At 52.2% G+C, this 230,686-nt stretch carries 214 protein-coding genes, 5 tRNA genes and 2 riboswitches (2 of these 221 cut by a window edge); of the genes, 80 read left to right on the top strand and 139 right to left on the bottom strand.

Translation table 11 applies throughout. The features are described from left to right. From hflX to WA318_RS10985, 3 genes are all read left to right on the top strand, one after another. Positions 1-331: the final stretch of a GTPase HflX gene (gene hflX / locus WA318_RS10995; RefSeq protein ID WP_404969461.1), read on the top strand. The gene continues 1,001 nt to the left of window position 1, outside the view; the window shows 331 of its 1,332 coding nt (coding positions 1,002-1,332); the start codon falls outside the window, past its left edge; it ends in the stop codon at positions 329-331. A 34-nt stretch (positions 332-365) separates the two neighbouring features. After that, positions 366-1,190: an inositol monophosphatase family protein gene (locus tag WA318_RS10990; RefSeq protein WP_258548647.1), complete on the top strand. Its 825-nt coding sequence runs from the start codon at positions 366-368 to the stop codon at positions 1,188-1,190. An 84-nt stretch (positions 1,191-1,274) separates the two neighbouring features. Then, a complete protein-coding gene (locus WA318_RS10985; RefSeq protein WP_336081022.1) occupies positions 1,275-2,147 on the top strand; it encodes an AraC family transcriptional regulator in 873 nt (290 codons plus the stop codon). A 25-nt stretch (positions 2,148-2,172) separates the two neighbouring features. Here WA318_RS10985 and mazG read toward each other — a convergent pair whose 3' ends face one another. The 5 genes from mazG to ectA all read right to left on the bottom strand — a co-directional run bounded on the left by mazG (position 2,173) and on the right by ectA (position 7,166). Next, on the bottom strand, positions 2,173-2,997 hold the full coding sequence (gene mazG / locus WA318_RS10980; protein ID WP_336081020.1) for a nucleoside triphosphate pyrophosphohydrolase: 825 nt from the start codon (positions 2,995-2,997) through the stop codon (positions 2,173-2,175). Positions 2,998-3,149: 152 nt separating this feature from the next. Continuing rightward, positions 3,150-4,655, bottom strand: a complete 1,506-nt coding sequence (locus WA318_RS10975) for an aspartate kinase (protein ID WP_336081012.1) — start codon at positions 4,653-4,655, stop codon at positions 3,150-3,152. An 86-nt stretch (positions 4,656-4,741) separates the two neighbouring features. Then, a complete protein-coding gene (locus tag WA318_RS10970; RefSeq protein WP_068519046.1) occupies positions 4,742-5,143 on the bottom strand; it encodes an ectoine synthase in 402 nt (133 codons plus the stop codon). A gap of 66 nt (positions 5,144-5,209) precedes the next feature. Continuing rightward, entirely contained in the window at positions 5,210-6,493 is a 1,284-nt protein-coding gene (gene ectB, locus WA318_RS10965) for a diaminobutyrate--2-oxoglutarate transaminase (RefSeq protein ID WP_336081008.1), read from the bottom strand. 124 nt (positions 6,494-6,617) lie between these two features. Beyond that, positions 6,618-7,166, bottom strand: a complete 549-nt coding sequence (gene ectA, locus WA318_RS10960; RefSeq protein ID WP_336081006.1) for a diaminobutyrate acetyltransferase — start codon at positions 7,164-7,166, stop codon at positions 6,618-6,620. Between the two features lie 324 nt (positions 7,167-7,490). Here ectA and WA318_RS10955 point away from each other — a divergent pair, with 324 nt between their 5' ends. After that, a complete protein-coding gene (locus WA318_RS10955) occupies positions 7,491-7,970 on the top strand; it encodes a MarR family winged helix-turn-helix transcriptional regulator (RefSeq protein ID WP_114097479.1) in 480 nt (159 codons plus the stop codon). A 100-nt stretch (positions 7,971-8,070) separates the two neighbouring features. On the opposite strand, the gene WA318_RS10950 is transcribed toward WA318_RS10955, so the two are convergent. From WA318_RS10950 to WA318_RS10925, 6 genes are all read right to left on the bottom strand, one after another. Next, on the bottom strand, positions 8,071-9,192 hold the full coding sequence (locus WA318_RS10950) for an AbrB family transcriptional regulator (RefSeq protein ID WP_336081003.1): 1,122 nt from the start codon (positions 9,190-9,192) through the stop codon (positions 8,071-8,073). Beyond that, the gene (locus WA318_RS10945; protein ID WP_336081001.1) at positions 9,192-10,874 is read right to left on the bottom strand and encodes a methyl-accepting chemotaxis protein; all 1,683 of its coding nucleotides are present in this window, start codon (positions 10,872-10,874) and stop codon (positions 9,192-9,194) included. The genes WA318_RS10950 and WA318_RS10945 overlap by 1 nt, the downstream gene beginning before the upstream one ends. A gap of 34 nt (positions 10,875-10,908) precedes the next feature. Then, positions 10,909-12,444: a tripartite tricarboxylate transporter permease gene (locus WA318_RS10940; RefSeq protein WP_114097482.1), complete on the bottom strand. Its 1,536-nt coding sequence runs from the start codon at positions 12,442-12,444 to the stop codon at positions 10,909-10,911. Then, positions 12,437-12,925 carry a tripartite tricarboxylate transporter TctB family protein gene (locus WA318_RS10935; protein WP_336080998.1) on the bottom strand — a complete coding sequence of 163 codons (489 nt, stop codon included), beginning with the start codon at positions 12,923-12,925 and terminating at the stop codon, positions 12,437-12,439. Before WA318_RS10935 ends, WA318_RS10940 begins: the two co-directional genes overlap by 8 nt. A 44-nt stretch (positions 12,926-12,969) precedes the next feature. Further along, positions 12,970-13,968: a tripartite tricarboxylate transporter substrate binding protein gene (locus WA318_RS10930; protein ID WP_336080997.1), complete on the bottom strand. Its 999-nt coding sequence runs from the start codon at positions 13,966-13,968 to the stop codon at positions 12,970-12,972. A gap of 320 nt (positions 13,969-14,288) precedes the next feature. Next, positions 14,289-14,969, bottom strand: a complete 681-nt coding sequence (locus WA318_RS10925; RefSeq protein ID WP_336080994.1) for an IclR family transcriptional regulator — start codon at positions 14,967-14,969, stop codon at positions 14,289-14,291. 118 nt (positions 14,970-15,087) lie between these two features. Here WA318_RS10925 and WA318_RS10920 point away from each other — a divergent pair, with 118 nt between their 5' ends. Continuing rightward, on the top strand, positions 15,088-16,305 hold the full coding sequence (locus tag WA318_RS10920) for a CaiB/BaiF CoA transferase family protein (protein WP_336080992.1): 1,218 nt from the start codon (positions 15,088-15,090) through the stop codon (positions 16,303-16,305). Next, on the top strand, positions 16,302-17,162 hold the full coding sequence (locus WA318_RS10915; protein WP_336080990.1) for a citryl-CoA lyase: 861 nt from the start codon (positions 16,302-16,304) through the stop codon (positions 17,160-17,162). Before WA318_RS10920 ends, WA318_RS10915 begins: the two co-directional genes overlap by 4 nt. 23 nt (positions 17,163-17,185) lie before the next feature. Here WA318_RS10915 and WA318_RS10910 read toward each other — a convergent pair whose 3' ends face one another. After that, positions 17,186-18,310: an ABC transporter substrate-binding protein gene (locus WA318_RS10910; protein ID WP_336080987.1), complete on the bottom strand. Its 1,125-nt coding sequence runs from the start codon at positions 18,308-18,310 to the stop codon at positions 17,186-17,188. Positions 18,311-18,452: 142 nt separating this feature from the next. Between WA318_RS10910 and WA318_RS10905 the strand changes: the two genes are divergently transcribed. After that, complete coding sequence (locus WA318_RS10905) at positions 18,453-19,118, top strand: response regulator transcription factor (protein ID WP_114097488.1); 666 nt, start codon at positions 18,453-18,455, stop codon at positions 19,116-19,118. Beyond that, on the top strand, positions 19,115-20,515 hold the full coding sequence (locus WA318_RS10900) for a sensor histidine kinase (RefSeq protein ID WP_114097489.1): 1,401 nt from the start codon (positions 19,115-19,117) through the stop codon (positions 20,513-20,515). Before WA318_RS10905 ends, WA318_RS10900 begins: the two co-directional genes overlap by 4 nt. 212 nt (positions 20,516-20,727) lie before the next feature. On the opposite strand, the gene WA318_RS10895 is transcribed toward WA318_RS10900, so the two are convergent. Together WA318_RS10895 and WA318_RS10890 are read right to left on the bottom strand one after the other, a co-directional pair. Beyond that, positions 20,728-21,462, bottom strand: a complete 735-nt coding sequence (locus WA318_RS10895; RefSeq protein WP_114097490.1) for a response regulator — start codon at positions 21,460-21,462, stop codon at positions 20,728-20,730. Next, entirely contained in the window at positions 21,443-22,648 is a 1,206-nt protein-coding gene (locus tag WA318_RS10890; protein ID WP_336080982.1) for a sensor histidine kinase, read from the bottom strand. Before WA318_RS10890 ends, WA318_RS10895 begins: the two co-directional genes overlap by 20 nt. 432 nt (positions 22,649-23,080) lie before the next feature. Here WA318_RS10890 and WA318_RS10885 point away from each other — a divergent pair, with 432 nt between their 5' ends. The 5 genes from WA318_RS10885 to WA318_RS10865 all read left to right on the top strand — a co-directional run bounded on the left by WA318_RS10885 (position 23,081) and on the right by WA318_RS10865 (position 28,901). Next, positions 23,081-24,193: a substrate-binding domain-containing protein gene (locus WA318_RS10885; RefSeq protein ID WP_114097492.1), complete on the top strand. Its 1,113-nt coding sequence runs from the start codon at positions 23,081-23,083 to the stop codon at positions 24,191-24,193. A 69-nt stretch (positions 24,194-24,262) separates the two neighbouring features. After that, the gene (locus WA318_RS10880; protein WP_336080979.1) at positions 24,263-25,831 is read left to right on the top strand and encodes a sugar ABC transporter ATP-binding protein; all 1,569 of its coding nucleotides are present in this window, start codon (positions 24,263-24,265) and stop codon (positions 25,829-25,831) included. A 95-nt stretch (positions 25,832-25,926) separates the two neighbouring features. After that, the gene (locus WA318_RS10875) at positions 25,927-26,853 is read left to right on the top strand and encodes an ABC transporter permease (protein ID WP_220150285.1); all 927 of its coding nucleotides are present in this window, start codon (positions 25,927-25,929) and stop codon (positions 26,851-26,853) included. Positions 26,854-26,862: 9 nt separating this feature from the next. Further along, on the top strand, positions 26,863-27,864 hold the full coding sequence (locus WA318_RS10870) for an ABC transporter permease (protein ID WP_336080975.1): 1,002 nt from the start codon (positions 26,863-26,865) through the stop codon (positions 27,862-27,864). A gap of 11 nt (positions 27,865-27,875) precedes the next feature. Next, entirely contained in the window at positions 27,876-28,901 is a 1,026-nt protein-coding gene (locus WA318_RS10865; RefSeq protein WP_336080973.1) for an SMP-30/gluconolactonase/LRE family protein, read from the top strand. A 34-nt stretch (positions 28,902-28,935) separates the two neighbouring features. Here WA318_RS10865 and WA318_RS10860 read toward each other — a convergent pair whose 3' ends face one another. After that, positions 28,936-29,988 (bottom strand): LacI family DNA-binding transcriptional regulator, encoded by a 1,053-nt coding sequence (locus WA318_RS10860; protein WP_220150286.1) that lies wholly within the window; start codon positions 29,986-29,988, stop codon positions 28,936-28,938. Positions 29,989-30,287: 299 nt separating this feature from the next. Between WA318_RS10860 and WA318_RS10855 the strand changes: the two genes are divergently transcribed. The 8 genes from WA318_RS10855 to WA318_RS10820 all read left to right on the top strand — a co-directional run bounded on the left by WA318_RS10855 (position 30,288) and on the right by WA318_RS10820 (position 38,897). Then, entirely contained in the window at positions 30,288-31,268 is a 981-nt protein-coding gene (locus tag WA318_RS10855) for an NAD-dependent epimerase/dehydratase family protein (RefSeq protein WP_336080970.1), read from the top strand. A 48-nt stretch (positions 31,269-31,316) separates the two neighbouring features. Beyond that, entirely contained in the window at positions 31,317-32,300 is a 984-nt protein-coding gene (locus WA318_RS10850) for a substrate-binding domain-containing protein (RefSeq protein WP_336080968.1), read from the top strand. Between the two features lie 80 nt (positions 32,301-32,380). Beyond that, the gene (locus WA318_RS10845) at positions 32,381-33,385 is read left to right on the top strand and encodes a Gfo/Idh/MocA family protein (RefSeq protein ID WP_336080967.1); all 1,005 of its coding nucleotides are present in this window, start codon (positions 32,381-32,383) and stop codon (positions 33,383-33,385) included. Positions 33,386-33,519: 134 nt separating this feature from the next. Further along, the gene (locus WA318_RS10840; RefSeq protein WP_336080964.1) at positions 33,520-34,467 is read left to right on the top strand and encodes a sugar-binding protein; all 948 of its coding nucleotides are present in this window, start codon (positions 33,520-33,522) and stop codon (positions 34,465-34,467) included. Between the two features lie 98 nt (positions 34,468-34,565). Next, positions 34,566-36,083 (top strand): sugar ABC transporter ATP-binding protein, encoded by a 1,518-nt coding sequence (locus tag WA318_RS10835; protein ID WP_336080962.1) that lies wholly within the window; start codon positions 34,566-34,568, stop codon positions 36,081-36,083. Between the two features lie 3 nt (positions 36,084-36,086). After that, positions 36,087-37,070 (top strand): ABC transporter permease, encoded by a 984-nt coding sequence (locus tag WA318_RS10830; protein ID WP_336080960.1) that lies wholly within the window; start codon positions 36,087-36,089, stop codon positions 37,068-37,070. 64 nt (positions 37,071-37,134) lie between these two features. Further along, complete coding sequence (locus tag WA318_RS10825) at positions 37,135-37,875, top strand: ATP-binding cassette domain-containing protein (RefSeq protein WP_114097502.1); 741 nt, start codon at positions 37,135-37,137, stop codon at positions 37,873-37,875. Positions 37,876-37,901: 26 nt separating this feature from the next. Continuing rightward, on the top strand, positions 37,902-38,897 hold the full coding sequence (locus tag WA318_RS10820; RefSeq protein ID WP_336080957.1) for an ABC transporter permease: 996 nt from the start codon (positions 37,902-37,904) through the stop codon (positions 38,895-38,897). A gap of 513 nt (positions 38,898-39,410) precedes the next feature. On the opposite strand, the gene WA318_RS10815 is transcribed toward WA318_RS10820, so the two are convergent. After that, on the bottom strand, positions 39,411-40,229 hold the full coding sequence (locus WA318_RS10815) for an IclR family transcriptional regulator (protein ID WP_336080954.1): 819 nt from the start codon (positions 40,227-40,229) through the stop codon (positions 39,411-39,413). Between the two features lie 170 nt (positions 40,230-40,399). On the opposite strand from WA318_RS10815, the gene WA318_RS10810 reads away from it, so the two are divergent. Both WA318_RS10810 and WA318_RS10805 read left to right on the top strand, forming a co-directional pair. Then, positions 40,400-41,542 carry an extracellular solute-binding protein gene (locus WA318_RS10810; RefSeq protein ID WP_336080952.1) on the top strand — a complete coding sequence of 381 codons (1,143 nt, stop codon included), beginning with the start codon at positions 40,400-40,402 and terminating at the stop codon, positions 41,540-41,542. After that, positions 41,535-42,668 carry a CaiB/BaiF CoA transferase family protein gene (locus tag WA318_RS10805; RefSeq protein ID WP_336080950.1) on the top strand — a complete coding sequence of 378 codons (1,134 nt, stop codon included), beginning with the start codon at positions 41,535-41,537 and terminating at the stop codon, positions 42,666-42,668. Before WA318_RS10810 ends, WA318_RS10805 begins: the two co-directional genes overlap by 8 nt. A 69-nt stretch (positions 42,669-42,737) precedes the next feature. On the opposite strand, the gene WA318_RS10800 is transcribed toward WA318_RS10805, so the two are convergent. From WA318_RS10800 to WA318_RS10745, 12 genes are all read right to left on the bottom strand, one after another. After that, a complete protein-coding gene (locus WA318_RS10800) occupies positions 42,738-43,577 on the bottom strand; it encodes a fumarylacetoacetate hydrolase family protein (protein ID WP_336080947.1) in 840 nt (279 codons plus the stop codon). Between the two features lie 30 nt (positions 43,578-43,607). Then, the gene (locus tag WA318_RS10795) at positions 43,608-44,345 is read right to left on the bottom strand and encodes an SDR family oxidoreductase (protein ID WP_336080944.1); all 738 of its coding nucleotides are present in this window, start codon (positions 44,343-44,345) and stop codon (positions 43,608-43,610) included. 9 nt (positions 44,346-44,354) lie between these two features. Then, entirely contained in the window at positions 44,355-45,557 is a 1,203-nt protein-coding gene (locus WA318_RS10790; protein ID WP_114099737.1) for a UxaA family hydrolase, read from the bottom strand. Then, on the bottom strand, positions 45,554-45,868 hold the full coding sequence (locus tag WA318_RS10785; protein ID WP_336080940.1) for a UxaA family hydrolase: 315 nt from the start codon (positions 45,866-45,868) through the stop codon (positions 45,554-45,556). The genes WA318_RS10790 and WA318_RS10785 overlap by 4 nt, the downstream gene beginning before the upstream one ends. After that, entirely contained in the window at positions 45,865-46,311 is a 447-nt protein-coding gene (locus tag WA318_RS10780; RefSeq protein WP_336080938.1) for a MaoC family dehydratase, read from the bottom strand. The genes WA318_RS10785 and WA318_RS10780 overlap by 4 nt, the downstream gene beginning before the upstream one ends. Beyond that, positions 46,304-47,359: a Gfo/Idh/MocA family protein gene (locus tag WA318_RS10775; RefSeq protein ID WP_336080935.1), complete on the bottom strand. Its 1,056-nt coding sequence runs from the start codon at positions 47,357-47,359 to the stop codon at positions 46,304-46,306. The genes WA318_RS10780 and WA318_RS10775 overlap by 8 nt, the downstream gene beginning before the upstream one ends. After that, positions 47,352-47,681 carry an L-rhamnose mutarotase gene (locus tag WA318_RS10770; RefSeq protein ID WP_114099740.1) on the bottom strand — a complete coding sequence of 110 codons (330 nt, stop codon included), beginning with the start codon at positions 47,679-47,681 and terminating at the stop codon, positions 47,352-47,354. The genes WA318_RS10775 and WA318_RS10770 overlap by 8 nt, the downstream gene beginning before the upstream one ends. Beyond that, the gene (locus WA318_RS10765; protein ID WP_336080932.1) at positions 47,678-48,796 is read right to left on the bottom strand and encodes a mandelate racemase/muconate lactonizing enzyme family protein; all 1,119 of its coding nucleotides are present in this window, start codon (positions 48,794-48,796) and stop codon (positions 47,678-47,680) included. The genes WA318_RS10770 and WA318_RS10765 overlap by 4 nt, the downstream gene beginning before the upstream one ends. Positions 48,797-48,804: 8 nt before the next feature. Beyond that, complete coding sequence (locus WA318_RS10760) at positions 48,805-49,890, bottom strand: ABC transporter ATP-binding protein (RefSeq protein WP_336080930.1); 1,086 nt, start codon at positions 49,888-49,890, stop codon at positions 48,805-48,807. Between the two features lie 4 nt (positions 49,891-49,894). Then, a complete protein-coding gene (locus WA318_RS10755) occupies positions 49,895-50,761 on the bottom strand; it encodes a carbohydrate ABC transporter permease (RefSeq protein WP_336080928.1) in 867 nt (288 codons plus the stop codon). Between the two features lie 3 nt (positions 50,762-50,764). Then, positions 50,765-51,661 carry a carbohydrate ABC transporter permease gene (locus WA318_RS10750; RefSeq protein WP_114099744.1) on the bottom strand — a complete coding sequence of 299 codons (897 nt, stop codon included), beginning with the start codon at positions 51,659-51,661 and terminating at the stop codon, positions 50,765-50,767. A 105-nt stretch (positions 51,662-51,766) separates the two neighbouring features. Then, on the bottom strand, positions 51,767-53,092 hold the full coding sequence (locus WA318_RS10745) for an ABC transporter substrate-binding protein (protein ID WP_336080924.1): 1,326 nt from the start codon (positions 53,090-53,092) through the stop codon (positions 51,767-51,769). 226 nt (positions 53,093-53,318) lie between these two features. Between WA318_RS10745 and WA318_RS10740 the strand changes: the two genes are divergently transcribed. Then, positions 53,319-54,149: an amidohydrolase family protein gene (locus WA318_RS10740; protein ID WP_336080921.1), complete on the top strand. Its 831-nt coding sequence runs from the start codon at positions 53,319-53,321 to the stop codon at positions 54,147-54,149. Between the two features lie 88 nt (positions 54,150-54,237). Here the strand turns inward: WA318_RS10740 and WA318_RS10735 are convergent, their stop codons facing one another. The 9 genes from WA318_RS10735 to WA318_RS10695 all read right to left on the bottom strand — a co-directional run bounded on the left by WA318_RS10735 (position 54,238) and on the right by WA318_RS10695 (position 63,489). Beyond that, positions 54,238-55,011: an MBL fold metallo-hydrolase gene (locus WA318_RS10735; RefSeq protein WP_336080918.1), complete on the bottom strand. Its 774-nt coding sequence runs from the start codon at positions 55,009-55,011 to the stop codon at positions 54,238-54,240. Continuing rightward, positions 55,008-55,826, bottom strand: a complete 819-nt coding sequence (locus tag WA318_RS10730; protein WP_336080916.1) for a TatD family hydrolase — start codon at positions 55,824-55,826, stop codon at positions 55,008-55,010. The genes WA318_RS10735 and WA318_RS10730 overlap by 4 nt, the downstream gene beginning before the upstream one ends. Continuing rightward, complete coding sequence (gene metG / locus WA318_RS10725) at positions 55,823-57,385, bottom strand: methionine--tRNA ligase (RefSeq protein ID WP_114099823.1); 1,563 nt, start codon at positions 57,383-57,385, stop codon at positions 55,823-55,825. Before metG ends, WA318_RS10730 begins: the two co-directional genes overlap by 4 nt. A gap of 86 nt (positions 57,386-57,471) precedes the next feature. Continuing rightward, positions 57,472-58,581 carry a DNA polymerase III subunit delta' gene (locus tag WA318_RS10720; RefSeq protein ID WP_336080911.1) on the bottom strand — a complete coding sequence of 370 codons (1,110 nt, stop codon included), beginning with the start codon at positions 58,579-58,581 and terminating at the stop codon, positions 57,472-57,474. Positions 58,582-58,587: 6 nt separating this feature from the next. Next, positions 58,588-59,244 (bottom strand): dTMP kinase, encoded by a 657-nt coding sequence (gene tmk / locus WA318_RS10715; RefSeq protein ID WP_336080909.1) that lies wholly within the window; start codon positions 59,242-59,244, stop codon positions 58,588-58,590. Then, on the bottom strand, positions 59,241-60,335 hold the full coding sequence (locus tag WA318_RS10710) for a D-alanyl-D-alanine carboxypeptidase family protein (RefSeq protein ID WP_336080907.1): 1,095 nt from the start codon (positions 60,333-60,335) through the stop codon (positions 59,241-59,243). The genes tmk and WA318_RS10710 overlap by 4 nt, the downstream gene beginning before the upstream one ends. 252 nt (positions 60,336-60,587) lie before the next feature. After that, positions 60,588-61,571 (bottom strand): septal ring lytic transglycosylase RlpA family protein, encoded by a 984-nt coding sequence (locus WA318_RS10705; RefSeq protein ID WP_336080905.1) that lies wholly within the window; start codon positions 61,569-61,571, stop codon positions 60,588-60,590. Positions 61,572-61,707: 136 nt separating this feature from the next. Beyond that, on the bottom strand, positions 61,708-62,712 hold the full coding sequence (locus WA318_RS10700) for a lytic murein transglycosylase (protein ID WP_114099752.1): 1,005 nt from the start codon (positions 62,710-62,712) through the stop codon (positions 61,708-61,710). Positions 62,713-62,733: 21 nt separating this feature from the next. Then, positions 62,734-63,489 carry a YdcF family protein gene (locus WA318_RS10695; RefSeq protein ID WP_336080902.1) on the bottom strand — a complete coding sequence of 252 codons (756 nt, stop codon included), beginning with the start codon at positions 63,487-63,489 and terminating at the stop codon, positions 62,734-62,736. 230 nt (positions 63,490-63,719) lie between these two features. Between WA318_RS10695 and WA318_RS10690 the strand changes: the two genes are divergently transcribed. Together WA318_RS10690 and WA318_RS10685 are read left to right on the top strand one after the other, a co-directional pair. Then, a tRNA-Ser gene (locus WA318_RS10690) sits at positions 63,720-63,809 on the top strand. Between the two features lie 117 nt (positions 63,810-63,926). Next, positions 63,927-64,265: a zinc ribbon domain-containing protein YjdM gene (locus WA318_RS10685; protein WP_336080900.1), complete on the top strand. Its 339-nt coding sequence runs from the start codon at positions 63,927-63,929 to the stop codon at positions 64,263-64,265. A gap of 83 nt (positions 64,266-64,348) precedes the next feature. Here WA318_RS10685 and WA318_RS10680 read toward each other — a convergent pair whose 3' ends face one another. Beyond that, positions 64,349-66,589 carry a TRAP transporter permease gene (locus WA318_RS10680; protein ID WP_114099755.1) on the bottom strand — a complete coding sequence of 747 codons (2,241 nt, stop codon included), beginning with the start codon at positions 66,587-66,589 and terminating at the stop codon, positions 64,349-64,351. 113 nt (positions 66,590-66,702) lie between these two features. Next, complete coding sequence (locus WA318_RS10675; RefSeq protein WP_114099756.1) at positions 66,703-67,677, bottom strand: TAXI family TRAP transporter solute-binding subunit; 975 nt, start codon at positions 67,675-67,677, stop codon at positions 66,703-66,705. Positions 67,678-67,975: 298 nt separating this feature from the next. Between WA318_RS10675 and WA318_RS10670 the strand changes: the two genes are divergently transcribed. The 9 genes from WA318_RS10670 to WA318_RS10630 all read left to right on the top strand — a co-directional run bounded on the left by WA318_RS10670 (position 67,976) and on the right by WA318_RS10630 (position 77,846). Then, on the top strand, positions 67,976-69,922 hold the full coding sequence (locus WA318_RS10670; protein ID WP_336080899.1) for a methyl-accepting chemotaxis protein: 1,947 nt from the start codon (positions 67,976-67,978) through the stop codon (positions 69,920-69,922). A gap of 395 nt (positions 69,923-70,317) precedes the next feature. Further along, a complete protein-coding gene (locus WA318_RS10665) occupies positions 70,318-71,091 on the top strand; it encodes an ABC transporter ATP-binding protein (protein WP_114099757.1) in 774 nt (257 codons plus the stop codon). An 89-nt stretch (positions 71,092-71,180) separates the two neighbouring features. Continuing rightward, the gene (locus WA318_RS10660; protein WP_114099758.1) at positions 71,181-71,978 is read left to right on the top strand and encodes a transporter substrate-binding domain-containing protein; all 798 of its coding nucleotides are present in this window, start codon (positions 71,181-71,183) and stop codon (positions 71,976-71,978) included. A gap of 112 nt (positions 71,979-72,090) precedes the next feature. Further along, entirely contained in the window at positions 72,091-72,783 is a 693-nt protein-coding gene (locus tag WA318_RS10655) for an ABC transporter permease (protein ID WP_114099759.1), read from the top strand. 3 nt (positions 72,784-72,786) lie between these two features. Further along, positions 72,787-73,530 carry an ABC transporter permease gene (locus WA318_RS10650; protein WP_336080897.1) on the top strand — a complete coding sequence of 248 codons (744 nt, stop codon included), beginning with the start codon at positions 72,787-72,789 and terminating at the stop codon, positions 73,528-73,530. Between the two features lie 116 nt (positions 73,531-73,646). Next, positions 73,647-74,786 (top strand): succinylglutamate desuccinylase/aspartoacylase family protein, encoded by a 1,140-nt coding sequence (locus tag WA318_RS10645; RefSeq protein ID WP_114099761.1) that lies wholly within the window; start codon positions 73,647-73,649, stop codon positions 74,784-74,786. Between the two features lie 235 nt (positions 74,787-75,021). Beyond that, on the top strand, positions 75,022-75,855 hold the full coding sequence (deoC, locus tag WA318_RS10640; protein WP_336080895.1) for a deoxyribose-phosphate aldolase: 834 nt from the start codon (positions 75,022-75,024) through the stop codon (positions 75,853-75,855). A gap of 76 nt (positions 75,856-75,931) precedes the next feature. Beyond that, positions 75,932-77,155, top strand: coding sequence for a phosphopentomutase (locus WA318_RS10635; RefSeq protein ID WP_336080893.1), 1,224 nt, complete (start codon positions 75,932-75,934; stop codon positions 77,153-77,155). Next, on the top strand, positions 77,148-77,846 hold the full coding sequence (locus tag WA318_RS10630) for a DsbA family oxidoreductase (protein ID WP_336080891.1): 699 nt from the start codon (positions 77,148-77,150) through the stop codon (positions 77,844-77,846). Before WA318_RS10635 ends, WA318_RS10630 begins: the two co-directional genes overlap by 8 nt. Before the next feature lie 58 nt (positions 77,847-77,904). Here the strand turns inward: WA318_RS10630 and mfd are convergent, their stop codons facing one another. Both mfd and WA318_RS10620 read right to left on the bottom strand, forming a co-directional pair. Next, positions 77,905-81,402 carry a transcription-repair coupling factor gene (gene mfd, locus WA318_RS10625; RefSeq protein ID WP_114099764.1) on the bottom strand — a complete coding sequence of 1,166 codons (3,498 nt, stop codon included), beginning with the start codon at positions 81,400-81,402 and terminating at the stop codon, positions 77,905-77,907. Positions 81,403-81,409: 7 nt separating this feature from the next. Next, a complete protein-coding gene (locus tag WA318_RS10620) occupies positions 81,410-81,682 on the bottom strand; it encodes an FAD assembly factor SdhE (protein WP_114099765.1) in 273 nt (90 codons plus the stop codon). Between the two features lie 229 nt (positions 81,683-81,911). Here WA318_RS10620 and recG point away from each other — a divergent pair, with 229 nt between their 5' ends. Continuing rightward, complete coding sequence (gene recG / locus WA318_RS10615) at positions 81,912-83,999, top strand: ATP-dependent DNA helicase RecG (protein WP_336080888.1); 2,088 nt, start codon at positions 81,912-81,914, stop codon at positions 83,997-83,999. A gap of 77 nt (positions 84,000-84,076) precedes the next feature. Here the strand turns inward: recG and WA318_RS10610 are convergent, their stop codons facing one another. After that, entirely contained in the window at positions 84,077-84,943 is an 867-nt protein-coding gene (locus WA318_RS10610; RefSeq protein WP_336080886.1) for a DUF502 domain-containing protein, read from the bottom strand. A 199-nt stretch (positions 84,944-85,142) separates the two neighbouring features. On the opposite strand from WA318_RS10610, the gene WA318_RS10605 reads away from it, so the two are divergent. Together WA318_RS10605 and WA318_RS10600 are read left to right on the top strand one after the other, a co-directional pair. Then, the gene (locus WA318_RS10605) at positions 85,143-85,418 is read left to right on the top strand and encodes a hypothetical protein (protein WP_114099828.1); all 276 of its coding nucleotides are present in this window, start codon (positions 85,143-85,145) and stop codon (positions 85,416-85,418) included. Next, the gene (locus WA318_RS10600) at positions 85,393-85,851 is read left to right on the top strand and encodes an NUDIX hydrolase (protein ID WP_336080884.1); all 459 of its coding nucleotides are present in this window, start codon (positions 85,393-85,395) and stop codon (positions 85,849-85,851) included. Before WA318_RS10605 ends, WA318_RS10600 begins: the two co-directional genes overlap by 26 nt. Before the next feature lie 99 nt (positions 85,852-85,950). Here the strand turns inward: WA318_RS10600 and rpoH are convergent, their stop codons facing one another. Next, positions 85,951-86,820 (bottom strand): RNA polymerase sigma factor RpoH, encoded by an 870-nt coding sequence (rpoH, locus tag WA318_RS10595; protein WP_114099769.1) that lies wholly within the window; start codon positions 86,818-86,820, stop codon positions 85,951-85,953. A gap of 625 nt (positions 86,821-87,445) precedes the next feature. Between rpoH and WA318_RS10590 the strand changes: the two genes are divergently transcribed. Continuing rightward, on the top strand, positions 87,446-87,973 hold the full coding sequence (locus WA318_RS10590; RefSeq protein ID WP_336080881.1) for a YchJ family protein: 528 nt from the start codon (positions 87,446-87,448) through the stop codon (positions 87,971-87,973). Here WA318_RS10590 and WA318_RS10585 read toward each other — a convergent pair whose 3' ends face one another. From WA318_RS10585 to WA318_RS10510, 16 genes are all read right to left on the bottom strand, one after another. Continuing rightward, on the bottom strand, positions 87,974-88,372 hold the full coding sequence (locus tag WA318_RS10585) for an NUDIX domain-containing protein (RefSeq protein WP_336080879.1): 399 nt from the start codon (positions 88,370-88,372) through the stop codon (positions 87,974-87,976). A 337-nt stretch (positions 88,373-88,709) separates the two neighbouring features. Then, positions 88,710-89,228, bottom strand: coding sequence for a single-stranded DNA-binding protein (gene ssb, locus WA318_RS10580; protein ID WP_336080877.1), 519 nt, complete (start codon positions 89,226-89,228; stop codon positions 88,710-88,712). A 61-nt stretch (positions 89,229-89,289) separates the two neighbouring features. After that, entirely contained in the window at positions 89,290-89,760 is a 471-nt protein-coding gene (locus WA318_RS10575) for a GAF domain-containing protein (RefSeq protein WP_114099829.1), read from the bottom strand. Positions 89,761-89,903: 143 nt separating this feature from the next. Continuing rightward, complete coding sequence (locus WA318_RS10570) at positions 89,904-90,974, bottom strand: sn-glycerol-3-phosphate import ATP-binding protein UgpC (RefSeq protein ID WP_336080874.1); 1,071 nt, start codon at positions 90,972-90,974, stop codon at positions 89,904-89,906. 59 nt (positions 90,975-91,033) lie between these two features. Next, positions 91,034-91,888: a sn-glycerol-3-phosphate ABC transporter permease UgpE gene (ugpE, locus tag WA318_RS10565; RefSeq protein ID WP_114099774.1), complete on the bottom strand. Its 855-nt coding sequence runs from the start codon at positions 91,886-91,888 to the stop codon at positions 91,034-91,036. A 9-nt stretch (positions 91,889-91,897) separates the two neighbouring features. Continuing rightward, positions 91,898-92,776, bottom strand: a complete 879-nt coding sequence (locus WA318_RS10560; RefSeq protein WP_336080872.1) for an ABC transporter permease subunit — start codon at positions 92,774-92,776, stop codon at positions 91,898-91,900. 82 nt (positions 92,777-92,858) lie between these two features. Then, positions 92,859-94,157, bottom strand: coding sequence for an extracellular solute-binding protein (locus WA318_RS10555; RefSeq protein WP_114099776.1), 1,299 nt, complete (start codon positions 94,155-94,157; stop codon positions 92,859-92,861). A 430-nt stretch (positions 94,158-94,587) separates the two neighbouring features. Then, on the bottom strand, positions 94,588-95,445 hold the full coding sequence (locus WA318_RS10550) for an ABC transporter permease (protein WP_336080868.1): 858 nt from the start codon (positions 95,443-95,445) through the stop codon (positions 94,588-94,590). A gap of 10 nt (positions 95,446-95,455) precedes the next feature. After that, positions 95,456-96,337: an ABC transporter permease gene (locus WA318_RS10545; RefSeq protein ID WP_114099778.1), complete on the bottom strand. Its 882-nt coding sequence runs from the start codon at positions 96,335-96,337 to the stop codon at positions 95,456-95,458. After that, on the bottom strand, positions 96,334-97,443 hold the full coding sequence (locus WA318_RS10540) for an ABC transporter ATP-binding protein (protein WP_336080864.1): 1,110 nt from the start codon (positions 97,441-97,443) through the stop codon (positions 96,334-96,336). Before WA318_RS10540 ends, WA318_RS10545 begins: the two co-directional genes overlap by 4 nt. Positions 97,444-97,567: 124 nt before the next feature. Beyond that, the gene (locus tag WA318_RS10535; RefSeq protein WP_336080862.1) at positions 97,568-98,659 is read right to left on the bottom strand and encodes an extracellular solute-binding protein; all 1,092 of its coding nucleotides are present in this window, start codon (positions 98,657-98,659) and stop codon (positions 97,568-97,570) included. A 302-nt stretch (positions 98,660-98,961) separates the two neighbouring features. Further along, complete coding sequence (locus tag WA318_RS10530; RefSeq protein ID WP_114099782.1) at positions 98,962-100,080, bottom strand: ABC transporter ATP-binding protein; 1,119 nt, start codon at positions 100,078-100,080, stop codon at positions 98,962-98,964. Positions 100,081-100,107: 27 nt separating this feature from the next. Next, positions 100,108-100,956, bottom strand: a complete 849-nt coding sequence (locus tag WA318_RS10525; protein ID WP_114099783.1) for a carbohydrate ABC transporter permease — start codon at positions 100,954-100,956, stop codon at positions 100,108-100,110. A 12-nt stretch (positions 100,957-100,968) separates the two neighbouring features. Further along, on the bottom strand, positions 100,969-101,907 hold the full coding sequence (locus WA318_RS10520; protein WP_336080858.1) for a carbohydrate ABC transporter permease: 939 nt from the start codon (positions 101,905-101,907) through the stop codon (positions 100,969-100,971). A gap of 174 nt (positions 101,908-102,081) precedes the next feature. Further along, positions 102,082-103,344, bottom strand: a complete 1,263-nt coding sequence (locus tag WA318_RS10515; RefSeq protein ID WP_336080854.1) for an ABC transporter substrate-binding protein — start codon at positions 103,342-103,344, stop codon at positions 102,082-102,084. A gap of 46 nt (positions 103,345-103,390) precedes the next feature. Continuing rightward, entirely contained in the window at positions 103,391-104,278 is an 888-nt protein-coding gene (locus tag WA318_RS10510; protein ID WP_114099786.1) for an N-acetylmuramic acid 6-phosphate etherase, read from the bottom strand. Between the two features lie 274 nt (positions 104,279-104,552). On the opposite strand from WA318_RS10510, the gene WA318_RS10505 reads away from it, so the two are divergent. From WA318_RS10505 to uvrA, 7 genes are all read left to right on the top strand, one after another. Continuing rightward, positions 104,553-105,434, top strand: a complete 882-nt coding sequence (locus WA318_RS10505) for a BadF/BadG/BcrA/BcrD ATPase family protein (protein ID WP_336080851.1) — start codon at positions 104,553-104,555, stop codon at positions 105,432-105,434. Then, the gene (locus tag WA318_RS10500; RefSeq protein ID WP_114099788.1) at positions 105,431-106,192 is read left to right on the top strand and encodes a GntR family transcriptional regulator; all 762 of its coding nucleotides are present in this window, start codon (positions 105,431-105,433) and stop codon (positions 106,190-106,192) included. The genes WA318_RS10505 and WA318_RS10500 overlap by 4 nt, the downstream gene beginning before the upstream one ends. A gap of 44 nt (positions 106,193-106,236) precedes the next feature. Then, on the top strand, positions 106,237-107,280 hold the full coding sequence (locus WA318_RS10495; RefSeq protein WP_336080848.1) for an SIS domain-containing protein: 1,044 nt from the start codon (positions 106,237-106,239) through the stop codon (positions 107,278-107,280). Next, positions 107,280-108,413: an N-acetylglucosamine-6-phosphate deacetylase gene (nagA, locus tag WA318_RS10490; protein ID WP_336080845.1), complete on the top strand. Its 1,134-nt coding sequence runs from the start codon at positions 107,280-107,282 to the stop codon at positions 108,411-108,413. The genes WA318_RS10495 and nagA overlap by 1 nt, the downstream gene beginning before the upstream one ends. Before the next feature lie 45 nt (positions 108,414-108,458). After that, positions 108,459-109,526, top strand: a complete 1,068-nt coding sequence (locus tag WA318_RS10485) for a Gfo/Idh/MocA family protein (RefSeq protein ID WP_114099791.1) — start codon at positions 108,459-108,461, stop codon at positions 109,524-109,526. Between the two features lie 20 nt (positions 109,527-109,546). Then, positions 109,547-110,626, top strand: coding sequence for a class II fructose-bisphosphate aldolase (gene fbaA / locus WA318_RS10480; protein ID WP_114099792.1), 1,080 nt, complete (start codon positions 109,547-109,549; stop codon positions 110,624-110,626). Positions 110,627-110,837: 211 nt separating this feature from the next. Beyond that, positions 110,838-113,666 carry an excinuclease ABC subunit UvrA gene (uvrA, locus tag WA318_RS10475; protein ID WP_336080835.1) on the top strand — a complete coding sequence of 943 codons (2,829 nt, stop codon included), beginning with the start codon at positions 110,838-110,840 and terminating at the stop codon, positions 113,664-113,666. Between the two features lie 41 nt (positions 113,667-113,707). Here the strand turns inward: uvrA and WA318_RS10470 are convergent, their stop codons facing one another. After that, on the bottom strand, positions 113,708-114,463 hold the full coding sequence (locus tag WA318_RS10470; RefSeq protein ID WP_336080833.1) for a hypothetical protein: 756 nt from the start codon (positions 114,461-114,463) through the stop codon (positions 113,708-113,710). A gap of 418 nt (positions 114,464-114,881) precedes the next feature. On the opposite strand from WA318_RS10470, the gene trmFO reads away from it, so the two are divergent. Continuing rightward, positions 114,882-116,228: a methylenetetrahydrofolate--tRNA-(uracil(54)-C(5))-methyltransferase (FADH(2)-oxidizing) TrmFO gene (gene trmFO, locus WA318_RS10465; RefSeq protein ID WP_336080831.1), complete on the top strand. Its 1,347-nt coding sequence runs from the start codon at positions 114,882-114,884 to the stop codon at positions 116,226-116,228. A 64-nt stretch (positions 116,229-116,292) separates the two neighbouring features. On the opposite strand, the gene WA318_RS10460 is transcribed toward trmFO, so the two are convergent. Together WA318_RS10460 and WA318_RS10455 are read right to left on the bottom strand one after the other, a co-directional pair. Then, positions 116,293-116,874 carry a hypothetical protein gene (locus WA318_RS10460; protein ID WP_258548802.1) on the bottom strand — a complete coding sequence of 194 codons (582 nt, stop codon included), beginning with the start codon at positions 116,872-116,874 and terminating at the stop codon, positions 116,293-116,295. A gap of 151 nt (positions 116,875-117,025) precedes the next feature. Next, positions 117,026-117,871 carry a phytoene/squalene synthase family protein gene (locus WA318_RS10455; RefSeq protein WP_336080830.1) on the bottom strand — a complete coding sequence of 282 codons (846 nt, stop codon included), beginning with the start codon at positions 117,869-117,871 and terminating at the stop codon, positions 117,026-117,028. Between the two features lie 187 nt (positions 117,872-118,058). Here WA318_RS10455 and WA318_RS10450 point away from each other — a divergent pair, with 187 nt between their 5' ends. Beyond that, the gene (locus WA318_RS10450; RefSeq protein ID WP_336080829.1) at positions 118,059-119,411 is read left to right on the top strand and encodes an NAD(P)-binding protein; all 1,353 of its coding nucleotides are present in this window, start codon (positions 118,059-118,061) and stop codon (positions 119,409-119,411) included. 3 nt (positions 119,412-119,414) lie between these two features. Here WA318_RS10450 and WA318_RS10445 read toward each other — a convergent pair whose 3' ends face one another. From WA318_RS10445 to yajC, 4 genes are all read right to left on the bottom strand, one after another. After that, positions 119,415-119,795, bottom strand: coding sequence for an Mth938-like domain-containing protein (locus WA318_RS10445; RefSeq protein WP_114099799.1), 381 nt, complete (start codon positions 119,793-119,795; stop codon positions 119,415-119,417). A gap of 127 nt (positions 119,796-119,922) precedes the next feature. Further along, positions 119,923-120,852: a protein translocase subunit SecF gene (gene secF, locus WA318_RS10440; RefSeq protein WP_336080826.1), complete on the bottom strand. Its 930-nt coding sequence runs from the start codon at positions 120,850-120,852 to the stop codon at positions 119,923-119,925. Between the two features lie 19 nt (positions 120,853-120,871). Beyond that, the gene (secD, locus tag WA318_RS10435) at positions 120,872-122,446 is read right to left on the bottom strand and encodes a protein translocase subunit SecD (RefSeq protein ID WP_114099830.1); all 1,575 of its coding nucleotides are present in this window, start codon (positions 122,444-122,446) and stop codon (positions 120,872-120,874) included. 143 nt (positions 122,447-122,589) lie between these two features. Next, positions 122,590-122,964 (bottom strand): preprotein translocase subunit YajC, encoded by a 375-nt coding sequence (yajC, locus tag WA318_RS10430; protein WP_336080825.1) that lies wholly within the window; start codon positions 122,962-122,964, stop codon positions 122,590-122,592. A gap of 231 nt (positions 122,965-123,195) precedes the next feature. On the opposite strand from yajC, the gene WA318_RS10425 reads away from it, so the two are divergent. Continuing rightward, positions 123,196-124,059 carry an ATP-binding protein gene (locus WA318_RS10425; protein WP_114099802.1) on the top strand — a complete coding sequence of 288 codons (864 nt, stop codon included), beginning with the start codon at positions 123,196-123,198 and terminating at the stop codon, positions 124,057-124,059. Positions 124,060-124,118: 59 nt separating this feature from the next. Here the strand turns inward: WA318_RS10425 and WA318_RS10420 are convergent, their stop codons facing one another. The 14 genes from WA318_RS10420 to argS all read right to left on the bottom strand — a co-directional run bounded on the left by WA318_RS10420 (position 124,119) and on the right by argS (position 137,101). Further along, entirely contained in the window at positions 124,119-125,084 is a 966-nt protein-coding gene (locus tag WA318_RS10420; protein ID WP_336080824.1) for a peptidoglycan DD-metalloendopeptidase family protein, read from the bottom strand. A gap of 170 nt (positions 125,085-125,254) precedes the next feature. Further along, entirely contained in the window at positions 125,255-125,893 is a 639-nt protein-coding gene (locus WA318_RS10415) for a protein-L-isoaspartate(D-aspartate) O-methyltransferase (protein WP_404969470.1), read from the bottom strand. An 11-nt stretch (positions 125,894-125,904) separates the two neighbouring features. Continuing rightward, entirely contained in the window at positions 125,905-126,672 is a 768-nt protein-coding gene (gene surE, locus WA318_RS10410) for a 5'/3'-nucleotidase SurE (protein ID WP_114099832.1), read from the bottom strand. Between the two features lie 12 nt (positions 126,673-126,684). Then, a complete protein-coding gene (serS, locus tag WA318_RS10405) occupies positions 126,685-127,959 on the bottom strand; it encodes a serine--tRNA ligase (protein ID WP_336080823.1) in 1,275 nt (424 codons plus the stop codon). 100 nt (positions 127,960-128,059) lie between these two features. Further along, positions 128,060-129,019, bottom strand: a complete 960-nt coding sequence (gene tatC / locus WA318_RS10400; RefSeq protein ID WP_336081487.1) for a twin-arginine translocase subunit TatC — start codon at positions 129,017-129,019, stop codon at positions 128,060-128,062. 2 nt (positions 129,020-129,021) lie between these two features. After that, positions 129,022-129,426, bottom strand: a complete 405-nt coding sequence (gene tatB, locus WA318_RS10395; protein WP_336080822.1) for a Sec-independent protein translocase protein TatB — start codon at positions 129,424-129,426, stop codon at positions 129,022-129,024. A gap of 35 nt (positions 129,427-129,461) precedes the next feature. Continuing rightward, entirely contained in the window at positions 129,462-129,692 is a 231-nt protein-coding gene (gene tatA, locus WA318_RS10390; RefSeq protein WP_068519123.1) for a twin-arginine translocase TatA/TatE family subunit, read from the bottom strand. A gap of 174 nt (positions 129,693-129,866) precedes the next feature. Then, positions 129,867-130,910: an ABC transporter ATP-binding protein gene (locus WA318_RS10385; RefSeq protein WP_336080821.1), complete on the bottom strand. Its 1,044-nt coding sequence runs from the start codon at positions 130,908-130,910 to the stop codon at positions 129,867-129,869. Positions 130,911-131,015: 105 nt separating this feature from the next. Next, the gene (gene scpB, locus WA318_RS10380) at positions 131,016-131,819 is read right to left on the bottom strand and encodes an SMC-Scp complex subunit ScpB (RefSeq protein WP_114099808.1); all 804 of its coding nucleotides are present in this window, start codon (positions 131,817-131,819) and stop codon (positions 131,016-131,018) included. A gap of 17 nt (positions 131,820-131,836) precedes the next feature. Further along, complete coding sequence (locus WA318_RS10375) at positions 131,837-132,709, bottom strand: segregation and condensation protein A (RefSeq protein WP_336080820.1); 873 nt, start codon at positions 132,707-132,709, stop codon at positions 131,837-131,839. 33 nt (positions 132,710-132,742) lie between these two features. Next, on the bottom strand, positions 132,743-133,426 hold the full coding sequence (locus WA318_RS10370) for a site-2 protease family protein (RefSeq protein ID WP_336080819.1): 684 nt from the start codon (positions 133,424-133,426) through the stop codon (positions 132,743-132,745). After that, complete coding sequence (gene nagZ, locus WA318_RS10365) at positions 133,423-134,508, bottom strand: beta-N-acetylhexosaminidase (RefSeq protein ID WP_336080818.1); 1,086 nt, start codon at positions 134,506-134,508, stop codon at positions 133,423-133,425. The genes WA318_RS10370 and nagZ overlap by 4 nt, the downstream gene beginning before the upstream one ends. Then, positions 134,480-135,346, bottom strand: a complete 867-nt coding sequence (locus tag WA318_RS10360; protein WP_336080817.1) for an SPOR domain-containing protein — start codon at positions 135,344-135,346, stop codon at positions 134,480-134,482. The genes nagZ and WA318_RS10360 overlap by 29 nt, the downstream gene beginning before the upstream one ends. A gap of 3 nt (positions 135,347-135,349) precedes the next feature. Beyond that, positions 135,350-137,101: an arginine--tRNA ligase gene (argS, locus tag WA318_RS10355; RefSeq protein ID WP_336080816.1), complete on the bottom strand. Its 1,752-nt coding sequence runs from the start codon at positions 137,099-137,101 to the stop codon at positions 135,350-135,352. 241 nt (positions 137,102-137,342) lie between these two features. Between argS and erpA the strand changes: the two genes are divergently transcribed. Both erpA and xth read left to right on the top strand, forming a co-directional pair. Continuing rightward, entirely contained in the window at positions 137,343-137,684 is a 342-nt protein-coding gene (gene erpA, locus WA318_RS10350; RefSeq protein ID WP_114099813.1) for an iron-sulfur cluster insertion protein ErpA, read from the top strand. Between the two features lie 99 nt (positions 137,685-137,783). Then, a complete protein-coding gene (gene xth, locus WA318_RS10345) occupies positions 137,784-138,563 on the top strand; it encodes an exodeoxyribonuclease III (protein ID WP_114099834.1) in 780 nt (259 codons plus the stop codon). Between the two features lie 87 nt (positions 138,564-138,650). Here the strand turns inward: xth and ribB are convergent, their stop codons facing one another. The 10 genes from ribB to WA318_RS10295 all read right to left on the bottom strand — a co-directional run bounded on the left by ribB (position 138,651) and on the right by WA318_RS10295 (position 150,140). Then, positions 138,651-139,319, bottom strand: a complete 669-nt coding sequence (gene ribB / locus WA318_RS10340; RefSeq protein WP_114099814.1) for a 3,4-dihydroxy-2-butanone-4-phosphate synthase — start codon at positions 139,317-139,319, stop codon at positions 138,651-138,653. 135 nt (positions 139,320-139,454) lie between these two features. After that, positions 139,455-139,607, bottom strand: a riboswitch (FMN riboswitch). A gap of 104 nt (positions 139,608-139,711) precedes the next feature. Further along, positions 139,712-140,989 (bottom strand): EAL domain-containing protein, encoded by a 1,278-nt coding sequence (locus tag WA318_RS10335; protein WP_336080815.1) that lies wholly within the window; start codon positions 140,987-140,989, stop codon positions 139,712-139,714. Between the two features lie 58 nt (positions 140,990-141,047). Continuing rightward, positions 141,048-141,908 (bottom strand): aminotransferase class IV, encoded by an 861-nt coding sequence (locus WA318_RS10330; protein ID WP_336080814.1) that lies wholly within the window; start codon positions 141,906-141,908, stop codon positions 141,048-141,050. Positions 141,909-141,935: 27 nt separating this feature from the next. After that, positions 141,936-142,505, bottom strand: coding sequence for an anthranilate synthase component II (locus WA318_RS10325; RefSeq protein WP_336080813.1), 570 nt, complete (start codon positions 142,503-142,505; stop codon positions 141,936-141,938). Further along, positions 142,502-143,905: an aminodeoxychorismate synthase component I gene (pabB, locus tag WA318_RS10320; protein WP_336080812.1), complete on the bottom strand. Its 1,404-nt coding sequence runs from the start codon at positions 143,903-143,905 to the stop codon at positions 142,502-142,504. The genes WA318_RS10325 and pabB overlap by 4 nt, the downstream gene beginning before the upstream one ends. Positions 143,906-144,110: 205 nt before the next feature. Continuing rightward, positions 144,111-146,777 (bottom strand): valine--tRNA ligase, encoded by a 2,667-nt coding sequence (locus WA318_RS10315; RefSeq protein WP_336080811.1) that lies wholly within the window; start codon positions 146,775-146,777, stop codon positions 144,111-144,113. Positions 146,778-146,868: 91 nt separating this feature from the next. Then, on the bottom strand, positions 146,869-147,480 hold the full coding sequence (locus WA318_RS10310) for a DUF2497 domain-containing protein (RefSeq protein ID WP_114099818.1): 612 nt from the start codon (positions 147,478-147,480) through the stop codon (positions 146,869-146,871). A 121-nt stretch (positions 147,481-147,601) separates the two neighbouring features. Then, positions 147,602-148,954 (bottom strand): TolC family outer membrane protein, encoded by a 1,353-nt coding sequence (locus tag WA318_RS10305; RefSeq protein WP_114099819.1) that lies wholly within the window; start codon positions 148,952-148,954, stop codon positions 147,602-147,604. A 143-nt stretch (positions 148,955-149,097) separates the two neighbouring features. Further along, positions 149,098-149,421 (bottom strand): rhodanese-like domain-containing protein, encoded by a 324-nt coding sequence (locus tag WA318_RS10300; protein WP_336080810.1) that lies wholly within the window; start codon positions 149,419-149,421, stop codon positions 149,098-149,100. A 65-nt stretch (positions 149,422-149,486) separates the two neighbouring features. Continuing rightward, on the bottom strand, positions 149,487-150,140 hold the full coding sequence (locus WA318_RS10295; RefSeq protein ID WP_114099821.1) for a protein-L-isoaspartate O-methyltransferase family protein: 654 nt from the start codon (positions 150,138-150,140) through the stop codon (positions 149,487-149,489). 377 nt (positions 150,141-150,517) lie between these two features. Here WA318_RS10295 and WA318_RS10290 point away from each other — a divergent pair, with 377 nt between their 5' ends. The 6 genes from WA318_RS10290 (at position 150,518) to WA318_RS10265 (ending at position 156,992) form a co-directional block, all read left to right on the top strand. Then, positions 150,518-152,959, top strand: a complete 2,442-nt coding sequence (locus tag WA318_RS10290; protein WP_336080809.1) for a methyl-accepting chemotaxis protein — start codon at positions 150,518-150,520, stop codon at positions 152,957-152,959. Positions 152,960-153,128: 169 nt separating this feature from the next. Beyond that, positions 153,129-153,202 (top strand) — tRNA-Cys (locus WA318_RS10285). Positions 153,203-153,206: 4 nt separating this feature from the next. Beyond that, positions 153,207-153,282, top strand: a tRNA-Asn gene (locus WA318_RS10280). Positions 153,283-153,609: 327 nt separating this feature from the next. Continuing rightward, a tRNA-Asn gene (locus WA318_RS10275) sits at positions 153,610-153,685 on the top strand. A gap of 71 nt (positions 153,686-153,756) precedes the next feature. Beyond that, a complete protein-coding gene (locus WA318_RS10270) occupies positions 153,757-154,074 on the top strand; it encodes a hypothetical protein (RefSeq protein WP_114097757.1) in 318 nt (105 codons plus the stop codon). A 227-nt stretch (positions 154,075-154,301) separates the two neighbouring features. Then, positions 154,302-156,992 (top strand): bifunctional acetate--CoA ligase family protein/GNAT family N-acetyltransferase, encoded by a 2,691-nt coding sequence (locus tag WA318_RS10265; protein ID WP_336080808.1) that lies wholly within the window; start codon positions 154,302-154,304, stop codon positions 156,990-156,992. Between the two features lie 67 nt (positions 156,993-157,059). Here the strand turns inward: WA318_RS10265 and WA318_RS10260 are convergent, their stop codons facing one another. The 8 genes from WA318_RS10260 to WA318_RS10225 form a co-directional block, all read right to left on the bottom strand. After that, entirely contained in the window at positions 157,060-157,497 is a 438-nt protein-coding gene (locus WA318_RS10260) for a MerR family transcriptional regulator (RefSeq protein WP_336080807.1), read from the bottom strand. 104 nt (positions 157,498-157,601) lie between these two features. Further along, entirely contained in the window at positions 157,602-159,056 is a 1,455-nt protein-coding gene (locus WA318_RS10255) for a right-handed parallel beta-helix repeat-containing protein (protein WP_336080806.1), read from the bottom strand. Between the two features lie 249 nt (positions 159,057-159,305). After that, complete coding sequence (locus tag WA318_RS10250) at positions 159,306-160,769, bottom strand: MFS transporter (RefSeq protein WP_336080805.1); 1,464 nt, start codon at positions 160,767-160,769, stop codon at positions 159,306-159,308. 70 nt (positions 160,770-160,839) lie between these two features. Then, positions 160,840-161,556, bottom strand: coding sequence for an energy-coupling factor ABC transporter ATP-binding protein (locus tag WA318_RS10245; protein ID WP_336080804.1), 717 nt, complete (start codon positions 161,554-161,556; stop codon positions 160,840-160,842). Further along, positions 161,540-162,337, bottom strand: a complete 798-nt coding sequence (cbiQ, locus tag WA318_RS10240; RefSeq protein WP_336080803.1) for a cobalt ECF transporter T component CbiQ — start codon at positions 162,335-162,337, stop codon at positions 161,540-161,542. The genes WA318_RS10245 and cbiQ overlap by 17 nt, the downstream gene beginning before the upstream one ends. After that, positions 162,334-162,951, bottom strand: a complete 618-nt coding sequence (locus WA318_RS10235) for a cobalt ABC transporter permease (RefSeq protein ID WP_336080802.1) — start codon at positions 162,949-162,951, stop codon at positions 162,334-162,336. Before WA318_RS10235 ends, cbiQ begins: the two co-directional genes overlap by 4 nt. After that, entirely contained in the window at positions 162,944-163,618 is a 675-nt protein-coding gene (cbiM, locus tag WA318_RS10230) for a cobalt transporter CbiM (RefSeq protein ID WP_336080801.1), read from the bottom strand. The genes WA318_RS10235 and cbiM overlap by 8 nt, the downstream gene beginning before the upstream one ends. Before the next feature lie 18 nt (positions 163,619-163,636). Then, positions 163,637-164,434, bottom strand: a complete 798-nt coding sequence (locus WA318_RS10225) for a DUF4198 domain-containing protein (protein WP_336080800.1) — start codon at positions 164,432-164,434, stop codon at positions 163,637-163,639. Between the two features lie 167 nt (positions 164,435-164,601). Beyond that, a riboswitch (cobalamin riboswitch) is annotated at positions 164,602-164,794 on the bottom strand. A 151-nt stretch (positions 164,795-164,945) separates the two neighbouring features. On the opposite strand from WA318_RS10225, the gene WA318_RS10220 reads away from it, so the two are divergent. Beyond that, positions 164,946-165,488 (top strand): DUF924 family protein, encoded by a 543-nt coding sequence (locus tag WA318_RS10220; RefSeq protein WP_336080799.1) that lies wholly within the window; start codon positions 164,946-164,948, stop codon positions 165,486-165,488. 67 nt (positions 165,489-165,555) lie between these two features. On the opposite strand, the gene WA318_RS10215 is transcribed toward WA318_RS10220, so the two are convergent. Together WA318_RS10215 and yaaA are read right to left on the bottom strand one after the other, a co-directional pair. After that, on the bottom strand, positions 165,556-166,620 hold the full coding sequence (locus tag WA318_RS10215; protein WP_114097747.1) for a glycosyl transferase family protein: 1,065 nt from the start codon (positions 166,618-166,620) through the stop codon (positions 165,556-165,558). A gap of 24 nt (positions 166,621-166,644) precedes the next feature. Next, a complete protein-coding gene (yaaA, locus tag WA318_RS10210; RefSeq protein ID WP_336080798.1) occupies positions 166,645-167,421 on the bottom strand; it encodes a peroxide stress protein YaaA in 777 nt (258 codons plus the stop codon). A gap of 194 nt (positions 167,422-167,615) precedes the next feature. Here yaaA and WA318_RS10205 point away from each other — a divergent pair, with 194 nt between their 5' ends. Further along, positions 167,616-167,936, top strand: coding sequence for a peptidylprolyl isomerase (locus WA318_RS10205; RefSeq protein WP_114097745.1), 321 nt, complete (start codon positions 167,616-167,618; stop codon positions 167,934-167,936). A 64-nt stretch (positions 167,937-168,000) separates the two neighbouring features. Here the strand turns inward: WA318_RS10205 and WA318_RS10200 are convergent, their stop codons facing one another. From WA318_RS10200 to WA318_RS10190, 3 genes are all read right to left on the bottom strand, one after another. Further along, on the bottom strand, positions 168,001-168,351 hold the full coding sequence (locus WA318_RS10200) for a DUF1491 family protein (protein ID WP_114097744.1): 351 nt from the start codon (positions 168,349-168,351) through the stop codon (positions 168,001-168,003). After that, the gene (locus tag WA318_RS10195; protein WP_336080797.1) at positions 168,351-169,145 is read right to left on the bottom strand and encodes a peptidoglycan DD-metalloendopeptidase family protein; all 795 of its coding nucleotides are present in this window, start codon (positions 169,143-169,145) and stop codon (positions 168,351-168,353) included. Before WA318_RS10195 ends, WA318_RS10200 begins: the two co-directional genes overlap by 1 nt. 81 nt (positions 169,146-169,226) lie before the next feature. Then, positions 169,227-169,712 (bottom strand): hypothetical protein, encoded by a 486-nt coding sequence (locus WA318_RS10190; RefSeq protein WP_114097804.1) that lies wholly within the window; start codon positions 169,710-169,712, stop codon positions 169,227-169,229. 200 nt (positions 169,713-169,912) lie between these two features. Here WA318_RS10190 and WA318_RS10185 point away from each other — a divergent pair, with 200 nt between their 5' ends. Beyond that, positions 169,913-170,602 (top strand): DUF599 domain-containing protein, encoded by a 690-nt coding sequence (locus tag WA318_RS10185; protein WP_336080796.1) that lies wholly within the window; start codon positions 169,913-169,915, stop codon positions 170,600-170,602. A 71-nt stretch (positions 170,603-170,673) separates the two neighbouring features. On the opposite strand, the gene WA318_RS10180 is transcribed toward WA318_RS10185, so the two are convergent. After that, entirely contained in the window at positions 170,674-171,861 is a 1,188-nt protein-coding gene (locus WA318_RS10180; protein WP_336080795.1) for an MFS transporter, read from the bottom strand. Between the two features lie 390 nt (positions 171,862-172,251). Here WA318_RS10180 and thrS point away from each other — a divergent pair, with 390 nt between their 5' ends. Further along, positions 172,252-174,189, top strand: a complete 1,938-nt coding sequence (thrS, locus tag WA318_RS10175; RefSeq protein ID WP_114097741.1) for a threonine--tRNA ligase — start codon at positions 172,252-172,254, stop codon at positions 174,187-174,189. 71 nt (positions 174,190-174,260) lie between these two features. Here thrS and WA318_RS10170 read toward each other — a convergent pair whose 3' ends face one another. Beyond that, positions 174,261-174,995 carry a DUF4126 domain-containing protein gene (locus WA318_RS10170; RefSeq protein ID WP_336080794.1) on the bottom strand — a complete coding sequence of 245 codons (735 nt, stop codon included), beginning with the start codon at positions 174,993-174,995 and terminating at the stop codon, positions 174,261-174,263. Positions 174,996-175,107: 112 nt separating this feature from the next. Here WA318_RS10170 and WA318_RS10165 point away from each other — a divergent pair, with 112 nt between their 5' ends. From WA318_RS10165 to WA318_RS10155, 3 genes are all read left to right on the top strand, one after another. Further along, the gene (locus tag WA318_RS10165; RefSeq protein WP_258548665.1) at positions 175,108-175,590 is read left to right on the top strand and encodes a tetratricopeptide repeat protein; all 483 of its coding nucleotides are present in this window, start codon (positions 175,108-175,110) and stop codon (positions 175,588-175,590) included. A 195-nt stretch (positions 175,591-175,785) separates the two neighbouring features. Further along, on the top strand, positions 175,786-176,115 hold the full coding sequence (locus WA318_RS10160) for a hypothetical protein (protein ID WP_336080793.1): 330 nt from the start codon (positions 175,786-175,788) through the stop codon (positions 176,113-176,115). 491 nt (positions 176,116-176,606) lie between these two features. Then, positions 176,607-177,656, top strand: coding sequence for an SPOR domain-containing protein (locus tag WA318_RS10155; protein WP_336080792.1), 1,050 nt, complete (start codon positions 176,607-176,609; stop codon positions 177,654-177,656). Positions 177,657-177,673: 17 nt separating this feature from the next. Here WA318_RS10155 and WA318_RS10150 read toward each other — a convergent pair whose 3' ends face one another. Next, entirely contained in the window at positions 177,674-177,859 is a 186-nt protein-coding gene (locus tag WA318_RS10150; RefSeq protein WP_181850191.1) for a hypothetical protein, read from the bottom strand. A gap of 323 nt (positions 177,860-178,182) precedes the next feature. Here WA318_RS10150 and msrA point away from each other — a divergent pair, with 323 nt between their 5' ends. Both msrA and WA318_RS10140 read left to right on the top strand, forming a co-directional pair. Beyond that, positions 178,183-178,827, top strand: a complete 645-nt coding sequence (msrA, locus tag WA318_RS10145; protein ID WP_114097800.1) for a peptide-methionine (S)-S-oxide reductase MsrA — start codon at positions 178,183-178,185, stop codon at positions 178,825-178,827. A 321-nt stretch (positions 178,828-179,148) separates the two neighbouring features. Continuing rightward, the gene (locus tag WA318_RS10140; protein WP_336080791.1) at positions 179,149-180,402 is read left to right on the top strand and encodes a sensor domain-containing protein; all 1,254 of its coding nucleotides are present in this window, start codon (positions 179,149-179,151) and stop codon (positions 180,400-180,402) included. Between the two features lie 28 nt (positions 180,403-180,430). Here the strand turns inward: WA318_RS10140 and WA318_RS10135 are convergent, their stop codons facing one another. From WA318_RS10135 to moaB, 5 genes are all read right to left on the bottom strand, one after another. After that, positions 180,431-181,192: an IclR family transcriptional regulator gene (locus WA318_RS10135; protein ID WP_114097736.1), complete on the bottom strand. Its 762-nt coding sequence runs from the start codon at positions 181,190-181,192 to the stop codon at positions 180,431-180,433. 72 nt (positions 181,193-181,264) lie between these two features. After that, positions 181,265-182,017 (bottom strand): hypothetical protein, encoded by a 753-nt coding sequence (locus tag WA318_RS10130; RefSeq protein WP_258548663.1) that lies wholly within the window; start codon positions 182,015-182,017, stop codon positions 181,265-181,267. Between the two features lie 265 nt (positions 182,018-182,282). Further along, the gene (locus WA318_RS10125) at positions 182,283-183,368 is read right to left on the bottom strand and encodes a methyl-accepting chemotaxis protein (protein ID WP_336080790.1); all 1,086 of its coding nucleotides are present in this window, start codon (positions 183,366-183,368) and stop codon (positions 182,283-182,285) included. A gap of 414 nt (positions 183,369-183,782) precedes the next feature. Continuing rightward, positions 183,783-184,553: a sulfite exporter TauE/SafE family protein gene (locus WA318_RS10120; protein ID WP_336080789.1), complete on the bottom strand. Its 771-nt coding sequence runs from the start codon at positions 184,551-184,553 to the stop codon at positions 183,783-183,785. A gap of 77 nt (positions 184,554-184,630) precedes the next feature. After that, entirely contained in the window at positions 184,631-185,161 is a 531-nt protein-coding gene (gene moaB / locus WA318_RS10115; protein ID WP_336080788.1) for a molybdenum cofactor biosynthesis protein B, read from the bottom strand. Between the two features lie 407 nt (positions 185,162-185,568). Here moaB and WA318_RS10110 point away from each other — a divergent pair, with 407 nt between their 5' ends. The 6 genes from WA318_RS10110 (at position 185,569) to WA318_RS10085 (ending at position 193,213) form a co-directional block, all read left to right on the top strand. Then, positions 185,569-187,521, top strand: a complete 1,953-nt coding sequence (locus tag WA318_RS10110) for an acetoacetate--CoA ligase (protein WP_336080787.1) — start codon at positions 185,569-185,571, stop codon at positions 187,519-187,521. Between the two features lie 493 nt (positions 187,522-188,014). Then, positions 188,015-189,037, top strand: a complete 1,023-nt coding sequence (locus WA318_RS10105) for an amino acid ABC transporter substrate-binding protein (protein WP_114097732.1) — start codon at positions 188,015-188,017, stop codon at positions 189,035-189,037. 117 nt (positions 189,038-189,154) lie between these two features. Further along, positions 189,155-190,351 (top strand): amino acid ABC transporter permease, encoded by a 1,197-nt coding sequence (locus tag WA318_RS10100; protein ID WP_114097731.1) that lies wholly within the window; start codon positions 189,155-189,157, stop codon positions 190,349-190,351. Between the two features lies 1 nt (position 190,352). Then, entirely contained in the window at positions 190,353-191,456 is a 1,104-nt protein-coding gene (locus tag WA318_RS10095) for an amino acid ABC transporter permease (protein WP_114097730.1), read from the top strand. A gap of 92 nt (positions 191,457-191,548) precedes the next feature. Then, positions 191,549-192,259 carry an amino acid ABC transporter ATP-binding protein gene (locus WA318_RS10090; RefSeq protein ID WP_220150297.1) on the top strand — a complete coding sequence of 237 codons (711 nt, stop codon included), beginning with the start codon at positions 191,549-191,551 and terminating at the stop codon, positions 192,257-192,259. A 213-nt stretch (positions 192,260-192,472) separates the two neighbouring features. Beyond that, complete coding sequence (locus WA318_RS10085; RefSeq protein WP_258548661.1) at positions 192,473-193,213, top strand: ABC transporter ATP-binding protein; 741 nt, start codon at positions 192,473-192,475, stop codon at positions 193,211-193,213. Between the two features lie 31 nt (positions 193,214-193,244). Here the strand turns inward: WA318_RS10085 and WA318_RS10080 are convergent, their stop codons facing one another. Then, positions 193,245-194,009 (bottom strand): DeoR/GlpR family DNA-binding transcription regulator, encoded by a 765-nt coding sequence (locus WA318_RS10080; protein ID WP_114097727.1) that lies wholly within the window; start codon positions 194,007-194,009, stop codon positions 193,245-193,247. A 111-nt stretch (positions 194,010-194,120) separates the two neighbouring features. Next, positions 194,121-195,683, bottom strand: coding sequence for an SLC13 family permease (locus WA318_RS10075; RefSeq protein WP_336080786.1), 1,563 nt, complete (start codon positions 195,681-195,683; stop codon positions 194,121-194,123). Positions 195,684-195,988: 305 nt separating this feature from the next. On the opposite strand from WA318_RS10075, the gene WA318_RS10070 reads away from it, so the two are divergent. Beyond that, on the top strand, positions 195,989-197,584 hold the full coding sequence (locus WA318_RS10070; RefSeq protein ID WP_336080785.1) for a GMC family oxidoreductase: 1,596 nt from the start codon (positions 195,989-195,991) through the stop codon (positions 197,582-197,584). 55 nt (positions 197,585-197,639) lie between these two features. Here WA318_RS10070 and deoA read toward each other — a convergent pair whose 3' ends face one another. From deoA to WA318_RS10035, 7 genes are all read right to left on the bottom strand, one after another. Then, positions 197,640-198,980 (bottom strand): thymidine phosphorylase, encoded by a 1,341-nt coding sequence (gene deoA, locus WA318_RS10065; protein ID WP_336080784.1) that lies wholly within the window; start codon positions 198,978-198,980, stop codon positions 197,640-197,642. A gap of 59 nt (positions 198,981-199,039) precedes the next feature. Further along, positions 199,040-199,846: a purine-nucleoside phosphorylase gene (locus WA318_RS10060; RefSeq protein ID WP_336080783.1), complete on the bottom strand. Its 807-nt coding sequence runs from the start codon at positions 199,844-199,846 to the stop codon at positions 199,040-199,042. Next, positions 199,843-200,256 (bottom strand): cytidine deaminase, encoded by a 414-nt coding sequence (locus WA318_RS10055; RefSeq protein ID WP_336080782.1) that lies wholly within the window; start codon positions 200,254-200,256, stop codon positions 199,843-199,845. Before WA318_RS10055 ends, WA318_RS10060 begins: the two co-directional genes overlap by 4 nt. A gap of 150 nt (positions 200,257-200,406) precedes the next feature. Further along, a complete protein-coding gene (locus tag WA318_RS10050; RefSeq protein ID WP_114097721.1) occupies positions 200,407-201,378 on the bottom strand; it encodes an ABC transporter permease in 972 nt (323 codons plus the stop codon). Further along, complete coding sequence (locus tag WA318_RS10045) at positions 201,378-202,496, bottom strand: ABC transporter permease (protein ID WP_336080781.1); 1,119 nt, start codon at positions 202,494-202,496, stop codon at positions 201,378-201,380. Before WA318_RS10045 ends, WA318_RS10050 begins: the two co-directional genes overlap by 1 nt. Beyond that, positions 202,493-204,076 carry an ABC transporter ATP-binding protein gene (locus WA318_RS10040; RefSeq protein ID WP_443082640.1) on the bottom strand — a complete coding sequence of 528 codons (1,584 nt, stop codon included), beginning with the start codon at positions 204,074-204,076 and terminating at the stop codon, positions 202,493-202,495. Before WA318_RS10040 ends, WA318_RS10045 begins: the two co-directional genes overlap by 4 nt. A gap of 42 nt (positions 204,077-204,118) precedes the next feature. Next, complete coding sequence (locus tag WA318_RS10035) at positions 204,119-205,114, bottom strand: BMP family lipoprotein (protein WP_114097797.1); 996 nt, start codon at positions 205,112-205,114, stop codon at positions 204,119-204,121. Between the two features lie 615 nt (positions 205,115-205,729). Between WA318_RS10035 and WA318_RS10030 the strand changes: the two genes are divergently transcribed. From WA318_RS10030 to WA318_RS10020, 3 genes are all read left to right on the top strand, one after another. Beyond that, a complete protein-coding gene (locus tag WA318_RS10030) occupies positions 205,730-207,325 on the top strand; it encodes a bifunctional metallophosphatase/5'-nucleotidase (RefSeq protein WP_336080780.1) in 1,596 nt (531 codons plus the stop codon). Between the two features lie 153 nt (positions 207,326-207,478). Further along, the gene (locus WA318_RS10025) at positions 207,479-208,432 is read left to right on the top strand and encodes a carbohydrate kinase family protein (RefSeq protein WP_336080779.1); all 954 of its coding nucleotides are present in this window, start codon (positions 207,479-207,481) and stop codon (positions 208,430-208,432) included. 109 nt (positions 208,433-208,541) lie between these two features. Next, complete coding sequence (locus WA318_RS10020; protein WP_114097716.1) at positions 208,542-208,784, top strand: Lrp/AsnC family transcriptional regulator; 243 nt, start codon at positions 208,542-208,544, stop codon at positions 208,782-208,784. Positions 208,785-208,865: 81 nt separating this feature from the next. Here WA318_RS10020 and WA318_RS10015 read toward each other — a convergent pair whose 3' ends face one another. Then, positions 208,866-209,390 (bottom strand): hypothetical protein, encoded by a 525-nt coding sequence (locus WA318_RS10015; RefSeq protein WP_258548659.1) that lies wholly within the window; start codon positions 209,388-209,390, stop codon positions 208,866-208,868. 114 nt (positions 209,391-209,504) lie between these two features. Next, a tRNA-Ser gene (locus WA318_RS10010) sits at positions 209,505-209,597 on the bottom strand. A gap of 282 nt (positions 209,598-209,879) precedes the next feature. On the opposite strand from WA318_RS10010, the gene WA318_RS10005 reads away from it, so the two are divergent. Further along, positions 209,880-210,101, top strand: a complete 222-nt coding sequence (locus tag WA318_RS10005) for a hypothetical protein (protein WP_114097715.1) — start codon at positions 209,880-209,882, stop codon at positions 210,099-210,101. Positions 210,102-210,248: 147 nt separating this feature from the next. On the opposite strand, the gene WA318_RS10000 is transcribed toward WA318_RS10005, so the two are convergent. The 7 genes from WA318_RS10000 to WA318_RS09970 form a co-directional block, all read right to left on the bottom strand. After that, a complete protein-coding gene (locus WA318_RS10000; RefSeq protein ID WP_336080778.1) occupies positions 210,249-211,433 on the bottom strand; it encodes an MFS transporter in 1,185 nt (394 codons plus the stop codon). 61 nt (positions 211,434-211,494) lie between these two features. Continuing rightward, the gene (locus WA318_RS09995; protein WP_336080777.1) at positions 211,495-212,526 is read right to left on the bottom strand and encodes a GlxA family transcriptional regulator; all 1,032 of its coding nucleotides are present in this window, start codon (positions 212,524-212,526) and stop codon (positions 211,495-211,497) included. 135 nt (positions 212,527-212,661) lie between these two features. Next, entirely contained in the window at positions 212,662-214,350 is a 1,689-nt protein-coding gene (locus WA318_RS09990) for a hypothetical protein (RefSeq protein ID WP_114097712.1), read from the bottom strand. Between the two features lie 265 nt (positions 214,351-214,615). Then, entirely contained in the window at positions 214,616-215,212 is a 597-nt protein-coding gene (locus WA318_RS09985) for a PqiC family protein (RefSeq protein WP_114097711.1), read from the bottom strand. After that, positions 215,209-216,888, bottom strand: a complete 1,680-nt coding sequence (locus WA318_RS09980) for a PqiB family protein (RefSeq protein ID WP_336080776.1) — start codon at positions 216,886-216,888, stop codon at positions 215,209-215,211. The genes WA318_RS09985 and WA318_RS09980 overlap by 4 nt, the downstream gene beginning before the upstream one ends. Beyond that, entirely contained in the window at positions 216,885-218,201 is a 1,317-nt protein-coding gene (locus tag WA318_RS09975; protein WP_336080775.1) for a paraquat-inducible protein A, read from the bottom strand. The genes WA318_RS09980 and WA318_RS09975 overlap by 4 nt, the downstream gene beginning before the upstream one ends. A 147-nt stretch (positions 218,202-218,348) precedes the next feature. Further along, positions 218,349-219,248, bottom strand: a complete 900-nt coding sequence (locus tag WA318_RS09970) for a LysR family transcriptional regulator ArgP (RefSeq protein WP_336080774.1) — start codon at positions 219,246-219,248, stop codon at positions 218,349-218,351. Between the two features lie 102 nt (positions 219,249-219,350). Here WA318_RS09970 and WA318_RS09965 point away from each other — a divergent pair, with 102 nt between their 5' ends. Next, positions 219,351-219,977, top strand: coding sequence for a LysE/ArgO family amino acid transporter (locus WA318_RS09965; RefSeq protein WP_336080773.1), 627 nt, complete (start codon positions 219,351-219,353; stop codon positions 219,975-219,977). Between the two features lie 24 nt (positions 219,978-220,001). Here WA318_RS09965 and WA318_RS09960 read toward each other — a convergent pair whose 3' ends face one another. Both WA318_RS09960 and WA318_RS09955 read right to left on the bottom strand, forming a co-directional pair. Then, on the bottom strand, positions 220,002-220,580 hold the full coding sequence (locus WA318_RS09960) for a thymidine kinase (RefSeq protein ID WP_114097706.1): 579 nt from the start codon (positions 220,578-220,580) through the stop codon (positions 220,002-220,004). 74 nt (positions 220,581-220,654) lie between these two features. Beyond that, the gene (locus tag WA318_RS09955; protein ID WP_336080772.1) at positions 220,655-221,563 is read right to left on the bottom strand and encodes a LysR family transcriptional regulator; all 909 of its coding nucleotides are present in this window, start codon (positions 221,561-221,563) and stop codon (positions 220,655-220,657) included. Between the two features lie 106 nt (positions 221,564-221,669). On the opposite strand from WA318_RS09955, the gene WA318_RS09950 reads away from it, so the two are divergent. After that, positions 221,670-222,350, top strand: coding sequence for a type 1 glutamine amidotransferase domain-containing protein (locus WA318_RS09950; RefSeq protein WP_336080771.1), 681 nt, complete (start codon positions 221,670-221,672; stop codon positions 222,348-222,350). 71 nt (positions 222,351-222,421) lie between these two features. After that, positions 222,422-222,622 carry a heavy-metal-associated domain-containing protein gene (locus WA318_RS09945; RefSeq protein ID WP_114097704.1) on the top strand — a complete coding sequence of 67 codons (201 nt, stop codon included), beginning with the start codon at positions 222,422-222,424 and terminating at the stop codon, positions 222,620-222,622. Between the two features lie 106 nt (positions 222,623-222,728). Here the strand turns inward: WA318_RS09945 and WA318_RS09940 are convergent, their stop codons facing one another. The 8 genes from WA318_RS09940 to gatC form a co-directional block, all read right to left on the bottom strand. Continuing rightward, positions 222,729-223,442 (bottom strand): aspartate/glutamate racemase family protein, encoded by a 714-nt coding sequence (locus WA318_RS09940; RefSeq protein WP_336080770.1) that lies wholly within the window; start codon positions 223,440-223,442, stop codon positions 222,729-222,731. Continuing rightward, the gene (locus WA318_RS09935; protein ID WP_336080769.1) at positions 223,415-224,713 is read right to left on the bottom strand and encodes a TRAP transporter large permease; all 1,299 of its coding nucleotides are present in this window, start codon (positions 224,711-224,713) and stop codon (positions 223,415-223,417) included. Before WA318_RS09935 ends, WA318_RS09940 begins: the two co-directional genes overlap by 28 nt. Further along, on the bottom strand, positions 224,710-225,282 hold the full coding sequence (locus WA318_RS09930; RefSeq protein WP_336080768.1) for a TRAP transporter small permease subunit: 573 nt from the start codon (positions 225,280-225,282) through the stop codon (positions 224,710-224,712). The genes WA318_RS09935 and WA318_RS09930 overlap by 4 nt, the downstream gene beginning before the upstream one ends. Positions 225,283-225,309: 27 nt before the next feature. Beyond that, positions 225,310-226,344: a TRAP transporter substrate-binding protein gene (locus tag WA318_RS09925; RefSeq protein WP_336080767.1), complete on the bottom strand. Its 1,035-nt coding sequence runs from the start codon at positions 226,342-226,344 to the stop codon at positions 225,310-225,312. A 300-nt stretch (positions 226,345-226,644) separates the two neighbouring features. Further along, positions 226,645-227,490, bottom strand: a complete 846-nt coding sequence (locus WA318_RS09920) for a MurR/RpiR family transcriptional regulator (protein WP_114097700.1) — start codon at positions 227,488-227,490, stop codon at positions 226,645-226,647. Positions 227,491-227,633: 143 nt separating this feature from the next. Continuing rightward, positions 227,634-229,088 (bottom strand): Asp-tRNA(Asn)/Glu-tRNA(Gln) amidotransferase subunit GatB, encoded by a 1,455-nt coding sequence (gatB, locus tag WA318_RS09915; protein WP_114097699.1) that lies wholly within the window; start codon positions 229,086-229,088, stop codon positions 227,634-227,636. A gap of 3 nt (positions 229,089-229,091) precedes the next feature. Next, positions 229,092-230,570, bottom strand: coding sequence for an Asp-tRNA(Asn)/Glu-tRNA(Gln) amidotransferase subunit GatA (gene gatA / locus WA318_RS09910; RefSeq protein WP_336080766.1), 1,479 nt, complete (start codon positions 230,568-230,570; stop codon positions 229,092-229,094). Continuing rightward, positions 230,570-230,686, bottom strand: the 3' portion of a protein-coding gene (gene gatC / locus WA318_RS09905) for an Asp-tRNA(Asn)/Glu-tRNA(Gln) amidotransferase subunit GatC (protein WP_114097697.1). 174 nt of this gene lie beyond the right edge of the window; 117 of the gene's 291 nt are visible here — the last part of the coding sequence; the start codon falls outside the window, past its right edge; the stop codon is at positions 230,570-230,572. Before gatC ends, gatA begins: the two co-directional genes overlap by 1 nt.

Raw genomic sequence — 230,686 nt, 5'->3', positions numbered from 1 at the left:
CGATCTTCTTGAAGGTGAAGACTTTCAGGCCGTGCTGGAATATGCATCCCGTCATGACAACACCATTGCGATTTCGGCGGTAAAAGGCCGCAATTGTGATGCACTGCTTGAATTGATCGAGGATCGTCTGACCGAGGACATGCCGGTGTTTGAGCTGTGCGTGCCTTATTCGGACGGTAAGTCACTGGCCCGTCTTTATGAGCAGGGCGAAGTCTTGCAGCGGAGTGAAGGTGCGGACGGAATTTCAATCCAGCTACGCGTTGATACGACGCGTGTTGGTCGGTTCGAAGACTGGTGTGCCAAGGCCGGGCTTGAAGTGCATCTGATATAGTGCGTAATCAGGATTACCCAGTGGGAGAAGTAGCGTGGCGATAAAAGTCGATATGGATAAGGTTACCGAAATTATCCGGGAGGTATCGGCAACTGAAATCGCTCCGCGCTTCGGTCAGCTTGATGATGCCGATATCGATATCAAAACCCACGCGCTTGATCTTGTCACCATAGCAGATACCGAGGCCGAGCGGGTTCTAACCGCACGTTTAACCGATCTGTTGCCCGGGAGTCTGGCCTTGGGCGAAGAGGCAGCACATGCTGATCCGAAGTTGCAGGATAAGGTTTTTGCCGGCACCGCCCCGTTCTGGATTATTGATCCGGTCGACGGCACCAAAAACTTTGCCCATCATCGCCAGCCATTCCGCTGCATGGTCGGTTTGTATTACGGCGGCGAAACTGTCGCAGCCTGGATTGTCGATCCGATTGAAGGTGCTGCAACCGTCGCCGAAAAGGGGGCCGGTACCTGCTATCAGGGTCAGCCGGTTTCTGTGCGTTCAGACATTACCAAAGCCCGTGATGCAAAGGGCTTTTTGATTTCCTATGCCCGTGATCGCATTCGCAAGCATTATGGTCATCTCGATTTCTTTGATGACGTTGCCCATTATTCCTGCTGTGGCGCGGAGTATGAGGAAATGGCGCGCGGTGCATATGATTTTTGTGCCTATCGAACCTTAAAGCCCTGGGATCATGCGCCGGGTACGCTGCTTGTTCGTGAGGCTGGCGGTTTTGCGCGCTATATCATGTCTGACAAGGACAACGAATATAACGCCAATGCGACAGCCCCCGGACTTCTTTGCGCAAGTTCCGAGGATTTGTGGCACGAAATCAACGAAATCCTTTTGCCGCTATTTTCCTGACTCTATCAACGACAAGATCGCAAGATTTGTCAAATCGCACCGTGATAGCGTTTTCAAATTGCACAACAAATGCATGAGAGAACGATGAATAAATTACATGCCCAGCGTTCCTATCAGGACCGTCTTACCCGTGTTCAGGCCTATATTCATGATCATCTGGCAGATGATCTGGATTTGAACAGTCTTGCTGAAATTGCCTGTATGTCTCCGACGCACTGGCATCGCATTTATCACGGTGTGTTTGGTGAAACCGTGGCTGCGACAGTCAAGCGGGTACGCCTTCATACGGCCGCCGGAATGCTGGCCAACAGCGAAATCCCCATTGATGATATTGCAAAGCGGTGCGGATATCCGAATTTGCAATCCTTTACCCGTATCTTTTCCGACAGCTATGGAATGCCGCCCGCCCGCTATCGCAAGGAAGGCAGTCATCGGAAGTTCCAGAATGCCGTTGATGAAGATCAGGGAGCACTCGTTAGTGGCCCATGGGACGTGGAAATCCGGAACGTGCCTGAGATGTCACTTTTGACCATTCATCATCACGGATCATTCATGCAAATCGGCGAGGCGTTTGATCGCCTGTTCGGCTGGCTTGCCGTTCGCGGGCTGGTTGGACCCCATATCAGATTGATCGGTGTTTATCACACTGATCCTGATGCGTATCGTGAAAAAGACCTGTTTTCAAGGGCAGGAGTGCTTCTTGAAAACAGTCAGACCGTTGATGTTGAGGTGCCGGTTACACGAGCAACTGTTGCGGCTGGTCGGTATGCCTGTCTTCGCTACAAGGGGCCATATGCCGATATGAGGGCGGCCTATTTGTGGTTATTTGGCAAATGGTTACCGCAATCTGGTGAAGAAGTGCGTGAGGGGCCTGTATTCGAGGAATACCTCAATAATCCACGAGAAGTGGCACCGACAGAATTGCTGACGGAAATCTATATGCCGCTTGAAGGCTGATAGCTGGATGCAAGAACGGGGTTGGTTACGCCTGACCCCGTTCGACCTTCTTGGCCAAGTCCCAAAGATTGTCCATTTCTTCCAGATCAGATTGCGCTGCAGTTCGGCCATCGCGGGCGAGTTCATCTTCGATGAAATGGAAGCGTTTGGTGAATTTGTGATTGGCACCGCGCAAGGCAACTTCTGGATCGACCCCGATCTTGCGTGCCAGGTTTGCCATCACAAACAGCATGTCGCCCAATTCATCCTGCAATCGGCCCGGGTCAGGATTGTCGTTCATCTCGGCTTTAAGTTCGTCAATTTCCTCGTGAAGCTTGTCAAAGACTTCTTCGGTGCTTGGCCAGTCAAACCCGACACGTGCCGCGCGCTTGGTCAGTTTCTCGGCACGCATCAATGCGGGCAGGGCACTTGCGACGCCATCAAGTGCGCTATGACGGTCATGACCCTTTGTTTCGGCCTTGTGTGCGCGTTCAGCGGCCTTGATCTTTTCCCAGGTCTGATTAACGCCGTCGGTGGTTGTTGCATCGCCGTCGCCAAAGACATGCGGATGACGACTAATCATTTTCGAGACGATGCTGTTGGCAACATCTTCAAAATCGAAATGCCCGGCTTCCTTTGCCATCTGGGCATGGAAAACCACCTGAAGCAAAAGATCACCCAGCTCATTGCAGAGTTCAGGCATGTCGTTATCGGCAATTGCATCGGCTACTTCATAGGCTTCCTCGATGGTGTAGGGGGCAATTGTCGAGAAATCCTGTTCGAGGTCCCAGGGGCATCCGCCATCGGGATCACGCAAGCGTGCCATGACGTCAAGAAGGTCGTTGATGGCTTTGCTGTTTTGCGTGCTCATGCAGATAGTCCCCGTTTGAAGTTTGCTTGCGGTGTTCCTGTTAGTCCTATCGCGGTGCATCAATGCTGACAAGTCTCTGATCTGGGCAAAACAAAACCCGCAAGCCGTATGGTGCTTGCGGGTTTTGACGTGATGTCAGGATGCCTGTTGCCTTATGCGGCTTTGAGCTTTTCCTGTTTGTTAGCGCTCTCATCACCGGAATCTTCGGTGTTTGCGCTTTCTGATTTCTTGCCTTCGACGAGGCCGCGATGCAGGGCAATGACTGCTTTGTCGAAATCGCCTTCGGCGACGACAAACTGAAGGTCAACCCGACGGCTCGGATAATGAGATGCCACAAGTTCGACACCTGCCTCATCAAGGATCGAGACTGAACGGGCAAACAGGCCCGGCTGGGCGATATTTGCGCCAATCACAGAAACAATCGCGACCTTGCGGGTCTGAACGGTTGCTTCGGGATGCTTGGCTTCGATTTCGTCAACGCAACGGCGGATCTGTTTCAGAGGTGCCGATACATAATGCGTAATCGTGTTGGCATTCAGGTTCTTGGTGACGGTTGGAACCTTATAGCGTTTCAGAACGCTGAGAATTGATTCCTCGCCCCCCGGAACACCAACCATGTCCTGATTGAAGACTTCAATTTCGAACGCAGTCGGAACGCCGGTTACAATTTCAACGCGGCTGTTTTCCGGGTTCCAGTGATCATCGATCACCGTGCCCGGATGTTCCGGTTCAAAGGTGTTCGCAATCCGAAGCGGAATATCATTCTGACGCAGGCCCTTGGCCGCGCGCGGGTGGATGGCTTCCATGCCCATGTTCGAAAGCTGATCGGCCACGTCATAGCTGGTCCGGCCAATCGGGCGAACGGAATCCTCGCCAACGATGCGCGGATCAGCACTCGAAAGGTGGAATTCCTTATGAATGATTGCTTCGCGCGCCTTTGTCAGACAGGCAATCCGCGAGAACGTGACTTCACTGTAACCACGACCATAGATGCTCATCAAACCTTCACTGCACTGGGCATATCCGGTTGCAATGGCAAGCTGGCTTGGAAGGTCGATATCGGTGAATACTTTTTCGATACGACCATCAAGTGTTGATGCCTCGGGCTCGCGCCAGCCGGAAAGATCGGCAAAGACCGCATTCACGCCTTTGGCACGCAGCAACAACATGGTGTTATGCGCACTATGTGCCTCGCCAATCGCGGACAGCATTTCACGTACAGTCAGTAAATGCTTTTCAAGTTTGAAATGCCCGAAACTGCAAAGACGGTGAAGGTCCATCAGGCAACTGCGTGTGCCTTCTATGCGTTCCTGAACAAAGGCATTGGCAAGTTTCAGTTCCGGGGCGTCACCAAAGATCTTCTCGTTGATTTCGCACATCCTTTCGGAAACTTTGGTCAGGGCATCACCCCATGCCCAGTCGGTTTCCGATCCGGCATATAGCTGATAGACGCCTGCTTCGCCGGTTTTCTTGTTTTCCAGCAAAAGGTCGGTGAAACCGCCATATGCTGAAACGACAAAGACCCGGTTATAGAGCTCTTCCTCGCTACGATTGCCGACCAGAATATTATCCATGACCGCATCAACCTGGGTCATAGACGTACCACCGATCTTGTGAACGCTATGCCCAGCGTCCGATTTTTTCTGGGCTGAAAGCATGTTGCCTCCTTTGGGGGCGTTTCCTTGAAAGATTATTGGCTCGGAAAGTTTGAGGCGGTCGTTACCGGCCGCCTCAAGCAAGAGTCCTAGCTTGCGAGCGCATCGCCATCGAGCGGATAGACACCGTTCTCGTCATGAACCTCGCGACCGTTAAGCGGCGGGTTGAACGCACAGGCGACAACCATGTCCTCGGTGCCGCCGCGCAGATAGTGGCGGTCATGCTTGTTCAGGATGTAAACCGTTCCCGGCTCGATCTTGTATTTCTTGCCATCTTCGATGGTTTCGACTTCACCGTTGCCCGAGATGCAATAGACAGTCTCGAAATGGTTGGCGTAGCAGATCTCGGTTTCCGTGCCGGCATAGATGGTGGTGATATGGAACGAAAAGCCCATGCCATCATCGGCAAGCGACAGACGGGTGCTTTCCCAGTTATCCGAGACCACACGGCGACCGGATGCTTCACATTCTTTCAGGGTGCGAACAATCATTTGTAACTCTTTGATCTAATGAAGTTGTGGGGCAGGGCGACGCGACGGTGCGTCGCCCCTGTCATATTATTCAGCAGCAGCTTTGGTCGGTGCAACATCCTTGCCCATGGCTTTGGCCGTTGCCAGCTCAAGGATGTCGAGACCATGTGCCAGATCCTGCTTGGAGATGATCAGCGGGACAAGGCATTTCACCACTTCGTCTTCCGGACCACTGGTTTCGATCACCAGATTATGCCTGAAACATTCCTTGGTGACTTTCGATGCCATTTCGCCACTTTCAAAGCAGATACCCTGCATCAGGCCTCGCCCCTTGCGGTAAAGTTTGCCATCACCATAACGTTCGGCAATTTCTTCAAGGCGCTTGCCAAGGAACTCGGCCTTGTCGCGCACATCTGCTGCAAAGGCATCGTCAGACCAGAAGAGGTCAAGTGCCGCTGCTGCCGTGACAAACGCATGATTGTTGCCGCGGAACGTGCCGTTATGTTCACCCGGCTGCCAGACGTCGAATTCCGGTTTGATCAGGACGACTGCAAGCGGCAGACCATAGGCCGACAGCGATTTTGACAGCGTGATCATGTCAGGCTTGATGCCCGCAGGTTCGAAGCTGAAGAATGTGCCGGTACGGCCACAGCCCGCCTGGATGTCATCGACGATCAGAAGGATGTCATGCTTGCGGCATACTGCTTCAAGATTTTTGAGCCAGCCAAAATCAGCCGCATTCAGACCACCTTCACCTTGAAGTGTTTCAACGATCACGGCCGCCGGAAGGGCAACCCCGCTTGAGTTGTCTGACAGAACACGGTCAAGATACTCGGTGGTATCAGCGCCATCGCCCATATAGCCGTCAAACGGAACAGCAACCGCGTTATCAAGTGATACGCCAGCCGCGCCGCGATGATGTTCATTGCCAGTGATGGCAAGCGAACCCAGCGTACAGCCATGGAAACCGTTGGTGAAGGAAATGATGGTTTCACGACCTTTGACGCGACGGGCCAGCTTCAGGGCTGCTTCCACGGCATTGGTGCCGGTCGGGCCGGTAAACTGGACCTTGTATTCCATGTCACGCGGCTTGAAGATTTTGGTTTCAAGCGCATTAAGGAATGCTTCCTTGGTCTTGGTGTGCATGTCCAGACCATGGGTGATACCGTTCGATTTGATGTAATCGATCAGTTTCTCCTGCAGGACCGGATGGTTATGGCCATAGTTCAGGCTGCCGGCACCGGCAAGGAAATCCAGATAACGATTTCCGTTCTCGTCGGTAAGCCAGGCGCCTTCGGCACTTTCAAAAGTAACGGGGAAGGAGCGTGCATAGCTCTGGACTTCCGATTCAAGGCGATCAAATACAGTCATGGTTCCCTCTTTCAGATTGGGAAAATCAAATCCACATGTCATGCCAAACGTTCCGGCGAGCCGGTTGTTCCAAAAACGGTATGACCGTTTGCTGCATGCGCTGGGAGTGGTCAGGTTGGTCTAATCAGGCCGCGACGCGTTCAACATCTTCACGTTCGAACGGTCCGATCTGCCACAGAATTTCGCTGGCAGCGGCCCCTTCAAAGTGGGTTTCGCGTTCGAACTGGACCTTGCGTTTGACGTCGGCGCCAAGCTCACGTGCGACTGAACGGAAAACGCCTTGCGACGGTGCATTGGTCGAGGTGATTGTCGTGTTCAGTTCGGTCACGTTGTGGCATGCCGGACGGTCCAGAATGTCAAGGATCAGGCGTTTAGCCAGACGTAATCCGCGTGCCTTCGGTGATACGGCAACCTGCCAGATAAAGAGCTGGTTGTTCTTGTTCGGAACGATATAGCCCGAGACGAAGCCGACAGCTTCGCCGTCAAGTTCTGCAATCGCGCAGGTGTCTGCAAAGTGCGAACATTGCAGCAGATTGCAGTACATCGAGTTTTCATCCAGAGGCTTACACTCGGCGATGAGGTTGTTTACCGTAGCGCCGTCAGTGGCCTTGGGTTTTCGGATAATCAGGTTGGCTTTCTGGCCGGTATTGCCCTTTGTGGTGGCAATTTTCATCGGTCTGCCTGTTCTGTTATTTCGATATGCGATCATTCATGTCGCAGAAGATGTATAGAATATCGATATAAAATGATCAACCCTTCGACTGTGAAATTCCTGTGAAATGATCTAAGTTACTGATAAATATGATAAGTATAATTAATCGAACATCGATAATGATACGCTGAGAATGAGGAAAAATTCTTTCCTTAAAATAACGAATATCGATGTAATAACCGATAGAAAATCGATGGAAGTATGTCGTAAAACGTTGCGTAGCGCGGGGTGTACGGCTAAAACAGGTTCTGCAGCAGAACAATAATTTTCGCCCGGATCGTCAAAATGGACAAATTGCACGAAGCCTTGATCTCAATTCGCAGAATCCTGCGTGCGAGTGATATTCACGCCAAGAAACTTGGTAAAATCACCGGGTTGAAAACATCACAGCTTCTTGTTTTGCAGTCACTGGAAGAGTTCGGCGAGATGACGGTCGGGCAGATTGCCGCCAAGGTCAATCTTGCACAGGCATCTACCACATCACTTGTCGACAAGTTGCAGGCGATGGGATTGGTGTCTCGCGAACGCGGTGATACGGACAAGCGTAAAGTCTTTGTGCGCCTGACCGAGGAGGGCGTGCTGACCCTTGATCGTGCGCCAATGGCCTTGCATGACCGTTTTTCCGACAAGTTCAACAATCTTGAGGAATGGGAACAGACATTCCTTATCGCGGCGTTGCAGCGTGTATCGGGTATGATGGATGCAAGCGACATCGACGTTGCGCCATTGCTAGATCACGATGTTATTGTCGATAAGCGCGACTAGGTCCGGTAGCGAGTGATCGAACCATTTTTAAAGTTACTTTAAATGTTGTCGACCTAAGGCGCTGGTATATAAAAATCTGGTCGAAAGTTCCGGTATTCAGTTAGCCCGGAAGGCCTTTCTTGCGATTGATATGGCGTTCGAACCATTTCGCCATGATCGGGGCGAGTAGCACAATCTCGAAAATGCGCACGATATGATGGAATGCGACAAAGCTTGGTTCGACATTCAGTGCAAGTGCGATCAATGACATCTCGGCGACACCGCCCGGGGCAAAAGCCAGAAGGACTGCAATAAAGTCAAGGTCCAGCCACTGCGCCACAAACCATGCAATGACACCGGTAAAGGCAAGGACGACGACAGTGGCAAGGACTGAATAGATTGCCAGTCGACCAAGGACAGCAAGCTTTACCCCTGAAAAGCGACTGCCGATGGCTGAGCCAAGGATCAGCAAACTCCCTGCCAGCAACCATCCGGGAAGATTGCCCTCAACCGTGCCAGTGACGTGCAGCACCATGCTGGCGGCCATGGCACCGGTCATGTATGAGGCGGGTACCCTGATCTTTCGAAATACCAGAATGGTGAGAAGGGCGCAGATTGCAGTAAGCGCACCTTCGCCAAGAGTCATCTGAACGGCTTCGCTATCACCATGACCACTTGCAACGACGCCGGTGATCATCAGGACAATAAGGGGGGCTGACATCACCAGCAACAGAACACGCAGCCCCTGTGTCAGGGCAATTTCCTGTTCGTTGCCACCTGCAGCAGCCCCAAGGACGACCATCGGGGTCAAGCCACCCGGGGTGGCCGAAAACAGGGCCGTTGCCGGATCAAGACGGGCAACCTTGGTATAAAACCAGGTGATGATCACCGTGATGACTGGTACGTAAAGGAGGACAGCGATCATGCTGATCGGCCAGCGCGCCGCCTGGTCAAATGTATCGGGCGTGAAAGACGCCCCAAGGAATATTCCGATCACGCCAAGAATGGCTGAGCGGAACTGCATCGGGATGCCCATCGGGACACGCAGAAGACTTGCGATAAAAGTCGCGAGCATCGGGCCCATCATCCAGGCCAGCGGCATGTTGATGGAATGGGCAATCACGCCACCGACAAGACCGATCCCCAGTCCGACAGCAAGTTTTTTAAAGAATTTCGGCGTCAAAACACGGGAAGTGCGATTGATCCAACTGTCATTCGAAGGATCGTCCTGTGTTCTGCTCATTATGCTTCAGCCTTGTTCTTTTCAATCTGCTCTAGGAAACCATCAATGGCATCGCGCAGTCGGGATGCTTCGGTATTCAGGGTGTTGGTCGCCCGCGAGACATTTTCCGAACCGTTATGAACACGCTCGGTTTCACTATCGAGTGCGTTTACGGCCTCTGCCACTGTGCGCATACCGCCATTGGCATCCTGAATACTGTTTGAAATGCCTGCGGTTGATGCCTGTTGTTCTTCAACGGCGGCCGCAATCGCTGCTGCGGACTGGTCAACCTCTCCAATTACGTCGGCAACGCTATGAAGGGCTGCGATGACATTGTCGGTCAGTCCGCGGATCTCTTCGACCTGGCTTGCGATCTCGTCCGTTGCGCGGGCGGTTTGCGAGGCAAGGTTTTTAACTTCGCCTGCGACCACAGCAAATCCCTTGCCTGCGTCACCGGCGCGGGCGGCTTCGATCGTGGCATTCAGGGCAAGAAGGTTGGTCTGACTTGCAATGTCTTCAATCAGACTGACGATATCACCAATCCGTTGGGTGGCATTGGTCAACTGATCAAACAGGGCACGGGAATGCTCGCTTTCCTCGCGGGCGCGCCCGGCAACGGTGGCAGAATTTTGCGCTTGCTGTCCGATTTCCGCGATGGCTTCGGACAGGCTGGCTGTGGTGTGCGATACCGCTTCGATATGGTGAAGTACCTGTTCGGAATGCTGATTTGCGTCTGCAGAGCGGGCGCTGGCATGGTTGGCAATCTGCTCCATATCGCTTGCCGAACCGTTGAGCGAACCAAACTCGCGATCAAAGCCCGACAGGGCCTCCTGAACCGAACGCTGGAAATGTTCGGTTGCCTCGATCAGGTTTTGCTGACGCTGGCGTTCAACGCCACGGATACGCTCGCGCTCCTTGCGCAAGGTTTCAGCCTCGCGCGATTGATCGCGCAACACAGTGACCGAGCGCGCAACAGTGCCGATTTCGTCCCGCCGCTGCCCGCCGCGGATATCGATATCAAGATCACCATTGGAAATCTTTTCAATCAGTCGCGCCAAATCGGTCATCGGGCGTGAAATACGGCGCGACACAAAGACAGAAACGATCCCGGCAATAATCACCACCAGGACGGCAACAATGACAAAGACGCGTTGCAAAGCTTCGGCCTTTGACGAAGCTTCGGCAAAGGAGGTCGTTGCGATGTCGTGGGTCTTGGCAAGAATATCGTTCAGCGGAACCTGAAGTGCCTGAAACGTCTCGTCAGCCTGCGCGATGACTTCAAGCGCGCCATAGATATTCATTTCGCTTTCAACAAGGAACTGATCGACCTGTTCCATGTATTTTGCGTAATTGGCTGCAAATTCATCGCCGCCAACGGCGGCCAGTCGTTCTGCCATCGGGGCCAGTTCGGAGGACAGCTTGCTGACCTTTTCGCGCAGGTCCGGTACAACGGCGGCATTAATACCGTTTGAATCCCATGTCAGAATGCGAAACAGCGATCCGTGAGCCTCGTTAAGCGCATTGCTTAAGGTCAGCGCATCGGATCGCCGTTCATAGGCTTCGACGCGAAGGCTGGTGAGTGTGGCTTTCTCGCTTTCGAGGGTTGCGACAGTCGCAACGCCCATTGCGATAATGACGATCATAAGGAAGACCGGAACCAGCAGGGTTTTGGGGCCGATCGACAGATTATCAATAAAACGCATTCACCCGTTCCTTCTTGTCGATTAACGTCGCTTCCTAGAGTTCGCCGTCATTGGGAACAGCCTTGCGGCCGCGCATCCATTCGCGGAAGTTTCCGATCAAAGGTGCAGAGAGGAAAAGAATACTGATCAGAAGAATGACAAGGGTGATCGGACGTTCCCAAAGGAAGGAAAGGGAGCCGTCACTGATTGCCAATGCGCGACGCAGGTTTTCTTCCATCATCTTGCCGAGAATGAAGCCAAGAAGCATCGGTGCCATCGGATAATTCAGCAAACGCAGGCCGATTGCGATAGCGGCGGCAAATACCATCATCTGAATGTCCATGGTGTTAAAGGTCACCAGATAGACACCAACCAGCGAGAAGAACAGAACGAACGGCACCAGAAGCTGCTGGGGCAGGGCCAGAAGACGGGAGATGTAGGGGATAAGTGGCAAGTTGAGGATCAGCAGAACCACGTTGCCGATATACATCGAGATGATGACAGACCAGAACACAGCGGGCTGCTCGACAAACAGGCGCGGGCCCGGCTGAACACCATAGGAAATCAGTGCCCCCATCATGACAGCAGTTGTACCGGAACCCGGAATACCCAGTGTCAGAAGTGGCACAAATGAACCCGAACAAGCAGCGTTATTGGCCGTTTCCGGTGCCGTAAGGCCGCGAATGGAGCCCTTGCCAAACTGAAGCTTTTCCTTGGCCGATGCCAGATTGCGTTCCATGCCATAGGCAAGGAAGGATGCAATGGTTGCGCCCGCACCCGGTAAAACACCTGTAAAGAAGCCGAGAATGGAAGAACGGCCGATGACCGGTACCATGGTTTTGACTTCTGCCTTGGACAACTTCATTGATCCAAGGCTTTTAAGGGCCTTTTCTTCGTCCGAGCGAGTGTCCTTGGTCGGACGAAGGATCGAAAGAAGGGCTTCTGACAGTGCAAAGGTCGACATTGCAAGCAACAGGAAGCTGATACCATCGACAAGATCCATGCTGCCAAAGGTAAAGCGAGCAACACCCGCCGCCGGATCGGTCCCGATGGTCGACAGCATGATGCCAAACAGCGTCATCGTGATCGCCTTGAGAACCTGACCTTTACCGGCAAACGCAGAAACTGCTGTCAGTCCCAGAACCATCAGGGCGAAATAATCGCCCGACTGGAAGGACAGTGAAACCGATGCCAGGGCAGGGGCTGCAACCAGCAGGAAGATTGCTGCAATCGTACCACCCGAGAAGGATGAATATGCCGCAATCGCCAATGCCTTGCCCGCCTGACCCTTCTGGGCCATAGGATAACCGTCAAAGGCGGTTGCGACCGTACCGGCAACGCCCGGCGCATTGATCAGAATAGAAGATGTCGAACCGCCAAAGATCGCCCCGTAATATACACCAGCCATCAGGATCAGGCCGGTTGATGGATCAAACCCGTAGGTGATCGGGATCATCAGTGCAATGGCGGTGATTGGGCCAAGACCGGGAAGCATTCCGATGAAGGTGCCTGCGAAACAGCCAACCGCAACCATCAGAAGGTTGATTGGCATTACAGCGGTCGACAGACCGGCAAAAATTCCATCAAGCATCGTTTGAGATCCAACCGAGATAGTAGAAGAAATCGCCCGGGGTCAGGTAAATACCCATCAGGTACAGCAGACCCCAGAATGCGAGTGTGACAAGAACAGCCGTCAACACCAGAACCAGTGGACGTCGTTCGCCAAGGGTATAGAAACCGCCCATCAGGAAGAGCGATGTCGAGATCGGGAAGCCAAGCTGGCGGATCGTCAGGCCATAGAACACCATCAGGGCCGCAAGAATGGCGACACGTCGCCATTTCAGGCCACGAAAGGCATCCGAGAGACTGCCAGCGTCTTCATTGGCCGGCAGGATCAATTGGATGAAGGAAACCACGCCCAGAATCCAGGCAAGTGCATTAGGGAGGGTTCTGGCATTGAACGGAGCATCCTCATCGCCAAACAGCAGCGGAATGTCACCGACGTAAAAGCCATAAATCAGAGCAAGGCATAGGAACAGCAATGCGCCGAATTTGTCGCGATTGATGGACATGGCGTGGTTTCCTTCGGAGGTCTTTTTACTTGTGTTCTAAAGGCTTACTTCAGGAAGCCGAGATCGCGCATCAGGTCGCCAACGACCTTTTCCTGATCTTCCATGAAGGCAGAGAACTCGGCGCGCGGCTTGTAGATTTTTTCCCAGCCGTTACGTTTGCGAACGGTTTCCCATTCTTCAGTGGCCTGAACGTCTTTGAGAACGGCAGCGTAAGCGTCTGCTTTTTCAGCCGACAGGGCCGGGGAACCGAAATACCCGCGCCAGTTAACGAATTCAGCATCAATGCCAATTTCGCCCAGTGCCGGAACGTCAGGAGCAGCTTCAACGCGTTCTTTCGACGTTACAGCAAGAATGCGGATCTGACCTGCTTTGGCCAGTTCAAGCAATTCGCCCAAGCCGGTTGACAGAACTTCGGTCTCACCCGACAGAAGGCCTGCAATTGCCTTGCCGCCAGCATCGTACGGAATGTATTTAACCTGTTTGGCGTCGCCGCCGCCTTTCTGGACAGCATAGGCCGCTACGATATGGTCCATGCCACCACGTACCGAGCCGCCACCGAATTTAACCGAGCTCGGATCGGCTTTGACGGCTTCGACAACATCGGTGAAAGACTGGAATTTGCTGTCTGCCGGAACGGCAAACGCTGCGTATTCAGCAACGACTGCTGCAATTGGGGTCAGATCACGGAACGACTGCGGAAACACACCGGTCAGCGAACGTACGATGATCGGGGTGGAGTTGACCATCAAGGTGTTGTCAAGGCGATCAGCGGCCTCGATCATGTATGCAATGGCTTTACCGCCGCCGCCGCCAGACATGTTTTCGTAGGATGCGGTACCAACCAGACCGGATTTGGTCAGTGCTTCGCCGGTGCCACGTGCCGTGCCATCCCAGCCGCCGCCAGCGCCGCCCGGAATGACGAAGTGAATTTCTTTCATTTCTGCGGCTTTGGCATCCATTGCGCCAAATGCAGCAGTTGAAACAGCAACTGCGGTTGCTGCGGCAATAAATCCGCGACGTGAGAACATCGTCAGCTTATTCATCAGGGTCTCCTCCAGACACTAAAGCATTTTCCCAGACCACCCGTTTGGCGGTCGACCGATCATCAGGAACAAAACTTCAGCAAGGAAGAACGTTGGAACCCGCTTAGCGGATGCAACAATGCCATCTGCATGCAGGTATTAGGTTGTCCTCCCTTGCCGATATTCTTTTTGTTTGTTCCGGGTGCTTCGTTGAAACCCCCGGATCGGCAGTGGAAGGACGTTAACAGTCGAACCTGTCATCAACCTGTCATTGCGGATAATTCGGTGAAAAAATTTCACATGATTTATACGATATTGGCAAAAATGAAGGAAAACCGGGATCAGGCAGACAACTTCTTGCCGCAATCATCTGCATGGGACTGCAATGAATTCAGCATCTTGAGGCGTTTTTCAGATGTAAAACGACTACCGGGACCAGAAAGGGTCAAAACACCCAAAAGGTGATTCTGACGATCAAGGACCGGGACTGCGATCGCGGAAATATCCGGATCACGTTCCCCGTCGCTTTGTGCAAACCTGTCTCCAAGAACCTCGATAGCGCGATCATCAACACCGTTTCCCCAAGCACGAATGACATGCCCTGCGGCACCACGATCACAGGGCAGGATTGCACCCTCTTCAAGATGGTGGCGCAAGCTGCTCGGTGAATTTTCCCGAAACAGACAAAGGCGGTTGGAGCCCTCAGGCACATAGAATGAGGCAGTTTCGCCACTTTGGGAGACCAGCGCCGACAGGTGCGGGCGCACGACATCATCCATTCGATAGGATCTTCGATAGATTGATCCCAGTCGCCACAATGCCGGGCCTAATCGATAACGTCCGCGACCGGAGGTCATCAGAAACCCGTGTGACTCCAGCGTTCCTGCCAGTCGTGACAGGGTGCTTTTATACATTCCGGTACGCTCAGCGAGTTCTTTGAGCGAAAGATCCGGATCCTGATCCGTAAAGACATCAAGAATTTTCAGGGCCCGTTCCACGGCACTAACGTTTTGTTCTGACATGAAAAGTGATCTCGCTGTTGGGTTGCTGCGGTGTTCGGCGACCGGTTTGCATTTCGCACGGGTCATAAATTCTATATAATAGAACATAATTCTACCAGACAGAATTTAAGGAAGACCCATGAACGGAACAAAATCTTTGTCCGGCATCACAGTGCTTGATCTGACAAACGTGCTGGCCGGGCCGTTTTGCTGTCATCAGCTTGCTCATCTTGGTGCAGAAGTAATCAAGGTCGAGGCCCCAGGGCGTGGTGACCTTGCCCGACAGCTGGGTGCCGATATGGGGTTGAATGAAAAGCTGATGGGCGTCTCCTTCTTGGCGCAAAATGCCGGAAAGAAGTCGATTACCCTGAACCTGAAAGATCCACGTGGCAAAGATATCCTCAAGAAATTGGTCACGAAGGCCGACGTTATTGTCGAGAATTTCAGGCCCGGCGTTATGGACAGGCTCGATCTTGGCTATGACGTTCTGTCAAAGGTAAACCCCGCACTGGTTTACTGTGCGATTTCCGGATTTGGTCAGACTGGTCCGATGAAGAAACTTCCGGCCTATGATCAAATCGTGCAGGGCCTGTCCGGTATCATGACGATCACCGGGACAGAGGAGACGGGAACCTATCGCGTCGGCTATCCGATGGCCGATACTATTGGGGGCATGACAGCTGCATTTGCCATCAGTTCGGCCTTGGCTGGAAGAGCTCTTGGCAACAAGGATGGTAAAGGCTGTTTTATTGACATTTCGATGCTGGAATCAGTCATCGCGACTATGGGGTGGGTGGTTTCAAATTATCTCATTGCTGGCAAAGAACCGACCGCGAACGGTAATGATAACTTCACCTCATCCCCGTCAGGTGCGTTCAAAACAGCAGATGGTCAGATCAATATCGCCGCCAACAAACAGGAGCAGTTCGAAGCGCTGTGTGGTGTCCTTGGTCTTGAGGACCTGATCGGCGATGAGCGGTTCACATCACGTAAGGAGCGACTGGAGCACCGTGACACACTGACCGGACTGCTTGAAGCCGTCCTGACGACACAGGAAACGGACCACTGGGTTGAGAAATTCAACGCAGTGGGTGTTCCTGCCGGTGCCGTTCTTACTGTGCCACAGGTTCTTGCACTTCCGCAGATTGCCGATCGCGGGATGCTGGCAGCTTTTGAAAATGTTCCCGGTGCGGATCGTGATATCCGAATTTTGAAGACCGGGATCAAGATGGACGGGGTTGCACCGTCAGTCGATATGCCGCCCCCCGAACTTGGTCAGGACAATACAGATATTCTCTCGTCGCTTGGCCTGTCTGCTGACGAGATCACAACCTTGTCCAAGGAGGGCGTACTATGAATGACAAGACCGCAAAGGACATTGAAAACGAAGTCAGTGACTGGTGGCAGACCGATATCATCGATATGGAACCTGGGAAAATCCATTATGCCGGTTACCCGATTGAGGATCTGATCGGCAATATCAGTTTCCCGACCATGATCTGGTTGATGACACGCGGTGAATTGCCAACTGCGGATCAGGCAAAGCTTCTTGAGGCAGCGCTGGTTGCGGCCGTTGATCACGGGCCGCAAGCACCCAGTATTGCAATTGCACGCATGGCGGCGACTTGCGGTGTTGGCCTTAACAACGCGATGGCAAGTGCTGTTAATGTGTTAGGCGATGTTCACGGTGGTGCGGGTGAGCAGGCGGTGACGCTTTATCACGATATCTCAAAGCACATGGGCGCCGGTGCCACGTTGCGTGATGCCGTGGCATCGGGGCTTGATCATCAGGTTGCAGAGCACGGCAAACATATTCCGGGCTTTGGACACCGTTTTCATCCGGTGGATCCGCGTGCGCCAAGACTGCTGGAACTGGTCAGACAGGCATCGAGCCACGGTTACGTAAGCGGACAGTTTGGACAAATTGCCAGTGCAATCGAGGATGAATTGCTTGCGCGTAAAGGAAAGCGCATTCCAATGAATATCGATGGTGCGACCGCCGTGATCTATGCCGAGCTTGGTTTTGCTCCGGAACTTGCACGCGGTTTGTTCTGCCTGTCGCGGTCGGTGGGCATTCTTGCCCATGCCTGGGAGCAAACACAACAGGGCGGACGCAATAAGGGGCCGATCCCGCGCCGACTGATCTGGAACTACAATGGTCCGGAACGTCGGGATGTCCCTGATACTGCCAAATCCGGTTTTGATAACCACTAAGGATGAATGGTGGGCAGGGTGCTTTAGCGGCGGTTTAGCAAGGCATCCTGCCAGCGACGGATAAATCGTTCGCGCTTGGCCTGATCAAGATAGACAAGTAATCCGGGTCCAACCGGGAATGAGCGCACCCGTTCGCCATAGCGATCAAAGATCAGTGACGAGAACGGGCTTTGCGGAACATCTGAACGGACCGGGTTGAAGTTGCCTTCATTTTGCAAAATGCTCTGACCCTTGACGGATAACATGAAGTCAAGGAAGCGCGCGCCAAGGTCCGGGTTCCGGGCATCACGCGGGATGATGGCAATACGCGAATAAACAACAATGAAATCATCGGGCAGAATAACGCCGAGATTCGGGTTGCGATGGCTGAATGTCTCGGCATAGGACCCAAGCAAGTTATATCCCAGAACAACCTGACCATCGGCTATCTTTTCAAGCATCGGGGATGTGTTTGAGTAAAGCTTCACCTTCGATTGCCCCAGTGCGCGAACGAAATCCCAGATGCCAGGGAAAAATCGTTCGTCACGGGCCAGAAACAGGAAGCCGACACCACTGCGCTCAATATCATAGGTCGTGACCTTTTCGCTTAACAGGTCGTCATGTTCGGTCAGGAGTGCAATGAAATCATCGCGCGTGCGTGGCGGTTCAAGATCGTGTTCACGGAAAAATGCCCGGTTATAGGCAATGACAGCAGGTTCCTGTGTGACGGCAAAGGCCTCGTTTCGCCATCGCGCCCAGTGCGGAAGTGCCTGAGTCTCGCTGCTTTGATGGGAAATTGCGTAACCATCATTGGCGAGCTTCATTTGCAAGTCCATGGACGAACTTATGATCAGGTCGGCGTTTGGTTCACTATTGGCACGCTGGGACAGCGTCATGTCATACATTTCAAGTGTCTGAAGCTGATGATATTCAACGCCAATGAACGGATTATCTTGCTGGAAGGCCTCAATCACCGGGCTGAACGCGCCAATATCGGCTGACCCATAAATGACCGCCGATGGTGTAACATGCGCCAGGAGCGATTGTTCCGGGTCGGAAATCTGTGATGTCCGCATCGGAGGAAATGTAAACACCTCGGCCAATGCAGAAGATGCTTGCATCGTCGCGACGATGGCACATAAACGAATAATGGTTCGGCCCAGGGTCATTTTGGATACTCTATGTCACGTTCGGCCATTCACAGGTGGCTGTGGTATGAACAAAGTAATCTGCAATATCATGGTTCGTTCAGGGAGCCGCAAGGCAGAACAAAGCCGTAGAACGGTTTAACAGGGAAGAGAATTACAAACAATGAGAGTCCTTGTCGTTGAAGATCATGCAGCACTTGCCGACGGGATTGCACGGTCTTTGCGTCATTCGGGCTATGCTGTTGATGTGATTGCAGATGGTGAGGAAGCCGATGATATCCTGCGCACACAGGAATACGGTCTTGTTGTTCTTGATCTGAACCTTCCGAAACTTGACGGGCTTGAAATTCTCAGGCGGTTGCGCCATCGCGGTGCTGAAAGTGCTGTTCTGATCCTGACCGCACGTGGCGATATCGAAGACCGGGTCAAGGGACTTGATCTTGGTGCAGATGATTATCTGGCGAAACCATTTGAACTGGTCGAGCTTGAAGCACGGGTCAGGGCACTGATGCGGCGTCATGCCGGTACGCACAATACCCAGATCAAATGTGGACAGCTGGCATTTGACACTGTTGCCCGGCGGGTAACGATTAAAGGCGAGGATGTCGACATTCCACGTCGTGAACTGAATATCCTTGAAATTCTGTTACTACGTGTCGGACATGTGCTGAGCAAGGAGCAGATTTCTGATCAGCTCGCCGGGTTCGAGGATGACATCAGCGCCAATGCGGTAGAGCTTTATATCAGTCGTTTGCGCAAGCGTGTGGAAATGGCCGATGTTAAAATTCAGACAGTGCGCGGCCTTGGGTATTTGTTGAAGAAAACATGAAATGGCGTAACGGGTCACTCAGACGCAGGCTTGTCATATGGTTGCTGATACCTCTTTTGGTGATCAGTTCCCTGATGTTGCTCGAAGTTCGGAGTAACGCAGTAAAGTCGACAAATCAGGCTTTTGACCGAGCTCTTTTAAGTTCAGCATTGGCAATTGCTGACCGTGTTGTCCTGATCGGCGGCAAGATCGAAGTCGATGTTCCCTATGTCGCACTTGAGATGCTGACCAGTGCCGCAGAAGATCGCGTCTTTTATCAGGTCAGTACAGGGCAGGGTGAATTCATCACCGGCTATGAAGACCTGCCACCGGTTCCGGAACGCCTTTTGCCACTTCGTGAAGAACCGGTATTTTATGATGCTGTTTACAATGGAGAGCAGGTTCGCATCGGGGCCTTGTCGCGATATGTTGCAAGCGTTCGAAAAGCCACGCGTTTTCAGGTTCTTGTTGCGGAAACCATGGGGACACGAACTAGTCTTAGCGAGGATATTCTCGCCAGTGCCGCTGCGCGCCAGATCGTACTGATTATGCTTGCTGCCATCATTGTGTGGTTTGGTATTGGGCAGGGCCTTAAACCGCTGACCCGGCTTGAAGAAGCACTTAATCGGCGCTCGCCGACCGATTTACGACCGATTTTGCATGACGTTCCGACCGAGGTGCGTCATCTGGTTGGGGCAATCAACCAGCTGTTCGGGCGTCTGGAGAACAGTCTGAAAACGATGCAGCGATTTACTGCGGATGCCGCACATCAGTTGCGTACACCTTTGGCAGCACTTCGCACCCAGGCCGAGCTCGGACAGCGCGAGAGCGAACCCGAAAAACTGCATCAGATCATGGCAACGATTGCGTCTTCGACGCGGCAAACATCCCATCTTGCCAATCAGTTGCTCGCATCTGCGCGCGCAGCACCCGAAGGATTGGCTGGTCGACCGTTTGAAAAAATTGATCTTTGTGAAATTACGCGCGCTGTGACCAGCACCAAGGTCCCGGCAGCACTCGAAAGCGGTATTGATCTTGGATATGAAGGTCTGACAGAGCCTACATACATTATGGGTGATGCGACGCTTATCGAAGAGCTTCTCAAAAACCTTGTGCATAACGCACTGATATATTGCCCGGAAGGCAGTGCAGTGACTGTGCGGCTTGAAAATGATTTCAAGGATGATGTCGTGCGGCTTACGGTCGAGGATAACGGCCCGGGAATTCCTGTTGAACACCACAAGGACGTTTTCAAGAGGTTTTACCGGATGAATGATGCCGGGCAGGAAGAAGGGTGCGGACTTGGTCTGTCGATCGTCAAAGAGATTGCTGCACGTCACGAAACCAAAGTGAAGCTGTCACAGCCCCAAGGTCACGGCGGTTGCGTGTTCAGTGTCAAGTTCAAGCGATGTCAATGATGCGCAACGCAGGGATGTGGTGATGAAAGTCAAAGTTTCTGATTAATATATCTTTTCATCTATTTGATATTAAAGGATATATCCTGATCTAAAGATGTCGGCGGGTTTTTGGAACGGCTTGCGTTAGTTTGAACTGCGTTTCGAATATGCGGGAACTGGTTGATGTTGCGTGATTGTCAATGACTTGAAGAGGCTATGGGTTTCCACCTATCTCAATCTTGAGAAACAGATGTGCGTGCAAGCCATGCACTAAGTTCCTTGTTCGCGGTGATAAGCCCCTCGCGATTGATCACCTTGCGCGCGATGGCACTGGAGACGGCGCGCGTCCGTTTGTTGAGTACGATACCCATGTCATTTTGGTCTTGGGATTCTACATCCAGTTTATCGTACAGCGACAGTAACCGGTTCTGGACAGTCCGAAGCGAGAGTTTCCGGCGTATTGCGATTGCCTTGTCAGGTAACCCCAGTGCGAGATCAAGCAAGATCAAATATTCGAATTCCGTTAATGCGCTGCGTGAACGCATGTGTTGGGCCTGTATCTGATGAATTTCGCGATCGACAACAATCTGTGCTTCAATAAGGACTGCGCGCAAAGCCAGGCGCATCTTGTCTTGTGAAGCAGTTTTAAGAACATATCCGTAAGCCGCCTGATCTGGAACGATCCGCGTAATGCCGCGTAAATACGCTTCATCAGAATAGTTTGACCAGAAAAGAATTCGGGTATCCGGGCGTTCAGCCCAAATGGTTCGGGCGGCTTCGATACCGTTGTGTTCCTTCATTCGCAGGTCCATCACAATTGCAGAAATCTGATGGCGACGTGCAAGTGTTTCGCCATCTTTGCCATTTGGAGCAAGCAGGATTTCATCAAATTCCGGCAACGTACTTTCCACGATCTCCATCAGAAAATCGGTGTGCATTTTGTCATCTTCAACCAGCAATATTTTCATGGATCACGCCTCCTGCTTTTCCGGTCGTTTGATGCAACTGAATGGTAATTTGCGTACCTTGTGAAGTGGAAAGATCGTATTTCGCACCGATGAGGCGCGCGCGGGTTTTCATATGTTCCAATCCACTGGAAGGTTTTCTTGGATGTGGTTTGAACCGACCGTCGTCTGAAATCCGAATATTCAAACAACCTGCCGGGTTTTCGGTTACCGAAACTGAAACGAGATTGGCGTTGGAGTGCCGGACAGCGTTATTGATTGCTTCCTGACAAATCCGGAAAACGGCGATCCGTGTTGTCTCTGGCAAAGAATCAATTGCCCCGTCTGTATGATCGTCGACCCTGAATTGCATAGTGCTGTCATAGCTAACCGCACGTTCCAGATGGGTTTGAACCGCGTGGTGAAATCCAAACAAGTCAAGGATTGAGGGGATTGAGGTATCAATGATGTCGCGCAGTCCCTGAATCATGTTTTGGACCTGCTGCTGCAATCGAAGATACTGTGCTTCGCTCAGGCCGGGGCGGATATCTCTGGCGATGCGTGTCAAGTCGGCCAAAGTCTGGTCGTGCAAGTCCATGCCAATACGCTGGCGTTCGGCTTCGAGAGCATCAGTGAGGCTAAGCGCCCCCAGCCGCAGACCTTCTTCACGCGCAAGAATTTCGGCACGAATTATTGCTTCTTTATTGGCCTTTTCATTAGCCCGCAGGGCATAAAAATAGGGAGCCAGCATGTCTGCGAGAATGCGTATCTGCTCGACATGGCTTTGAGTATAAAAGTCCTCTTTATTTGAAGAACAATTCAAAGACCCGACGACTTCACCCAGGACCTTCATGCCGACACTCACACGACTGCGCAATTCGTGGTCGACTATGGGTGCACTTACTGCGCCGGGGAAAATGAAACGCGGATCCTGAAGTGCATTTCCTGTAAGGAGATGGTCTGTCTTGCCCAGAAGGATGTCGCGGATCGGAGCCTTGTGCACCCGGGACCGCATTTTGCTCCAGGCAGTTTCCACGCCAACTTCATATGCCGTCGCCCACCTTTTGTCTGTGTCGATAAGACACACATCAAGATGGTCAAACTCGATAATCTTGTCGATCTCGGTTTTCACCGAGCTTAGCGCCGAGTGAATATCGAGATTGCCCGCAAGCAAATTGGATATGCGAAGGTAGTGAGCAAGATCCGACATGGTTGTTTCCTCCAGCTCTTAAATCATATTCACAGGTTTTTGCCTTGTCTTGCGGAAACCCGCAACTTGGATGCGTGACACCGTATGCGTTGTGCGGAGAGTGCTCTTTACGATTTATCAGCAGATAATGAAACTTGCGCAATGGTTTCATGGCTGGAGTTGCAGTCGCGAACTCATCCTCACCCCTCCACGGTGATGGAATAAATAAAAACTATAAGTCACTTGCCGATGCTCAAGCGAATGCTGTGTTCATAACCAGATTTCGCAATGAAAATTGGCCTGACGACAAAAATGTTCATTTGCGATCGGTGATCAGGAGCGTCGATTCAGACATTTGACACCTAACTGACCAAGAAAATTACACAAAGCGGGCAGGGGCGCTGACCTGCTGAGGAAGACATAAAGAACAGCGCATCCAACGGGAGGAATACCATGAAAAAACTACTTTCGATGACGACAGCAACTGTCGCACTGATGTTGACTGCACAGGTTGCGATTGCTGGCCCGAATACCGTTGCTGGTCCTGGCGCTGATCCGTCATGCTTCACACCGGTATCGGACAACACGACATACTTTCAGTGGCCAGGACGTGAAGGCCCGTACAAGATTGCTCTGGTCAACGGCTTTATTGCCAATGACTGGCGTGTTCAAATGATTGCGGTCGCAAAGGCGTATGCTGCGCAGCCTGACGTGGCAGCTGATATCGAAGAGTTCAAGGTCGTTTCGGTCGGTGAGGATATCGCCGCTCAGATCGCGGCTGCGAACAACTTCATCGATCAGGGATTTGATGCAATCATCATCAATGCCAACAATACCGCAGCATTTGGTTCAGTGGTTCGTAAAGCCAACGAAGCCAATGTGGTAGTTCTGTCATTTGACAACGTTATTGATGACCCGAACCAGATCGCGATCAATGTTGATCAAAAAGGCCTTGGCAAGTCAGCCGGGGAATTTTTGCTTGAACAAAGCGGTGATGGTCCTGCCAAGTTCCTGCATGTACGTGGTCCTGCGGGGCAACCTGTGGATATCGCGCGAAACGAGGGTTTTCTTGAAGTTATCAAGGAATCCGGTCGTGACGTCGAAGTTGTTGATGTCGTTGGGAACTGGGCGCCCGGCGATGGCCAGAAAGTTACGGCAGATGCTATTGCCGCAGGCGGTGTATTTGACGGGATTTATGTGCAGGGCGGATCGCAAGGTGTTGCAACGGCTATGCTGGATGCGGGCGTTTTCAAAGCTCCGATTTCCGGAGAAACCGAAAATGCGTTTCGGCAGCTCTGCAATAAAGCTGGGCTGAGCTGTCAGTCCGGCGGCACGGGTCCTGCGCAGTCCTCAGTAACGATCAAAACAGCAATTGCGGCATTGAAGGGTGAAGTCGTTCCCTCAGAAATTGCGCTGCCGACATCAATCTCCTATGCGCCTTTCAAGGAAGGTGTCGAAATGTTCCCGAAACTTCCGGGGAGCTTCTTTGCGGGCAACAATTTCGAAGCTTGCAATATTGGCTTCACGGCAGAGGAAATCGCGTCTCAGACAGGCGAGAATAACTAATAACAAACGTCCGGTTACCGTCGGCCCGGTTTGGGTCGACGGTATTCTATACTGGTTAGGAACACTGCCGTGTCAGAGCGCAAATCTCCTTATTTATTGTCAATGTCGGGCATTACCAAAAGTTATGGTGGTGTCCGTGCTCTAGAAGATGTCAGTTTTGAAACGCACCGTGGATCAATCCATGCATTGCTTGGTGAAAACGGGGCGGGAAAATCGACGTTGATCAAAGTTCTTTCGGGTGTTGTGCAGCCCGATAGCGGAAAGATCGAAATTGAAGGCAACATCGTAAATTTTGCAAATCCACAGGAAGCCAATGACCTGGGTGTGTCATGTATATTCCAGGAATTGTCGCTGTTGCCCGATCTTACTGTTGCCGACAATATCGGCATCACCCGTCCCCCACGTAATAAGTTTGGCCTGATTGACTATCGCGCCCAGCGACAGATAGCCGAAGAGGCGCTTGCGCGCGTTGGTGGCGAGAACATCGATCCGATGGAAACCGTCAGCAATCTGTCCCTGTCTCGACGCCAGATGGTGGAAATTGCCAAAGCATTGGCCCGAAACCCCAAAATTCTGATCATGGACGAGGCAACATCTGCGTTAACAGCCGCTGATGTGGAGAAGGTCTACGCGATGCTTCACCGGCTTCGCGATGAGGGAATGTCAATCATCTACATTTCTCACCGTATGCCAGAGATCGCCGAACTGGCTGACACCTGTACGGTTTATCGTAACGGCAGAAAGGTCGAGACATTCAAGAATGGTACGAAATCAGATAGCGCCGTTGTCGAGATGATGATCGGTCGCGAATATAGCAGTGTGTATCCTGCGAAAAGTACCAGACCTGATGTTTCCGAGCCGATCCTGAAGGTGGAGAACTTTTCCTGGAACGATGAACTCAAAGACATCAACCTTGAAATGCGTCCGGGTGAGATTGTCGGGCTTGGAGGTTTGGACGGGCAGGGGCAGAAGCAGTTGCAACTGGGCCTGTTTGGAACGCTGATCGGGTCGACCGGGGGCGTTGAAGTCAACGGCGCGCCTGTAAAGTTGAACAGTCCAAAGATGGCGAAGTCCGATGACATAGGCATTGCGCTTGTACCAGAGGATCGCAAATACGAAGGCCTGATGTTGTCGATGACCGTTCGGGAGAACCTGTCATTTGCAGCTGTTGAAAAAATGAGCCGGTTAGGTGTCGTCGATACAGCTGCAGAAGAAATGGCCATCGATGAAATGGTGGAACTTCTCAAGATCAAGGCCGATGGCATCGATGGTCCGGTCGGCGCGCTGTCCGGGGGGAACCAGCAAAAGGTCGTGATCGGGAAGTGGCTTATGACCAAGCCACGCATCATTCTGTTGAACGATCCTACGCGTGGAATTGATGTCGGCACCAAGCAGGAAATCTATCATCTCTTGCAGAAACTGGCAGCTGAGGGATGTGCGATCCTTTTGTATTCAACGGACTATGACGAACTGATTGGTTGCTGTGACCGCGTTCTTGTCATGTATGACGGCCGGATTGTTCGAACCCTTTCTGGGGATGATCTTAACGAAACCAATCTGGTTTCGGCTGCACTTAACCTGCCGGAACAAGCTGTGACCCAGCCAGAATTGAAAAAGAAACAAGGGATGTCGTTATGAATGTGGGGTCTGAACCAGCAGATCTGGTTTCTCGACAAAAACATTTCGCCTGGGTTCGCCGGTTATCCGCTGCCCAGAGAGGTATTCTCATCGCAATGTTGATCTTTACAGCGATGTTCATTGTCTATGGTTGGAAGCAGGCTGCGGGCCTGACGCCAAACATGATAAATACAGCTGCGAACAAGGGCGCATTGCTGGCACTTGTGGCCATGGCGCAAACCTTGCCGGTGATTACGCGGGGACTGGATCTTTCGGTGGGGGCGACATTTGTATTATCGAACTGCCTTGCATCAACAATCGTTGTAGGCGGTCCGGTCGCTACCACGTTCGGGATTTTCGGGGTTCTGCTGGTTGGTTTGGCATGCGGTGCCATAAATGGTGTCATTATTGTTTATGGTCGTCTTCAGCCGTTGATTGCCACGCTGGCGACCAGCGCTGTCTATTTCGGTGTCGCTCTTGCCATTCGTCCCCAGCCGGGCGGGTCGGTCAATTTTGAACTCGCCGATTTTATGACCCGTTCTTCCTTCGCCATTCCGCATAGCGTTTTGCTGTTACTGGCCGTGGTTGTGTTTATCTGGATACCGTATCGCAGATCGGTATTGGGAAGAGCAACATTCGCCATCGGCTCATCAGAGCAAGCGGCATATATGTCCGGAATCCCGATTAATCGCGCCAAACTGTTGGCATATGCATTGAGCGGACTGCTGTCGGCGATTGGCGGCATTCTTCTTACGGCACTTACCTATTCCGGTGCGGCCAAGATGTCCATTGCCAATGAGTACACCCTTAACTCAATCGGGGCTGTCGTTATCGGAGGCACGTCCCTGTTTGGTGGTGTCGGGAGCGCAGTCGGTTCGATTTTCGGTGCCTTTGTCATGCGGACGGTCGGTGATCTGTTGATCGTGTTTGACATCAATCCGGTCTTGCAGCCGCTTTTCGTCGGTGTCGTGTTGCTTGTTGCGGTCAGTCTCGGGTCGTTACGCGTTCTTAGAATCAAGAACAGACTAGATATTTATCGGTAAGGCAGAAAAATGAGTGTTTCAGTCGTAATCGCAAGGCAATTTGATCGGGCAACTGTGATTGCATTTGCATGTGTAATTGTTTTGCTTCTGATCGGGGCGATGGTTGAGCCTGCCTTTCTGTCACCGAAATATTTAATTCAGCAGTTGCATACCGCGTCCTTCCTCGGGGTGGTTGCAAGTGGCGTGATGTTGGTCATTCTGTTGGGACATATTGATCTGTCCATTCCCTGGACCATATGTGTCGGCGGCATGATGGCTACTGGTGCTACCGGTTTTCTGGGGCCTGAATGGGGGATTACACTTGCTGTCCCGTTTGGCGTTTTGTGTGGAGCTTTGATCGGGCTCGTCAACGGACTGGGTGTTGCATATCTGCGTGCACCGGCCATGATCTTCACGCTTGGCATGAATGCGGTCGCACAAGGCCTTATGGTTTACCACACGGGCGGATTTGCTCCGCAAGATCGTGCAACCGAGTTCATGCGTGAACTGGCTGTCGGGCATCTCATCCCCGGTATTCCGAACCCGCTTCTTATCTGGATCATTCTTGGGGCGGCGATTATCTTCATGCTAAATCGTTTAGTCCTTGGTCGACGGATTTATGCGGTAGGGAATCAGGAGCGTTCGGTGTTCCTGAGCGGCGTGGATACGCGCAAGGTTATCCTGGCCTGCTTTGTCTTCTCGGGTGCATGTGCCGCCATGACGGGCGTTTTGCTGGCCGGATGGGCAAACCGTTCCTATCAGGCAATGGGGGATCCCTACCTGTTGCCAACAATTGCGGCAATCGTTCTGGGCGGGACTAATGTTCTGGGCGGTCGAGGCAAGTATGTTGGAACGATCGCAGGCGTCATCTTGATCACAATCTTGCAGTCAATGCTGTCTGTGGTTCAGCCGCAGAGATATTTTGCCCAGCTTGGCGTCGATATTCCTGCTGACACCTTCCGACAGGTGGTGTTCGGAGTTGTAATCATTGGAATGTTGTTGATTTATGGGCGGCAACAGCTGGTGCGCTGAAGGTATCGGTGGTGCTTGTCGCCACCGAATCTTTTTGTCACAACCTGAATTTGGTAAAGGATTATCACTTGGCTTACTGTGCCGCAGATAAACTTGAAGATGCATCCGGTATGTTCGAACCATATCAGATTCTGGACTGTCGGTTTCGTGATCTGATACTGGCGAATGTTCGGCTGAGGAAAATTTCCGGCGGGCATTTGTGGACGGAGGGGCCGGTATGGTTTCCAGCTCATCAATGCCTTTTGTTTTCGGATATTCCGAACCAGAAGATTTTTCGCTGGATGTGTGACGGTTCAGTGAACGTCTTTCGCACCCAATCTGAGTTTGCCAACGGTAATACTGTCGATATGAACGGTCGGTTGATCACATGTCAGCACGGCACAAGATCGGTTACCCGCACGGAACATAACGGCACAATCACGACGCTTGCGGATGAATTTCAAGGCAGTCGTCTTAACTCGCCAAATGATGTCATCGTCAAGACTGACGGATCGATCTGGTTTACTGATCCCACCTACGGAATTTTATCGAATTACGAGGGTTACAAAGCGGTACCAGATCAAGAATATAACAATGTGTTCCGTCTTGACCCTGAAACCGGAATTGTCACGAGCGTGACGTGGAGCTTCACCCAGCCGAACGGACTTGCATTTTCCAATGATGAAAACCTGCTTTATATCGCAGAATCAGGAAGCAGCCATGATGACAAGGTTCTTCCCGTCATCCGTGTTTATGACGTGGTTGACGGAGAAAGGCTTGAGAACGGCCGTGATTTTGCCCAGATCGATAAAGGTTTGCCTGACGGACTGAGAGTCGATTGCTATGGCAATGTCTGGTGCTCGGCCAAGGATGGGGTGCACTGTTTTGATTCTGCTGGAACCTTGCTTGGCAAGATACTGGTTCCTGAAACTGTCTCGAATTTGACCTTTGGTGGCGCGCGCGGGAACGAGTTGCTGATAACAGCAACGACGAGCGTCTACGCAATTCATGTCAACTGCCATTCTGCTCAACAGCCGGTCTGCGCTCCGTTGGCCTGATCAGACGGCCGACTGACTGTTGAGCGGGTGAAGGCTATGCGTCCTTTGACGGTTTCTCTACGGAATCACGTTCGACCAGCAGGCATTCGACCTTGATCTGGTTGGGAGTGGCCAGCAGACCTCCCACGCTATCTATAAGCAATTCAGCACTAATTTCGCCCATTTCGTAGTGGGGGAGAATAAGCGTGGTAAGGGGAGGGTGTGTGTGTTGCGCAATCTCGCGGTCGTCAAAACCAATCACGGCAACATCATCAGGTATGCTTAGTCCAAGATCACGCAGGGCGTCAAAACATCCCAGTGCCATCAAATCATTGGCGCAGAAGATCGCATCCGGTGGATTGTCGAGGGCCATGAGTTCGTGAGTCATGGAATAACCGGTCGATGGCTCCCAATTCCCCGGTCGCACAAGAGCCGGATCAAACGGAATATCGTTACTGGTGAGTGCCTGCCTGTACCCTTTGAGGCGGTCTCGTGATGCGTCAACACCTTTCTGGCCGTTAATGATGGCTATGCGTTTGCGCCCGGCACTTATCAATCGTTCAGTCGCAGCCCGTCCCCCCAAGAGATCCCCGGGCAAAACCGATGGAAGTGTGCGGGTGCTATCGTAGCAATTAACCAGAACGGTGGTTTTTTTTGACAATACGGGTGGTAACTCAACCAGTCTTGTAAGAATGGTCCCGTAAATAATGCCGATAACGTTCGAGTCCGCCATCTGGTTGACGATGTTTGCCTCGATATTGGCGTTCCCGTGGCTTACGGCAAGGATAACATTTATGCCGTATTCGAGTGCCTTGTTATGGGCTCCTTCGAAAGCAAGTGCCATCCAGGGATCGGTACTGATCTCGTCAGCAATAAATATAATGGTCGAACGTGTTTTGCTGTTTGGTGGTACCTGGCTTTCACGCCGCACCAGTTGGTAGCCGAGTTTGTTGGCGGAATCTATGACGCGTTGCCGTGTCGCTTCGGTCAGTTTGGCAGGGCTGCCATTTAGCACCAGCGATACCGTCGCTTGCGAGACGCCCGCCATCGTTGCGACATCCATCATCGTGGGACGGCTTTTGCCACCATAAAGTTTTTTTTGCGACATAAACTCGTTCTGCCTCTGGTCTTTTAGCCAAGCAATGTTTTGCAGTGATTGCGTAAGATATTCCGGAATTACGCACAAGCGATGGGTTTAGTTCTGCGAATTGAATGGCTTGGCGAATTCATAACTCTCCAGACCGACATTGGTAATACCTTTTCAGCTTCTTCAAAACAACCCGCCAGACTGGTCGGGAAGCAGAATTATTAATTATCCGCCACTCAACTTATCTCAACCATCTTCCAGAACGCTGCTTGACTAAATATTATTAATTAATATTATTAATTCAATAGGGAGGAGAATTAATGAAGATTTTGATCACCGGTGTGACGGGAAAAGTCGGCAAGGCTTTTCTGGCAACTTTTCTTGGTGAGGAACTCTACTCGTCAGCGAAGGTGGTGGCGCTTTGCCACAACAGGAAGATTGATGAAGGCGAGAGGGTGGAGATCGTCGCGGGATCGCTCGCTGACCCGGAAGCTGTTGCGCAGGCAATGGATGGCGTAACTCACGTCCTTCATATGGCCGCGGTGAAAGAAAGCCCGGATCTCGCCATTGATGTCGCGATCAAAGGGATGTTCCTGCTTTTGGAAGCGGCACGTCAGTCGCCAACTTTGAAGCAATTCATCTTGATCAGCGGTGACTGTGCTGTCGGGCACATTTTCAAAGAGTATCCGGAACCAATCACTGAGGCATCTCCAAGGAAGGCATATAGCGGGTGCTATGCTCTGACCAAGGTGCTCGAAGAGGTCATGATCGAGCAATATCAGATCCAGTACGGCCTGAATGGCACTGTTCTGCGTGCTCCCTGGATCATGGAAAAAGACGATTTCAAGTATGTGCTCTCGTTTGGGGCGGATCAGTTTGGTGGTCCAGTCTGGGGTGACTTGATGAGTTTTGACAAGGCCATGCGTCTTGGGCAGGGGGATTTTGTGCCCCTTATGCGCGACAAAACCGGGGCACCACTTAAGCGCAATTTCGTTCATGTCGATGATTTGGTCGCAGCACTGATGGCGGCTTTGGACCATCCTGATGCAATGGGGGAACTCTTCAATATCGCCATGGATGAGCCGGTCGATTACGCGCAGGTGGCGGCTTACCTTACGCGCACGCGTGGCCTTGAGGCGGTCGAGGTAGCCACACCGTTTCATAGCAATTGGCTGGATAACACAAAGGCGCGCCACCTGCTTGGGTGGCGACCACAAGTAGATTTCGAGGGGTTGATCGAGCGGGCCTGGTCATATGTGAGAAGCCCGAACGATCCTCGGAAAATCTGGTATCCGGGGTAGTCAGCTCCGGGCCAGACCAACTAGGGAGAGCGAAACGTGAAACATAAAATGTTACTAACTCTCACATCTGCGTTCATTCTTGCGACAGGTGTTGGTGCCGCAAATGCCGAAGGCAAAAAGACACTGGCCATTGTGGTTAAGGGCTTGGATAACCCGTTTTTCGAACAGATCAATCTGGGTTGTCAGAAATGGATGTCGGAGAATATGAACTCTGAATATGAGTGCATTTATACCGGACCGGCTTCCAGTGCTGATGAGGCAGGTGAAGTGCAGATCGTGGACGATCTTCTGACTCGCGGGGTCGCGGCAATTGCGATTTCGCCCTCAAATGCTCCGGCCATGGCGAACCGTATTCGCCAGATCAGCCCAAATGTCCCGGTGATGACGATTGATGCCGATTTCCTTGAAAAAGATCGAGATTTGCGGGCGACCTATTTGGGGACAGATAACTATCTCATGGGCGTCAAGATGGCAGAAGAGGCAATGGCGCTAAAGCCGAAGGGTGGGTCGGTTTGTCTGCAGTTGGGGAATATCGCGGCGGACAATATTAACGCACGTGCTGCCGGCTTCCGCGATACGATTTCAGGGACAAAAGGGACGGAGCGCCTTGATGGCAATAACGGCTGGACTGAAGTTGACGGGTGCCCGGTCTTTACCAATGACCAGGTCGATCTTGCCAACCAGCAGATGGCCGATACCTTTACGGCAAATCCAGATCTTGATGCCTTTATCCTGATTGGTGGTTGGGCGCAGTTCGCGCCGCAGGCATATGCGCAGGTTACCGATCAGGTCATGGATCGGCTGAAGTCCAAAGAACTGATCCTGATTGCGGGCGATACACTGCCTCCGCAGACTCAGGCGTTCCGCGACGGGCGCAGTCATGCCCAGGTCGGTCAGCGTCCCTTTGAAATGGGGTATCGCGCGCCGGATGTCATGATTGAATTGATCAGAGGCAAAAAGGTCGAGGATCCGCTCTATACGGGACTTGATGTTTGCAATCAGTCCAGCCCTGGTTTCTGTGCGGATAACTGATTTCCAAGCGCCATGAATTGGGCCGGATCCCGAGGTCGGATCTGGCCCAATTTTTATCAAACTCAAGGCGGGCTAAGGGTGTGACAAAAAGACAAATTAACTGGGGTATTCTTTCGACGGCTCAAATCGGGCTGGAGAAAGTTATTCCTGCGATTCAGAAATCAAAATCCTCAAACGTTCTGGGCATTGCCTCGCGCAGTGCTGCGCGCTCTGCAAGGGCGGCAAATGACCTTGGAATTCAAAAATCATATGCCTCCTATGAGGCGTTGATCGCGGATCCGGACATTGATGCGATTTATAATCCGCTGCCCAATCATATGCATGTGGACTGGACACTTGCAGCGACGCGGGCGGGTAAGCACGTGCTGTGCGAGAAGCCGGTTGGATTGAACGCGCGAGATGCTGAGCGGCTTCGGGAATGTCCGAAGAATGTATTGGTCGCAGAGGCGTTCATGGTGCGCTATCACCCGCAATGGCTTCGGGTGCGGGAAATGGTCAGAAGCGGCGAGCTTGGTGAGGTGAGGGCGATCCAGGCGGCCTTTAGCTATTTCAATAATGATGGGAAGAACATCCGAAACAGCCCGGAAGCTGGAGGGGGCGCGATCATGGATATTGGATGTTATCCAATCACCGCCGGTCGGTTCCTGTTCGAAGACGAGCCTCTGCGGGTGGCAGCGCTGATTGATCGCGATCCGCAATTCAAGACCGACCGAATGGCGAGTGTGGTTGCTGATTTCGGGCGCGGGCGGCAATTGTCATTTATTGTGTCGACGCAGTTATGCCCATACCAGACTTTGAACGTTTTCGGCACAAAGGCACGTGCGGAAATCATGATCCCGTATAACGCACCTGCAGATGAAGAAACCGCTTTGATTGTTGATAGGGGCGAGAGCCTTGATGGCAGTCTGGCCGGCTGTGAGATGTTGCCCGCGTGCGACCAGTATACAGAGCAGGCCGAAAAATTTGCGCAAGCAGTGCTGGGGCGAACAGCTTTGCCCTACGGCATAGAGGATTCCATCGCTTCCATGCGGGTTCTGGACGCAGTCTTCGCCAGCGAGGAGCAGAATAAATGGGTCAATGTCTAATCAAAATCATTCACTTAACAGTAGCTGGGTGAAAAGTGCTTGATCCATAATTATTAATTATATTATTAATTATAAAGCACGCAGATAATTTATAAATACAGTCGTGCTTGTGATTAATCGGGAGGACTAAAAACATGAAAATTGCATCAACAATTGCAACGCTTGGTCTGTCTATGGTTTTGGCTGGCGGGGCGCTGGCTCAGGAAAAACAGCAGCTTGCATTCGTGGTTAACGCAGCGTCGGATTTCTGGAAACTTGCAGAAGCAGGCGTTCAAGCCGCGCAGGCGGAGCTGCCGCAGTACGAGCTTCAATTCCGCTATCCGGCGCAGGGCACAGCGGCGCTTCAGAATGCACTGATGGACGATCTGGTCGCGGGGGGAACCGACGCGATCATGATTTCTTCAGCCGATCCTAAAAACTCTATTGATGCGTTCAATCGCATTGCCGCCCAGGTGCCGCTCTTCACGACCGACAGCGATGCGCCACAAAGTGACCGGATTGCCTATCTTGGTTCGTCGAATGTTGCTGCCGGCGTTCAGGCAGGTGAAATTGCCGTAAAGGCAATGCCCAAAGGTGGCAAGTGCATGGGGTTTGTCGGTTTCCTGGGGGCTGACAACGCAATTGAACGTATTGCGGGTTTCCGTCAGGCTGTTGAAGGAAGTGGCATCGAGCTGGTCGATGTGCGTGGTGATGATGTCGACTTTGCCCGTGCGCGTTCAAATGTCGATGATGTCCTTGCCGCAAGCCCGGATATCAATTGCATGGTCGGGTTCTATTCCTACAATCCGCCCAAAATTTATGAAGCACTGCAGGCAGCAGGAAAACTGGGTCAGGTAACCGTTATTGCCTTTGATGAGGACCCTGTGACACTTGGAGCGGTCCGCGAGGGCAGTTTTGCCGGAACGGTTGTACAGGATCCGTATCAGTGGGGCTATCAGGGCATGCATCTGATGGCGGATTACCTTGAAGGTGATGCTTCGAAGGTTCCGAACGATGGTCTTATCATCGTGTCTACCAAGGTGATCGACAAATCCAATGTCGACGAGTTTGAGGCGGTCGTTAAGGAAAGAATAGGCGGGTAATTTCTTCCCCCTGCCTAGCGAGCGGGTACGCGTGTGGTTTTTTGTGCACCCGCTCGCACCTTTCCGATGATGTCAATGGACATTGGGAGCCGTTTGGAATGAGTGCAGTGCATGGGCTTGATCTGAAGCTTGAGAATGTCACCAAGGTATATCCGGGTGTGGTTGCCCTTAATGATGTTTCACTACAGATCAAAGCAGGAGAAGTGGTCGGACTTCTTGGTGAGAACGGTGCTGGAAAGTCGACCTTGATGAAGATACTGGGTGGGCTGATTGCCCCGACATCAGGACATATTACCCTGGATGGTCAGCAATTTGACCGGTTCGATGTTAAGGAATCTCAGCAGGCGGGCATCGCCTTTGTGCATCAGGAACTGAATGTTTTTGATAACATGGATGTTGCCGCAAACATATTTCTTGGTCGCGAGAAAGTTCGCGGGTTGTTTCGGCTGGCCGATCACAAGGCGATGAAAGAATTGGCTCAGCCTCTTCTTGATCGTATCGGTGCACGCTTCAGGCCAGATACTCCTGTTTCGACATTGTCACTGGCAGAACGTCAGTTGCTTGAAATTGCAAAGGCGTTATCGATGAATGCGCGGCTTGTCATCATGGATGAGCCAACATCGAGCCTGACTCTGTCAGAAACAAACATGCTGTTGAAGGTGATTGCCGACCTGAAGGCACAAGGAATTGCCGTTGTCTATATATCGCATCGGCTAAGCGAAGTTGAGGAATGTGCAGATCGCGCAGTGGTGCTTCGGGATGGTGTCAAGGTTGGTGTGCTTGAACGTGATGAGCTCACGCATGACGCCATGATCCACATGATGATCGGGCGAGATCTTAAGGCTCTTTACACACCACCTGCGCGTCCGGCGACCGAACCCGTGCTCGCTGTCAAAAACCTGTCCATCAAAAGCAAGCCGGATCGACCAGCCAGTTTCGAGCTGATGGGGGGCGAAATTCTTGGCGTTGCCGGACTGATCGGTGCAGGGCGAACAGCCTTGGCAGAAGCTATATTCGGTGTTGGTGAAAAGCTTGATGGCGAGATCCTGGTTAATGGCGTGGAGGTAAAGGTTAACACCCCCGCAGATGCAATTGCTGCGGGGCTTTATTTGGTTCCGGAAGATCGCAAGCGGTCCGGCCTTATATTGGATTTCCCGACGCTGGAAAACGTCACAATGGCTAATCTTTCGGCCTTCACATCTCGCGGTCTTGTTTCACAGAAGCGACAGATCGAAGTTGCTGAAATTCAACGTGATGCTTTGGCAATCAAGACCCGCGATGTGCGCCGCGCTGCAAATGAAATGTCGGGTGGAAACCAGCAGAAAGTCGTTCTGGCCAAGTGGCTGTCCATGGATCCGAAAGTTATTATTTTCGATGAGCCGACGCGTGGCATCGATGTTGGAGCAAAAGCCGAGATCTATGGGTTGATGCGCTCATTGGCCGATCATGGAGTAGGGGTGATGATGATATCGAGTGACATGGAAGAAGTGATCGGGGTGTCGGATCGAATTTTTGTCATGAAAGATGGCGCTATCACGGGGGAATTGCCCCGCCTTAAGTTTTCGGAGAGCAACGTGCTTAATCTGGCTGTCGGCAAAATTCTGGAAGAGGCCTGAGCAATGCAAAAAAAAGATATTGGGCTTGGCATTCTGATTATTGTGGTTGGTGCGATTGTTTACATGCGCAACCCGTTGTTCCTGTCTCCAATCAACCTTGGAAATACCGCCAATCTGATCGGTTTGTTCGGATTGTTCGCCATCGGGCAGGGCTTTGTTATTATGACCGGTGGTATTGATCTTTCTGTCGGGTCGGTAATTGCCCTGTTGGGGGTTCTGTTTGTCGATATGGTGGGGAAATTTGGTGTCCCCTGGCCAATTGCAGTGGCTATTATGGTCGGGCTGGGTGTTCTGATCGGGCTCGCCCATGGAATACTGATTACACGATTTAAGCTCCAACCATTTGTTGTCACCCTGTGCGGTCTGTTGATTTATCGCGGGATAGCACGTGGATATACTGCTGAATCCACTGCCGGTTTCCCATTTGGATCAAGTTACCCGCAACTGGAATGGTTGACCATCGGGCGCAGCTTTGGTGTTCCGCACTCGTTTCTTGCCATGCTGATTGTTGCAGCCATCATGTGGGTTGTATTGCATCATACTGTCTTCGGGCGGCATCTGTGTGCCGTCGGCAAGAATGAGGAAGCCGCGCGATTTTCAGGGATTAATACGCGGTTTGTCACCATTACGGCATATGTCATTTGCGCGGTCCTTGCTTCCATCGCAGCGATCTATTTCGCAATGTTTACAAAGTCTGTGCAGCCGTCGTCGCACGGGAACTTCTACGAGTTATATGCGATTGCCGCGGCAGTGTTGGGCGGATGCTCTCTTCGCGGAGGAGAAGGTTCTGTCATCGGCATCGTTCTTGGGGCGGTATTGCTGCAGGAACTGCAGAACCTTGTAAATCTGCTCGGTATTCCATCTTCACTGAACTTCGCCGTGATGGGGACAGTAATCCTGCTTGGTGTATTGGCTGATCAGCAGTTTGCGACTTATCGCAATCGCAAGAATACCGAGAGAGCTTTGGGCTTGCTGCAAAAACAATAATCAGGAGCAGCACAACTGTTTGCTGGCCGTACTTTTGATCTGCTGGGCAGAGTAGGGGGAAATCGTGAGCGTGCTTGAGCTGAAGAATATATCAAAGCGTTATGGCGCCATTCAGGCACTTGATAATGTATCACTTGCCATTCAGCCGGGCGAAGTGGTCGGGCTTATGGGGGATAACGGGGCTGGAAAATCTACGCTGGTTAAGGTCATTGCTGGAAATTTTGCTCCAACGTCGGGCGATATATTTATCTCTGATCAGAAAATGGTGTTTCACAAGCCACGGGATGCGCAAAAAGCAGGTATAGAGGTCGTTTATCAGGATCTTGCGATTTGCAACAACATGAGTGCGGCTTCAAACGTTTTTCTTGGCCGGGAGCCCACCCGTAAAATCGGGCCGCTCAGGATTGTCGATTACGCCTTTATGCGCAGCAGATCAGCGGAACTGTTTGCACGCCTGAAATCGGAAACCCGGCCCCGTGATCTGGTCCATAAAATGTCCGGCGGGCAACGTCAGGCCGTGGCAATTGCGAGAACACTTCTTAGCGATGCAAAGATCGTGCTTATGGACGAACCAACGGCAGCAATTTCCGTTCGTCAGGTGGCAGAGGTGCTCAGTCTAATCCGTCAACTGAGTGATCACGGGATTGCAGTGGTTCTGATCAGTCATCGTATGCCTGACGTCTTTGAGGTTGCAGACAAAGTTGTTGTTTTGCGACGCGGAGAACTTGTTGCCGACAAGATGGCATCAGACTCATCGCCAGAAGAAGTCACAGGCCTGATTACCGGGGCGATTGAAAAAGCATGAGTGGAATTGAAAAAGGACCAATGAACATGGCAAATCCAACTCTTGCTGATGTTATCAACCGTTCACAACATCACGGGTTGATCGCACGGATTACCAATCAGCAGATTTTCTGGGTATTTCTGGCAGCTGTGTTTGCCTGTTTGGCATTGACCATACTTACCGACAGTTTTGCGACAGAGCGCAACCTTTTTAATGTTACGCGCAACTTTGCCTTTGTCGGGATTGTTGCACTTGGGATGACGGCAGTTATCGCGTCAGGCGGGATTGATCTGTCTGTGGGTTCCACATTGGTAATTTCTGCGATGACCGTCAGTGTTCTTATGTCGGCCGGGATGCCTTTCTGGGTGGGATGTCTCGCCGCTCTGTCAGTTTCATTGCTGGTGGGGGCGGTGAATGGTGTGTTGATTGCCTATGCCAAGATGCCATCATTTGTCGTTACGCTCGGGATGCTCTCTATTGCGCGCAGCTTGGCGATGGTGCTGTCTGACAATAAAATGATCTATGAGTTCGGCCCTGATCATGACTTTTTACTTTGGCTTGGAGGTGGCGCGACTTTCGGGCTTCCGCATCCGCTCATTATCATGATTATCCTGGCGTGCCTGACGGCATTTGCGTTCCGCCATTTGCGCTGGGGGCAGCATTTGTTTGCGATTGGCGGTAACGAGAATGCGGCAGTTCTGACCGGCATTCCGGTGGCGCGTGTCAAGGTCAGCGTCTATATGTTTTCGGCTTTAATGGCTGGTATTGCAGGCGTTCTTGAGGTTGGCTGGCTTGGTGGTGTGACAACCAATCTGGGTCAGGCAATGGAGTTGACGGTTATTGCAGCTGCTGTGATTGGCGGCGCGAACCTTGCTGGGGGTGGCGGAACTGCATTTGGCGCCGTTGTTGGTGCGCTTCTGATTGAAGTGATCCGGAACAGCCTCATTTTGTTGGGGATCAGCACATTCTGGCAGGGAACATTTGTCGGGTCTTTCATTGTGGTGGCCGTGGCATTTGAACGGTTCAGACAGCGGAAAACATAACAATATCAGTTTGTAACTCTTGATAGTTAACCAAAAAACTCAAGAGAAGAAGATAGCTTGGATACACATATGCAATTATTTGTCATAATATATATTATAGAACTTATGTGTGTGTCTGATGATCTCGCATCAAGATTGCGCATCAGTCCCTTTTCTCGTCGTGCATACGGCTGAATTCAACACCGGTTCTTGCCGTGAAAACTGCGACGCATATGATTTAAGTTGCAGTCACTTGTCTTCCGACCGGTTCAGTGTTCGCATTGGTGCTCCGGCGGATTTTACCCAAGCTGACGTGAACTGGGCATTCTCGTAAACATCAAACTCAATCGCTGTGAGTGGCCCGAACAAACAGAATCCGGATGAATTGGCCACGCACAACGTTTGGGGCCATCGTTTATATAATTCATGGTCGCCCGGCATCGTCCAGGGAACAGAACCTGTGCACCCTGCCCGTGATCGCAGTTACGAGGACCCAGACTGACTACTCGGCCAGAAGAACGCGGGCGAACTTTCTTACGTCTGGTCCGGTTTTTCCTGAGAAGACCAATGTGCGCCCGCTCCGAGACGACGGGAAATGTCGGTGGTCACTTCGATCAGGCGTTCCCTGCATTCCTCTACCGTGGCAACTGACGTTCCCGAAAGACGTTGAATGAATGGGACTGTTAGTGCAGCGACGACCTTACCTGAAAAATCGAAAATCGGTGCAGAAAGGTTAAGAACACCCGCAATGGTCAGGGATTGTGATTCACAATAGCCAGCAGCCCTGACGTTCGGAAGATCATCCAAGAAGGCCTGATATTTGTCTGAGGGTTCCTTGCCGACCTCATTCATCAGGTTATCAAGTGCCTCCTGCTCCATCCAGGCCGCGAGAACACGACCGGATGCCGTATCAAAAATATTGATCTGCGCGCCCAACCGGACTGCCGTGATGTTGTTGTCCTGACAGTCGACCTGTGCAATGACCAGAACATGGCCCGAATGAATGATCGCCAGATGCATTGACTGGTTCACTTCATTGGCAAGCCGCTGCATTGCATCGCCAGCGATAGATGTCAGGCGGCGAATGGGTGGATGGCGATGAGCCACCTCGAACATCTTGGTTGTCAGTTGGTAACGATCATCCTCCTCGCGTTGTTCGATATAACCGCGCTGACACAGAACCATCAGCATCCGGAAGATTTCCGAGGTGTTTCGATCGAGCTGTTTCGCGATGGCGATCTGCGAAAGACCATCCACTTCGGAGGCAAGCAGTTCGAGAATATCAAGCCCTTTTGACAAGGCCGGAGCACGGTATTTTTCCTGATCAATCTGTTCTTCGGTCTTGCCGTTCATGTGTCCTCGCAGGGAGATGAAAACCGCTTGGTTTCGGTCGACTGAGTATATGCGGGTCAGCCATATCGTGGCAACTGACCCTGTGATATAGAAAACATCATATCAAATATAAAACATACTTTCATTTGTAAACTTCCGGCATTAAACTGATGATGGGAGGAAGAAAAACAATGACCAAACAAAAGAAAATCAGGGGCATGACCTGGTCAGATCCGCGCGGCTATGACCCGCTGGTGGCAGCCAGTGCAACCTTTCGTGAACGTCATCCTGATGTCGATATCGTCTGGGACAAACGGTCCCTTCAAGGTTTTGAAAGCACCCCGGTCGAGGAACTGGCACGGACCTATGATCTGATTATTATCGATCATCCTCATGTTGGCGCTGTGGTGGAAAAGAACTGTCTGTTGCCGGTTGATCGTGTGGCAGATGCAGGCACCCTCGCCCGACTTTCGGCCGAAACCGTTGGTAAAAGCTATCAGAGCTATTTCTTCAAGGGTCATCAGTGGGCCTTGCCTGTCGATGCCGCTTGTCAGGTGCAGGCAATTCGACCCGATCTCATCAATGCACCGGTCAAGACTTTCTCCGACGTGATTGCCGAGGCCAAAGACGGTCGTGTTGTCTGGCCGCTTCTGTCCCCTCATGTTCTGATGTCATTCTTTAGCTTGCTGGCAAACTCCGGCGCACCCTTCCCGGTCACCAAGGGAACCGAAATCGATCAAAAAGCAGCCCTTGATGTAATTGAAGCAATGGCAACCCTTGCCGATCTGGTTGATCCCGCCTGCCTCAGGATGGATCCGATTTCGGCCCTTGATGCCCTTTGTGACGGCAATAAATTTACCCTGTGCCCTTATGTCTACTTGTATGCGCCTTACGCGCGGATCAATTACCGTGCCCATCGCATCGCCTTCCACGATATGCCCTCCCTTGGTGCGTCCGGCCCACTTGGCTCGGCCCTTGGTGGAACCGGGATTGCGGTTTCATCGCAAACGAAACATCCCGACCTTTGTGTTGAATTCGCTCTGTGGGTTGCTTCGGCCGATATTCAGCGTGGCCTTTATGCCAGCCATAACGGTCAACCGGGCAATGCGGTTGCCTGGGGTGATGCCGCAGTCAATGCACCGGTCGGGTCTTGTTACAGTAATACCCGCATGACCCACGAAGCCGCGTGGCTGCGCCCGCGCCATGACGGATATATGGCGTTTCAGGAAGATGCATCACACATCCTTCTCGATGCGCTGACCGGGAAAATTACTCCGCAAACAGCCCTTTCTGCCCTTCAGACACGTTTTGACGAAAGCTTCGACCATGACTGATATACTGCCCCTTAAAGGACTGAAGGTTCTGGATTTCTCGCAGTTTCTTGCAGGCCCCTATTGCGCCCTGAAACTTGCAGACCTTGGCGCAGATGTGGTCAAGGTCGAACGATCCGGGCTTGGCGATCTGTCGCGTTATCTTTATCTGACCGATACCAAGATTGCCGGTGAAAGCACCATCTTTCACGCGATCAACCGCAACAAACGTTCTGTTGCGGTTGACCTTAAATCCGATGAAGAAAAGGCCCGTCTGACCCAGCTTGTGCAAGAAGCCGACGTCATCTTGCAAAACTTCCGCCCCGGTGTGATGGAACGTCTTGGCTTTGGCTACGAGGCCGTCAAAAAGATCAACCCCACCGTCGTTTATGGCACCGTGACCGGATATGGATCGGACGGTCCGTGGGTGGATTTGCCTGGTCAGGACTTGCTCGCACAGGCCCGCTCAGGCGTGATGTGGCTTTCGGGCGGTCGAGACCATGGTCCGGTTGCCATGGGGCTTCCGATTGCCGATGTGCTGGCAGGATCAGCCCTGACGCACGGGGTATTGGCCCTTTTGTATCGCAAGGCTACGCAGAATATCGGTGGCTATGTTGAAACCTCGTTGATCGAGGTTCTGGCAGACCTGCAATTTGAATTGTTGACCACCTGGTTTAACGATGGCAACCGTACCCCGGAACGCTCTAAAAACAATCCGGCACATGCCTATCTGGCAGCACCGTACGGGGTTTATGAAACAGCCGATGGTCACGTTGCCATTGCGATGGGCAAGCTTGATCTTCTGGCGAATATCACCGGACTTTCACCGGAAATTGCCGCACTGGATGCCTTTAAACAGCGCGATGAAATCAAGGCTGGCCTTGCCGCACAACTAAAAACCCGAACCAGTGCAAGCTGGATGGATGAATTCGTCGCCAACGATATCTGGGCCGCACCAGTCATGGATTGGGATGGCGTCGTCGCAAGCGGTGTCTTGCAGACACTTGATATGGTTCAGAATATTGAACGCGGCGATGTAGCGATGCAAACGACCAAACTGCCGCTGCGTATTGATGGTGTCCGTCCGTCATCGTCACGCGCCGCACCAGAACTTGGAGATGCGAACGATCTTCTGGAAACCGGCTGGTAAGACCCAAGAACCAAAAAAAAGCGCGGCATCCTTGCGGACCGCGCTTTTTTATTTGTCATACAATTAGGATCAGTCGTCGTTCACACAGACCTGACGCTGGGTCCCCAGACCATCAATGCCCAGTTCAACCACGTCACCGGCCTTCAGATAGCGCGGCGGGTTGAAGCCAAGACCAACACCCGGGGGCGTACCAGTCGAAATGATATCGCCCGGATGCAGGGTGAAGAACTGTGACAGATAGGAAATCAGGTGCGGCACGCGATAGACCATGGTCGCGGTCGAGCCATCCTGAACGCGTTCCCCATTCACTTCCAGCCACATGCCAAGATTGTCGAAATCGCCCACTTCATCCGGCGTCACAAGCCACGGACCGGTCGGGCCGAAATTGTCTGATGATTTACCCTTGGACCACTGACCGGCACGCTCGATCTGATAGGCGCGTTCGGAAACATCGTTGATCAGGCAGAAACCGGCAACGTGATCAAGCGCATCTGCTTCGGAAACATACTTGGCCTTTTTGCCGATCACGAAGCCAAGTTCGACTTCCCAGTCGGTTTTTTCCGAGCCACGCGGAATGATGATCGGATCGTTCGGGCCGCAAATTGCCGAGGTATATTTGGCAAAGATGACCGGCTCTGGCGGCACTTCCATACCCGATTCTGCGGCGTGGTCGGCATAATTCAGACCGATGCAGATGAATTTGCCGGTCTGGCCAACACAGGCACCAAGACGCTGTTCGCCTTCAACCAGCGGCAGACTTTCCGGATCGATTGACTTCAGATCATCAAGGCGGGTCAGAACGTCGCCTGCGATATCATCGACATGGGCCGAAAGGTCGCGCAGATTGCCGTTGGCATCAACCAAAGCGGGTTTTTCTGCACCGCGTTCTCCGTAACGTGCGAATTTCATACTAAATCCTATCCTTCATTCAAAATCTGATCAGGCGGTCCAGCCACCATCAACAACATGCACAACCCCGGTGGTAAAGCCGCTCTCGTCTGAGGCGAGATACGCAACCAGTGCCGCTATTTCTTCAGGCTTGCCAATACGCCCCATCGGCTGGCGGGCGATAAATGCCTTGAGCGCGCGGTCATAGTCCCCTGTCGCCCGCAAACGTTCATGCAAACTTGGACTGTCAACCGTTCCGGGGGCAATTGCGTTGCAGCGAATGCCCTGGGTCACATGATCATTGGCGATCGCCTTGGTCATGCCAGCAACCGCCGCCTTTGACGCGGAATAAATCAAACGGTTAACCGGGCCGGTCACCGGACCTGCAACTGAAGACATATTGATGATCGAGCCAGCACCTCTTTCCAGCATCCCCGGAAGGACGGCACGGATCATCCGAAATTGCGATTTGACGTTCAAATCAAAGGCAAAATCCCATTCTTCCTCGGTTGCTTCAAGAATGGTCCCGTTGTGAACAATACCGGCACAGTTAAACAGAACATCAACCGGACCGATTTTGTTGACCAATGTGGTGATCGCATCCCTGTCTGTGACGTCCAGTTTGCGGGCGTCGATACCATCAATGGCATCGAGTTCGGCGAGGGCTGCGTCATTGACGTCGGTTGCGATGACACGACCACCTTCTGCAGCAAGACGTTCGGCGGATGCCCGACCAATGCCCTGCCCGGCAGCTGTTACCAAACAGAGTTTTCCTTCAAGTCTTTTCATGTTTCCTCCTCAAACCGCAGGCAGGCACGACGGCCCGATTGGATCGAATGATTTGTAAGTCAGAATGAATTCCCGATGACCAAGGGCCTCGGATTTGGTTTGCGCACCCTTGGCGACATTGACGACCAGATCACGGATTTCCTGACCAACCTCGGCAATGGATCGTTTGCCTTCGATGATGTCACCGGCATTCACATCCATGTCGCCTTCAAGAGCACGATAGGTATCTGGGTTCGCACAAATCTTGATGACCGGTGAAATAGCTGATCCGACAACCGATCCGCGCCCGGTAACAAACAGGGTCATATGTGCCCCGCTTGCGATCATTTCGACGATTTCGGCATTGTCGGAAATATTGGGGAAGCCAAACCGGACTTCGCCATCGGGAACCACATCCATCAGATAGAGCCCGCCCCTTGGCGGCACATCACCCGGCTTGATCAGGCCCGAAATCTGGCTGTCGCCGGATTTGACATAGGCACCCAGACTTTTTTCCTCGATTGTGGAAAGACCGCCTGCGGCATTGCCCGCCGCAAACGAGCCATAGCCAAGCGTTGCATAATAGCGTTCGGCCTTTTGAACAGCTGCGCGCAGCTCTTCGCCCAGTTCCGGCGTCTTGGCGCGTTCTGCCATGATGTCCTCGCAGCTGATCAGCTCGCCGGTTTCTTCAAAGATGCAAGCAGCCCCCTCGGCGATCAGAAGATCAAACGCCTTGCCAGCAGCCGGGTTTCCGGAAATACCCGATGTTCCGTCCGAGCCCCCGCAAATCGTACCAATGATCAACTCGTCGACCCCCATTGGGGCACGCTCGACCTTGGCCACTTCATCAAGGGCGGACCGCACCCAGGCACGACCGGTTTCAACCGTTTTGGCTGTTCCGCCGGATCGCTGAATCACAAGGGTTTCGACCGGGCGTCCGGTGCTTGCAACCGTTCCCTTTGCGCGCACCTTGTCAAAGCTTTCGCAACCAAGTGACACAAACAGGACAGCACCAACATTGGGATGGGTGCAAAGCTGTCCCATCACACGCGCCGCATATTCATTGGGGAAGCATCCGGGAAATCCGATCAGTTGCACGTCTTCATCGTCAAAACCGGCAACGATCTTTGACGCGACAAAATGCGCACACTCGACCAGATAAGCGACCACAACTGTATTGCGGATGCCTTTACGTCCGTCCGAACGCAGATAACCTTGGAATTTTTCTGTCATTTTGACGTCTCCGGGCTCTGACCATTCGCATCCTGAAGGGCATGGGTCGGTGTATAGGCAGAACGGATATTGTGAATGTGAACATGTGCGCCAGCTGCGATAGCCTCGGTCGCAATACCAATCGACATCCCGTATTTCAGAATGCGTTCACCTGCGACGATATCGCGATAGGCGATCTTGTGGGCAAGCGGGATGGTCTGGGTGAGCGTTGCCGTGCTGCTTGCCAATTTGACCTCTGTCCCGACCAGGGCCGATGCCCGGGCCACAAGCACATTATCATCGGGATGCAGGTGCAGGAACGGCCCCGTCATGGCTTCATCTCCACCATATAGATGTGATCAGCCACAAGGACGGTTTCGCCATTCTGCTTGGTCACGGTCAGACGTTCGGTCACACGCCCGTATCCGGGACGTTTTTCCATCACTTCCTTGGCGACAATTTCAACCCGTGATTTGATCGTATCACCGATAAAGACCGGCTTAACGAACCGCATACGATCATAACCATATGAAAACGCCACCGGATTGATGATGGTCGCGGTCAAACCCACACCGATGGTAAAGACCATCGTGCCATGGGCAATTCGCTGACCGAACGGCAATGTTTTGCAGAATTCTTCATCAAGGTGATGGGGGAAGAAATCCCCGGAATGACCGGCATGAACCACGAAATCCGTTTCCGTGATCGTGCGGCCAACCGTGTCACGCCCTTCACCAATTTCGTAATCTTCGTAGTATTTGGTTTGCTCAAGCATCAGGTGCCCCCTTGATCGGATGCATCGGCAGGGCAGAGCTTTCATAGGCCGCCTCGACCAGTGCCATCGTATGCCACGCGTCTTCGGCCGAACCTTCAAGCCCGTCGTCGACACCGGCTGCAAAGCGCTGCACTTGGGCAAAGCGCCCGTGGAAGGCTTCGATGAACCAGTTGCCGGCCAGATCAATCTGGCGCCATTCGCCGTCAGTGTTCAGCCACAACTCGTCAGGTTCGCCTTTGGGGTAATCAAGGTTGACGCCCATTTTCATATAGGCCGCCCCCTTGGTGCCGCAGATCCGGAATTCGCAGGCCTGGAATTTGCGACCAAAGGCATGATTGTGATTGATCGACAGGTTGCAGCGAACGTCGCTTCCGTAATCAAGCATGATTGCACTGCGGGTATTGGAAACCGTTGATGACGGATGCCCAATGGTGCGCGCATGAACGCCTGCCGGGTTGCCCAGCAAGTCACGGACGAAATCCAGATAATGGATTGAATGCAGCAGTATCTCGACACGCGGCAAATCGGCAAGAAACGCCCAAAGATGCCACGGCGTATCCAGCGCCAGCCATGCATCGAAATCAACGATATCGCCAAGCAGCCCCTTGGCTATGGCATCCTTGATCGCAAGTGAGTTCGGCGCAAAGCGCAGTTGGAAATTGACCGCGGCCTTGATGTTCTTGCGCCGCAGGACCGAGATAATCCGGTCTGCTTCGCCCAGATCAGAGCCGAGCGGCTTCTGGATCACGGCAATCGCGCCATCCGGCAATGCTTCGAGCAGCTCCGGAATGGCCGCGGGCGGAACGGCAAGGTCAAAGACAACATCATCCTGACTTGCCGCCTGTTCAAGCGTTTCAAAGGCAATAGTCCCCCACTCGCTCGTAACTTTCTGGGCCTTGGCCAGATCGGGATCAAAAATCCCGGCAACCGGAACCTTTAAATCACGATAGGCCGGAAGATGGGCATCAGTCACGATGGACCCCGATCCAAAGATCACAACCGGTGTAACCTTCTCAGGCATCTCAACGGTTTGGCGTAAATCAGTCATGATGGAATACCTCCGGCATTTCTGCCCACCATTCGCCTTCAGCCCGACTATCAAGCGGGCGCTGAAGCGGCATGCACTTGGACCACCATCGCTGGGTTTCCGGGTCGGCGGCCATCTTCGCCATGTCGGCTTCGAAATCGGTGCCGACATATTCGAAATAGGCAAACAGCAGGTTTTCCGGTTCTTTGAGGAAAATCGAATAATTGCGGATATTGCAGTCGGTTATCTTGGCAAGCACACCGGGCCATGCATCCGCGTGCAGCCGTTTATATTCGGCGATGGCGTCAGCCCCGATACCGATCAATTGTCCATGACGGGTCATTGATGTGCCTCCTTGATATCAAATGCGCTTCCCGCAACGGTCAGTGCGGCAAGTTTGTCGTGATCCCATTCGATCCCCAAGCCCGGCGTCATCGGCGCAAGGGCATTGCCACCATCGCGTGCCATCGGGGCTGCTATGTCTTCAAGCTGGGGGATGTATTCAAGCCAGGGGGCATTGGGCACTGCGCAAACCAGGCTTACATGCAGTTCCATCAGGAAATGTGGGCAGATCGCGATGTTATGGGCCTCGGCCATGTGCGCAACCTTAAGCCATGGGGTAATCCCGCCAATCCGGGCGACATCGGCCTGCACGATTTCACAGGCATCCTGTGCGATGTAATCGGCAAACTGCCCGGGGCTATACATGCTTTCACCGACGGCAACCGGTACACGTGACTGGGATTGGAGCCGGGCGTGACCGGCAATGTCATCGGCTGGAAGCGGTTCTTCGAACCATGCAATATTAAGGCGTTCAAGCATCGGCAAGCGACGCTTGGCCTCACCCGATGTCATTGACTGGTTGGCATCGGTCATGATTTCATAATCGTCACCAAGCACTTTGCGCACGGCTTCCAGACGCTCACAATCCTGAGCGACTGTCGGCTTGCCGATTTTCACCTTGGAACCAAGGAAACCGGCTTCTTTTGACGCAACCGCATCTTCGACCAGCGCATCGGGTGACAGATGAAGCCACCCGCCTTCCGTCGTATACATCGGTACCGATGATTTTGCCCCACCAGCAAGGATATGAAGTGGCAAACCGGTCTTGTGTCCGCGCATATCCCAAAGGGCCGTATCAATTGCCGCAAGGGCAAGCGACATGATTGGCCCAACCGCCGTTGCGTGCGAACAGAACAACAGATCCCGCCAGACGGCTTCGATCCGGTTGGCATCCTGCTCCATTAGACGCGGCAGTAGTGTCTCTTTCAAAAGCGACAGGATCGCAGGTCCGCCATCACCGATGGTGTAGCTATATCCCATGCCCTTGGCACCATCCACATCACGCAAAACGACAAAAATTGTTTCCTGTGAATTGAATGACTGGATAGCATCTGTGCGCACGACCTTGGGTTCAAGATCGACCATAAAGGCATTTGCATATGTAATGCGTGCCATCACTTACCTCATTTCCGAAGCGTGGCGCCGGTCTCGGCGTCAAACAGGTGGCACTTGTCGAGCATGATCTGGAATGTCATGCGCTCACCGCTTTGAACCGGACGCGGATTCAGCATTTTTGCCTGTACCTCGGTCCCGGCAAGGGTCGCAAATAGCAGGGTTTCGGTCCCGAGCGGTTCGGTCAGATCAACAGCCATTTCAACTTCGGCCATATGTTCACCGCGTGGCAAGGCGTGAGCGACCGGCATGATATTGTCTGCGCGGACCCCGAACGTCACGGCCTGGCCATCCGCGATCTCATAACCGGGCGGCACCGGCAGCAGAGTTCCATCCTCAAACTCGATGGAACTGCCTTTTACCGTACCGCTCAAAAGGTTCATCGGCGGCGAGCCAATGAAAGTCCCGACAAAGGTATTTACAGGATTTTCAAAGACATCAAGCGGGGTGCCGACCTGTTCGATATGGCCATCGCGCATGATCACAATCCGGTCTGCAAGCGTCATGGCTTCGATCTGATCATGGGTGACATAGATGATTGTTGATTTCAGTTTCTGATGAAGTTTTTTGATCTCGACGCGCATCTGGGTACGCAGTTTGGCATCAAGGTTTGAAAGCGGTTCATCAAACAGGAAGACTTCCGGGTGACGCACAATCGCACGTCCCATGGCAACACGTTGGCGCTGACCACCGGACAAGGCACCCGGCTTGCGATCCATCAGCGGCGTCAATGACAGAATTTCGGCCGCTTCATCAACGGCCTTGTCAATGTCGGCCTGCGACTGTTTGGCGATCTTAAGCGAGAAACCAAGGTTTTCACGCACGGTCATATGCGGATAAAGCGCGTAGTTCTGGAACACCATCGAGATGTTCCGTTCACGCGGCGGCAGATCGTTTACGACACGTCCGCCGATTTTTACTTCACCGCCAGAAATGCCTTCAAGACCGGCGACCATGCGAAGCGTTGTCGATTTGCCGCAGCCCGAAGGACCGACCAGAACAACAAACTCGCCATCTGCGATATCGAGATTGATGGAATGAACAACTTCAAGCGGGCCGTATTTCTTGACGACATCGCGAAGGTGGACCTGAGCCATTTTATTATCCTTTCACGCCGCCAAAGGTAAGGCCGGCAATGAGATGTTTCTGCACGAGGAATGTCAGGATCAGTGCGGGGATAATCATCAACACCGCAAGCGCACACATCCCCCCCCAGTTCAGGGTAAATTCAGAGGTAAAATCGAGAAGACCGACAGGCATCGTCTTTGACGTCGTCGAACGGGTCAGCTGGGACGCCAGCGCGTATTCGTTCCAAGATGTCAGGAAGGCAAAGATACCCGCCGACGCAATGCCAGCACGTGCAACCGGGAATTCGACACGCCAGAATGCCTGCCAGCGGGTGCAACCATCTATCTCGGCAGCCTCGGCAAGTTCTGGCGGCACCTGACGGAAGAACCCGTCAATGAGCCAGATCGTAAACGGCACATTCAGCGCGACATAGGCCAGGATCAAACCGAAATGGGTGTCGATGATGCCAATTCGTGCAAACAGGATAAACAGCGGCAAGGACAGGGCAACGCCAGGCACTGCACGCGTCACCATCAAGCCGACAAACATGCCGCCCTTGAAGTTGAACTTATAACGTGCAAAGGCGTAACCACCCGCCATCCCGATCAGAAGCGCAATGACCGTCGAAGTCACTGAAATAACCAGCGAGTTGGCGAAATAGGTCAGAACCGGAACACCGCCCTCACCGATACCGCTGAACATGGCGCGGTAATGATCAAGATTAAGGTCGTTGGGGATCCAGACCGGCGGTTTGGCCATGATTTCCACCGTCGGGCGGAAAGAGTTCAGAACAATCCACAAGCCCGGCACACACAGCACCATCATGGCCGTGAAAAGCCCGAAGAAATGCAGTCCTTTAAGGGTATAGCGGCGGACGCGATGATTAAGATTACTCGCCATGACTTACGCCCCCATCCCGAGTTCTTTGCGCGATTGCGTCAGTTTCTTGAAGAAATAGATGGTGAAGAAAATCGCCAGGAAAATCGAGATATAGCCCATGGCATTGGCATACCCCATTCGGGCATCGACATAGCCGGTTCGACCAATCAGGGTCCAAAGCAATTCGGTACGACGCGCCGGGCCACCATTGGTCATGATCTGCACGATGTCATAGGCACGTGCGACATCAAGTGAACGGATCGCCATCGCGATATAGATAAAGGGCATCAGGAACGGCAGGGTCACATACCGGAACGACTGCCATGCGGTGCAACCATCTACCTTTGCCGCTTCGAGCGGATCACGCGGGATTGCATAAAGACCGGCAAGAATAAGAATTCCAAAGACCGAAGTCGCCGTCCAGATTTCGGCAAAGATGATCGAGAACATCGCAAGATGCCCGTCCACCAGCCAGGGGATCGCCTGATCTGTGATACCAAGCGACTGAAGCGCGTTATTCACCAGACCAACATTGTCATTAAAGATGAACTTGAACTGGAAGCCGACAAGGATTGGCGAAAACATCATCGGAAACATCATCATGGTGCGCAAAAGACGTTGTCCCTGTGTCACCTTGGACACCATCAAGGCCAGTCCCAGACCAAACAGCATCTCAAGATTAAGCGCCACCGTCAGCAACAGAACTGTCCGACCGAAAGCCGCCCAGAACTTCACATCCGTCAGTGCCTTTTCATAGTTGAAAAAGCCCACCCAGTTAAAAATGCTGTCAGGCCGTGTCAGCCGATACGAGGTGAAACTCGAATATAGTGACAGTACGAGCGGAATCAGCACGACGGCCGATAGAATAATGATGGCTGGCAACAAAAGAACCAACCACGGGGGAAGTTTCAAGCGATTCATCGGGATGTCCCATTAATCGGCACAGGCCTTTGCCCATGCATTTGGGTCAGGGAATGGTCAGGCGGCGCAGTTACCAATTGCGAACTGCGCCGCCATATATCTGGCTTAGTAGACGCCTTCTTCCTGCATCAGGCTGTCAACCGCGTCTGATGCATCCTCAAGGGCTTCATCAACGGTTTTGTCACCAAGAATGGCGGCCTGCAGTTCAGGATAGATCAGGTTGGTTGCCTCGATCCAAAGCGGGGTCGGCGGAACAGCAAAGGCAGTTGCAGCCGTTTCCTTGAACGCAGCCAGAACTTCACTGCGATACGGATCGTCTTTTGCCTGCTCCGAGACATATTCCCAAACCGCGGTGCGGCTCGGAAGCGGACCGGCAGAGCTTTCAAGCTTCTGACTGTCTTCGTTGGTCAGGAATTCAACCAGCGACGCAGCCGCTTCCTTGTTGTCGCAATCTTTGGTCACGGAGAAGCCATGGAAGCCCGACCAGCCGGTACGCACGCCTGCCGATCCTTTCGGTGCCGGTGCAACACCGACATTACCGGCAACTTTCGACGATGACGGATCATTAAAGAAACCAGCCCAGCCCGGCCAATCAAGGTTCAGCCCAATGGTGCCCGACGCAAAGCCGTTACCAAGGTCATCCCAAAGATAGTTGGTCGTACCGGCCGGAACGGCTTTGGTATTGTAAAGATCGACAAACCACTGCAGGGCACGTTTGCCTTCTTCGGAATTGAAGGCTGGCGAGAAATCATCGTTAAACAGCTTTCCGCCTTCGGCAACGACCATTTCATAGTAACGACCGACAATCGCTTCGTCCTTGCCCGCATACTGGGTGCCATAGAAGTTCGGCGGATCGGCAAAGAAGGTTGCCTGATCTTTTACCTGCGCCCAGGTTTCCGGCACCGCAAGCGGATAGCCGAACTTGGCTTCAAATGCCTTGGCCTTGTCGGCATCGTCATAAAGGTCTTTCTGGTAATACAGTGCAGACACATCGAACTGCGCACGCGGCAGCATCACAAGGTTGCCATCAAAGGTAGCAGCCTTGATGTTGGCCTGCACGAACTCGGCAACCACGTCCTTGCTTACCAGATCGGTCAGGTCGGTATAAAGGGTCGGATACTGGGATGCGAAAGATGAATGGTTTGAACCCACGCACCAGCTGGTTGTGCCAGCCGCGATGTCGGATTTGAATTCTTTATCCAGTTCGAAGTGGTTCTTCTTCGAAATGATGTTCACTTTGGCGCCGGTGGCGGCTTCCCATTCCGGGATGCGGGCATAAAGCGCTTCATATTGCTGACCGCCGATAAGCTTTGCCTCGATGGTCACACCATCAAATTCGCCCGCCTGCGCGGTGCCAAATGAAGAGATTGCAGCAGTCAAAGCAGCAGTCGCTAGCACGGCACGGGATGCACCGCTCAATAACGTTTTCATTCTATCCTCCCTGAAGGAACGGTCTTTCCTGACCGAATATCACTTCCGAGGCCATTCTTGTTGTGACTTTCATATTCGGAAGCATCTTTTATATTTAAACTTGACTTGATCGGTGAGTCAAGTTGAACTCCACAAGAAATCACCTTAATCCTGAAAAAAACATAAGACTGCCGGGACATAACCCGACATATGCATCCGGGAAACGCACAGATAATAAGGAGACGCCATGTTCATCGACACTCATCTGCACCTCGTCGCCCGCGATCGGATCACCTACCCCTGGCTTAAAGATGTGCCTGCCCTGAACCGTGACTGGGCATTTCAGGACTATGAAGCCACAGCAAAACGCATCGGCATAGAAGGCGTGCTTCACATGGAGGTGGACTGTGCACCAGATGACATTCCAAACGAAAACGCATTCATTGGCGAACTGATGACCAAGCCGCAAAGCATGCTGCGCGGAGCCATATCCTCGGCCAGACCGGAATCAAAAGACTGCGAGGTATTTCTAGAAAGCCTTGATCTTAAGGTTGTTAAAGGCATTCGCCGCGTATTGCATGTTGTGCCAGATGATGTTTCGCAAAGTGATCTGTTCCGGGAAAATGTGCGCAAGATTGGCAAAATGGGCCTGCCATTCGACATCTGCGTTCTCCAACGTCAGCTTTCCTTGGCGTGTGACCTGGTTGATGCCTGCCCGGATACTGTTTTTGTCCTGGATCATTGTGGCGTTCCAGACTTTACTGACGACGGTTTTGGTGACTGGGCGCATTCAATTGCAACCCTGTCGGAACGTCTGAACGTGAATGCAAAGATTTCAGGCATTTCTGCCTATGCAAAGCCGGACTGGACGATTGAGACCCTGCGCCCTTATGTCGAGCATGTTATAGGGTGCTTTGGCTGGAACCGGGTTGTCTGGGGCTCTGACAGTCCGGTATGCACCCTGAATTCATCTCTTGATCAATGGATGGCAACAACACACACCCTAATCGCGGACGCATCAGAATCCGAGAAAGCGGCGTTCGCCTCAAAAAACGCCAAACGGATTTGGTCCTTATAGTTCCCGGGTATCGAGATGTGAGCTTTCAAGGGGACCTCTGTTGATAGTCTCCTTCTCGAAATCCATATGCTTTGTCAACTTTGGACAGTCAGTTCACGTTGATGATCAATCCGTCATATGCCGGTTCAACATTGTCCGGCGTATCGGCCATTGCCTGCGCATAGTCAAACTGAATTCCCATATGTGTCATATAGACCTGTCTGGGTTTGAATTCTTCGACCCAGCCAAGCACCTTTTCAAGATGGGCATGCGTATTGTGCGGTCGATGACGCAGGCAATCGACCACCCAGACGTCTAGATCATAGAGATGTTGTCTGGACTCTTCCGGGAAATCGACGACATCGGTTGAATAGGCAAACTTGCCAATCTTGAAGCCCAGAGTTTCCCCGTAACCATGATCCTGGGAGAAAACCGTAATTGGGACCCCTGCTGCGTTGAGCGGTCCTGTGATGACATGCGGTATCAAAACGGGCTTGAAATAAAACTCGACGCCGTCTGGCAGCGGTGTGAACACGTAGTTGAAGCGCTGATCGATGTCTGAAATCGTTTGCGCGTTGGCATAGATATCAATCGGACTGTTCATCGCAACATTCAGCCAGCGCAGATCATCAATTCCGTGGACGTGATCAGCATGGGAATGTGTAAACAGGATCGCATCAAGATGATCGATATTATGGCCAAGTGCCTGCTCGCGAAAATCCGGCGTAACATCAACAAGGATCTTTTTGCCAGATTCTTCAATCAGGATCGAGCTGCGTAAACGCCGGTTTTTCGGGTTGGTCGGGTCACACTTGCCCCATCCAAGGCCAACAGATGGCACACCATTTGATGATCCGCAGCCAAGGATGGTTATTTTTGTCACTGTGCGGCCTCGCCCGGAAGCAACAAATGTTTGCGATCAGCCTTGGTGAACAGTCTGAAGAAGTTGTCCGTTGTGATACGGGTAATTTCCTCGAGGCTGACCCCCTTGATTTCGGCAAGCTTGGAGGCCGTATGTGCGACGTAACTTGGTTCGTTCGGCTTCCCGCGCTTTGGCACCGGCGCCAGATACGGCGCATCGGTTTCAACGAGCAAACGATCCAGCGGCACATCTTCAAGGGCCGCCCGGATTTCCTTTGCCGAGTTGAAGGTTATGATACCCGAACAGGATATGTAGAACCCGATCTTAAGCGCACGCTGTGCAAGTTCTGCAGAACTTGAGAAGCAATGAATTACACCGGTAAACGGCCCCTTTTGATATTCTTCTTCAAGAATATCCATCGTGTCGTCATCGGCATCACGGGTATGAACGATCAACGGCAGTCCGGTTTCGCGACATGCCGCAATATGCGCGCGAAAGCTTTGTTGCTGTGCTTCTCGCGGGGCATTGTCATAGAAATAATCCAGCCCGCTCTCCCCGATCCCGATAATTTTGGGATCGGAAGTCCTGGCAAGCAGCGGTTCGGGGCTTGAAAGCCCCTCCTCGCCCGCTTCATGCGGATGAACGCCAATCGTGCAGTAAATATGGTCTGATTTCTCGGCAATGGCGCGCACCTGATCGAAAGTCGTCAGTTTCACACCAATGCTGACCATCATGCCAACACCGGCATTTTGGGCGCGCGCAATGGTTCCCGCGAAGTCTTCGGAAAACTGCGGATAGTCCAGATGGCAGTGGCTGTCGACAAGGGCGACATTCATGCCTTCGCTCCTTCGTCTTCTTCTACATATCGCGGGAACACACCAGCCGGTTTCGGAATTGCCGAGCCCGGGGTGAGCGCATGATCCGGACCAAGCATCTCGAAACCGCGCTTGTCATTGGAAAGTACCAACAGATCAAGGATTTTGGATGCGGCCGCCGGCATGATTGGCTGAACCAGAATGCCAACGTGACGAATGACCTCGGCAAGAACGTAAAGAACCGTTTCCATGCGTGCCGGATCGGTCTTTTTCAGCCCCCATGGCGCCATTTCGTCAACATAGCGGTTCGCATCGCCGACAAGGCTCCAGATTGCTTCAAGCCCCTTGTGGAAGGCCTGTTCTTCAAAGAGCGGACGGACGGTATCAAGCATTCCGTGTGCCTTGGTCAGAATAACCTGATCGGCATCGGTAAATGCGCCCGGCGTCGGGATCACTTCGTTGCAGTTTTTATGGATCATCGACAGAACGCGCTGACACATATTGCCAAGATCGTTGGCAAGTTCGCTGTTCATCCGGTTGACCATGGAACGATGGGAAAAATCACCATCATTGCCGAACGGAACTTCACGCATCAGGAAATATCGGGTCTGATCGAGACCGTATTTTTCTGTCAGGTCATAGGGGTCAATGACATTGCCGATTGATTTTGAAATCTTTTGGCCCTCATTGGTCCACCAGCCATGGGCAAAGACGCGCTTGGGCGGCTGAATACCCGCTGCCAGCAGGAAAGCAGGCCAGTAAACAGCATGGAAGCGCAGAATATCTTTCCCGACCATGTGAAGGTCTGCAGGCCAGTATTTTTCAAGCTTGGCCGGATCTGAATCCGGATAGCCGATGGCTGTCAGATAGTTGGTCAGCGCATCAAGCCAGACATACATGACATGGTCTTCATCACCAGGAACCGGAACGCCCCATTTGAAGCTGGTGCGCGAAACCGAAAGATCGTGCATGCCGCCTTTGACAAAGCTGATGACTTCGTTACGGCGGGATTGCGGTGCGATGAAATCAGGGTTCTGCTCATAGAACTCAAGCAGGCGGTCGCCCCAGGCGGAAAGCTTGAAGAAATAGCTGGGCTCGGACACCCATTCGACCGGCGCACCGGTTGGGGCAAGCTTTTCACCATCTTTGGTGATCAGTTCTTTTTCAGCATAGAACGCCTCGTCGCGAACCGAATACCAGCCATCATAGGAACCAAGATAAATCTCGCCCTTTTCCAGCAGTGTATTCCAAAGCGCCTGACAGGCCTTCTTGTGGCGTTCTTCGGTCGTGCGAATGAAATCATCATTCGAATAGTTCATATGCACAGCCAGATCGCGGAAGTTCTGCGAAACCTGATCGGTAAAGGTTTGCGGATCAATTCCTTTGGCCGCAGCCGACTTATCGACCTTTTGACCATGTTCGTCGGTACCCGTCAGGAACATCACGTCATACCCGTCCAGGCGCTTGAAGCGGGCCAGAACATCACAGGCAAGCGTCGTATAGGCATGGCCAATATGGGGCTTGTCGTTGACGTAATAGATCGGGGTTGTGATGTAGTAGGGCTGTTTGTGCCCGGTCATGGCCGCAAATCCTTCGCGCAAGTCGTGAAACAAAACGGCCCGAAATGGGCCGTGATGGTCAATATTTCGGTTACTGGGCAGTGATGTCAGGTTCGCATGGTTTCTTCAAGCATGAAGAATGCATTCAGCAAGGCCTGCTTGCGATCAAGATGCAAACCGCGGGTCGCGCCCATCAATTCGTTGATCTTTTCCCATACCTCCAGCCATTGATCAAGCGGTTGCGCAGCAGCCATGCGTTGCATGGCAGGCAACTCGCCTTCGACCACTTCACGTGGCGGCTGTCCGGTGGCGGCAAAACGGATCATGCGGGCCAGCCACCAATGCAAAAGTTCGGTCACGGTTGCAAAGGCCGCATCCTTGTCCGCCGCAGAAAAACGTTCGGCAAACTTGTGCTGGGCTGCGACATCGGCATTGGGCAAGCTGGCAATCAGATTGACCAGTTCGGTGTAAAGCTCAAGCCCGCCGACTTCATGGAGTTGAAGGGCACGGCCAATGCTTCCTTCGGCAAGCCCCGAAAGCGCATCACGATCACCAAGATCCATATCCGGGCAATAACGTCCCAACAGATCAACAACCTGATGATCTTCAAGTGCACTCAGGTTCAGACGACGACAGCGTGATCGAATGGTTGGCAACAAGCGCCCCGGATGATGTGCAACCAGGATCATCATTGCATTCGCAGGCGGTTCTTCAAGAACCTTCAGGATCGCGTTGGCGGCGTTGCGGTTTAACTCATCAGCGGCATCAACAATGACGATCCGCCAGCCACCTTCGGCAGCAGTTTTGGACATGAAGTTGCCAACCGTGCGAACGCTGGCAACTGTGATTTCGCCCTGCAGGCGCTTTTTCTTGTCATCATACTGACGCTCGATGACCTTGAGGTCACCGTGACCGCCGCCGGCAATACGCCGTGCAACCGGGTCTTCCGGATCGACATAAAGACCATCAGACTGATCACCAAACAGACCTGCCCCGCCATTCTCGCCGCCGCCAGACAAAATGAACCGCGCCATTCGATAGGCAAGCGTTGCCTTCCCGATGCCGCGCGGGCCGCACAAAAGCCATGCGTGATGCATGCGTTTGCTGTTCCAGGCATCAAGAACCGTTTTTTCGGCTTCTTCATGACCAAGAAGTGCGTCGTTACGACGGGGTGCAAACGGATTTTCGTCTTCGGAAAGATCGCTATTTCCTGCCATCGGGGATTACACCCCCTGCCCGGCAAGGCATTCCTGAACTGTCGCAATGACGCGTTCGGTCACAGCTTTGACGTCGCCTTGTGCATCAATTATGCGGCAACGTTCAGGTTCCGATGCGGCAATTTCACGGAAACCGTCACGCAAACGTTGGTGAAATTCAATCCCCATCCGTTCAAACCGGTCTTCAGCAGCGCTGACATTGGCAAAACGTGCCCCGGCACGTTCAAGTCCCACTTCAAGGGGAAGATCAAACATCAAGGTCAGGTCCGGTTTGAAGCCATCAATCGCCAGTGCCCAGAGATTACGGATATAATCCGCACCAAGACCATGACCATAGCCCTGATAGGCAACCGATGAGTCGGCAAAGCGATCACACAAAACGACCTTTCCGTCTGCAAGTGCCGGACGAATGGTGCGTTCAACGTGATCACGGCGAGATGCAAACATCAAAAGAGCTTCGGTAACGGCATCCCAACGACCGGGATCCCCGGTCAGCAGCAAGGTACGAATTTCCTCGGCCCCAGGTGAACCACCGGGTTCACGGGTTACAACGACATCGCGACCATTCTCGCGGAACCAGTTTTCAAGGCAGCGGATCTGGGTCGATTTTCCGCTGCCCTCACCGCCTTCAAAGCTGATGAACAAGCCGGGCTTGTCGATCACCCGTTTGCCCCCCACAGAAGGTATTTGATCGCAGCACCGATACGTCCGACGAAGCCGAGACGACCGACATCATGCGCGGCATAAAGCGGAAATTCCCTGGTTTCCTGATCGGGCACGTCAACCTTAAGGGTTGCGATCTGGTCACCTTTGCTGATCGGTGCCGGAATCGGACCGTCATAGACAACAGATACCTTCATATCGCGGCTTGCACTGCGCGGAAGGGTCAAAAGGATTTTCTGATCAGCAACAAGATCGACCTTTGTATCCGCACCCAGCCAAACGTTGGCAGAGCTGATGGTTTCGCCTTCGGCAAACAGGTCATAATTGTCAAATTCACGGAAGCCCCAGTCGAGAAGCTTCTGGGATTCCGTCCGGCGTTCACGAACAGAGTTCAGACCATTTACGACAATAATCAGACGTCGGCCATCACGCTCGGCAGATGCGGTCAGACCGTAACCGGCCGACTCAGTATGGCCGGTCTTAAGGCCATCGACACCGGCACTGGTCCCCAGCAATGGATTGCGGTTTGGTTGGCGAATGCCGTTATATGTGAATTCCTTGACCGAATAGAGTGAATAAAGGTCCGGGAAATTGCGAATGGTATCGCGGGCCAGCGTTGCAAGGTCATGAACGGTAACAAGATGTCCTTCTGCGGGCCAACCGGTTGAATTCTTGAAAACCGATTTGGTCATGCCAATATTGCGGGCTTCTTCGGTCATTTCCTCGGCAAAGGCTTCTTCGGTACCCGCCAGGCCCTCGGCAACCACGATAGCTGCATCGTTACCGGACTGGACAATAATTCCGTGCAAAAGGTCAGAAACAGAAACGTCTGAATTTACCTCGACGAACATCTTCGACCCACCTTTACGCCAGGCTTTTTCACTGACGTGGAAGGTGTCATCCATTGATACACTGCCATCCTTGATATGCTTGAACAGCATATGGACAGTCATCATTTTGGTCATGGAAGCAGGTTCGGTGAGTGTATCGCCATTCTTGTTCAAAAGAACCGTGCCGGTGTCGAAATCCATGATATAGGCTTCGCGCGCATTGGTTTCGATTGCCTGCGCGCTGGTCATAGACATCGCCATGACAGAGCCTAATATCGTGGCTCCGGCCACTACCCGGTTCAGACAGTTTTTGAACGGAATTGGCGCCATCAAAGTCATTACGTCCTAACCTTGTGTAATAAAATCTGTTCCACCAGTCCCCCGGCGGCTTTGTTCTGTTGCTTATGTCGCAAATCCGGCAAAATTGTGCAACACGCTCATGCGACATTTATCAGTATGCGAAATCCACTCAAATAGCTGACAGCAAAGCGGTAGCACAGCATAAGGTGGCAATCAACATCCCGACTTGGCAGCACCGCCATCGGCACATTCGACCACGACTTTTGCACCGTTCTGCCCGGTGGCAATCACGCGCTCAAGAAGGATATCTGCTTCCGGAACCGTATTTAACGGTCCAAGACGAACCCGGTAAAAGGTCGTCCCTTTTACCTCGATGGGTTCGATCTTGCTTGGTGCCAGATCATAAAGCCGATTACGCAAGTTCAGGGCGTTATCATAGATTGAGAAGGCCCCTGCCTGAACGTAAATGGCTGAATTCGTTACGGGCTCGATATTGATAATAGCAGCCTCTTCTACGGTACCCTCAAGTGGGGCACTGGTGAGGATCGGCTCTGATGCCGGAGGCGTCAATTTTATCTGCGAAGTCGTTGGTTGGCCGGTTTCGGTGATCGGGCCATCGTCAAGGCGAACGGTTTCGACCACATCACGCGGTGCGGCAGTAACTGTATTCTGTTCGGCGACAGTAACTTGCGGTGCCGCCTTGCCTTGCGCGACAGCTGCAATCTGACGGCTTTCTGCCTCGATCACTTCGACCATGACCTTGGCCGTGCCCTTCTTCTCGAACCCCAGCAACTGGGCTGCACGGCGTGACATGTCAATGATACGCCCATGCGCAAACGGTCCCCGGTCATTGACGCGGACCTTGAGTGATTTTCCGTTTTCAAGATTGGTGACACGCACAATACTCGGTAGCGGCAATGTGCGGTGTGCGGCAGAGATCTCGTACTGGTCAAACACTTCGCCATTGGCGGTTTTTTTGCCATGGAATTTGGGCCCGTACCAGGACGCGATACCGGTTTCGCTATATTCATAATCGACAGCTGGATAGTACCACTGACCAGCAATTTCATAGGGATTGCCGATCTTGTAGTTACCAATCTGTGTCGGTTGGGACTGAACGCCGCCAAGTCGTTTGACACCGTGAACGGCAAGCTGGGTTTCTGCGCAGCCAGCCAAAAGCATACCAAGTGCAACCACGGACAGTCCGAGGCGGCTATTTGTCCGCAGTCGCCCAAAAGCACTTTTTCTTGGTTTTGGCATCAAGGTGTCCCCGCTTAAAGATGCTCTGTATTTGATGGCAACGAATGATCTTCGTCACCTGGACATTAAAACTTTATTGCCCGGCTATCGCGTCAGCCAGTGTTCCCACGGCGATTGCGAAATAGGTCGATCGGTTCCAATGCATGATGGTGTGGAAATTGTTATAAACCATATATGCCGGTCCTTCACCGTCATTTACGGTAACAATTGATGCATCCATATCTGCCGTTGGCAGATTGGCCCCACCCGGCATGCGAACGCCAAGTTCCTGCCATTCCGAGATTGGTTTGCGAATATCGCGACCGATCAGGGATTTATCCAGATCCTTGGGAATGCTGACCTTGCGCCCCCAGCGTTCATCCCCTTTCCAGCCGACGGTCGAAAGATAGTTGGCAGCCGACGCAAAAACGTCTTCCTTGGCGCCCCAAAGATCAATCTTACCGTCGCCATTCCCGTCGCGTGCGTAATTCAGGAAGGTTGAAGGCATGAACTGCGCCTGCCCCATGGCGCCCGCCCAGGAGCCGGACATGTTTTCAGGCGCGATGTGGCCAGCATCAATGATGGTTAGGGCATTCATCAGTTCCTTGCGGAAATATTCCGCCCGACGACCTTCAAAGGCAAGAGTTGCCAGTGAGTCGACGACGGAATAGCCGCCAGTATGCCGTCCAAAACCGGTCTCGATCCCCCAAAAGGCCGTCAGATAGTGACCCGGCACGCCGTATTTTTTTGCCGCGGCATCAATGATTGCGCGATTTTCGGCATACTTCCTGCGGCCTTCGTTGATCCGTGATTGCGGGACAACGCGTTGAATATACTGCTCAAAGGTCAGTTTGAATTCAGGCTGGCTGCGATCATACTCGATCACCTTGGGGATCGGTTTGGTATTGGCAAAGGCAACATCGAGGGTTGGCTGGGAAATGCCTTTGGCGGCGGCTTCTTTTTTGAAGTCAACCAACCATTCCTCAAATCCTTCGGTGGTGAATTCTGGAAGTTTTTCATCGGTCTGTGCAAAGGCCGGCGCATTGGCGGTCAAAACAGTAAGCACAGAGGCGGCGGTCAGCAATTTCCAGAATTTCATCAAAGGCCTCATCCAGGATGTTCAGTTGCCGGTTCCCAACGGCTTTGGCCCCGGAAACCACTCATTTGTTCGCCCGGTCCGGTAATAAGCGGTTAAACCAACCCATTCACGCAAACCACGGCTTAGGGATTTGATAGCGCCTGAGACGTTAAGACTTGCTAAATGGATCTCATCTGATGTGAAACTGCCGACCGGATACGGAATAATGTTCCAGCCCGCCTGCCGAAAAACGCCTGCTGCGCGCGGCATATGATCTGCGGAAGTGACTAATACCCAAGGCTTTTGTGCCAGTTCCGGCCAACTTCCATAAATGAGGTCATGTGAATTTAGGGCATTCTCATATGTGTTCCGTACGTTGGTTTCGAAATACATATTCGGTCTTAACAGGTTCGAATCGTCCAGCCAGTCACGCAGTACAGCCGCCTCACTGAAACCGCGATCATTTAGTACGCCGTCTTTGCCCGTGAAGATCACAGGTTTATCAGGATATTTGGTCGCCATTCGGAGCATTGTAAATATTCGATCCGGGGCACTTAGGAACTGAACATGCCCGCGCTGAAGACAGCTGTTTGGGTCAATCGAGCCCGATAGGGTAATCACCCCTGCAAATTCTGATCCATTGAGGTCCGCTTTTTCAAAGCGCGCTTCGAGGGTTATGGGCAACAGTGCTCCTACGGGAATGATGGTGATCAGCAATGATGCAATAGTGGCGAATAACAATCCGGCAAAAGCAAAACGACGTGTCCTGCGCAAACAGATCAGGCCAACAAGGATCAACAACAATATCCCGTGCATGAGCCCGATATTGATCAGGTAGCTAAGGGTTCTGAGAGAAAATAAAAAACGTGATACTGGCCCGAAAGATGGTTCGCCTTATGGTTGCCGGTACCTTGCTGAAATCACATTATTTCGCCAGCATTTGATGCAATGTTTGATTGGCCTATTGACAGGGCAGCGCGCCCAATTTATTGAAAGCGCCCAGAGCAATAAGCTCCGACCATTTTTGCGGAGAGGTGGCAGAGTGGTTGAATGCAACGGTCTTGAAAACCGTCGTGCCTTTACGGGTACCGTGGGTTCGAATCCCACCCTCTCCGCCATTTACTCAAGATCGCACAAAATCTCTGATTTTTTAGAGCAGAACACGACGTTACTGAGAAACGCTGTGTTGTATCTGTGGTCGCACCAAACACGATTATTGTTAAAAGGTCCGAGCAATGAGCGAACTACCGTCCTGCCCGAAATGTGAGTCACCTTACACCTATGAAGATGGCGAACTGTTGATCTGCCCGGAATGTGCGCATGAATGGTCTGCTTCAGGTGACGTAGCTGGCGCGACGGTTGTACGTGACTCAAACGGTACCCCGCTTGTTGATGGGGATACGGTAACTGTCATCAAGGATTTGAAGGTCAAGGGATCATCGGCGGTCGTCAAGGTCGGGACCAAGGTCAAAGGCATTCGTCTTGTCGATGGCGACCACGATATTGATTGTAAAATCCCGGGTATCGGTCAGATGGGCTTGAAATCCGAATTCGTGAAAAAAGTATCAGATTGATTTTCTGACAACCTTGATTTTCAGAAAAAGAAAAAGCGCACCGGTCTGGTGCGCTTTTGTTGTTTTATGGCCGAGGCGTGTTGTTAATCTGCCCCACCAGTACGGAATGTGCTGCCTGGTTTCGGGTTTATCACACGCTGGATCAGCAGGATTGCGATAGCCAGTCCAATGCCGATCAGATCGGTAACCAGTCCGCCAGCAATCATGAACAATGCTGAAATGACTAGTGCAATGCGCAGGAACCACACTGCACTGCGCCCGAGGAACCATCCCTGAACACCGGCAGACAGCAGGAATACCCCGGCCACGGCCGTAATGAACGCCTGGCCGATCTGAAGGTAAGTCCCATCCATCAAAATAGCCGCGTTATAGAAGAACATGAACGGCACAATGAAGGCCGCAATGCCAATCTTGAACGAAGCCACTGACGTTTCCATCGGGTTTGCACCCGATATCCCGGCAGCAGCATAGGAAGCCAGTGCGACGGGTGGCGTGATGGCTGAAACGACTGCAAAGTAGAACACGAAGAAATGTGCAGTAAGTGGTTCAATTCCAAGCTCAATCAATCCCGGAGCAACCACCGATGCAGCAACCGCATAGGCCGCCGTTGTTGGCATGCCCATTCCCAGAAGGATGGCGATCAGCATGGCAAAGATCAGGGCCAGTAACTGTGACGCTTCTGCAAGACCCAGTAACAGGTTCGAGAACCGTGCGCCGACACCTGTCAGCGCGATCACGCCAACGATGATCCCGGCACAGGCACAAACTGCAATGATCTGGATCGACATCCCGCCTGCCAGTTCAAATGCCTTGGCAACGGATTTGATCCCTACGCGGTTTGGTGTAAGCCAACTGACAACCACAGCTGCAACAGTTGCCAATGTTCCAGCCCGGATAACCGAATAGCCAAGGAACAGGGCTACGATCAGGATGATGATGGGCAGGAACAGATAGACCTGCTTTACCATGGTATGGAAGCGCGGCAGTTCTTCTTCGCGCATGCCACGCATACCAAGTTTGGCTGCTTCGAAGTCGACCATGAAATAGATCGACACAAAGTAAAGGATCGCCGGGATCACAGCCGCGATGGCAATGTCGGTATATGGGATACCGGTGATTTCGGCCATGATGAAGGCCCCTGCCCCCATAATTGGCGGCATGATCTGGCCACCGGTCGAAGCTGCAGCTTCAATCGCACCGGCCGTTTTCTTGTGGTAACCGACCTTTTTCATCAAAGGGATGGTCAGCGAGCCGGTTGCCACAACGTTACCCGCAGACGTGCCGTTGATCATTCCCATCAGGCCAGAAGCAAAGATTGCAACCTTTGCAGGACCACCACGGGCACGTCCGGCCACCGAGAAGGCAAAGTTCACAAAATAGTCGCCAACCTTTGATGCCTGCAGGAACGCGGCAAAGATGATGAACAGAATGATATAGGTCGATGAAACGGCAGTCGTCGGGCCAAGAATACCGGCATCAGTATAGACCTGGCTAAAGAAGCGCTGCCAGGTGATGGCTGGCGATTGCAGGAAGCCCGGCAGGAATTCGCCGACAAAGACATAGACCAGAAAAATGGTCGCAATAATCACAAGTGCCAGACCGGCAACGCGGCGAGTCAGCTCCATGATCAGCAACGTGCCCGAGATTGCAGCAATCGAAATACCGATCGGCGCAAAAGGCGTTCCGGTGGAGTTGCGCATAAGCGTGCCGTAAATTGTGATCAGATAGATCGCAACGGCAAGGCCACAAACAGTCAGCACAAAATCAGGTGGTGAATAACGATTACGGGGTGTCTTGTTAAACCAGGATAAAACAATACCACCGACTGTTGCTGCCATCAGTGGTGCACCAAAGACCCATGTCTCGTTGAACTTGATGGTAGCATCAATGCCGTTCCACATTGCGCCATTTTTGATTTCGAAAGCAAAGCTGATTGCGGTTCCGACCGCGACAAAGGCTGGTACCAGAAGAACATATGACAAGTAGCCCAGAAGCGGTGTCTGCCCTGTAGGCTCATCAGCGAACTTGTTGGCAGAGTACCAAAGAAAACCAAGTGCAAGGGCACCCGAAACGTGAACAATACGGAAGTTCCATGTTTCCAACGGAAAATCAGGCAAGAATTCAAGATTAACCAAACCGCCCGTCATTCCAGAAAGCGATACACCATTTAGCGCGAGCATATGAAACGCAGCATAAATGGCGGCAGAAATTGTTATGAAACTGAGGCTCCGTCCCTCGAAAAGGCGACGATTATGTTCAATCGGCTCTTCATCCACGCCATCGGCAATGAGGTGTTCGTCATCCGGTTTATTTGGTTCGGTCATCAGGTTTCCCCACACTCTCTGGTCATTTGTTATTCGCAGGCTTCTTTGCGGCGATTGAGCAAAGGCGGGTCACCTTCCGGATGACCCGCCTTGTGTGATCAGATTTTGCTGACTTAGTGGATCATGTCAGCCGGGATGGATGCGCCATGTTCGTTGAACCACTTTGCAGCACCCGGATGCCATTTCATGACCTTGTTCTTGTTCCAGTTTTCCGGAACTGTGGAACGTGCTGCACGGTGAATGGATACCATGCGGGCATTATCCGACATCACAACGTCAGTTGCGGCATAAACAAAGCTTTCCGGAAGATCGCAATTGGCAATCGCAAAGTTCCACATTGACACTGAACGCGCTGGAGCGGTCAGCGTGGTGTATGTGTCTGCAGCAATGTCAAATTCGGACACCGGGAAGGCATCCATAATCTGTTTCTGTTCTGTTTCAGTGAATTCGATGATGTTCACTTTGGTTTGAACTTCAAGCTGGCTAACAGCCGGCACCGGAACACCGGCAGCGAATGCGATCACGTCAAGCAAGCCATCCTGAAGCTGGCCACCCAGATCGGCCCAGCCACCATTGCGGCGTTCAAACTTTACACCAAGTTCTTCGAGCATCTTCGGAAAATAGGTGTCCGAGGTCGAGCCCGCAGGACCGAAACCGATTTTTGCGCCCTCGGGGATGTCCGAAACAGATGCAATGCCCGATGATGCCAGTGCAGTGATCGAGAACGGTGTCTGATACATCGGGAACATTGCACAAGCACTCGTCATCTGGACGCCCGGTGCAATCGGGTTTGTTCCAGCAAGGGATTCTGCTGCCGGACCCATCGTGGTCATGCCAAATGCCGCTTCGCCGGTGTGAACCAGCGCCATGTTCTGCATTGGTCCGCCGGTAACTTCACCACCACCGGAAATGCCAAGTTCTTCTGCTACAAGGTTCGCCCAACCGGAACCATAGGCAAAATAAGTGCCGCCCTGTGATGCGGTGCCGACCGTAAAGCTGTCTGGCCAACCGGCACGATCCTGCGCCGAGGCTGCTGTGCTCCCAAACGCAAACGCGACCGCCATCCCTGCAATTAATGCGCGTTTCATCTATTTCCTCCGTTTATCGGTGCTTATGTGACGTTGCCTCCCTAGGCAGTTCCACATATGGGGAAACCAAGGGTTGAAGACAACGCGTTCCATAATCAATAACTAAAACAAGGATTTTGGAAAGTGATGTTGGTCTCAGAGGTCATGCGACTTTGGTTGAATGAAATCATTCCAAATATCAAATGACCATAAAACAAAATTATTGCATGTAACTTGATTTACCTTGCTTCAACCGCTTGTAATCGCGAAGGAACGTCCCAACCTCACAAAGGGGATTATTCTTTTGGAGGATGGCGGAATGTCGTTAAATATCGGCAGTAGAATCCTGCTGGCAGCGGCCATGATTGTTGTTGCGACATTTGTCGCCTTTATTCTGTATTTTGATTATCAGCAGCGCACATCCATACAGACAGCTCTGCAATCGAAGCTGACCGAAAGCGGATCGCTTGCAACAGCTGGTATTTCGAACTGGCTGGATGGCAGAAGGCTTTTGGTCGAAAGCCTTGCCAATAATATTGCACGAGACAGCTCCCCTGCTACGGTCAGTGAAATCGCCAGCGGTCAGGCGCTGGCTGAGTCATTTATCTTTTCCTATTTCGGCAGCGCGGACGGTGTGATGACGATGTATCCACCAGATGAATTGCCTGCTGATTACGATCCACGCAAACGCCCTTGGTACAGTGACGCAGTCGCCATCGGTGACAGCACCCTTACCGAACCCTACACTGACGCATCCACCGGGCAGCTGATCGTTACCGCGACGACACCGGTATTTGATGGTTCCAAACTGCTTGGTGTGGTCGGTGGCGATATTAACATCACCATTCTGGGTGATCTGGTGCGCGGCATTGATCTGGGCGGCATTGGTTACGGATTTCTGGTCAATGACCAAGGTACGGTGATCATTCACCCGAATGCAGATTTCACACTGAAGTCGATTAGCGAGGTATTTCCTGAAAACACTCCGGCCGTTACCGAAGGCATGCAGAATGTAATCGAGGGAAATGGCGATCTGCTATTCACATTCTTCAAAGTGAAAGGTTTGCCATCTGTAAACTGGTATCTTGGCTTTGCGCTTGATCGGGATGCTGCATACGCATCCCTGAAAGAGTTCCGTTACACGGCAATCATTACTGCCGTCATTGCCGTGCTTGCGATTATGGGGCTTATGGGAGTTCTTGTGCGCGGATGGGTTTCTCGACCGGTTCTCAGCATGACCTCGGCAATGACCCGTCTGGCCAGGGGCGAAAAAGACGTTGATGTCCCCGGCACGGAGCTTAAGGATGAAATCGGGGCCATGGCGGCCGCGGTGTTGGTTTTCAAGAACAATGCTGCCGAAGTAGACCGGCTGGCACATGAGAATGAACAGGCCACCCAGCGAGCAGCCCTTGAGCGCAAACGTGCGCTTGATCAGATGGCAGACAATTTTGAAAAAAGCGTCCTTTCCATCGTTGAAACCGTGGCCGATGCCGCTGAACGAACCCAATCGGTCGCAACCCAGCTTTCTGCCAATGCCGAGGAATCCACAAACCGTGCGGCGGCCGTTTCCAATGCGGCCAATATCACGACGGAAAACGTGCAGGCTGTCGCATCGGCCACCGAGGAACTTTCTGCTGCCATTCGTGAAATCGGCGCCCAGGTTACCCAGTCAATTGACGTCGCAACAGAAGCAGTGGATGGCATTAACAACACCACAGCAACAGTCACCGAACTTGCCGAGGCGGCTGAGCGGATCGGTCAGGTAGTGGGATTAATTCAGGATATCGCGGGACAAACGAACCTGCTGGCCCTGAATGCAACCATCGAAGCTGCCCGAGCTGGTGACGCCGGCAAAGGATTTGCCGTCGTCGCCGGAGAGGTCAAATCCCTTGCCAACCAGACGGACAAGGCGACCGGTGATATCCAGACACAGATTGATGGTATTCAGGGGTCGTCAAATCGTTCTGTCTCCGAGATCGGATCAATCTCGTCCACCATTGAACGTATCAACGAATTCTGCAATGCGATTGCCGCAGCCGTCGAGCAGCAAGGTGCTGCAACCCGCGAAATTGCAGATAGTGTTCAGCGCGCAGCATCGGGGACACAGGAAGTCTCGCAAAACGTATCTGCTGTATCGCAGGCATCAAGCATGGTGAGCGAAGAGGCCAACTCTCTGCTGACCTCATCCCGGGAGATGCGGCAATTGGCTCAAAGACTGCGAGAGGAAGTTCTTGGCTTCCTGAAATCGGTGCGCGAAAACGACTAGGGCAGAAACTGACACCCTGCCCGCACCCAAATACAAACACCATCGATCCGCTACGAGGTCGATGGTGTTGTGTATTTCAGGTGAATTTACGGGCAACAATAAGCAAGAGTCTGTGGCTAAGGGCATTTATCCCAAAATATGCGTGGTTTTTTATTGCGTAAAATCACGTAGTACTGCACGATTTTTGCGGTGCGATCACGTCCGCTGTTAATTAAGAGATTGAAACAACAGCTTTATTCATAAAACTGCAAAAAATCAGTGGAAATACGCATCATCCATGGGCAATTATTGATGCCATGAGAGGCGCATAAAAGCGTGTCTTGTGGGGGAGCATCTTTGTCAGATGCTAAGACGAATAAATTTTAGACTCTCAACAGGGAAACTTTTCACTCGCTATGAGCAAAAACATACCCGCCCTACAGGTCGAAGGGATGATCAAAAGCTTTGGGGATCATGAAGTCCTTAAAGGCATTGACCTTACGGCGCATACCGGGGACGTGATTTCGATTATTGGTTCCTCTGGCTCGGGCAAAAGTACGTTCCTGCGGTGCATCAATCTGCTTGAAACCCCGAATGCGGGTAAAGTCCACGTCCACGGCGAACTTATTCGCATGAAGACGCTTAAGGACGGTTCGCAGGAAGCTGCAGACAAAAAACAACTCCAGCGTATTCGCACCAAGCTTGCGATGGTGTTCCAGAGCTTCAACCTCTGGAGCCATCTGACCATTCTGGAAAATGTCATCGAAGCGCCTGTGCATGTTCTTGGTGTTCCCAAAAAGGAAGCCATCGAACGCGCCGATGCACTTCTGCACAAGGTCGGCATGTATGAACGTCGCGATTACTATCCGGGTCATGTTTCCGGTGGTCAGCAACAGCGCGCCGCAATTGCACGCGCGCTTGCGATAGAGCCAGAAGTTCTTCTGTTTGATGAGCCGACTTCGGCACTTGACCCGGAGCTTGTTGGTGAAGTGTTGAAGGTTATGACGGATTTGGCCGAAGAAGGCCGCACGATGCTGGTTGTGACCCATGAAATGGGCTTCGCAAAGGGGGTGTCCAGCCACGTTATGTATTTGCATCAGGGTCGGGTTGAAGAATACGGCAATCCGACGGATGTATTCGAGAACCCCAAATCGGAACGTATGAAGCAATTTCTTCAGCGCGATTTCTGATCTGGGCAGGCCGTTTCCGACACAGGTTACGGTCGCGTGAATGGGTGCAAGAGGTTGTGCGCCATTCCAATTTACAAGGGAGAATTTGAATGAAAAACTGGATCAAGGTTGCTTCGGCTGCCGCTATTGGTATCGCACTGAGCGCATCAGCAGCAAATGCGGCGTGGGAAAAGGTTGTTGTCGCAACCGAGGGTGCCTATCCTCCGTTCAACATGGTTGACGAGAACGGCAAACTCATCGGTTTTGATGTAGACTTTGCCAACAAGCTTTGCGAAACCGCTAAAATTGAATGCGAAATCGTTGCTCAGGATTGGGACGGTATGATCCCGGGACTTCTGGCAAAGAAATATGATGCGATCATCGCACAGATGTCGATCACCGAAGAGCGTAAGCGTTCTATCGACTTCACCAACTATTACAGCAACACCCCTGCTGTTTTCGTTGGTAAAGACACCATGAAAATTGAAGCTTACAAAGACGGCGAAGTCATGGAAGACGCGCTTGATGGTATGGTCATCGGCGTACAGCGTTCGACCACCCATGCAAACTTCCTTGAAGACAACTTCCCAAACATTGAAATTCGTATGTACGGCACCCAGGACGAGGCACTTCTTGACCTGACCGCTGGCCGTGTTGACGCGACCCTCGCAGATTCAGGTACGCTTGACGATTGGCTGAAATCTGATGCAGCCAAAGGCTATGGCTTTGTTTCCAACCAGTTCGCTCCGAGCGAGTGGTTCGGTGATGGTGCTGGCATCGGCATCCGTCAGGAAGACCAGGACCTCAAAGAGATCCTTAACAAGGCACTGGCTGAAATGCTTGCAAACGGCTCCTATGACGAGCTGAACAAAAAGTACTTCCCGGCGATCAACCTGCACCCGAATTGATCTGCTGAAATTTCCGGGGCGGCATTGATCTGCCGCCCCGCCCTTATTGTTGTTTCGCGTTTCATATCAGGGGCTTGAAACGCATTCGGCATCAAGGAAAGCTGGAGAAACCATGCTCGATTTATACGGCCGCGGATGGCAGATGCTTGAAGGGGGACTGGTTACAGTTCAGCTTTGCCTTACCGTTCTGCCTTTCATGATTATTATCGGTTTGCTGGGCGCATCGGCGAAACTGTCGCCATATCGTTCGCTTCGTATTATCGGGGAAAGCTACACCGTCCTTATTCGCGGTATCCCTGAACTTCTTGTTATTTTATTGATCTATTTCGGCGGCACAATCGCCGTTCAGAATATCGCCGAGATGATTTCCGGCGAAGAAACGCGTGTTGACATCCCTGCTTTCTGGTCTGGTGTGGCTGCACTGGCACTGGTTCAGGGCGCGTTTGCTTCAGAAGTCTTCCGCGCGGCCATGCAGTCCATTCCGATCGGCCAGATCGAGGCCGCAACAGCATGCGGCATGACGCCTTCGCAAATTTTCATTCGCATCAAATTGCCGCAGCTTTGGCGCTTTGCTTTGCCGGGGCTCAACAACCTGTTTCAGGTCCTGATCAAGGATACCGCACTTATTTCAGTCGTCGGTGTTGAAGAGATCATGCGCAAGGCTGCGATTGGCGCCGGGACAGACAAGGCACCCTTTACCTTCTACCTTGTGGCGATGCTGATGTTTCTTTCATTTACAACAGTTTCGCTTATTGCCTTCAACTATCTTGAAAAGCGGGCTGCCCGCGGTATTGCGAGGGCATAGAAGATGTTTGAAGATCTGATATATGTTCTTGGCAAATACGATACCTGGCTTTGGCGCGGTTTTCTGCTGACGATTGAGCTTCTGGTTATTTCAGTAACATTCGGAACGCTTTTGGCTATCCCGCTTGCCGTTGCACGTGTTTCCAAGAAACTCTGGATTCAGGCCGTACCATTTGCCTTTATTTATGTGTTTCGCGGCACCCCCCTGATCGGGCAGCTGTTCATGATGTATTACGGGGTCGGGCAGCTGATCTCGAACATCGAGGGCATTCAGGATCACTGGAGCTGGGTCTATCTTCGCAACCCCTATTGGTATTGCCTGCTGACATTTGTCCTCAATACGTCGGCCTATGTTGCAGAAATCATGCGCGGTGGTATCCAGAATGTCCCAAGTGGCGAACTTGAAGCCGCCCGTGCTTGCGGCATGACGCCATGGACCACCTATCGCCGGATCATTTTCCCACGCATGTGGCAGATGATTTGGCCTGCCTATACCAACGATGTGATTTTCACGCTGAAGGCAACGTCGCTGGCTTCTACGGTGACGATGATGGAACTTACCGGTGCCGCGCGTAAAATCGTGGCCCGTACTGCCCTTCCCTATGAAGCGTTCATCTCAGCCGGTGTGATCTATTTGATCATCGTCTATACGCTGACCTTCGGGTTCAAGGGGATCGAGCGATATCTGCGCCGCAACGAACGTCGCAAGGATAAACAGCCAGGCACCGCAAAAGCTGCATCCGCCTGATAACCAGAAACACGAACAGCCCGGTGGTCAAAGAAAGGTTATTTCCATCTGTTTAATGGGAAACCTGGAGATCACCGGGCTGTTTTGCCCCACGCCACCACATTCAGGAAATCAGAATGCAAGAAGAACGCATTGAGCTCGTGCGCCCGCAGATGGGAACTTCCCGTGCCCTTACCGTGCGCCGCTATGGCAAAGCCGGACAAGGTCCCAAAGCCTATTTTCAGGCCGCCCTTCACGCAGATGAACTGCCCGGTGTCATCACCCTGCATCATCTTGAAACCCTTCTGAAAGAGGCCGACGCCAAAGGCGAAATCACTGGCGAGATCGTTGTTGTTCCCTTTGCCAATCCAATCGGGTTTACCCAGTACGTAGATATGAAACCGCTTGGCCGGTTCGAGCTGCGCAGCGGTCAGAATTTTAATCGTCATTATCCCGACCTTAGCGCTGCACTGATTGATGCCGTTGATGGCAAGCTTGGTCAGGATGCCGATGAAAACGTCAAACTGATCCGTGCAGAGCTGCGCAAACTGATTACCCAGCACCGCAAGGATGTCAGTCCTTTGACTGATTTGCAGGATCTTCGTCTTACGCTGGCCGAACTTGCCATTGATGCGGATTATGTGATGGATCTGCATTGTGACTGGGAAGCGCCGATGCATCTCTATATCAGCGATCATAACTGGCCAGATGCAGCTGATCTTTCAGCTCAGATCGGGTCTGAATGTTCACTGATTGCCGAGATCAGCGGTGACAACCCGTTTGACGAAGCATTTAGCCGTCCGTGGGTCGAACTACGCCGGGCCTATGGTAACAAGTTCCCGATCCCGATGGCGACTTTGGCGACAACGATCGAACTCCGCGGTGATCGCGATGTGTATGACGAATTTGCCATCCCGGATGCGGAAAATCTGTTCAAGTTCCTGCAGCGCCGTGGTCTGATTGCCGGCGATCCCGGTCCCCTGCCCGAGGCCAAATGTGATGCGACACCGCTTTCGGGTGTCGATCGCGTTTCAGCAGCACATGGCGGTATGGTCGTGTTTGGTGTCGAAGCCGGGGCAAAGGTCAAGGCTGGTCAGGAGCTTGGCTATATTCTGGACTGCGAAACGGGGAATAAAACACCGTTCTCAAGCAAAACCGACGGTGTTTTGTATTCCCGTCTGGGTATTCGTCTGGTCGTGCCGGGTGGTTATCTGTGTTCGGTAGCTGGTGACAAGCCGCTTCCGGGCCGAGAAGGCCAGCTTTTGCTGTCAAAATAAGAGGCGGCGGACCAGATCAGGGCCGTTTCCATCGTTCTGATTGAAACTGTGTTTCGGGACGGATTGATTGATTGTCAAGACAAGGTTGAGTACCTTCTTGGCGATTGATTGATCCGTCTTTATCTTTATGCCGGACCAGTTTGCTGATCCGGTTATTGCCATCATTTGATGTCAGTTTAAATGCTGGTGACGCTTGACAGAATAACCGCGCCCGGCGCGTTGTAAGGATGTTTTGATGTTCGACCCGAAAACTGTTTCTGACGTAATTGCCGCTGCCCGCAAAAAGGCAGTCGCGGACGCTGATACTGCACGTCGTGCCATTTCCGTTCTCGACCTTACCAGTCTGAATGATGATGATACGACCGAGGTCATCGAGGCACTGTGCAAGCGCGCCCAGACACCTGAGGGCAATACAGCCGCCGTTTGTGTTTATGCGCCGTTTATCGAAACGTCCTGGCGGGCACTTGGAAAATCAGGTGTTAAAACGGCAACAGTCGTCAATTTCCCTAATGGTGGTACCAATGCACAGCGCATCGGCGATGAAACGGCTGATTGTGTCTCCAAGGGGGCTGACGAAGTCGATCTGGTTTTCCCCTATAAGGCATTCCTTGATGGTGATAGCGCCATTGCCGCAGATGTGGTTGATGCAACCCGAATGGCATGTGGTCCGATGACCACCATGAAGGTTATTCTTGAAAGTGGCGAGTTCGAGGACCTGAACAAGGTTTATGAAGCAGCCCGTCTTGCCATCAGGCACGGCGCAAACTTTGTTAAAACCTCGACAGGGAAAGTGCCGGTCGGTGCTACGCCCGAGGCCGCAGTTGCCATGTTGACCGCAATTCGTGATGCCAGGGAAGAAGACGGTCTTGATGCTGGTTTCAAGGCGTCAGGTGGGGTTAAAACCACCGATGATGCCGCCCTTTATATCGCCATTGCCGATCACATCATGGGAGATGGCTGGGCAAAACCCGATACATTCCGGTTCGGCGCCAGCGGCGTATTGACCGCCCTGCTTGAGACATGTGGCTCAAAACCCTCTGATGCGCCTGCTGCAACGGGCAACTATTGAGAACTGGCAACTACAGAAACAAGTGACTATCTGCGAGACAATGGTCTTGTATGATTTGCGTTGAAGGAAGATATCAATGGCACGTGCCATCATTATCGTTGCAGACAGCTTTGGAATTGGTTCCGCGCCGGATGCGTCGAAATTCGGTGATCAGGGATCGGATACTCTTGGTCATATTGCCGAACATTGCGCCAAGGGGCTGGCTGATAATGATCAGCGTAGCGGGCCGCTCAATATTCCCAATATGGTTGCGCTTGGCCTTGGTGAAGCGGCCAAGGACGCTACGGGCCGTGTACCGCCCGGACTTGATCATGGCGGTGCGATGATTGGTGCCTTTGGCCATGCCAAGGAACTTTCGCGCGGGAAGGATACGCCAAGCGGGCATTGGGAAATCGCCGGTGTGCCGGTTGATTTCGATTGGGGTTATTTCCCGATGACAGTGCCGACCTTTCCGCAAGAACTGACCGATGCTCTGATCCAGCAGGCCAATCTTCCGGGAATTCTTGGCAACTGTCATGCATCCGGTACAACAATCATTGCCGAACTTGGCGAAGAACATATCAAAACCGGCAAGCCGATTTGTTATACCTCCGCCGACAGCGTGTTTCAGATTGCCGCACATGAAGAACATTTCGGGCTCGACCGCCTGTATGAAATGTGTGAAATCGCCTTCAAACTTGTTGAGCCCTACAATATCGGCCGTGTGATTGCCCGTCCGTTCGTTGGCGAAAGTCCGGAAACTTTCAAACGGACGTCGAACCGTCGTGATCTTGCCGTCCCGCCGCCCAAGCCCACCTTGCTTGACCAGTTCAGTGCAGCCGGTGGCAATGTGGTTTCGGTTGGCAAGATTGCTGATATCTATGCCCATCGGGGCATTGCCAAAAAGGTCAAGGCGTCCGGAAATATGGCGCTTTTTGATGCGATGATGGGTGAAATCAGCGAAGCCCCCGATAACAGCATCGTGTTCACCAACCTGGTAGACTTCGACATGGAATTCGGTCACCGTCGGGATGTGCCGGGTTATGCCAACGCGCTTGAAGAGTTCGATAAACGTATTCCGGAATTGCGTGCGGTTTTGAAACCCGGTGATCTGGTGATTATTACCGCCGATCATGGCTGTGACCCGACATGGCGCGGCAATGACCATACGCGTGAATTTGTGCCTATCCTTGCTTTTGGACCGGCCATTGCCCCGGGACCGTTCGGAATGCGCGAAACCTTTGCCGATATCGGTCAAACCGTTGCCGATCACCTTGGCATCGCACCACTTCCGGTAGGCACTTCATTTTTGAATGGATGATCTTATGAACTGGCAGGCAGGACAAATTGAACCATCAATGTCGCCGATCAGGATCGAGGCGATCGTCGATACCATTTGTCCGTGGTGCTATATCGGCAAAAAACGTCTTGAAAAGGCATTGGCGCGGGAAAAGCTTGATAACCTGATCATCAATTGGCGTCCTTTCCTGCTCAACCCGGACATGCCAAGTGGTGGCATTGACCGGAAGCTTTATCTGTCAGCAAAGTTCGGTGGTTCGGAAAGTGCTGCACGGGTCTATAAGGCAATCGAAGATGCCGGTGCGGCGGTCGGAATTGATTTCAAATTTGATCAAATCAGGATTACGCCGGATTCTACGGACTCACATCGTCTGATCTACAAGGTTTGCGCTGAACGGCCCGCTGTCGGCAATGCATTGGTCGAAGATCTGTTTGTTGCCTATTTCCTGAAAGGTCAGGATATCGGCGATATTGATCTGCTTGCCGAAATTGCGGTGAAGCACGGCGAAGATCGCACTGAAATCCTTGAGTATCTTGTTGGTGATATGGATCGCGAGTTTGTCGGTCAGGAAAACCGTGTGGCCCATCAGATGGGCGTAACCGGTGTGCCGTGCTTCCTTTTTAACGGTCGTCATGCGCTGTCTGGTGCACAGGAACCCGACATCTTGCAACGGATGATCCGGTTGGCCCGACAGGAAGAAATACCGGTCTAAGACAATCATGAACATTATTTAAAAAAGGCGGGATAACATCACGTTACCCGCCTTTTCTTTATGTTGATACTGCGATGTCGGACAATCGCTTCATCAGACGTTTCAAGCCTTCAAGGCGATCCGTTGGTCCATCCCAGCCCGCTGCATAAACAATCTTGTGATCCGGGCGCAGACGCGCCTGTCCGACCTGTTGCTGAATGAAGCCGATCAGGCCTGCCGGGTTCGGGAACTCGTTATTTCGCAACGTGATCAGCGCACCTTTTGGCCCTGCATCGAGCTTCTCGATATTGGCGACACGGCACCATTGTTTGATCGTCACAACATCCAGAAGGTTTTCAACTTCCTTGGGCAGTTTGCCAAACCGGTCAATCATCTCGGCGGCGAACTGATCCACCTCTTCGCGTGATCTCAGTTCCGAAATACGGCGATAAAGTCCCAGTCGGACACCCAGATCCGGAACATAACGGTCCGGTATCAGGACGGGCATGCCGATATTGATCTGGGGGACAAAGCTTGCTTCTTCGGATGCATCAATTTCGCCTTTGGCCTCGGCCACAGCTTCTTCGATCATCTGCTGATAAAGCTCGATCCCCACTTCCTTGATATGCCCTGATTGTTCTTCGCCAAGCAGGTTCCCTGCCCCGCGAATATCAAGATCGTGGCTGGCAAGGTTGAAGCCAGCGCCGAGGCTATCAAGCGTCTGCATCACTTCAAGGCGCTTCAACGCCGTTGCTGTAAGCTTCTTGCCGTTCGGAAGTGTCAGATAGGCATATGCGCGCTGCTTTGAACGTCCAATGCGCCCGCGTAACTGATAAAGCTGCGCCAGACCAAACATGTCCGCCCGGTGAATGATCATGGTGTTGGCGTTCGGAACATCAATCCCGGATTCAATAATGTTCGTTGCAAGCAACAGATCAAACTTGCGATCGGTAAAGTCAGTCATGACCTGTTCGAGATCGCGCGCGCCCATCTGGCCATGTGCAACGTCAAACTTGATCTCCGGTACAAGGTTTTCAAGTTCCTTGGCGACCCGGCCAAGCTCATTTACACGCGGGCAGACATAGAAAATCTGCCCTCCGCGATGGCGTTCACGCAAAATGGCTTCGCGGACCACGACCGGATCGTATGGCGTTATATAGGTCCGCACCGCCAGACGATCGACAGGCGGTGTCGCAATGATCGACAGCTCCTTGACCCCGGTAAGCGCCAGTTGCAGCGTTCTGGGGATCGGGGTTGCGGTCAGGGTCAGAACATGAACATCGGACTTCAGTTCTTTCAGGCGTTCCTTATGCTTGACGCCGAAATGCTGTTCTTCGTCGATGATCAGAAGTCCCAGATCCTTGAAATGCACACCATTGCCCAAAAGGGCATGCGTGCCACAGACAATATCGACATGGCCGCTTTCAAGGTTTTCCTTGACCAGTTTGGCATTCTTGCCGGTCACCAGACGTGAAAGTTGCTCTACCCGCACCGGAAGCCCGTCAAAGCGCTGCTTGAAGTTCAGATAATGCTGACGACACAGCAAGGTCGTCGGGGCAACAATTGCCACCTGTTTACCGGACATGACAGCGGCAAAGGCCGCCCGCATTGCGACCTCGGTCTTTCCAAAGCCGACATCCCCACAGACAAGTCGATCCATCGGTTTGCCCGCGGCAAGATCATCAAGGGTATCACGGATGGCGCGCGCCTGGTCTTCTGTCTCGGCAAACGGGAAACTTGCACAAAACTCGTCATAGCTGCCTTCGGGCGCTTGCAATTGTGCCCCTTTGCGCAGATGGCGTTCGGCGGCGACCTTGATCAGCTTGCCTGCCATGTCACGGATACGTTCACGTAGCTTGGCCTTGCGGGCCTGCCAGGCAACACCGCCGAGCTTATCAAGGATAGAAATCCCCTCGTCCGAGCCATATCGTGACAGGACCTCGATATTCTCGACCGGGACAAACAGCTTGTCGCCGCCATCATATTCAAGCTCAAGACAATCATGCGGCGCACCGCCAGCCGTCACTGTTTTCAGGCCAAGATACCGTCCGATACCGTGTTCAAGGTGAACGACAAGATCGCCTTCGGAAATTTCGGATGCTTCGCGCAGGAAGTTATCGGCCTTGCGGCGGCGTCCGCCCGGGCGGCTCATGCGGTCGCCAAGGATATCCTGTTCTGTAACAAACCAAAGACCCTGACGACGGAAACCGCGTTCGATATCAAGGATAACAACCGCGACATGCTCATGGGTCAGGTCATCAGTGATATCTTCCCAGCACTCACAATTAACGACCTTGCCTACGCCATGTTCGCGCAAAAGCGAAACCATACGATCGCGCGAACCGTCGGAATATGCTGCGATGACAACCTGATTTTCCTTGCCGCGCTGGGCCGTGATAAAATCACGCAACTCGTCATAAAGGTTGGTATCTGCCCGCGCCCGGACATCCCCGAAATCGCGCCCTGCCCGCGCGCCCAGATCGAAAATGCCACGTTCGGGGTTTTCATCATCGTAATATGGCGAATATTCCAGAACCACGCGATCAGCGAGCATGCGATCAAATTCCGCCTGATCAAGATACAGCCGTTCGGTTGGCACCGGTTTATAAACATTATCGCCCGAAAGGCCGCCGCCCTTGATGTTCAGTCGCGCCTGATAGTAATCGTCAATCATCTCGAGACGATTTTCGATCACTTCCGCATACTGATAATCAAGGGTTACGATCACATCAGGCAAATAGGCAAAGATCGTATCCAGACCGTCATGGAACAATGGCAACCAATGTTCCATACCACCGTATTTCAGGCCGTTTGAAATCGATTCATACAGGGGATCTGTTTGCGACACAGCCCCGAACAGTTCGCGATATCCGCTTCGGAAGCGTGAAATGCTGTCCGGATCCAGAAACACTTCGCCAACCGGCAGCAGTGCAATTTCCTTGACCTTGCCAATCGTTCGCTGGCTTTCAACATCAAAGCGCCGAATGCTTTCAATCTCGTCACCAAAGAAATCAAGGCGTACCGGATCTTTCATTCCAGGCGCAAAAATATCGACAATGTCGCCGCGTACGGCATAGTCGCCCGGTTCCATGACCTGTTCGGCGCGGTTATAGCCCATACGCTCAAAATATGCGGTAAGATCGGCCCGGTCATATTCAGTGCCTGCCTTGAAGGCGAGCTTGCCGTTCCGCATCACATCAACGCGCGGAACCCGCTGCATGGCAGCGGCCGCAGTGGTCAGAACGATGCGTCCCTGTCCGGCCTGTGGTGCGGCCCCTTCGGCCAGAACCGTCAGCGTCTCGATACGCCGTGCTGTCACTTCGGCAATCGGCGAAACCCTGTCATATGGCAAACAGTCCCAAGCCGGAAGTGTAAGCACTTCGACTTCCCCGGCAAAGAAACGCAAGGCTTCTGCCAGTTGAGACATGCGTTTGTCATCGCGTGCGACATGCAGAACCGTTTTGTTGGTTCCGGCCGCGTCGAGCAATTCACGCAAAATCAGCGCGTCTGATCCCTCCGGGACGCCGCCGACACGTTTGCGACCTTTGGTCGATATGATTTCTTTGATTTTGTTCAATGCTTTATCAGGCGTTGCTCAGATCCCTAATCATGCGCAGTACATCAGTATCATACTGCGCCGGGGCTTGTTCCTTGCCAGTGGCCCATTTGAAGAAGTCCGCATCGGGCACTTCATTGATCAGGGCCTCGAACGTATCAAGCTGTTCCTCGGTCAGGGTGCTCAGGTGTTTGTCCATGAAGCGGCCCATCAGGATATCGTTTTCCTTGGTGCCGCGATGGCCCCCGCGGAACAACAGCTTTTTACGACGCATTTCGAGTTCCGAAATGTTGTCAGTCATGGTCGATCTCCTGATTTAACTCGTTGCAGCACCCGGTGGGCGGGCGTCTGCAGGCAATTCTGTAGCTTGGTTTGTACGGCAAAATACGGTCGGGGTCCATGCTGCGATCAGTTGATTTTGCATCAATTCGTGACTTGCAGGTTGTCCCGCGATAATTTTGTTGTATACCCGTGCCATAAACATAATTGTTCTATTAACGTTCTCATCGAAAGTTGCAACGAAAACCGACATGCGCCCGGAAATTCTGTTCCCTCTTTTTGCTGAAATAGACACGCTGGCAGGCATTGGTCCGCGGCTGAAGCCGCTGGTCGAGCGGCTGATTGGCGGGGAACATGTGGCAGATTTGCTGTGGCATTTACCATCCGGGATCATTGACCGTCGTTTTTCGCCACCCCTTGCTGAAACCATTGACGGGTCGATTGTAACCCTTGATGTCTGGGTCGAGCGGCACGATCCGTCGCCAAACCGTCGGCGTCCCTATCGGGTGATCTGTAAAACGCTGAGCGGCCCTGTTGTGCTGGCATTTTTCAATGCGCGGGCAAAATATCTGAACGATGTCCTGCCGATTGGCGAAAAGCGCATCGTGTCAGGCAAGATCGATCATTATCGCGGCGAATATCAAATCACCCACCCTGACCGTATCGGTACCGAGGCCGAGCGAGACGACATCCAGACGGTTGAGCCGGTTTATCCGATGTCGGCCGGTGTAACGGGCAAGACTTTGACCAAGGCCGCGCGCGCAGCCCTTGCCACGGTTCCGGATTTGCCAGAATGGCATGATCCGGCACTGGTGGCGCGACACAAATGGCCAGATTTGAAGACTGCCCTTCATACTGCTCATAATCCGCAAGATGAAGCTGATCTGTCGCCGGATCATCCGGCGCGCAAACGGCTTGCCTATGATGAATTGCTGGCCAATCAACTGGCACTGGCGCTGATACGGGCAAAGATGCGCAAATTGGGTGGGCGGGTCACACAAGGTGACGGCAAATTGCGTGATGCCTTGTCAGGCAACCTGCCCTTTGCCATGACGGGCGCACAGCAACGTGCACTTAAGGATATCTATGCCGATATGGCGAGTGAAGGACGCATGTTGCGCCTTTTGCAAGGGGATGTCGGATCGGGGAAAACCGTTGTTGCACTGATGGCGATGCTTAATGCTGTTGAATGCGGACGTCAGGCCGCCCTGATGGCCCCGACTGAAATTCTTGCCCGGCAGCATTTTGAAACCATTTCCCCCTTGCTTGAACAGATCGGTGTGACTTGTGCCATTCTGACCGGGCGCGACAAGGGAAAGTCCCGCAAGGCATCGCTAGAGGGATTTGCCAACGGGGATATTCAGATCGCAGTCGGCACTCATGCCCTGTTCCAGGAAGACGTCATTTTCAGAGACCTTGCATTTGCGGTTGTCGACGAACAGCATCGCTTTGGTGTCCATCAGCGCCTGATGCTGGCGGGCAAAGGACAAGCCGTCGATGTACTGGTCATGACAGCAACGCCGATCCCGCGCACCCTTACCCTTACGGCATTCGGGGATATGGAAGTATCGCGTCTGGATGAAAAGCCGCCCGGAAGAAAGCCGGTTGATACCCGTGTTCTTCCCATCGACAAGGTTGATGATGTGATTTCGGGAATCGGACGCGCCATGCGCACAGGCACCAAAATCTATTGGGTCTGTCCGTTGGTGGAAGATTCCGAAATCCTTGACCTTCAGGCCGCAGAAGAACGTTATCGAGTTCTCGTAGAGCTGTTCGGTGAAAGCCGGGTTGGTCTTATTCACGGCAAGATGAAGGGCAAGGAAAAAGACGAGGTGATGGAACGTTTTGCCCATGGGGATACGTCCATTCTTGTTGCAACGACCGTGATTGAGGTCGGCGTTAATGTGCCTGAAGCCACCATTATGGTGATCGAGCATTCTGAACGGTTTGGTCTGGCCCAACTCCATCAGTTGCGGGGACGCATTGGTCGTGGTGATGCGGCATCGACCTGTTTGCTTTTGTATGGCAGCCCGCTGGGTCAAGTTTCCAAGGCGCGCCTGAAGATTATGCGCGAGACAGAGGACGGGTTCATCATTGCCGAGGAAGACCTGAAATTACGTGGCGCGGGCGAAGTTCTTGGTACCCGCCAAAGCGGGCTTCAGGAATACCGGTTGGCCAATCTGGAGCTGCATGGTGACTTGCTGGCGATTGCGCGTGACGATGCGCGCCTGATTGTGGACCGGGATCCTGATCTTCAGAAAGCCCGTGGTGAAGCGCTACGATTATTGCTTTATCTGTTTGAACGTGATGAGGCTGTACGATATTTCAGATCGGGCTAGATCGAAACTGGTCAGCTAGAACAAGGGCGCTTGTAAAAAGCGCCCTTGTTTTTTGTTCTGTCATTTGTGGCGGATAATCAGGCGTCTTCGCGTGTTTTTCCGTCTTTCGATGATGCACTTTCATCGGTGTCGATCCGGGCCGGAATATCGCGCGAAACCAGAATGGGGACATTCTCCTTTTCGCGGAGAACATCGACATCCTCATATGTCTTGGCAGCAACTTTTGGATGCTTCTGTTCTTCAATCGGACGGCGATCCGGCGGGGTCACAATACCGCCCGACATCACCATCTTGATGGCTTCTTCGACGGTCATATCAAGGATCACAATATCTCCACGCGGGACGAACAACAAGAATCCCGACGTTGGGTTTGGCGTCGTTGGCAAGAAGATATTGATCACCGTATCTTCGGTAAGGTGCTGGACCTCGCCCTTGGTTTCACCGGTAATAAAGCCGATTGCCCACATGCCACGACGCGGATATTCAAGTAACACCGCCTGACGAAACGCATTGGACTGGTTGGCCAGAACAGTTTCAAGGATCTGTTTGACAGCACTATAGATGCTGCGTACTGCCGGAATGCGGCCAAGAATGCGCTCGTAAAGCTTGATCAGCGCCCGTCCGGCAAAGTTCGTGGTGAACCAGCCAACAACGGTAATGAAGACCAGAATAACCAGCAATCCAAGTCCCGGAATACCATAATCCTGATAACCATCCGGCAAATAGGTTTCCGGATTGTAATGTGCCGGGATCAGCGGGATAACCTTGCTGTCGACGAATTCGATAAACCACCAGGCCAAGCCGAAGGTAATTGCAAGTGGCGCGCTTACGAGAATGCCGGTCAGGAAATATGCCCGCATACGGGCAAAAAGGCCCGGGCTTGGAAGTGTATGACCGGAACCCTGATTTTCCGTATCATTGGTATCATCGCGCTTGGCGTTCATTGATCACCTGTGCTGAAGTGCCGCAACCAAATGCTCTTTTACAAGAATAGCCTTTGGCATTTGGTATTTGTAAGTAAGAATATGGCAATGCTGCGACATTGGATCGGTTTACCCGTTTCCTGAAGTGATAGCAGTAATCAAGTTTGCGGCGCAACCAAACAAACCGCAAATGGTTAAACAGAACCGGTATGGAGACGTTTTGCAGGTCTGGATAATCGAATATATTTACGATGAAGATGGTTCGGTTGGGGTGAAAACTGCCAAGGTGCGCGCCCCCGATTACGAAACGGCGCGTCAGTTTGCGATTGGCGATGCGCCGGCCAAGGATTTCGTGATGTCCCTGCATCCGGAATCGGAAGATCAGTTTCTTGGTACACCGGGTATCCGCGCCCGCGAAATGACCGGAAAAGTAGTTCACGAAGTCCCTGATCCGGACGATGATTTGGAAGATGATGATGACGATTTCCGAGCTTGATGAGCGAACCTTTTTACCACGCCCGATCATCGGCGTTGGGGCTGTTGTCTGGCATCAGGATCATGTTCTGCTGATCCAGCGCGGCAAGGAACCCAATATCGGCAGCTGGAGCATCCCTGGCGGCGCGCAGGAACTGGGCGAAACGGTGCGCGAGGCTGTTTGTCGTGAAGTCATGGAAGAAACCGGCGTCAAGATTTCCAGTCCGATCCTGGTCGATACAGTCGATCTGATTGCGCATACCGAAGAAGACAAGGTTGAATATCACTATACCCTGATTGATTTTGTGGCCGTTGCGCTTAATCCCGATATCAGCCTTGGCGGTGATGCAGCAGATGCCAAATGGGTGAAGGTGAACGAGGTCACAAATTACAATCTCTGGAACAAGACCATCGACATCATTGCCAAATCACGCACCATTCTTGAAGGCCGCTAAGCGCCCTTCCCGGTCGTTACGTTACTTGGGCTGATATTCATACAAAAAAGGCGACATCTCCATGATGCCGCCTTTTGTTGTTTCCGAGGAACGTCAGGATCATGCTGCGGCATGTTGCAGCAGAACGCTTTCCTGAAGTTTCTTGAATGCACGTGCTTCAAGCTGACGAACACGTTCGCGGCTGACACCGAAACGTTCACCCAGTTTCTCAAGGGTGATCGGGTCATCGCTCAGGAAACGGGCCTTGATGATTTCCTGCTCACGTTCAGGCAACTCGCCAAGTGCGTTTTTCAGCATGCCGTTATGAAGAACACGTTCTTCGGCATCGGCAACGATGGCTTCCGGGCTCGGCGCATCCGAAGACAGGGTATCAAGATATTCCATCCCCTCGTCTTTTGGCATCGGCGTGTTGAGCGAGAAATCACGTGCCGCAAGACGGCGGTTCATTTCAAGCGCTTCACGACCGGTTACACCAAGCTTTTCGGCAACCTGATCAGCTTCTTCGGGCGACAATTCACCATTGTCATAGATGTTAAGCTGACGTTTTGCCTTGCGCAGACTGAAGAACAGCTTCTTCTGGGCTGCCATGGTGCCAAGTTTGACCATCGACCAGCTCTGCAGAATGTATTCCGTAACCGCAGCACGGATCCACCACATCGCATAGGTCGACAGACGGAAACCGCGTTCCGGATCGAATTTCTGAACCGCACGCATCAGGCCGGTATTGCCTTCGGCAACAAGGTCTGCCATCGGCAGGCCATAGCCGCGGTAACCGAATGCGATCTTGGCGACCAGACGCAAGTGACTGGTGACAAGTTTATGGGCAGCCGCGGTGTCATCATGGTCCTGATAACGGTGGGCCAGCATGTATTCTTCGTCCGCAGTAAGCATTGGAAACTTCCAGACTTCACGGAGATAGCCCGAGAAACCGTCTTCCAGAGATACTGCAGGTAATTTAATGGCGCTCATTATATGTCCTCCTGAGAGGTTCACGCGTCGACATCTGTATTGAATACGGAGTCCGTCATAGGTTAGATGACGCGCGAACACTGTCGGTTGTGAATTTATTCACTTGGACGACCGGATTTTTTGGGAAAGCTGATTGGTCCGGTCGCATATTCATTCCATAGAGACCTATGGAAGAGGACAGCAGACGCTAATAAGAAGTTCATTCATGGTGTCTCATCCTTACATGAAGCAAATCGACAATTTACATGTCCGCCAATAGGCCGGACGTTGATCCGGCGGTGCCTTTGGGCCCCCACCCGCGTTGCTTAATATATCTAATCCCGACCAAATCAGTCAAGAACTTCTGACCAGAGTTTCAGTTATATTAATCAACCGTTATCAGCATTTTAGAAAAGATAACTGACAAGCGCTGTCAGGTACTCAAAACGCCAACAATTCACGGTAAAATCGATATAAGGCGAAACAAAGGCAAGCTGTCCAAATTCGATGGAACTGGTGACCTATGGTCAAATACACCGGTATCGGGTGACCGAAAGGTAAACACCAGACTTCCTGATCTGGCATCAAAGGGACACTTATTGTAGTGTCGCGAACATTCCTGTTTTGCTGGTAACCGGGACACATCATGCCAGACCATTTACCCACGTCGTCCTGCCCGTGCGGAAGCTCCAGACCTTATGATCACTGCTGTGGTCTGTATCATTCGGGGCGCAGTTTTGCCGAAACTGCCGAGAAATTGATGCGATCGCGTTACACAGCGTTTGTTCTTCGCAATGGGGATTACCTGACTTCGACACTGGCTAAAGAAAGTCGCAGGGGTTTTGACGGGGGCAGCATTGGCCGGGATCAAACACACTGGACCGGACTGGAGATTATCGACCGGGTTGCCGGTGGAATGCTTGATCAAACCGGCATTGTCGAATTCATCGCAAGCTTTGTTGAAAATGGTCAGACATACCAGCTTCATGAACGTTCGAACTTCGAACGCCGTGATGGAAAATGGTTTTATGTCGATGGTATTTTTCCCGGAGACACAAAACAACATAGCGAAGGTGCGTCTTTACAGGACGGTAAAACCACTTTGGAAAAGGTGGGCCGAAACGACCCCTGCCCGTGTGGTTCCGGCAAGAAATTCAAGAAGTGTTGCGGCTGACTAGCGCATGAATTCGATGGCCCATTTATGAAACGGGCGGATCAAACTTGCGTGGGCATCTTCGTAGGAAAGCCAGATTAGTTCATGATCGTCATCAACAGGCGGACCAAGCTTTTCGCGGAGTTCACATTCAAAAAAGGTCCCGCGTTTTAGCCGATAGCGTCCTTTGGCTGGATTATTGACATATTGGGATGCAAAACCAAGGCGCGAAACAATGTTGATCCGATATCCGGATTCCTCATAGGCCTCGCGATAAAGTGCATCCTGTTCGCTTTCGCCAGGCTCAACGCCCCCACCCAGAAGAACAATACCCTTTGGTGTGCGCGCCACGGCAAACTTTCCCTCGCCATTTCGGATCACGGCATAGGAACAATCCTGAACGTTATAGCTTTGCCCCATGCGCGGGGTTCCAAAAACAGGTCCAACCAACTTGGATATACCAGCCTTCCACAACTGAATGCCGCTTCCCGAGAACAAGAGTTTTTCTAATTATTTTGTAACGCGATAGCACGATCAGGCATAACTTTGCAACGTGTCGTGTCTCGATACAGTTCTCCTTGTCTTTCTGATGCAAACCGCCGTTTTCCAGTGGACGCAATCTGGCGGTTCTTGATGTGCACGATTTTCTTCGATCAGCTTCGATAGATATGGTTATGCAGGCAAGTCTCGCAAAGTAAAACACCCCAAAACAGTCACTGCTTTGGGGTGTTTTGAAACCGTAGTTCCAGAGAAAATCCTAGAACGGAATTTCGTCATCAAGGTCAGGTGCACCGGCCGGGGCAGAACCACCACCGGAAGATCCGCCATTACCCCAACCTGCGTCAGAGCCACCACCGTAACCGCTGTCAGAACCGCCATAGTTGCCACCGGATGATGCGCCACCACCCATGCCGCCGCCTTCGCCGCGGTTATCAAGCATGGTCAGGTTCGAGTTGAAACCTTCGAGCACAACTTCAGTGGTATAGTTGTCTTTGCCATCCTGCCCCTGCCACTTGCGAGTGCGGAGCTGGCCTTCGATATAAAGCTTGCTGCCTTTTTTCACGAAACGCTCGACAACATCTGCAAGGCCTTCGTTGAAGACAACAATGCGGTGCCATTCAGTACGCTCGCGACGTTCACCAGACTGACGGTCGCGCCACTGTTCGGAGGTCGCAATGCTGAAGTTGGCGATTTTCTTACCGGCCTGGGTGAACCGGATTTCAGGATCGCGCCCGAGGTTCCCGACGAGAATGACTTTATTGACACTACCAGCCATGGGTTATCTTCCAAGTTTGTGTTGTCCGCTGTCCCGAATAATCGGGACTTGTGAATTATCATTACGCAAAAATGCGCTGCATTAAAGATTCAAGTGAAACGCGATCCGTTTCATCAAAGGAGCCATATTCGACACTATCGACGTCAAGCACAGCAATCAACTGCCCATCACGATTGATGACCGGAACCACGATTTCAGAGTTTGACCGGCTGTCACAGGCGATATGCCCGGGAAATGCATGAACATCAGCAACCAGCTGTGTTTCGCGCGAAGCCGCCGCTGTGCCGCAAACGCCGCGCCCGAACGGGATGCGCAGGCAACCAAGTGTACCTTGATACGGCCCAACGACCAGCTCGTTTTCCTTTTGTGGATCAACCACATAAAAACCGGTCCAGAAGTAATAATCGAACTTTTCCGACAGGACGCAGGACACTGTGGCCATCAAAGCGGTGATGTTGGTTTCCCCTTCGGTGATGCTGAGAAGCTCTTTTTCGGCTTCTGCATACAGGGATTTTTTCAGGTCTGGCTGCACAGTGTTCTCCATAATCTTTGACGATACGAACTACCCCGTTCGGACCATTCGAGACAAGGGTAAAGTGCCCCATTTCTGAAACAAAAAACACCCCCGACAGGTCATCCCCGCCGGAGGTGCCATATTCAACTGATTGGTAGCGTTCAGATACGCTTGCCAGTCTCGATATCAAACAGATGAATTTTGTCTGCCTGAACAGTCAAGCTCAAGGCATCGTTTTTGGCAAACTGGTGCGTTCCCTGCAGGCGCAGCGTCACATTGTCCGCCCCGGAACCGAAATCTAGGTATACCAGCGTTTCAGCGCCAAGAGATTCCACCATACGAACAACCGCATTGATGTGCCCATCGCCATTGTAGGCAAGGCTAAGATGTTCGGGACGAATACCGGCGGTCACCGCCTGGCCGCCAGCAACATCATGATCAATATCAAGCATCACGCCATCTCCGACGATCACATGTTTACAATCATCAGATACTTTAGCCGTCAGGAAATTCATCGCCGGAGACCCGATAAAACCAGCAACAAATTTAGTGGCAGGCTTTTCGTAGATATCAATCGGAGTACCGATCTGCTCGGCGACGCCGCCATTCATGACGATCAGTCGATCTGCCAAAGTCATGGCTTCCACCTGATCATGGGTGACATAAACAGATGTAATGCCAAGACGTTGCTGCAAGTTCTTGATTTCAAGACGCATGTCCACACGAAGCTTCGCGTCCAGGTTCGACAGCGGTTCGTCAAACAGGAAGACTTTTGGTTGACGGACAATTGCCCGGCCCATGGCAACACGCTGACGCTGGCCACCAGAAAGCTGACGGGGTTTGCGTTCCAGATGATCTTCAAGTTGCAGAATGCGGGCGGCTTCGCGCACCTTGCTTTCGATGTCAGTCTTGCTATAGCCACGGTTACGCAAGCCATAAGCCATATTGTCGAAATTGTTCATATGCGGATAAAGCGCGTAGTTCTGGAACACCATTGCGATATCACGATCAGCCGGCGCAACCTTGTTGACGACCTTGTCATCAATGCTGATCTCACCAGCCGAAATGCTTTCAAGGCCTGCTATCATGCGCAGCAAGGTGGATTTTCCGCAGCCCGATGGGCCGACCAGAACTGTAAATTCACCATCCTTAATGGCAAGATCAATGCCATGGATCGCCTTGTACCCGTTCGGGTAGGTTTTTTCAGCCTGATTAAGGGTAACTGTTGCCATCTTTGTATCCTGTATCCGGATCAGTTGGTTTCCATTCAGCAGAAATCGGGAGACAGAGATTATTTCTCTGTCTCGACCAGTCCCTTGATGAACATGCGTTGGAAGATCACCACCACCAGCACCGGTGGAATGGTCGCCATGATTGTCAGAGCGAATGCCTTGGGGAATTGCGGTATCTGTCCGCCTTCATAAAGCGAGTTATAGACCTGTTTGATGCCGATCACGATCGTGTAAAGCTGATCATCGGTGGTCATCAGAAGCGGCCAAAGATACTGGTTCCAGCCAACAACAAACATGATGATAAAGATTGCCGCGATCATCGTGACCGACAGCGGAACCAGAATATCGATAAAGAACCGGACAGGACCGGCACCGTCAAGACGGGCTGCCTCAAGCAGCTCATCGGGTACCGACCGATAAAACTGCCGGAAGAAGAAAGTCCCGGTTGCCGAGGCAATCAGCGGCAGGATCAGACCGGTATAGCTGTTTAGCAGCCCAAGATTTGCAACGACCTCATAAGACGGAACAATACGCACTTCGAGCGGCAGCAAAAGGGTCGAAAAAATCACCCAGAACAGCGGCACGGCAAGTTTGAACCGAAAATAGACAATCGCATAGGCCGCCATCATGGAAATGATCACCTTGCCGATTGCAAAGCCAAGGCCCAGTACCATGCTGTTAAACAGCATTTCAAGAGCGGTCACCCTGCCCTTTGTTGCCGCTGGATCAAACAGGATCGCGCCGTAGTTTTCGATCATATGTCCACCCGGCCAGAATTGCAGACCGTTCTGGAAAATGAATTCACGCGTATGGGTGGATGATGCAAATGCAATCCAGACCGGCATGATCATGAAAAGCGCGCCAAGGATCAGGATTGTGTGATTGGTGAATATTCGCCATTTCGACTGATACATCGCGGCCCCCTAGTAATGCACTTTGCGTTCAATGAAGCGGAACTGGAACACGGTCAAAATACTGACCATGATCATCAGCAAAACCGATTGCGCGGAACTGCCGCCCAAATCCGCCCCGATGAAACCATCGACATAAACCTTGTAGACAAGCGTTGCCGTTGCCCCGCCCGGAGACCCCTTGGTCGACACATCAATGATTCCAAAGGTTTCAAAGAAGGCGTACGTCAGGTTGATCACCAGCAGGAAGAAGGTCGTCGGAGCAAGCAACGGGAAGGTAATCGTCCAGAAACGACGTTCTGCACTTTTACAATCAAGTGTCGCTGCTTCCTGAACGGACTTCGGAATGCCCTGAAGGCCGGACAGGAAGAAGATGAAATTCACACTGACCTGTTTCCAGACCGCAATCAGAATGACAACAAAGGCCGCATCATTGGCGTTTTGAATATGATTGAATTCAAACCCGAAGCTGTTGAACGCTTTGTAAAGGTCACCCATCAGCGGGTTGAACATCATATTACCAAGCAGACCAGCCACGGGCGGCGCAACCGCGTACCCCCACATCAGAAGCGTCCGATAGGACTTGGCGCCACGGATAACTTCGTCGGCACGTACCGCTAGAAAAAGCGATATGATGATCGAAATAACGGCAACTGCCACCGAGAAGATCACTGTAAAGATCGCCGAACGGCTCCAGGATGCGCTCGATAGAACATCCTCGAAATTGCGGAACCAGACAAATTGCGAAGACATGCCAAAGGCATCTTCAAGAAGGAATGACTGGTAAACCGCCTGTGCCGCTGGCCACAGGAAGAATATGGAAATAATCAAAATCTGGGGTGCAACAAAAAGATAGGGCACCGCGCTATGTTCAAATTGTACGCGCTTCATCGCCTATGCCACCATTACTCAAGTCCAAAAAATGCAAAACAGGGCGACCAGCTTGGGCCGCCCCGTATTTGCGAAAAGCAGATTAGTTCGAATAGGTATCGTTGAAGCGATCCAGAAGGCCGTTTGCTTCTTCTTCAATCGTGTTGAAGGCTGCATCAATGGTTTCTTCGCCATTCATCATCTTGTCGACTTCGCGATAGATGACTTCACGGATCTGGACGTAGAAACCAAGGCGGTAACCTTTGGTCCACTCACCACCTTCCTCGGAAAGCTGCTGAATGCCAACTTCGGCATCCGGGCTTTCTTTGTAGTAGCCGTCTTTTTTCGCCAGCTCGTATGCTGCCGTGGTGATCGGCACATAACCGGTTTCTTTGTGCCAGTAATACTGGGTTTCCGGCTTGGTCAGGAATTTGAAGAATGCGGCAACGCCAGCATCCTGTTCTGCGCTATGACCAGAGAAGGCAAACAGCGAAGCACCGCCGATAAAGGTCGATTTCGGTGCGTCACCAACGCCTTTCCAGTAAGGAAGGGTCGAAGTGCCAAAATCAAACTGGGCGGATTTGCGAAGGCCACCGAACGAACCGGAGGAACCGATCCACATGGCGACCTGTTGCTGAACGAAAGCATCCTGGTTTGCGCCCCATGCACGACCGTAATAGCCGTAGTAACCCTCGTCTTTCCAGGCTTTGACGCGCTTCCAGTGATCTTTCAAGGCATCGTTGTTATAAAGGATCTTAACATCGGTGCTGTCATAGCCGTTGTTGCCGGTCGCCATCTGCAGATTGTGGCGCGACATGAAGTTTTCAAAGAAGATCCACGGGCTGTGCGACTGGGCAAGAGCGGTGTAACCGGCAGCTTTGAGCTTCGGAGCGGCTTCTTCGAATTCCTGCCAGGTTTTCGGAACGTCTACACCGGCTTTGGCAAGGGCTTCCTTGTTGTAATACAGAAGCGGGGTCGAGCTGTTGAACGGCATGCCGATCATCTTGCCATCAGAGTCTGCATAGAAGTAGCGAACACCCGGAATGTATTCATTGATGTCGAATTTGACGTTGTTTTCTTCGAGCAGGTCCTGAACCGGCTTAACAGCACCTTTGGCATTGATGATGGTTGCAGCGCCAGCATCGAAGATCTGAATGATGTTCGGCTGGTTTTTCGCGCGGAACGCAGCGATACCTGCCGTCATGGTGTCTTCGTAGCCACCCTTGTTAACTGCAACAAGGTGATAATCGGACTGGCTTGCGTTAAAATCTGCGGTGATCTGATCAACCACACCACCAAGCGCGCCGTCCATAGCGTGCCACCAGGTGATCTCGGTTGCGGCTTCTGCAGTGTTGCCGATGGCAAACACGGCAGCGGCTGCCATTAGTGTCTTGCGAAACATGATCTGTTAGCTCCCAAATAAAAAACATCTGTTTCAAACCGCCTGTTGTCCGGTTCGTCACAACGCATTCGTTTTCTGTCGGGAGCCCTGTTTCCTCAAGTGACAGTTTTCGGAAATTTACTTTTCGAACGTATAAATGATCAATATTGCACTGTTATTTGGGCTTAAAACTCACAATTTGATGGATCAAAACGTTCACATGAACAGCAATGAATTTGCAAAACCCCGCAAAATTATTGCTTCTGATAGTATGGAGTCATCTCAATGTTGCTATCAACACATTGTCTAATATGAATTTTTTGTTTCCATATTATGAATCTGTCACGTTTTTTTGCGCATTTATGCAGCTTGCCGGTTTATCAAAGATAAAAAGAAAGGGTGGCATTGATGCCACCCTTTAACATTCAGAAATGAACATTTTGATCGGATATCAGTTCTTGGTGTCACGCTGCACGAAGACCGAGAGCAAAGCCAAACCGCCTGACACCACCATCAACAGCAACGACAACGCATTGAGAACTGGTGTTGATCCCTGCTTGAGGCGATCAAACATCGCAATGGTCAGCGGCGCATCAGACCCGACCAGCATCAATGTCGTATTGAAGTTCTCAAATGACATCAGGAATGCCACAATCCCTGCCCCGATCAATGCCGGTTTGAGGAACGGGATCGTTATGGTCCAGAGTGCTGCACGCCGTGTCGCGCCAAGATTAAGCGCAGCTTCTTCAAGACTGACATCAAATTTACGCAAACGAGCCGAGATCACCAGTGTCGTGATCGTCGTGATAAAGGCGAACTGGCCAATGATCACAAGAAACAGGCCCGGTCGCAGGAACTCAAGATCCCAGCCAATACTATCTTCGATACCGTTTGCAATGGCATTCGAGAAGACAAGAATTGAAATACCAAGGATCACACCTGGAATAACCAGTGGCGAAAGCGAGATAATATAAAGCAGGTTCTTGCCGGGAAACTTACTGCGTTCAAACAGAAATGCATTACAGGTTCCGACCGTTACTGACAGGATGGTGACCCAAAACGCCACAAATGCCGAAACGCCGACACTTTCAAGAAGCTTGGTGTCATTGAATATCCCGATATAGGGATCCTCATTTCCAAAGAACCAGGCAAGAGTCCCTCCCTCCCAGGGCATGGACGGAAACAGGCTGTCGTTGAAGGCAAAGACACCCACGACAATCAGCGGTGCGCTCAGATAGACAAAGAACAGCGCGATATAGCTTGAATAGAGGCCCTTGTAGAATTTGGGCTGCGGAATACTTGGAATCATGTTCTTTCCCCTAGCCCACGGTTTCTGAAAGCGTCTGTTTGCTGAGTTTCAACCCGATCCAGACAATCGCAGATGACAAAATCAACAGCAGGAAGCCAAACGCAGACCCTGACTCCCAGTTAAATCTGGTAATGAACTGGGTGTAAATCTGTTCGGTAAACCAGAGGCTGTCCTTACCCCCCAACAAATTGGGTGTCAGATAATTGCCAAGTGTCAGCATGAAGACAACGATGCATCCTGAGGCAATACCGGGCATGGCATGGGGAATAACGATGTCACGTGTTACGGTGAATGCGTTGCCACCAAGGTCATATCCCGCCTCGATCAGACTGTCATCAAGGCTGTCGAGAACCGAAACCAGAGGAACAACCATGAACAACATCGACGTGTAAACCAGACCGACCATGATGGCCGCGTCGTTATAAAGCATTTCCACAGGACCATCCGCGATCCCGGCCCATTGCAAGAAATTGCTTATAACGCCGCTTTCGCGCAGCAGGATCATCCAGCCAAAGGTCCGAACCAGTTCCGAAACCCAGAACGGGATCAGGCACATCAGAAACAGCGCATTCTTGCCCTTTCCGCGCATCACCTTGGCGATGTAGTATGACACCGGAAAGCCGATTACGAGCGTCAGGATCGTGGCAAAGATCGACATCACCGCCGTCCGGACATAGGTGTTCCAGTAAAGGGGTTCTGCAAAAAATTCGATATAGTTGATCAGGCTGAATTCATATTTTCCATATGAAATGCGTTCGCGCATCGAGACCAGGAAAAGGTCCATGTGCGGCAAAATAACCAACAGAAACAGCCACAATAGCAACGGCATTGCCAACAACAGCAAGCCAAAGCGAAACGCGCTGCCTCCGGTTATGGAAGCTGTCTTGCTCATGCTCCTGCTCCGCCTTCGGTCGATGCGAAGCAACGGGTTTGCTCGACGCTCCATGAAAGCCTGATTTCGTCCCCTGCCTTGACGGAGGCAAATGCACCGGTCTGGGGCAAGGCAACGGTCATTTCATGACCGGTCACAAGTTCACGCACCTGAAGACTGCTTGCGGCACCATTAAACAGGACATTATCAACCTTGGCGGAAAGACTGTTGTCGGCACCTTCCGTGCCATCAATGGCGATGGCTTCGGGACGGACAAAAACGTCGACACCCTGACCGGTGACCAGATTGGTCTGGCCGTCGCGTTTAGCGATGACTTTGCCGCCGCTGGCAAGATTGATTTCGATCTTGTGATCATCGCCACCTTCAACAGTGCCGTGCCAGCGATTGCTCTCACCGACAAAGCCCGCAACAAAGGCCGTTTTGGGATTGTAATAGAGGTCCTGTGGCGCACCGACCTGCTCAAATCGTCCGGCATTCATTATCGCAACCTGATCGGACATCACAAGTGCCTCGGATTGGTCATGGGTGATGTAAACAAACGTGGTGCCGATCTCATGTTGCAGCTGTTTGAGTTCAACCTTCATATGTTCGCGCAATTTAAGGTCAAGCGCCCCTAAAGGTTCGTCCAAAAGCAGAACAGCGGGGTCAAGAACAAGACAGCGCGCAATCGCGATGCGCTGCTTCTGGCCACCTGAGAGCTGACTAATCTGTTTGGGGCCAGCATCTGGAAGTCCTACCCGTGCAAGGGTTTCATTGACCTTTTGCGTGATCGTTGCCTTGTCAACACCACGGCGTTTAAGGCCATAGGCAACGTTTTCGGCAACATTCATCATCGGGAACAAGGCAAGATGCTGAAATACCATATTGACCGGCCGACGGTTGGGTGGAACACCCAGCACCGATGCGCCCTTGATCAGGATATCGCCCGATGTGGGGGCCTGAAACCCGGCCAGCATCCGAAGCAGCGTCGTCTTGCCGCATCCACTTGGACCAAGGATGGAGAAAAACGACCCTTTGGGGATTGCCAGTGAGATGTCATTGACGGCGGTAAAGTCGTCAAAAGTTTTGACCACATTGCGGCATTCAAGGTCAAATTGGTCAGCCATAGGAGCCCTGTTCACGTTATTTTTGTTGGTGGAGCCAATCGAATGGTGATTGCCATTCCAGAAAGCACGATATCCCCGGCACAAAAATATGCCGGGGACGAAAGTTCTCAGGAAAAAAGTTTCCTTAGTTCGACTGAGCAGCCTTCACGCGATCAAGGGTTTTACCCTCAAGCACTTCAAGACCTGCCGGAACAGTCGGATACCATTTGATGTTATCGAGGTCAGCCGGCGGGAAACTGCCCTGGAACTGAGCCTTGAGTTTTGCATCTGCAAACTCATCCGCACCCTTGGAGGCGGTAAAGTTGCCTGCACTTGCAGTGATTTTAGCAGCGATTTCCGGCTGCATGACAAAGTTGATCCACTTATAGGCAGCATCTTCGTTCTTTGTCTTGCGCGGCAGTGCAAAGGTATCAATCCAGCCAAGTGCGCCGGATTTCGGTGCGACAAAGGTGATGTCGGCATTGTCGTTATTGAGCTTCCAGCCGCCAGTATCCCAAGCCATTGCTGCAACGACTTCACTCGAACGTACGAGGTTCAGCAGCGCATCGCCACCTTCCCAATAGGTTTTAACGTTGGATTTGCAGTCAATCAGCTTGGCTTCGACCGCATCAAGGATTTCCTGATACTTGGCTTCATCACCATATGCCGCAAACGGATCAAGTCCCATCGCGTAAGCGAAACCGATCAGGGTCGGACGCTTCAGGCGATAGGAAACCTTGCCTGCAACTTCCGGTGCACAAAGGTCGGTATAGTCTGCGACGTTTGCGGCTTTGGATTTGTCAACGATCAGGCCGCTGGTGCCCCAGACATGCGGCACGCCGTAAACGTCGCCTTCAACGGTGGTGTTGGTTTTGGTCGCATCAAGCATCGACGGAATGAATTTGGCCGCGTCGACTTTCGAAAGGTCGATCGGTTTGTAGATACCGTATTCAAGCTGAGCACCGGCGATGCGGTCCTGGGACGGCTGGGCAAGGTCAAAACCACCGCCGCCCGTCGCACGCAGTTTTGAAATCATGTCTTCGTTGTTGGACAACGTCACTTCGACATCGATGCCGGTTTCTTTTTCGAACAGCTCGACAACTTCGTCCGGGGCATAGCCACCCCAGGTCAGCAGACGAAGCTCTTCAGACTGAGCCGCTGAAGTGAAGGCAACCATTCCAGCAATCGCTGTGAGGCCAAGCAAAGAACCGCGCAATGCGCCGTGTTTTTTAGACATTTTGAACCCTCGTTATAAACGTGATGGCATTTCCCTGTGGCCGGATCGTTCATAGAATTTGGTTATCTCGCTCCGGCACGGAGCAATATCGCAAACATTCGTGTTGATACGAAAGAAAAAACGAAACTTTTTCTTTCTTTTGAACACGCAGGGTTCATTTTTGCGCCTGTCTAGAGCAAGGGCAAGTTAAAGTTCTGCAACAGTTTTTCAGCTGTGAAGCGGACCGGCTGACTGAAAAGCAAAAAGGCGCCATGAACGGCGCCTTTTCTCAAGATGTTCCGTTTTCAGTGCGACGGATATGGTCAGTCTTCTGCACTGAACTCGGCCGGGCAATCTACTTTCGTAAAGGCTTTGCCTTGCCCGTTAAACAGATGCGCGGCTCCGGCGGGCGCAGATGCCGTAACGGTTTCACCGATTTTTACCCGGCTATGTCCGGGGGCGCGAACCGTGACGCGATCACCATTGGCAAGTTTCAGATACAAATAGGTAGAATCGCCAAGCTTCTCGACGACATCGACCTCACCATTGACCGTCAATTCGCCCTGATCGCCAAGGGACAGATGTTCCGGGCGAATTCCCAGTTCGACCTGCGATCCGATTTCGGAAGCCGGAACGTCAAATGGCAGAACCGATTTGACACCGCCTGGAACCGATACGGTCACTTTGCCCTGCTCAACCCCGTCGATCGTGACGCTGGTGAAATTCATGGCTGGTGATCCGATAAAGCCCGCAACAAAACGGGTTTCCGGATGATGGTAAAGCTGCATCGGTGATCCGACCTGTTCGACATTGCCACCATTCATCACCACGATCTTGTCTGCCAACGTCATGGCTTCAACCTGATCGTGGGTAACATAAATGATCGTCGATTTCAGATCCTGATGCAGTTTTGCAATTTCGATGCGGGTTTGAACGCGCAACGCGGCATCAAGGTTTGAAAGCGGTTCATCAAACAAGAACACCTTTGGCTGGCGCACGATCGCACGACCAATGGCAACACGTTGGCGCTGACCGCCTGAAAGCTCCGACGGTCTGCGATCAAGAAGTTGATCAAGCTGCAGGATGCGCGCGGCTTCACGCACACGAGCGTCAATTGCAGCCTTGTCCTGTTTATCGAGCTTAAGCCCGAACGCCATGTTCTTGTAGACTGTCATATGCGGATAAAGCGCATAGGACTGGAAAACCATGGCAATTCCGCGATCACGCGGACTTTTGGTATTCACCAGTTCGCCATCAATCATCAGATCGCCACCAGTGATGTCTTCCAGACCGGCAATGATGCGCAACAAGGTGGATTTTCCGCAACCTGACGGCCCGACAAACACCACGAATTCACCGTCTTTTACATCCAGATCAATGCCATGCAGGACATCAACCGCGCCATAGCTTTTACGGATCTGGTCAAGTTTCAAGTCAGCCATTTATTCAAAGCTCCTATCAGCCAACAATTACTTCACCGCGCCGGATGTCAGGCCGCGAATGAGTTGTCGGGAGAAAATCAGGTAAAGGATCAGGATCGGGATAATCGCAAGGCTCAGTGATGCCAGAACCGCGTTCCAGTCAGTCACATACTGGCCAATGAATTGCTGCACACCCAGGGTAATGGTCTGCTTGCCATCGCCCGGTGCAAGAATCAGCGGGAACCAAAGATCATTCCAGATCGGGATCATCGTAAAAACTGCGACAGTTGCCACGGCCGGGCGGATTAGCGGAAGAATGATCGCAAAGAAGATTTTGAACTCCCCGACCCCGTCACACCGTGCGGCTTCTTTTAAATCCTTGGGAATTTGATGCATGAATTCCGTCAGGATAAAGATCGCCAGTGGCAATCCCTGCGCAACATAAACCAGAACCAGTGCAGTCAACGTGTTCACCAGCCCCATATCGACCACAAGGTTCAGGATCGACACAGAACCAAGCCGGATCGGCACCATGATACCGATGGCAAGATACAGGGCGAGCACCGTATTGCCCGGGAATTTGTATTCCGACAATGCCCATGCAGCCATCGCCGCCAGCAACAGAACAATCACGATGGTAACGATGGTCACTGTAAAACTGTTATAGAAAAACAGCTCAAAATTCGATTTTGCCAGAACCTTGGTGAACCCTTCCAGACTGAAGGTATCGGCATTTGGCAGCCCCATCGGATCCTTGAAGATTCCCTTACGGGTCTTGAAGGCGTTAATCACCACAAGGAAAATCGGATACAGCGCCACCAGCGTGTAGGTCAGAAGGATCGCATGAACGATCACAGCGCGACTGGCGTCTTCCCGACGTATATTTGCAAAATTCATCGTCGCCCCCGATTACAGCTGATAACGCGCCAGACGGCGCTGAATGGCGAACAGATAGAACAGAACGCCTGCCAGAATGATCAGGAACATCAGGGATGCAACCGTCGCCCCGAGATGCGGGTTTCCAAGCTGCAACTGATAACCAAAGAATGTGCGATAGAACAATGTGCCCATGATATCGGTCGAGAAGTTCGGGCCTGCCAACGCACCCTTTACTGCATAAATCAGGTCGAAGGCATTGAAATTACCAACAAATGTCAGAATGGAGACCATGGCAACAGTCGGCAGGACCAACGGCAACTTGATATGGATGAATACTTCGAAATGGGTCGCGCCATCGACAATTGCGGCATCAACCAGATCGTCCGGGATCGCAAGCAAGGCGGCATAAATCAGCATCAAGGGAATGCCAACCCACTGCCAGACCGAAATGAATGACAAAGTGATCAAGGCACTACCTTCCTTGCCCAGCCAGGGACCGAACAAAGATTTAAGACCGACAATATCAAGAAGGTCTGCGCCAACACCCCAGACAGGGCTCAGGATCAACTGCCAGATAAAGCCGACAATCACCACTGAAAGCATGGTCGGCATGATCATCATGGTGCGATAGGTATTCCGGAAGCGGAGCTGCGGCAGGCTGAGAATACCAGCCAGCGCAATGCCGATCGGGTTCTGGATCAACATGTGAACAGCAAAGAACTTCATATTGTTCCAGAAGCTGTTCCAAAAGGTCGCCGACCAATCCGGATCAGCCAAAATGGTGCGATAGTTGTCCAAACCAACGAAAGCAGTATCACCACCACTCGGGGTCGCATAGAAGCTGAGCCGGATTGAATCAAGCAGCGGATAGATCATAAACAGCGTGTAAATGATCGTTGCTGGGGCCAGAAAGGCGATCACAGGCAATTTTGCCTTGCGCCAATCGGTCATGGGGCCGGAATGCGCCATACCCTGTCCTGTTATCCAAGATTAAAAGATTGAAGGTTTCTGAATAACCTTCTCATGTATGGACCGCAGTTTTTCCGCCCGGCGGCCTCAAGATACAGAACGCATGCTGTTACCTGATCGGGCGATAAAGCAAGGATGGCAGAAACCCGCAGTCTCCGCCATCCTTTCGATATGTTACTGGTGCGGAGCATACCACTTCGCAAGACCAGCTTCGGCAGCACCTGCTGCATCTGCCGGGGTCAGCGTACCGTTGATTACCTGTGCAGAAAGGTTCCACAGGTCGTTTTCAAGGTTCGGCGTGCCACGCGACAGAATCTGGTAGGAGTTGCGAATGGTGGATTCACACTTCTGGCGCCAGCTCACGAACTCGTTTGCAACCGGATCGGTCACGGCGACTTTGTGGTTTGAAAGCGAGAAGAAGCCCGGCAGCGCGTTGGAATAGAGTTCGGCAAACTCGGAGCCCGTCATCCATTCAAGAAACAGTTTGGCTTCTGCTGCGTTTTCCGAACCTGCATTCAGGCCAAGAGCAATGTCGGTATGGTCACTGATATAGCAGGTATCGGCACCAGTTGCAGGGGGCGGCGGAAATGCGCCGAACTCGAAATCAGCCTGGTTGTTGAACAGCGAAATGTCCCAGGAGCCAGCCGGATAAACAGCTGCGCGCCCCAGCGAGAACAGGTTCTGCGCATCCGGATAGGAAATGGCTTCATAGCCGTCTGGCAAATAGTTCTTCCAGCTTGCCAGTTCCTCGAAGGTGTCGACATAAGGCGCATCGGTGAATTTCGCGCTACCATCGATCAGAGCTTTACGACCAGCTTCACCATTCCAGTAGTTCGGACCGATATTCTGGAAGCCCATGGTTGCCGCTTCCCACTGGTCTGCGGTGCCCATTGCCATCGGAATGTAGCTGCCTTCTTCCTTGATCTTGTCAAGGGCGGCATAGAATTCTTCGCGGGTTTTCGGGACTTCTACGCCGACTTCCTCGAAGGCTTCCTTGTTATAGATGAAACCGTGAATGACAGACGCCATCGGCAGGCAGAAGGTGACAGAACCGTCATCTGTTTGCCATGCAGATTTGGCAACATCAGAGAAGTTATCCATCCCCTTGAGGTCATCAAGCGGCGCAAGGTTGCCCTGCTTGTAAAGTTCAAGCGATGCGTCAAACGGACGGCAGGTGATCAGGTCGCCTGCGGTGCCGCCTGCCAGCTTGGCATTGACCGATGCGTTATATTCGGTCGGCGGGGTCGGTTTGAACGAAACCTTGATGTCCGGGTGTTCTTTGTTGAATGCCGGAATGATTTTATCATTCCAGATATCGATATCGTCGTTACGCCAGCTTTCGATTACGAGTTCGCCAGCAGATGCCATCAACGGAACCAGGGCGACACTTGCCGCCAGGGCCCCGGCCAGGCCTTTTGCTAAGACTTTATTCGACATTTATGCCTCCTCTGATCAATGTCGGCGGACTGGCACCGTGTTGATGTCAGTTCCTGTACTCAAGCGCTGTCCGGAGATTTCCATTAGACAGTACAAGAATTTCTTTTGCCCGATCCGGTGTGTGCCCCTTGGCCACCAGCACCGCCGAACGAATATCAAAGTCTGTTTTTTCAAGCGCGTGTTTGGCCTGATCTGGCGCGCAGGACGCGATGTGCGAGACAATGCGTACTGCCCGTTCATGCAGCTTGATATTTTCTGCGCGCATACCAACCATCAGGTTATCAAACAGGCGCCCCAACTTGTTCATCACAAGCGTCGACAGGATGTTCAGCGCAGCCTTTTGTGCTGTTCCCGCCCCCATGCGGGTCGAACCAGCGACAACTTCCGGGGCGCTTTCGAGGTAAATTCCTGTGTCCGCAATACCAAGAATATGACCATCAGGATTGTTGCAAATGCCGACAGTAAAAGCGCCACGTTCGCGCGCCAGCTCCAGTGCGCGCACCGTATAGGGCGTTGCGCCGCTGGCAGCGATGGCAATTACGGCATCATTTTCCGAAATATTATGTTGGGATATTTCGCGCGCAGCGAGGTCGACATCATCCTCTGCACCATTGAATTCATTTGGCGAGCTTTGAACACCGCCAGCCAGCATGACAATGGTATGCTCTTCGGGCCAACCAAAGGTCCCGCCGAGTTCCTTGGCGTCTTGCCATGCAACCGTCCCGGAAGTTCCTGCGCCGACATAAACGAGACGCCCGCCGCCCCCCAGGCGGCGTGCAATCCCGTTAGCTGCTGTGGCCAGATCCCCCAGGACCGGACCAACCGAAGCCACAGCACGCATCTGGCCTTCCCACAAGGCCATAAGGAAATCGGCGTCAGACCATTGGTCCAACCCGGCAAATCGCGAATCAAATTCTTCAGTGCGTGATGCCATTTTTCCGTCTCCCTCTCCAAATTAAATACCATTGTGATACCAGCGGCGCAAGCCACTTCGTGAATATTTTCGATAAAGACCGCCAATACACTCGATAAACCTATATAAAACAACGTAATAATTAACTATTTCAATTCACCCCTACAATCTGTGCGTATATCTACTGACTCCAAAATCAGACCACTATCAAATATAGTGGCATTATATTGGTATTGCCTTTTAAGATACCACTCTGCTATGCTCTGATCAGAAACGGGAAGGCAGCTAGGCAATCATGGCAAACGAACGGCTTTATCTTGGTGTTGATGGCGGCGGAACGCGCTGCCGCGTGCGGATTGCAAATGAATCCGGCTGCGTACTGGGTGAAGCCGTGAGTGGCGGGGCCAATACCCGCCTTGGTATTGACCATGTTTTTGGTGAAATCATCGCAGCTGCGTCTCTTGCGCTTTCAAATGCCGGTATGGATGGTTCCCGACTTGGCGATCTGCATGCTGGAATGGGACTTGCAGGCCTCCCGCTTGAGCGTGATCGCAAACTTGCGCAATCTTATGCGCATCCCTTCGCCAGCACCTGTTTTGCAACCGATGCCTATACAGCGTGCCTTGGTGCTCATGACGGCGCAAATGGTGCAATTCTGATCGTTGGCACCGGAACATGCGGCCAGGCAATCATCGACAACACAGAGTTGGCGGTCGCTGGTTGGGGGTTTGAAGTCTCCGATCTTGGTAGTGGTGCGCGCATTGGTCGCAATGCCATTGAAACAGCCCTGCTCGCCCATGAAGGTTTGGCTGAGAAAACAGACCTTACTACTGCTGTGATGGCCAAATTCGACAACAATCCCGAGAATATTGTCGTGTTTGCCGAAACCGCGCGGCCATCAGATTATGGCGCGTTTTGCCCGATGGTATTTGATGCCGAGGCTGCCGGTGATAAGACGGCGATATCACTTGTGAATTTCGCCGTAGATGCAAACCTGAAGATTCTCCGGAAGCTGGTCGCCTTTGGCGCACCACGTCTGACCCTGATGGGCGGGCTTGCCGAACAGATGGCCAAACACATGCCAGAAGATATCAAGAAACTGATGGCGCCCGCAAAATTTGACGCCATGCATGGTGCTATTTTGTTGGCCAAACAGCATGAAAGAGCCGAGGCATGATCGCAACGTCGGACATCATCGCAAATCTCAGGACCCGGGATATTGAAAATACCGGCAATGGCCCGCTTTATCGTCGGTTGCAGTCTGCTCTTAAGGCTGTCATCGAAGATGGCATCCTGCAAGTTGACGATGCATTGCCAAGTGAACGCGATCTGGCAACCGAATTGGGTATTTCACGGGTAACAGTTCGCAACGCGATGCGTGCCCTTGTTGAGGAAGGCGTTCTGGTGCAACGACACGGAGCTGGAACCTTTGTAGCGCCTCGTGTCGAACAGGCTCTGTCGCGACTGACTTCCTTTACTGAAGACATGATTACACGCGGAATGGATCCGGGTGCGGTCTGGCTGGAAAAAACACTTGGTCATGCCTCGCCCGAAGAAGCCATGGCCCTTAATTTGTCACCGGGGACCGAGGTCACCCGTTTGCGTCGTCTGCGTACAGCGAATGACAAACCTATGGCGCTTGAATATGCGGTCATTCCGCGCGCCTTTTTGCCCAGCCCGGATGAAGTCGACAAATCGCTTTATGACGCGCTGGCAAAGTACAACAAAAAGCCCGAACGCGCATTGCAGCGCCTTCGGGCCGAACTTTTTGATGGCGAAACCGCCAAAATCCTTGGGGTGCCGGATGGCAGTGCCGCGCTTTATATCGAGCGACGCTCTTTCCTTGCCAATGGCACGCCAGTGGAATTCACCCGGTCCTATTACCGCGGTGACAGTTATGACTTTATCGCTGAAATGCAGGTGGATGCGCGTTGATCGAGTCAACTCGCCATTCATACAGAACCAAGGGAATATAGCACATGACGACAAGTTGGCGTCCGAAAACGCAGATGGGCCGCGAATTGGCAGAAGCCCCGGAAGTTGTCGCAACTCAGCTTGCACACAACAGGGATGCAATTGCCAAGCTGGCGGAAGACCTGCGGAACAATCCGCCGAAATTTGTTGTCACCTGCGGGCGCGGAAGCTCCGACCACGCAACCCTGTATGCCAAATACCTGATCGAAAGCCAGCTTGGCATTCCGGTCGTTTCGGCAGCACCATCAATTGTATCAATCTATAATCGTTCAATTGCCTCGAAAGACGCTTTGTTCATAGCGGTTTCGCAGTCTGGCAAGAGCCCTGATCTGGTGAAGAATGCCGAGGCAGCCCGTGACGCGGGCGCGCGCACTGTGGCACTTGTGAATGTGGTCGATTCTCCACTGGCCGATACCGTTGACCATGTGATCCCGCTGATGGCCGGACCAGAGAGAAGCGTTGCAGCAACCAAATCCTATATCGCAACCCTGTCAGCGATTGCGCAGATTGTAGGTGCCTGGACACAGGATGATGCATTTAACAAAGGGCTCGTTAAGTTGCCTCAATCGTTGAATTCCGCTCTGGATCAGGATTGGCTGGGTGCATCGGAAACGATTGCCAACTCTAACGGCCTTTATGTTATCGGGCGTGGACCAGCATTTGCAATCGCACAGGAAGCTGCCCTTAAATTCAAGGAAACCAGTAGCTTGCACGCCGAAGCTTTCAGCGCAGCTGAAGTCAAGCACGGACCGATGGCACTGGTCACGCCGACTTTCCCGATGCTGGTATTCTCGCAGCAAGATGCGTCACGTGACAGCGTCGAGGATTTCCTTTCCGAGATGCGGGCAAAAACAGACAATCTGTTTGCCGCAGAGACGGGCTATGCCGATATCAAGGGTCACCTCCCGGTGGTCGAGGATATCCACCCGTTACTGGCGCCGATTGCCATGATCCAGACATTCTACACTCTGGCGGAAAATGTGGCTTTGGCTCGTGGCTGCAACCCCGATGCGCCGCCGCACCTTTCGAAAGTGACGGAGACCCACTAATGACCAGCTTTGCCATTACCAATGCCCGCATTTTCGACGGGACAGAATTTCTCGACGGAAAAGCGGTCATCGTGCGTAACGGCAAGATCGAAGCAATTTCCGATGCAAAAGCCCTGCCCAACGACATTGAAATCGTTGATGGTCAGGGCCAAACTTTGGCCCCCGGCCTGATTGACGTTCAGGTTAATGGCGGCGGCGGCGTTCTTTTGAACGATCAACCCGATATCAACGGGGTGCGCGCCGTCATGGAAGCCCATCGTAAGTTCGGTACCACTGCGATGCTGCCGACTCTCATCACCGACTATCGAGACAAGATGGAAGATGCCATTGCGGCCGTCAGCGCTGCAATTGATGCAAATGTTCCGGGTATCGTCGGTATTCATCTTGAAGGCCCGTACCTGAATGTCGAGCGTAAAGGCGTTCATTCCGCCGACATCATCCGCCCGATGGAAGATGATGCGATTGAACTTCTGACCCGCCTGCCCAACGGCAGAATTCTGGTCACCATGGCGCCGGAAAAAGCCGCCAAGGGAACCATAAAGAAGCTTGCAGACAAAGGTGTTCTGGTTTGCGCCGGGCACACTGCAGGTACGTATGATGATATTCAGGAGGCAATTGGCGAAGGAATGCGTGGCTTTACCCATCTGTTTAACGCCATGAGCCCCCTTACCCATCGCGAACCTGGTGTTGCCGGTGCGGCAATGGCAGATGATACCACCTGGTGTGGACTGATTGTTGATGGTTACCACGTGCATCCTGCCGCTGTGAAAATCGCCGTTAAAGCCAAGGCAAAAGGCAAGATCATGCTTGTGACGGATGCGATGCCGACAGTTGGCGCAACTGAAAAACGCTTTGTCCTTGGTGGTGAGGAAATTATCGCCACTGATGGGCGTTGCGCCTTGGCCAACGGGACGCTAGCAGGCTCCGATCTTGATATGATCAGTGCGGTTAAAAACTGTGTCGAGATGATCGGTATTGAGCTTGGCGAAGCGCTTAGAATGGCATCCCTTTATCCGGCAGAGTTCCTGAAACTAGATGACAAGATGGGGCGCATTGCACCGGGCTATCAGGCCGATATCATTCTGTTTGATGACAGCTACACTGTAACCCGCAGCTGGATCAACGGCGCATAACAATCAAAACAATCAATATTTTATCAGGTTTTCAGGAGGCATAAAATGAAGCCGGTTCGTATTCTTGTCATTGGTCTTGGTAATATGGGTATGTCCCACGCAAAGGCTTATCACGCGCTGGATGGATACGAAATCGTCGGCATTTGTGCACGTTCCGAAATCCCGGCAAACAAGCTTCCGGATGGTTTTGCCGACTATCCGCAGTTTACCGATTTCTATACTGCGTTGGCAGAAACCAAACCGGATGCGGTTTCAATTAATACCTATACCGAGACACATGCAGATTTCGCCATCGCAGCGTTTGAAGCCGGGGCACATGTTTTTATTGAAAAGCCGCTGGCCGCGACCGTCGCAGATGCTGAACGCGTGGTCGCATCTGCACGCAAACATGATCGGAAACTGGTGATCGGATATATCCTGCGCCATCATCCATCCTGGGAAAAGTTCGTCGAAATTGCCAAGACACTCGGCAAACCGCTTGTCATGCGGATGAACCTTAACCAACAAAGCAGCGGCGCCTTTTGGGAAACCCACAAGCGGTTGCTTAACAGCGTATCGCCGATTGTTGATTGCGGGGTTCATTATCTTGACATCATGTGCCTGATGACCGGCGCAAAGCCGGTATCGGTCAATGCAATTGGTGTGCGTCTCTCTGAGGATGTCGCACCAGAGATGTATAACTATGGGCAGCTTCAGGTACGTTTTGATGACGGCTCAGTTGGCTGGTATGAAGCTGGCTGGGGTCCGATGATCAGCGAAACCGCATTCTTTGTTAAGGATGTCATTGGACCGAAAGGTTGCGTCTCGATTACCGATGTCGAAGAAAAAGGAGCCGGATCGGCCGACATCGATACCCACACCAAGACAAATGCATTGCGCCTGCATCATGCAGATACCGACAGTTCCGGCGAATTCACCCGCGTTGATGAAATCATCCGCACAGATGACGAACCCGATCACGATGGTCTGTGCCTGCGTGAACAGGAATTTTTCCTAAAGTCTATAACAGAAAATCTTGACCTGACGCAGCATATGGAAGATGCATTGGGCTCCTTACGGATTGCCCTTGCCGCGGACCAGTCGGTTCGCACGGGGGCACCTGTTTTACTCTGACCCCCAGGAGGAGTACCCACATGCCTTCCGTTAAACCCGGTGTTGTTACCGGTGCTGCCTATCGTGACCTTGTCGCTGCTTGCAAGCAGGACGGTTACGCCCTTCCCGCTGTTAATATCACATCATCAAGCACGATGAACGCAGCCCTTGAAGCTGCCGCGAATGCCGGTTCTGACATTATCATTCAGCTTTCGAATGGTGGTGCACAGTTCTTTGCCGGCAAGGGCATCAAGGACGCTGATGCTGCCCGTGTCGTGGGTGCAGTTTCGGCTGCCCGTCATGCACAGCTTCTTGCTGAATATTACGGTGTCGCTGTTGTCATGCATACCGATCACGCGAACCGCAAGTTCGTCCCGTGGGTCGATGAAATGTTGAAATGGAGCGAAAAGGCCTATGCCGAAACCGGTCAGGCGCTTTATAGCTCTCACATGCTCGATCTTTCGGAAGAAACGCTTGAAGACAACCTGTCGACTTGCGAGACCTTCCTTAAGCGCATGTCCGCCATCGAGATGAGCCTTGAGATCGAACTGGGCGTTACCGGTGGCGAAGAAGACGGCATTGGTCACGAGCTTGACACGTCAAGTGACGAGATCGATCCGCGTCTTTATACCCGTCCGGAAGAAGTTGAAGAGGCCTATCGCCGTCTGTCGCCGCTCGGCCATTTCTCGGTTGCTGCTGCATTCGGTAATGTGCACGGTGTCTATAAACCGGGCAACGTCAAACTGCGTCCGGAAATTCTTCTGGAAAGCCAGAAATTTGTATCCGAGAAGCATGGTCTTGGCGACCGTCCTCTGGACTTCGTATTCCATGGCGGTTCCGGTTCGGAAAAAGAGAAAATCGAAGAAGCCGTCAGCTATGGCGTTTTCAAGATGAATATCGATACCGATACCCAGTTCGCCTATTCCCGCCCGGTCGGTGAATATGTCGAAGCCCATGCGCGCGCCTTCAAGTATCAGGTCGATCCGGAAACGGACAAACCATACAAAAAAGACTATGACCCGCGCGTCTGGGTTCGCGAAGCTGAACTTTCGATGGCAGCCCGTCTCGAAGAAGCTTTCAAAGACCTTGGCGCGACCGGTCGTTCGGTCACCAAGGGCTAAGCCTGATCAGCCTTGTTCGACCAAAATGGTCACAGGATTTGTGAAGCCCGCCGGACTTGTTCGGCGGGTTTTTTCGTGTCTCTATCGCCATGGTCATTGTGAAATGACAGTCTCCTGACAAATACTGACAGGAGCTGTCAGGGGTGCGCTTGCGTATAGCGTTGACGTCCTCTATACACTTTCCGAACAATTCAGGAACAAAAGGCCCGATATGCTGACGAAAATTTCGGTTCGCGGTGCGAAAGAACACAATCTTCAGAACATCGACGTTGAACTGCCACGCGATTCTCTGGTGGTGATTACCGGCCTTTCGGGATCCGGAAAAAGTTCGCTTGCGTTCGACACGATCTATGCCGAAGGTCAGCGTCGCTATGTCGAAAGCCTGTCTGCCTATGCACGCCAGTTCCTTGAATTGATGCAAAAGCCGGATGTCGAATATATCGACGGCTTGTCCCCGGCCATTTCGATCGAACAAAAAACGACATCGCGCAATCCGCGTTCGACCGTCGGTACCGTCACCGAGATTTATGACTATATGCGTCTTCTGTGGGCGCGCATCGGGATCCCCTATTCGCCTGCAACGGGTCTTCCAATTGTCAGCCAGACGGTGTCGCAGATGGTCGACCGGGTGATGGAGATGGAAGAAGGCACGCGTCTTTACCTTCTTGCTCCGATCGTACGCGGACGTAAGGGCGAATACAAAAAGGAATTGCGTGATCTGCGCTCACGCGGGTTCCAGCGCGTCAAAATCGATGGCGAGATGTATGACATCGACGAGGCCCCCGAACTCAATAAAAAACTGAAACATGATATTTCAGTCGTGGTGGATCGTTTGATCGTCAAGGAAGGCATCGCCACCCGTCTTGCCGACAGTTTTGAAACTGCCCTTGAATTGACCGATGGCATCGTCCTGACCGAAGACGCCAAGACTGGGGAAACCACTGTCTTCTCTGCAAAGTTCGCCTGCCCCGTTTCCGGTTTTACGATTGAGGAAATCGAACCCCGCCTGTTTTCATTCAATAATCCCTTTGGCGCCTGCCCGGCTTGTGATGGTCTTGGCACCCAGATGGAATTTGATCCGATGCTGGTTGTCCCTGATGAAAGCAAGACGCTTGAAGATGGCGCTGTTGCTCCTTGGGCAAGCAGCACATCGAAATATTATCTGCAGACGCTGAAATCGGTCGCAAAGCATTTCGGCTTCAAGACGAATGTTGCCTGGGACAAATTACCGAAAATAGCTCAGGACATTATTCTGAACGGCTCCGGCGAAGAAGAAGTCACCGTTACCTATGATGACGGGTCGCGCAGCTATAAGGTTTCTCGCCCGTTCGAAGGTGTTATTCCAAACATGGCCCGTCGCTGGCGCGAAACTGACAGTCAGTGGGCCCGTGATGAACTGTCCAAATATCAGATGGTTTCACATTGCCCGACCTGTTCGGGAAAACGCCTGAAACCCGAAGCACTGGCCGTAAAGGTTGATGGATTTGATATCTCGCAGATCACCGATCTTTCGATTGCCAAGGCCGGTGACTGGTTTATCGGCCTTGAAGGCAAGCTGAACGAGAAAGAAACAGAGATCGCCCGGCGTATTCTTCGCGAGATCAATGACCGTCTGCGGTTCCTGCGTGACGTCGGACTTGATTATCTCTCCATGTCGCGCACGTCCGGCACCCTTTCGGGCGGTGAGAGCCAGCGTATTCGCCTGGCATCGCAAATCGGCTCGGGCCTCACAGGTGTGCTTTACGTCCTTGATGAACCTTCAATTGGCCTGCATCAGCGCGACAATGACCGTCTTCTGGAAACCCTCAAGCGCCTGCGTGATCTTGGAAACACTGTTCTTGTCGTTGAACATGACGAAGATGCTATTCGCGCAGCTGACTATGTCGTTGATATGGGCCCGGGTGCAGGTATCCATGGTGGACGTATTGTTGCGCAGGGAACCCCCGAAGAAATCCAGCAGAACCCCAACAGCCTGACGGGGAAATACCTTGTCGGGATCGAACAGATCGCTGTTCCCAAGGAACGTCGCAAAGGAAATGGCAAGGCGATTACCATCAAGGGGGCCACGGCCAACAACCTTCAGGGCATTGATGTTGATTTCCCGCTTGGAAAATTCATCTGTGTTACCGGAGTTTCCGGTGGTGGCAAGTCCAGTCTGGTGATCGAAACGCTGTATAAGGCGTTGGCAAAACGGATGCATAACGCCCGTCATCATCCCGGCGCACATGACAGCATTGCCGGTGTCGAACTTATCGACAAGATCATCGATATTGATCAAAGCCCGATTGGCAGAACCCCGCGATCCAACCCGGTGACCTATACCGGGGCTTTCACCCCGATCCGGGACTGGTTCGCACAGTTGCCCGAAGCCAAAACACGCGGCTACAAGCCCGGTCGTTTCTCGTTTAACGTCAAAGGCGGTCGTTGCGAAGCTTGTCAGGGTGACGGCGTCATCAAGATCGAAATGCACTTCTTGCCCGACGTCTATGTGACATGCGATCAGTGCAAAGGTAAACGATACAACCGCGAGACACTGGAAATATCGTTTAAAGGCAAATCAATATCTGATGTTCTTGATATGACGGTCGAAGAAGGCGCCGAATTCTTCAAGGCTGTTCCTTCGATCCGTGACAAGATGGAAACCCTGAAACAGGTCGGTCTTTCCTATATCCACCTTGGACAGCAGGCGACAACTCTTTCGGGTGGTGAAGCACAGCGCGTCAAACTTGCCAAGGAACTGTCAAAACGCGCGACAGGACGGACGATCTATATTCTCGATGAACCGACCACAGGTCTTCATTTCCACGATATCCGCAAATTGCTTGAGGTGCTGCATACCATTGTGGATCAGGGCAACACGGTGGTCGTGATCGAACATAACCTTGACGTTATCAAAACGGCTGACTGGATCATTGATATAGGACCCGAGGGTGGCGACGGCGGCGGTCAGTTGGTCGGCACTGGCACCCCGGAGGCCATCATGGCCAATGAGCGTAGCTATACGGGTCGTTATCTGAAACGGCATCTGGGACTGGAATAATATTTAAAGGGCAGCATGTTTTTGCTGCCCTTTTTCATCGCCTACCCGCCACTGGTTACCCGGTTTTCAACTCTTTTGACCAAGGCTGTACTCAGCCGTTCACTAAATCCTGACAAGAATGCGAAGACCAGAACGATCGACATTTGTTGTCCGGCCACGGCGGAATTGCTGATCTGGTCGAGGTCATCAAGATTATGCAGCTCATCAAGCGGTATGGGCAGTATCCCGGCGCGTAGCGCAAGCAGCACGACCAGTGCGAAACAAAACCCCATGCATGGCCGGAACAGGAAATTAAAGAACACCGACGACGGTTCCATATCCGCCCACGGGGTGTCCTTCCCTAAACGCATCATCATGCTTGTCAGGGCACCAATGGCACCGAAGCTGCCAACAAAGAACAACAGGTCGTAACTGAACCCGAACAATTTGCCATTGCCTGTGCTGATGATGGTGTCGATCTGGACAAACATCAGAACAGCAAAAATCAGAACGATTGGCGACAGCGCCAAAGCAAGTGCGGCAATCCGAAGGCTTTTGTTGAAGGCCTTTTCAATCGCGTTTTCGGGGGTTGGTAACTTGGGATGATCTTTCATCTCTGCGCTCAGATCGTGCAAATACCCGTGGACAAAGCCGTCACGTCCCTGATTAAGCGCCAAAAGCATCAAAACAGCATCGGATTGCTTGCGGTCAGTTACACTGCTTTCCGGGGCCACATCATTGCGCCACCATCGCAAGAACGCCCGCATGACAAGCGAGGCTCGCCATCCCTGGCGGGTTGCCACCACGTATTCAATCATGCTTTCGATGTCGGCAGGACTAAAGACCCCGTCGGGGAAACCACCAAACGGAAATCCCGGCCGCCGTTCCTTGCTCTCCGTCGGAGCGTCTGGTTGACACGCGGCATCGTCTTGCGAAGTCGGCTTGCACTCGACATCGCGTATGATCCGACGTCGGGGAACAAGCCCGATTACCGGACAATGTGTGGGTTCATAGCCATATGGGTGATGCGGGTAGCTCATATTGGCCCCAGTTTCACATATGTTCGACAGAACGGGTCTGGCATATAAGACGTACTTGCTGTGGCAATGTGAAAAATTCATGGGTCCATGCGTACTGATGGCATGATGACTGCGCAATTGACTTGAAATATGCCCCCATGCACCGCTATGTGTGTGCCAAGCTTTCAAACATATTCTTCGCGAGGAGTTCGCACACGTGAATACGGTTAAACCTGTTCATATTATCGGTGCCGGTCTGGCCGGCAGTGAAGCCGCCTGGCAGCTGGCAGAATCCGGTGTGCCCGTTATCCTGCATGAGATGCGCCCGGTACGTCCGACAGACGCGCACCATACGGATAAATGTGCCGAATTGGTCTGTTCGAATTCGTTCCGCTCGGATGACAAGGAATATAACGCTGTTGGCCTGATCCACGACGAAATGCGCCGTGCCGGGTCCATCATCATGCGTTGCGCCGATCAACACAAGGTCCCCGCTGGCGGCGCGTTGGCCGTTGACCGCGAAGGCTTCTCGCAAGCTGTTACCGACGCGCTGGAGAATCATCCGCTTATCACCATGGAACGTGGCGAGATTGATGATCTGCCGCCGCAGGAATGGGAGCATACCATCATTGCGACCGGGCCTCTGACCTCTGGAGCGCTTGCCGAGGCAATCCGCAAAGTCACCAGTGAAGCAAGTCTTGCCTTCTTTGATGCGATTGCGCCGATTGTCTACAAGGAAAGCATTGATTTCGACAAGGCATGGTTCCAATCGCGTTATGACAAGGGCGATGGCAAGGACTATATTAACTGCCCGATGGATGCAGACGAGTATAATCGTTTCATCGATGCCCTGCTTGACGGCGAAAAAACCGAATTCAAGGAATGGGAAAAAGACACCCCCTATTTCGATGGCTGTCTTCCGATTGAAGTGATGGCTGAGCGCGGGCGCGAAACCCTGCGCCATGGTCCAATGAAGCCGGTCGGCCTGACCAATCCGCATAACCCGACTGTAAAGCCGCGTGCGATTGTTCAGCTTCGTCAGGACAACGCGCTTGGCACGCTTTACAATATGGTCGGCTTCCAGACCAAACTGAAATACGGTGCCCAGGTTGACGTATTCCGGACCATTCCGGGCCTTGAAAACGCCGAGTTTGCCCGCCTTGGCGGCATACACCGGAATACCTTCCTGAACTCACCACGCCTTCTTGATCCGACCTTGCGCCTCAAAGCCCGCCCTGATTTGCGGTTCGCCGGTCAGATTACCGGCTGCGAGGGCTATGTTGAAAGTGCAGCGGTCGGACTGATGGTTGGTCGCTTTACTACGGCTGAAAAAGCAGGGAAAACAATTCCTACCCCGCCCCTTGCAACGGCAATGGGGGCGCTTTTGAACCATATCACAGGCGGTGCAGACGAAAGCACGTTCCAACCGATGAATGTCAATTTCGGACTGTTCCCGGATCTGGAGCTGACCAAACGGGTCAAGGGCCGGGATCGGAAAAAGCTCTATTCGGATCGTGCCATTCCGTTGTTTGATCAATGGCTAAGTGCGGTAAACGCCGCATAACAAGACAGAAGCCGCATCCTGTGATGCGGCTTTCTTGTCTCAGCTTGATGCTATCTGATCACAATCAATAAGTTTTCTTTTGGCGGGTCAACTTGCCGGTAATGTCACGGATCTGCTTGCCATCCCGAAACCGGCTAAAAACAAGGTCCATATTGCCGTCATCATCAAGCTTGCGTTCATAGACCTGCATCTCGTAACCACCTTCATCGGTGATATAAAGGGCATGAATGGTAAGGGTTTTACCGACAATACGTGCCCAGAAAAACGGTTCACCTTTTAACGGATCGTTTGGGATACGTTTCCCGAACAGGCCTGAGCGCATTGCACTGCCATAGATGTCCGGGCGTTCGGTTGAATAGAACTCGATACTCAGCGAAACGTTCTTTTCGCGCCCGTCCTTTTTGTGAATGACAGTAGCCCAGTCAACGTTAAAACCCCTTTCCGTCTTTTCAATGCTGACGTCAAGATCGCGGGCCTGCAGCTCGCCATCGGCATGTTCAATTGTCACACCGTGATAATCACCAACGAACGGATCGATACTTGCTGCCTGGGCGACAAATGGTGCAAAACCAAAACCACCAAACAGCATGACAATAACCAGCTTCGATAGCCAGTTAGTTCCAAGTCTGGAATGCGGATATGCCATACGAACCCTCATGCTGGGTAGCCCACAATTGACGTTGCACCGTGTAAACAAGGCGTTATTAACGCTAACACGGACAGAACGAAGCTGTCTTATCCTTTATCGTTAATGTAGATGATATTTTCGCAATATCCAGCCATCACGTGAATTGGCATCAATAGCTTTTAAGCAAGCCATTAAGGGTCAAACGCACACTTGCCGGTCGCGCAAGCCCGAATTCGGCCGAGAACGGATCAAATTCCGCTTTGGCCAGTTTGCGCAGATACCCGTCGGCAAGAACCAGTGGCAATGCAGCAGCGCGGGCAGATTTCGGAACAGCCCCTCGATGCTTGCGTGCCTCGGCAATCCTCTTTCTTGCCAGTTCTGCCAGTTCTTTGGTCAGGTTGCGGACCTCTTCCTTTTTTCGGAACTCAAAGATATCGCTCTGCCCGACATTGTGATTTTCCATCCGGTCCTTGGGGAGATAAAGGCGCTTGGCACGTCCATGAAATACCATTGCACGCATGATACCGACCAGACCATAGGCATTGCCCGCAAGACGGATCGCGTGTTCAGCATCGTCTCCCGACGCACCAAGAACACGCCCGGAAAGAACTGCCATCTGACCTGAGGTTTGATCGATATATCGATCAAGTTCTTCCTGATCAGCAGGTTGGCGGTCTTCAAGATCAAATTCACGCGCGGCAACGACGGTTTCAAGGTCACGAACCGAAACGGCTTGAGACTGAACAAGTTCCGCAAGCGGTTCGACAACTTCATGCTTGCGTACTTTGCCCTCCCCGATTTCGCTCAGGGTATCGCGCCACCATTGCAGCCGAATATGGCCAAGCATGATTTCCGTAACCATTTCGCGCGTTTTCGAGACTTCCTGATTGAAAGCATAGAGCGTGAACAGGTCTTCACGCTTTTCAGGTGCGGCAAATAACGCACACAGGAAACGATCCCGATCATGACGGCGCGTGTAGTCCGCGCAATGCGAGAGCTTTGGCGTCTCAGTCATTCTATGCTTCCAACCCGCTTTTCATTGTACCAACAACTTCAATTGGCTGGTTGATCTGCGCAGTGATAATTTCATCCATGGCTTGTAAGGTGTTCTGCTGTTAAGGTTATTTTGTCAGACCGAATGACACGATAACGTGCAAACCAGTATTTCCGGCCTTGTATAACAATTAAAGTGGCGCAGGCATATGGCATCCTTCACCTCTGGAAAATTACATGTTATAGGCGGCGGCCTGGCTGGTGCGGCACTGGCAACCCAGCTGGCCGAAGACGGCGTGGACGTACACCTGTATGACGAAGGCGAGCCATTCGAAAGCCGCTGGACCCGTGGTATGCAAACCGCGCCCGAAAGTCACAAAACGTCGGAGCCGGAAATCTTTTATGATCCGGACGGCCTGGTTGCAGACTACTTTGCCCGATGGCCCGAAATCCCGGCCAAACTCGTCCGCCCGGCCCACTGTGTCATGGGATTAAAACGCGGCCGACGCAAACCTGCGATCATCACGCTTGATCAGGGTGTTTCAAGGGCTCTGATCGCCCGGCGACTTGGCGTTTTGGCCCGCATATACACCATGATCGACTTTTGGCGACAACGTTATGGCAATGAGGAAAACCGGGTCGAGGCGGCCGCTTCGTTCGGTGACTTTGATAGCGACGAGCACGCCCATAAACCCGGCACATACCATCGCGATGCTCTGGCAGTGTTGGCAGAAGTCCTGTTTTCAATTCCGGCTCACAAATGTTCAAGCACTCTGCTCGCGCGGGTTCTCGTGCCCAAAGCAAGCGCCGTGGTCACGCGATCACATGAGCCGGTCTTTTCGGCGATTGATCCTATCATCCTCAATGATATCGCCCTGCCGACACTGCGTGAACGCTTTTTAGCGGCGGGTGGAGAGATCATGGCCCGAACCAGGCTTGGTGATATTGACAGCACGTCTGAATATGCCACCGATCTTTTGTTTAACGATGATATTCAGGTTATGATCAAGCCCAGTGATGCGGTCGTACTTGCACTTCATCCCAAACCACTGTGTAACGCTGTCCCCGACATTGGTATCCCGCCCGCCCCGGCACGCAGACAAACAGTGGCATATGAGCTACGCCGTCCATTTGCGGAACCTCTTTGCCTGTTCGTTAGCGATGACCTTGTCCGGGCAATATATTGCCATCGCCGACATATCCAGGTCAGCCTGAACAGCAGCTTTCACCTTCCTGCTGACGGAACAATAGAGCAGCTTGTGGACCGTATCTGGCAGCGCTGCGTGTGGCTATGCAACCAGTATCTCAATCTTGATTTGCAGGCACGGGCTCAAAATGTTCAAGGGGCCGAACATCCCAATTTCAGCTTCATTGATGCGGAAGCTCCATTTCCCGAATTTACACCTGGCCATGCCGCCTTGCGGAATCGCCTGAAAGCACCATGGAAGAACCTGTTTCTGTGCGGTGATTCATTCCCGGTGGATTCTGCACCGGGCCCTGCTGCCTTGTTTGCCAGCGTCAAACAGGTTCGCCAGCAGGTATTGGCCTATTTGAAGGAATAGGCGTCAAACCGCAATCAGGGCGGCTGCTACGCGACGGGCCTCTGCAACCAGGACATTGTATGTGCGGCAAGCCGCACCGGTATCCATCGGCTCGATCACGATACCATGCTCTTTAAGCGCATGACGCCATGCCAGCGGCACAGGTGTCAAACGCGTCCCCATACCCAGCAGCAAGATTTCGATTTCATCAGCTTTCTCGATGATGCGGGCAAATGAGTCCACCGAAATGTCATCGATGGATTTGACATTCCATGAGTAGATGGATTCCGGAAACAGCAACACTGAACCGTTTACCGTTTCTTCGCCAAAGCGAAACAGACCGTCACCATAGCTTGAGACCAGATTGCGACCTTCGGCAACAAGTGGGCTGACTTCAAGTGACATGGAAATCCTCGTATCATCTGGAGCGCATCATGTTCTGTTCGGGCGAACAAAACGGCAAAACAAAAAGGCCAGGGCGTTTTCGCACATCCCCGGCCTTCTTGCAAATTCTAGATCAATGTTGGTCGGATCAGGCTTTTACTTCCTGACCTTCTTCTGCTTCGGGAATTTTGCGTTTCAGACGCAAAACAATCAAAAGCGGAGAAGCCACACAAATTGACGAATATGTACCGATCACGATGCCGAAAATAAGCGCCAGCGTGAATCCGCGGATTGCCTCGCCACCAAAGGTAAACAGAGCAATCAGCGCCAGCAAGGTCGTGAATGACGTCATGGTTGTACGCGACAGCGTCGAATTGATCGAGAGATCAAGAAGATCCGGAATTTCCATTTTGCGGAACTTGCGCAGATATTCTCGAATACGGTCAAACACAACGACGGTATCGTTGATCGAATAACCGGCAACCGTGAGAACGGCGGCAAGCGTTGCAAGATCGAACTGAACACCGGTGATCACAAAGAACCCGACCGTAATCACAACGTCATGCAACAGGGCAACAACCGAAGCCACTGCAAACTGCCATTCAAAGCGGAACCAGATATAGACCATGATCAGCAACAGCGAAATCACGACCGAATAAAAACCCGCTTCCTTGAGCTCGCTACCTACTTTCGGGCCGACAAGTTCACTACGACGGATGGTGACATTTTCGCCAAGGGCATCGGTGACTTGCGCCAACGCAGCCATCTGGGCCTTTTCGTCGCCATCCTGACGCTGCAACTGAATCAGAACGTCATCCGGCGCCCCGAATTCCTGGATCGAAACGTCACCAAGACCAAGACTTCCAAGATTGTCGCGTAATCCGCTGATATCTGCCGGACCATCGGTCTTGATTTCAACAAGGATACCCCCGCGAAAATCGATCCCGAAGTTGAGCCCCTTGGTGAAGAACAAGGCAGCAGATGCCAGAACCATCACCAAGGATACGATATAAAAGAATTTCCGGAATTTGAGGAACGGGACGTTCACGTCATCCGGGATAAGATGCAAAGGTTTCATATCTTCCCTGTTCCCTTCCTCAAAGTACCAGCTCGGTCGGACGACGCCGCTTGACCCAGCCTGCAATCATCAGGCGGGTCAACCAGATCGCCGAGAACATCGACGTGATGATGCCGATTGCCAGCGTGACGGCAAAGCCCTTGATCGGACCAGAACCAAAGCTGAACAGCACCAGTGCCGCGATCAGCGTGGTAATATTGGCATCGAGAATTGTCGACATGGCACTGCGGTAACCGGCATCAATCGAGTTGATGACGGTTCGACCATTGCGCTGTTCTTCGCGGATACGTTCAAAGATCAGAACGTTGGCATCAACGGCCATACCAACGGTAAGAACGATACCGGCAATACCAGGAAGTGTTAGCGTTGCCTGAAGAACGGACATCACAGCCACGACAAGAATAAGGTTCATCATCAGGGCGATGTCGGCATAGAGACCAAAACGGCCATAACTGATGACCATGAAGGCCACAACGAAGACCAGTCCGAGCACAGCAGCAATTTCACCGGCTTCAACCGAATCCTGACCAAGCCCAGGACCAACAGAACGTTCTTCAAGAATCTGCATCGGTGCAGGCAATGCACCCGCACGTAACAGCAATGAAAGATCATTTGCTTCCTGAACGCTGAACTGGCCGGTGATGATACCGTTACCACCCAGAATTGGTTCGTTGATGCGTGGCGCAGAAATCACCTCACCATCCAGAACAATCGCCAGCCCGCGCCCCGCATTCTTGCTTGTAATGTCGCCAAATCGTGCACCGCCTGCCGCATCGAAGCGGAACGAAACAACCGGGCGACCATCACTGAAGGTCGGCTGCGAATCAACAAGGTTGTCGCCAGAAACGACCACTCGGCGGTCAATCAGGAATTCCTTGATGCCAGCCGCCTTGTCTGATGCATCTGCAGCAGGAAGGATCATGGTTCCTGGCGGCAAGCCAGTAGCACGTGCGTCAGCAGCTGTTTTTTCGTTATTCACAAGATGGAAATTCATCTTTGCAGTACGACCGAGGATCGCGCGCAAACGTGACGGATCATCAAGCCCCGGCACCTGAACAACAATACGGTTCTCACCCTGACGCTGGATTGATGGCTCAGTCGTACCAAGCTCGTCAACACGACGGCGGACAACTTCCAGAGACTGCGCAATTGCGCGGTCAATCAGTTCCTTCCGGGCAACTGCGTTATAGGTAACGTGGATGGTGTTGCCTTCGCCGCTCAAGTCTGTGTTCGGCTCAGCAGAACGTGCAATCTCGCGTGCTTTTTCAAAGTCCTCTGGACTAAGAATGGTGATATCGGCACCGTTTGCCGTAGCTTCACGCGGACGGTTTCGAATCTGCTCTTTGCGCAGGTCGGTACGGATCGTGTCTGCCAATGCCTCGTAACGTTCACGCAGAACGCTGTCAGTATCAACTTCGAGCAGCATGTGAGAGCCACCACGAAGATCAAGACCGAGGTTAATCTGTTTTCCGGGCAAATAGCTTGCCTCGGTCGGGAAAGCTCCCGACGGCAGGAAGTTTGGCGCGGCGTAGATTACGCCCAAAGCACACACCAGAAGGACCAGTGCTGCTTTCCATTTTGTAAAATAAAGCATGTGTTCTTTGACCGGATCTGTCTGGGTCAACCTTGGTCTGGTTCCAAGGTGCTTGGAACAACGGCTATTTGTGCCGCTTCAGGCCACCGGTAAAATGCAAGAAGGCGGAGCCACTATGCCCCGCCTTGCTTAGCGCGAAGAGATCAATCTTTTTTGGTCTCTTCTTCGTCTTTTTCGTCATCTTTGACGTCGTTTTTGGCAGGTTCGGTTTTCGACAGAACAGTCGAAACCATGCCGCGTGCCACTTTAACTTTTACGCCTTCGGCAATCTCGACAGACAGCTCGTCATCGCCAACAACCTTGGCAACCGTGCCAATCAGGCCACCAGCAGTGACGATTTTGTCGCCACGGCGGATCGCGCCAAGCATTGCTTTATGTTCTTTCTGTTTTTTCTGCTGAGGACGGATAAGCAGGAAATAGAAAACAACGAAAATCAGGATAAGCGGCGCGAACTGCATCAGTGCGCCTGCACCGTCTGCACCACCAGCGGCCTGAGCGTAAGCCGTCGAAATAAACATTAGGAACTCCTAATTCCTCAGAACAAAAAATATCAACTGCCGGAATATAACGGCGTACAACGCCAAAGCAAGGAAGAACCGGACTTAAAGGATGAAAATTGGCAAACATGTGGTTTCGTTCACGTTGTGCCGACGGATAGGACCGCCAACATTTTGTTCTTTTTCATGCTTGATATGCTAGTTTGCCGACCATCAGTGTCACCAAGAACATTAAACATCCAAGAGGCTTCGATGAGTACGGACTTCGATAAGTTGCTGCCCACACTTGAAAGAATTGCAACCGCACTTGAGCGCATGGCCCCACCAGCGCGCACCGAAAATGATCTGGGCGCGGCAGACGCCTTTGTGTGGCAGGCAGAAACCGGCTATCTCCAGCCGGTTCGCAACGTTAACCGTATTGATATCGAGTTGCTGCAGGGCATCGGTCAACAAAAAGAAATTCTCTATAACAATACCAAACGCTTCGCCGATGGCCTTCCTGCCAATAATGCCCTTTTGTGGGGCGCGCGCGGTACAGGGAAAAGCTCCATCGTCAAGGCAATGCATGCCAAAATCAACGCTGAACGACCTGCAGCCCTTGCGCTGGTTGAAATTCATCGCGAAGACATTCCCAGCCTGCCTGAACTGCTTCACATTCTTGAAAAAAGTGGTCGTCGAACCGTTCTGTTCTGTGACGACCTGTCCTTTGACATGCAGGATGAAAGCTATAAGTCGCTCAAGGCGGTTCTTGAAGGTGGCATTGAAGGACGCCCCAAGAACGTTATTTTCTATGCGACCTCGAACCGCCGGCATCTGATGGCGCGCGATATGATCGAAAATGAACGTTCAACCGCAATCAATCCATCCGAGGCCGTAGAAGAAAAAGTGTCTTTGTCGGATCGTTTTGGCTTGTGGCTTGGCTTCCACAACATTTCCCAGGATGTCTATTTCGAAATCATCGAAGGCTATGCCAAAGAGTTCAAACTGGACATGCCGATCGAAGAACTCCATGCCCGAGCCAAGGAATGGACCGTTACACGCGGTAGCCGCTCAGGTCGTGTCGCATGGCAGTTCATTCAGGAAATCGCCGGTGAGATGGGTAAATCCCTCGACTAGCCGGATCAAGCCTCCGAGCAAAAATAGAAAAACACCCGGACATGGTTCCGGGTGTTTGCTTATCTGGAGACCATCACACTTGGCAGATATTTCAGAGGATCGGATGACTTGCGTCCGTTTCTGACTTCAAAATGAAGTTGCGGGAAGGTCACGGCACCGGTTGTACCGACACTCGAAATCCGCTGTCCGCGGGTCACCACATCCCCGCGTGCGACCAGCGGGTTTTCGGTATGAGCATAGGCCGTCACAAAATTATCCGCATGCTTGATCAGGATAAGGTTGCCGAAACCGCGCAACTCGTTACCGACATAGGTCACGACACCGTTCTCTGCAGCAAGAATTGGCGTTCCGCGATTGGCCTGAATATTGATACCATCATTGAACAGACCGCCAGTCCCTGCCCCGTATTTCAGAACAACTTTCCCCTGAACCGGCCAGATAAATCCTTTGCGATCTGCCGGCTCGGCAATCGGGACATTCTTGCGAACATCGCTTCCTTGTCCAGCAACCGGTGTCGGTTTGCTGTCCGTCTTCCAACTGCGTGCTGAAGCAATTTCACGTTGCGCATCAGCAGCATAGTCGCGCGGCTTAATGCCCGGTGTCGGGATATTTCCACCTTCACGAGGTGCAACGCCCACTGTCCGTGTATGGGATGAGGTTCGAGATCGCGGCGTACTTTGTTCCAACGGCACACTCACAACCTGCCTTTGGCCACCGATGGTAACAGTCTTTGTTCTCGGGCTGGATTGGCTCGCCGCCACGACAGTCGAGCTGGAACTGTTAGAATCCTCAGACCAGGCAGGAAGCACCAGACGTTGTCCCGGATAAATGACATACGGCTTGCGAAGATCATTGCGCGACGCAAACCTATTGAAATCGGTCCGATAACGTGTCGCCAGTTGGGATACGGTATCACCCGGCTCAACGGTAATGACGCGCTCGCCGTTTTTTAGCTTAGGCATACTGTAGGGGCTGTAACTTGCCCCGTCGCCATAGACAACCGGAACCGGGACAGAATTTAGCAAACAGCCGCCTAACGCCGCGCTTGTCGCACAGACAAGCAGCAGTCGTTTTCCGCGATAAACAGCAAGTTTGACACAATTTTCCATCATGTTTTCGATTGTCAATGATCAGCCGTTAACAATCGGTAAGCGATTGATGGAATTGTCGTGATTTTCTTTGGCTGTGAGTGGGGTTAGAACTCTTCGGTGCCGGGCAGCATCGGAACAAACCGCACAGGCATCAGCTCGGTAACCTCGACCCCGCTTGGAGTGCGCAAGACACGCAACAAGAGCTGGGTATGAGAGACCTCTCCGACCGGCACGACCATAATCCCCCCAACCGCCAGCTGATCAACCAGCACGGGCGGAACATCCTGAGCAGCAGCCGTTACGATGATACGGTCAAACGGTGCCTGCGCTTTCCAGCCGAGCCCGCCATCCCCGTGCAGGGTAGATATTGTATGAAGACCAAGAGCCCGGAACAGCTCTTCGGCCTGCCGCAAAAGCGGCTTGTGGCGTTCTAGCGTGTAAACACGGCGGGCTAACTTTGCCAAAATTGCGGCCTGGTAACCTGATCCGGTGCCGACTTCAAGAACCTTCATCCGGTCATTCAGCTCAAGGGCCTGTGTCATCAGGGCGACAATATAAGGCTGGGAAATCGTCTGGCCCTTGCTGATTGGCAAGGCGACATTTTCCCAGGCGCGGTTCACGAACGGATCGGCGACAAAAGATTCACGCGGGACCTCGGCCAGCGCACGCAAAACCGCTTCATCATGAATGCCATCATGGCGAAGCGTTTGAAGCAAATCGGCTATTCTGGATTCACGCGTAATGACCGGCTCGTTCACGGAAATGCTTTCGTCAGTTTATCAACAGTCTCGTAATGGGTGAAATCAAGACTGATCGGGGTCACAGAAATATGCCCCTGCTCGATCACCCGCAGATCGGCATTCGGATCTTCCGGAAGTTCCGAGAGAATGGCACCAATCCAGTAATAAGGTTCCCCGCGCGGGTCATGACGTTCGGCGATATGGTCGCCAATTTTACGCTGCCCCTGCTTGGAGATGCGGACTTTTGCCCCGCCATTTGCTTCATGTTCCGGGAAGTTGACGTTGATCAGAACCCCCTTGGGCCATGAAGCTTTGACCAAGGTAGTTGCAACGTCCTTGAGATATTTCTCGGCAATGGTCCAATCGATCATGTCGCCCGAAAAATACTGGGAAAATGCGATTGCGGGCACATTGAGCAGGGTTGCTTCCATTGCGGCTGCAACTGTCCCGGAATAGGTCACATCTTCGCCAAGATTGCCGCCACGATTAATTCCGGAAAGGATGATGTCAGGCGGTGTATCGCGCATGACCTGCTGCAGTCCCAAAAGAATGCAGTCGGTCGGCGTTCCATCAACAGCGAAGTGACGTTCATCGCGCTTGTGAATGCGCAAAGGGCGGCGCAGGGTCAAGGAATGCCCTGCACCGCTTTGTTCCATGGAAGGCGCGATCACCCATACATCATCGGAAAATTCCCGTGCAAGCCTTTCAAGCAGCTTGATCCCCGGTGCATCAATGCCGTCATCATTACTGATCAGGATACGTGCGTTGGTCAGATCAATCATGCTGGTCATGCCTTAGCGCGGGGTAATAACCTCGAGGCCGCCCATATAGGGCTTAAGCGCATCGGGTACCCGAATGGAACCATCTGCCTGCTGGTAATTTTCCATCACCGCAATCAGGCAGCGACCAACCGCAAGGCCAGATCCATTCAATGTGTGAACGAACTGGGTTTTCTTGTCGCCCGCCGCACGGTAGCGCGCATTCATGCGACGCGCCTGGAAATCACGGGTGTTCGAGCAAGATGAAATCTCGCGGTAGCGCCCCTGTCCCGGCAGCCAGACTTCGATGTCATATGTCTTGCAGGCCGAAAACCCGATATCGCCGGTGCACAGGATAACCGTACGGTACGGAAGCCCGAGGCGCTCCAGAACGGTTTCGGCACAGCGGGTTTTGCGCGACAGTTCTTCATCAGACTTTTCGGCCTCGACAACCGATACCATCTCAACTTTCGAGAACTGGTGCTGACGGATCATGCCACGAGTATCACGCCCGGCAGAACCGGCCTCAGAGCGGAAACACTGGGTCAGTGCAGTGTAGCGCAGCGGCAATTTGGCCTGATCAATGATCTCGCCTGCGACCTGATTGGTCAGGGTAACTTCCGAGGTCGGAATCAGCCAGTAATCATTCGTTGTCTTGAACGAATCTTCGGCGAATTTCGGCAGCTGCCCGGTCCCGAACATAGCCTCGTCACGCACCAGCATTGGCGTGATGGTTTCTTCGTAACCATGTTCATTGGTGTGCAGGTCCAGCATGAATTGCGCAAGAGCACGTTCAAGTTTGGCAAGACCTCCACGCAGGATAACAAACCGCGAGCCCGAAAGTTTGGCAGCGGCCTCAAAGTCCATCATGCCAAGCTTTTCACCGATCTCGAAATGTTCCAGCGGCTGGAAATCAAACGCGCCGGGTGTTCCCCAGCGATTGACCTCAACGTTATCTTCCTCGTCCGCACCGACCGGCACTTCTGGATCGAGAATATTGGGCAATGAGGACAGCAGCAGATCAAGTTGCTCATTCAGAGCAGCCTGCCCGTCTTCAGCATCCTTGATATTGTCCTTGAGCGAGCCCATTTCAGCCATCAGTTCATCGGCATTTTCGCCCTTCTTGCGAAGCATGCCGATTTCACCGGAAATGGTTTTACGGCGCGCCAGCATTTCCTGATGCTCAGTCATGAGCTTGCGGCGCTCGACGTCGATATCCATCAGACGTTCCGCAGTAATTTCCTGTTTGCGCGCAGCCATCGCTGCGTCAAAAGCCTCGGGGTTGTCCCGAATCCATTTAATATCGTGCATAAAAACAGCACCCTGTCAGTCAAATATTTGTGGCTTTATACGATGGGGTGAACGCCAGGTCCACCCCACCAAATCAGACGTTTCCGGTTAACAATTCCAACTAGCGCGCGTTATTGAAATCGTCTTCACCATCGCCATTGTCAGAAGGTCCGGACAGTCGAGGAGTTTTCTTGTTCTCGTCCCCTGTCAGAGAAGACTGACCATCATCATAGGCAGCTGCTGCGGCCCCCTGAGCATCGACATTCTCACCAGAATCCTCTTCGGTTTCGGCAACATCATCGTCTTCCCCTTCATCTTCATCATCTTCGGCGGCCTGACGCTTTTTGCGTTCGGAAATACGCGCCATGATGATCGAGATTTCATAAAGAATGATGATCGGGATACCCAAACCAACCTGAGAGATAAGGTCAGGCGGTGTAAGGATAGCGGCAAAGACAAACGCAATAACAACCGCATATTTGCGACGCCGTGCCAATCCATCAGCCGTCACGATGCCAGCGCGTGCCATCAAGGTCAGCAGAACCGGTAACTGGAAACACAGACCAAAGGCAAAGATCAGCTTCATCACCAAAGACAGGTATTCACCCACCTTGGCTTCAAGCTGAATGGCAAGCCCGCTATCACCACCCGCATGCTCAAAGCTCAGGAAGAACTTCCAGGCAAGCGGCATAATAAAGTAATAAACAAGAGCCCCGCCCAAAAGAAACAGGATCGGGGTCGCAACCAGGAACGGCAAGAATGCCGACCGCTCGTTCTTATAGAGCCCCGGCGCGACAAATGCCCAAAGCTGCCCCAAGAACACAGGTGCAGAAACAAACAGGGCCGCGAAGAACGACACTTTGACATAGGTGAAGAAAACCTCGGTCAACGCAGTGTAAATCATGCGCCGGTCCGGGCCCATCTCGTTGGCCAGAGGCCGCACGAGAAAACCATAGATATCTTCGACGAAATAATAGCAAACAGCAAAGGTGATAAACAAAGCAAGAACCGCCCAGGTCAGACGGTTTCTCAGCTCGATCAGATGTTCCATAATCGGCATCTGCTTGTCATGCGACTGCATGTTCACGCCTGGCTCTCCGGGTGGTCGTTCTTTTTGCTCTCGTTGGCTTTTGACTTGGCGGCAGGCTTGGTTTCGGCTTTGTCAGCGTCACCTTTCGGATCGGATTTTGGTTCCGGTTCTTTTACCTTACTATCCTTAGCCTTGTCGGTGCTTTTTGGAGCGCCAATGCTTTTATCAAGGAAGTCGGCACCACTGGTCGGCGCACTTGTGACCTGTTTGCGCAGATCATCAAGCTCAGCTTCGCGGATGATATCATCAATGCCACTTTGGAATTCTCGTGCCATTCCGCGCACTTTTTTCCAATAGCCTGCCAACTTGTATAGAAGATGAGGTAACTCTTTGGGGCCGACGACGAACAAAGCGACGACGGCCACAAGAGCCATTTCGGTCCAGCCGATATCAAACATTTGACACGCCTATCTGAAGGAAATCCGACAGACGATCAGGATTTCACGGAATCCTTGTCTTTGCTCTCGGAAGAAACCGATGCAGAGGTCGTGTTTTCGATGGTCTTGGCCGAAGCGGCCGCATCTTCTTCTTTTTCGTTGATGCCCGCTTTGAAGCTCTTGATGCCTTTGCCCATGTCACCCATCACTTTTGGCAGTTTACCCGCGCCAAAGATGATCAGGACAATCGCAAGGATCAGAACGATTTGCCAAACGCCAATACCCATAACTTCAATCTCCAAAGATCCATTCTGCCTTCCGGCGATGTGCTCGGATAATGGCAGAAAGCCCCCCACTGTGCAATGCGACGGATGGATTAAAAACCGGCACTACTTACATCTGTTGATCATAGTCAATCTGACAGTCCGCCCTGTTTTTCGTCCAAGGAGCAGTTCGTCACATCAGGACATAGGAAACACGAAGGTCATCTCGGGATCAAGCGTTATAGCAACCGATTTCTGATTTAATGTCGAAAACCGCCGCGGGACACGTGCATGGATGTGGAAACCCGACTCAAGCGTTAAATGCATCAGGTTCACCTCGCCCAATGCGCGCACCGCATCAACATTTGCAAGAATGTCATGACCATTGACAGCTTTGCCAATATGAAGCCCCTCAGGACGCACCAGAACATCGACACTCGTACCGTCAGCATAAGCAACATCTTCAAGTATGCCTACCGGGGTCGAAATGGCACCATTGGCAACAACTGACGGGAAATGGTTCACTTCACCAAAGAACGAAGCCACGAAACGGTTTTGCGGCTCGAAATACAGTTCCTCCGGTGTGCCATCCTGCATGATTTCACCTTCGTTCATGATGATGATCCGGTCGGCCATATACATGGCTTCTTGCGGGTCATGGGTTACCATAACCGTCGCAATCCCGGCATTTTTCAGCACATGCAAGGTCGTGTCACGCAAATCGGCACGCCGGGCAACATCCAGCCCTGAAAACGGTTCATCAAGCAGCATGATACGTGGTGTAGGTGCCAACGCACGCGCCAGCGCAATACGCTGTTGCTGTCCCCCGGAAAGTTCGTGCGGAAAAGCATTCTCGTAATCGGCCATGCCAACCTGCACCAATGCCCTTTTTACAGCAGCGCCACGATCGGCTTCTGTAAAATGGCGCAGTCCGAATGCAATATTCTTTGCGACATTGAGATGCGGGAACAGTGCATAGTCCTGAAACACCATGCCAACGCCACGCTTTTCCGGCTCCACATAATCACCTGGACGGGCAACAACCTGGTCGCTCACCGAAATTTCCCCGACCTGAAGTTTTTCGAGCCCGGCAGCAAGACGAAGGGCCGTGGTCTTCCCGCAGCCAGACGGTCCCAACAAACAAACAAGTTCCCCGGGGGCGACATCGAAACTGATATCACGCAAAACCCGGTTTTTCCCGAACATATGCGAGACATTCGACATCTTAAGGCCGTCGGTCATTCAAATTCTCTTTTAGCTGCAATGGTCGCGCACCTGCAGGTGCAAATGATTTGCGAAATCTTTCTGAAACTTAAGGTCACCGTGCCTATGATGCAAGAAGATGGATCAATTCAGGTCATCTTCTTCATCAAAAAGCTCATTAGCGGACACTGACTGGCTGTCAAAGTCCCGGTCATCCATCAGGTTCGGATTGTCCGAATAGATTGTTTCATCAAGCTCTTCGAGATTGCGCGTGGTAAGAGCCTCTTCCACAACAGCATCCGCAACCTCGCCGTCATCGACCAGATCAGGCAAAACATCGTCATCAGAATTTGCGCCATAGCGGCCCATACCGGGTCTGCTATCAAGAAGTCCCGCAGCCTTGAGATCGGCAAGTCCAGGAAGATCATCGCGATTTTCAAGACCAAAATGATCCAGAAAGTCGTCTGTGGTTGCCCAGAGCACAGGCCGTCCCGGAACACGTTTACGTCCGCGCGGACGGATCCACCGTGCTTCAAGAAGGATATCGAGCGTCCCCTTTGATAGAGCCACACCACGGATTTCCTCGATTTCGGATCGGGTGACCGGTTCGTGGTAGGCAATGATCGCAAGCGTTTCGAGGGTTGCACGCGTCATCTTCTTGGCTTTCTCGACTTCGATATGAAGATCGCCTGCAAGGTCGACCGCCGTCCGGAACGCCCATTTTTCGCCAACACGATTAAGATTGATGCCCCGCGCGGCATATGTTTCCGACAGCGCATTCAAAATGGCTGCGACATCTGTACCCTCGGGCAGACGTGCCGCAATGACGCGTTCACTGACCGGATCGGCCGAGGCAAAAAGCACGGCCTCGACAATACGAATATGCTGAAAATCAATATCAGGCGCGCTTTCGACACCTTCAATTTCAAGCTGTGCGTTATCGCTCATTTATATGCCCCTGCCCCTTAACCCCTGATCAACTCGTCGTCAGACGCGGTTGGCCGCGGCAAATCCCCCTCACGCGGCTTTTGCGGTGAACGCAACAGAATTGGTCCAAATACCTGTTCTTGCAGAATTTCCAGTTCGCCGTCCCGGCACATTTCAAGACTTGCGACGAAATGTGCCGCGAGTGCTGATCGCGCCTTCAGCAGTGATCCCAAGCCGCGCGGCATGAATTCCAGAAGCTTTGTCCAGGTCGGGACCACACGTCGACCAAAAAGATCACGCAGACGCTGAATGGCATCATCCATGGCATACAGGTCGAATGCCTCGATTTCGAGCGTCTTGCTTTCCGATGTCAACATGATGCGCGCATATGACTTCAGAAGATCATATAACGACGCATCATAGACCGACGCCGTCGTCACGCGGACTTCTTCGGGGGCGCCACGCGCAAAGAAATCACGACCAAGGTTTGGGCGTTCAAGAAGCTTTTCACCGGCTGCCTTCATTGCTTCAAGACGTTTAAGCTGGAAGGCAAGAAGTTCAGCCATTTCTTCGGCACTGAGCTCTTCCTCGTCAGTTTCCTGCTTGGGAAGCAACAGTCGCGATTTGAGGTAAGCCAGCCAGGCCGCCATCACCAGATAGTCGGCAGCCAGTTCCAGGCGCAACCCTTGGGCCGTGTTGATGAATTCAAGATACTGTTCTGCCAGATCAAGGATCGAAATCTTGATGATGTCGACCTTCTGGTCTCGTGCCAGTTCAAGCAGAACATCAAGCGGACCTTCGAAACCGTCTAGATCAAGGATCAAACGTTCGGCAAGGCTCGGTCCGTCTTCATCGACCGGCTTCTTGTCGAACACCTCGTCCGGAATTTCCAATTCGAACTGGTCTGCCATATGTCCCCGACTGCCCCCGTCTCGTAGTGGAAATCAGGCGAAGATATTCGCCAAGAGTCTTACCAGCCCACTGGCCGGCTCAATCACCAGCCATTGAAAGATCGGCAGGTCAATTCCAAGTTTGGCTGTTACGTAAGGCAGCAAAAAGACCAGACCGATCAAAATGATCATGCCGGTTTTTTCCATGCGCGCCAAGACCCGCGCAACCGGCATCGGAGAAATCGCGGTCAGCACACGCCCGCCATCAAGCGGCGGGATCGGCAGCATGTTGAAAACGGCCAGAATACAGTTAAGCCAGATCGACTGATTCAACGTTGTTGCCAACCAGTCATTCACTGCTGGCGAAAAATTCGGCAGCCACACCATAAGCAGGATTGATACGATAGCCAGCAACACATTGGTCGCGGGTCCCGCGACAGCCACACCGATAATGCCCAAACGCTGGGGATGAAGGCGATGAAAAGCGACCGGAACCGGTTTGGCATAGCCGAAAAGGAACGGCGCATTTGTAACGAGCAGCAATCCGGGTATCAGAATGGTTCCGACCGGATCAATGTGACGGATCGGATTAAGGCTGAGACGTCCCATGCGCTGGGCCGTGTCGTCACCAAACAGCTTTGCCGCAAATCCGTGCGCTGCTTCGTGCAAGGTAACAGCAAACAGAACCGGAATGACCCAAGTCGATGCAGATACGATCAGTTCGATAATATCATTCACGTGTTCGCGCCTTCGGATTGCCAGACCGGTGCAAGTAATTCCGCCAGGCGCAAGCGCCAATCTGCTAACTGCGTAGCAGACGGTACGTCGGTTTTAAAGGCAGCGATCTGGTTGGAAAATGTTTGTGCCCGCACCAAGGCAGCCCCGTTCAATAGTGGCGCCATTGACACGACTTCTTCCATTTCGGTTCGCTTGCCATTGCAGTGAAGTGCAACATCGCACCCTGCCCGCAGACATTCGTGCGTACGGCTGGCGATGGAGCCACCAAGTGCCTCCATGGACAGGTCATCGCTGATCAAAAGGTTCTCGAACCCGATTTCGCTGCGAATGACATCATTGATCACGGTTGGCGATACCGTGCCGGGACGCTGATCATCAATTGCTGTAAACAGCAAATGCGCAGACATCGCAGCAAGAACATCTTTCATCTGCACAAAAGGCGCAAAATCAAGCCGTGACAATTCCGCACGCGAGGCAGAAACGACCGGAAGATCCTTGTGACTGTCGACCGAAGCACGACCATGCCCGGGGATATGCTTGATAACAGGGGCAATACCACCGTCAAGCAGACCGGCGGCAACCGCACTTGCCAGCATGACAACTTTCTGAACATCGGCACCATATGACCGGTCACCGACAACGTCACTCATCCCCGGAAATCTCAAATCCAGAACCGGCGCACAGGTTGTATTGAAACCGGCCTCACGCAAATCCATCGCCATCAGACGTGCATTGATATAGGCGGCTTCGCGGGCATCTTCCGGGTTTGTGTCAAACAATTCGCCAAAAACGCCAGCTGCCGGGATTTTGCGCCAATGCGGCGGCTTGAGCCGCATCACACGTCCGCCTTCCTGGTCAACAAAGATCGGAACGTTGCTATTGCCCACCGTTTCGCGAAGTGACGCGGTCAGTGCGCGAACCTGATTACGGTCTTCGACATTTCGTGCAAAGAGAATGAAGCCATAAGGGTCGGCTTCGCGAAAGAAGCCCTTTTCCCAATTACTCAATTCTGTCCCAGCAACACCCAAAATACAGGCGCGCGGCTTTTTGACTTCAAGGCCGGACAATGAGGCACCCCACATTGCGTTGTTTCAGATCACTACACAGCTTTTCGGCCGCAGCTGCATCGGCCAAAGGCCCCGCCTGCAAACGATAGAACACGCCCTTGTCGCCAAGGTCAGTGCGCTGTACGAACATCTGAAGACTACCAAGCAAGTCATTGTTTTTCGACGATAATCTTTTCCATTCTGCCGAAGCACCACTTTCATCCCGAACGGACGCCAGCTGGATACGGAAATCATTCATCGAAACCGCCGATGACGACACCTTTTCCGGCACCGCCGCAGGCTTTGCACTTTTTGCTTCGGCTTCACGTTCAGCAACAGCTGCCAAAGCCTTTTCGGCATCTGTCAGTTCCGGCTCATTGATTGCCGGGGCACTTACAGCTGATGACGGTTCTACCGCGGCGATTTCGCTTGCATCCGGTGAAGTCGATGCGGCTGCTTGGGCAGAGTTCTCTGCAACTGCCGCCGCATCTGGCGATTTGGGAGTTCTGGCTACTTCCGGGGCACGTGGCATATCAGGAAGTTCCTGCAACACCACATTGGCATCCGGATCAACATCATTGAGCTGATCATAAACAGTGGTATTGCGATGCGGGACTTCCATTCCGCCGGGATCATCGGGCCGCAACTTGATCGGAGCCGGGTCTGGCAACAGGATTGGCAGTTTGCCGTCATCCTGAATCGGTTGTCCCTGATTATAAAACCAGTAACCTGCGCCACCCAGACCGCCAATGACGACAGCCAGACCGAAGAATACGGTTATCGCACCTTTTAGCATGCTTTTGCGCGCAGGCTTTTCAGCCGGAAACTGTTCTGCGCGTTCGGCATGAAGGCCACGGCCGTATTCTTCGTTCATATCTTACATCTCCTCGACAGGCTTGACGCCAAGCACCTCAAGACCCGATGCGATTACGGTCGCAACTGCACGGATCATCGCAAGACGTGCCAGCGTAGCATCAAGATCATCGGCAACGATGAACCGCAATGCGGTGTTGTCACGTCCCTTGTTCCACAATGCATGGAATTCTGCTGCAATTTCTGTCAGGAAAAAGGCAATACGATGTGGTTCGTGAGCAATGGCAGCCTGTTCAACGATACGCGGCCATTCAGCCATACGACGAACCAGAAGTTTTTCTTCTTCGGTTGAAAGCTGGCTCAGGTCGGCACCCGACAGAGTGGCATCCGAGAAATCCTGCCCGGGGAAGGCTTCAGCAGCCTGACGGAAGACAGAATTGACGCGTGCATGCGCATATTGAACATAAAAGACAGGGTTGTCTTTGGACTGCTCGGTAACCTTGGCAAAATCGAATTCAAGTGCGGCGTCGTTCTTGCGGGTCAACATGATGAAACGCACAACATCCTTGCCGACACGTTCAACCACGTCACGCAGCGTCACGAAGGTTCCAGCGCGTTTTGACATTTTGACCGGTTCGCCATTGTCAAACAGGCTGACCAGCTGACACAGTTTGACATCAAGGTCACCCTCGCCACCCGTGATCGCCTTGGTTGCCGCTTTCATGCGCTTGACATAGCCACCATGATCGGCACCAAAAATGTCGATCATCAGATTAAAGCCGCGCTCGTATTTATCGAAGTGATACGCGATGTCCGACGCAAAATATGTCCAGCTGCCATCCGATTTTTTCAACGGACGGTCAACATCGTCACCAAACTCGGTGGCACGGAACAGGGTTTGTGGACGCGGTTCCCAGTCATCGGGCTTTTTGCCCTTTGGCGGTTCGAGAACACCGACATAGATATCGCCTTTTTTCTCAAGATGCTCGAAAGCCGACTGAACCTTGCCAGCCTTGACCAGACCATCTTCAGACGTGAAGACGTCGTGAGACACACCAAGAAGGCGAAGGTCTTCCTTGATCAGTGCCATCATTTCGACGATGGCAAAGCTACGGAATTCTTCAAGCCATTCTTCTTCGGCGGCGTTCACCCATTTATTGCCATCGCGCTCGGCCATTTTCTTGCCCGGCTCGACAAGATAGTCGCCCGGATAAAGGCCCTGAGGAATATCGCCAATATCTTCGCCAAGTGCCTCGCGGTAACGCATATGAAGCGACCGTGCAAGAACATCGACCTGCGCGCCAGCATCATTGGTGTAATATTCTTTGGTGACAGCATAGCCGGCCTTGGCAAGCAGGTTGGCAAGAACATCGCCAACAACCGCCCCACGGCAATGGCCGACATGCATCGGACCGGTCGGGTTGGCCGAAACATATTCAACGTTGATCTTTTCGCCCTTGCCAAGATCGCTTTCGCCATATGCTGTGCCGACTTCAAGAACCTTGGAAACCTGTGACAGCCAGAACCGGTCAGCCATGCGCAGATTGATAAAGCCGGGCCCTGCGATCTCGACATTGTCGATGTGATCAAGCAGACGCAGTTTTTCAGCAAGCTTTTCGGCGAGATCGCGTGGTTTCATGCCAGCGGCCTTGGACAACAACATGGCGGCATTGGTTGCGGCATCGCCATGAGACGCATCGCGCGGCGGCTCTACCGTCACGCGTGAGGTGTCTATACCGGCAGGAAGAACACCATCTTTCTCAAGGCCGAGAATCTGGCTCTCGATGTCGCTTTTCAACAGGCTGAAAACATTCATGACTTTGAACTTTGCATTTTTTTGGTTCTGGTCCGCTGGACCATTTGACTGGGGCTTGTTTTGAGCCATTTCGTTCCAAAACGCAAGTCACCCTTGTCTGGAGTGATTACAGGTTTTGACATTTCAGCCATGCGCGCTAAATAGTGACTTAAATACTGCGATCTGACCGTGCTATCATAACGCCAAGGATCGGAACTACTCCCGTCAGCATTCTGGCGGGTTTGAGACCAAGGAGTGTTGAATGACCGAAGCTTCACGGCAAGTTCAAATGACCGAAAGTGCTGCGAAACGCATCCAGGAACTGATCGCAAGCGAAGGCGCTGCGAACACAATGCTGCGTTTGCAGGTTTCAGGTGGTGGATGCAGTGGTTTTCAGTACGAGTTTTCACTGGACTCTGACACCACTGATGAAGACTGCATTTTCGAAAATCACGGCGCGAAAATGGTAATTGACGAGGTATCCCTTGATCTTCTGGGCGGTGCCGAGATCGATTTCGTACGTGAAATGGTTGGATCTGCTTTCCGCGTGAATAACCCGAATGCCACATCGTCATGTGGCTGCGGATCAAGTTTCTCGATTTGATCCGGATCGGAAAAACGATTTATAAAACGGGGTCCGTTACTTTCGGACCCCGTTTTGTTTGATCAGAACGACCTTAAACACAAAAAATCCGAGGCCCGAATGAAAATCGCCACCTGGAACGTCAACTCGATCAAGGCCCGCCTGCCCAACATTCTTGAATGGTTGCGTGAGGCGAAACCAGATGTTGTCCTGTTGCAGGAAACCAAGACCGTTGATGAAGCATTTCCGGCGATGGAAATCGAGGATCTCGGTTACAACATCGCGATACATGGCCAGAAAACCTATAACGGTGTTGCTATCCTCTCGAAATTCCCGATTGAGGATGTCGAACGCGGTCTGCCTGGAAATAACGACGATGAACAGGCGCGCTATATCGAAGCAACAATCTGCTCAACCACCCCGGTACGGGTCGCATCGATCTATGTTCCGATGGGTACAGCCGTTGGCGATGAAAAGTTTGATTACAAACTGAACTTTCTTGATCGCCTGATCACCCGTTTTGAGAAAATTCATGCCAGCGGTGAAGCCGCTGTTATGGGCGGCGATTATAACATCGCACCGGATGATTCCGACGTTTACGATCCGATCAAACTGCATGAAACCGTTCTTTGCACAACGGTCGAACGCAAACGCCTGCGCACGATGCTCAATATGGGCTTTACCGATGCCTTCCGCACCTTCAATCCAAAAGGCCATCAATATAGCTGGTGGGATTACCGTGCTGGCGCCTGGAACAAGGATAATGGTCTTCGCATTGATCATCTTTTGCTGACCCCGGCGGCGGCAGATCGTTTGAGTGCTTCGGACATTGATCGCGACCCTCGCGGCAAGGAAAAAGCATCCGATCACACCCCGGTCTGGTGCATGATCGACGATTGATCCAGGAAACATAACAGGATCAAAAAAAACAAAGGGCAGCGCTCAACACGCTGCCCTTTCTCATATCTGGTCTATGGACCGGAACTCTTATTCTGCGGCCTGCTGCATCACTGTCCGATAGGCAACAATGTCCTCGATACTGATAACAACCATGTCATGGTTCTGGGCATAGGTAATCAGTTCAGGCAAACGCGCCATTGTGCCATCCGGGTTGGTTACCTCGCACAACACGCCAGCCGGCTTGAAGCCTGCAAGACGCATCAGATCAACAGTACCTTCGGTATGGCCGCGACGCTCCAGAACACCGCCCGCACGGGCACGCAGCGGGAAGACATGCCCAGGGCGGGCAAGATCAGACGGCTTTGCGTCATCTGCAATCGCCGTTTTGACCGTTGTGACCCGGTCAGCAGCCGAAACACCGGTCGTGACGCCAACCTTGGCTTCGATGGTGACGGTAAAGCCGGTCCCCATGCTTGACGTGTTGGTTGCGACCATGGGGGGCAGATCAAGCGCAGTTGCTTTTTCATCGGTCAGGCAGAGGCATACAATGCCACTGCAATCACGAATAAGCATCGCCATCTGTTCATTGGTAAGTTTTTCTGCGGAGAAAATCAGATCGCCTTCATTTTCGCGATCTTCATCATCAACAACCAGAACCCCCTTACCTTGGCGCAGATCAGCAAGTGCACGTTCCATACGCGCATGCGGATCGCCAAAGATCGAAAGACCTGATTGTGGTTCAACACTCTGATTCATAACCGTCCTCTACGGATGGGGCTTACGAACCAGGGCAAACAAAGAAAGGCCCGCTTTGCAGCAGAATTGCCACATTGCGGTCGCAGGCAGACGTCAAAACAGTCACGCCAATGCGTTCTTGTCCTGAACGTCACGCTTTATCCTCTCCCATCCGGACTATTACCGTCGGCCCCGGAATTACACCGGATCTGCTGACCCCAAAGATCGTGAAATCTTCGGGCGCTCGCGGGCTTCCCAGATATCTGGGTTACCGCCGGTCGGGATTTGCACCCTGCCCTGAGAATAAGCGCCGTGTTTTAACGACATAGCCGATCATAATTGATCAACTGTGCGTACTTTAAGAAAGCACCACACACTTGTCAAACATCTAAAAAACGAAGGAAACCTTTGGTTTAAATCTCGGAAAGACGTTTGCCGTTTCGAAAGTGGAACTCGCATCCGTTCTTGCGTGCTTCACGTGGCGCCCACTGACAAACGGCACATCTTTTATCAGTCGAACGGCGCTTGGATTTGCATTCCCGATGAAGATAAGCCCCCATCATCGCATCGATGTAACTGCCCTGAAAGACTTCAACGCCCAGACTGCGCCCCATGCGAAGGGCCGTGCGACTGTCGCAACGTGTCAGGATGAGGCTGTTTTCAACAAACAGGTTGGCAAATTCACGAAGCCGTTCGGCAACTTCGGTCCGGCGCGATCCTATGATGTTCTGATCCCAGATCACCTTGATAAAATCGACATTCATCTTGCGTGGAGACAGGAACTCCAGCGCGGGCAATGTTATCCGATCCAAACCAACCTGAATTCCGGAAGAATGCAGAAATTCGCATGCATCTTCGAACTCCCACCAGTTTGCAATCGCATTTTCCATTGAGAACTCGATCGCAAGGTTCTGAACAAGTTTTCCGTCATCGTGATTGATAAATTCAGCGAACGTGTCGCTTAAAACGGTTTGTACCTGCATGTTCAGATGAAGCCGATCCGGCAGAATGGACGGTGCAATTGATCGGGTAACTTCCATGATCTTTTCATCGAGCACCCTTGACAGAATCTCAAGTTCGCCGGGCCCTTCAAGAAGGAAGCTCGCAAGATGATGCTGACGCAGGTAATCAAGGGAACAATAGATCTCATGTCCCAGAACCTGACGACGGGTGTCGTCGAAACTCAGAATTGCCTGACGGCGACAGGAATCAAAAACTGCGTCGGTCGTAATGGCACCGCGCAGCATCTCGGCCATATCGAACCGTTCCCAGTTCTCACCCATCATGCGTGCCGAAACCGGAAGACCAAACAGCTTGCCCAATCGTTCGTCGTCATCGGGCCATTTGAAACGGTTCCAGAGATTGGTCGGGATGCTTCCCAACCCCTGACGGTCAATTACTTCTTCGAGCGTTTCACGAACATGATCAACAAAGTTGGAATCGTCCTCGGCCCACTTCCCGCCACGCACGCACGCCAGCATTCCGTTTTCAAGACGATATATCTGGGTGTTTTCAGGAAGGTAGTGGAAAGCATCGCGGGTGATTGCCTGATAATCCTCGGCACCAAGACGCAGCTCAGGCGGGATATTAAGGATACCCATATGCGGCGTTTTACCATTGGCAGCATGCTTCCGCAGGCTTTCGATAAAACGGTTAAGGGTCAATGCGGGTTTCGTCATAAGGGCAGTCATAGGCAGTCCTGCAACAGGTCACTGCCTATGAATATGTATTCGACAGTGTTAATTTACCCTAAACAACTATACCTTCGCATAGCGAAGTTTCCACCATTTGAGCAAGTTCGGCAAAGAAAGTCATCGCCGGAACACCGATCACAAGACCATCTACCTTATCAACAATGCGAAGCCCCTGAAGAGCGTTTGCGGTGAAAACCGCATCAAGTTCCTTAAGCATCTCGGGTGTTTTGGGTTCAAAGTCCACTTCCCGGCCGGTTTCCTCGGCCCACCCAAGGACAAAGCCGCGGGCGAGGCCACAGAGAATTCCGGTATCTTCATCGGGCGTCCACAAAGTATCCCCTTTAATGCCAAAGATATTGGCAGCCGTTGTTTCCGCGACATTACCATCAGCAGAAAGAATGATCGCGTCATCTCCACGATAGGAATGAGCTTCCTGTTTGGCTGCTATGTTATCAAGGTAATTGATGCTCTTGATACCGCCAGCAACAGAATTGGCATTACGTCGCACTCTCTGGGACGTGAAAAGCTTAAGTCCGACACCAGGATCAACAGGCTCAAACGGAGAAACCGTTATCAGAATGGTCGGATCCGGATCAGCAGGCGGCAGCAAACCACGCTCGCCCGAACCGCGCGATACGGTCAGACGGACAACGGCATCCTTGCGACGAACCTGCTCAAACAGGGTTGCAACGATCTCGGCAACGTCTTTGGTTGCTGGTAGAAGATCAAGCGGGAACTCTATCTGCTCGGCATGGAAGTCAAGGCGTTCCATATGCGCATCAAGCCAGGCAATTTTGCCTTCGTGGGCGCGCATGGTTTCAAAGAACCCGTCGCCAAGCAAGAAGCCTCTATCCGTTACCGGAATAGACGCTGCGTCCAGATCACGAAAGCTGCCATTCATCCATACCTGCATCATGCCGTCCCTTCTGTCTTTATGTGCTTTTCAGGAAGAAGCCCGTTTCAGGAAGTTTGCCAACAAGTCGTGCCCCTGCTCCGTCAAAACCGCTTCCGGGTGAAACTGTACACCAAAGATTGGAAGCTCCTTATGCGCAAACGCCATAATTTCCCCTTCGGGTCCGCGCGCAAGTTCGATCAAACTTCCATCCTCGGGCAACTCAACAATTAAGGAGTGATAACGCGTTACTTGCAAAGGATTTTTTAATCCCGCGAACAAATCTGTGCCACTATGGTCAATCTCGGAGGTCATGCCATGCACCGGACGCTTGGCGCGCTTGACCACACCGCCAAAAACCTGCGCGATTACCTGATGCCCAAGGCAAACGCCAAGCATCGGATATTCCGTTCTGAGCTCTTCAACCAGAGCAAGACTGTTTCCCGCGTCATCGGGGCCACATGGGCCGGGAGAAAAGATGATTGCATCGGGATCAAGCTTGCGGACCTGTTCCGAGCCGATTTCATCATTGCGGACCACGATGACACTATGACCTAGCTCTTCGATATACCGGGCAAGATTGAAGACAAAGGAGTCATAATTATCAATAAGCAAGATCACGGTACGACCTCTTCCGCGTCAATACCGAACAGCTCGAACATCTTGGTCGCCTTGACCAGCGTTTCTTCATATTCAAGGGCCGGGTTACTGTCTGCGACAATTCCGCCGCCAACGTTAAAGGCCATACGACCACCGTTCACACAAAGAGACCGAATGGCAATGTTGGTATCCATGGAACCGTCAAAGCCGATAAAGCCAATTGCTCCGCAATAGGCGCCGCGTGTTGTCTTCTCAAGTTCTGTTATGATTTCCATGGCCCGAATTTTGGGCGCACCCGTAATGGATCCCCCCGGAAAACTGGCCTTCAAAAGATCAACTGCCGTTTTTCCGTCGCGCAGTTCACCTGTTACTGTCGACACGAGATGATGAACATTGGCATAGCTTTCCAGCGCACAGATTGCCGGTGTATTGACCGAATGCGGTTTGCAGACCTTGGACAGATCATTTCGCAAAAGATCAACAATCATAATATTTTCTGCGCGATCTTTCGGTGAAAGCATTAATTCTTGCGCAAGTTCGGCATCGCTTAGCGGCGTCTCTCCACGGGGTCTTGTACCTTTGATCGGTCTGGTTTCAACCTGTCCGTCCGAAACTTTCAAAAACCGTTCTGGCGAGTTTGACAGAACCGCAAATTCACCGAAATTCAGAAACGCACCAAACGGCGCGGAACTGATATCTCGCAAACGCCGATACAGCCCAAAACGATCCGGCACAGCATCTCGCGGATATTCAGCCCGAATGCTTTGCGATAAATTTGCCTGAAAAATGTCACCAGCAAAGATGTAATCGATGACTTTTTGAACTTCGATTTCGAACTCAGAACGACCAAAATTTGACCGCCATGGTTGAATGCTTGGCAAGTGTGGAGCGGACGGCACCTCAAGAAGCGGTCTGGCAAGACGCAGATATTTTCGCAGCAAGTTCATCCGGTCTGCGGCACGCTGTTCGCGCGCCTTTCCGAGACGTTCGGGCATCCCCGTCGAGATCAGCCACATCTTGCGGTCATTCTGATCAAAGGCGATCACCAGATCATAAATTCCGACCGCCATATCAGGCATGGCAAGCCAGTCTTCGGCCACGCGCGGCAGCGTTTCGGTCTGATGTGCCAATTCATAGCCGAAATAGCCGACAGCTCCGCCCTGAAATGGTGGCAGATCAGTCCGGCGCCGTTGCGGGTAGCGCGACAACAGATCGCCAAGAACTTCAAACGGATTTCCCGGGAACGGGAAACCATCCAGTGTCACCTGACCATTTTTTGACGTCAGTTTGTGTAATGGCGAAACAACAATGTAGGAAAATCGATCCCGGTCGCCGGAATCAAGAAAATGACTGTCGGCAAAGGGGGCAAAGGCACCATAAGCATCGACCGGCTCAATATAGGGACATTCTTCTATCAGCATTCAGCGGCGCATTCTTGCGGGAGATACATTTCTCCCCGGTAAGATACAGGGAAGCATTTTTGGCACAAGGCAGGAGACGAAAAATCTACGCGATTCTTCGGGGCTACGGTAAAAAATATTCTTACAGTTGCAACCTTGCCCGGCTTGCCAAAGAAAAAGGCCAACCTTCACAGGTTGGCCTTTTATTCAGAGGACAAAGATCCGATTACATCGCAGCAATACGGTCATAAGCCTCGGTAAGTTTCGCCAGAGTGTCGCGGGCTTCCTCAAGCTTGGCTTTTTCAGTCGCCACAATATGCTCAGGCGCGCGACTGACAAATTTCTCGTTCGAAAGCTTGCCTTCCTGTGCCTTGATATATTTGGTCTTGTCCTGCATTTCCTTTTCAAGACGCGACTTCTCAGCAGCGACGTCAATGAAGTCGGCAACAGAAACAAAGACGGCCACACCGTCAACAACGGCCTGAATGGCCCCCTTGGCGATCGCTTCGACATCGCCCTGCCCCTTGAAGCCGATTTCAGCAACACGTGCCAGACGCTTGACTTGCGCTTCCTGCGCCGAAACAGCGGCTTTCATCGCGTCAGTCGCATCAACCAGATAGATCGGGACTTCGGCAGCTGGCGGCACATTCATCTCGGAACGAACGCCACGGATATCACCAATCAGGCGGATTGCCAGATCAATCTCGGCCTCGGCAGTACGATCAATCAGGGCATCGTCAAACTTCGGATAACTTTCCGAGATCAGCATCTTGCTGCGATTATCGGAAATCTGTTCCCAGAGTTCTTCGGTGATGTAAGGCATGACCGGGTGCAAGATCAGAAGAATCTGGTCAAGAACCCAGGCGGTTACGGCGCGAATCTCTGCCTTGGCTTCTTCGTCCTGGCCCATCAGAACCGGTTTTGCCAGTTCCAGATACCAGTCACAGAATGAGCCCCAAACGAACTGATAGGCACCACTTGCGGCATCATTGAAACGATAGGTTTCAATCCCCGTTCCGACGGCCTTGGCAGCCTCGACAGTTTTGCCAACGATCCAGCGTGCGAGTGTGGATTTGACGTTTGCAGGATCAAAACCATCAACCGGCTTGCATTCGTTCATTTCCGCGAAACGTGCAGCGTTCCAGAGCTTGGTCGCAAAATTGCGATACCCCTCAACCCGCGAAGCAGCAAGCTTGATATCGCGTCCCTGCGCTGCAAGTGCAGTCAGGGTAAAGCGCAATGCATCACAGCCATATTCGTCAATGATTTCTAAGGGATCGATTACGTTCCCCTTGGATTTCGACATCTTCTGTCCGTTCTCGTCACGAACCAGAGCATGGATATAGATATCCTTGAACGGAATTTTCCCGTCCATGAAATGCATACCCATCATGATCATACGGGCAACCCAGAAGAAGATGATGTCAAAGCCGGTAACCAGAACATCGCCCGGATAGTATTTATCAAGCTCGGGCGTCTTATCCGGCCAGCCAAGGGTCGAATACGGCCACAGAGCAGAAGAGAACCAGGTATCCAGAACATCGGTTTCCTGGGTCAGTTCAACGTCCTTACCGTAATGCGCTTTTGCCGCGGCAATCGCTTCTTCCTCGGTTTCCTCAACGAAGATTTCGCCATCCGGCCCAAACCATGCAGGGATACGATGACCCCACCAAAGTTGACGGGAAATACACCAAGGCTGGATGTTGCGCATCCATTCGAAATAAGTGTTTTCCCAGTTTTTCGGCACAAAGCGAATGCGACCGTCTTCGACGGCTTCGGTTGCCGGCTTTGCCAGCACTTCGGCATTAACGAACCACTGATCGGTCAGGTAAGGCTCGATAACAACGTTCGAACGGTCGCCATATGGCACCATATGAACGGTGTCTTCGATTTTCTCGAGCAAGCCAAGCTCGTCCATCTTGGCGATGATCTGTTTGCGTGCTTCGAAACGATCAAGCCCCCGGTATTCTGCCGGTGCATTCTCGTTAATGCAGGCGTGATCGTCCATGATGTTGATCTTTTCAAGATCAGCACGTTTGCCGACTTCGAAGTCGTTGAAATCATGGGCCGGAGTGATTTTGACCGCGCCAGACCCTTTTTCCGGATCGGCATATTCATCGGCAACGATCTGGATGCGGCGACCAACAATCGGCAGAATGCAATACTTGCCAATCAGGTCCTTGTAGCGCTCATCATCGGGATGAACCGCAACACCGGTATCGCCAAGCATGGTTTCCGGACGAGTGGTTGCAACGGTGATGAATTCTCCTTCACGACCTTCGATCGGGTATTTGAAATGCCAGTAATGACCTTTGACTTCTTTCTGGACAACTTCAAGATCTGAAATCGCGGTCAGAAGCTTCGGATCCCAGTTCACCAGACGCTTGTCGCGATAAATGAGGCCCTGTTTATGAAGGGTAACGAAAACCTTGCGAACAGCGGCAGAAAGGCCTTCGTCCATGGTAAAACGTTCACGCGCCCAGTCAGGCGAAGCCCCAAGGCGACGCAACTGGTTGGTGATTGTACCACCGGATTTTTCTTTCCATTCCCAGACCTTTTCAACGAACTTCTCGCGGCCAAGATCATGGCGCGTCACATTCTGTTCGCCAAGCTGGCGTTCAACCACCATCTGGGTGGCGATACCGGCATGGTCGGTTCCGGGTTGCCACAGGGTGTCCTTCCCGTTCATGCGGTTATAGCGGATAAGGATATCCTGAAGCGTAAAAGTCAGCGCATGCCCCATATGGAGGCTGCCGGTCACGTTGGGCGGCGGCATCATGATGACATAGGGATCGGCACCTGATGCCGTATCGCAGGCAAACGCCCCCGACTTTTCCCATTTATCGTAAAGTCTGCCTTCAACGTCGGCCGGGCTGTAAGTCTTCTCCAACATGGTCTTTTGATCCGCTGCGGGTTTAATCATTCATACAAAGAAAAAAGCGGCGCACCGAAGGCGCGCCGCTTTAAATCAACTATCGGCTCGCCTACAGGTCTTCGGCGCGGTTCACAATCCGCTCGATTTCCTTCTTCACAAGGCGTTCGATCATATAGGGTAGGTTTTCGTCAAGCCATTCCTTAAGCAGCGGACGCAGCATATCGCGCACCAGATCCTCAAGGGTGGCATGACCGGCATTAACGCCAAGGGCAACAGCACGTTTCTTTGCAACGGCTTGCGCCAATTCCGAGATGGTGCCGGTCGCCGACGATTCCGTCATATTCGAAATCAGCGGTTCGTCATCATCGTCATCATAAAGAGCTGGCATTGCCGGTTCCGGCTCGGGCTCAGGCTCTTCGAATTCGTCTTCGAATGGCTCCGGCTCGTCTTCAAGCGGAGTCTCGTCGAAATCGAGCATATCGTCGAGATCAAGCTCTTCCTCCGGCTCGTCGAGTTCGAGTTCTTCGGGTTCATCGTCAAACTCAAGTTCTTCGGGTTCTTCATCAAGAACGAGTTCGTCGATTTCTTCTTCCGGTTCGGGTTCCGGTTCCGGCTCAGGCTCTGGTTCCGGCATCGGTTCGGGTTCAGGAGCGGCTTCCTGTTTTTCTTCATCCCCCTCATCAGCAAGAATTTTGCGGATGGACTGGAGGATGTCCTCCATTGAAGGTTCTTGTTGCCCGTCACTCATAATTAAATTTCCGCACTAGTGTCATTTAACCAGACCGATCCGAAAGTTTGTTCAGGACAGGATGCCAGACACCCTGTCCTGAAAACACATCAGGTCAGTCTGTTCCCCACCACTGGTCCTTGACTTTATTGTAGTTGGACTCAGTGTCGTAAATTTCGACTGGCAAGCCAAGGACTTGGGCATTAAGAGCACCCATTGCAGCCTTGACCTGGAATTCTGCAACCGCCGCATCACGACGCGAACCGACAAGGTCCACACGGGCCTGCAAAAGTTCCTGCTCCTGATCAAGAACATCAAGAACAGTACGCGAACCGACAGATGCTTCTCGTTGAACACCATCCAACGCGACTTCTGCCGACGATACCTGTGCCTGCTGCGATTCGATACTCGCCCGCGCAGTTACAAGGGTTTCCCATGCACTGGTGGCATTCTCAATCACAGCACGGCGTGCTTCATCAACCTGAATGCGTGCCTGACCTGCGGTTTGCTTGGCAGCACGAACACCGGAATAAACTGCGCCCTGCTGGTACAGTGGCACAGAAACGGATGCGATGATATCAGCGCTGTCGGCCGTAAAATCCTCGGTCGACCCTTCATGCGCCCGTTCAACACCAGCTGAAAGACTGACTTCCGGGTAAAGCGACCCTTCATTCAGACGAATATCAGACTGGGCTGCCTGTTCGGTGTATTGCGCCTGCAGAACGTCAGGATGCTGACCCTGTGCAATCGACAAAACATCCGTAACACTGGTTGGAAGACCGGCAAGCGGGTTGGGAATTTCAAGGTTGCTTGGTGGATTACCAACCAGACGCTCATATTGTGCGCGTGTATTTGCCAGCGCCCCCTGTGCCGAAATCAAGTCTGCTTTCGCACCAGCAAGGCGGGCTTCCGCCTGCGAGACGTCGGTACGGGTCACTTCACCAACCGCAAAACGATCCCGGGTTGCTTCAAGCTGACGCTCAAGCACGCGAACGTTGTTCTGGTTCAGTTCAACAACGGCAGTATCACGCAATACATTGAAATACGACGTCGCAACCTGCAACATCACATCCTGTTCTGTGGAACGCAGGGATGCGCGCGCTGCCTGAATGCGTGCTTCGGCACGCTCTGTCTGCGCGGTTGTACGGCCACCACGATAGAGCGGCTGGGTCACGTTCAAGCCGACAGTATAAGGCGTAAGGCTGTTGTCGGTATTTGTCCCGTTGACTTCCGTGTTGTTTTCACGGAGACCGGCATCACCGGTTAATGTAACACTCGGGCGCCAGTTTGACAGTGCAGCCGAAATCTCTTCGTCTGTCGAGCGCAACGATGCGCGCCCGGCTTCGAGTGTCGGGTTGCTCTGATATGCCTTAATAAGAGCGTCCTCAAGACTTTCCGCAGATGCGCCACCGGCAACCATTCCTCCGGTTGCAAGGATACTGCAGGTCAGCAAGAACCGTTTTAACATTTATCTACCCTTGTAAAATCCTACACCAAGTCCCGACCCCGGCGCAGTTTCACTCATGGTAACGACGGAAACAAAATTTTCCAAGAAAAGAGGCATTTGGAAGCCAAAAAAGTATTTTGCCCGCTTTCTGATCGTTACATCGTTTAATCGTAGCGCATCATATCTGGCGCAATTTGACGCGCCCAGATATCTATACCGCCTGTAACATTAAAAACATCTTTAAATCCATATTCTTCAAGGAAAACCCCTGCATGACGACTGCGAACGCCATGATGGCAGATAACGGCAAGCGGCATGTCTTGCGGCAACTCATCCAGCCTGCCGTGCAATTCCGATAATGGAATATGCACAGATTCCCTGATCATACAGATTTCAACTTCCCAGTCTTCGCGCACATCCAAAAGAACGATTGGCAATTTTTGTTCAAGGATTTTAGCCAACTCCTGGCATGCAAGTTCCCTAACCATGAAATCCTGACAATCGCGATGAGCACAAAAAGAATTGCCCGGATGGTTCCGGGCAATTCGTCAGATTAAAATACAAAGCTTTCCGCCGGCTCAAAGCCCGGCAGGTATGGAATGTTTGCATCAAACAGATCGCGATGGCCAATGACGCCATTTTCACGTTCATAAAGTTTGGCAACACCGACCTTGCCTGCCTCTCTTACAACGGCGAGCAAACGACCACCTTCTGCGATCTGATCCAGAATGGCGGCAGGTACTTCGCAAACTGCACCATCGAAGATGATTACATTATAAGGTGCCTGCTTGGCGTAGCCGGCAGCCAGTTCACCTTCGACAACGATAACATTGTCATAGTTGACTTTCTGGAAGGCTGCTTCGGCAGCACTCGCCATTTCCTTGTTGCTTTCTACGGCAACAACGGTTTCTGCGACGCGCGAAATCAGCGCACTGCCATAACCAAAGCCCGCACCAATCACCAAAGCAACATCTGCCTCAGCGATCTCGGCACTTTGCATCAAGCGCGCAATCACCATCGGCTCCATCGCGAAGCGACCATCACCAACCGGAATATCTTCATCAATATAGGCAATGCCGCGTTTGCCTTCGGGCAGGAACAGTTCGCGCGGAACTTCCTCCATCGCAGCGATGACCAGCGGATCGGTAACCTTGTTGGTCCGAACCTGATTTTCCACCATGTTATGGCGCGCGATTTGGTAATCCATGATTATCTGACCTGAAAATTCTCGCGAGAAACTCTCCGCTTCCTGTTTGATCGTTGTCAAACGCGGTCACGGCAATTGCCCTGTTTATAGTTGCCACATAAGCAACTGACAACAACGGATCAACTCCAACCTGCTCTTTGAGCGCGTTTTTCCGCCAATTTTTACAGAAACAGAAGGCGCGCCCCTACGGTTCAAAGATTTTTTGAAACCGGCACATGATTTTTTGATCTGTCACAATTTTTATCCTCAAATGAGGATGTTATACGTCAGTATTAAAAACATATACCATCGAACTCGATAAATGCACAAATGGAATTCTACAGAACGTGACAGTCTGACAGACCGTGTCATGTGTTTCATCCGGGGGAAAGCAAATCATGCGTGACAATGGACCAGTCACCAACCGCGAAGTCGTCATGAAAGACGGAGATATTCTGGTTTCGAAAACGGATACAGGTGGGCGTATCACCTTTACCAACCAGACGTTTGTTGAGATCAGCGGTTACACCAACGACGAACTTGTGGGTGCTCCACATAACATGATCAGACACCCTGACATGCCCAAGGAAGCATTTGCAAACCTCTGGGAAACCATCAAGGCCGGGACGCCCTGGCAGGGCTTGGTCAAGAACCGCGCAAAAAATGGTGATCATTACTGGGTTCGGGCAAACGTAACACCCATTATAGAAGACGGTCAGGTAAACGGTTTTATTTCCATCCGGACAAAACCATCCGAGGCAGAAAAAAATACGGCCAACCGGATCTATGCAGATATTCGTGCAGGGTCGGCAAAGGATATTCGCCTTGAGCAGGGTGAAGTTGTTAATACAGGCCCCAAAGCGAAGATGAGAGAGTTTCTCGCCAGCATCAAAGGTAGTCTCAGCCTTGCTTTCGGAACCATGTTTATCCTGATGCTGTTGATTGGCGGATATGCATTGTATGGCGAATTCAAAACAGAGCAAGCTCTCGAGAACGTCTATAATGACCGTGTCAAACCGTTGAACCTGTTAAAACAGGTATCTGATGACTATGCCGTGTTTGTTGTTGATGCTTCTCATAAAGTCCGCAACGGTAACTTCACATGGCAGGAAGGTCTGGATAGCATCAATATCGCGGAACAGCGCATCAAGGAAAACCTTGATATCTACTTTTCACGGAACCTTGATTCTGGAGAAGTCGCAGTCGTCGAGCGCGTTAAACAGCTGCTCCCGCCCGCCGATAAGCTTATCCTGCGCCTCCGCGCCATCTTTAAAGATGGCGACAGAGTTGCACTTGACGCTTTGATCAAGGATGAACTTTATCAGACCATAGATCCGCTCACCGAACAGATTGGCAATCTGTCAGTCGCACAAAACGAGATTGTCGGTGTACAGGTTGAAGATGCCCGTCAGGCATTCTTCATGGCCGCGACAGTTGACGGTGTCCTGATCCTGATCGCAGCAGGCCTGACTCTGATCTATGGCGCATGGCTTATCCGCAAATTCCGTCGCCCCCTGAACGAAATGGCAAAACATTTCGATGCAATCGCACGAAATGACCTGGCCCATCTTATCCCTTTGCCTGAAATGCCTGATTTCAAACCATTGACTCAGCAACTTCGTGCATTGCATGCAAAGCTTGCATATAATCGTCTTGAACGTGATGAAAATGAGTCCAAAGCCAGCAGCCAGAGGATCGGAGCCCTTCGCGGCCTTGCCGAAACGGTTGAAAAAGAACTGCAGAAAGTTGTTCAGTCGATCATTGATCAAACCCGGCGTTTGAATGAATCTGCTGGCGAGATGGCAGGATCATCCGAACGTGTCTCAGAAAACTCCGAGAGTGTTGCTGCAGCAGCACATCAAGCATTGGCAAATGCGGAAACAGTTTCCGGCGCCTCAGAGGAATTGGCTGCCTCCATTCGCGAAATCACTCGCCAAATCGAACAAGCCACCAATCTGACCGCCGAAGCCAACCGGGCGGGCGAAAGCGCAGAGCAAACGGTTACCTCGCTTCAGAACAGTGTTGGCAAGATTGGCGAAGTTGCCGAGCTTATCAGTGATATTGCCGCACAAACCAACTTGCTTGCCCTGAACGCAACGATTGAGGCTGCAAGAGCTGGCGATGCTGGCAAAGGATTTGCCGTGGTTGCACAAGAGGTCAAAAACCTTGCAAACCAGACAGCAAAATCAACGGAGGAAATCACCCGTCAGCTTGGCGAGATCCAGAACGTCACAGATTCCGTTGTATCCACGGTGCAGCTGATGACGGCAAGCATTCGACGCGTTGATGAAGTTGCATCGAACGTTGCGATAAGCGTGCGCCAGCAAGACGATGCAACGCAGGAAATTGCCCGAAACGTTATCCAGACGGCGGAGGCATCAAACGAAGTTACCGAAAAAATCGGTCATGTCGCGTCCGAAGCGCAGGAAAACCTCAACCGTGCAGCGCAAATGAACAAAATCGCCGAGGAAGTGGATGGGAGCATTGCCCAGCTTCGCAACAGTCTCGTTCGAATCGTTCGCACAGCAACACCTGAAGTGAACCGCCGTAAGGATCCGCGTTACGAAACCCAGATATTGGTAACATTAACAATTGGTGGCAAATCCATTCGCGGAAAAACCGTCGACATCTCCACCGGCGGCGCCAAGGTTTCTTTGGCTGAACCGGTAAAGAAAGGCGCCAAAGGTGAGATCACCCTTGAAGGACCGAATACGACGATCCCGTTCGAGGTTGAACATTCGCACGACACGATTGCCAATATTGACTTCGCACCAAGTAAAAACCGCGAGGAAAAACTCGCCCCGTGGCTTGAACGTCAATATGGCAAGAAGTCTGCCTGACTCAGTCATCTTCATGCACGTACCCCACCCTGTTGAACCGCTCGGGATTGTATCCCGGGCGGTTTTTCTCGTTTCAGTGTAAATATCAAGCCGTTGTTCAAAAAATGTAAAATTGGGTGCTTGACGGCTCGTATTCTATGAGGCTATACACCGCTCCAGCCAACGCGAAGGCGCGATGGCGGAGTGGTTACGCAGAGGACTGCAAATCCTTGCACGCCGGTTCGATTCCGGCTCGCGCCTCCACTGATCCGGCATAGCTCAGTTGGTAGAGCAAATGACTGTTAATCATTGGGTCGCAGGTTCGAGTCCTGCTGCCGGAGCCAAAAAACCCTGGAACTCAGTTCCGGGGTTTTTTGCTTTTTGGCTTACATGCCATTATCTGCACTGTTTGCTCCGGACTCAAACTTTGAAGCCGCGCGACTTCCGACGCCATCCGGATACGAATTACAACACGAAAACAATGTTTTCGATATAACCACACCACCCTTTTCGCGATTAAGCCTGCACTCCGGTTAACCCAAAGCTGCATCCATTCCAAGCTGGTCAAAAAAGACGACAGTTTGGTCATTTTTTCGCAAAAAAGGTCTTGCGACGTTCCGACGGTTTGATTATACACCTGCCACGCGCTTCGGACGAAGCGCGCAGCCTGATCCGGCATAGCTCAGTTGGTAGAGCAAATGACTGTTAATCATTGGGTCGCAGGTTCGAGTCCTGCTGCCGGAGCCAATTAAAAAGGGGCCGAACGTAATGTTCGGTCCCTTTTGCTTTTAGCACGTCACAAGATGAGACAAAGCACCATGAAAACCGTCAAGATCGAATTGCGTGAAGTTCAGCTCGCCACCCTTTCGGGATCGACCCGCGGCTGGTTAATTGCGGGCGAAAATGATGTCATTCACGGCATGGTGCATCCGATTGATGGTGATTTGTTCACGATTTCATCAACGACAGACCCACGCATTCAGGCCTTTGGCTGGTGCCCGATGTTTGACAGTCTGGCCCATGTACAAAATGATCTTGAAATTGCGCTGGCGATGACATCTGCCGCCGAAGTCGAAGAATGGATTGAAGAATCCGAACGCTTTGACGATGAAGGTCATCACGGCCATCTTCATTGACCCCCTCACCGCTGCATCTGCGGTCACAAGCATGAAACTGCGGCATATCTGAAAAACGCCATAAAAACTTCGTCGCCTCAGTGCTTTATTGATGCACAGCAAATCAATATACTGGTCACTGACTTAACATCGCATTTGCTTCGAGCATGGTGTGCGGGGATATTCACTAAGAGTAACGCAACGCCATTGCCTAAAACCAGCCCACAGCACAACGCGGGAATTCGGCGATGAGTACAATTAATCTGGACCATCTGTTCAAACCCAAATCGGTCGCCGTGATTGGCGCCTCCAACCGCCCTCATTCTGTTGGCCATGTGCTGATGAAAAACCTGCTGGCCGGTGGATTTGATGGACCGATCATGCCTGTCAATCCCCGCAGCCAGTCGATTGGCGGTGTCCTGGCTTATCCCGATGTCAACAGCCTGCCTGTCGTACCAGAGCTTGCCGTTATCTGCGTGCCGCCGCAGGCGGTTATCCCGGTAATGAAATGCCTTGCGGAAAAAGGGTGTCTGGCAGCGATTGTCCTGACTGCGGGACTTGGTTCCGAACCGTTTGATGAGAAACGAAGCATCAAACAGGCCATGCTTGATATTGCGTCTGAAAAGAAGATGCGTCTTCTTGGCCCGAACTGCCTTGGCCTTATGGTTCCCGGTATCGGTTTGAATGCCAGCTTTAGCCACCAGAATATCGGTAGTGGCAAAATCGCATTCGTTTCGCAATCAGGTGCGCTTTGTACTGCCGTTCTTGACTGGGCATCTGCGCGCGACATCGGGTTTTCACACTTCATATCTCTTGGCGAGTGCGACGATGTCGATTTTGGTGATGTGATCGACTATCTGGGTTCGGATCCTGATACCCGTGCGATCATGCTTTACATCGAATCCATTCATGAACGCCGAAGCTTCATCTCGGCTGCCCGTGCCGCATCACGCAACAAGCCCATTCTCTGCATCAAGTCGGGGCGTTTTGCCGAAGGTGCGGCCGCGGCTGCATCACATACAGGCGCACTTGCTGGCGCAGATGACGTCTTTGACGCTGCTATCAAGCGCGCCGGGGTACTGCGTGTTTACACGGTTAGCGAAATGTTCTCGGCTGCCGAAACGCTTTCACGCATGCGCCCGTTCCGTGGCGACAAGCTTGGCATCGTGACCAATGGCGGCGGGATCGGGGTGCTTGCGGTTGACGCTTTGATCGAACGTCAGGGTCATCTTGCCCACCTTGATCCTGAGACCATCACGGCCTTGGACAAGGTTTTGCCTGCTACATGGTCGCATGCCAACCCGGTCGACATTATCGGAGATGCCCCCGGAGAACGTTATGCCAAGGCAATTGAAACGGTTCTGACTGACAGCAATATCGACAGTCTTCTGGTCATGCATGCCCCTACCGCTATCACCGACCCTGTCGAAGTCGCGCGTTGTGTCATTGACCAGATCAAACACAGTAAGAAAAATATCCTGACCAACTGGGTTGGCGAAGCTACCGTAGCCGAAGCCCGCAACATGTTTTATGCCGCAGGAATTCCGACATATCGCACACCGGAAAACGCCGTGGCAGCCTTCCAGCACATGGTCAATTATCGCAAATTGCAAGACCTGTTGATGGAAACACCACCATCGGTCCCACGCGATTATACGCCGCAGACCGATAAGGCGCGCAGCATCATACACACCGCCATTCATGCCGGTCGTGACATGCTAACCGAGCCTGAGGCAAAAGCCGTTCTGGAATGCTATGGCATCAATACAGTCAAAACCATTGCAGCCAGTGACATCGAAGAAGCGGTACGCACCGCCGACGATATCGGCTATCCGGTCGCGCTTAAGATCCTGTCCGACGATATCAGCCACAAGTCCGACGTTGGTGGCGTCGTCCTAAATCTTGATAGTGGCGAGGAAGTCAGGGCGGCGGCCCTGAAAATGCAGCGCACCATCGAACAAAAATTCCCCAATGCCCGTCTGCGCGGTTTTACCATTCAGGAAATGATCACCCGTGCGGGCGCACGTGAACTGATTGTCGGCATGACCACCGACCCGATCTTTGGTCCGGTGATCCTGTTTGGTCATGGGGGCGTCGAGGTCGAAGTCGTACGCGACCGTGCCATGGCCCTGCCCCCGCTGAACATGAAGCTTGCCCGTGAACTGGTTGAAGGTACGCGCATTTACAAGCTCCTCAAAGGCTATCGGGACGTTCCCCCAGTAAATCTTGAAGATCTTTACATGACGCTGGTTCGCCTGTCGCAGCTGGTTGTGCATCTGGGCGAAGTGGTTGAGCTTGACATGAACCCGCTTCTTGCCGACCAGCATGGTGTGATTGCCCTTGATGCGCGTATCAAGGTAACCCCAAAGGTCGTCAGCGACGATAAGCGCCTTGCCATTCATCCCTATCCAAGACACCTGAAACAGGAACTGGTGATGGATGATGGAACGACTTATCTTCTGCGCCCGATCAAGCCCGAGGACGAACCCGCGCACTATGAGTTCATGTCAAAACTGACACCCGAAGATATTCATTTCCGGTTCTTCGGTTCTGTACGTGAACTTCCACATTCTGAAATGGCCCGCCAGACCCAGCTGGATTATGATCGCGACATGGCATTCCTGGCTGTGGTACCCGATGGCCCGGAACAGGGCCAGATCCACGGCATTGTTCAGGTCGTCATCGATCCCAATAACGAACATGCAGAATATGCCATCATGGTCCGGTCGGACATCAAGGGGCGAGGTCTTGGTCGTGTTCTGATGGAACAGATGATTGCCTATTGCCGCCGCAAGGGTACCGAAACCTTTATCGGTCAGGTCTTGCCTAGCAACCGCCGCATGCTAACCCTCTGCGAGAAACTTGGCTTCAGCCGCAAATACATCCCCGACGAAGATGTTTTTGAGGTCACGTTACCGCTCCAACGCGACGCTCACTAATCAGGCAACTTCCAACAAAAAAGCCCGGCAACTGCCGGGCTTTGTCTTTGGTACTTTCGGAACGGAGCTAGGCACCATCGGCCACAAGTTTGGCACGGATATCGGCAACTGCCTTTTCGGGATCGATACCCTTTTCACGCAGGCTGTCGACGGCTTCGTTTTCGATTTTACGCAGTTCTTCAAGCGTGGTCTGCACATCTTCAAGCTGCTGCTCAAGTTCGGCGATCCGGCGGCGACCGACAAGCATCAGATGAGCGAGTTGCTCAGTCCGCGTGCGGTCGGCATCGTAGAGATCGATATATTCCTTGATGTCTTCAAGCGAAAAACCAAGACGTTTGCCACGCAGAACAAGCATCAGGCGTGCCCGGTCACGATAGTTATAAACGCGCGTTGCCCCGGCCCGCTGCGGCGCCAGAAGATTTTTGGTTTCATAGAACCGGATTGCACGCGGCGTGATATCGAACTCTTCGGCCAACTCGGTGATACTGTATAGCTTGTCGTTCATGGTTTTTCTTGTTTGATGACTGCGATGGGTCAACATCGCAACTTTCCGACATTCCAGTCAACATATTTACGCAAACGTAAACAGAAAACACCTGATCACCGGGGTTACGATGACGTCGCCTGCACTTCCGGAACGGGTAAGGACCGGACATAATCGAGATCAACCGGAACATAGTCCGGTCCCTGTATCAGACATCCATCGGTAATCGCGCCCGGCCAATGTTCGGAATTGCTGCACCAGACACTGCCGTCAGGCAGAGGTACCTCCAATGGGTTGACATAGGGAATTTGGTGGCTTTCTCGAAGCTCGAACTGGCCAGCGAGACTGTTCTCAAACAGTGGACCTGTTGCGGGTCTAGGGCAACTCAGCACACCGTCGTAGGGATCAAAAACGTCGGGATATGCAGGATGGTTTGCCAGATCCCCTGAAAACACGACAGGCAAAGGCGGCATGGCTGAAAGGTAAAGGTCAGCATATTCGCCAAAGAACGACTGATCGAGTGGCATCATTCCATCAGGCAAGGTAACCGGGTCTGCATGTTCAATTGCGTTGCGTGCATTCACCAGACCGCGCGTTGTTCCCTTTTTGATGTATTTCTGCCGCAGATAGAAACTGTTGTGAAAACAGACAGAAACATAATCTGGTTGGGGAACGTCACCACCCTTTCCAAGTTTGAAAACAGCACCGCCATTATACTCGTCGCCATCTGGCCCCGGACGGCTATCAAACCAGCAAATATTGGCGAAGTAGTACCAAAATCCACCGCGTACGCCATCTTGTGAAAACAGTTTGTGACAGTTGTAAAATCGGTTGCGACCAATCCACCAGCCAAGGGCCACGAACTCCGGCTCAATCGGATTGTCACGGATATAGCTAAACCGGTTATCCATAATACGGATGTCACGGTTAAATGTGCCAATCGTAGCGCCAACATCGAAGCTCGATACATCCATGCGGATACCGTTATAGCAATCGCGAATATCGTTTCGAGAAATCTCGACATCACCGGCGATATCATCCGCCCCAAAGAACGCACCGTTCAGATAACGGAATGGAACCTTGATGACGTTTCCCTCGTCGTCCTTGCCATCGTGAATTTCATCCCAACGGATGGCGCGCCAGATTGATGAGTCCTGAACCCATCGGCATTCGGTGATTTTGATGCCACGGCAACGTTCGCCACTGGCATAAAACGCATAGGTTCCGTCTGATATATCAAGCCCCCTGAAGCTCAGGTTTCGGCTGTTTTCAATGTAAACTGCACTTGGCCAGGCGCGCGTAATATTGAGGTTCTCGATGCGGATATGCTCAACATCAATCAATTGAAAAACGGCGAAACGCGCTTGCCCCGGATTGCTTGCCGAGACGCTTGGATCGGGTTTTTGCGCAGCATCAAGAACGACACCGGTTTCGCCACGAACAACGATTGGGTTCCCTTGTTCGCCGCTGTGCGGAAACGGCATGGGCCGTTTGACACGATAGGTTCCGGCGATCAGACGGATAAGCTGTCCGGGTTTGCTGTTGACAATTGCCATTTCCAGCGTTGTTGTCGGACGCATTTTTGAATCAATCCAATGGTCCTTCCCGTCGTCTGAAACGTAAACAACTTCCACTGAATCGCCCCCTTCTATCTTTGCGTCAAGGAACGATACAGCAAAATATCACGACGCCAAGCATCTGTTTTAGCGTCCTTATTCAGAAATAATCGTGATCAGATGTCCGATATCACGGGTGACATCAGGGTGGTCATCGGAATTTTCGGGATTGGTGTCCGGGTCTTGGCAAGACGCGCACGTCAATCAAAGCGCCTAGACCATTTCGCTACCATCAACCGGCCATCTTGTGTGGTGACTATCAATGACGAAGCGATGCTTGTGCTTCACCGGTGGATGATAGTGTCGATGACGATGTTTTTGTTTATCGCGACCATGGTCGCGGGAATGAACACCATGATGGTTCGGATTATTTTCCTGCATCACTTGCGCGTCGCCACCATGAATATGGCCATGATGCGGGTCGTCATGATCATGGGGATGCTCATGCCAGAATCCCGGATGGCTATGATCAATTTCCAGCGGGTCCTGTTTGGGCCACAACATGATCGCCGCCATCGCGCCAATCAGTGCCAGTCCACCTGATGCCATAAACGCAACCGAAAGATCAGCAAGGCTGCCAAGCCACCCCACAACCCCGTAGGCAATCAACCAGCCACCATGTGACAGCGCAAAATTTGCAGCGAAAAAAGCAGACCTGTCACCCGCTCCTGCTGATCGTTGAACCAATCGTCCGCCGGGTGTCTGTGCGAATGTGGTTCCAGCCCCTGCCAGCACCCACAATGCGGCAAATGCGATGGCAGTTTGTACCCCGTTCACAATCAACATCGCCCCGATCAGCATGACCAATGCTGCGGCAAATATCCCGAACATCATCAAGCGGCGTTCACCACATGCATCAATCATTTTCGGAATGATAAAAGCCGCAATCATTGACCCACCACCGGCACAGGCCAGAAAGACCGTGGTCAAAATCTCGGTCCCGCCAAGCACTGAACGGGTCAGAACGACTGTGTTGACAATGATCATCGCACCAACACAGGAAACAGCGAAATGTACGGCCAGAAGACCACGTAGTCGCGGTGTTTTCAAATAAGCCATCACACCAAAGCGGGTATTGGCATAAACACCGCCTTCACGATCAGTCGCAGCAGCACGAGGAATTGACGTTGAGACAATCAGAATGGCTGAAAGCACAAATGTAAGACTGTTTGCCATAAACAGGCTGCCAAACGACCAGACAAACAACAAAGCAGCTGCCAGTGCCGGGCTTATCAGGTTCTCCAGATCATAAGCCAACCGGGCATATGAAAGACCCTTGGTGTAGGTTCTCTCGTCTTCCACGATTTCTGGAATGATCGCCTGAAACACCGGCGTGAAAGCTGCTGACGCTGCATTCACGACAAAGACCAGAACAAAAACCTGCCATATCTGATCAACAAATGGCAGGCACAGAACAATCGTAGCACGCAGAATATCAAGCCCGACAAGCCAAGCCCGACGGGGCAGCAAATGCGCCATACCACCGGCAACGGGTGCAATCACCAGATACGCCACCATCTTCAGAACCAGAATTGAGCCAAGCACCCGCCCGGCATCCGCGCCGGCAAGGTCATAGGCCAACAGCGACAAGGCCACCGTCGTCAGACCGGTCCCGATCAGGGATGTAACCTGAGCAGAGAAGAGATGCCGAAAGGCAGCAATGGAGAACGGTGACATGGTGGGCGTTGTCCTTGGCTACATTTCAGATGGTGGGTCAAATCCGATTACAGGGCTTTGAAAACATAGCTTATACTGACTCTGCCTGTTGCCGGGCACGTTCGGACGCCGTGCATTTCTTGGGTGGAAGCTGTTTGGCTTCGGACATTTTTCCTGCCCGTAGCTCCAGGGTGCGGGTTGCCAGTTTCCTGCGAAAATGCGGATCATGAGACACAAGGATCATCGCTTGGGGCAGCTCAAGCAGGATTTCTTCAAGCCGTTGCAGGTTTTCTTCATCAAGCGCATTTGTCGGCTCATCAAGAAGAAGAACATCAGGTTTCATTGCAAGCACCGCAGCAACAGAAACCAGCCGTTTTTCACCACCCGAGAGTTCGTGCGTGATGCGTTCACGCAAATGTTTGAGATGAAGCTGATCCAGAACATCGTCGACGATCGCCAATGCTTCTTCCCTGCTTGCACCGAGATTAAGCGGGCCGAAGGCAATATCTTCGACAACCGTTGGGCAAAACAGTTGATCATCCGGGTCCTGAACGATGAAGCCAACCCGGCAACGAAGATCATGAAAATCTGCATCAGAAACGCGTTTTTGTCCGAATGCGCTGATTTCTCCACCAAGCGGCTTGATCAACCCGACAAGGATACGCAGCAAGGTACTTTTCCCGGCCCCGTTGGGCCCGGTGATAAACAGACGTTCATTTGCAGAAAGTGACAGGCTGACACGATCAAGAACACTATGTCCTGCCCGGTATCCATAGGAAATATCGTTTAGTTCAATAAGCAAGGACATAAATACGATCCATCAGGATAAGGGCTGCGATCATAACGAAAAAGGTTGCACCAAGGATGGCATCACGCCTGCGAAACACCAGCTGATCAATCATCGGGAAATGTCCGCTAAACCCCCGGCATTTCATAGCCTCAAGCACACGTTCTGCCCGCTCAAGCGACCGAACAAGTAACATACCGAACAGGTAACCGAATGATCGATAGGTATGGAACGTGTTTCGTGCCTTGAACCCGCGCAGCTTCATCGCCATCCGCAGACGGTGATACTCGTCATGCAGTACCGAAATGTAACGCACCGTGAACATCATCAGATGCACCAGTGCCGCCGGGCACCTTAACCGGTACAAGGTATGCCCCAAGGTTACAGGCGTCAGCCCCGAAAGCAGGCTAAGCATCATAAGAACAACCGCGTTTGCCCGGATCCCGATCAGGACAGCATGTAAAAGGCCTTCCTTACTGGCGTCCGCACCCAGCATCGAAAATATCGGTGTTCCAAGTGTAGTAAACGGCAACATGACCAACATGACAATAATGAAGCCGTCCATTGCCGCCATACGCTTCAAGGTGAGTCGAAGTGGCAGATCGGTCAGCAACATTGTGGCAATGGCGATGACAAAGGCACCAATGGCGAATTCGATCTGTTGCAAGGACACCACCATCACAGCAAACAGACAAGCCGCCACAACACGCACGCGTGGATCAAACGATCCAACAAAGGATGGTGGTTTAACCCCGCCTCCTTGCGCGCTTAACGGCTGGTCATGCCCGAATAAATGACTCATGGCTTTGACGCTTCGGCTTTCAACCGTCTGGCAGCAATGTAATATGCGATCCCGAAGAACCCGAATATATAGCCAATACCCCCAAGAACCGACTGGAGATCATTCTTCTCCTTATAGGCGGTAATTTCGCGCCGAAGGGGCCGAAGTTCATCACGAACAATGGCGGCTATGGCTTCTTCCTGTTCTCGGCTTATCGCGACATTCCCGGAACGGCTTGAACCATCCGGGCCAGCTTGTTTTATGCTGGTTTTTTCATTTGCTCGCGATTGCGCTTCGCCCGTCAGCCCTGCCTGGTCGGACAAATCAGAAATGGCAAAGCCTGCCTCGGCGATGTGCCCGGCGCCCAGATCCGCCCGAAAGACCAGATCGACCTTCTCACTTGGCGTATAGATAAAAAATCCGTCCCCATCGGTCATGATCTGATCAATCTTGTTCCCCTGATTGTCAAACACCTCAACCACCGTATCGGCAGCCATATCTCCGTTGGAAAACCCGATTTCCCCTTCGACATTCGAACCACTTGGAAAGACAGACGCGATCACCTTATGCGCCTGAGCCCCATGCGCGCCGAACACAACCCCGGCTATAATGATCCCTGTGGCCAGCTTAGCCATTGTTGGCCTCATTTGCCTGTTCAGCAAGGATGATCGAGCTTTGCACCGCATATTCATTGGCCTGATCACCCGCCATCAGCAAGGCCGGTTTGACTTTCATGATCAGATACACGGCAGCGGCAGAAACAAAGCCTTCAACAGCCATGATCGGAATATGGGCAAAGAACACGAGTTTTGCGGCCGGAATGAACGAATCCCCGCTCAGCGTCAGGGAAATCGCCACAAACAACGTTGTCAACGAGATAGAAAGTGCCCCGGCAATGCCGCCCCAAACAGCAGCAGCCGTCGGGTTGCTGCGCGCAACGACACCACGGAACATGAATCCGGCAATCACAGCCGGGAAGGCAATATTGACCGTATTGACCCCAAGAACCGTAAGACCGCCAAATCCGAAGAAAATCGCCTGTAACAACAGCCCGACAAAAAGTGCGGGAAATGCCGTCCAACCAAGAACAAGACCGGCAAGGCCGCTCATGATCAGATGAACACTTGAGGGGCCCACCGGGACGTGAATAAGCGAGGCCACAAAAAACGTTGCCGACAGCACACCGGTTGCCGGAATTTTATCGATCGGCAGCTTGCGCAACCCAAGACCAAGCCCGGCAACCGCAAGAACCCCGCCCCCAATCAGAACTTCAGGAGCCAGTGCCCCGTCCACAATATGCATCTGTTTTTGTCCCCACGCCTATTTCACATCATAGGCACGAACCCACAGGACTGCATCCTGAGAAAGCTCTTTACCGTCGAATTCTTTATCAGGGCCACTGCCAAGTGCCGCAAACCCCCAAAACCCGGCTTTGGGAATACCGAAGGTGAAATAGCCGTTTTCATCAGTAAGCGCCACAATAGCCCCACCGGGCATTGGTTTTGCAGTTGGCTCCTTCGGTCGGCCATTTGCCATATCCGGTTCGGCAGCCATGTATTCAACTTCCACCTCGACACCGGAAACCGGCTGCCCGTCACTCAGAACACGACCACTAAAAGTCGACCCGGCGACGATGTTGGTCGGTCTGTTTAGCGGCAAAATTTCCGTTTTCAGCCCTTGTGCTTCCATCCAGTCCGTCGGAATTTCATTCCGGTTCACATAGGATTTTGTAATCTGCTGGATATAGATATCTTCGCTTTGTTCGTAATATGGCGCAGGCACAACCACCATGACGTAATCGCCACTGCGTTTGAGTGTCAGCGTGCCATCAAATGCCGCCGCCGAGTTCTCAGACCCGGTAAACGTCGTCGGAGAAAGCGTTGATTCCAAATCGATCTTTTCACCACGATGAATGACGAAGAACTCAATCGGATTGGCCATATCCATGACATGTCCGTTTTCAAACGGATGCCAGAAGATCAGCTTTACCGGAACATCACCAGCAACGACCTGATTGACTTCCGGAGTATATACCAACTGGAAATGGGCCTGTGCGGCCAATGGCATCAATATAAAACAGGCGCTTGCAACAGCGCACCTGCCAACGGTCTTAAACATATAATCGTCTCTTCCACGAACGATGCATACCGGGCAACTGCCCGACACGCAGTGTTAGGATAAAGAACGATAGGATGGCTGGAAGCAAGATACCGGTTAAACAAGACCGCATTTTCCCTGCAACCTGACGCTCACCCCGGCGTCCAACAGTTCAGCACCAGACAAGCCGTGTCTGGCAGTCAAAGGCAGGTCTCCTGGCTCACGGTTTTAAAAGCATTACGCCTTCCCGGTTCTCACCAGTGGCATGTGTAATGCTCGGACCGCTTACAGTTGCGGGGGCAGCCGTGGCATTGTCGTAACGCACCACGTTCCCTTTTAAGCCAATCCCGAAGGATCAGCACCCAAGACACAGGCATAATCCATGTCGGGATCATAACTGTCAACTCTTTGCCAAACCATTGGCCCACTATCTTTCGGATAGCATAACTTGACCGGTTGTTTGCCGCTGGCAAAAATTGCTTAACACACCGTATAACCATACGAAATGCATTCTGTTTAAGGGCTAAACGACATGAAACCTGAAACTGTTCTGGACTTCTGGTTCAAGGAACTTGATCAAAAACAGTGGTTTATCAAGGATACCTCACTTGACGCCCACATTTCCGAACGGTTTTCGGACTTCCACACTGCGGCGCATGCAGGTGAACTCTATTCCTGGCGCGCGACTGCAAATGGCCGTCTGGCTGAGATCATTGTTCTTGACCAGTTTTCGCGAAACATGTTCCGCGACCAGCCGCAATCTTTTGCATCGGATACCGTGGCCCTGATACTGGCACAGGAAGCCGTGGCAAATGGAACGGACAAGAAACTGTCCAACGCGCAAGAGCGTGCATTTCTTTACATGCCCTATATGCATTCGGAATCTGAACTGATCCACGAAATCGCACTGGAACTGTTTGCCCAACCGGGTCTTGAGCATAACTACGAGTTCGAGATCAAACACAAAAGGATCATTGACCGTTTTGGCCGTTACCCGCATCGCAACGAGATTCTCGGGCGTGTATCCACCCCCGAAGAGCTGGCATTCCTCAAAGAACCGAATTCTTCGTTCTAAAATGCAAAAAGGGACGGCAACCCGTCCCTTTTCTTTTGATCAGATGTGATGAGCTAGCAGTCAGCTATTAGCCGACATTGCGATCGCGTTTGTCCCACCATTCCTGAACCAACCTTTCGGCTTCGTCGATATAATCTGCCTTGCCTGCCAGGAATGCCGCCATTGCAGCACTCCCTTTGATCCGTGCTTCGGCACCAGAATCTTCGACATCTCCGCGCCAGACTGAAAGGAAATGTTTCAGGGTTACCGGACTTTGCTCGTCGAGCTCTTTTTCCGTTTTGGACAGCATCGCAGGCCATCTGACGTCGCAAAGCTCACCGTTATCTAGCATGCGCAGGTCGACATGCTTGAAAGGCGTACGTTCTGCCTCACCGCCACCGCCCTTGATCACGCCGATCCGTGGAAGTTCAAGCAACTTCCCGGTTTCACGATGCACATCAAGAAAGGCCGGATGAAATACACCTAGGAAAGCCGCACGCGCCTGTAACGGATTAAGCAACCGCAGTAATGTATTGACCGGGCTTCGCAAACCCAGCAACGACCGCAAGCCGATCAGTTCCTGCAATTTCGGGTGCATGTGCCGCAATGGCAGATATGCGAACCCTTGGGCAGCAATATCTGATCTTGCTTCTTCTGCGGACATCGCGATTGGCAGTTTCAAGGCCTTGATCGCAGCTTCGGTGCCAACACCATTGACCAGATGGGAATTATATCCATGCATCAGGACCGGCACACCATTCTGCGACAACAAATGTGCCGAAAGTACAAACCAGGGCAAGCCGCGTGTACGCCCCGCCGCATAAGACGGCCAATCGAGCATCGGTCGCCCTTCTGCACCAGCGTCCTGACCATCATCCGGGTCAAGTCGGGCGGCCTTGCGAACAGCTTCGATCATGCCCGCAAGTTCATCGGGCGTTTCTGCCCGATAGCGCAGCATCAATAAGAAAGCCCCCAGTTGAATGGGTTCAACCTCGTCGCGCAGGATCATGGAGAAAGCGTCAAAAGCTTCCTCACGGGTCAGACTGCGTGAACGGCCCGGCCCCCGAAAGAATGTTCTCAAATACCCGGAAAACGGATGTGCCTCGGGCAGATGATTGTCATCCTCGAGCTGTTCAAGATGCTCGTCGGTCATTAGTTATCACCGAAATAGTTTGTGTTATTGGTCATGAACGCGGGTAAAGACCCACTCCGTCTCACTCGACAGGTCATCCTGATAGCAATAGCCATCAAGCTTGAACTTCTTCAAATCCTGCGGATTTTCCAGTCGATTGTCGATCATGTATCGTGCCATCATGCCACGGGCGCGCTTTGCTGAGAAGCCAACAACCTTGGCTGCCCCGCCTTTGACTTCTTTGAATACCGGCGTAATTACCGGGCCTTCAAGCAGTTTGGTCTTTACTGACTTGAAGTATTCGCTCGAGGCCAGATTGATCAGGCTGCGATCCTTATGGCCCTGTGTAAGCTTGTTGATTTCAGTGGCGATCTTGTCACCCCAAAAAGCATAAAGGTCTTTGCCACGCGGGTTTGACAGTCGTGTGCCCATCTCAAGACGATATGGCTGCATCAGATCGCGTGGTTTGAGCAACCCGTATAATCCCGACAACATGCGAAAATGACTTTCCGCCCAGTCTATGTCGTCTGCTTTCATGGTGTCGGCATCAAGTCCGACATAGGTATCGCCACGAAAAGCATAGATTGCCGGTTTGGCATTGGTGCGATCAAAAGGCCGTGAAAAATGCTGGAAGCGCTGGTAATTCAGATCAGCAAGGTTTTCACTGATCCCCATCAGCTTCATCAAATCGCTGCGGCTTTTTTTCCGCGCAACTTCAATCAGTTCTTCAGTGTCGTCCAGAAATGCGGGTTGTGAAACAGCCATTTCAGGCACGTCTGTTTCAAAATCCAGCTTCTTGGCCGGGGACACAACAGCAAGCATCAATCTGCCTCTTCTCTTTCATCTCGGATCAATTTGTCGTAACAAGCCACAAGGCATGGACAATGTCTAGGGCCCAAGCCCATGTACAGGAGTATACGACTGTACATGTATTTGGACCCTTGGCGTTTTCCATAAACTTCCAATCTTGCAGAAAATCCGCCAGGTGCAAGCCTTGGCGGAAGAAAGGACCAGTTATGAGTGAACAAGTTCGCGCGTCGCACATTCTCCTGATGTATGCCGGTTCGGCACGTTCGAGTGCAACCCGCACCAAAGAAGAAGCATTGAACGAAATCAATGCTCTTAAGGATCAGATCGCAAACGGTTCCGATTTTGCAGAACTGGCAAAAGCCAACTCTGATTGCCCGTCCGGCCAGCAGGGCGGCGATCTCGGTTTCTTCGGCCGCGGCATGATGGTTCCGGAATTCGATGCTGCTGCATTCAGCATGGAAGTCGGCGCGACCTCTGATGTGGTTGAGACCGATTTCGGTTACCACCTTCTGCAGCGCACCGCCTGATTGCAAAGTTCGTTGCTGCGATGATCAAAGGCTGGCACCTATGTGTCAGCCTTTTTGTTTGGCACTAGAATTCGACAACAGGCGCATCAAGCTCGTACTGTCCCTTGTGGTCTTCGATCTCCAGCACCCAGACATCCCGGTCGAATTCAACCTGTTTGCGACAATATGTATCACAGTTGAATTCTGTTTCGCGTCCGCCCTCTGCCCCCCCGGCCACCATCATCCAGCCAAGCTCACCGTCAAGGGTTGTGACGCGTGAATAGACAAAACAGCCAGCATCAAACCGGTTTAACTTCAACAAGACCGCCCCTGCTTCTTCATTTCCTTTATGAGCAACCATGGCTGTGATCAGATTTGCCTGACAAATTGCAATCTGTCCGCGCACCCAAAGGCCTGCCTTTAAGCGAGGCTGCATCAAACACCTTCCCGTGTGGCGACAACATTTTCCGACATTTGCAATATCAGATTCGGATCCGGGCAAATGCTTGCCCAGATATCCCACTCGGACGGCTTTGCTGCCCCGAAATAATCCCCTTCACGTCCGAGCATGTCAAAAATCACCTGAAAATGCAGATGAGGAATCCAGTCCCCATTGATGGGAAAATCTCCGAACCGGCACAAAATCTCACCCGCAGAAAACTCCTTGCCCTTGTAAAGACCATCAAGTGAGTCCCGGCTCAGATGCCCATAAAGCGTATAGAACATCACACCGTCTTCAGGTTGATGCTGCAAGATGATCGTCGGGCCATAATCAAGATGAAGATTATTATCAGCAAAGCTGTGTACGACACCATCGAGCGGCGCAAAAACCGGCGTGCTGGCAGGCGCAAACAGATCAATGCCCAGATGCTGGCTACGGGCCTCCCCATCATTTTTGAACTGATCGGATTGATAGCATATGCGATCTTCGCGGTAGCGACCGACACCGACAGGCGCGTTTGCCTTGGCAAGCTGCTGCCACATGATTTCAGTTTGTCGTGCAGGATCGCTGGTTCCGCCAATCACCACATCCCCAGTGGCCGAGAAATCATAAACGATCTTCGCGCACGTCTTAAGGTCCCATTCCAGTACTGGGCTAAACGTATCAGCGTTTTCAACCAACCATTGCCGCAACATTTCCGCATTGGGAACAGGTTCCTGTCCTGCAGCAAGGCGATCCTGATAGTTCTGAAAACGTTTGGCGGCACGAATTGGCATACAGGCGGTCACGGTGGCAGCTCCGAAACGAAAAAAGGCAGGGAACAAAGCCCTGCCTTTTGCCTACATGATAAATTGCCTGATCGGCAAGTCTTACCAGTTGGTGACTTCGTACTCGCAAGATACGTCATCATCGTCCGTATCCGTCAGCGCGACCGTAAGACGGCGCATCTGCGGGTTGAAACGCTTGATAAAGTTCAGGAGAAGCAGAGTTTCTTCGGAAAGTTCGCCCGCGTCTTCGTCATCATCGTCAAGTTCGCACAGCTCGACCAGTTCAAGGAACAGCGCACCCAGTGCACGTTTGACGTCTTCACCGCCTTTTAGGCCTCCGGTAAGTTCGCCCAACGGCTCAAGGTCAATTTCCAGCTTGCGCAGGTTCTTGCTCATCTGGTCGATAGCGTCTTCATCAAGAACCATCTCGGCCGCGATCATATGCGTGCCGACTTCGTTGATGTTCATGAAGCCTACAAATTCGAACAGATCGTCTTTGGTACGACCGTCTTCCAGCAGCTTTTCGGTGTGCGCTTCGAATTCCTCGAAGTCGATATCTTCGCCAAGATCGTTCTCAAGATCGCTCATGTCGGTCTCCAATGAAAATTTGCGCTGCTGATACTCTGGATTGCGGTAAAACTCAACCCGCACTGGCAACATGATGATCAGCTATGCAGGTTCCACATTTCGACGATATAGGCGCTTGCAAAGAAGATTGCGAAGAATAACGCAATGTCAGTAGGATATAAAACAGTTCCAAACTGCTTTGTTATGTCGTCAGTTTACGTATGGACCAAATGATGCCGGCTTTTACCGTTATTGATATCGTTGCAATTTGTTGGGCAATGTCCTGGTGGGTCGGCTATACAATTTTTGCTGATGCAGGACCGCGACGTCGCAACTCTATTTCGGCTCATATGGCGCGCAATCGCCATCGCTGGATGGAACAGATGCTTAAACGCAATCTGAGAATGGTCGACACCTCTATTGCGGGCAACCTGATTACCGGCATCAGTTTCTTTTCCTCGACCACCATTCTGGTATTGATCGGCCTTGTTGCGCTTCTTGGCTATACCGATAAGGCCATTGAAACCGTCTCCGCCCTGCCCTTTGCGGTCGAAACGACGGCCGGGGTCTGGGAATGCAAGGTGGTTTTGCTGGTCATCATCTTCATCTATGCATTCTTTAAATTCACCTGGGCATTTCGCCTGTCGAACTATTGCTCGATCCTGATTGGTGCCGCACCTGACCCTTGTGAACCTGATGCGGCACGTGCTGCGGCGCGTGCCTCGCGGATGAGCATGATGTCAGCACATAACTTCAATCGCGGTATCAGGGCCTATTTCTTTGCGCTGTCAGCCCTTGCATGGTTTTACCATCCAATCGCGTTTATCGTTTGTGCCACCTGGGTGACGCTGGTTCTCTACAATCGGGAATTCAGATCGCACGCCCTTGATATCCTGAGCGGTCATCACTGACTTCCCAGCGACACATACAAAAAGGGCCGCATTATGCGGCCCTTGGTTTTATATTCTGCAGCCCCAATCCCCTAAGCCGTCTGGGCTTTCCGACGAATTGCGTACCCAGCCACAATCAACAGAACCAGACCAACGGGCAAAGCTGCACTGTAAAGCAGCGTCACCCAACCAGAGTCGGCGTAAATCGACCCGGCCGACAGGGATGCAATCGCCACGGTGCCAAATACGGCAAACTCGTTGATCGCCTGAACGCGCGCCTGTTCGGAAGAACGATAATTTTCCGTCAGGAATGTTGTTGCACCAACAAACATAAAGTTCCAGGCAATCCCAAGAAGCACAAGCGATACCCAGAAATTCCCGATCAGGTCCTGCCCGGACAATCCGACTGCCAGACAGACAAAGTTCAACAACGCGCCAACCTGAATGATCTTCAGGGCCCCGAACCGCTTGATCAGATTACCGGTGAAGAAGCCCGGCGCATACATCCCGACAACGTGCCACTGAATGATAAAGGCCGCATCGCCGAATGCATAATCGCAATCAAGGATCGCAAGTGGTGTGGCTGTCATCACAAAACTCATGACAGCATAGCCAAGTGCCCCGGCAATGATGGCAACGATCACAGCAGGCTGGCCCAGAACGACCTTAAGCGGACGCGCCGCTTCTGCATGCTTGTGACCACGCATATCGGGTAGACGCAACTGTCCGATCGCAATCACCAACAGCACCTGTAACCCGATCAGGGCAACGAATGTGCCAAGAAACGGAACCGTCTCAAACCAGTTACGTGCAAAACTCGCAAGATTTGGCCCGATAAAGGCCGAAGCCAATCCGCCCAGCATCGTGTAGGAAATAGCGCGCGCACGAAATTCCGGCGGGGCTGCTTCAGCTGCTGCAAAGCGGTACTGCATGGCGATGGCATTTCCCGCACCGATGCAGGCACAGGCTACACATAGCAGCCAGAAGTTACTGTAATAAACAGCCCCCATCCCTGAAAGCGCGCCCATCATGGCGATCCCCGAGCCCATCCAGAATCCGAACTTTCGCCCGAACTTTGCCATGACCATGGCTGAGGGTGCAGTCATCGCCATCATGGCAATCATCATGAAGGCAACCGGGAGGGTGGAAAGCGATTTATCGGTTGCCAATGAATAACCAATGACAGCGGCAACCGTGAAAATCAGCGACATCGCACTGGCAGACAGTGCGACACACAAACTCAGAAACATAATGTTCCGGCGAACTTCCGGACTGGACATTTTGGGGCTCCCTTACGAGGCGTTGGTGGCGCCTTTATTTTGATCTTCCAAGATAGAACAGGTTCACCTTCACGACTGCAAGCCAGATATTGGCTTTTGTCATGTGCTTGTGTCTTGCTCTGAATGTTTCACCTGTTATATTGGCTCATCACTTGACGGGATAGTATCAATGCACGGCTTTGCCGACAAAAACTTGATCACCAATGCAATCACTGCGCGCCTTGATGGCTGCACAGTGCTTTGTGCCGTCCCGAAAATCGCTTTTTTCAAAGAGCGAACTTGACCTCATCCTGAAATTCCTTTTCTTGTGCATTTACCCCGCGTAAACATGCGGGTTCTATATGTGCATTATTGAATCATGCCCGCAGATAAAGCAGAGTTGAGCCAACCATGATTGCCCTGACCCTTCCCGATGGCGCCGTTCGCGAATTTGACGGCCCGGTATCGGGTTTTGATGTCGCAAAAAGCATCAGTTCTTCGCTGGCAAAGAAATCCTTTGCCATCATCGTCAACGGTGAAGTACGCGACCTTTCGCGCGAGATTGACACTGACGCGACTATCGAAATCGTGACCAAGGGCCATGCAGAGGTTCTGCCGCTGATCCGCCACGATTGCGCCCATGTGATGGCCGAAGCTGTTCAGGAACTTTATCCTGACACGCAGGTCACCATTGGCCCGTCCATTGAAAACGGTTTTTATTACGACTTTGCACGCAGCACGCCGTTCACGCCCGACGATCTGGTCAAGATCGAAAAGCAGATGCACAAGATCATCGAACGGAACGAGCCGATTGTTCGTGAAGTCTGGGATCGCAACGAAGCGATCAAATTCTTCCTTGATAAGGGCGAGAAATACAAAGCCGAGATCATCCGTGACCTGCCGGAAACCGAAACCATTACCTGCTATCGTCAGGGCGATTTCATTGATCTTTGCCGTGGCCCGCATGCACCGTCCACGGGCAAGATTGGCAAGGCCTTCAAACTGATGAAGGTTGCCGGTGCCTATTGGCGTGGCAATTCGGACAACGAGATGCTGCAGCGTATCTATGGCACCTGCTGGGAAAGCAAGGAAGACCTTGATGCGTACCTGCACATGCTTGAAGAGGCAGAGAAACGCGACCATCGTCGTCTTGGCCGCGAAATGGACCTCTTCCACATGCAGGAAGAAGCGCAAGGGTCTGTCTTCTGGCATGACAAGGGACTGAAGCTGTATCGCAAGGTCGAAAACTATATCCGTGATCGTCTTGATAACGCCGGATATCAGGAAGTTCGTACCCCGCAGCTCGTTGATCGTGTGCTTTGGGAAAAATCCGGTCACTGGGAAAAGTTCCGCGAGAACATGTTCACCACGACCCCGGATGAAGATGATCCCGAAAAGGTTCTGGCGCTCAAGCCGATGAACTGCCCGTGTCATGTGCAGATTTTCCGTCTGGGCAGCAAATCCTATCGTGATCTGCCGCTCCGCATGGCGGAATTTGGTTGCTGTCATCGTAATGAACCGTCCGGCGGTCTGCACGGCATCATGCGTGTCCGTCAGTTCATTCAGGATGATGCTCATATCTTCTGCACCGAAGACCAGATCGTCTCGGAAACCAAGATTTTCTGTGACCTTCTGAAGTCGGTTTACAAGGATTTCGGTTTTACCGACATTCTCGTCAAATTCTCCGACCGCCCGGAAGTACGCGCCGGTTCGGACGAGATTTGGGACAAGGCAGAAGCGGCCCTTCGCGAAGCCGCCGAAGAAGCCGGTCTTGCACTGGAAATCAATCCGGGTGAAGGCGCGTTCTACGGGCCGAAACTTGAGTTCGTTCTGCGCGATGCAATTGGTCGTGACTGGCAGTGCGGCACGCTGCAGGCCGATTTTGTTCTGCCGGAACGTCTTGATGCGTCCTATATGGGCGAAGATGGCGAGAAACACCGTCCGGTCATGTTGCACCGTGCAATTCTCGGTTCGCTCGAACGCTTCATCGGTATTCTGATCGAAAACTATGCCGGTCGCCTGCCCTTGTGGCTGTCTCCGGTTCATGCGGTCATCTGCTCAATCACCAATGAGGCCGACGATTACGCCCATGAGGTCAAGGCAGCTCTTGAAGCCAAAGGTCTCAGCGTCGAGCTTGACCTTCGTAACGAGAAGATCAACTACAAGGTCCGGGAACACAGCCATGCCAAGGTTCCGATGATCCTTGCCCTTGGCAAACGCGAAGCCGAAGAAAAAACCGCTTCGGTTCGCCGTATCGGTTTCCAGCATCAGAAAACCTTTGGCATCAACGAACTTGCCGAGGCAATGGCTGCTGAAATCCGTGATCGCGTGATCGAAGCTGAGTTCTGATCAACTGCTTAAAACAATAAAAAAGCCCGCAGGCAATTGCTTGCGGGCTTTTTTGTTTGGTCATACAGAGATCAGCGCGGCGGTAACTTAGGATCCCCTTTGGGAAGTTGTACCTTATCCGTCGTACCGGAAAGCGTTATCTTTCCAAACTGACCGCGATCAGGCCCCGCATGTTGCGCCCTTGCTTGCCCGTATGCCGCTGCGGGATGGCGGGCATTTCCAAAAACTTCGGCAATGAAACGCCAGATTTTTGGTACCAGCCAGATCAGCAGCAATATGAACAACGCAAACAAGACGAAGAAGATCACGGGGTGGAAAACGACCGTGTAAAGGGCGCCAAAGACGGCAACATCTTCGGTGACAGAGGCGATGCTGTTGGTAACCGGTTCAGGCGATGTGTTAATCGCGGCCCTGCTACCTGCCTTGGTGAAGTGACTGCCAGCGGCAATGGTCCCGCCAACAAGCAAACTGATCGCGGTTTGCGCTTCGTCCCCCAGTCCGGCATCAATACCGCTCATGGCTCCTGCCGCCAGCAAAGCACCGGCTGGAATCCGGATGAAGGTATGGACCGCGTCCCAAACACTATCAACGACCGGAATTTTGTCCGCGACGAACTCGATCAGATACAGGAACATTGCAAGGGCAAGTACCCACCAGCTTGCAAGAATTTGCAAATCTGGCGGCAGATCGATGAACCCGAAATTGTTCATCATGCCCAGAACAACCACCGTTCCGTAAAGATTGACCCCGCTGGCCCATGCACCGCCCATGCTCAGCGCAAGTGTTTCAATGATTCCCAACGGCACGCCCTTTCTTTGACATATTCTTCACCAACAAGTGATTACGAGAAGCTTACAGTTGTGATAAATCAAAAATTCGAAGCGTCCCAACGCACATGTAGATGCCACAAGATGATCAATGAAAGGTATGACGATGAACCGCAAGGGTAAAACCCCTAAAATGATCTCGGCTTGTGCGATGTTTGTATTGCTGGCCGGTTCGATGACCTCCACCAGTGCACTTGCAATGGGCAACTCCAACACCTGGAGCTCGGACGGGACGGATTTGTCTGCTGTTACGGAGCTTGTCGACACCGGTATGTATGACATGGCCATCGACAAGATCGAAGCGATGCTCAAAGACGATCAGGACAATGCGGACTTGTTCAATTACCTTGCTTACAGCCAGCGTAAAACCGGCGATTTTGAAAGCGCTTCGCAGAATTACGAACGTGCCTTGATGATTGATCCTGAACATGTCGGGGCACTCGAATATCAGGGTGAATTGTTCCTGCAGACCGGAAAACCTGAAATGGCGCGCGAAAATCTTGCGCGTCTGGAACAGGTTTGCGGCACAGATTGCAAAGAGTACAAAGAACTTTCCGGGAAAATCGGGAGTTAGATAACGACTGCCAGGCCCATAATCTTCCACACAATAAAAAATATCGGCCCTATTCGTTAGAATATCTTTTTATTTTGGCTCCAAAACGTCATATGTCGCAGGAAGACGGGCGTTTTGGAGAGTGGAAGAGATATGTCAGACGCGATAATGCGCAAAAGCTACACTGTTGTATGTATCCGGTCGACGGGTCAACAAATGGACCTTGAAACGGTCGCCGATTACAACGCAGCAATGAATTCAGCCAAAGAAGCACTGGCGAATAGAAACAATACCGAAGTTCGTATTGTCGAAAGCAAATATGATCAGGCTACCCGCAAAGACAAAAAACAGGTCATCAAAATCCTGACCGCTGAAACAGGTGGCGGAAGTGCCGGTGCAAGTCGAAATGGCCGAAAAGGTAAAGCGAACGCCGGTATGAACAGGGAAACAGCAAACAAGGCTAGCAAAAGCGTAATCAATATCGTCATTGCAATTACCGTTTTGGTTTTGTTGGCCGGCATCATGATCCCGCTGATCACACGTTGATCAAAACGGGATTTTTACCTCACTGCTTTTGCCTTGATAGCTTCACCAAACCTCATATCCATCTGATTTTTCAGCCTGCTTGACAGCAACGATGGCGCTTGTAACAGTTGCGGCAAGCCCTGCTGCTGGCTATAACTGACGCTGATAATATAATCATCAGGTGAAGCGTGAAAATCAGAGCTGTGACAACCAACAAGAATGCCCGTCTGAGACGGGGCTGGTTTACAGCCGCAGCACTTTTGCCACTACTAACTGCCTGCAGCACAGATGATCTTTCAGGCTTGTGGTTCGGTGCTGGCAGCAACGAACAATCACTTGGCGCACAGCAACCTGCGAACATGGATCAAAAAGCCAGCGTCGAGTTCAACCGCGCTGCATGCGGTCTTTTCTTTGGTCCGGCAACCAAAACGGATCAACCGCAATCAACGGCAGCTGAAATCCCGCTTGACCGAACGCCGCAAGAAAACCTGATACAGGCCATCTCATTTGACATGGATGGTGACTATACAAACGCCAGAAAACTTTACGTATGGCTGACGGCGTCCCCCCCGGAAAACAAAGTCAATCTGGATTGCGGTCAGGGTATCAAGCTTTCGGGGAATATCAGCTCCCTCGCCCAACGCCGATTGAAGACCCTTGATGAGAGCGCGCCGCAATTTGCGCGATCTCACGAAATCGACGCCGTTGTTGCGGCCGCAACGGTTGCACCGGGCCCGGAACTTCCTGATCCGCCAAAGGTCGAGCGCGACCGTCGATTTTATGAAACCGGTGGAGTGACTGTTGCGGCCCCGGAAGACAGCACCAAGCCGATTGAACGTATGAACATGGAAGTCAGCGCAAACACGGCCCAGCTGACAAAGGTCGAACCACGCATTTCGTCTGCATCTGCGCCAGCACCGCAAACCGTCGCTGTAGCTTCGCCATCAAGCACCATGTTAGCTACCTCAACAGCAGCAACGCCGCAAATGGTGCCTGTCCCTGTTTCCAAACCGGCTGAAACCGATGCCGCATTAGAGATGGTATCTGTGCCGGTACCAATAGTCGATGCTCCAACCATTGCAGGAACAGCAGAAAGTGTTGAACATGACGGCGCGGTCGTTGCAACCAACTCTCGACCGATTGAGCAAGGTCAGCTTGAAGTGGTTGACCGCGAGCCATCCAGTACCATGATCGAATTGCCGATGGCTTCACAGTCGGAAGCCAAACAGGTTGCCAATCAGAATACAGCATCTTCCGCGCCCAGAATTGTACCAACAGCCAAAGCAGCGCCCGTTATAACAAACGGCCCCTACTATGCAGTACAATTGGCAGCATATCGATCACGTGGGCGGGCTGAGGACGCCTGGTCGAAATTCCAGTCATCTTCTAGAGGTGTTCTGAGTAATGCCGAACATGAAGTCGTCACCATTGCAATTGAGGGGCAGGGACTCTTCTTCAGGCTCCTGACCGGAAAATATTCCACGCAGGCGGACGCAATATCGGCCTGCGGACAATTAAAGTCAGTTGATCTCGATTGCTTGATACGTCGTGTAACACCTTGATTTAAAATTATAGTTTATCAGGACTTAACGCTCTTTTGCCCGATATCTCTTGCGGTCGCTTTACGGTTCAGGCGGGCCAGAACATCCGGGCGGGTTTTGTACCCGTGACGACGTAAAAATCCGGGCATCCGGCCCAGAAGATATTCCACTTTTTCATTGTGCCGATAGTAACGCCAGCGCACATGCTGGATCAGACGTCGCATCCGTTTTGACCCGGCGGCCAACATCGGCAGCCCCACAGCAATAAAAACCATACCGAAAAATGGCGGCGGTAACGGCAAAAACACCAAGCCGATGATCAAACAGATGGCCCCTGCCAGCATCAGCCCCATTGATTTCAAATGCCGTATTCTGCGCACAACAATCCCTTGTGATCACGAGACCAATCAACTGCCGTCTCATTATCCGATGGCACCGGTGTGGCACCAAAAGAATGTTCAAAGACATTTTATCGTCAGGGGAATTGCTATTGTGGCGTGCTGGGTTACATTGCACAGAGAATATGAAATTTCATCAGGTAAAAGACATGCTTTCCGCTCTTAAAACCGACAAGGCACAGATGCCGACAGCCGACACCGCATTACCCGGACGTGACGATGCGATTGCCGTTGCGGATCGAAATGTTGTGACCGGTAATCCGATGGTTGGCCCCTTCCCCGATAATATGGAAGTTGCCGTGTTTGGCATGGGATGCTTCTGGGGGGCTGAACGCCTGTTCTGGAAAGCAAACGGCGTCTGGAGCACTGCGGTCGGCTATGCAGGTGGTTACACTCACAACCCGACATATCGCGAAGTTTGCAGTGGAATGACCGGCCACGCCGAAGTCGTTCTGGTTGTTTTTGATCCGGCTGTCATTTCCTATCAACAGCTGTTGAAACTGTTTTGGGAAAACCATGACCCAACCCAGGGCATGCGACAGGGTAACGATATCGGAACTCAATACCGTTCGGTTATCTATGTAGGCAACGCAGAACAGAAAGCCGCGGCAACAGAATCACGCGAAAACTATCATGCCGCGCTTACCACGGCTGGCCAAGGTGACATCACCACGGATATCGCAGATGTCCCGACCTTCTACTATGCAGAAGACTTCCATCAGCAATACCTTCATAAGAACCCGGACGGATATTGCGGGCTTGGTGGCACGGGTATTTCCTGTCCCGGCATGTAATGATGATATTTAGCGGTTGTTCGACAACGCTCGGTTTGAGATCTAACTGATACAAATCAGTTACTTGTCATATCTTGTTATAGGTATATTCTTTGTCCGGAATGACAAGCGCAGGTTATACCAACAGATATGCCGGGCCCGTTTTTGAATGACCGCTATTTCATAGCACTGCACATATCCTGGTGGCTGCTCGGGATATGGTTTTGCGGTGGCCTTGAGGTTGCCGTTTCTTTGATGGATGAAAGTATCCCGCTTCCTCAGCTTTCGACGTCAATAATCTTCTTCTTATCAATTGCGGCGGTCCTGGCAGTTCTACACCTGATGGTGCGCCGAAATGCCAGCGCACGTGAACGCTTCTTTGCCCGACTGCCCGGAGTGGTTTTTCGTATAGATGAAACCGGCAAGGTCGAGTTCGCATCTGAACATGGTCTTGACTGGGCGGGCGTATCGACTTCTGACAGTTTGCCAAAACAGGTCTTTGATCCTGAAACCTTGCAGAATCTCCGCCGCGAAGCCATTGAAGCCAAGGGCACGATTCAGACACGTGAAGACACTGTCAAAACCAACCTGGGCGAACAACGATGGGTTCGCATCCAGATGCGGGCTCTGCCTCCGTTCACCGATGACTGCCAGATTGACTGCATACTGTGGGATATTACGGAGCTTGTGCAGGAGCGCAATCGACGTCGCGAAAGCGAGGAACGCTTGCAAATCCTTGAAACGCTAAGCAATGAAGCCCTGTTCTTGCACGATGGTGGCAAGTGCGTTGATACAAACAACGCTGCCGAACGCATGTTTGGCTATACACGCAATGAACTTCTTGATCTCAGCGCATCCGATATTATTTCCAGCGAAACCCTGCCACTTGTCATGGCCAATATCAGATCAGGTTATGACAAACCGTACGAAGCCGTCGCAAAATGCAAGGACGGCACGATGTTTCCATGTGAAATCAATGGTCGGAATGTGATGGTTCAGGACAAGACACTGCGCCTCACCAGCTTCACCAATATTTCGGATCGCAAGTTTGCTGAAGAACAAATCCGTTTTCAAGCCAGTCACGACGCATTGACCTCATTGCCGAACCGCTATCTGTTCATGGACCGTCTGGGCTTCGCGATAAAACTTTCCCAGCGTCGGCGTGAATGTTTTGCATTGATGTTCATTGATATCGACGCGTTCAAGGAACTCAATGATACCGGTGGCCATTCAACAGGTGACAAGGTTCTTGGCGAAATTGCATCTCGCCTGACCGGCACGCTTCGAAATGTTGATACGGTGGCACGCATTGGCGGCGATGAATTCACGATTATTCTGCCTGGAAGCGAAACTCCGGAAGACGCAGAAAAGGTCGCCCGAAAACTGCAAAACGCACTTTCAGGCACCCCGATTGATCTTGGCAATGATCGTCCGCCTTACCACGTTTCCGCATCTATCGGGATTGCTCTTTATCCCGATCATGGTGAAACCGTTGACGAGCTTCTGGTTTCTGCTGACGACGCCATGTATGCCGCAAAAAGAAGCGGAAGGAACAACTTCCGCTTTGCGACAAACAACAGATCAAGAACACGCTGAGCAACCGTCAGTCCGACCGCGATGACGATTATACAGGCATACCGCCATATTCACGGCTGAGATCAGCACAAACACGGCGGACTTTCAGGCCCAGCAATTCGATATGATCGTTCGGAATGCGTGCCGCTGGCCCAGAAAGTGAAAGTGCGGCAATCGGGCTTCCCGTTTCGTCACGTACCACACCTGCAACGCAACGCAGGCCAACAGCATGCTCTTCGTCGTCAAGGGCATAGCCACGTTGACGTGACCGTTCCAGATCCTTTTCAAGGGCACTGACTGATACGAGTGTCCGCTCTGTGATCTTAGGCAAGCCATGCTTGGTAACCACGGATTTCAGTTCTGCTTCTGGCAAAAACGCCAAAAGAGCCTTGCCAACGCCGGAACAATGCATAAGCGCACGGCGACCGGGGGTTACGAGCGCACGCATCATTTTGCGGCATTCGACCTGAGACAAGAAAATCACCTCGCCACCATCTGCAACGGCAAGGTTCACCGTTTCACCGCTATCTTCCATCAACGCACGCATATAGGGGCGTGCAATCTGGCTAAGATTGCGGTTTTTGGTAAAGGCATTGCCAACACTGAAGGCCTGCACACCGACAAACCAAAGGGTTCGTTCACCATCGAACGAAACATATCGTTCGTGCTGCATCGTGGTCAGCAATCTGTGGGCCGTCGATGGGGGTAACTTAACCTGTTGGGCAATTTCGGTCAGAGTCATGCCATCATCGCTTTCTGCAAGCGCATTGAGGATGCTTAATGCCCTGACCAGTGATTGAACCTGCTGCATGCAGATACGTCTCCCTGAACTGGCCCGTTCAAACGGACCGCTAATTCACTATTGTTGGTGAATATTATGGGATCATTCTACTGTGCGCACGGACTTTTGCCTCATCCAAACGAAAGTGGAATAAGCGACAAGATAGACCGTCGCGACAGCAAATGACACCAGCGTTCCAAAATTCAGTCCAAGCACAGGGTAACTGAGCGATACAGCAAGCGTATATATCCACAATGCCCCCATCCCGCGCGGGAAGTTCCGAACCAGCGTATGGACTGGTGCCGCGCCATAACTGAAATGCAAGATAATCATTGTCGGATACAGGGCAACCGGAAAGCCTGACAGCAATCCTGACCAGCGCGGACCGATCAAGGCAGCAAGACCACTGATAACCAGGACAATCAGCGATGCCAGACCGGCCCGAAAGACGATCACCCGTTTGGTAATGCGCACCCGGTTCAGAATTTTGACATTCTCGATCTTACGAAACAGAACGAGGGCTGCAAATATTGCAAATAACAAAATGATCGCGGCCTGTGTCAGGCTCATTGAGGTCAGCTGAAACAGCCATGACACAATAAAGTAAACCACGAATGCCGCCAGTGAACTCAGCAAAATCTGCAAGATAACCGGCAAAGACACCAATCGGCGCGACGCATGAAAATATCCGTAAAGGAATGCCAGGGTCGCGATCAGGCCTGGCATGGCATAGACAGCACTTTCACTGGCAAATGCGATGCCCTGTTCTACTGCAATGAAATACAGCAAAATTGCTGTTCCAAGTGGATAGCCCGACAGAATACCCGCCGCACGGGGACCTGCGCGTTCAGCCAAAAAAGACAGTCCAAGAACCATCCCAACTGAAACACCCAGCTTTGCCAAAATCAGTTCCACGTTCGGGCACCTCGCGCACAAGTCATTTAATGACATTTTATCAACAAATTGATTTTATCGCTATATGGTTTGACGCCAAGGGGCAAGCCCGAACCACTTTACAATGGTCCAGAATAAAAGAAGGCGACCATCTGAATGATGACCGCCTTGTTATGAATTCTATTGTCCGGCCTTAACTAGTCACCAGACATCCCTGTCCTGGAGATCAGCCCGCCATCTTATGTTGTTGGACCAGATCTTCTGCGCGCCGGACACTTGCATATGCAGCAGAAGCTGATTTGGATGCCGGTTTCTGGACGATCACCCCTCGCCACCCCAAACCGGCATAGGTTTCGTAACCCGGCGTCAGGGCATGAGCCACAATCGTCTGGTCCTCGATCAGGTAAGCCCCCTTCTCTTCCTTACCGTGCCGAAGCGCCATATATTCTCCGAGACGCATTGTCGGGTCAGAGGACGCGATGATCTTGCAGTCGCGGTCGACAATCATGATTGTTGTCCTCTCGCGTTCCTCGTCGGGAAGATTGATCGAGTTAACAACAGATTCCGCCTGCTCTTCCCAATCAAAGAAGATACCCATCGCGCCGACGATCTGCCCGTCTTCTTCACCGCCTGCACGTACGGCAGTTGCATAGGTGGCAACAGACTTTCCACCAAGCGCATCAATGTTTTCGATATCTGCAACGGCATATTCACCACCATTCTGTGTTGCCATTGCCTGACGGAACCAGGCCTTGTCACTGACATCAGTGCCAATAGCGTTGTAGCGATCAGGGCGTCCGTTGGCGATAACGCGTCCGTTTTTATCGGCCACCCAAAGATCAAGATAAACCGTGTAGGAATCCAGAATGACACCAAGCCGCTTGCAGGCGAACTTGCGGGCTGCCTCATCGGCCGCATGATCGCAGCCCTGAACAACCGCACTATCGGTTGCCCACCAACGCACATCGCAACTGCGCTCATAGAGGTTACGGTCAATCAATTCGATGACATATAGTGCAAGATCAGACAGCCGTGATCCCCGAACAATCTGTGCTGTCCTGCGAAGCTCCGCTGCTTCTTGGACAAACAGTTCCTGGAGTTCGTTGGCGATGGAGGTAATTTTCTGGGATATAACATTGACTTCATTGGCAACGACGGCGAACCCGCGCCCGGCGTCACCTGCGCGAGAAGCTTCGATCAAGGCATTCATCGCGAGCATCTTGGCAGTCTTGGTCACATTCTGAATTTCGTTAACTTTGGCAGTCGTTAATTCCGACATGTTTGTTGCGGCGTTCAGAATTCTCTCTGGCATGTGGCTTCCCCTTGTTTTTTTGGTTCGCCATAAGCCTGTCGCCGGGATCATGATCAATCATCAGTTTTATCTAAACCACATAAGATTTCACGTTATATAAAAACACTTTATTTTCATGACATTAGCCGAAAGTTCCGAAACTTTAAAAGTTTTGTGACAATCCGGAACAAATCGCCTACGTAAAACCCCTGAATACAAAAATATAGGTTCTATTAAACCAAAACCGTTCATTCTCAGATAAATGCATAAATGCCGGTACCTTGTTTCAAGGCAGCCTGGACATATATGCCCCGACAAGACGCCGCATAAAATTCGATTCGTGCTGCCTGCCAGAGTATGTTTCGGGATTGAATTCTCAAAAGAGGCACTTCGCTTCGCAGGAAATTTCAATCCATGGTCTTACCCGCGCTGTCGTCATCCTGCGGTAAACAGTGAAACAGCATCCCAAAGCAGCTTTACCCCTGTCATAAACAGCAGAGTATAGCAGACGCGATAGAACAAGATGACATTGACCTTGTCATGCGCCCAGAGGCCCAGCCAAGTTCCAAAAATCGCAATCGGGACAAGAACGGCAGACGTCCCGAGATTGGCTCCGCTGAATTGACCGAGAAACCAGTAAGGGATCAGTTTGACGTAATTAACGACGATGAAAAACATCACAGTCGTCCCGACAAAAACTGATTTATCCATACGCTGCGGCAACAAGAATACCGAGACCGGCGGCCCCCCGGCATGGGCTACAAAGCTGGTAAAACCTGCCAAACTTCCAAGTATCGTTCCCTTTCCCCAGGTTGGCGATTTTGGTGTAGCTCCGGCTTTTTTGCCGCGCAGCCAGTGATCAAGGGTAAAAATGATAGCAATCATCGCGATGATAAGCTTCACCGCTGCGACACTCAGGTAGCTGAATGTCAGTACCCCGACAAGAATCCCTACTAGTGCGGCAGGAACGAGAATGAGCATGTTTCGTCGGTCCCATCGGGTCCGATAGGCCCAAACATTTGCAACATCCATCAGGCACAGGATGGGAAGCATGATGGCCGCGGCCGCCTGAGGCGATACCGCAAGCGCCATCAAGGGAACAGCAATCACGCCAAGTCCGCCACCAAATCCGCTTTTGGAAACGCCGGCAATCAAGACTGCCGGGATTGCGACAGCGTAAAAGAACGGATCTGTGATGAAATCCATGATGCTTTCCTGCAATGAACCGGGAATCAGCTGTCGCTGGTCGAAAAGGAACCAACCAGGTTCCGCCACTTCATGCTTCAGCGTTCAAGCAAGCGTGGCATAAGTTCCACGAAGTTACAGGGGCGATGGCGAATATCAAGCTGATAGGTCAGAATTTCATCCCAGGCATCTTTACATGCGCCCGTCGATCCGGGCAGCGCAAACAGATAAGTCCCCTTACAGACCCCAGCCGTTGCACGCGACTGAACGGTTGACGTCCCGATTTTGGGAAACGAAATCCACCGAAACAGCTCGCCAAATCCGGGGATTTCCTTTTCGTAAAGAGCCCGATGGGCTTCTACAGTAACATCACGTCCTGTCACCCCTGTTCCGCCTGTTGAGATAATCACATCAATCTCGGGATTTTCGCACCAAGCCAGCAACTGGCGCTGCAGAATCGTCTGATCATCTCGCAGGATCAATCGTTCGTGGACGCGGTGGCCATTGGCTTCTATTCGGCTAACAAGTAAGTCACCCGAGGTATCATTTGCTGCTGTGCGCGTATCACTTACTGTCAAAACAGCGATATTGATTGATACAAATGCCTTGCTTTCATCAATCCCGGCCAAGATGAGTCTCCAGCTTTTTTTGCGATCAAAGCAAACTAGTACGCTGCCTTGAACGTGCAAGCATTTTCATCTGAAGATACTCCGAAGGCACAGAGAGCGAATCACGATAAAATAAAAATGCACCCATTTTTGTCATTTTATTAGCAAAACCAGTCCATATCGATCCGGGTTGAAAAGATTTTTACAAGCATCTTAAATCTTATATTTTTACACTATAACAATATATTGACAGAGATTCTTGATGCGACTTGAGAAACTTTTTCGCATAATTGGTATTACCAATTTTAGACATCTGCGTTACTCCGCTTGCCGACCGACTTTTTTCCCCGTAGAAAACGGTATCAAGATACCAAATTAGATAACGCGCTAATTTGAAGACACAACATCGCAGGAAACAGAGGCCCATCATGAGCGACGTGCTTTGGCAACCGACGAAAGAACGTGTTGAAAACGCAAATGTCACCAGCTTTCGCCGCTGGGTGAATGACAAATACAGCCTTGATCTCCAGAACTTCACCGCTCTGTATGACTGGTCTGTCGCCAAGATCGAGGATTTCTGGCCTGCCCTTGTCGAATACACCGAACTCAAGGCCGAGACATGGGGTGAACGCGTTCTGATTGATGGCAACAAGATGCCCGGCGCACAGTTCTTCCCCGATGCTCGACTGAATTTCGCAGAAAACCTGCTGGCTCGTGATGACAATACAGACGCCATCGTTTTCTGGGGCGAAGACAAGGTCAAATCGCGCCTGTCCTGGGCTGAACTCAACATCGCTGTTTCCCGCTTTTCGCAGGCACTACGTGCTGAAGGTGTCAAAAAGGGTGATCGTGTTTGTGGCTATATGCCCAACATGTCAGAAACGGTCATTGCAATGCTTGCTACGGCCGCGATTGGCGCAACATGGTCATCCGCGTCGCCCGATTTCGGTGTGCAGGGCGTCGTTGACCGGTTCGGTCAGATCGAACCGACCGTGATGATAACTGTCGATGGCTATCATTATAATGGCAAGCAACATGACATCCGTGAAAAGGTCCGCGATGTTGTTGATCGCATCGACAGCCTGAAAAGGGTCGTCATTGTCAAATATGCCTTTGATGGTGCTGACAGCACGGGAATCCGCAATGCTGTGACTTATGAGGCATTCATCGCCCCGTTCGAAGGAGACAAGATCGTATTCGAACAGGTCGAGTTCAATCACCCTCTTTATGTGATGTTCTCGTCAGGCACCACCGGCAAACCGAAATGCATCGTCCACGGGACCGGTGGTACGCTGCTAAAACAGGTTTCAGAACATGTTTTGCATTGTGATGTCGCCCCCGGAGACAGGGTGTTTTATTTCACCACCTGCGGCTGGATGATGTGGAACTGGTTGATGGCCGGACTGGCAGCAGGCGCGACGTTGCTGCTTTATGACGGCTCACCATTCTATCCGAGCGGCAACATCCTGTTTGATTACGCAGATGCCGAAGGCATGACCCTGTTTGGCACCTCTGCAAAATATATCGATGCCCTGGCAAAGGCGGAACTCAAGCCGCGCGAAACGCATAACCTTTCGACCGTACGTGCCATGACATCGACCGGCTCGCCGCTCGCACCTGAAAGCTTTGATTACGTTTATCGTGACATCAAGGAAGACATTCATCTCGCATCGATCTCGGGCGGGACAGATATTCTAGGCTGTTTTGTTCTGGCCTCACCTGTGCTGCCGGTAAAACGCGGCGTGATCCAGACGCGCGCCCTTGGTGTTGCCGTCGACGTATTTGATGACGAAGGCAAATCTGTTCGCAACGAGAAAGGCGAACTGGTTTGTACCAAACCCTTCCCCTCCATGCCTGTCGGGTTCTGGAATGATCCGGACGGATCGCGTTATCATGCGGCCTATTTCGACCGGTTTGAGAATATCTGGTGCCACGGGGACTATGTAGAACTTGATGACGAAGGCGGCATGGTTATTTACGGCCGCTCTGATGCAACCCTGAATCCGGGTGGTGTTCGCATCGGCACAGCAGAAATCTATCGCCAAGTCGAAAAGCTTCCGGAAATTCAGGAATCGATTGTCATAGGACAGGATTGGGATAACGACGTCAGGGTCATCCTGTTTGTTGTGCTCCGCGATAATTATGAACTGGATACGGCACTGATTGACAAGATCAAGAAGCAGATTCGTACCAACTGCACACCGCGCCATGTCCCGGCCAAGGTCATTGCCGTCGCCGACATTCCACGCACCAAGTCCGGAAAAATAACCGAGCTGGCAGTCCGCGATGTTGTCCATGGCAGACCCGTCAAAAATCAGGAAGCTCTAGCAAATCCGACCGCTCTTGAGCTGTTCTCGAACCTGAATGATCTCAAGAAATAAAACCAGCCCCCTCGGATGACAGCGTCGGAGGGGGCTTTTTCATCTCGTCTGCACGCAGAATGGAATAATTCAAACCGGAGTCACGACATCTCCGATTCCGCACTGCAATGTGCACGCATTTTGGACAGCATAAAAAAATGATCTTTTTTTAGACACTGGCATATTTCCGTCGAAAAAAGTTCGTGCATTCTCGTCCTTTTGCGAAACACCCAAAACCAGAACCGATTAAGACACTGATATAAAAACCAATTACGCTATCCGTCACCTTGATGCGTTTCCATTTACAACGTTCACCTGATGGAAAAAATCGGCGATTTTCCTCAAAAAACAGTACCGGCCCGACCAGTCGAAAATTTTTCAGACTTGACACATAGCGGCCTAAAATTTCTTAATTTGGCAATCCAATCAATTTGGATTGATGGATATGCTTAATTGCGTATCCAGGGTGGCACAAAAGCTAAAAACAATGCTTTGCTAATAAGGGAGCTTTTCTATGAAAATCAAAACGATCCTCGCCGCGGGTGCAATGACTGTTGCAGCCGTCGCCGCACAGAATGCACAGGCTGGTGCCGTGCTTGACGGCGTCAAGGCGAAAGGTTTCGTTCAGTGTGGTGTGAACACCGGTCTTCCGGGTTTCTCCGCAGCAAATGCTGAAGGCAAGTGGGAAGGTATCGACGTTGATGTTTGCCGTGCGATTGCTGCCGCAGTCCTTGGCGATGCAAACAGCGTTCAGTACACCCCTCTGACCGCAGCACAGCGTTTCACGGCGCTGCAGTCCGGTGAAATCGACATCCTGTCGCGTAACACCACTGCAACCACCACGCGTGACGCGAAGCTCGGCCTGACCTTCGTCGGCATCAACTACTATGACGGTCAGGGCTTCCTGATCCCCAAAGCTCTCGGCGTGAACAGCGCTACCGAGCTTGACGGAGCAACCGTCTGCGTAGAGCCGGGCACCACCACCGAGCTGAACCTCGCTGATTACTTCCGCGCCAAAGGCATGAGCTTCGAGCCGGTCGTTATCGAAAACATCAACGAAGCAACCGCTGCCTTCTTCTCGGGCCGTTGCGACGTTTACACCACGGATGCTTCGGGTCTTGCTTCGATCCGTACCACCATGGCAGAAAACCCGGATGACTACGTCATTCTTCCGGAAATCATTTCCAAAGAGCCGCTTGGTCCGGTTGTTGCTCAGGGTGACGAGCAGTGGGCCGACATTTCTCGCTGGGCTCTGACTGCAATGGTCGAAGCTGAAGAATTCGGCGTCACCATGGCGAATGTTGATGATATGAAAGCAAACAGCACCAACCCGGGCATCCAGCGTCTGCTGGGCGTATCACCGGGCATGGGTGAGGCTCTTGGTCTCGACGAAGAGTGGGCATACCGTATCGTCAAGAATGTTGGTAACTATGGCGAAAGCTATGAAAAGAACGTTACCGCCAAGCTTGGCCTCGAGCGTGGTCTGAACGCTCTGTGGACCGATGGTGGCCTGCAGTACGCATGGCCGGTTCGCTAATTCGTTAGCAACCGTTCCACTAAACCTACGAAGCTCCGCCCCACTGCCTGAACGCATGGGCGGAGCTTTTCGTTAGGTGCCTACTGATTTTGGATACAATCTACACCTGAGGGTCCTATGAGTAAGCCTCAACATACCCCGGGAGATGTTCGTTCCAAGAGCCTTGTCGACTATCTGAATGACGAGAACGTTCGCGCGGTGCTTTATCAAATCATCGCCATCGGTCTTATCATTCTGGCTGGCTGGTACCTGGTGTCCAACACCCTGTACAACCTTGAGCAACAAAACATCTCGACCGGTTACGGGTTCCTCGATCTTGAAGCTTCCTTCGAGATCAGTGAAAGCATGATCGAATACAGTGCCCAGAGCGACTACGCGACGGCACTGATGGTCGGTCTCCTGAACACCGTGAAAGTATCGGTTCTTGGTATCGTCCTTTGCACGATTATCGGAACCATTTTTGGCGTTGCACGCCTTTCGTCCAACTGGATCGTTCGCAAGCTGGCGACGGTATATGTTGAAACATTCCGTAACATCCCGGTTCTGCTTCAGCTGTTCTTCTGGTACGCGCTGATCCCCGGGGCATTCCCCCACCCGCGCGATGCGCTAGAGCCGCTCCCGGGTGTCCTGCTGACTTCGCGCGGCATGTATATGCCTGTGCCGGTTGCGGACAACGCATATACCCTGATGGGTGTTGCGGCGATTATCGCTCTGGTCGCTATCTATTTCATCAGGAAATGGGCTGTCAAACGCCAGGACGCGACAGGACAGACCTTCCCGATGCTCCTTGTGGGTCTTGGTATCTTTGTCGGTCTTGTGTTTCTTGCCTACCTTGCAGGCGGAGCTCCGACCGAGATGAGCATGCCGGAACTCAAGGGCTTCAACATTCGTGGTGGTTATAATATTTCGCCAGAATTTATGGCCGTTCTGATCGGCTTGACGGTTTACACGTCAACCTATGTGGCCGAAGTCGTACGCTCTGGCATTCAGGCCGTTCCAAACGGCCAGTGGGAAGCAGCGGACAGTCTTGGAATCAAGCGCTCTGTTGCCCTTCGCAAGGTTATTCTGCCGCAATCCATGCGTGTCGCCATTCCGCCACTGACAAACCAGTATCTGAACCTGACCAAAAACAGCTCGCTTGCCGTAGCTGTCGGTTACCCGGATCTGGTCTCAGTTTCCAACACAACCATGAACCAGACTGGTCAGGCAATTGAAGCGATTTCGATCTTCATGTCGATCTATCTTGGTTTGTCTTTGTTGACCTCACTCTTTATGAACTGGTTCAACAAGAAAATGGCACTGGTGGAGAGGTAATATGTCAGAAAACGCAAAATTGCCTCCTCTTCCAACCGGGACTTTCAGCGAGCGAGCTGTTGCCTGGTCAAAGAAGAACCTTTTTGACGGATGGTTTAACACCCTTCTGACGCTGGGTGCCCTCGCCTTCATTCTTTGGCTTGTTCCACCGCTGTTTAACTGGGCGGTTGTCAATGCAACACTGACACCAACGATCGAGGGATGTGCAGAGGTTACCGGCGCTTGCTGGGGCTTTGTAAATGCCAACCTGCGTCTGATCCTGTTTGGCACCTATCCGTACGAAGAACAATGGCGGCCGGTACTTGCCATGATTGTTCTGATTGCAATCATTTGCGGTAGCCTGGGGGCCGTAAAATATCCCGGCCTTCGCAAATGGATTATCCCGATGTGGGTTGTCGGTGTTCCTGTTATCGGCGTACTGATGTGGGGTGGTGTTCTTGGTCTTACCTATGTCCAGAACAGTTACTGGGGTGGCTTGCCGCTAACCCTGATCCTGTCGTCTATCGGCGTGATCTTTGCATTTCCATTGGGTTTGCTACTTGCGCTTGGCCGTCAGTCCAACATGCCCGCCATCAAGACTGTATCCGTTGTCTACATCGAAGTTATTCGCGGCGTACCGCTGATTACGGTCCTGTTTATGGCATCCGTCATGTTTCCGCTGTTTCTGCCGACGGGGGTAACCATCGACAAGCTGCTGCGTGCGCAGATCGGTATTATCCTGTTTACGGCGGCCTACCTTGCCGAGGTATTTCGTGGTGGTCTTCAGGCTGTCCCGCGCGGACAGTTCGAAGCAGGCGACAGCCTTGCACTGTCCTACTGGCAGTCCATGCGTCTGATCATCCTTCCGCAGGCATTGCGTCTGGTCATTCCGCCAACGGTGAATAGCTTCATCTCAATGTTCAAGGACACCACGCTGGTCGTGATTATCGGCCTGTTTGATTTCCTTGGAACGGTAAAGCTTGCACTTCGCAGTGATCCTGCATGGACCAAATACTACGTGGAAGGCTATGCCTTCGCCGCGGCAATATTCTTCCTGATCTGTTTCTCGATGGCGAAATACTCCGCCTATCTTGAAAAAGAGCTTCGCAAAGGCGAGCGCAGGTAAGGAACGAGGAGAAAACAATGACTGTAGCAACTGAAACCACTACCGGCGCTGTGCCTCCTCCGTCCAAGGAGGATGTCATCACCGTCAGCAAGATGAACAAATGGTATGGTAACTTCCATGTTCTGAAGGACATTGACCTGACTGTTCGCAAAGGTGAACGTATTGTCATCTGCGGCCCTTCAGGCTCTGGAAAGTCCACCCTCATTCGCACGATGAACCGCCTCGAGACCTATCAAAGCGGTGAAGTCTATGTTGACGGAATTTTGCTTGGCGATGATGTCAAAAACATTGAAGCCGTACGCCGAGAAGTTTGCATGGTGTTCCAGCACTTCAACCTTTTCCCGCACATGACTGTGCTTGAAAACCTGACTTTGGCACCGATCTGGGTTCGCAAGATGCCCAAGAAAGAAGCCAATGATCTGGCCATGCACTATCTTGAGCGTGTCAGGATTGCCGAACAGGCCCACAAATATCCGGGTCAGCTTTCCGGCGGCCAGCAGCAGCGTGTGGCAATCGCCCGCTCGCTCTGCATGCAGCCGAAAATCATGCTGTTTGATGAACCGACCTCGGCCCTTGATCCGGAAATGGTCAAGGAAGTTCTCGACGTAATGGTCGAGCTTGCCAAAGAAGGTATGACCATGCTTTGCGTAACCCATGAAATGGGCTTCGCCAAAGAGGTTGCTGATCGGGTTATCTTCATGGATGCAGGTCAGATCGTCGAAATGGCTGGTCCGCAGGAATTCTTCGACAATCCCAAAAGCGATCGTACCAAGCTGTTTCTCAGCCAGATCCTTTCGCACTAAGCGGATTTCACGAATTCAGCATATCTTGCAAAACGGCCCCGCTTGGGGCCGTTTTCATTTTTGTGAATTTGGTACTTGCCCCCTGCTCGGCAATTGCCGAAACTCAGCGCGAACTCGACCAAAACCGGAATGTAAATGACCCAAACTGCATCTTCTCAAACGGACAAGACTGCCTTTGTCAGGGTAAATAAACTCACCAAACGCTTCGGGAGAATGACTGCAGTCGACAGCGTTGACCTGAGTGTTGCCAAGGGTGAAACCATGGCAATCATCGGCCCGTCCGCTGCTGGCAAAAGCGTTCTCATGAAATGTCTGGTCGGGATTTACAGCGCAGATGAGGGTTCCATCTTTCTTGATGGTGACGATGTGAGCCGTGCAGATTCCCCTGCGCGTCCGGAATGGGCTGCAAAAATCGGCATGCTGTTTCAGCACAATGCCCTTTTTGACAGCCTTACTGTTTGGGAAAACATCTGTTTCCGGCAAATCGAACTTGGCACCCTGAGCCGAAAGGCCGCAAAGGAACGTGCGACCGAGCTTTTGGGGCTTGTCGGTCTGGCCGAGGAAAGCGCAGACCTCACCCCTAATGATCTGTCTGGTGGCATGCAAAAGCGTGTTGGTATCGCCCGGGCAATTTCAAGCGATCCGGAGCTGCTTTTGCTCGACAATCCGACAGCGGGTCTTGATCCGGTTCTGTCGAACCATATCGAACTGATGATCTCAAAAATTGCTCAGCAACGCGGCACTACTGTCATTTCCATCACCAATGACATGCAGATCGCACGCACGCGCTATCAGAACCTGACAATGATGCATGATGGCAAGGTTTACTGGTCTGGCAAGACCAGTGACATTGATGATGCCCATAATGAACATCTGACCCAGATGCTTGATGGATCGTCCCAAGGACCAATCACAATGCGTACCGGCAAGCGCGAAGATGGTGTTTACGCCTGAACGTAAACACGCTTGGCTTTCTGACTGCGCTTTAATTCGCGGTATAAACCGAAACGTCGGCTTCCCGGATCACGTCTGCCCAATTCGGCCCCGGATGACGGTCCGTGAACAATGCATCGATTTCCGACAAATGGCCCAACCGCACCATTGCCCGTCGACCAAACTTTGATGCATCGGTACACAGGAATGTCTGGCGGGCGTTGGAAATAATGGCCCGTGCCACACGGACTTCGCGGTAATCGAAATCCATCAGACTGCCATCTTCATCAACCCCGGAAATCCCGATGATTGCGTAATCAACCTTGAACTGGTTGATGAAATCAATTGTCGCTTCCCCTATGACCCCGAAGTCACGCTGGCGAACAACACCACCTGCAATAATGACCTCAAACCCCTGATTTGCGGCACAAATTTCTGCAACATGCAGGTTATTGGTAATGATCTTCAGACTTTTATGCCCGGACAGGGCATGGGCGACTTCTTCATTCGTTGTACCGATATTGATAAAGAGCGAAGCGCCTTCCGGAATATGCTCGGCAACCAGCTTGGCGATCTCGCGCTTGCTCCCGAGATTAAGTACCTGGCGATCCTGATAGGCGGTGTTTTCGGTCGTGGAAACACTGGCCGCCCCACCGTGATAGCGCGCAATCAGCCCCTCTTCTGCCATTTCGTTGATGTCACGACGGATGGTCTGCGGAGTAACGGAAAAATGGTCAGCAAGGGAATCAATTGTCATAAAGCTGTTGGACGCAACGAGTTCAAGTATCTCGCGACGGCGCCGATCCAGTTTTCCCATGCCGTTTTCTCCTGATTTTTCTGATTTTCATATTGGCGGGTAAATTTTCGTTACTGATCAAAATGCGTTCTATTGAACTGTTTGGCAAGAGTTGTCAGACATTTCTGGCAATTAGAAAGCAATCGGGACCAAAATCACGGCGAACAAAATAATAGCAATAAGCGCAATCACATTCATCAATGCACCGGCACGTACCATGTCTCCGATTGTCAAATATCCGCTGGCAAACACAATCGCGTTTGGAGGTGTGGCAACAGGAGACATAAATGCACAGCTTGCTGAAAGCGCTACCGGAACAGATAGAAAAACCGGATCTATCCCCTCGGCCAATGCATAGGTAGCGACAAGGGGCAGGAACGTCGCAACCGTAGCTGTGTTTGACGTCAGGTGACTGATCAAAATGACAATCAGGGAAATCATTCCTATCTGGATAATAACGGGCAAATGAGGCAGAGCACCCGCCCTATTGGCCACCCAACTTGCAAGGCCCGTATCGTTGATTAACGCGCCAAGTGCCAACCCGCCTCCGACCAGTATCAGAACGCCCCAAGGCAATGCAAGGGCGGCTTTCCAGCTTAAAATATACTGATTCTCGCGCGCATTTACCGGAATCGCAAATAATGCGATGGCAGCTGTTACCGCAATAGACGCATCACTTAGCAACAATGTCGGGAAAATGTTTGTGATCAGCGGTCGGACCAACCATAGAAGGGCTGTAACACAAAAAACTGTCGCAACATATTTCTCGCCGCGAGACATGGGACCAAGCGCGTCCATATCGCGTTGCAGTTCCTCGCAAACAGGTTCTGGCAAGGAATCGTCCAGTCGATAGACATAGCGGGTAAGAACCAGCCAGCACACGACTAACAGAATGCCAGCAAATGGTACGCCGATTAACATCCATTGCCCAAACCCGATCGAAACACCAAAGTTGCTATCAAGATATGCTGCCAACAATGCATTGGGTGGTGTCCCGATCAGCGTTCCAATGCCACCAATGCTTGCGCCGAATGCAATCCCGAAAAGCATTGAAAGTGCGAAGTTTCGAACTGATCGCGGTAATTTGACAGGTTCATCGCCTGCTTCAACAGCTTGAGAAGACGAGGAATCCTGAGTTTTATCGTGTTCTCGAAGCAAATTCACAAGTGAAAGCGCGATTGGCAGCATCATGGTCGCTGTTGCGGTATTGCTGACCCACATTGAAAGCACCGCCGTCGCAGCGATGACACCTCCGACCAGCGAAGATGGCTTAAAACCAACCTGCTTTAAAATCACCAGTGCGACACGTCGGTGCAAATTCCATCGTTCCATCGCAATGGCAATGACAAATCCGCCCAAAAACAAAAACAACAATGGGTTCGAGTAATGCAAAGTCACATCGTCAATTGTTGCCACCGAAAAACTCGGGGCAACAGCAACCGGAACCAATGCGGTTGCAGCTATCGGGATCGCTTCGCTCAACCACCAGATTGCCATCAATGCAGCAATTGCAGCTGTATGCCACGCAGCTGGCGCCATATCGTCCGGTGGTCCACTCAACACCATTGAAACAGCTGTCAAGATTCCGGCCCAGAACCCAAGCTGGCGGCGAAGTGCACCAGGCCGTCGGGGAGATTCCGGATGTGCCCCGGTCGCAGAAATAGGCAAACGATCAAGCCATCGAAAACGGATCATCAATCAAGCTCGTGGTTGAGTCTGTGGACAGACGAGACTAATCAAGTTTTTCGATCTTAAACAACTGCTATTATATTGATTTTATTTGAATTATTCCAAAAATCAACAAAGGTATCTTTTTCCGCATGCCGGAATGGATACAACGCTTGATTATATTTTCAGACAGTCAAATCAATGGTAGCGTCACACCAAGAAACAAGACTCACAAGAAAAACCTTGGCTGCCACTCAGAGAGGAACCTTCCGTGAAACACAACCGCTACCGGGGAAACCGGTTCCATATTGTCCTCATTCAGGAAATGACACATGGACCGGTTTGATTACATCATCATTGGCGCAGGATCGGCCGGCTGTACGCTGGCGAACCGCCTGTCCGAGATGGAAGACGCAAATATTCTTCTGCTTGAAGCTGGCGGAAAAGATCGCAATCCCTGGATTCATATTCCGGTTGGCTACCTTTATTGCATTGGCAATCCCAAGGTTGACTGGTGTTTTAATACCGTCCGCGAACCGGGTTTGAACGGCCGGTCCCTTGGGTATCCGCGCGGCAAGGTTCTTGGCGGATGTTCGTCCATCAACGGCATGATCTATATGCGCGGTCAGGCCAATGACTATGATCAATGGCGCCAGTCCGGATGTACCAATTGGGGCTGGGACGATGTACTGCCCTTCTTCAAGAAATCGGAGGACTACTATCGCGGTGCCGATGACCTGCATGGTGAAGGCGGCGAATGGCGGGTCGAACAGGCACGCGTACGCTGGGAAATCCTTGAGGCCTTTCAGGATGCTGCCGAACAGGCAGGCATTCCGAAAGTGCCGGATTTCAATCGTGGAACCAATGAAGGATCATCCTATTTCGATGTAAACCAGAAGCGCGGCATTCGCTGGAACACATCCAAAGCATTTCTCCGCCCTGCCCTTGATCGTAAAAACCTTGAAGTTCGTACCAATGCCCATGTCCGGCGTCTGATCATTTCCGAAGGCCGGATAACCGGCGTTGAATATGAGCGCGAAGGCAATATCGAAACTGTTTATGCCAATCGTGAAACAGTGCTTTCAGCCGGTTCTGTCGGCTCCCCGCAAATTCTGGAGCTTTCCGGGATCGGACGCGGCGATGTCTTGCAGCAATATGGCATCGAACAGGTGCTTGATAACCCCCAAGTCGGCGAAAACCTTCAAGACCATTTGCAGTTGCGCTGTGCGTTCAAGGTAAGCAACATTCGCACCCTGAATGAAAAGGCAACCAATCTGTTGGGCAAAGCCAGCATTGCGCTGGAATACCTGTTTAATCAGTCAGGCCCGATGTCCATGGCACCAAGTCAGTTGGGGATTTTCACCCGGTCTGATGCATCGTTTGAAACGCCGAACCTTCAATATCACGTCCAGCCACTGTCACTTGAGAAATTTGGCGAGCCCGTCCACCCCTTCCCGGCTTTCACGGCAAGTGTCTGTAACCTGCGCCCGCAAAGCCGCGGTAGCATTCACATTACCAGCCCGGATCACACGCAACAGCCTGCGATTTCCCCGAACTATCTGTCAGCAGATGCAGATAAAAAGGTGGCAGCAGATTCAATTCGTCTGACGCGCAAGATCGCAGGCCAACCGGCCCTTGCTGCATATGCGCCGGAAGAATTCAAACCTGGCACATCCTATGACAGCGAAGAAGATTTGATCCGTGCGGCTGGCGATATCGGAACCACGATCTTCCACCCGGTCGGCACCTGCAGAATGGGGGCAGATGCGGCATCTGTGGTTGATCCAGAATTGCGACTGCGCGGTCTGGATGGTTTGCGCATTGCCGACGCGTCCATCATGCCGACCATTGTGTCAGGCAACACAAACTCGCCAACGATCATGATTGCGGAAAAAGCGGCTTCCATGATCAAGGCTGCTGCCCGCTAGAAGAAAGAAAGGCCGGGAAATTTCCCAGCCTTTCTTTTAACCCGATATCAAAGGATCACCCCTTTACACCGGCAACGATGCGTTCGCGCACAGCGGGTTCGGAGCCTGTTGGCGCGACCTCGCCCTCACCGATAACGATTGCTTCGCGCAGAAGGGCCGTCGCTTCTTCCAGCTGGGCCTGATCACGGGTATGGGCAATGCAAAGCGGTGTTTCAGCCGAAACCGGTTGCCCGACCTTGATAAAATCGGTGAAGCCGACTGCAAAATCGATCTTCTGATCAGCGCGCGTACGCCCACCTTTAAGGGCAACCAGAGCCAAGCCGACCTTGCGCGCATCCATCGAAACAACCCGACCAGTTTTGGCAGCCGTCACCGCATTGATCATTGGTGCTGCTTCAAGATAATTCGTGTTGTTTTCGACAAAGTCGGCCGGTCCGCCAAGGCTTGCGACCATTTTTGCAAAGACTTCTGCAGCCTTGCCGCTTTCAAGCGCAAGCGTTGCCTGACGAATCCCGTCAGCCACATCGATAGCAACACCACTAACTGCAAGCATTTCTGCGGCAAGTGCCATTGTCACATCATAAACACGCTGTTCCTGATGTTTTCCGGTCAGGAAATCGATCGCTTCACGCATCTCAAGGGCATTGCCGACTGTATCGCCCAACACCTGCTCCATATCTGTCAGCAGGGCTACTGTCGGAACACCATTGCGCGTTGCCACTTCCGTAATACTTTGCGCCAGTTCGCGCGCACGGTCATATTCGTTCATGAAGGCGCCCGAACCGAACTTGACGTCCATGACAAGTGAATCAAGGCCAGCCGCCAGCTTCTTGGAAAGGATCGATGCGGTAATCAGCGGTATGCTTTCGACCGTCGCTGTTACGTCGCGAATGCCATAGAACCGCTTGTCTGCCGGCGCCAGATCAGAGGTTTGCCCGATAATTGCGCAGCCAACTTCGCGGGTAACCTTGGCAAATTCTTCAAGTGTCGGCGTCGTGCGATAGCCCGGGATCGAATCAAATTTATCAAGCGTTCCGCCTGTGTGGCCCAGTCCCCGTCCGGAAATCATTGGAACGAATGCGCCACACGCACCGACAATCGGACCAAGCATCAGACTGACCTTGTCACCGACGCCCCCCGTGGAATGTTTGTCAACAACCGGCCCGTCAAGGCCAAGTGCCTTCCAATCGAGAACTGTACCACTGTCGCGCATATTACGAGTCAGCGCAGCCCGTTCGTCCATGGTCATTCCGTTAAAGAAAACGGCCATCGCAAGGGCTGCAACCTGCCCCTCGCTGATACTGTCATCAGTGATGCCTTTGACGAAAAACGCTATTTCAGCGTCTGTCAGAACTTCGCCTTCACGTTTGCGGCGAATGATTTCCTGCGGCAGCATTTGCTGTCTCCTGCACGCTTGTCGTTATTGGGTACCAAAACCGAAATTGAAAATCGGCTTTATGCAGAACCCGAGAAATACTGCAACAAGATCTTGATAAGATTGGAAGCACCTTCCTTGGACATATCAAGGGTCTGTTCATGGCTAAGCGGTGTTGGGCTCATGCCAGCAGCAAGGTTCGTGACATTTGAAATTGCCGCCACCTTGAAACCAAGACGACGGGCAAGGATATTTTCGGGTACGGTCGACATACCAACAGCGTCCGCGCCCAGAACCTTGAGTGCGCGAATTTCCGCAGGCGTCTCGAAGCTTGGCCCCGTGCACCAGCAATAGGTACCCTCGAACAGTTTGATACCAAGCTTTGCTGCGGTATCGTGCAAACCTGAACCGATTTCCGGATCATAGGGCACATCCATGCCAACGAACCTGTCATTGCCATGATAGCCAATCAGCGGATTTGGCCCGAACAGGCTGATATGATCGGTAATCAGCATCAGGCTTCCCGGAACGGCTTCGGGGATCAATGATCCTGCCGCATTGGTCAGGATAAGTTTCTCGGCCCCAAGTTCACGCAGCGTTTCAAGCGGCTCCGCCATCAGGTCGGAGCGGCCATGCTCATAGAAATGCGCCCGCCCCTGCATCACAGCAACCGAAACACCACCGATCCGTCCCAGCACAAGTGTCCCGCCATGTCCAACAACAGTCGGACGTGGAAAGCCCGGCAGCTCCGCGTAGGAAATGCTAATGGCGTCACTTACAGCATCAACAACCCCGCCCAGACCACTGCCAAGAACCAGGGAAACCTCGGCCTTGAAACCCGGTGCCTTCGACGCAATAACGTCCAACGCGGCTTTTACATTGCTCATTTCAAATTCTCCGGCCCAAAGGAATGGGGAATAAGCTCTTCGCGTGTAAGGGTCAGTAGTGTCTTGCCTGAATCATTGATAATGAAGATGGTCGCATCACTGCCGGTAAACTCCCGGATCTTTTGTCGGCAACCACCACACGGCGTGCACGCCACATCGCCAAGACCGACAACGACTATCTCGTCGAACTTGGTTTCCCCCGAAAGAACCATGGCCGAAATCGCCCCCGCTTCGGCACAGACGCCCTCGGGATAGGCTGCGTTTTCAACGTTACAGCCTGCAATCACCTTGCCCTCTGCCGTGCGCAAGGCAGCACCGACATGAAACCTGGAATATGGCGCATAAGCCTTGTCGCGTGCAGCCAGTGCTGCATCAATCAAGTCGCGCGGTGCCTGTTTCAGATCACCCATCTTCGTAATCCTGTCTCATAGTTTATGCGTGCCCCGATCCGGACACGCTATTCATCTGACATGTGGTAATGAAACGGCCTTTTGCCGTCATTAATCGCAAGAAGAAATGTCTGGTCGCGCATTTTACCCTGCAACCGGACGTCACTAAACTTAACGTTCTTTCACATATGGACGGCCAAGAGCCTTGGGCGGAATTGCACGCCCGATAAAGCCCGCCAGCAAAATAACCGTCAGAACATATGGCAATGCCTGTACCAGCTGGACCGGCACTTCACCGATACCTGGCAAGACAACCCCCTGCAAACGGGTGGCTGCAGCATCAAGGAAGCCAAACAGCAGACACGCCGCTAATGCCGGGAACGGACGCCACTTACCAAACACCATGGCGGCAAGAGCAATATAGCCCTTGCCTGCCGTCATATCCTGCAAGAAGGACGCCCCTTGCGCCGTCGAAAGATAGGCACCGGACATACCAACAAGAACACCACTGCAAATGACGGCACGATAGCGCATGGCGACAACGCCGATACCAGCAGTATCGACTGCGCCCGGATTCTCACCCACAGCACGCAGGCGCAAGCCAAACCGCGTGCGATACATCACCCACCATGCGGCGGGAACCGCAAGAAACGCGATATAGACAAGGATATTGTGGCCACTCAGAAGTTCGAAATAGATCGGGCCGATGATTGGCACGTCCTTCACTGCTTCGGCACCGGGCAAGGTAATTGGCTGAAAACGAGCAGCCTTGTCGAGTGCCGGAGTTTTGCCCCCCTGTGCAAACAGGGCAATACCGACAAGTGCCGTCAGGCCCGACATCAGAATATTGATCGCCATACCCGAGACAACCTGATTGCCTTTATGCGTGATGCAGGCAAAGCCGTGAAGCAAAGACAAGGCAATCGTTGTTGCGATCGCCGCCAAAAGGCCAATCCACGGGTCATTCATATAAAAGGCAACTGCCGCCGCAGAAAACGCACCGCCCAGCATCATGCCTTCAAGGGCAAGGTTGATCGTACCCGACCGTTCTGAAAACATGCCTGCAAGGGCCGCAAGAATAAGAGGCGTCGAGGTTCGCAAGGTTGCATCAAGCAACAGAATGACGAGTTCAAAATTTTCCATCACGCTGCCTCCTGCGCGTCACGACGCAAACGCCACGCGGTGTACATCTTGGTTACGCGCGGACGGAACATATGCTCCATGGCGCCGGTAAACAGGATCACAAGACCTTGAATAACCACAACCATGTCATTGGAGATGGTCGGAATTTCAAAGGAAAGTTCCGCCCCACCCTGATAAAGCATCCCGAACAGCAAGGCCGCAAGGAAGATACCAAACGGATGGTTCCGCCCCATCAGGGCCACGGCGATCCCGACAAACCCGTAACCGGCTGTAAAATCAATCAGCAACCGGTGTTGAACGCCCATAACCTCGTTAAGTGCCATGAAGGAAGACAAAGCACCGGAAATCATCATTGCAATAATGATGAATTTGCCCGGCTCGATCCCGGCATAGGTCGCAGCAACTGCATTTGCCCCAACAGTTCTGATCGCATATCCCCAACGCGTATGCCAGATGAACAGCCACACCATGACACTGGCAACCAGCGCATAGACAAATGACAGGTTAAGCGGGCTCGAGGCCATTTCGATGCCGAATGCCGCCGCCATATCATGAATGAACGGCAAACGCAGATTTTCGGCGATCTGTTCGCTTTCCGGGGTCATAGACCCTTCCGGTCGCAGAACATTGACCAAAAGATAAACCATCAGTGACGATGCGATGAAGTTGAACATGATCGTCGTGATCACGATGTGTGATCCGCGGCGTGCCTGCAGATAGGCGGGAATATAGGCCCATGCAGCCCCAAAGATCATGGCTCCCAGCATCCCGACAACCAGCATCACCGGAAATGGCAGGAAATCAAGGTAAAGGGCAGCAAGTGTTACACCAAGCCCACCGACATAGGCCTGCCCTTCGGCACCGATATTGAAAAGCCCGCAATGGAAAGCAACGGCGAACGCCAAACCGGTAAAGATGAAGTTTGTGGTGTAATAAAGCGTATAACCCCAAGCTTCCTCATAGCCGAACGCACCATAAAGCAGAATTTCCACCACCTGGACGGGGTTTTCGCCAATCGCCAGAACCACGAGCCCCGAAATCAAAAGAGCCAGCAACAGGTTCATTAATGGCAAGGCGCCAACGTCAATCCAACGCGGCAACTGGACGGTCGTGCTCATGACTGGCCCTCCACTGCCTTGGCTTCGTTCGGATCAACACCGGCCATCATCAGGCCAAGGACACGTTCATTCGCCTCAGAGGCAGCGACTTCGCCGATGATGGCACCATCGCACATCACCAGAATTCGGTCGGCAAGCGACATGATTTCGTCAAGCTCCACGGACACCAAGAGAACGGCTTTGCCCGCGTCCCGCATGGCGACAATACGTTTGTGAATGAATTCAATAGCACCGATATCAACACCACGGGTCGGCTGCCCTACCAGAAGCAGTTCCGGATTACGCATGATTTCACGCGCCAGAACCAGTTTCTGCTGGTTGCCACCCGAGAAATTGGCAGCCTTCAGGTCCGGATTGGCCGGACGGACATCAAATTCGGACATCATGTTGGCTGTGGCATTCGAAATCGCTTGCCAGTCCAAGAAGACACCCTTTTGGTAGGCCGGGTCGTCCTCGTACCCCAGAATGGCTGCTTCCTTTGCAGAAAAGGCCGTTACCATCGCCATACGATGACGGTCTTCAGGGACATGGGCCACACCGCGACGACGCAATTCGGCTGCGTCAACACCTTTACCGGGCGTCACGTCCTGACCATTCAACTCGACAACGCCTTCAGACACAGAACGGATACCGCCAAGCGCCTCTAACAATTCGCTTTGACCGTTACCGGACACACCGGCAATCCCGACAATCTCGCCTGCGCGGACGTTGAAGCTTGCATTTTTGACCTTGCGAACACCCTGCGCATTATCAACGCACAGGTTTTCGACCTTAAGAACGGTATCAGCCGGGTTCGCATCACCTTTTTCAAGGCGTAACAACACCTTGCGCCCAACCATTAATTCGGAAAGTTCTTCCGGACTGGTTTCCGCTGTTTTGCGATGCGCCACCATTGCGCCCTGACGCATGACGGAAACATTGTCCGTTGCAGCCATGATTTCGCGCAATTTATGGGTGATCAGAACCACCGTCTTGCCCTGCTCTTTGAGGGTTTCAAGAATACGGAAAAGATGGTCTGCCTCTTGCGGGGTCAGAACACCGGTCGGTTCATCCAGAATAAGAATTTCAGCACCACGGAACAGTGCCTTGAGAATTTCAACGCGCTGCTGAAGACCGACCGACAGATCACCAACAATGGCATCCGGATCAATGTCGAGCGAATATTCGCGCTCAAGTCGCTGAAGTTCTTCGCGTGCCCGGTCAACACCGTCGCGCAGAACTGCCCCTCCCTCAACACCGAGAATTACGTTCTCAAGAACCGAAAATGTCTCGACCAGCATGAAGTGCTGATGAACCATGCCGATCCCGACGGCAATGGCATCTTCGGAACCCCTGATATCACAAAGCTTGCCATCGACATGAATTGTTCCTGCATCGGCCTGATAAAAGCCATACAGAATACTCATCAGGGTCGACTTGCCTGCCCCATTCTCCCCCACGATACCGTGGATTGTTCCCTTATCGACCTTAAGGTCGATTTCCTTGTTTGCGTGTACCGCTCCGAACCGCTTGTCAATGCCACGCAGTTCAATAGCAGGTTGCACGGCACCGGTTTCCCCGGTGCCGTGCATTTGATGCATCGTATCCGACACTACAAATCCCCGGTTTGCTTCAAGGCTGCCTTACATCGGGCAAGCGCTGTCGCTCATATAATCATGGACTTCAAGGCTACCTGACGTGATTGCTTCCTTCGCCTTGGCGACGGCTTCTTTCATTTCAGGGGTGATGAGTTTCTCGTTGTTCTCATCAAGAGCCCAGTCAACACCGCCTTCGGCAAGACCAAGAATGGTCAAGCCCGGCTTCCAGTTGTCACCTGCTGCCGAAGCAAATGCTTCGTAAACAGCAACATCAACACGCTTGAGCATCGAGGTCAGAACCGAACCCGGGTGCAATGCGTTCTGGTTGGAGTCAACGCCAATACCAAGCTTGCCTGCGTCTGCAGCGGCCTGAAGAACACCAACGCCGGTACCACCGGCTGCGTGGTAAACAACGTCTGCGCCACGGTCAAACTGCGACTTTGCAAGTTCGCCACCCTTCACCGGGTCGTTCCATGCAGCACCGGTGGTGCCGGTCATGTTCTGGAAGACTTCTGCATTCGGGTCAGCGTGTTTGACACCCTGAACATAACCGCAAGCAAATTTGCGGATCAGCGGAATGTCCATACCGCCAACAAAGCCAACTTTTTCGGTTTTCGAAGCCATGGCAGCAAGGACACCAACCAGGAACGAACCTTCGTGCTCTTTGAACACGACCGACTGAACATTCGGAAGGTCGACAACCATGTCCACGATGGTGAATTTGGTTTCGGGGAATTCTTTTGCGACTTTTTCAAGTGCAGATGCCTGCGAGAAACCAATTGCGACGATCGGGTTCATACCGCGACGCGCGAAGTTCCGCATTGCCTGTTCGCGCTGGGAATCGTTCTGGATTTCAAAGTCGCGATACTCGGTACCGGTGTCTGCCTTGTATTTTTCGGCGCCGTTGTATGCGCCCTGGTTAAACGAACGGTCAAAGCGGCCACCAAGGTCATAGACCACTGCCGGTTTGATTTCTGCAGCCGAAGCAACACCTGCATAGCAGGCAACAGCCGCGACCACCGAGGTCAGAAGCTTTTTCATTCCGATGCCCTTCATTGCTTGAATTCTGATTATTCTTCCCGCCGGTGCCCTTAACCGGGGGAACTCCCTCATCGAAAAAACGTATTTCCACCATATCGGTGTTGCTACGGTCCCTCAACCTTAGCATTCCGCTTGTTCATGGTGTGAATGCTTATGGTAACTACAAAATATAGTGCCCTGTAAATAGCCGACCACGCAAGGGAAAGACAAAACCTGTCCATCCGGTCAAAATCGTCCTGATCCGAATCAACTATCGGGTCCTTTTTCTGCGGGGTTTCCCTTAGATTCCCGAAGCGGGCCCAAAACTCACAGACAGATTTCCAGAAGATATATTTTCTCGGCAGACTTAATAATTCGCCCAATAAAATTTTCAAGAAAATGCATCGATCAGCCACTTTGGAGATTAAATCGATTCTTCCCGACATTCTGTTTACCGCGATGCCGATCACATATTGATCAAGTTTCATCCCGCCGTAATCAACCGGGCATACCCCTTGAATAATTTTGATGCTAGCATTCCGCGCAGGGGAAAACTTCACTCCCGGAAATTCTGATCTGTGATGGTATCTTTTCCCGTGAGGGACGGGAAAAGAGCCTCTTTGTTGGAGAGTAGTAATGAAACAAAAAATTGCAGGATTGCTGTCGGCTTGCACCATGTTGACCTTTGGTGCAGGAAGCGCATTGGCTGATTACGACTTGCGCATCCTCCACACCAATGACGTCCATGATCGCGTTGAATCGGTTACGAAATATAACAACACCTGCAAGGCCGAAGACGACGCAGAGGGCAAATGCTTTGGCGGATATGCCCGTCTTGCAACAGCCATCCGTGATGCAAAGGCGGAAGGCGGGAATGTTCTCGCTCTTGATGGTGGTGACCAGTTTCAGGGATCGCTTTACTATTCAACATACAAGGGCAAACTGACCGCCGAGTTGATGGCTATGGCGGGCTATGACGCCATGACAATCGGGAACCACGAGTTTGATGATGGTCCCGAAGTCCTTGAAGCCTTTATCAAGGCAAGCACGGTTCCCGTCCTGTCCGCCAACGTGCATCCGAGCGCAGCATCGAACCTCAAGGGCAAGATTATCCCCGATACCATTGTCGAACTTGGCGGCGAAAAGATTGGCCTGATCGGTATCACCACCGAAGAAACTCCCGATATTTCAAGCCCCGGTGACAAGGTTTCAATTACCGACTCAGAAATGGCACTACGCTATTCGGTCGCACGACTGCGCCTTAAGGGGGTAAACAAAATCATCGTCATGAGCCATTCCGGCTCCTACAAGGATTTCGAACTCGCGCGCACCGTCAGTGGCATTGACGTCATTGTCGGCGGTCACGACAACCAGCTGTTTTCAAATACCAATGAAAAGGCCAACTATCCCTACCCGGTTGTTGAAACCGCACCGGATGGCAAGCCGGTTCTGGTCGTTCAGGCTTATGCCTATAGCCGTTACCTTGGTGAACTCAACGTCACCTTTGACGATGATGGTGTTGCCACCGCATGGTCGGGCGAACCGATCCCGCTTGATGCAAGTGTCAAACCTGCCGAGGACGTCCTTGCTGTAATTGCCGAAGCCAGCAAGAAAGTTGACGCCGTTCGCAATATCGAAGTCGGTACGTTTACTACGGCCGCTGACGGATCGCGCGAAAGCTGCCGTCATATGGAATGTTCGATGGGATCCCTGATCGCCGACGCCATGCTTTGGAAGGCTGGTGATGGTTATCAGATCGCCATCCAGAATGGTGGTGGCGTGCGCGCAAGCATCGACGAAGGTACTGTAACAATGGGTGAAGTCCTGACTGTACTGCCGTTCCAGAATGCATTGGCGACTTTCAAGCTCTCGGGCAAGGACGTTGTAGCATCGCTTGAACATGGTGTTTCCAAAGTCGACGAGGACAAGGGCCAGTTCCCGCAGATCGCAGGTCTTAAGTTCGACCTCGATCTGTCACAGCCGGTTGGATCCCGCGTATCCAATGTCATGGTTGCCGAGGGTGACGACTTTGTTCCTATCGATATGAACAAACTCTATGGTGTTGTTTCCAACGACTTCATGCGCAATGGCGGCGATGGCTATGCCCTGTTCCGTGACAATGCGAGTGATGTTTATGACTTCGGTCCGAACCTTGAACAGGCAGTCGCGGACTATATCGCCAACAACTCCCCGATGACGCCAATGGCAAAAGACCGGATCATGATGAAATAAGGGTTTCATCCTGCACCAAATCCAGGGGGGCGGCTCATAGGAGCCGCTCCTTTTTGTTTTTCTTGCCTTTGCGCAGGCTCACAGCTTATGACATTCGCTGGCTGATAATTGCCCGTCACTGACGAGCCCATCCACCAAGAAGAGCGACATAACGTGATCACCCACTCTGCCAATATCCTGTGCTTTGGCGCCGCGCATTTTGATCGTACATTGCAATGCACGGGACATTATATTCCGGCTGCATCCAATCCGGTTCGGACCCTTCATCGCAAACCGGGCGGGGTCGCACGGAACATTGCCGTACATTTGCGTCTGCTGGGAAACAATGTCGCAATGCTGGGCGCAGTCGGAGATGACGGCGACGGTGAACACGTGATTGCAGCCCTTGCGGAAATCGGGATCGATACCCGCCGGATGATGAAGTTCGAAGGCAAGCATACAGCGGGCTATACCGCAATTCTTGATGAAACAGGTGAACTTGCAATGGGCATGATGGATGCCGAGGTCTATGACCTTCTGACCATCGAACGGCTCTTACCGCAACTTGCCAACCTGCAAGCATGGCCTTGGTGGCTGATTGATGCCAACCTGCCTGCCAGCACCATTGCCTGGCTTGCGGACAACAAGGGCAGCACAAAGATGTGTGCCGCAACAGTGTCACCAAGCAAGGCCGTACGTTTCAAGGATGTGCTTGGCAAACTTGATCTTCTCATTGCCAACCGCGCCGAAGCACAGGTTCTGACCGGCATCGAGATCAATGACAAGAGTCAGGCCAAAACTGCGATCGAGTTGCTGCGTGGCAAAGGCATACCTGATGTCATCATCACGCTTGGGGCGACCGGGATCGTGACTTCCTCTGAACACGCAGGAACCGCGTTCTGGGACCCGCTTCCGACCAGAGTGCGTGATGTAAATGGCGCAGGTGACGCGTTTTATTCCGGGTTCCTGTCCGCCTATACCAAACCAGATTGCACCTTTGACGGAGCCGTTGCATCCGGCCTTGCCATGGCAAGCCTCACGGCTGAAACGGATGGCACAACGGTCTGGAACCTGACGCAGGATGCGGTTGAAAGCCGCGCCAAGCTGGCGGAAAAGTCATCCCTTTGATTATATTCACATCACCCTGACCGGGTGAAATCATCTTGCTAGAAGATTGCAAGCAGCGTCCAAGCCGGGTAGCTTGTCTGCAATTCAAATTCAAATTGGAGCCGTTCCGATGCATCCGTTCTTCATTTTTGTAAAATGTGAACTTGGCAAAGCCTATGACGTGGCCGCCGATCTTATCGAAGAGGTCGAAGGTGTATCGGAAGTTTATTCAATTTCGGGTCCGTTCGAACTTCTGGTCAAGGTCTATGTTGAAGACGAACAGGATATCGGGCGCTATGTGAACGAACAGATTCACAAACGGCCCAATATCAAGGACACCCAGACCATCATTACCTTTAATGCCTTTACCTGATTAGCATTTTCCCAATCCGAAATGAAAAACGCGGCGATATCATTCGCCGCGTTTTTTTTATGATCAATTCCGTTATTGACGTTACTGGTTGCGGGCAACGCCACGGATCACATCAAGAATGACGTCAGTTCCCTTCTCGATCAGGACAATGTCATCGCCAACGATCTGACGGATGGCGCCATCGGTGCGTCGCGGCAGTTTTGAACGCAAATCGGATGGCAGATCGCGCTTGGCAAGCCCCGGAGGCAAGGTACCCCCGCGCTCAAGCTTCATGGCAATGCCGGGTGGAAGGTCTTTGTTGCCCTTCCCTTTGTCGCCCTTACCGCCTTTAGAACCTTTTTCGCGCCCCTTGTCGTCATCGACATTGCCCGTCGCGATATCAAGGACGTCACTGATGATACGGCGCTCCTCGTCGGAAAAAATACCGCCACCCTGTGCAACTTCGACAAGATCATGGCTATGAGGTGTCTTGATGGTATGCGCCTGCACCACAGAAACAGACGCCACTGTTGCGCACAGGGCAACCGACATCGTCATGGCAAATCTGGAAAAATTGGTTTTTTCAGACATCTCGTCCTCAATCGTTGTGACAATGCATTCGTTCATAGATATGAACTTCGAACCGAAATGCGAGCTCCGGTTAACGATACAACGATTTCAATGCGGATTTTCTGCCATCAGGGCAAAGAAAAAAGCACCCTTTTAGGGTGCTTTAATCAATGGCGGGCAAAGAGGGATTCGAACCCTCGATAGGGCTTGTCACCCTATACTCCCTTAGCAGGGGAGCGCCTTCAGCCACTCGGCCATTTGCCCTTTATGTCTTTGGTGTTCCCTGCGGAACGACGCCTTTCTTAAACACCGTCTCGGCCCATGTCAATGCCCGAAACCAGCGTCAATGACGTTTTCTTTTTAACAGGCCCATCAAATAAAACCAGCAGCTTTTTGACCGCCCTTGTCATGAGGTTTTGCGGTTGAACGGCAAAACTGTCTTTAAACCATCATAAAGCTGTCATCGGTTAGAAAAAAACAGCTGTCATAAAGCCTTGGTCGATTGGTTTAACATTGTCACCCGACACAAAAGCTGGTTGGAGAAAGATGCGCACCATCTATCAAAGCACCGATGATCTCGGTCATACCCTCCGCGCCCTAAAAATGATCAAGGAAGGTCATAATGACCCGGTCTATATGGGACTGGTCATTCAGGATCGCGAAGTGTTGTTCCGCACCCGTGAAAACAGCTCACGCGAGTTTGTCTTGCAGAAGATCAAGGAATTTGTTGCGGGCAACGCCGCATCGTTTGAATCCCAACCGGCCTGATGGCCGGTTTTTTATTGCATGAATGACGTCGGCCTTGGCGTTCATTCCCGGTTTTACGATTGAGTATTTCAGTCGCGCCGGGGCGAAACTCCCCGTTTGCCCCGCAACTTCACCGCCGGTCGTCCTGACCGGCGGTTCCTTTTATCTTCAAGCCTGTGTTTGAAGGACTGCACGCCTTGCAACGGCCCCGCGCCACATCAGAATCATGGCAAATCCCAGAACCGGGATCACGCCGTAATTGACCGGATTCCATCCGGCACCTGCGATCAGGGCGCCACTTGCGAGCGATGCGACTGTCGCGGTGACACTATTGCCAAGTTCCATCAGGCTTTGCGCATGGCCACGCTCCGTTGCATCATGTCCCTCGCCCAGCATGGTTGTCCCGGCAAGCAACATCATGTTCCAACCGATGCCCAACAGGAACGAACTGATCAAAAACGCCGAGACAGATATCCCCGTAACCGCGAAGCCGACACTCACCCCCAGCATCAGCGCGCCAAGTGAGGCCACACGGCGCGGACCAAACCGGTCAATCATCGGGCCAGCCAAAAAGGCTGGCAGAAACATCCCGATCAGGTGCCAGCGAATCACATTTGACGAAACATCAATATCAAACCCGCAATATTTCATGGCAAGCGGCGTTGCTGTCATCACCAGGATCATGATCCCGTGTCCAGCGGCACTGACTGCGATGGCACCACGGATAATCGGGCGGCGCAGAAGTTCTGCCATAACCGCCCGGCTCGAACCGGTACGGGCGGGAACGCCTCCATCTGGCAATATCGCCATCAGGACTGCGCCGATCGCGGCCAATCCGGCCAGGGCAGTATAGGCACCAGCAAACGGAACCGGAAGGAAGTCACGACTAGTCGATGCAATCTCCGGGGCGATAATGGCAGCCAGCACCCCGCCCCCGACCACAAGAGCCGCGGCGCGGCCTTTCAGACCTTCCTCAACCGTTTCCAGTGCCGCATAGCGGTAATACATCGCCGATGCCTGATAGGTCCCGATTAAAACCGGCGCAATTGCAACCACCCAGAATTCATCAAGATAAATACCTGCGGCCAGAAGCAACCCGCCTGCAACACCACAGACCGCCCCAAGGCACAATCCGGCCCGCCGCCCGTAACGCTGCATCAGCATTGAAAGAGGATGCACTGAAAGCAGATTACCCAGCATCAAAAGCCCGAGCGGCAGTGTTGCAAGCTCGACAACCGGGGCCATGGAGGCCCCGACAAGGGATGTCAGGGTAATTCCGATCAGTGAACAGGACCAGTAAAGAGCCTGGGCGATAAACAGAAGACGCAATGATCCATTGGTCAGTAACAACATGTTGCCAACTCCGAAAAATCAGATTGTGATGATGTGTTTCGTCAGGTTGCGGTAAAAGTCGTCAAACTGCTGCGACAGCAGATTTTCTGGCAAACCGTTCGGCATATTCCTGTGGACTTACCGAAAGATGACGCTGGAAAGCCCGCCTTAGCGTTTCGGGATGACGGAACCCGCATAGATCCGCCACGCGCGAAATACTGATCGTTTCGTCATGAAGCAATGCGCGGGCGGCCTCGACCCTGATGCGTTCAACATAGCGCGCCGGGCTCATTCCCAGATCCCGCGAAAAAACCCGCGAAAATGTCCGTGGCGTCATGCCCGCACGATCAGCAAGTACTTCAAGTGACAGATCCGCAGCAAGGTTAGCCGGCAACCATTCCAACAACCCTGCCAAGCGCGTTGTTACCCCGCCTTCAGGGGTCAGGTAGGCGCTAAATTGCGCCTGCCCACCCGGACGTTTAAGAAACATCACAAGACGTCGCGCAACAGACAATGCCAGTGACCGGCCATGATCGGCTTCGACAATTGCCAGGGCAAGATCTATGCCCGCCGTCACCCCTGCAGAGGTAAAAACATGCGGGTCACCATCAAGTCCGGTCGGATCATAGCTATGGAGGCGATCCCCCATCATATGGATAGATGGATAATCCCGCATCATTTGGTCACAGCGCGACCAGTGGGTCGTGGCCATACGCCCGTCAAGAACGCCTGCCTCAGCAAGGATCAAAGCACCGGAGCAAACCGATCCAAGCCGCGGTATGGTTTGCTCTGCGTGCCTTAGCCAGTCAAGGAACTCCTGATCCTTGAAAAACCTCGCAACACCGTCGCCACCTGGCACAAACAACGTATCGACCTGTGTCAGATCAAGCGTTCGCCAAGCACAGTCAGCATATAGCTGCACACCGCAAGAAGTCATAACTGGTCCCGGCTGGTTAGCCGCCACCTGCACCGCGTAGGATGCGCTGCGTCCGGTTCTAACCAATTCGTCATTTGCTGAACCAAACACCTGAAGCGGTCCGACGACATCAAGGCTCATGACACGCTCATAAGCGTGACAAACAACCAGTCGCTGGCGGGTATCAGTTTCGGACATCGGGCATCTCCTTGGTACATCGCCAAGAATGCCGCAAAAGAAATTTGGCAACAATGACAAACACCCCACGAATTTTGCCAAATGGCTTTCGTGGGGTGTTTTTGAACTCAGAACGAAAAGATCATCGAATGGTTGCTAGAAACCGCTTCGTTGCAACAAGGCATAAAAATCGCGGATCGTGCCTTCCTTGGCTGTCATATCACTGATGTCATCCACCAGCTTGTCGGTAAAGTTCGGCTGCTTGAGATATCCCACCACCCTTTTTCGGGCCATGGCTGCCGACTTGCCTTCGATCAGAACGCCGCTTGAACAGAACTGGACAAGCATGTAGGCGCGCTTGCGCAGATGCAGCGACGGATTATCAATACGCTCGATAACCTTTTCACGCACAAGATATTCGGCCAGCCCGTCATCAAGCTTTTCACCAATCTGCGATTTCTGGTCGTCCGGCAAATTGCTTGTGCTAAGCATGTCATTCATATGCTTGACCGTGGCCATCTTGTCGCGCGGTTTGGATTCCGGATCACAGAATGCACGCAACGCCCGCATATCCTTGACGGCGTCGAGCATCATGACCAACAGCTCATCTCCGAAATCTTCCACAATGCCGCTATTGGCGACGGCAATAAGCCATGTCAGTTTACGATAGTTCGGAATGAGGCGTCCGTTGATTTCTTCAACACCCTCGATCAGAGCGCGCGGGCCGCCAACATTGCGCAACCGTGCGCCACGCTCGGCGATGGCTTCGACCATTGGCGTGCCATAAATCACGCCCTGTTCGGTAATCAGGCGATCAAGAATGCCAACCAGCGGATCCGGGTCACCTTCATGACGTGTCAGGCTATTTGCACTGCGCAGTTCGCGAACGATGTAGTCAAACATCGTTTCCTGACTGGTCGTGAGAAGTCCTGAACCAAAGAGAGGATTCAACAGTTCGAGAATATCATCCGCTGCCCCGCGGTTACCCTTTGCCCGACCAAGAGCAAGATCAATGTGCAAGGTCACAGCCTCGCCAAAACTGCGCGAACTGCCCAAAAGGTCTTTGAGCGCCACCGGTGATCCCAGAATATCTGCGATCACATCATCAAGCATCTTGCGAGCAGCTTCGTCCTTTTCATCGCCCTTGACCTTGAGCGCGAGATCAAGCTTGCCCACCCAGTTTCGTGTTGAGGACAACACACGCGTCAGGGCAACCATGGTCAGGAAATCGGTATCTTCGGCAAGATTAAGGCGGCGGATTTCGTCACGAACTTCCGATATCGTCGCGTCTTCGAATGCAGGAAGATCAACCTTTTCAACTTCACGGGCGCGCGCAGACAATTGCTCGATCGCACCATGAAGATTATTCATCGCCTCGATATGGTCGCCATCCGTCGCCTTGGCGTGCAGACCCGCAACCTTGTCGACGGCTGTTGGCATCAAGGTGTCATGGAACATCAACTTGCGGAGGTTTTGGTAATTATACATTACCTCGCAAGGAGTCAGAATTTCCTGTTCGAAATACTTGCGCAGCAACCGGTTGATGGTCGCGCGGCTTTCCTTCTGCAAAAGGTCGTTATCGGTCTCGCACAGGGGCGCCTCATCGATAGAAGAAACACGAACGTCTTCTTCTTCGCTATCGCCAGCCCCTTCTTTTTCCAGAAGAACCTTTTCAATATGACGACCGTCGCCGCGTTCCCAGTTACGGACAACGCGTACGGCAGATACCTTGGTTTTCAGAACCTTTTCAGCTTCAGAAACCGCTTCTTTTTCGACATCGAATGTCGAATGGATGATCCAGCGATCCCCTCGCTGAACCAATACTTCAAATGTCGTATCCGACATGACGCGCTCTGGCTCCCTAACTTCCTGTTTGGGCGGCATATGCTTGCCGGTATGCAGTCAGGCGCGTGTCCCACTTTTTTATATTTATATCTTCTTTATAAGGCTATTGCGGATGTGAAAACAATAGGTTGATCAAGAACTTTTACAATATTCCCAGATTTCATTGCACATCAGGACCTTAACGCAACAGTTTTACAGAGAGGCAAAAGGAAGTATCGCACTTCCAAAATAGATCCGCGACGTACAACACAACGTCACAGGGGAACTAAGGGATATGGGATGCAATTTCCGTCGTCATGTCAGACAAAAGCGTACTCATTGCAACCACTGTATTCTCAATTGTTGAATCCACAGGTTTGCTGATCTTGCTGTATTTTGCCGACTGAATAATTTCCCCGTTCTTGAAATCCACCAGTTTCCAGCGCGCAACCAGTATAACGTTTCCATCCGCCTGACGTTCGAAACGGTCGATATCAAGAACGATTTGCCGTTCCACGCCATCCCGCGACGTCCATGGGAAAATTTCAAGACGGGCCACCTTCCCTGTTCGGTCAAGATTATCCATCAGAACACGGGTAATGTTTTCATCAAGCGGTTCGGCCCAGCGATGACCTGCATTGACTTCAAGCCGATTGGCGCTGCTACGGGTCACGATGACCGACCGGTCAAGATGGCTGGGGATTGAAACCGGCCCCACCCCTATAACAGGCGCCTGCGCAGATGGCGACGCCATCTGCTGCCCCATCGGCGACAACAGATAATAGCGATCCGTACCGGACTGGGATGCACAGGCAACAAGGATCGGCGCAAGCAAAAGCAAGGCGCATTTACGAAACTGCATTCGGATTACCTGTCGCATCATTCATCCTCCTTCGGGCCACTTTTCCCAAGGATCAGGGCACTCGGGTTCTGTTCCAGGAATTCAGTCAGATCACGCAAGGACCGTGCAGTTGCACTCAGCTCCTTAAGCGCCTGTTCAAGATTATAGCGCAGCGGCGACGTTGGTGCGGTGATATCACGCACCCCGCCCAAGGCTTCGCGGGCCGTATCAAGTGCAGTCTGGGTCGCGGGCAGAACAGTGGTGTCAAGATTATTGACCAAACTGCTAACACCCGCAGCGGCCTGTTTAAGGTTCGTCATTGCATCACTCAGCGCGGGCGATGTAACGATATTTTCTATACCCTCTACCGTACCCAGCAACCTGATCCCGATTTCCTCAATCGGGAAAGTCTCAACCTTTTCAAGTAGGCTGCTCAGCGAATTGGCAATTTCATCAAGCTTCTGTGGCAAGGTCGGCAATTCGCGATATTGCCCATTCCCGTCACCCAGATACCTTGCAGGCGTAACCGGGTTCATTGAAAGATCAACAAACAGTTGTCCGGTGATGAAGCTTCCGGTCTTAAGGCGCGCCCGAAGGCCATTCTCAACCAGTGTATCAATTGTCGCTTGGGGATCGTTCTCATCAAGATTACCGCCCACAAGACGGACCCGCTCTGGCTCGATTGTGACGACAACCGGAACACGGAAGATGTTCTGATTGATCACATATTCAAGATCAACACTTTCGACCGTGCCCACACGAATGCCGTTGAATTCCACAGGTGCCCCACGCGACAGCCCGCGCACCGATGTGTCGAAATACAGGATATATTTCAGACTGTGCCCCTGTGCCAGCAACTCGGCTTTTTCCAGACTGCCATGCAGAAGGAATATCGTGTCGGCCTCGGCCCTTTCGTCATTTACGCTGTCATCTGGCGTATAAAAATTGATGCCGCCCGCAAGAACCGACCGTACCGACTGGGCACGGACCGACAGTCCGTCTGCATTCAGATCAAGGGCGATACCACTGGAATCCCAAAATCGTGTGTTACGCTTGACCAGCGCATCAAACGGCTCTCGAATAAAGACCGGGACCGATACCCCCGTCGCATCTTCATCAAGCTTGGTCTCAAGCACTTCACCGACTTCAACACCACGCAGCAGAACGGGCGTTCCGGTCGTCAGCGACCCAAGCTCATCCGCCTTCAGAACAAACCGGGTTCCGTCTTTGTTATTGGGAATGTATTGCGGTTCTTCTTCCCCTTCGAAGGCGCGGGCGCGTTCACCAGACGCGTCTGGAACCACTTCGATATAGGCCCCCGATACAATTGTTTCCAAACCGGTAATACCGCGCGCACTGACACGCGGACGCACAACCCAGAACCGTGTCTTGTCCGTCAGATATTCGGCAAAATCCGCGTTCATACGAATGGTCAGGCGCACGTGTTCAAGTTCGTCGTCAAGATTGATTGATGTCACCTGCCCCACATCGACATCGCGATAACGTACCGCGGTCTTGCCGGCTGCGATCCCCTCTGCGGTTTCAAAGGTCACCGTGATTTCCGGACCTTTTGATACGACATCACGCCACAACAACCATCCGCCAACGATCAAAGCTGCCAATGGCACCAACCAGACGATGGAAAAGCGTCCCCATCCTTTTTTGACCTCGGGCGACGCCGCTCGCGGGTCTGATGAAGATGAATTTTCGTCAATCATGACGATGTCCCCTGTTTTTCAGCGCGGTCGGAGCCGAACGATATCACGGATGCTCGCATGCCTGCGCGATCCCAGATCAGGCGCGGATCAAAGGCCATCGCCGATACCATGGTCAGGATCACCACCCCGCAAAAGGCAACGGCACCAAATCCGGGGTGAACGGATGCGATGTTTCCAAGTTTGACCAATGCAGCCAAAATCGAAACCATGAAGACGTCAACCATCGACCATCGTCCGACAAGTTCGGTGATCCGGTAAATCATCGTGCGTTCCCTAAGCGGCCCGGAAAGCCCAAGATATGTTGCAAGATACACCCATCCCAGCAAAACGATCTTTACAATCGGCACCAGAATGCTGGCGGTAAAGACGACAATTGCGATGGGCCATTCCCCGGCTGCTGTCAGTGCTGCGACGCCTGATAGAATTGTGTCGGCCTCTGACTTGCCAAGGTAAGTCACTTTCATGATCGGAAACACATTGGCTGGCACATAAAGGATAATAGCCGTTAATAATAACGCCCAGGCCCGAGACAAACTACGTGCCTTGCGCTGATGAACCGCATCGCCGCAACGCGGGCATTTTGTATGGCCCGACGGGTCTTCAATAACCACCATCGCACAGGTATGGCAGCTGAGAAGTCCGTGATGCCGTGCTTCGACGCCGCCGGCTTCATGGACGGGTTTAAGATCATCCTGATCAGGATAACGCAACGATTTGGGGGCAATCCGCCGCCATACTGCCCGACCATCAAGTGAAACATTCATCAATAGAACAGTCGGGATCAAACAGCAGATTGCGACAAAGGCAGGTCCGGCAATCACCTGTGCAAAATCGGTAAGTTTGGTCAATGCCACCAACAAACCGATCAGGAACACATCAAGCATCGACCAGGGCCGCACAACCGCAAGAACCCGCCAGACCTTTTGCATTCCCGGCCAGCTGGTATCAAGCCAGATCGGCACCAGGACATAGATATGAGCAACGATCAGAAGCAACGGCGCAAGAATTGAGGTCACAGCCACCATGAACGCCAGAAACGGAAAACCTTCATCCCAGAAGGTCAAAACACCGCTTGCCAGCGTATTGGTTTCAACCCGCCCTTCCATCCCGAAGGTCAGCACAGGATAGATATTGGCGATGACAAAAAGCAGCAGCGCTGTCAGCGCAAAGGCAAGCGGTTTGTCGAACCGGGTCTGTTCTGCAGAGTAAAGCGGCGATCCGCATCGTGCACAACAGGCAACGCTTCCTGCCGGGATATCTTCCTCGACATGGAGATAGTCGCAATGCTCACACGCAATCAATCGACGCGACATGGTTTTCCTGTTGAAACAAACCGTTATCAAAATTGGCTCGTCCATCAAAGTAAGCGACACTTTCGACTTCAAGTCAAATCGCATCGTGAAACCTATGGCCGCAGCCGATGTGCCTCCGACGCCCAAAAGACATCAGACAGGCCGTTGTTACAGCGAAATTTTGGGCAAAAAACGGCGCGCTTGCGACAGCACGATCTCATTTACCTGATCAAGCAGTTTGCTTTGGATGGTTTTGTGATGCCAATAAAGCGGCCGATCAATTTCATGCGGACACGGCCGGATCAGTCGTCCGGCCCGAAGCGCATCTTCGGCCTGATGCTGTTCAACGACGGCATAGGCAATGCCCTGCTCGGCCACCGTAACGAAACCCTGTGAACTCGGCACCATGTGGGCCGGGAATTCCCCCGGATTAAGACCGAAATACTGTTTTAGAAACTGGTTTTGCAGCTCGTCATGTTCGGAAAAATTCACCGCAGGGCATGCCCGCAGGGCTTCGGCAGTGACCCCGTTTGGAAAATAACGCTGATTAAAGTCAGGCGAGACAACCATAACATATCGCATCAAGCCAAGCGGTCGGACGCGACACCCCTGAATGGGCGTTGAACGCATGCTGACCGCGCCTAACACCGTTCCGTCCTGCAGGGCTGTGTGATTAAGCGATTCATCCCCGACCGCCAGATGAACAAGCAGGCCAAGTTGTTCAAACAGATGTTTTGGCACATCGACAAACCAGGTCGCCAGGCTGTCTGCATTGACGGCCAGCGCAATTTGCCCATAGCCGCCATCACTTTGAATGTCAGGCAATTCATCAAGCAGTTCCTGCTCGAGCAGGCGAACACTTTGATAATGTTGAAGTAACCTTTGCCCCGCAGCCGTCGCCGCAATCGGTTTGGCGCGAATAATGACCGGTTGCCCCAAACGTTCTTCAAGCAGTTTTACACGCTGGGATATCGCAGATTGCGTCAATCCAAGCTCACGCGCCGCCTTTTCAAAGCTGCCGTGACGAATGACCTCTGCGCTTGCTTCAAGAAGTTTATAATCAAGCATATCTCTACCATTATTTTTTCTAATGCTACTTTATCATAATTCTATTTTCTTATTTCAATAAATTGCTATCACTGGCGCATCACTCATCAACGGATTGCCAGAATGCTATTGACCTTTGTGACCGGATTTGGCCTTGGCGGTGGATTGATCATCGCGATTGGCGCGCAAAATGCCTTTGTCCTTGGACAGGGGTTGCGTCGCCACCATCCTGTTCTGGTGGCACTGGTCTGTGCGCTTTGCGACGCGATACTGATTGCGGCGGGCGTCGCAGGGCTTGGTTCCCTGATTGCCGCCTACCCCATCCTGACCAAAATCGCTGCCTGGGGTGGTGGTGGATTCCTTATCTGGTACGGGTTTAGTGCGCTAAAGCGCCTGTTTGAAACAGAAACCCTGTCTGAGGATGCGCAGGCAAAAAAAGGCTGGAAAGCGGTTCTGTCTGCGACCCTCGCAGTGACGCTTTTAAACCCGCATGTCTACCTTGATACGGTTGTGATGCTTGGAGGCATTGGCGGCCAGTTTCCGGCAGATGAGCGCATTGGATTTGCCCTGGGTGCCATGAGTGCGAGCTTTGTCTGGTTTTTTGCCATTGCCCTGGGTGCCGCCTGGCTTGCCCCTTATGTCGCACGCCCGATCACCTGGAAGATCGTCGACGGGCTCACATGCACCGTGATGTGGCTTGTTGCCTATAGCCTGCTTGCACCGGAAATAGCACTGCTATTGGCCAACTGAGTAATCCGCCAAACCAGTCGGAATTCAGCTTTCCATTGCATCCTTGAAATGGCGACGGCAGACAGGCACATAGCGGTCATTGCCACCGATTTCGACCTGCGCCCCTTCACGAACGGGATCACCGTTTTCATCAACACGCAGCACCATGCCGGCTTTGCGGCCACAATGACAAATGGTCTTGAGTTCATTGAGCTTGTCCGCCCAGGCCAGAAGCCATTTTGAACCTTCGAAAAGCTCGCCCTGGAAATCAGTTCGAATGCCATAACACAGCACCGGAACATTGTGCTTGTCGGCAATATCGGAAAGTTGCCAGACCTGTTTTTTGCTCAGGAATTGGGCTTCATCGATCAGAACACAGTCGACCTTGCCCTTTTCCATCTGAGCAAAGATCAATTCGCACATATCCGTGTCAGCATCAAACAGCAATGCCGGGGCTTCAAGGCCGATACGCGATGCAATTTTGCCTTCACCGAAACGGTTGTCAAAGGCCACAGTCAGCAAAAGGGTTTCCATGCCGCGTTCACGGTAGTTGAAGCTTGCCTGAAGCAGTGTGGTCGACTTGCCCGCATTCATCGACGAATAGTAAAAAAACAGATTGGCCATGGATCCCCCCCGAAAGTCGTCAAAGGGACATAGCCGATCATGTGCGATTGATCAATATGGTGATAAGGATGTCATCAGGCATTCCGCGAAATATCAATATCTCGCAATTCCCGACGCATGAATTCCAACAATGACTGGACTTTGGCACTGCGGGTCACGCCAGTTGGATAAACCGCATAAACCTGTAAATCCGGAAGAGTGCAATCAGGCAAGACCCAGACCAGATCGCCCGTGGTTACTTCATCTTGAACATCGCAGAACGGAACAACGGCAAGCCCGTGCCCCCCGCGCAGGAACTGCAATCGTGCCGTCGCATTGTCGACCCGGACATTCCCGTTCACCCGCACTTTCTGTTCTGATCCGTCACACATCATCGCAAGCGTTTCGGGCATCCGGCTATACATGACCCATTCATGGTTGGCCAGTTCTTCGATACTGCCCGGACACCCCGCCCGCGCAAGATATTCCGGGCTTGCGGCAACGATGCGGCGCGTTTGATAAAGCTTGAAGCTTTTAAGTTCGGAACTTTTCAACGGCCCAGACCGAATACCGATATCAATGCCCATTCCAATCAGATCAACGACATCGTCACTCAAATGCACATCGATTGCCACGCCGGGATATTGCTGCCTGAAACGGTTCAGGATTGGAACGATACGTAACGTCCCGAGATGAACTGACGAGGTTATCGAGATTTTGCCAACCGGCTCGTCACGCAATTCTTCGACCCTTTTGCGTGCGGCTTCGGCTTCAAGCATAATGGTTCGGCAACTGTCATAATAACGTGCCCCCGCGTCGGTGATGCTGAAAGTTCGTGTACTTCGACGCAACAATGGCACGCCCAGCTTGGCTTCGAGCTGACGGATCTGATGCGATATTGCGGCCCGGCTAAGCCCCATCTTTCGCGCAGCTGCTGAAAACCCGCCCTCTTCGACCACTCGGGCAAAAATCATCATTGCTCTGACTTCATCAAGTGCCGACATATTATATGCTCAAGAAATTTGACAATCTGTTCAATTATTCATTCTAACGCAAATTTTGTCAGCCAGTTACAATCAGGGCAAATGAATTCAACGCATGGAGGATTTGATGCGTATTCTGATGATCACGACATCCCACAACCAGATGGGCGACACCGGTCACAAGACCGGCATATGGCTTGAAGAACTGGCTGCCCCCTATTTTCGCTTCATCGACGCCGGAGCGACAATTACCCTGGCTTCCCCAAAGGGCGGGAAACCGCCACTTGACCCCAACAGTCTGGTTCCCGATGCCCTGACAGAGGCAACCGAACGCTTTGAAAAAGACGACGCGGCCAAACAGGCGTTTGAAAGCACCGTAACCCTTGATGGGCTGCGCGCAGATGACTTTGACGCACTGTTTTATCCGGGCGGGCACGGACCGCTTTGGGACCTTGCCACTGATGCGAAATCGATTGCCCTGATCGAGGCATTCGCTGCACAGAACAAGCCGGTTGCAGCCGTGTGCCATGGGCCTGCGGCACTGGTCAACGCCAAAACAGCGGACGGAAAGCCACTGGTTGCTGGCAAACGTGTCACAGGCTTTACCAATGACGAGGAAAAAGCTGTCGGCCTTGAAAAGGTCGTACCCCTGTCAATTGAAGATGAATTCAGAAAGCAGGGCGGCAGTTACGAACGCGGTGAAATGTGGGCACCCTTTGCCGTGGTCGATGGCAAACTTGTCACCGGCCAAAACCCGGCTTCCAGCGACGCAACAGCAGATGAGATTATCAAATTGCTGTCTGCATAAAACTGCTTGACCTTCCATCTACTGGAACCTCCATACTGGCGTCATAGGCACCAAACTTCTGGAGAAATCTGATGGTGAAACTGAAGGTCGAAAAAATGAGCTGCGGGCACTGTGCAAGTGCCGTGACCGCAGCAGCAACCAAAGTCAGTGGCGTTGACGGCGCGACCGTTGATCTGGAGGCAGGCGAAGTCGCCGTTTCCGGAAATCCTGACGTCAACGCACTGATTGCGGCAATCACTGATGCCGGATATCCGGCATCGGAAACGCACTAAACGACATAGCAACGTTCGTGTCCCCCACCCGAACGTCGAAGCCGCCTGTATCGTATTGATGCAGGCGGCTTTTCTTTGCCATACCCATATTACTGCAATACTCTGGTCAGTAGTTTCTGGATAAAACTATTCGTTGTTCAGCAAGCTTCACTGCCTCGGACACCCCATCCACAAAAGGCACACCGAACCGGAAAGATAATTCGTCCCCATACCCGGCCAGCGCCCCGGATCCCAGAAGTATTGCCTGTGCGTGATCATCGTCAATCGCACTCTGTATGGCCTTATCGAGACATTCCGATGTCTGCCCGAAAGCTGCGGCATCTTCGATACTGATATCTGCAGCTCGGACGAGCGAAACTTTATCAACTTCGTATTTCTTAGTGAGCTCGACGATCCCTTGCACCGCGCTTTTGACCGTCGTAACGATAGAGAAAGTCGGCGCAATCCTGCTTGCCGCAAGCATACCTGCCTCACACATACCAATCGTCACACGACCTGTCGCAAAAGCTACTTCATCAACAGCAAAGTCGTCGAAGCACGCCAGGATATAAGCATCAAACGGATCGCTCATGGTCTTGGCTGCGATATCGAGCACTTGCTCCTTTGCTGTCTCTCGGTCCTGCGCCGTCACAATCGAAAACGGCCCTTCAAGGGGATTTACGACCTCAATATGACTGTCAAACCGTGCACTGCCGTCTACTGCCAACCGAACGCGCGCTGTGACCTCTGGATTGGTATTTGGATTGATGACAAGCATGCGTCGTTGTGGCGAGATGAAACTAGTCTGCATGATCAGTTCGCCACCATATTTGGTAGCCACATGACAAACTCGGGGAAGACAACAAACATGATCGCCACGCCGATCATGATCGCGACAAACGGAAGCGTCCCAGAAATTACGTCGCTAAAACTACCATTGTCTACACGTACGCCCTCCACAACAAAAAGGTTCATGCCAACAGGCGGCGTAATAAGGGCAATCTCGCACATGACTACAATGAATATACCAAACCAAATCGGATCGACGCCGACCGCCGTTACCATTGGCAGTGCAATTGGCACAGTCAAGACCAGCATGGACATTGCGTCAAGAAATGCCCCGAGGACGATGTAAAAGCAGATAAGAATAAACAGTAAGGTAAGGCGCTCAAGCTCAAATGATACGATCCAATTGGTTACGGCCTGCGTCACACCAAGCATTGAAATGGTCACATTTAACAACAGAGCACAAGCCAGCACCAAGACAACCATCCCGGTCGTTTTTGCCGCGTGAAGCGAGCAATTAACAAACAACTCCCAGTCAAGCTTTCCGCTAAAATAAACAAATCCTAAGGCTATTACGACCCCAAGAGCAGCAGATTCAGTCGGAGTTGCAAGTCCCCCATAGATGCTACCCATCACAACCACAAAAATAACAACAGCCGGAATCAAATGGATCAGCGATTTGAGCTTTTCGCGCAATGGGACACGTTCATTCTGGGTAACGGGATTGGCGTTGCGATGAACAACAATCACATACAAGGAGAAAAGACTAGCCAAAAGAAGTCCCGGCAGTACACCAGCAGCGAACAACTGCCCGACTGCAGTATTGGCAAGAGATCCATAAACCAGAAGATTGATACTTGGCGGTATCAGAATGCCGAGTGTGCCACCTGCCGCCAATGTGCCAAGCGACGGTTTCACCGGGTATTTCCGTTCATGCAAAGCCGGAAGCGCGATCGACCCCACTGTCGCCGCAGTCGCAACGGATGATCCGGAAGTCGCCGAAAACAACGTACAGGTCGCGATATTTGTATGGAGAAGTCCGCCTGGCAACCTATCAAACCAAACCGCAAGCGTTTCAAACATCCTGTCAGCAATACCACTTCGCAGAAGCAGCTCTCCCAGCAGCATGAATAAAGGTATTGCCAGCATTGACGGCGAATTGAGGCTTGCCCACACGACGCCCCCCATGATTTCCACCATTGGCATACCAAACATCAGATATCCGCCCAATGCTCCAACGACAACAATGGCGATCGCTACCGGAATACTGAGAAACATCAAGGCCAACATTGCCGCAAACCCGACACCGACAAGCACAATACTCATACTTTTTCTCTCTGCATCCGTTGTTGAAGGTCATTGAGCTCTGAAACAAGTTCAGACTGAACTGTCTCTGGACCGAAATGACGAACCAACCCCTGCCAATCCCGTTTTAGCAGCAATCTTGCCGCCCCGATCGATAGAGCGATCGCAGCCAAGGCAAACATCGCCATCGAGAACACCCAGATAGATTGCGGATAGATCAGGGGCGTCGCCCATGGCGTTTGCGCGATTGAGTTATAGGTCGCGGTATCGATGACCGTGCGAATAGAAAAATAGACAAGATAAATCGCAAGAACACTCATCATCACGGACGCTACCAAATTCACGATGGCCTGCCCGGCGACTGGCAATCTGTTTTGCAGGATATTGATTCTGATATGGGCGTTGTGGATCAGGGCCACTGTAAAAGCCAAAGGTGCGCAAATCGCAACTGCATAACCGCTCAGCTCATCCACCCCACCAAGGGAGAAGGCTAAAAATTTCCGTAAAAGGGTTTCGGCAGTAATTGTGATCGACAGAAATATCATCACGATACCAAATACCGTTCCGGCAACCTTTCCATAAAAATTCATCGCACTTCCCCTTTGTGAGATATCGCGTTACAGGCCGAGATTCTTACCAATTGTTGCACGCCACTCCGCTTCGCAGTTCGGTGACATGGCATTACATTGTTCGGCCCAAACCGGTAGCGACTTTTCACCAACGGCCTTTGCGACCACGGCAATATCACTGTCTAGAACAGGGACTTCCTTAAGGCTGTATGGTTTGCCCTGCTCGCACGGCTCTACACCGGTATTGCAGCGCATTGAGTCGTCGTACAGCTCTTCCGAGTAAGCCCATATTTCATCGACAAGCGCCGTTACTGCGCCTTCAAGTTTCGACTGATCGTCCGCGGTCATTTTTTTCCAGGTATCGAGATTTATGGCATAGCCGTTGATGGCAAGCTGAAGGGCCAACGGCAATACGGTTGTCGTTGCTTCTGGCCAGCCAGCTGCGTTGGCAGACGCTGGTCCGGTAATGGCGCAATCAACAACACCACGAGACAACGACTGCTGAACTTCACCAAACGGCATTGGCACACCAGTTGCCCCAAGCCCGGCGATAAAGTTGGCTGCACTCTGATCCCCGACGCGCACCTTCAGACCCTTCAGGTCATCAAGCCCGGTAATTTCCGGTTTACAGAAAATAACCTGCGGTCCAGCTGGCCAAACACCAAGCAGTTTGGCGTTGAATTGTTCCTGAATTCTGCCATCGACATAGTTTTTGAATGCGTCCGTATTCTTGCGGCCAGCCGCAAATGTCGTATTCAAACCGACCAGATCAAGACCAAGAACACTTGGTTCGTCGCGGCTGACCTGAGGACCACGAATTGAGACGATATCAAACAGTCCTGACTTCAGAACGCGCAATCCATCTGAGTCCGGAATGCCGGTTACGTCCACTGGGCTATAGGCAACCGCCACATCAATTCCTGTGTTAGCGGCAAGGTTTTCAAAGAACGGTTTTTCTTTGTTGTTGGCAATAAGACCTGAACCAGCAGGTTGCCCCATGACTTTAAGTGAAAGCGTCTCAGCGGAAGCAGGCACGACTGACGCGGCTACCAAGCCAATAACCATCAAGATGTGTTTCGACATACGCATATCCATTTCCTTCGCAATGTGCGGTCAGAACACCGTCTGCCCGCATGACAGAGCCAACAACTATGGGTGAACGAAGGAAATCCCCCCCTCCCGTTCACGACCCGCGCAAAAGCACAGGCACCACCAAGCTCGAACATGACGATACAAATTTCATGCCAGCTTTACATGAAACCATAGTTTCTTGTGTTTTCATGCAATATCCGCACTCTCCGGAAGGGTGCTGCATAAAAAAAACACCAATCGTATGATTATTTTTTGTGCGACGCCAAATTTACTGTCTATTTATTGGGCGAATTAAAGTTCGCCAAGCTTTTCGTTCAACGTCTCTATCGAACGCAACCGGCTTCTGCCATCGGCCTTTGCCAGTTCTATAGTACGCATGCAGAGATAGTGACAAACCGCCATGACCGAAACATGACTGAACAAGGGCCCGGTAGCCTGTGTCTGACAACGAAAATGCCAGGTTGCGCTTTTGTTGAAGTCTTCCCCCTCATCAGTGAGGTAAAGAACCTTCGCCCCCGTCTGAACAGAATGATCAATAATCTGGCTCAACTGGGGTATCCGGCGCCTTAATCCGAAGACGATCACGCAGTCCTCTGGCTTGACACTAACAAGGTGCTCTCCTAGCGTCTCCCCCCCCCGTGGGAGAGCAACGATGTTCTCGATGACCTGTATTAATTGCCACTGCAAATAACTGGCGAACGGATGACTGGCTCGGAAACCAAAAACCCAAGTTTTGCGTGCTGACAGCAACGATGAAGCGACATCATCTACTTCCACCTGAGAAATAGTAACAAACGTTCGATCAAGGTTTTCCTTGTTCTGAGCAATGCTTGACGCAAGAGATGCTTCTTCCGAATTCTCGCCGTGACCGCCAAGAAATAGCCTTGAGCCTGTTCGCCGCTCAATCCTTGCATGCAACCTGGCCGCTTCGTAATTCTCATAGCCAACACGCCGCACGAACCTAGAAACCGTCGCCTTCGAGACGTTTGCGAGCTGTGCTAATTCCTGAGCTGAGTAGCTTGCAAGCTCCCCTGGAAAGTCACAAACAAACTCACCCAGGCGGCGCTCCGCCGGATGCAAGTCGGGCAAAGCCGCCCTTACCCGTGCAAGGAAAGAACGCTTTTCAGAAGAAGTCATTAACTCACCGTGAAATTGTGATTTCAGGTACTATGCACAAGAAACGAACGGTCAGCAATATTTCCCCTTTCTGTCTCGCATTCCAAACAAAAGAAGCCCCGCAAATTGCGGGGCTTCTTCATCTATTTGCTTTCGATCCTCAATCAGCCGAGGATTTTATCGCGAAGCATCTTGTTGACCATGCCCGGGTTGGCTTTACCACCCGTGGATTTCATGACCTGACCAACAAACCAGCCCAACATCTTGTCTTTGCCCGCACGGATTTCTTCTACCTTGTCCGGGTTCGCAGCAATGACTTCGTCAATTGCCGTTTCAATCGCACCGGTATCTGTGATCTGTTTCAGACCTTTTTCCTCGACGATCTTTTCAGGATCACCGCCGGTTTCGATCATGATTTCAAAGACATCCTTGGCGATACGGCCAGAAATGGTGTCATCGGAAATAAGATCGATCAGCTTGCCAAGGTTTTCAGCCGAAACCGGGCTGTCTGCAATGCCGACTTCTGCCTTGTTCAGTGCGCCAAACAGGTTGGTGATCACCCAGTTCGCCGCCAGTTTGCCATCACGGCCCTTGGCAACGACTTCGTAGTAATCAGCCTTTTCCTTTTCAGCAACGAGCACACCGGCATCATAGGCCGACAGGCCGTTTTCACGCATGAAGCGGGCTTTTTTCTCGTCCGGGAGTTCCGGCAGCTCTTTTTCGATTTCCGAGATGAATGCATCATCGAAAACAAGCGGCAGCAAATCCGGATCCGGGAAATAGCGGTAATCATGTGCCATTTCCTTGGAACGCATCGAACGGGTTTCACCCAGACGCTGATCATACAGGCGGGTTTCCTGAACGATTTCGCCGCCGCCCTCGATCACTTCGACCTGGCGTTTTGCTTCGATTTCAATCGCCTGCATCACAAAGCGGATGGAGTTGACGTTCTTGATCTCGCAACGGGTGCCGAACGGCTCGCCCGGACGACGGACCGAAACGTTGGCATCGCAACGCATCGAACCTTCGTTCATGTTACCGTCACAGGTACCAAGGTAACGTACAATCGCACGCAGTTTGGTGAGGTACGCGCCCGCCTCTTCCGGGGTGCGGATATCCGGCATGGAAACGATTTCCATGAGCGCGACCCCCGACCGGTTCAGGTCGATATGCGAATATTTCGGGTCCTGATCGTGCATCGACTTGCCGGCGTCCTGTTCAAGATGCAGACGTTCGATGCCCACTGCCTTGGTCGAACCATCGGGCATATCAAGAATGATCGTGCCTTCGCCGACAATCGGCTTGTCAAACTGCGAAATCTGATAGCCCTGCGGCAGATCGGCATAGAAATAGTTTTTGCGGGCAAAAACGCTTTCCTTGTTGATCTTGGCCTTAAGACCCAGACCGGTTTTAACCGCCTGACGGACGCATGCTGCGTTCACAACCGGAAGCATGCCCGGCATTGCAGCGTCAACGAGGCTGACATTGGTGTTCGGATCATTACCGAACTTGGTCGAGGCACCGGAAAACAGTTTGGATTCGGAAATCACCTGACAGTGAACTTCCAGACCGACAACGATTTCCCACGGGCCGGTCGAACCTTCAATCACATAGGTCATGGATTAACCCTCCAGCCCGGACGGTTTTGCGGTGAAGCTGGCGGCACTTTCGAGCACACCACCAACACGCAGAACGGTTTCTTCATCAAACGGCTTGCCAATCAGCTGCAGGCCAAGCGGGAGCCCCTCCGACGACAGGCCGGTCGGAAGCGACAGGCCAGGAAGACCCGCAAGGCTTGCCGGAACCGTAAAGACGTCATTCAGATACATCTTGACCGGATCGCCCTCGTTCTCGCCGATTGCAAAGGCAGCCGACGGGGCCGTCGGGGCCAGAATGGTATCAACGGAGCCAAAGGCATTGGCAAAGTCTTCATAGATACGACGACGGACTTTAAGCGCCTTGTTGTAATAGGCATCATAGTAGCCAGCCGACAGCACATAGGTACCAATCATGATACGGCGCTGGACTTCCTTGCCGAAGCCTGCTGCGCGCGACTTCATATACATGTCGTCAAGGCTGTCGCCTTCATCCATGACACGCTGGCCGTAACGCAGGCCGTCATACCGTGCAAGGTTCGACGATGCTTCTGCCGGGGCAACGATATAATAGGTGCCAAGCGCGTATTTGGTGTGCGGAAGCGATACATCGACCACTTCGGCACCTGCATCACGCAGCATGGCAACGCCGTCATCCCAAAGCTTGCTGATTTCTTCGGGCATGCCATCGACACGGTATTCTTTCGGGATACCGATCTTCATGCCGCGAATGTCGCCGGTAAGGGCTGCTTCGAAATCAGGAACCGCCATCGGAGCCGACGTGCTGTCCTTGGCATCATGGCCCGCCATCGAACCCAGCATGATTGCCGCGTCACGAACGGTCTTGGTCATCGGACCAGCCTGATCAAGCGAGCTCGCAAAGGCAACAATGCCCCAGCGCGAGCAACGACCATAGGTCGGCTTCAGGCCAACAATGCCGCAATAGGATGCCGGCTGACGGATCGAACCACCGGTATCGGTACCGGTGGCTGCAAGCGCCATGTTGGCAGCCACAGCTGCCGCCGAACCACCAGATGATCCGCCCGGCACCAGATCCTTGCCGTCTTTGCCCTTCCAGGGGTTGATCACATTGCCGTAGTAGGACGACGTGTTCGAAGACCCCATGGCAAACTCGTCAAGGTTGGCCTTGCCGAGCATGACCGCACCGTTGTCAAAAAGATTGCGGGTGACGGTAGATTCATATTCCGGTTTAAAACCTTCGAGGATGTGCGAAGCCGCCGTGGTCTGAACACCTTCGGTGCAGAACAGGTCCTTGATCGCAATCGGCAGGCCTTCCATTTTGCCAGCTTCGCCCTTGGCGCGCTTGGCATCGGATGCCTTGGCCATCTCGATGGCTTTTTCCGGGGTTTCCGTGATGTAAGCGTTCAGATTGCGATGCGCTTCCATCGATTTCAGGTGTGCTTCGGTCAGCTCGACCGAGGTATAATCACCTTTTGCAAGCCCGTCGCGGGCTTCTGCAAGCGTCAGATTTGTCAGATCAGTCATTATTCAACCACCTTGGGCACAACAAAACAGCCAGCATCGGTCATCGGTGCGTTCGACAGCACTTTTTGCTGGATGTTGCCATCGGTGACTTCGTCCTTGCGCAGCGGCAGGGTGAG

It is taken from the genome of Thalassospira sp. CH_XMU1448-2 (assembly GCF_037027285.1).
Classification (GTDB): domain Bacteria; phylum Pseudomonadota; class Alphaproteobacteria; order Rhodospirillales; family Thalassospiraceae; genus Thalassospira; species Thalassospira profundimaris_C.
This window is presented reverse-complemented; position numbering and strand designations above follow the sequence as displayed.

Bases quoted from the DNA above. Each gene is read 5' to 3' on its own strand.
- secD (WP_114099830.1), bottom strand. From the start codon at position 122,446: ATGCTTTATTTTACAAAATGGAAAGCAGCACTGGTCCTTCTGGTGTGT.
- WA318_RS10745 (WP_336080924.1), bottom strand. From the start codon at position 53,092: ATGAAAACGTTATTGAGCGGTGCATCCCGTGCCGTGCTAGCGACTGCT.
- WA318_RS10570 (WP_336080874.1), bottom strand. From the start codon at position 90,974: ATGGCAACAGTTACCCTTAATCAGGCTGAAAAAACCTACCCGAACGGG.
- WA318_RS10795 (WP_336080944.1), bottom strand. From the start codon at position 44,345: ATGAAAAGACTTGAAGGAAAACTCTGTTTGGTAACAGCTGCCGGGCAG.
- WA318_RS10955 (WP_114097479.1), top strand. From the start codon at position 7,491: ATGGACAAATTGCACGAAGCCTTGATCTCAATTCGCAGAATCCTGCGT.
- cbiQ (WP_336080803.1), bottom strand. From the start codon at position 162,337: ATGAGTCATTTATTCGGGCATGACCAGCCGTTAAGCGCGCAAGGAGGC.
- serS (WP_336080823.1), bottom strand. From the start codon at position 127,959: ATGCACGATATTAAATGGATTCGGGACAACCCCGAGGCTTTTGACGCA.
- WA318_RS10255 (WP_336080806.1), bottom strand. From the start codon at position 159,056: ATGCGTCCGACAACAACGCTGGAAATGGCAATTGTCAACAGCAAACCC.
- WA318_RS10720 (WP_336080911.1), bottom strand. From the start codon at position 58,581: ATGGCAGGAAATAGCGATCTTTCCGAAGACGAAAATCCGTTTGCACCC.
- WA318_RS10780 (WP_336080938.1), bottom strand. From the start codon at position 46,311: ATGCTTGAGCAAACCAAATACTACGAAGATTACGAAATTGGTGAAGGG.
- WA318_RS10885 (WP_114097492.1), top strand. From the start codon at position 23,081: ATGAAAAAACTACTTTCGATGACGACAGCAACTGTCGCACTGATGTTG.
- WA318_RS10555 (WP_114099776.1), bottom strand. From the start codon at position 94,157: ATGTTTCGCAAGACACTAATGGCAGCCGCTGCCGTGTTTGCCATCGGC.
- cbiM (WP_336080801.1), bottom strand. From the start codon at position 163,618: ATGCATATTGTGGACGGGGCACTGGCTCCTGAAGTTCTGATTGGGGGC.
- WA318_RS10055 (WP_336080782.1), bottom strand. From the start codon at position 200,256: ATGGGTGATCTGAAACAGGCACCGCGCGACTTGATTGATGCAGCACTG.
- WA318_RS10515 (WP_336080854.1), bottom strand. From the start codon at position 103,344: ATGTCGAATAAAGTCTTAGCAAAAGGCCTGGCCGGGGCCCTGGCGGCA.
- WA318_RS10810 (WP_336080952.1), top strand. From the start codon at position 40,400: ATGACCAAACAAAAGAAAATCAGGGGCATGACCTGGTCAGATCCGCGC.
- WA318_RS10040 (WP_443082640.1), bottom strand. From the start codon at position 204,076: ATGCATCAAATGCACGGCACCGGGGAAACCGGTGCCGTGCAACCTGCT.
- WA318_RS10445 (WP_114099799.1), bottom strand. From the start codon at position 119,795: ATGTCACTTGAAGTCAGCCCACTTGTTGCCGAAGGTCGCAATCTGGTC.
- WA318_RS10150 (WP_181850191.1), bottom strand. From the start codon at position 177,859: ATGCGACGTCTGATCCAGCATGTGCGCTGGCGTTACTATCGGCACAAT.
- WA318_RS09985 (WP_114097711.1), bottom strand. From the start codon at position 215,212: ATGATGCGACAGGTAATCCGAATGCAGTTTCGTAAATGCGCCTTGCTT.
- gatA (WP_336080766.1), bottom strand. From the start codon at position 230,570: ATGACTGATCTGACAAATCTGACGCTTGCAGAAGCCCGCGACGGGCTT.
- WA318_RS10830 (WP_336080960.1), top strand. From the start codon at position 36,087: ATGCAAAAAAAAGATATTGGGCTTGGCATTCTGATTATTGTGGTTGGT.
- WA318_RS10140 (WP_336080791.1), top strand. From the start codon at position 179,149: ATGGTGCGCCGAAATGCCAGCGCACGTGAACGCTTCTTTGCCCGACTG.
- msrA (WP_114097800.1), top strand. From the start codon at position 178,183: ATGCTTTCCGCTCTTAAAACCGACAAGGCACAGATGCCGACAGCCGAC.
- WA318_RS10925 (WP_336080994.1), bottom strand. From the start codon at position 14,969: ATGTCAGAACAAAACGTTAGTGCCGTGGAACGGGCCCTGAAAATTCTT.
- WA318_RS10890 (WP_336080982.1), bottom strand. From the start codon at position 22,648: ATGTCGGATCTTGCTCACTACCTTCGCATATCCAATTTGCTTGCGGGC.
- mazG (WP_336081020.1), bottom strand. From the start codon at position 2,997: ATGAGCACGCAAAACAGCAAAGCCATCAACGACCTTCTTGACGTCATG.
- WA318_RS10105 (WP_114097732.1), top strand. From the start codon at position 188,015: ATGAAAATCAAAACGATCCTCGCCGCGGGTGCAATGACTGTTGCAGCC.
- WA318_RS10985 (WP_336081022.1), top strand. From the start codon at position 1,275: ATGAATAAATTACATGCCCAGCGTTCCTATCAGGACCGTCTTACCCGT.
- yajC (WP_336080825.1), bottom strand. From the start codon at position 122,964: ATGTTTATTTCGACGGCTTACGCTCAGGCCGCTGGTGGTGCAGACGGT.
- WA318_RS10655 (WP_114099759.1), top strand. From the start codon at position 72,091: ATGCTCGATTTATACGGCCGCGGATGGCAGATGCTTGAAGGGGGACTG.
- WA318_RS10330 (WP_336080814.1), bottom strand. From the start codon at position 141,908: ATGATGCAGGTATGGATGAATGGCAGCTTTCGTGATCTGGACGCAGCG.
- WA318_RS10090 (WP_220150297.1), top strand. From the start codon at position 191,549: ATGAACAAATGGTATGGTAACTTCCATGTTCTGAAGGACATTGACCTG.
- WA318_RS09975 (WP_336080775.1), bottom strand. From the start codon at position 218,201: ATGTCGCGTCGATTGATTGCGTGTGAGCATTGCGACTATCTCCATGTC.
- WA318_RS09950 (WP_336080771.1), top strand. From the start codon at position 221,670: ATGCGTATTCTGATGATCACGACATCCCACAACCAGATGGGCGACACC.
- WA318_RS10730 (WP_336080916.1), bottom strand. From the start codon at position 55,826: ATGAATGTCGCCCTTGTCGACAGCCACTGCCATCTGGACTATCCGCAG.
- surE (WP_114099832.1), bottom strand. From the start codon at position 126,672: ATGATTGATCTGACCAACGCACGTATCCTGATCAGTAATGATGACGGC.
- WA318_RS10905 (WP_114097488.1), top strand. From the start codon at position 18,453: ATGAGAGTCCTTGTCGTTGAAGATCATGCAGCACTTGCCGACGGGATT.
- WA318_RS10305 (WP_114099819.1), bottom strand. From the start codon at position 148,954: ATGTTAAAACGGTTCTTGCTGACCTGCAGTATCCTTGCAACCGGAGGA.
- tatB (WP_336080822.1), bottom strand. From the start codon at position 129,426: ATGTTTGATATCGGCTGGACCGAAATGGCTCTTGTGGCCGTCGTCGCT.
- WA318_RS10425 (WP_114099802.1), top strand. From the start codon at position 123,196: ATGAGTACGGACTTCGATAAGTTGCTGCCCACACTTGAAAGAATTGCA.
- recG (WP_336080888.1), top strand. From the start codon at position 81,912: ATGCGCCCGGAAATTCTGTTCCCTCTTTTTGCTGAAATAGACACGCTG.
- WA318_RS10300 (WP_336080810.1), bottom strand. From the start codon at position 149,421: ATGGTTAGGGAACTTGCATGCCAGGAGTTGGCTAAAATCCTTGAACAA.
- WA318_RS10060 (WP_336080783.1), bottom strand. From the start codon at position 199,846: ATGAGCAATGTAAAAGCCGCGTTGGACGTTATTGCGTCGAAGGCACCG.
- WA318_RS10235 (WP_336080802.1), bottom strand. From the start codon at position 162,951: ATGGCTAAGCTGGCCACAGGGATCATTATAGCCGGGGTTGTGTTCGGC.
- WA318_RS10190 (WP_114097804.1), bottom strand. From the start codon at position 169,712: ATGAGCGATCTTGAGAACGATCTTGGCGAAGATATCGACTTCGAGGAA.
- tatA (WP_068519123.1), bottom strand. From the start codon at position 129,692: ATGGGTATTGGCGTTTGGCAAATCGTTCTGATCCTTGCGATTGTCCTG.
- pabB (WP_336080812.1), bottom strand. From the start codon at position 143,905: ATGCTGATAGAAGAATGTCCCTATATTGAGCCGGTCGATGCTTATGGT.
- WA318_RS10940 (WP_114097482.1), bottom strand. From the start codon at position 12,444: ATGCTTGATGGAATTTTTGCCGGTCTGTCGACCGCTGTAATGCCAATC.
- WA318_RS10620 (WP_114099765.1), bottom strand. From the start codon at position 81,682: ATGACTGACAACATTTCGGAACTCGAAATGCGTCGTAAAAAGCTGTTG.
- WA318_RS10470 (WP_336080833.1), bottom strand. From the start codon at position 114,463: ATGATTGAATACGTGGTGGCAACCCGCCAGGGATGGCGAGCCTCGCTT.
- WA318_RS10485 (WP_114099791.1), top strand. From the start codon at position 108,459: ATGAAGCCGGTTCGTATTCTTGTCATTGGTCTTGGTAATATGGGTATG.
- WA318_RS09925 (WP_336080767.1), bottom strand. From the start codon at position 226,344: ATGTCGAAACACATCTTGATGGTTATTGGCTTGGTAGCCGCGTCAGTC.
- WA318_RS10900 (WP_114097489.1), top strand. From the start codon at position 19,115: ATGAAATGGCGTAACGGGTCACTCAGACGCAGGCTTGTCATATGGTTG.
- WA318_RS10020 (WP_114097716.1), top strand. From the start codon at position 208,542: ATGCATCCGTTCTTCATTTTTGTAAAATGTGAACTTGGCAAAGCCTAT.
- xth (WP_114099834.1), top strand. From the start codon at position 137,784: ATGAAAATCGCCACCTGGAACGTCAACTCGATCAAGGCCCGCCTGCCC.
- WA318_RS10030 (WP_336080780.1), top strand. From the start codon at position 205,730: ATGAAACAAAAAATTGCAGGATTGCTGTCGGCTTGCACCATGTTGACC.
- WA318_RS10260 (WP_336080807.1), bottom strand. From the start codon at position 157,497: ATGAACGACAAGCTATACAGTATCACCGAGTTGGCCGAAGAGTTCGAT.
- WA318_RS10520 (WP_336080858.1), bottom strand. From the start codon at position 101,907: ATGGCGCATTCCGGCCCCATGACCGATTGGCGCAAGGCAAAATTGCCT.
- ectB (WP_336081008.1), bottom strand. From the start codon at position 6,493: ATGACTGTATTTGATCGCCTTGAATCGGAAGTCCAGAGCTATGCACGC.
- WA318_RS10135 (WP_114097736.1), bottom strand. From the start codon at position 181,192: ATGCAGCAGGTTCAATCACTGGTCAGGGCATTAAGCATCCTCAATGCG.
- WA318_RS10650 (WP_336080897.1), top strand. From the start codon at position 72,787: ATGTTTGAAGATCTGATATATGTTCTTGGCAAATACGATACCTGGCTT.
- WA318_RS10645 (WP_114099761.1), top strand. From the start codon at position 73,647: ATGCAAGAAGAACGCATTGAGCTCGTGCGCCCGCAGATGGGAACTTCC.
- WA318_RS10455 (WP_336080830.1), bottom strand. From the start codon at position 117,871: ATGACTGAGACGCCAAAGCTCTCGCATTGCGCGGACTACACGCGCCGT.
- WA318_RS10205 (WP_114097745.1), top strand. From the start codon at position 167,616: ATGAGTGAACAAGTTCGCGCGTCGCACATTCTCCTGATGTATGCCGGT.
- WA318_RS10945 (WP_336081001.1), bottom strand. From the start codon at position 10,874: ATGCGTTTTATTGATAATCTGTCGATCGGCCCCAAAACCCTGCTGGTT.
- gatB (WP_114097699.1), bottom strand. From the start codon at position 229,088: ATGACCTATGTGATTGAAGGTTCGACCGGCCCGTGGGAAATCGTTGTC.
- WA318_RS10920 (WP_336080992.1), top strand. From the start codon at position 15,088: ATGAACGGAACAAAATCTTTGTCCGGCATCACAGTGCTTGATCTGACA.
- WA318_RS10160 (WP_336080793.1), top strand. From the start codon at position 175,786: ATGGACCTTGAAACGGTCGCCGATTACAACGCAGCAATGAATTCAGCC.
- WA318_RS10840 (WP_336080964.1), top strand. From the start codon at position 33,520: ATGAAAATTGCATCAACAATTGCAACGCTTGGTCTGTCTATGGTTTTG.
- WA318_RS10185 (WP_336080796.1), top strand. From the start codon at position 169,913: ATGGACCAAATGATGCCGGCTTTTACCGTTATTGATATCGTTGCAATT.
- WA318_RS09970 (WP_336080774.1), bottom strand. From the start codon at position 219,248: ATGCTTGATTATAAACTTCTTGAAGCAAGCGCAGAGGTCATTCGTCAC.
- WA318_RS10460 (WP_258548802.1), bottom strand. From the start codon at position 116,874: ATGGCATATCCGCATTCCAGACTTGGAACTAACTGGCTATCGAAGCTG.
- WA318_RS10855 (WP_336080970.1), top strand. From the start codon at position 30,288: ATGAAGATTTTGATCACCGGTGTGACGGGAAAAGTCGGCAAGGCTTTT.
- WA318_RS10045 (WP_336080781.1), bottom strand. From the start codon at position 202,496: ATGAGCACGACCGTCCAGTTGCCGCGTTGGATTGACGTTGGCGCCTTG.
- WA318_RS10950 (WP_336081003.1), bottom strand. From the start codon at position 9,192: ATGAGCAGAACACAGGACGATCCTTCGAATGACAGTTGGATCAATCGC.
- WA318_RS10335 (WP_336080815.1), bottom strand. From the start codon at position 140,989: ATGACTGCCCTTATGACGAAACCCGCATTGACCCTTAACCGTTTTATC.
- WA318_RS10290 (WP_336080809.1), top strand. From the start codon at position 150,518: ATGCGTGACAATGGACCAGTCACCAACCGCGAAGTCGTCATGAAAGAC.
- WA318_RS09980 (WP_336080776.1), bottom strand. From the start codon at position 216,888: ATGATTGACGAAAATTCATCTTCATCAGACCCGCGAGCGGCGTCGCCC.
- nagZ (WP_336080818.1), bottom strand. From the start codon at position 134,508: ATGTGGGGTGCCTCATTGTCCGGCCTTGAAGTCAAAAAGCCGCGCGCC.
- WA318_RS10660 (WP_114099758.1), top strand. From the start codon at position 71,181: ATGAAAAACTGGATCAAGGTTGCTTCGGCTGCCGCTATTGGTATCGCA.
- WA318_RS10265 (WP_336080808.1), top strand. From the start codon at position 154,302: ATGAGTACAATTAATCTGGACCATCTGTTCAAACCCAAATCGGTCGCC.
- WA318_RS10270 (WP_114097757.1), top strand. From the start codon at position 153,757: ATGAAAACCGTCAAGATCGAATTGCGTGAAGTTCAGCTCGCCACCCTT.
- WA318_RS10915 (WP_336080990.1), top strand. From the start codon at position 16,302: ATGAATGACAAGACCGCAAAGGACATTGAAAACGAAGTCAGTGACTGG.
- WA318_RS10035 (WP_114097797.1), bottom strand. From the start codon at position 205,114: ATGAAAAAGCTTCTGACCTCGGTGGTCGCGGCTGTTGCCTGCTATGCA.
- WA318_RS10600 (WP_336080884.1), top strand. From the start codon at position 85,393: ATGATGATGACGATTTCCGAGCTTGATGAGCGAACCTTTTTACCACGC.
- WA318_RS10665 (WP_114099757.1), top strand. From the start codon at position 70,318: ATGAGCAAAAACATACCCGCCCTACAGGTCGAAGGGATGATCAAAAGC.
- WA318_RS10250 (WP_336080805.1), bottom strand. From the start codon at position 160,769: ATGTCACCGTTCTCCATTGCTGCCTTTCGGCATCTCTTCTCTGCTCAG.
- WA318_RS09965 (WP_336080773.1), top strand. From the start codon at position 219,351: ATGCTATTGACCTTTGTGACCGGATTTGGCCTTGGCGGTGGATTGATC.
- WA318_RS09955 (WP_336080772.1), bottom strand. From the start codon at position 221,563: ATGTCGGCACTTGATGAAGTCAGAGCAATGATGATTTTTGCCCGAGTG.
- WA318_RS10080 (WP_114097727.1), bottom strand. From the start codon at position 194,009: ATGGGAAAACTGGATCGGCGCCGTCGCGAGATACTTGAACTCGTTGCG.
- deoA (WP_336080784.1), bottom strand. From the start codon at position 198,980: ATGCTGCCGCAGGAAATCATTCGCCGCAAACGTGAAGGCGAAGTTCTG.
- WA318_RS10835 (WP_336080962.1), top strand. From the start codon at position 34,566: ATGAGTGCAGTGCATGGGCTTGATCTGAAGCTTGAGAATGTCACCAAG.
- WA318_RS10375 (WP_336080820.1), bottom strand. From the start codon at position 132,709: ATGGCAGACCAGTTCGAATTGGAAATTCCGGACGAGGTGTTCGACAAG.
- uvrA (WP_336080835.1), top strand. From the start codon at position 110,838: ATGCTGACGAAAATTTCGGTTCGCGGTGCGAAAGAACACAATCTTCAG.
- WA318_RS10770 (WP_114099740.1), bottom strand. From the start codon at position 47,681: ATGACCCGTCATGGACAATTGATCGGTATCGGGGCTGACGCCATCGCC.
- secF (WP_336080826.1), bottom strand. From the start codon at position 120,852: ATGAAACCTTTGCATCTTATCCCGGATGACGTGAACGTCCCGTTCCTC.
- WA318_RS10760 (WP_336080930.1), bottom strand. From the start codon at position 49,890: ATGGCTCAGGTCCACCTTCGCGATGTCGTCAAGAAATACGGCCCGCTT.
- WA318_RS10225 (WP_336080800.1), bottom strand. From the start codon at position 164,434: ATGTTTAAGACCGTTGGCAGGTGCGCTGTTGCAAGCGCCTGTTTTATA.
- ssb (WP_336080877.1), bottom strand. From the start codon at position 89,228: ATGGCTGGTAGTGTCAATAAAGTCATTCTCGTCGGGAACCTCGGGCGC.
- WA318_RS10495 (WP_336080848.1), top strand. From the start codon at position 106,237: ATGACGACAAGTTGGCGTCCGAAAACGCAGATGGGCCGCGAATTGGCA.
- WA318_RS10850 (WP_336080968.1), top strand. From the start codon at position 31,317: ATGTTACTAACTCTCACATCTGCGTTCATTCTTGCGACAGGTGTTGGT.
- WA318_RS10095 (WP_114097730.1), top strand. From the start codon at position 190,353: ATGTCAGAAAACGCAAAATTGCCTCCTCTTCCAACCGGGACTTTCAGC.
- WA318_RS10785 (WP_336080940.1), bottom strand. From the start codon at position 45,868: ATGACGGGGCCGTTCCTGCACCTGCATCCCGATGATAATGTGCTTGTG.
- ribB (WP_114099814.1), bottom strand. From the start codon at position 139,319: ATGAATCAGAGTGTTGAACCACAATCAGGTCTTTCGATCTTTGGCGAT.
- WA318_RS10200 (WP_114097744.1), bottom strand. From the start codon at position 168,351: ATGCAGCCTCGCTTAAAGGCAGGCCTTTGGGTGCGCGGACAGATTGCA.
- WA318_RS10550 (WP_336080868.1), bottom strand. From the start codon at position 95,445: ATGATTCCAAGTATTCCGCAGCCCAAATTCTACAAGGGCCTCTATTCA.
- WA318_RS10875 (WP_220150285.1), top strand. From the start codon at position 25,927: ATGTTGATCTTTACAGCGATGTTCATTGTCTATGGTTGGAAGCAGGCT.
- WA318_RS10805 (WP_336080950.1), top strand. From the start codon at position 41,535: ATGACTGATATACTGCCCCTTAAAGGACTGAAGGTTCTGGATTTCTCG.
- WA318_RS10450 (WP_336080829.1), top strand. From the start codon at position 118,059: ATGGCATCCTTCACCTCTGGAAAATTACATGTTATAGGCGGCGGCCTG.
- WA318_RS10635 (WP_336080893.1), top strand. From the start codon at position 75,932: ATGGCACGTGCCATCATTATCGTTGCAGACAGCTTTGGAATTGGTTCC.
- WA318_RS10120 (WP_336080789.1), bottom strand. From the start codon at position 184,553: ATGGATTTCATCACAGATCCGTTCTTTTACGCTGTCGCAATCCCGGCA.
- WA318_RS10775 (WP_336080935.1), bottom strand. From the start codon at position 47,359: ATGACTGATTTACGCCAAACCGTTGAGATGCCTGAGAAGGTTACACCG.
- WA318_RS10910 (WP_336080987.1), bottom strand. From the start codon at position 18,310: ATGACCCTGGGCCGAACCATTATTCGTTTATGTGCCATCGTCGCGACG.
- WA318_RS10385 (WP_336080821.1), bottom strand. From the start codon at position 130,910: ATGACCGACGGCCTTAAGATGTCGAATGTCTCGCATATGTTCGGGAAA.
- WA318_RS10685 (WP_336080900.1), top strand. From the start codon at position 63,927: ATGAGCGAACTACCGTCCTGCCCGAAATGTGAGTCACCTTACACCTAT.
- WA318_RS10220 (WP_336080799.1), top strand. From the start codon at position 164,946: ATGAAACCTGAAACTGTTCTGGACTTCTGGTTCAAGGAACTTGATCAA.
- WA318_RS09945 (WP_114097704.1), top strand. From the start codon at position 222,422: ATGGTGAAACTGAAGGTCGAAAAAATGAGCTGCGGGCACTGTGCAAGT.
- yaaA (WP_336080798.1), bottom strand. From the start codon at position 167,421: ATGCTTGCTGTTGTGTCCCCGGCCAAGAAGCTGGATTTTGAAACAGAC.
- WA318_RS10050 (WP_114097721.1), bottom strand. From the start codon at position 201,378: ATGGAAAATTTTGAACTCGTCATTCTGTTGCTTGATGCAACCTTGCGA.
- WA318_RS10005 (WP_114097715.1), top strand. From the start codon at position 209,880: ATGCGCACCATCTATCAAAGCACCGATGATCTCGGTCATACCCTCCGC.
- WA318_RS10740 (WP_336080921.1), top strand. From the start codon at position 53,319: ATGTTCATCGACACTCATCTGCACCTCGTCGCCCGCGATCGGATCACC.
- WA318_RS10750 (WP_114099744.1), bottom strand. From the start codon at position 51,661: ATGAATCGCTTGAAACTTCCCCCGTGGTTGGTTCTTTTGTTGCCAGCC.
- WA318_RS10815 (WP_336080954.1), bottom strand. From the start codon at position 40,229: ATGAACGGCAAGACCGAAGAACAGATTGATCAGGAAAAATACCGTGCT.
- WA318_RS10165 (WP_258548665.1), top strand. From the start codon at position 175,108: ATGAAAGGTATGACGATGAACCGCAAGGGTAAAACCCCTAAAATGATC.
- WA318_RS10530 (WP_114099782.1), bottom strand. From the start codon at position 100,080: ATGGCTGACTTGAAACTTGACCAGATCCGTAAAAGCTATGGCGCGGTT.
- WA318_RS10870 (WP_336080975.1), top strand. From the start codon at position 26,863: ATGAGTGTTTCAGTCGTAATCGCAAGGCAATTTGATCGGGCAACTGTG.
- WA318_RS10545 (WP_114099778.1), bottom strand. From the start codon at position 96,337: ATGAGCAAGACAGCTTCCATAACCGGAGGCAGCGCGTTTCGCTTTGGC.
- WA318_RS10015 (WP_258548659.1), bottom strand. From the start codon at position 209,390: ATGAACGAATGCATTGTCACAACGATTGAGGACGAGATGTCTGAAAAA.
- WA318_RS10675 (WP_114099756.1), bottom strand. From the start codon at position 67,677: ATGAAACGCGCATTAATTGCAGGGATGGCGGTCGCGTTTGCGTTTGGG.
- WA318_RS10790 (WP_114099737.1), bottom strand. From the start codon at position 45,557: ATGACAGAAAAATTCCAAGGTTATCTGCGTTCGGACGGACGTAAAGGC.
- WA318_RS10800 (WP_336080947.1), bottom strand. From the start codon at position 43,577: ATGAAATTCGCACGTTACGGAGAACGCGGTGCAGAAAAACCCGCTTTG.
- WA318_RS10070 (WP_336080785.1), top strand. From the start codon at position 195,989: ATGGACCGGTTTGATTACATCATCATTGGCGCAGGATCGGCCGGCTGT.
- WA318_RS10610 (WP_336080886.1), bottom strand. From the start codon at position 84,943: ATGAACGCCAAGCGCGATGATACCAATGATACGGAAAATCAGGGTTCC.
- WA318_RS10560 (WP_336080872.1), bottom strand. From the start codon at position 92,776: ATGAAGCGCGTACAATTTGAACATAGCGCGGTGCCCTATCTTTTTGTT.
- WA318_RS10700 (WP_114099752.1), bottom strand. From the start codon at position 62,712: ATGAAATTCTGGAAATTGCTGACCGCCGCCTCTGTGCTTACTGTTTTG.
- WA318_RS10245 (WP_336080804.1), bottom strand. From the start codon at position 161,556: ATGTCCTTGCTTATTGAACTAAACGATATTTCCTATGGATACCGGGCA.
- WA318_RS10585 (WP_336080879.1), bottom strand. From the start codon at position 88,372: ATGGGGCAAAGCTATAACGTTCAGGATTGTTCCTATGCCGTGATCCGA.
- ugpE (WP_114099774.1), bottom strand. From the start codon at position 91,888: ATGTATCAGTCGAAATGGCGAATATTCACCAATCACACAATCCTGATC.
- WA318_RS10360 (WP_336080817.1), bottom strand. From the start codon at position 135,346: ATGAACGAAGAATACGGCCGTGGCCTTCATGCCGAACGCGCAGAACAG.
- WA318_RS10765 (WP_336080932.1), bottom strand. From the start codon at position 48,796: ATGGCACGCATTACATATGCAAATGCCTTTATGGTCGATCTTGAACCC.
- WA318_RS10100 (WP_114097731.1), top strand. From the start codon at position 189,155: ATGAGTAAGCCTCAACATACCCCGGGAGATGTTCGTTCCAAGAGCCTT.
- scpB (WP_114099808.1), bottom strand. From the start codon at position 131,819: ATGAGCGATAACGCACAGCTTGAAATTGAAGGTGTCGAAAGCGCGCCT.
- tatC (WP_336081487.1), bottom strand. From the start codon at position 129,019: ATGCAGTCGCATGACAAGCAGATGCCGATTATGGAACATCTGATCGAG.
- WA318_RS10085 (WP_258548661.1), top strand. From the start codon at position 192,473: ATGACTGCAGTCGACAGCGTTGACCTGAGTGTTGCCAAGGGTGAAACC.
- WA318_RS10155 (WP_336080792.1), top strand. From the start codon at position 176,607: ATGGATGGTGACTATACAAACGCCAGAAAACTTTACGTATGGCTGACG.
- WA318_RS09995 (WP_336080777.1), bottom strand. From the start codon at position 212,526: ATGTCCGAAACTGATACCCGCCAGCGACTGGTTGTTTGTCACGCTTAT.
- WA318_RS10970 (WP_068519046.1), bottom strand. From the start codon at position 5,143: ATGATTGTTCGCACCCTGAAAGAATGTGAAGCATCCGGTCGCCGTGTG.
- WA318_RS10755 (WP_336080928.1), bottom strand. From the start codon at position 50,761: ATGGCGAGTAATCTTAATCATCGCGTCCGCCGCTATACCCTTAAAGGA.
- WA318_RS10670 (WP_336080899.1), top strand. From the start codon at position 67,976: ATGTCGTTAAATATCGGCAGTAGAATCCTGCTGGCAGCGGCCATGATT.
- WA318_RS10540 (WP_336080864.1), bottom strand. From the start codon at position 97,443: ATGGCTGACCAATTTGACCTTGAATGCCGCAATGTGGTCAAAACTTTT.
- WA318_RS10935 (WP_336080998.1), bottom strand. From the start codon at position 12,925: ATGTCCATCAATCGCGACAAATTCGGCGCATTGCTGTTCCTATGCCTT.
- WA318_RS10215 (WP_114097747.1), bottom strand. From the start codon at position 166,620: ATGACCGACGAGCATCTTGAACAGCTCGAGGATGACAATCATCTGCCC.
- rpoH (WP_114099769.1), bottom strand. From the start codon at position 86,820: ATGAGCGCCATTAAATTACCTGCAGTATCTCTGGAAGACGGTTTCTCG.
- WA318_RS10975 (WP_336081012.1), bottom strand. From the start codon at position 4,655: ATGCTTTCAGCCCAGAAAAAATCGGACGCTGGGCATAGCGTTCACAAG.
- WA318_RS10630 (WP_336080891.1), top strand. From the start codon at position 77,148: ATGGATGATCTTATGAACTGGCAGGCAGGACAAATTGAACCATCAATG.
- WA318_RS09960 (WP_114097706.1), bottom strand. From the start codon at position 220,580: ATGGCCAATCTGTTTTTTTACTATTCGTCGATGAATGCGGGCAAGTCG.
- WA318_RS09930 (WP_336080768.1), bottom strand. From the start codon at position 225,282: ATGAATTTTTATGGAAAGGTTGCCGGAACGGTATTTGGTATCGTGATG.
- argS (WP_336080816.1), bottom strand. From the start codon at position 137,101: ATGAATGTTTTCAGCCTGTTGAAAAGCGACATCGAGAGCCAGATTCTC.
- metG (WP_114099823.1), bottom strand. From the start codon at position 57,385: ATGACCGGGCACAAACAGCCCTACTACATCACAACCCCGATCTATTAC.
- nagA (WP_336080845.1), top strand. From the start codon at position 107,280: ATGACCAGCTTTGCCATTACCAATGCCCGCATTTTCGACGGGACAGAA.
- fbaA (WP_114099792.1), top strand. From the start codon at position 109,547: ATGCCTTCCGTTAAACCCGGTGTTGTTACCGGTGCTGCCTATCGTGAC.
- WA318_RS10110 (WP_336080787.1), top strand. From the start codon at position 185,569: ATGAGCGACGTGCTTTGGCAACCGACGAAAGAACGTGTTGAAAACGCA.
- WA318_RS10500 (WP_114099788.1), top strand. From the start codon at position 105,431: ATGATCGCAACGTCGGACATCATCGCAAATCTCAGGACCCGGGATATT.
- WA318_RS10590 (WP_336080881.1), top strand. From the start codon at position 87,446: ATGCCAGACCATTTACCCACGTCGTCCTGCCCGTGCGGAAGCTCCAGA.
- WA318_RS10315 (WP_336080811.1), bottom strand. From the start codon at position 146,777: ATGTTGGAGAAGACTTACAGCCCGGCCGACGTTGAAGGCAGACTTTAC.
- WA318_RS10000 (WP_336080778.1), bottom strand. From the start codon at position 211,433: ATGTTGTTACTGACCAATGGATCATTGCGTCTTCTGTTTATCGCCCAG.
- WA318_RS10820 (WP_336080957.1), top strand. From the start codon at position 37,902: ATGGCAAATCCAACTCTTGCTGATGTTATCAACCGTTCACAACATCAC.
- WA318_RS10505 (WP_336080851.1), top strand. From the start codon at position 104,553: ATGGCAAACGAACGGCTTTATCTTGGTGTTGATGGCGGCGGAACGCGC.
- WA318_RS10075 (WP_336080786.1), bottom strand. From the start codon at position 195,683: ATGATCCGTTTTCGATGGCTTGATCGTTTGCCTATTTCTGCGACCGGG.
- WA318_RS10180 (WP_336080795.1), bottom strand. From the start codon at position 171,861: ATGTCCAGTCCGGAAGTTCGCCGGAACATTATGTTTCTGAGTTTGTGT.
- thrS (WP_114097741.1), top strand. From the start codon at position 172,252: ATGATTGCCCTGACCCTTCCCGATGGCGCCGTTCGCGAATTTGACGGC.
- WA318_RS10310 (WP_114099818.1), bottom strand. From the start codon at position 147,480: ATGGAGGACATCCTCCAGTCCATCCGCAAAATTCTTGCTGATGAGGGG.
- WA318_RS10680 (WP_114099755.1), bottom strand. From the start codon at position 66,589: ATGACCGAACCAAATAAACCGGATGACGAACACCTCATTGCCGATGGC.
- WA318_RS09935 (WP_336080769.1), bottom strand. From the start codon at position 224,713: ATGAGTATTGTGCTTGTCGGTGTCGGGTTTGCGGCAATGTTGGCCTTG.
- WA318_RS10295 (WP_114099821.1), bottom strand. From the start codon at position 150,140: ATGGATTACCAAATCGCGCGCCATAACATGGTGGAAAATCAGGTTCGG.
- WA318_RS10930 (WP_336080997.1), bottom strand. From the start codon at position 13,968: ATGAATAAGCTGACGATGTTCTCACGTCGCGGATTTATTGCCGCAGCA.
- erpA (WP_114099813.1), top strand. From the start codon at position 137,343: ATGACCGAAGCTTCACGGCAAGTTCAAATGACCGAAAGTGCTGCGAAA.
- ectA (WP_336081006.1), bottom strand. From the start codon at position 7,166: ATGAAAATTGCCACCACAAAGGGCAATACCGGCCAGAAAGCCAACCTG.
- WA318_RS09920 (WP_114097700.1), bottom strand. From the start codon at position 227,490: ATGACTTCTTCTGAAAAGCGTTCTTTCCTTGCACGGGTAAGGGCGGCT.
- WA318_RS10535 (WP_336080862.1), bottom strand. From the start codon at position 98,659: ATGTCTAAAAAACACGGCGCATTGCGCGGTTCTTTGCTTGGCCTCACA.
- WA318_RS09990 (WP_114097712.1), bottom strand. From the start codon at position 214,350: ATGTCGGATACGACATTTGAAGTATTGGTTCAGCGAGGGGATCGCTGG.
- deoC (WP_336080895.1), top strand. From the start codon at position 75,022: ATGTTCGACCCGAAAACTGTTTCTGACGTAATTGCCGCTGCCCGCAAA.
- WA318_RS10125 (WP_336080790.1), bottom strand. From the start codon at position 183,368: ATGCCAGAGAGAATTCTGAACGCCGCAACAAACATGTCGGAATTAACG.
- WA318_RS10895 (WP_114097490.1), bottom strand. From the start codon at position 21,462: ATGAAAATATTGCTGGTTGAAGATGACAAAATGCACACCGATTTTCTG.
- WA318_RS10710 (WP_336080907.1), bottom strand. From the start codon at position 60,335: ATGGCGATGTCTATGACCAGCGCGCAGGCAATCGAAACCAATGCGCGC.
- WA318_RS10525 (WP_114099783.1), bottom strand. From the start codon at position 100,956: ATGAATTTTGCAAATATACGTCGGGAAGACGCCAGTCGCGCTGTGATC.
- WA318_RS10860 (WP_220150286.1), bottom strand. From the start codon at position 29,988: ATGTCGCAAAAAAAACTTTATGGTGGCAAAAGCCGTCCCACGATGATG.
- WA318_RS10510 (WP_114099786.1), bottom strand. From the start codon at position 104,278: ATGGCATCACGCACTGAAGAATTTGATTCGCGATTTGCCGGGTTGGAC.